At 68.7% G+C, this 230,686-nt stretch carries 199 protein-coding genes, 3 tRNA genes, 2 pseudogenes and 1 riboswitch (1 of these 205 only partly in view); of the genes and pseudogenes, 115 read left to right on the top strand and 89 right to left on the bottom strand.

Going from position 1 to position 230,686, the window contains the following annotated elements:
* Positions 1–115: 115 nt before the first annotated feature.
* From IRT45_RS04730 to IRT45_RS04720, 3 genes are read left to right on the top strand one after another with little or no spacing between them, the layout of a single operon-like run.
* Positions 116–1,372 (top strand): amidohydrolase family protein, encoded by a 1,257-nt coding sequence (locus tag IRT45_RS04730; RefSeq protein WP_194804632.1) that lies wholly within the window; start codon positions 116–118, stop codon positions 1,370–1,372.
* Positions 1,369–4,842 carry an indolepyruvate ferredoxin oxidoreductase family protein gene (locus IRT45_RS04725; protein ID WP_194804631.1) on the top strand — a complete coding sequence of 1,158 codons (3,474 nt, stop codon included), beginning with the start codon at positions 1,369–1,371 and terminating at the stop codon, positions 4,840–4,842. The genes IRT45_RS04730 and IRT45_RS04725 overlap by 4 nt, the downstream gene beginning before the upstream one ends.
* The gene (locus IRT45_RS04720; protein WP_194804630.1) at positions 4,839–5,531 is read left to right on the top strand and encodes a serine kinase; all 693 of its coding nucleotides are present in this window, start codon (positions 4,839–4,841) and stop codon (positions 5,529–5,531) included. Before IRT45_RS04725 ends, IRT45_RS04720 begins: the two co-directional genes overlap by 4 nt.
* Before the next feature lie 24 nt (positions 5,532–5,555).
* On the opposite strand, the gene IRT45_RS04715 is transcribed toward IRT45_RS04720, so the two are convergent.
* From IRT45_RS04715 to IRT45_RS04690, 6 genes are all read right to left on the bottom strand, one after another.
* Positions 5,556–5,903: a hypothetical protein gene (locus IRT45_RS04715; RefSeq protein WP_194804629.1), complete on the bottom strand. Its 348-nt coding sequence runs from the start codon at positions 5,901–5,903 to the stop codon at positions 5,556–5,558.
* A gap of 51 nt (positions 5,904–5,954) precedes the next feature.
* Positions 5,955–7,415 carry an aldehyde dehydrogenase gene (locus IRT45_RS04710; protein WP_228533654.1) on the bottom strand — a complete coding sequence of 487 codons (1,461 nt, stop codon included), beginning with the start codon at positions 7,413–7,415 and terminating at the stop codon, positions 5,955–5,957.
* 85 nt (positions 7,416–7,500) lie between these two features.
* Positions 7,501–8,703, bottom strand: coding sequence for an amidohydrolase family protein (locus IRT45_RS04705; RefSeq protein WP_194804627.1), 1,203 nt, complete (start codon positions 8,701–8,703; stop codon positions 7,501–7,503).
* A 104-nt stretch (positions 8,704–8,807) separates the two neighbouring features.
* Positions 8,808–9,680 carry an SDR family NAD(P)-dependent oxidoreductase gene (locus IRT45_RS04700; RefSeq protein ID WP_194804626.1) on the bottom strand — a complete coding sequence of 291 codons (873 nt, stop codon included), beginning with the start codon at positions 9,678–9,680 and terminating at the stop codon, positions 8,808–8,810.
* Positions 9,681–9,716: 36 nt separating this feature from the next.
* Positions 9,717–10,898 carry a thiolase family protein gene (locus IRT45_RS04695; protein ID WP_194804625.1) on the bottom strand — a complete coding sequence of 394 codons (1,182 nt, stop codon included), beginning with the start codon at positions 10,896–10,898 and terminating at the stop codon, positions 9,717–9,719.
* Complete coding sequence (locus tag IRT45_RS04690) at positions 10,895–11,353, bottom strand: Zn-ribbon domain-containing OB-fold protein (protein WP_194804624.1); 459 nt, start codon at positions 11,351–11,353, stop codon at positions 10,895–10,897. Before IRT45_RS04690 ends, IRT45_RS04695 begins: the two co-directional genes overlap by 4 nt.
* A 119-nt stretch (positions 11,354–11,472) precedes the next feature.
* Here IRT45_RS04690 and IRT45_RS04685 point away from each other — a divergent pair, with 119 nt between their 5' ends.
* Entirely contained in the window at positions 11,473–12,426 is a 954-nt protein-coding gene (locus IRT45_RS04685) for an LLM class flavin-dependent oxidoreductase (protein ID WP_194804623.1), read from the top strand.
* A 154-nt stretch (positions 12,427–12,580) separates the two neighbouring features.
* The gene (locus IRT45_RS04680) at positions 12,581–14,869 is read left to right on the top strand and encodes a CoA transferase (RefSeq protein WP_194804622.1); all 2,289 of its coding nucleotides are present in this window, start codon (positions 12,581–12,583) and stop codon (positions 14,867–14,869) included.
* Positions 14,870–15,029: 160 nt separating this feature from the next.
* Here the strand turns inward: IRT45_RS04680 and IRT45_RS04675 are convergent, their stop codons facing one another.
* On the bottom strand, positions 15,030–16,205 hold the full coding sequence (locus tag IRT45_RS04675) for an amidohydrolase family protein (RefSeq protein WP_194804621.1): 1,176 nt from the start codon (positions 16,203–16,205) through the stop codon (positions 15,030–15,032).
* Between the two features lie 264 nt (positions 16,206–16,469).
* Between IRT45_RS04675 and IRT45_RS04670 the strand changes: the two genes are divergently transcribed.
* A complete protein-coding gene (locus tag IRT45_RS04670) occupies positions 16,470–17,549 on the top strand; it encodes a Zn-dependent alcohol dehydrogenase (RefSeq protein ID WP_194804620.1) in 1,080 nt (359 codons plus the stop codon).
* 120 nt (positions 17,550–17,669) lie between these two features.
* A complete protein-coding gene (locus tag IRT45_RS04665; RefSeq protein ID WP_194804619.1) occupies positions 17,670–18,878 on the top strand; it encodes an amidohydrolase family protein in 1,209 nt (402 codons plus the stop codon).
* A gap of 112 nt (positions 18,879–18,990) precedes the next feature.
* On the opposite strand, the gene IRT45_RS04660 is transcribed toward IRT45_RS04665, so the two are convergent.
* Together IRT45_RS04660 and IRT45_RS04655 are read right to left on the bottom strand one after the other, a co-directional pair.
* A complete protein-coding gene (locus IRT45_RS04660; protein ID WP_194804618.1) occupies positions 18,991–19,179 on the bottom strand; it encodes a ferredoxin in 189 nt (62 codons plus the stop codon).
* A 25-nt stretch (positions 19,180–19,204) separates the two neighbouring features.
* Positions 19,205–20,005, bottom strand: coding sequence for an SDR family NAD(P)-dependent oxidoreductase (locus tag IRT45_RS04655; RefSeq protein ID WP_228533650.1), 801 nt, complete (start codon positions 20,003–20,005; stop codon positions 19,205–19,207).
* Between the two features lie 180 nt (positions 20,006–20,185).
* Between IRT45_RS04655 and IRT45_RS04650 the strand changes: the two genes are divergently transcribed.
* Together IRT45_RS04650 and IRT45_RS04645 are read left to right on the top strand one after the other, a co-directional pair.
* Positions 20,186–21,892: an amidohydrolase family protein gene (locus IRT45_RS04650; RefSeq protein ID WP_194804616.1), complete on the top strand. Its 1,707-nt coding sequence runs from the start codon at positions 20,186–20,188 to the stop codon at positions 21,890–21,892.
* A gap of 100 nt (positions 21,893–21,992) precedes the next feature.
* Positions 21,993–23,171 carry a thiolase family protein gene (locus tag IRT45_RS04645; RefSeq protein ID WP_194804615.1) on the top strand — a complete coding sequence of 393 codons (1,179 nt, stop codon included), beginning with the start codon at positions 21,993–21,995 and terminating at the stop codon, positions 23,169–23,171.
* Between the two features lie 10 nt (positions 23,172–23,181).
* On the opposite strand, the gene IRT45_RS04640 is transcribed toward IRT45_RS04645, so the two are convergent.
* A complete protein-coding gene (locus IRT45_RS04640) occupies positions 23,182–23,610 on the bottom strand; it encodes a nuclear transport factor 2 family protein (protein WP_194804614.1) in 429 nt (142 codons plus the stop codon).
* Positions 23,594–24,304 (bottom strand): helix-turn-helix domain-containing protein, encoded by a 711-nt coding sequence (locus IRT45_RS04635; protein ID WP_309240793.1) that lies wholly within the window; start codon positions 24,302–24,304, stop codon positions 23,594–23,596. Before IRT45_RS04635 ends, IRT45_RS04640 begins: the two co-directional genes overlap by 17 nt.
* Before the next feature lie 222 nt (positions 24,305–24,526).
* Here IRT45_RS04635 and IRT45_RS04630 point away from each other — a divergent pair, with 222 nt between their 5' ends.
* Positions 24,527–25,684: an aromatic ring-hydroxylating dioxygenase subunit alpha gene (locus tag IRT45_RS04630; RefSeq protein ID WP_194804613.1), complete on the top strand. Its 1,158-nt coding sequence runs from the start codon at positions 24,527–24,529 to the stop codon at positions 25,682–25,684.
* 44 nt (positions 25,685–25,728) lie between these two features.
* A complete protein-coding gene (locus tag IRT45_RS04625) occupies positions 25,729–27,369 on the top strand; it encodes an amidohydrolase family protein (protein ID WP_194804612.1) in 1,641 nt (546 codons plus the stop codon).
* A gap of 90 nt (positions 27,370–27,459) precedes the next feature.
* Here the strand turns inward: IRT45_RS04625 and IRT45_RS04620 are convergent, their stop codons facing one another.
* Positions 27,460–28,959, bottom strand: coding sequence for an aldehyde dehydrogenase (locus IRT45_RS04620; RefSeq protein ID WP_194804611.1), 1,500 nt, complete (start codon positions 28,957–28,959; stop codon positions 27,460–27,462).
* A 171-nt stretch (positions 28,960–29,130) separates the two neighbouring features.
* Here IRT45_RS04620 and IRT45_RS04615 point away from each other — a divergent pair, with 171 nt between their 5' ends.
* The 3 genes from IRT45_RS04615 (at position 29,131) to IRT45_RS04605 (ending at position 31,501) form a co-directional block, all read left to right on the top strand.
* On the top strand, positions 29,131–30,360 hold the full coding sequence (locus IRT45_RS04615; RefSeq protein ID WP_194804610.1) for a cytochrome P450: 1,230 nt from the start codon (positions 29,131–29,133) through the stop codon (positions 30,358–30,360).
* Positions 30,361–30,471: 111 nt separating this feature from the next.
* Positions 30,472–31,032: a DUF2165 domain-containing protein gene (locus IRT45_RS04610; RefSeq protein ID WP_194804609.1), complete on the top strand. Its 561-nt coding sequence runs from the start codon at positions 30,472–30,474 to the stop codon at positions 31,030–31,032.
* A 49-nt stretch (positions 31,033–31,081) separates the two neighbouring features.
* The gene (locus tag IRT45_RS04605) at positions 31,082–31,501 is read left to right on the top strand and encodes a PPOX class F420-dependent oxidoreductase (protein ID WP_194804608.1); all 420 of its coding nucleotides are present in this window, start codon (positions 31,082–31,084) and stop codon (positions 31,499–31,501) included.
* Here IRT45_RS04605 and IRT45_RS04600 read toward each other — a convergent pair.
* The 5 genes from IRT45_RS04600 to IRT45_RS04580 form a co-directional block, all read right to left on the bottom strand.
* On the bottom strand, positions 31,483–32,298 hold the full coding sequence (locus IRT45_RS04600) for an enoyl-CoA hydratase/isomerase family protein (protein ID WP_194804607.1): 816 nt from the start codon (positions 32,296–32,298) through the stop codon (positions 31,483–31,485). The genes IRT45_RS04605 and IRT45_RS04600 overlap by 19 nt on opposite strands.
* A gap of 281 nt (positions 32,299–32,579) precedes the next feature.
* On the bottom strand, positions 32,580–33,113 hold the full coding sequence (locus IRT45_RS04595) for a gluconokinase (RefSeq protein ID WP_194804606.1): 534 nt from the start codon (positions 33,111–33,113) through the stop codon (positions 32,580–32,582).
* Entirely contained in the window at positions 33,110–34,483 is a 1,374-nt protein-coding gene (locus IRT45_RS04590; protein ID WP_194804605.1) for a glucose-6-phosphate dehydrogenase, read from the bottom strand. Before IRT45_RS04590 ends, IRT45_RS04595 begins: the two co-directional genes overlap by 4 nt.
* Positions 34,480–36,306: a glycoside hydrolase family 15 protein gene (locus IRT45_RS04585; RefSeq protein WP_194804604.1), complete on the bottom strand. Its 1,827-nt coding sequence runs from the start codon at positions 36,304–36,306 to the stop codon at positions 34,480–34,482. Before IRT45_RS04585 ends, IRT45_RS04590 begins: the two co-directional genes overlap by 4 nt.
* A 314-nt stretch (positions 36,307–36,620) precedes the next feature.
* A tRNA-Arg gene (locus IRT45_RS04580) sits at positions 36,621–36,694 on the bottom strand.
* Positions 36,695–36,875: 181 nt separating this feature from the next.
* Here IRT45_RS04580 and IRT45_RS04575 point away from each other — a divergent pair.
* From IRT45_RS04575 to IRT45_RS04550, 7 genes and pseudogenes are all read left to right on the top strand, one after another.
* A complete protein-coding gene (locus IRT45_RS04575; protein WP_194804603.1) occupies positions 36,876–38,912 on the top strand; it encodes a cytochrome c oxidase assembly protein in 2,037 nt (678 codons plus the stop codon).
* On the top strand, positions 38,909–39,859 hold the full coding sequence (locus tag IRT45_RS04570) for a threonine/serine dehydratase (RefSeq protein WP_194804602.1): 951 nt from the start codon (positions 38,909–38,911) through the stop codon (positions 39,857–39,859). The genes IRT45_RS04575 and IRT45_RS04570 overlap by 4 nt, the downstream gene beginning before the upstream one ends.
* A 154-nt stretch (positions 39,860–40,013) precedes the next feature.
* Positions 40,014–40,310: pseudogene (locus tag IRT45_RS36630) on the top strand (single-stranded DNA-binding protein); the annotation flags it as partial.
* A 288-nt stretch (positions 40,311–40,598) separates the two neighbouring features.
* On the top strand, positions 40,599–42,275 hold the full coding sequence (gene ettA, locus IRT45_RS04565) for an energy-dependent translational throttle protein EttA (RefSeq protein WP_036499326.1): 1,677 nt from the start codon (positions 40,599–40,601) through the stop codon (positions 42,273–42,275).
* A 245-nt stretch (positions 42,276–42,520) separates the two neighbouring features.
* Entirely contained in the window at positions 42,521–47,422 is a 4,902-nt protein-coding gene (locus IRT45_RS04560; protein ID WP_194804600.1) for an NAD-glutamate dehydrogenase, read from the top strand.
* A 198-nt stretch (positions 47,423–47,620) separates the two neighbouring features.
* Positions 47,621–48,040, top strand: a complete 420-nt coding sequence (locus IRT45_RS04555; RefSeq protein WP_039776988.1) for a thioesterase family protein — start codon at positions 47,621–47,623, stop codon at positions 48,038–48,040.
* Between the two features lie 32 nt (positions 48,041–48,072).
* Positions 48,073–48,726, top strand: a complete 654-nt coding sequence (locus IRT45_RS04550; protein ID WP_194804599.1) for a hypothetical protein — start codon at positions 48,073–48,075, stop codon at positions 48,724–48,726.
* A 15-nt stretch (positions 48,727–48,741) separates the two neighbouring features.
* On the opposite strand, the gene IRT45_RS04545 is transcribed toward IRT45_RS04550, so the two are convergent.
* Entirely contained in the window at positions 48,742–49,683 is a 942-nt protein-coding gene (locus tag IRT45_RS04545; protein WP_194804598.1) for an NAD-dependent epimerase/dehydratase family protein, read from the bottom strand.
* Positions 49,684–49,801: 118 nt separating this feature from the next.
* Positions 49,802–50,521, bottom strand: coding sequence for an HNH endonuclease (locus IRT45_RS04540; RefSeq protein WP_194804597.1), 720 nt, complete (start codon positions 50,519–50,521; stop codon positions 49,802–49,804).
* Positions 50,522–50,865: 344 nt separating this feature from the next.
* Here IRT45_RS04540 and IRT45_RS04535 point away from each other — a divergent pair, with 344 nt between their 5' ends.
* From IRT45_RS04535 to IRT45_RS04515, 5 genes are all read left to right on the top strand, one after another.
* On the top strand, positions 50,866–51,270 hold the full coding sequence (locus IRT45_RS04535; RefSeq protein WP_063000763.1) for a globin: 405 nt from the start codon (positions 50,866–50,868) through the stop codon (positions 51,268–51,270).
* Positions 51,271–51,329: 59 nt separating this feature from the next.
* Positions 51,330–52,982 (top strand): glycoside hydrolase family 13 protein, encoded by a 1,653-nt coding sequence (locus tag IRT45_RS04530; RefSeq protein WP_194804708.1) that lies wholly within the window; start codon positions 51,330–51,332, stop codon positions 52,980–52,982.
* Between the two features lie 51 nt (positions 52,983–53,033).
* Positions 53,034–53,309: a hypothetical protein gene (locus IRT45_RS04525; protein WP_194804596.1), complete on the top strand. Its 276-nt coding sequence runs from the start codon at positions 53,034–53,036 to the stop codon at positions 53,307–53,309.
* Between the two features lie 10 nt (positions 53,310–53,319).
* Positions 53,320–53,766 carry a DUF5130 family protein gene (locus IRT45_RS04520; protein WP_194804707.1) on the top strand — a complete coding sequence of 149 codons (447 nt, stop codon included), beginning with the start codon at positions 53,320–53,322 and terminating at the stop codon, positions 53,764–53,766.
* A 160-nt stretch (positions 53,767–53,926) separates the two neighbouring features.
* Entirely contained in the window at positions 53,927–54,412 is a 486-nt protein-coding gene (locus IRT45_RS04515; RefSeq protein ID WP_194804595.1) for a helix-turn-helix transcriptional regulator, read from the top strand.
* Between the two features lie 50 nt (positions 54,413–54,462).
* On the opposite strand, the gene IRT45_RS04510 is transcribed toward IRT45_RS04515, so the two are convergent.
* The 3 genes from IRT45_RS04510 to pepN form a co-directional block, all read right to left on the bottom strand.
* A complete protein-coding gene (locus tag IRT45_RS04510; protein ID WP_194804594.1) occupies positions 54,463–55,053 on the bottom strand; it encodes a ClpP family protease in 591 nt (196 codons plus the stop codon).
* Positions 55,054–55,062: 9 nt separating this feature from the next.
* Positions 55,063–55,680 carry a ClpP family protease gene (locus tag IRT45_RS04505; RefSeq protein WP_063000754.1) on the bottom strand — a complete coding sequence of 206 codons (618 nt, stop codon included), beginning with the start codon at positions 55,678–55,680 and terminating at the stop codon, positions 55,063–55,065.
* A gap of 387 nt (positions 55,681–56,067) precedes the next feature.
* Positions 56,068–58,662: an aminopeptidase N gene (gene pepN / locus IRT45_RS04500; protein WP_194804593.1), complete on the bottom strand. Its 2,595-nt coding sequence runs from the start codon at positions 58,660–58,662 to the stop codon at positions 56,068–56,070.
* Between the two features lie 222 nt (positions 58,663–58,884).
* Between pepN and IRT45_RS04495 the strand changes: the two genes are divergently transcribed.
* Positions 58,885–59,709 carry a phosphoribosylaminoimidazolesuccinocarboxamide synthase gene (locus tag IRT45_RS04495; RefSeq protein ID WP_194804592.1) on the top strand — a complete coding sequence of 275 codons (825 nt, stop codon included), beginning with the start codon at positions 58,885–58,887 and terminating at the stop codon, positions 59,707–59,709.
* Positions 59,710–59,715: 6 nt separating this feature from the next.
* On the opposite strand, the gene IRT45_RS04490 is transcribed toward IRT45_RS04495, so the two are convergent.
* From IRT45_RS04490 to IRT45_RS04480, 3 genes are all read right to left on the bottom strand, one after another.
* On the bottom strand, positions 59,716–61,002 hold the full coding sequence (locus IRT45_RS04490; protein WP_194804591.1) for an RNA polymerase sigma factor: 1,287 nt from the start codon (positions 61,000–61,002) through the stop codon (positions 59,716–59,718).
* A gap of 11 nt (positions 61,003–61,013) precedes the next feature.
* Complete coding sequence (locus tag IRT45_RS04485) at positions 61,014–61,415, bottom strand: YciI family protein (RefSeq protein ID WP_194804590.1); 402 nt, start codon at positions 61,413–61,415, stop codon at positions 61,014–61,016.
* Between the two features lie 97 nt (positions 61,416–61,512).
* The gene (locus tag IRT45_RS04480) at positions 61,513–62,733 is read right to left on the bottom strand and encodes an NAD(P)/FAD-dependent oxidoreductase (protein WP_194804589.1); all 1,221 of its coding nucleotides are present in this window, start codon (positions 62,731–62,733) and stop codon (positions 61,513–61,515) included.
* Positions 62,734–62,833: 100 nt separating this feature from the next.
* Between IRT45_RS04480 and IRT45_RS04475 the strand changes: the two genes are divergently transcribed.
* Positions 62,834–63,544, top strand: a complete 711-nt coding sequence (locus IRT45_RS04475) for a DsbA family protein (RefSeq protein ID WP_194804588.1) — start codon at positions 62,834–62,836, stop codon at positions 63,542–63,544.
* 46 nt (positions 63,545–63,590) lie between these two features.
* Here the strand turns inward: IRT45_RS04475 and IRT45_RS04470 are convergent, their stop codons facing one another.
* Positions 63,591–64,514, bottom strand: coding sequence for a M48 family metallopeptidase (locus IRT45_RS04470; RefSeq protein ID WP_228533630.1), 924 nt, complete (start codon positions 64,512–64,514; stop codon positions 63,591–63,593).
* 259 nt (positions 64,515–64,773) lie between these two features.
* On the opposite strand from IRT45_RS04470, the gene IRT45_RS04465 reads away from it, so the two are divergent.
* A complete protein-coding gene (locus IRT45_RS04465; protein WP_194804587.1) occupies positions 64,774–65,244 on the top strand; it encodes a ribose-5-phosphate isomerase in 471 nt (156 codons plus the stop codon).
* Positions 65,245–65,324: 80 nt separating this feature from the next.
* Positions 65,325–66,140, top strand: coding sequence for an Fpg/Nei family DNA glycosylase (locus tag IRT45_RS04460; protein WP_194804586.1), 816 nt, complete (start codon positions 65,325–65,327; stop codon positions 66,138–66,140).
* Here the strand turns inward: IRT45_RS04460 and IRT45_RS04455 are convergent.
* The 4 genes from IRT45_RS04455 to IRT45_RS04440 all read right to left on the bottom strand — a co-directional run bounded on the left by IRT45_RS04455 (position 66,128) and on the right by IRT45_RS04440 (position 70,739).
* Positions 66,128–67,426, bottom strand: a complete 1,299-nt coding sequence (locus IRT45_RS04455; RefSeq protein ID WP_228533534.1) for a glycosyltransferase family 87 protein — start codon at positions 67,424–67,426, stop codon at positions 66,128–66,130. The genes IRT45_RS04460 and IRT45_RS04455 overlap by 13 nt on opposite strands.
* A complete protein-coding gene (locus tag IRT45_RS04450; RefSeq protein ID WP_194804704.1) occupies positions 67,423–68,724 on the bottom strand; it encodes a phosphatase PAP2 family protein in 1,302 nt (433 codons plus the stop codon). Before IRT45_RS04450 ends, IRT45_RS04455 begins: the two co-directional genes overlap by 4 nt.
* Before the next feature lie 80 nt (positions 68,725–68,804).
* On the bottom strand, positions 68,805–69,641 hold the full coding sequence (locus IRT45_RS04445) for a GA module-containing protein (RefSeq protein WP_228533626.1): 837 nt from the start codon (positions 69,639–69,641) through the stop codon (positions 68,805–68,807).
* Between the two features lie 93 nt (positions 69,642–69,734).
* A complete protein-coding gene (locus tag IRT45_RS04440) occupies positions 69,735–70,739 on the bottom strand; it encodes a GGDEF domain-containing protein (RefSeq protein WP_194804584.1) in 1,005 nt (334 codons plus the stop codon).
* Between the two features lie 765 nt (positions 70,740–71,504).
* On the opposite strand from IRT45_RS04440, the gene IRT45_RS04435 reads away from it, so the two are divergent.
* The 3 genes from IRT45_RS04435 (at position 71,505) to IRT45_RS04425 (ending at position 72,175) form a co-directional block, all read left to right on the top strand.
* A tRNA-Gly gene (locus IRT45_RS04435) sits at positions 71,505–71,575 on the top strand.
* A gap of 79 nt (positions 71,576–71,654) precedes the next feature.
* Positions 71,655–71,731, top strand: a tRNA-Pro gene (locus tag IRT45_RS04430).
* Between the two features lie 41 nt (positions 71,732–71,772).
* Positions 71,773–71,840: riboswitch (guanidine-III (ykkC-III) riboswitch) on the top strand.
* 17 nt (positions 71,841–71,857) lie between these two features.
* Positions 71,858–72,175 carry a multidrug efflux SMR transporter gene (locus tag IRT45_RS04425; RefSeq protein WP_194804583.1) on the top strand — a complete coding sequence of 106 codons (318 nt, stop codon included), beginning with the start codon at positions 71,858–71,860 and terminating at the stop codon, positions 72,173–72,175.
* A 137-nt stretch (positions 72,176–72,312) separates the two neighbouring features.
* Here the strand turns inward: IRT45_RS04425 and IRT45_RS04420 are convergent, their stop codons facing one another.
* Positions 72,313–73,944 (bottom strand): DEAD/DEAH box helicase, encoded by a 1,632-nt coding sequence (locus IRT45_RS04420; protein WP_194804582.1) that lies wholly within the window; start codon positions 73,942–73,944, stop codon positions 72,313–72,315.
* A 344-nt stretch (positions 73,945–74,288) separates the two neighbouring features.
* Here IRT45_RS04420 and IRT45_RS04415 point away from each other — a divergent pair, with 344 nt between their 5' ends.
* On the top strand, positions 74,289–76,493 hold the full coding sequence (locus IRT45_RS04415) for a glycosyltransferase family 39 protein (RefSeq protein WP_194804581.1): 2,205 nt from the start codon (positions 74,289–74,291) through the stop codon (positions 76,491–76,493).
* Positions 76,494–76,554: 61 nt separating this feature from the next.
* The gene (locus IRT45_RS04410) at positions 76,555–77,046 is read left to right on the top strand and encodes an NUDIX domain-containing protein (protein ID WP_194804580.1); all 492 of its coding nucleotides are present in this window, start codon (positions 76,555–76,557) and stop codon (positions 77,044–77,046) included.
* 3 nt (positions 77,047–77,049) lie between these two features.
* Here IRT45_RS04410 and IRT45_RS04405 read toward each other — a convergent pair whose 3' ends face one another.
* Positions 77,050–77,640, bottom strand: a complete 591-nt coding sequence (locus IRT45_RS04405; RefSeq protein ID WP_194804579.1) for a hypothetical protein — start codon at positions 77,638–77,640, stop codon at positions 77,050–77,052.
* A gap of 100 nt (positions 77,641–77,740) precedes the next feature.
* A complete protein-coding gene (locus tag IRT45_RS04400) occupies positions 77,741–80,236 on the bottom strand; it encodes a phosphoketolase (protein WP_375540057.1) in 2,496 nt (831 codons plus the stop codon).
* A gap of 210 nt (positions 80,237–80,446) precedes the next feature.
* On the opposite strand from IRT45_RS04400, the gene IRT45_RS04395 reads away from it, so the two are divergent.
* From IRT45_RS04395 to clpX, 5 genes are all read left to right on the top strand, one after another.
* Positions 80,447–81,028 carry an FKBP-type peptidyl-prolyl cis-trans isomerase gene (locus IRT45_RS04395; protein ID WP_194804578.1) on the top strand — a complete coding sequence of 194 codons (582 nt, stop codon included), beginning with the start codon at positions 80,447–80,449 and terminating at the stop codon, positions 81,026–81,028.
* Between the two features lie 206 nt (positions 81,029–81,234).
* Positions 81,235–82,614 carry a trigger factor gene (gene tig / locus IRT45_RS04390; protein ID WP_194804577.1) on the top strand — a complete coding sequence of 460 codons (1,380 nt, stop codon included), beginning with the start codon at positions 81,235–81,237 and terminating at the stop codon, positions 82,612–82,614.
* 265 nt (positions 82,615–82,879) lie between these two features.
* Positions 82,880–83,467 carry an ATP-dependent Clp protease proteolytic subunit gene (locus tag IRT45_RS04385; RefSeq protein ID WP_063000731.1) on the top strand — a complete coding sequence of 196 codons (588 nt, stop codon included), beginning with the start codon at positions 82,880–82,882 and terminating at the stop codon, positions 83,465–83,467.
* 40 nt (positions 83,468–83,507) lie between these two features.
* Complete coding sequence (locus IRT45_RS04380; RefSeq protein ID WP_039777019.1) at positions 83,508–84,176, top strand: ATP-dependent Clp protease proteolytic subunit; 669 nt, start codon at positions 83,508–83,510, stop codon at positions 84,174–84,176.
* Between the two features lie 374 nt (positions 84,177–84,550).
* Positions 84,551–85,831, top strand: coding sequence for an ATP-dependent Clp protease ATP-binding subunit ClpX (clpX, locus tag IRT45_RS04375; protein ID WP_036499502.1), 1,281 nt, complete (start codon positions 84,551–84,553; stop codon positions 85,829–85,831).
* Between the two features lie 91 nt (positions 85,832–85,922).
* Here clpX and IRT45_RS04370 read toward each other — a convergent pair whose 3' ends face one another.
* Positions 85,923–86,498, bottom strand: a complete 576-nt coding sequence (locus IRT45_RS04370; RefSeq protein ID WP_194804576.1) for a carboxymuconolactone decarboxylase family protein — start codon at positions 86,496–86,498, stop codon at positions 85,923–85,925.
* A gap of 158 nt (positions 86,499–86,656) precedes the next feature.
* Here IRT45_RS04370 and IRT45_RS04365 point away from each other — a divergent pair, with 158 nt between their 5' ends.
* Both IRT45_RS04365 and IRT45_RS04360 read left to right on the top strand, forming a co-directional pair.
* On the top strand, positions 86,657–87,262 hold the full coding sequence (locus IRT45_RS04365) for a TIGR03086 family metal-binding protein (RefSeq protein ID WP_194804575.1): 606 nt from the start codon (positions 86,657–86,659) through the stop codon (positions 87,260–87,262).
* A gap of 109 nt (positions 87,263–87,371) precedes the next feature.
* Entirely contained in the window at positions 87,372–87,830 is a 459-nt protein-coding gene (locus IRT45_RS04360) for a MarR family winged helix-turn-helix transcriptional regulator (protein WP_194804574.1), read from the top strand.
* A gap of 201 nt (positions 87,831–88,031) precedes the next feature.
* On the opposite strand, the gene IRT45_RS04355 is transcribed toward IRT45_RS04360, so the two are convergent.
* The 4 genes from IRT45_RS04355 to IRT45_RS04340 all read right to left on the bottom strand — a co-directional run bounded on the left by IRT45_RS04355 (position 88,032) and on the right by IRT45_RS04340 (position 92,298).
* Positions 88,032–88,565: a hypothetical protein gene (locus IRT45_RS04355; RefSeq protein WP_194804573.1), complete on the bottom strand. Its 534-nt coding sequence runs from the start codon at positions 88,563–88,565 to the stop codon at positions 88,032–88,034.
* Positions 88,566–88,662: 97 nt separating this feature from the next.
* Entirely contained in the window at positions 88,663–89,037 is a 375-nt protein-coding gene (locus tag IRT45_RS04350) for a nuclear transport factor 2 family protein (RefSeq protein ID WP_030512726.1), read from the bottom strand.
* Between the two features lie 76 nt (positions 89,038–89,113).
* A complete protein-coding gene (gene fdhD, locus IRT45_RS04345) occupies positions 89,114–89,950 on the bottom strand; it encodes a formate dehydrogenase accessory sulfurtransferase FdhD (protein ID WP_194804572.1) in 837 nt (278 codons plus the stop codon).
* Between the two features lie 44 nt (positions 89,951–89,994).
* Positions 89,995–92,298: an FdhF/YdeP family oxidoreductase gene (locus IRT45_RS04340; protein WP_194804571.1), complete on the bottom strand. Its 2,304-nt coding sequence runs from the start codon at positions 92,296–92,298 to the stop codon at positions 89,995–89,997.
* 195 nt (positions 92,299–92,493) lie between these two features.
* On the opposite strand from IRT45_RS04340, the gene IRT45_RS04335 reads away from it, so the two are divergent.
* Positions 92,494–92,943 (top strand): hypothetical protein, encoded by a 450-nt coding sequence (locus tag IRT45_RS04335; RefSeq protein ID WP_194804570.1) that lies wholly within the window; start codon positions 92,494–92,496, stop codon positions 92,941–92,943.
* Here IRT45_RS04335 and IRT45_RS04330 read toward each other — a convergent pair.
* Positions 92,940–93,389 (bottom strand): MarR family winged helix-turn-helix transcriptional regulator, encoded by a 450-nt coding sequence (locus tag IRT45_RS04330; protein WP_194804569.1) that lies wholly within the window; start codon positions 93,387–93,389, stop codon positions 92,940–92,942. The genes IRT45_RS04335 and IRT45_RS04330 overlap by 4 nt on opposite strands.
* A gap of 62 nt (positions 93,390–93,451) precedes the next feature.
* Between IRT45_RS04330 and IRT45_RS04325 the strand changes: the two genes are divergently transcribed.
* Entirely contained in the window at positions 93,452–93,808 is a 357-nt protein-coding gene (locus tag IRT45_RS04325) for a hypothetical protein (RefSeq protein ID WP_194804568.1), read from the top strand.
* Positions 93,809–93,830: 22 nt separating this feature from the next.
* Here IRT45_RS04325 and IRT45_RS04320 read toward each other — a convergent pair whose 3' ends face one another.
* On the bottom strand, positions 93,831–95,309 hold the full coding sequence (locus IRT45_RS04320; RefSeq protein ID WP_309240791.1) for an MFS transporter: 1,479 nt from the start codon (positions 95,307–95,309) through the stop codon (positions 93,831–93,833).
* Between the two features lie 99 nt (positions 95,310–95,408).
* Between IRT45_RS04320 and IRT45_RS04315 the strand changes: the two genes are divergently transcribed.
* Positions 95,409–95,846, top strand: coding sequence for a MarR family winged helix-turn-helix transcriptional regulator (locus IRT45_RS04315; RefSeq protein ID WP_194804567.1), 438 nt, complete (start codon positions 95,409–95,411; stop codon positions 95,844–95,846).
* Between the two features lie 20 nt (positions 95,847–95,866).
* Here IRT45_RS04315 and IRT45_RS04310 read toward each other — a convergent pair whose 3' ends face one another.
* Positions 95,867–96,364: a helix-turn-helix domain-containing protein gene (locus tag IRT45_RS04310; RefSeq protein WP_194804566.1), complete on the bottom strand. Its 498-nt coding sequence runs from the start codon at positions 96,362–96,364 to the stop codon at positions 95,867–95,869.
* Positions 96,361–98,604 carry a molybdopterin-dependent oxidoreductase gene (locus IRT45_RS04305; RefSeq protein ID WP_194804565.1) on the bottom strand — a complete coding sequence of 748 codons (2,244 nt, stop codon included), beginning with the start codon at positions 98,602–98,604 and terminating at the stop codon, positions 96,361–96,363. Before IRT45_RS04305 ends, IRT45_RS04310 begins: the two co-directional genes overlap by 4 nt.
* 153 nt (positions 98,605–98,757) lie before the next feature.
* Here IRT45_RS04305 and IRT45_RS04300 point away from each other — a divergent pair, with 153 nt between their 5' ends.
* Together IRT45_RS04300 and IRT45_RS04295 are read left to right on the top strand one after the other, a co-directional pair.
* Positions 98,758–99,552 (top strand): VOC family protein, encoded by a 795-nt coding sequence (locus IRT45_RS04300; RefSeq protein ID WP_194804564.1) that lies wholly within the window; start codon positions 98,758–98,760, stop codon positions 99,550–99,552.
* Positions 99,553–99,651: 99 nt separating this feature from the next.
* The gene (locus IRT45_RS04295; RefSeq protein ID WP_228533530.1) at positions 99,652–100,494 is read left to right on the top strand and encodes a patatin-like phospholipase family protein; all 843 of its coding nucleotides are present in this window, start codon (positions 99,652–99,654) and stop codon (positions 100,492–100,494) included.
* A 99-nt stretch (positions 100,495–100,593) separates the two neighbouring features.
* Here the strand turns inward: IRT45_RS04295 and IRT45_RS04290 are convergent, their stop codons facing one another.
* Together IRT45_RS04290 and IRT45_RS04285 are read right to left on the bottom strand one after the other, a co-directional pair.
* Positions 100,594–102,174: a glycerol-3-phosphate dehydrogenase/oxidase gene (locus tag IRT45_RS04290; RefSeq protein WP_194804563.1), complete on the bottom strand. Its 1,581-nt coding sequence runs from the start codon at positions 102,172–102,174 to the stop codon at positions 100,594–100,596.
* A gap of 27 nt (positions 102,175–102,201) precedes the next feature.
* Positions 102,202–102,807, bottom strand: a complete 606-nt coding sequence (locus IRT45_RS04285; RefSeq protein WP_194804562.1) for a TetR/AcrR family transcriptional regulator — start codon at positions 102,805–102,807, stop codon at positions 102,202–102,204.
* 158 nt (positions 102,808–102,965) lie between these two features.
* Here IRT45_RS04285 and IRT45_RS04280 point away from each other — a divergent pair, with 158 nt between their 5' ends.
* The 12 genes from IRT45_RS04280 to proB all read left to right on the top strand — a co-directional run bounded on the left by IRT45_RS04280 (position 102,966) and on the right by proB (position 118,712).
* Positions 102,966–104,543, top strand: a complete 1,578-nt coding sequence (locus IRT45_RS04280) for an FAD-binding oxidoreductase (RefSeq protein ID WP_194804561.1) — start codon at positions 102,966–102,968, stop codon at positions 104,541–104,543.
* Positions 104,540–105,511, top strand: coding sequence for a diacylglycerol kinase family protein (locus tag IRT45_RS04275; protein WP_194804560.1), 972 nt, complete (start codon positions 104,540–104,542; stop codon positions 105,509–105,511). The genes IRT45_RS04280 and IRT45_RS04275 overlap by 4 nt, the downstream gene beginning before the upstream one ends.
* 347 nt (positions 105,512–105,858) lie before the next feature.
* Positions 105,859–108,561, top strand: coding sequence for a valine--tRNA ligase (locus IRT45_RS04270; RefSeq protein ID WP_194804559.1), 2,703 nt, complete (start codon positions 105,859–105,861; stop codon positions 108,559–108,561).
* An 86-nt stretch (positions 108,562–108,647) separates the two neighbouring features.
* Positions 108,648–110,036, top strand: a complete 1,389-nt coding sequence (locus IRT45_RS04265; RefSeq protein WP_194804700.1) for a folylpolyglutamate synthase/dihydrofolate synthase family protein — start codon at positions 108,648–108,650, stop codon at positions 110,034–110,036.
* 165 nt (positions 110,037–110,201) lie between these two features.
* Positions 110,202–110,543 carry a DUF4233 domain-containing protein gene (locus IRT45_RS04260; protein WP_082857361.1) on the top strand — a complete coding sequence of 114 codons (342 nt, stop codon included), beginning with the start codon at positions 110,202–110,204 and terminating at the stop codon, positions 110,541–110,543.
* Positions 110,544–110,588: 45 nt separating this feature from the next.
* Positions 110,589–110,990 carry a nucleoside-diphosphate kinase gene (gene ndk, locus IRT45_RS04255; RefSeq protein ID WP_039777040.1) on the top strand — a complete coding sequence of 134 codons (402 nt, stop codon included), beginning with the start codon at positions 110,589–110,591 and terminating at the stop codon, positions 110,988–110,990.
* A gap of 137 nt (positions 110,991–111,127) precedes the next feature.
* The gene (locus tag IRT45_RS04250; protein ID WP_143859875.1) at positions 111,128–111,325 is read left to right on the top strand and encodes a hypothetical protein; all 198 of its coding nucleotides are present in this window, start codon (positions 111,128–111,130) and stop codon (positions 111,323–111,325) included.
* Positions 111,326–111,452: 127 nt separating this feature from the next.
* Positions 111,453–114,899 (top strand): translation initiation factor IF-2 N-terminal domain-containing protein, encoded by a 3,447-nt coding sequence (locus tag IRT45_RS04245; protein ID WP_194804558.1) that lies wholly within the window; start codon positions 111,453–111,455, stop codon positions 114,897–114,899.
* A 339-nt stretch (positions 114,900–115,238) separates the two neighbouring features.
* Positions 115,239–115,550 (top strand): 50S ribosomal protein L21, encoded by a 312-nt coding sequence (gene rplU / locus IRT45_RS04240; RefSeq protein ID WP_030512746.1) that lies wholly within the window; start codon positions 115,239–115,241, stop codon positions 115,548–115,550.
* A gap of 48 nt (positions 115,551–115,598) precedes the next feature.
* Positions 115,599–115,865, top strand: coding sequence for a 50S ribosomal protein L27 (gene rpmA, locus IRT45_RS04235; protein WP_025352062.1), 267 nt, complete (start codon positions 115,599–115,601; stop codon positions 115,863–115,865).
* Positions 115,866–116,026: 161 nt separating this feature from the next.
* Positions 116,027–117,487, top strand: coding sequence for a GTPase ObgE (obgE, locus tag IRT45_RS04230; protein WP_194804557.1), 1,461 nt, complete (start codon positions 116,027–116,029; stop codon positions 117,485–117,487).
* A 106-nt stretch (positions 117,488–117,593) separates the two neighbouring features.
* Positions 117,594–118,712: a glutamate 5-kinase gene (gene proB, locus IRT45_RS04225; protein WP_062962953.1), complete on the top strand. Its 1,119-nt coding sequence runs from the start codon at positions 117,594–117,596 to the stop codon at positions 118,710–118,712.
* A gap of 336 nt (positions 118,713–119,048) precedes the next feature.
* Here the strand turns inward: proB and IRT45_RS04220 are convergent, their stop codons facing one another.
* The 3 genes from IRT45_RS04220 to IRT45_RS04210 form a co-directional block, all read right to left on the bottom strand.
* Positions 119,049–120,356 carry a hypothetical protein gene (locus IRT45_RS04220; RefSeq protein ID WP_194804556.1) on the bottom strand — a complete coding sequence of 436 codons (1,308 nt, stop codon included), beginning with the start codon at positions 120,354–120,356 and terminating at the stop codon, positions 119,049–119,051.
* Positions 120,353–120,727, bottom strand: coding sequence for a hypothetical protein (locus IRT45_RS04215; RefSeq protein WP_194804555.1), 375 nt, complete (start codon positions 120,725–120,727; stop codon positions 120,353–120,355). The genes IRT45_RS04220 and IRT45_RS04215 overlap by 4 nt, the downstream gene beginning before the upstream one ends.
* A gap of 220 nt (positions 120,728–120,947) precedes the next feature.
* The gene (locus tag IRT45_RS04210; RefSeq protein ID WP_194804554.1) at positions 120,948–121,652 is read right to left on the bottom strand and encodes an ESX secretion-associated protein EspG; all 705 of its coding nucleotides are present in this window, start codon (positions 121,650–121,652) and stop codon (positions 120,948–120,950) included.
* A 270-nt stretch (positions 121,653–121,922) separates the two neighbouring features.
* Here IRT45_RS04210 and IRT45_RS04205 point away from each other — a divergent pair, with 270 nt between their 5' ends.
* The 8 genes from IRT45_RS04205 to IRT45_RS04170 all read left to right on the top strand — a co-directional run bounded on the left by IRT45_RS04205 (position 121,923) and on the right by IRT45_RS04170 (position 132,929).
* On the top strand, positions 121,923–124,604 hold the full coding sequence (locus IRT45_RS04205) for a phosphoenolpyruvate synthase (RefSeq protein WP_309240790.1): 2,682 nt from the start codon (positions 121,923–121,925) through the stop codon (positions 124,602–124,604).
* A complete protein-coding gene (locus tag IRT45_RS04200) occupies positions 124,594–127,947 on the top strand; it encodes an AMP-binding protein (protein ID WP_194804552.1) in 3,354 nt (1,117 codons plus the stop codon). Before IRT45_RS04205 ends, IRT45_RS04200 begins: the two co-directional genes overlap by 11 nt.
* Positions 127,947–128,198 (top strand): acyl carrier protein, encoded by a 252-nt coding sequence (locus IRT45_RS04195; protein WP_194804551.1) that lies wholly within the window; start codon positions 127,947–127,949, stop codon positions 128,196–128,198. Before IRT45_RS04200 ends, IRT45_RS04195 begins: the two co-directional genes overlap by 1 nt.
* On the top strand, positions 128,195–129,289 hold the full coding sequence (locus IRT45_RS04190; RefSeq protein WP_194804550.1) for an SDR family oxidoreductase: 1,095 nt from the start codon (positions 128,195–128,197) through the stop codon (positions 129,287–129,289). The genes IRT45_RS04195 and IRT45_RS04190 overlap by 4 nt, the downstream gene beginning before the upstream one ends.
* Positions 129,286–130,188 carry a nucleoside-diphosphate kinase gene (locus IRT45_RS04185; protein ID WP_194804549.1) on the top strand — a complete coding sequence of 301 codons (903 nt, stop codon included), beginning with the start codon at positions 129,286–129,288 and terminating at the stop codon, positions 130,186–130,188. The genes IRT45_RS04190 and IRT45_RS04185 overlap by 4 nt, the downstream gene beginning before the upstream one ends.
* On the top strand, positions 130,185–131,144 hold the full coding sequence (locus tag IRT45_RS04180; RefSeq protein WP_194804548.1) for a ScbA/BarX family gamma-butyrolactone biosynthesis protein: 960 nt from the start codon (positions 130,185–130,187) through the stop codon (positions 131,142–131,144). The genes IRT45_RS04185 and IRT45_RS04180 overlap by 4 nt, the downstream gene beginning before the upstream one ends.
* A complete protein-coding gene (locus IRT45_RS04175) occupies positions 131,138–132,133 on the top strand; it encodes a hypothetical protein (RefSeq protein WP_194804547.1) in 996 nt (331 codons plus the stop codon). The genes IRT45_RS04180 and IRT45_RS04175 overlap by 7 nt, the downstream gene beginning before the upstream one ends.
* 235 nt (positions 132,134–132,368) lie before the next feature.
* Positions 132,369–132,929: a DUF4254 domain-containing protein gene (locus tag IRT45_RS04170; RefSeq protein WP_194804546.1), complete on the top strand. Its 561-nt coding sequence runs from the start codon at positions 132,369–132,371 to the stop codon at positions 132,927–132,929.
* 11 nt (positions 132,930–132,940) lie between these two features.
* Here the strand turns inward: IRT45_RS04170 and IRT45_RS04165 are convergent, their stop codons facing one another.
* The gene (locus tag IRT45_RS04165) at positions 132,941–134,035 is read right to left on the bottom strand and encodes a methyltransferase (protein WP_194804545.1); all 1,095 of its coding nucleotides are present in this window, start codon (positions 134,033–134,035) and stop codon (positions 132,941–132,943) included.
* 527 nt (positions 134,036–134,562) lie between these two features.
* Here IRT45_RS04165 and IRT45_RS04160 point away from each other — a divergent pair.
* Entirely contained in the window at positions 134,563–134,862 is a 300-nt protein-coding gene (locus IRT45_RS04160) for a DUF1540 domain-containing protein (RefSeq protein ID WP_194804544.1), read from the top strand.
* 9 nt (positions 134,863–134,871) lie between these two features.
* On the opposite strand, the gene IRT45_RS04155 is transcribed toward IRT45_RS04160, so the two are convergent.
* The 5 genes from IRT45_RS04155 to IRT45_RS04135 all read right to left on the bottom strand — a co-directional run bounded on the left by IRT45_RS04155 (position 134,872) and on the right by IRT45_RS04135 (position 140,597).
* On the bottom strand, positions 134,872–135,444 hold the full coding sequence (locus tag IRT45_RS04155; protein WP_194804543.1) for a TetR/AcrR family transcriptional regulator: 573 nt from the start codon (positions 135,442–135,444) through the stop codon (positions 134,872–134,874).
* Between the two features lie 74 nt (positions 135,445–135,518).
* On the bottom strand, positions 135,519–136,448 hold the full coding sequence (locus IRT45_RS04150; protein WP_194804542.1) for a D-isomer specific 2-hydroxyacid dehydrogenase family protein: 930 nt from the start codon (positions 136,446–136,448) through the stop codon (positions 135,519–135,521).
* Complete coding sequence (gene ligD / locus IRT45_RS04145) at positions 136,445–137,416, bottom strand: non-homologous end-joining DNA ligase (protein WP_194804541.1); 972 nt, start codon at positions 137,414–137,416, stop codon at positions 136,445–136,447. Before ligD ends, IRT45_RS04150 begins: the two co-directional genes overlap by 4 nt.
* A gap of 57 nt (positions 137,417–137,473) precedes the next feature.
* The gene (locus IRT45_RS04140; RefSeq protein WP_194804540.1) at positions 137,474–139,594 is read right to left on the bottom strand and encodes an ATP-dependent DNA helicase RecQ; all 2,121 of its coding nucleotides are present in this window, start codon (positions 139,592–139,594) and stop codon (positions 137,474–137,476) included.
* A gap of 115 nt (positions 139,595–139,709) precedes the next feature.
* Complete coding sequence (locus tag IRT45_RS04135) at positions 139,710–140,597, bottom strand: alpha/beta fold hydrolase (protein WP_194804539.1); 888 nt, start codon at positions 140,595–140,597, stop codon at positions 139,710–139,712.
* 148 nt (positions 140,598–140,745) lie between these two features.
* Between IRT45_RS04135 and IRT45_RS04130 the strand changes: the two genes are divergently transcribed.
* Positions 140,746–141,225, top strand: coding sequence for a hypothetical protein (locus tag IRT45_RS04130; RefSeq protein WP_194804538.1), 480 nt, complete (start codon positions 140,746–140,748; stop codon positions 141,223–141,225).
* 51 nt (positions 141,226–141,276) lie between these two features.
* Here IRT45_RS04130 and IRT45_RS04125 read toward each other — a convergent pair whose 3' ends face one another.
* The 4 genes from IRT45_RS04125 to IRT45_RS04110 all read right to left on the bottom strand — a co-directional run bounded on the left by IRT45_RS04125 (position 141,277) and on the right by IRT45_RS04110 (position 145,593).
* A complete protein-coding gene (locus tag IRT45_RS04125) occupies positions 141,277–142,500 on the bottom strand; it encodes an RtcB family protein (protein ID WP_194804537.1) in 1,224 nt (407 codons plus the stop codon).
* 46 nt (positions 142,501–142,546) lie between these two features.
* The gene (locus IRT45_RS04120; RefSeq protein ID WP_194804536.1) at positions 142,547–143,518 is read right to left on the bottom strand and encodes an alpha/beta hydrolase; all 972 of its coding nucleotides are present in this window, start codon (positions 143,516–143,518) and stop codon (positions 142,547–142,549) included.
* 85 nt (positions 143,519–143,603) lie between these two features.
* Positions 143,604–144,365, bottom strand: coding sequence for a glucose 1-dehydrogenase (locus tag IRT45_RS04115; RefSeq protein ID WP_194804535.1), 762 nt, complete (start codon positions 144,363–144,365; stop codon positions 143,604–143,606).
* Between the two features lie 100 nt (positions 144,366–144,465).
* On the bottom strand, positions 144,466–145,593 hold the full coding sequence (locus IRT45_RS04110; RefSeq protein ID WP_194804534.1) for an LLM class flavin-dependent oxidoreductase: 1,128 nt from the start codon (positions 145,591–145,593) through the stop codon (positions 144,466–144,468).
* Positions 145,594–145,747: 154 nt separating this feature from the next.
* Here IRT45_RS04110 and kstD point away from each other — a divergent pair, with 154 nt between their 5' ends.
* The 3 genes from kstD to IRT45_RS04095 are packed head-to-tail and all read left to right on the top strand — an operon-like array spanning position 145,748 to position 149,066.
* Positions 145,748–147,493, top strand: coding sequence for a 3-oxosteroid 1-dehydrogenase (kstD, locus tag IRT45_RS04105; RefSeq protein WP_194804533.1), 1,746 nt, complete (start codon positions 145,748–145,750; stop codon positions 147,491–147,493).
* A gap of 2 nt (positions 147,494–147,495) precedes the next feature.
* Complete coding sequence (locus IRT45_RS04100) at positions 147,496–148,227, top strand: glucose 1-dehydrogenase (protein ID WP_194804532.1); 732 nt, start codon at positions 147,496–147,498, stop codon at positions 148,225–148,227.
* Between the two features lie 17 nt (positions 148,228–148,244).
* Positions 148,245–149,066 (top strand): SDR family oxidoreductase, encoded by an 822-nt coding sequence (locus IRT45_RS04095; RefSeq protein ID WP_194804531.1) that lies wholly within the window; start codon positions 148,245–148,247, stop codon positions 149,064–149,066.
* A gap of 144 nt (positions 149,067–149,210) precedes the next feature.
* Here IRT45_RS04095 and IRT45_RS04090 read toward each other — a convergent pair whose 3' ends face one another.
* A complete protein-coding gene (locus IRT45_RS04090; RefSeq protein ID WP_194804530.1) occupies positions 149,211–150,926 on the bottom strand; it encodes an AMP-binding protein in 1,716 nt (571 codons plus the stop codon).
* Positions 150,927–151,202: 276 nt separating this feature from the next.
* On the opposite strand from IRT45_RS04090, the gene IRT45_RS04085 reads away from it, so the two are divergent.
* A complete protein-coding gene (locus IRT45_RS04085; protein WP_194804529.1) occupies positions 151,203–153,332 on the top strand; it encodes a pyruvate, phosphate dikinase in 2,130 nt (709 codons plus the stop codon).
* Positions 153,322–154,104, top strand: coding sequence for a tyrosine-protein phosphatase (locus IRT45_RS04080; RefSeq protein WP_194804528.1), 783 nt, complete (start codon positions 153,322–153,324; stop codon positions 154,102–154,104). Before IRT45_RS04085 ends, IRT45_RS04080 begins: the two co-directional genes overlap by 11 nt.
* Positions 154,105–154,113: 9 nt before the next feature.
* On the opposite strand, the gene IRT45_RS04075 is transcribed toward IRT45_RS04080, so the two are convergent.
* Positions 154,114–154,299, bottom strand: coding sequence for a hypothetical protein (locus IRT45_RS04075; RefSeq protein ID WP_036499560.1), 186 nt, complete (start codon positions 154,297–154,299; stop codon positions 154,114–154,116).
* 128 nt (positions 154,300–154,427) lie between these two features.
* Between IRT45_RS04075 and IRT45_RS04070 the strand changes: the two are divergent.
* Positions 154,428–154,781, top strand: a pseudogene (locus IRT45_RS04070) (thioredoxin family protein); the annotation flags it as partial.
* A gap of 92 nt (positions 154,782–154,873) precedes the next feature.
* Here IRT45_RS04070 and IRT45_RS04065 read toward each other — a convergent pair.
* The 7 genes from IRT45_RS04065 to IRT45_RS37690 form a co-directional block, all read right to left on the bottom strand.
* On the bottom strand, positions 154,874–155,125 hold the full coding sequence (locus tag IRT45_RS04065) for a cold-shock protein (protein ID WP_194804526.1): 252 nt from the start codon (positions 155,123–155,125) through the stop codon (positions 154,874–154,876).
* A 12-nt stretch (positions 155,126–155,137) separates the two neighbouring features.
* Complete coding sequence (locus IRT45_RS04060) at positions 155,138–155,743, bottom strand: isochorismatase family protein (protein WP_194804525.1); 606 nt, start codon at positions 155,741–155,743, stop codon at positions 155,138–155,140.
* Positions 155,744–155,831: 88 nt separating this feature from the next.
* Positions 155,832–156,815 (bottom strand): GlxA family transcriptional regulator, encoded by a 984-nt coding sequence (locus IRT45_RS04055; protein ID WP_194804524.1) that lies wholly within the window; start codon positions 156,813–156,815, stop codon positions 155,832–155,834.
* Positions 156,816–156,859: 44 nt separating this feature from the next.
* The gene (locus IRT45_RS04050) at positions 156,860–157,219 is read right to left on the bottom strand and encodes a hypothetical protein (protein ID WP_194804523.1); all 360 of its coding nucleotides are present in this window, start codon (positions 157,217–157,219) and stop codon (positions 156,860–156,862) included.
* A gap of 313 nt (positions 157,220–157,532) precedes the next feature.
* Positions 157,533–159,008, bottom strand: a complete 1,476-nt coding sequence (locus IRT45_RS04045; protein WP_194804522.1) for an FAD-dependent oxidoreductase — start codon at positions 159,006–159,008, stop codon at positions 157,533–157,535.
* A 73-nt stretch (positions 159,009–159,081) separates the two neighbouring features.
* Positions 159,082–160,014, bottom strand: a complete 933-nt coding sequence (locus tag IRT45_RS04040; protein ID WP_309240789.1) for a tyrosine-protein phosphatase — start codon at positions 160,012–160,014, stop codon at positions 159,082–159,084.
* A 91-nt stretch (positions 160,015–160,105) separates the two neighbouring features.
* On the bottom strand, positions 160,106–162,568 hold the full coding sequence (locus IRT45_RS37690; protein WP_309240788.1) for a PEP-utilizing enzyme: 2,463 nt from the start codon (positions 162,566–162,568) through the stop codon (positions 160,106–160,108).
* A gap of 185 nt (positions 162,569–162,753) precedes the next feature.
* Between IRT45_RS37690 and hsaA the strand changes: the two genes are divergently transcribed.
* Together hsaA and IRT45_RS04030 are read left to right on the top strand one after the other, a co-directional pair.
* Entirely contained in the window at positions 162,754–163,917 is a 1,164-nt protein-coding gene (gene hsaA, locus IRT45_RS04035; protein WP_194804520.1) for a 3-hydroxy-9,10-secoandrosta-1,3,5(10)-triene-9,17-dione monooxygenase oxygenase subunit, read from the top strand.
* Positions 163,917–164,771, top strand: a complete 855-nt coding sequence (locus IRT45_RS04030; protein WP_194804519.1) for an alpha/beta fold hydrolase — start codon at positions 163,917–163,919, stop codon at positions 164,769–164,771. Before hsaA ends, IRT45_RS04030 begins: the two co-directional genes overlap by 1 nt.
* Positions 164,772–164,890: 119 nt before the next feature.
* Here IRT45_RS04030 and IRT45_RS04025 read toward each other — a convergent pair whose 3' ends face one another.
* Entirely contained in the window at positions 164,891–167,173 is a 2,283-nt protein-coding gene (locus tag IRT45_RS04025; protein WP_194804518.1) for a LuxR C-terminal-related transcriptional regulator, read from the bottom strand.
* 169 nt (positions 167,174–167,342) lie between these two features.
* On the opposite strand from IRT45_RS04025, the gene IRT45_RS04020 reads away from it, so the two are divergent.
* On the top strand, positions 167,343–168,254 hold the full coding sequence (locus IRT45_RS04020) for a TIGR03564 family F420-dependent LLM class oxidoreductase (RefSeq protein WP_194804517.1): 912 nt from the start codon (positions 167,343–167,345) through the stop codon (positions 168,252–168,254).
* A 6-nt stretch (positions 168,255–168,260) separates the two neighbouring features.
* Complete coding sequence (locus IRT45_RS04015) at positions 168,261–168,671, top strand: MmcQ/YjbR family DNA-binding protein (protein WP_194804516.1); 411 nt, start codon at positions 168,261–168,263, stop codon at positions 168,669–168,671.
* Between the two features lie 32 nt (positions 168,672–168,703).
* On the opposite strand, the gene IRT45_RS04010 is transcribed toward IRT45_RS04015, so the two are convergent.
* Positions 168,704–169,945: a bifunctional 3,4-dihydroxy-2-butanone-4-phosphate synthase/GTP cyclohydrolase II gene (locus IRT45_RS04010; protein ID WP_194804515.1), complete on the bottom strand. Its 1,242-nt coding sequence runs from the start codon at positions 169,943–169,945 to the stop codon at positions 168,704–168,706.
* A gap of 147 nt (positions 169,946–170,092) precedes the next feature.
* Between IRT45_RS04010 and IRT45_RS04005 the strand changes: the two genes are divergently transcribed.
* Positions 170,093–170,755 carry a class I SAM-dependent methyltransferase gene (locus tag IRT45_RS04005; RefSeq protein ID WP_194804514.1) on the top strand — a complete coding sequence of 221 codons (663 nt, stop codon included), beginning with the start codon at positions 170,093–170,095 and terminating at the stop codon, positions 170,753–170,755.
* Between the two features lie 26 nt (positions 170,756–170,781).
* Here IRT45_RS04005 and IRT45_RS04000 read toward each other — a convergent pair whose 3' ends face one another.
* On the bottom strand, positions 170,782–171,408 hold the full coding sequence (locus IRT45_RS04000; RefSeq protein ID WP_063013625.1) for a PadR family transcriptional regulator: 627 nt from the start codon (positions 171,406–171,408) through the stop codon (positions 170,782–170,784).
* A gap of 38 nt (positions 171,409–171,446) precedes the next feature.
* Entirely contained in the window at positions 171,447–172,289 is an 843-nt protein-coding gene (locus IRT45_RS03995) for an IclR family transcriptional regulator (protein ID WP_194804513.1), read from the bottom strand.
* 233 nt (positions 172,290–172,522) lie between these two features.
* Between IRT45_RS03995 and IRT45_RS03990 the strand changes: the two genes are divergently transcribed.
* The 5 genes from IRT45_RS03990 (at position 172,523) to IRT45_RS03970 (ending at position 176,731) form a co-directional block, all read left to right on the top strand.
* Entirely contained in the window at positions 172,523–173,023 is a 501-nt protein-coding gene (locus IRT45_RS03990) for a flavin reductase family protein (RefSeq protein ID WP_194804512.1), read from the top strand.
* A 197-nt stretch (positions 173,024–173,220) separates the two neighbouring features.
* Positions 173,221–174,363, top strand: a complete 1,143-nt coding sequence (locus IRT45_RS03985) for a Rieske 2Fe-2S domain-containing protein (protein ID WP_194804511.1) — start codon at positions 173,221–173,223, stop codon at positions 174,361–174,363.
* A gap of 11 nt (positions 174,364–174,374) precedes the next feature.
* Entirely contained in the window at positions 174,375–174,614 is a 240-nt protein-coding gene (locus IRT45_RS03980) for a hypothetical protein (RefSeq protein WP_194804510.1), read from the top strand.
* A 49-nt stretch (positions 174,615–174,663) separates the two neighbouring features.
* A complete protein-coding gene (locus IRT45_RS03975) occupies positions 174,664–175,824 on the top strand; it encodes a ferredoxin--NADP reductase (protein ID WP_194804509.1) in 1,161 nt (386 codons plus the stop codon).
* A gap of 28 nt (positions 175,825–175,852) precedes the next feature.
* Positions 175,853–176,731, top strand: a complete 879-nt coding sequence (locus tag IRT45_RS03970) for a VOC family protein (protein WP_194804508.1) — start codon at positions 175,853–175,855, stop codon at positions 176,729–176,731.
* 62 nt (positions 176,732–176,793) lie between these two features.
* Here IRT45_RS03970 and IRT45_RS03965 read toward each other — a convergent pair whose 3' ends face one another.
* Positions 176,794–178,479: a nitroreductase family deazaflavin-dependent oxidoreductase gene (locus tag IRT45_RS03965; protein WP_194804507.1), complete on the bottom strand. Its 1,686-nt coding sequence runs from the start codon at positions 178,477–178,479 to the stop codon at positions 176,794–176,796.
* A 129-nt stretch (positions 178,480–178,608) separates the two neighbouring features.
* Between IRT45_RS03965 and IRT45_RS03960 the strand changes: the two genes are divergently transcribed.
* On the top strand, positions 178,609–179,175 hold the full coding sequence (locus tag IRT45_RS03960; RefSeq protein WP_194804506.1) for a TetR/AcrR family transcriptional regulator: 567 nt from the start codon (positions 178,609–178,611) through the stop codon (positions 179,173–179,175).
* A gap of 112 nt (positions 179,176–179,287) precedes the next feature.
* Here IRT45_RS03960 and IRT45_RS03955 read toward each other — a convergent pair whose 3' ends face one another.
* From IRT45_RS03955 to IRT45_RS03945, 3 genes are all read right to left on the bottom strand, one after another.
* Positions 179,288–180,142: a ribokinase gene (locus tag IRT45_RS03955; RefSeq protein WP_194804505.1), complete on the bottom strand. Its 855-nt coding sequence runs from the start codon at positions 180,140–180,142 to the stop codon at positions 179,288–179,290.
* 49 nt (positions 180,143–180,191) lie between these two features.
* The gene (locus tag IRT45_RS03950) at positions 180,192–180,650 is read right to left on the bottom strand and encodes an SRPBCC family protein (protein WP_194804504.1); all 459 of its coding nucleotides are present in this window, start codon (positions 180,648–180,650) and stop codon (positions 180,192–180,194) included.
* A gap of 82 nt (positions 180,651–180,732) precedes the next feature.
* Positions 180,733–182,325, bottom strand: coding sequence for an MFS transporter (locus IRT45_RS03945; protein WP_194804503.1), 1,593 nt, complete (start codon positions 182,323–182,325; stop codon positions 180,733–180,735).
* Between the two features lie 91 nt (positions 182,326–182,416).
* On the opposite strand from IRT45_RS03945, the gene IRT45_RS03940 reads away from it, so the two are divergent.
* From IRT45_RS03940 to holA, 13 genes are all read left to right on the top strand, one after another.
* A complete protein-coding gene (locus IRT45_RS03940; RefSeq protein ID WP_194804502.1) occupies positions 182,417–183,685 on the top strand; it encodes a glutamate-5-semialdehyde dehydrogenase in 1,269 nt (422 codons plus the stop codon).
* A gap of 147 nt (positions 183,686–183,832) precedes the next feature.
* On the top strand, positions 183,833–184,726 hold the full coding sequence (locus IRT45_RS03935) for a MoxR family ATPase (protein WP_128145391.1): 894 nt from the start codon (positions 183,833–183,835) through the stop codon (positions 184,724–184,726).
* A gap of 48 nt (positions 184,727–184,774) precedes the next feature.
* Positions 184,775–186,220: a VWA domain-containing protein gene (locus IRT45_RS03930; RefSeq protein ID WP_194804699.1), complete on the top strand. Its 1,446-nt coding sequence runs from the start codon at positions 184,775–184,777 to the stop codon at positions 186,218–186,220.
* A 15-nt stretch (positions 186,221–186,235) separates the two neighbouring features.
* Positions 186,236–186,571 (top strand): MmcQ/YjbR family DNA-binding protein, encoded by a 336-nt coding sequence (locus tag IRT45_RS03925; RefSeq protein ID WP_194804501.1) that lies wholly within the window; start codon positions 186,236–186,238, stop codon positions 186,569–186,571.
* Between the two features lie 228 nt (positions 186,572–186,799).
* Positions 186,800–187,441, top strand: coding sequence for a hypothetical protein (locus IRT45_RS03920; RefSeq protein WP_194804500.1), 642 nt, complete (start codon positions 186,800–186,802; stop codon positions 187,439–187,441).
* Between the two features lie 49 nt (positions 187,442–187,490).
* Positions 187,491–188,132 (top strand): nicotinate-nucleotide adenylyltransferase, encoded by a 642-nt coding sequence (nadD, locus tag IRT45_RS03915; RefSeq protein ID WP_194804499.1) that lies wholly within the window; start codon positions 187,491–187,493, stop codon positions 188,130–188,132.
* Positions 188,129–188,533 carry a ribosome silencing factor gene (gene rsfS / locus IRT45_RS03910; RefSeq protein WP_194804498.1) on the top strand — a complete coding sequence of 135 codons (405 nt, stop codon included), beginning with the start codon at positions 188,129–188,131 and terminating at the stop codon, positions 188,531–188,533. The genes nadD and rsfS overlap by 4 nt, the downstream gene beginning before the upstream one ends.
* Before the next feature lie 101 nt (positions 188,534–188,634).
* Positions 188,635–189,306 (top strand): histidine phosphatase family protein, encoded by a 672-nt coding sequence (locus IRT45_RS03905; RefSeq protein ID WP_309240802.1) that lies wholly within the window; start codon positions 188,635–188,637, stop codon positions 189,304–189,306.
* Between the two features lie 475 nt (positions 189,307–189,781).
* Entirely contained in the window at positions 189,782–190,537 is a 756-nt protein-coding gene (gene octT / locus IRT45_RS03900; protein WP_309240801.1) for a diglucosylglycerate octanoyltransferase, read from the top strand.
* 17 nt (positions 190,538–190,554) lie between these two features.
* Positions 190,555–191,397 carry a DegV family protein gene (locus IRT45_RS03895; protein WP_194804497.1) on the top strand — a complete coding sequence of 281 codons (843 nt, stop codon included), beginning with the start codon at positions 190,555–190,557 and terminating at the stop codon, positions 191,395–191,397.
* Between the two features lie 135 nt (positions 191,398–191,532).
* On the top strand, positions 191,533–192,822 hold the full coding sequence (locus tag IRT45_RS03890) for a ComEA family DNA-binding protein (RefSeq protein WP_228533528.1): 1,290 nt from the start codon (positions 191,533–191,535) through the stop codon (positions 192,820–192,822).
* Positions 192,819–194,486, top strand: a complete 1,668-nt coding sequence (locus tag IRT45_RS03885) for a ComEC/Rec2 family competence protein (protein ID WP_309240787.1) — start codon at positions 192,819–192,821, stop codon at positions 194,484–194,486. The genes IRT45_RS03890 and IRT45_RS03885 overlap by 4 nt, the downstream gene beginning before the upstream one ends.
* The gene (holA, locus tag IRT45_RS03880; protein ID WP_194804496.1) at positions 194,483–195,457 is read left to right on the top strand and encodes a DNA polymerase III subunit delta; all 975 of its coding nucleotides are present in this window, start codon (positions 194,483–194,485) and stop codon (positions 195,455–195,457) included. The genes IRT45_RS03885 and holA overlap by 4 nt, the downstream gene beginning before the upstream one ends.
* Before the next feature lie 103 nt (positions 195,458–195,560).
* On the opposite strand, the gene IRT45_RS03875 is transcribed toward holA, so the two are convergent.
* The 3 genes from IRT45_RS03875 to IRT45_RS03865 all read right to left on the bottom strand — a co-directional run bounded on the left by IRT45_RS03875 (position 195,561) and on the right by IRT45_RS03865 (position 197,810).
* Positions 195,561–196,631: a phosphatidylinositol-specific phospholipase C domain-containing protein gene (locus IRT45_RS03875; RefSeq protein WP_194804495.1), complete on the bottom strand. Its 1,071-nt coding sequence runs from the start codon at positions 196,629–196,631 to the stop codon at positions 195,561–195,563.
* A 144-nt stretch (positions 196,632–196,775) separates the two neighbouring features.
* Positions 196,776–197,039, bottom strand: a complete 264-nt coding sequence (rpsT, locus tag IRT45_RS03870) for a 30S ribosomal protein S20 (protein WP_030512822.1) — start codon at positions 197,037–197,039, stop codon at positions 196,776–196,778.
* A 177-nt stretch (positions 197,040–197,216) separates the two neighbouring features.
* Positions 197,217–197,810, bottom strand: a complete 594-nt coding sequence (locus tag IRT45_RS03865; protein ID WP_194804494.1) for a type II toxin-antitoxin system PemK/MazF family toxin — start codon at positions 197,808–197,810, stop codon at positions 197,217–197,219.
* Between the two features lie 224 nt (positions 197,811–198,034).
* Between IRT45_RS03865 and lepA the strand changes: the two genes are divergently transcribed.
* From lepA to IRT45_RS03850, 3 genes are all read left to right on the top strand, one after another.
* Entirely contained in the window at positions 198,035–199,876 is a 1,842-nt protein-coding gene (gene lepA, locus IRT45_RS03860; protein WP_194804695.1) for a translation elongation factor 4, read from the top strand.
* 244 nt (positions 199,877–200,120) lie between these two features.
* Positions 200,121–202,538 (top strand): hypothetical protein, encoded by a 2,418-nt coding sequence (locus tag IRT45_RS03855; protein WP_194804493.1) that lies wholly within the window; start codon positions 200,121–200,123, stop codon positions 202,536–202,538.
* A complete protein-coding gene (locus IRT45_RS03850) occupies positions 202,535–204,319 on the top strand; it encodes a hypothetical protein (protein WP_309240786.1) in 1,785 nt (594 codons plus the stop codon). The genes IRT45_RS03855 and IRT45_RS03850 overlap by 4 nt, the downstream gene beginning before the upstream one ends.
* Before the next feature lie 62 nt (positions 204,320–204,381).
* On the opposite strand, the gene IRT45_RS03845 is transcribed toward IRT45_RS03850, so the two are convergent.
* Complete coding sequence (locus IRT45_RS03845) at positions 204,382–206,430, bottom strand: glycoside hydrolase family 15 protein (protein ID WP_194804492.1); 2,049 nt, start codon at positions 206,428–206,430, stop codon at positions 204,382–204,384.
* Positions 206,431–206,535: 105 nt separating this feature from the next.
* Here IRT45_RS03845 and IRT45_RS03840 point away from each other — a divergent pair, with 105 nt between their 5' ends.
* The 8 genes from IRT45_RS03840 (at position 206,536) to IRT45_RS03810 (ending at position 213,218) form a co-directional block, all read left to right on the top strand.
* Complete coding sequence (locus tag IRT45_RS03840) at positions 206,536–206,853, top strand: hypothetical protein (protein WP_194804719.1); 318 nt, start codon at positions 206,536–206,538, stop codon at positions 206,851–206,853.
* A 114-nt stretch (positions 206,854–206,967) separates the two neighbouring features.
* Positions 206,968–207,225 (top strand): hypothetical protein, encoded by a 258-nt coding sequence (locus tag IRT45_RS03835; protein WP_051042185.1) that lies wholly within the window; start codon positions 206,968–206,970, stop codon positions 207,223–207,225.
* A 236-nt stretch (positions 207,226–207,461) separates the two neighbouring features.
* Positions 207,462–207,554 (top strand): Ms4533A family Cys-rich leader peptide, encoded by a 93-nt coding sequence (locus IRT45_RS37950; protein WP_310400397.1) that lies wholly within the window; start codon positions 207,462–207,464, stop codon positions 207,552–207,554.
* Between the two features lie 189 nt (positions 207,555–207,743).
* A complete protein-coding gene (locus IRT45_RS03830; protein ID WP_194804491.1) occupies positions 207,744–208,802 on the top strand; it encodes a sulfate ABC transporter substrate-binding protein in 1,059 nt (352 codons plus the stop codon).
* 189 nt (positions 208,803–208,991) lie between these two features.
* Positions 208,992–209,753, top strand: a complete 762-nt coding sequence (gene cysT / locus IRT45_RS03825) for a sulfate ABC transporter permease subunit CysT (protein WP_375540058.1) — start codon at positions 208,992–208,994, stop codon at positions 209,751–209,753.
* On the top strand, positions 209,750–210,559 hold the full coding sequence (gene cysW, locus IRT45_RS03820; protein WP_036499655.1) for a sulfate ABC transporter permease subunit CysW: 810 nt from the start codon (positions 209,750–209,752) through the stop codon (positions 210,557–210,559). Before cysT ends, cysW begins: the two co-directional genes overlap by 4 nt.
* A complete protein-coding gene (locus tag IRT45_RS03815; protein WP_194804490.1) occupies positions 210,556–211,551 on the top strand; it encodes a sulfate/molybdate ABC transporter ATP-binding protein in 996 nt (331 codons plus the stop codon). Before cysW ends, IRT45_RS03815 begins: the two co-directional genes overlap by 4 nt.
* Positions 211,552–212,021: 470 nt before the next feature.
* Positions 212,022–213,218, top strand: coding sequence for an Hsp70 family protein (locus tag IRT45_RS03810; RefSeq protein WP_194804489.1), 1,197 nt, complete (start codon positions 212,022–212,024; stop codon positions 213,216–213,218).
* Positions 213,219–213,243: 25 nt separating this feature from the next.
* Here the strand turns inward: IRT45_RS03810 and IRT45_RS03805 are convergent, their stop codons facing one another.
* Positions 213,244–214,524, bottom strand: a complete 1,281-nt coding sequence (locus IRT45_RS03805; RefSeq protein ID WP_194804488.1) for an MFS transporter — start codon at positions 214,522–214,524, stop codon at positions 213,244–213,246.
* Positions 214,524–215,183 (bottom strand): GntR family transcriptional regulator, encoded by a 660-nt coding sequence (locus tag IRT45_RS03800; RefSeq protein ID WP_309240784.1) that lies wholly within the window; start codon positions 215,181–215,183, stop codon positions 214,524–214,526. Before IRT45_RS03800 ends, IRT45_RS03805 begins: the two co-directional genes overlap by 1 nt.
* A 283-nt stretch (positions 215,184–215,466) precedes the next feature.
* On the opposite strand from IRT45_RS03800, the gene IRT45_RS03795 reads away from it, so the two are divergent.
* The 3 genes from IRT45_RS03795 (at position 215,467) to IRT45_RS03785 (ending at position 220,792) form a co-directional block, all read left to right on the top strand.
* Positions 215,467–216,474 (top strand): diiron oxygenase, encoded by a 1,008-nt coding sequence (locus IRT45_RS03795; protein ID WP_194804692.1) that lies wholly within the window; start codon positions 215,467–215,469, stop codon positions 216,472–216,474.
* A 14-nt stretch (positions 216,475–216,488) separates the two neighbouring features.
* A complete protein-coding gene (locus tag IRT45_RS03790; RefSeq protein WP_194804486.1) occupies positions 216,489–218,072 on the top strand; it encodes an FAD-dependent oxidoreductase in 1,584 nt (527 codons plus the stop codon).
* Between the two features lie 419 nt (positions 218,073–218,491).
* The gene (locus IRT45_RS03785; protein ID WP_194804485.1) at positions 218,492–220,792 is read left to right on the top strand and encodes an Hsp70 family protein; all 2,301 of its coding nucleotides are present in this window, start codon (positions 218,492–218,494) and stop codon (positions 220,790–220,792) included.
* A gap of 44 nt (positions 220,793–220,836) precedes the next feature.
* On the opposite strand, the gene IRT45_RS03780 is transcribed toward IRT45_RS03785, so the two are convergent.
* Complete coding sequence (locus IRT45_RS03780; RefSeq protein WP_194804484.1) at positions 220,837–221,235, bottom strand: VOC family protein; 399 nt, start codon at positions 221,233–221,235, stop codon at positions 220,837–220,839.
* 89 nt (positions 221,236–221,324) lie between these two features.
* On the opposite strand from IRT45_RS03780, the gene IRT45_RS03775 reads away from it, so the two are divergent.
* Positions 221,325–222,257, top strand: coding sequence for a YafY family protein (locus IRT45_RS03775; RefSeq protein WP_194804483.1), 933 nt, complete (start codon positions 221,325–221,327; stop codon positions 222,255–222,257).
* Positions 222,258–222,266: 9 nt separating this feature from the next.
* Here the strand turns inward: IRT45_RS03775 and IRT45_RS03770 are convergent, their stop codons facing one another.
* Positions 222,267–223,082, bottom strand: a complete 816-nt coding sequence (locus IRT45_RS03770; protein ID WP_228533526.1) for an SDR family NAD(P)-dependent oxidoreductase — start codon at positions 223,080–223,082, stop codon at positions 222,267–222,269.
* Between the two features lie 133 nt (positions 223,083–223,215).
* Here IRT45_RS03770 and IRT45_RS03765 point away from each other — a divergent pair, with 133 nt between their 5' ends.
* Positions 223,216–224,004 (top strand): HAD family hydrolase, encoded by a 789-nt coding sequence (locus IRT45_RS03765; RefSeq protein WP_063920828.1) that lies wholly within the window; start codon positions 223,216–223,218, stop codon positions 224,002–224,004.
* A gap of 45 nt (positions 224,005–224,049) precedes the next feature.
* Here IRT45_RS03765 and IRT45_RS03760 read toward each other — a convergent pair whose 3' ends face one another.
* The 7 genes from IRT45_RS03760 to IRT45_RS03735 form a co-directional block, all read right to left on the bottom strand.
* The gene (locus IRT45_RS03760) at positions 224,050–224,814 is read right to left on the bottom strand and encodes a sirohydrochlorin chelatase (protein WP_194804482.1); all 765 of its coding nucleotides are present in this window, start codon (positions 224,812–224,814) and stop codon (positions 224,050–224,052) included.
* Position 224,815: 1 nt separating this feature from the next.
* The gene (locus tag IRT45_RS03755) at positions 224,816–226,105 is read right to left on the bottom strand and encodes a sulfate adenylyltransferase subunit 1 (RefSeq protein WP_194804481.1); all 1,290 of its coding nucleotides are present in this window, start codon (positions 226,103–226,105) and stop codon (positions 224,816–224,818) included.
* Entirely contained in the window at positions 226,105–227,037 is a 933-nt protein-coding gene (cysD, locus tag IRT45_RS03750; RefSeq protein WP_194804480.1) for a sulfate adenylyltransferase subunit CysD, read from the bottom strand. The genes IRT45_RS03755 and cysD overlap by 1 nt, the downstream gene beginning before the upstream one ends.
* The gene (locus IRT45_RS03745) at positions 227,016–227,732 is read right to left on the bottom strand and encodes a phosphoadenylyl-sulfate reductase (RefSeq protein ID WP_194804479.1); all 717 of its coding nucleotides are present in this window, start codon (positions 227,730–227,732) and stop codon (positions 227,016–227,018) included. Before IRT45_RS03745 ends, cysD begins: the two co-directional genes overlap by 22 nt.
* Positions 227,733–227,745: 13 nt before the next feature.
* A complete protein-coding gene (locus tag IRT45_RS03740; RefSeq protein WP_194804478.1) occupies positions 227,746–229,524 on the bottom strand; it encodes a nitrite/sulfite reductase in 1,779 nt (592 codons plus the stop codon).
* Between the two features lie 132 nt (positions 229,525–229,656).
* Positions 229,657–229,749, bottom strand: coding sequence for an Ms4527A family Cys-rich leader peptide (locus tag IRT45_RS37945; protein WP_368854180.1), 93 nt, complete (start codon positions 229,747–229,749; stop codon positions 229,657–229,659).
* 174 nt (positions 229,750–229,923) lie between these two features.
* Positions 229,924–230,686, bottom strand: partial view of a zinc-binding dehydrogenase gene (locus IRT45_RS03735; protein ID WP_194804477.1) — the 3' portion only. It continues 233 nt past the right edge of the window; only the last 763 of its 996 coding nucleotides appear in the window; its start codon lies off the right edge, out of view; its stop codon occupies positions 229,924–229,926.

The following is a 230,686-nucleotide window of genomic DNA, read 5'->3' as shown; positions in this document are numbered from 1 at the left end:
GCGTTCCGTTGCGCGAGCCCGCGGGCGGATGGATGATTCTCGAAAGTAAGAATTCGACTCTCGCGCTGTGACGCCGGTGATAAAGTAAGTACTCGCTCAGTACTGGAGGTCGCTGATGACAGAGCGAATGCTGCTGACCAATGGGCGGATCCTGACCTGCGGGGGTGATCTCGCCGAACGCCCGCGCGCGGGATCGGTACTCGTCGAGAGGGATCGGATCGCCGAGGTCAGTATCGGTGCGGATATCGACGTCGATCCGGGTGCTGTGCGGGTGGTGGATCTGCGCGGCGCCACGGTGCTGCCCGGCCTCGGTGACGCGCACACGCATATCAGTTGGCCGCTGGATTTCGTCTTCGACCACGCGGCCGTCGCCGCGACGCCGCCGGGGCGGCACATCCTCGACGTCGCCGCCGTGGCGAAGACCTATCTGCACAGCGGCTACACCCTGCTGATCGGCGCGGGAGCCACGCAGCCGCAGGACGATCTGCTCATCCACGACGCGGTGGAGCGAGGGCTGATCGCGGGGCCGCGCCTGATCCCCTGCGGGGCGATGATCGCCGAGCGCGGCGGTCTCGGCGGCGAGGAGGGCGGCCTGATGGAGGTCGTGGACGGTGTCCGCGATATCCGCGAGGTCGTCGCGCGGCAGTGCGACAGCGGCGTGCGTTCGCTCAAACTGTTCATCTCCGGCGACGGTGTGGTGCCCGCCCACCCGTCCGAGGACGTCTACATGAACGACGAGATGCTTTCGGCGGCAGTCGAAGTCGCGGACAGCTACGGCGCCTTCGTCACGGTGCACGCACGCGGTGCGGCCAGCGTGGCGATGGCCGCGCGCAGCGGCGTCCGCATCATCCATCACGCCTGCTTCCTCGACGACGAGGCATTGAGTGCGCTGGAGGCGCGGCGCGACGATGTCTGGGTATGTCCGGGTCTGCACTATCTGTACGCCGTGGTCTCGGGCCGCGCGCAGGAGTGGGGGATCAGTGGGGAACAGGTCGAGGCGTCCGGCTATCGCGACGAATTGCGCGCTCAGATAGACGGATTGCACAAGCTGAAGGCCGCCGGCATTCCGATCCTGTCCGGTGGCGACTTCGGGCATCAGTGGACCCGGCACGGCACCTATGCGGCGGAATTGCAGCGCTATGTCGAGTTGATCGACATGTCACCGATCGAGGCCATCCACACCGCCACCCGGAACATGGGCCCGGCGGCGCGCCTGGACACCGGTGAGGTCCGGGCCGGACTGCTGGCCGACCTGATCGTCGTCGACGGCGACCCGACGGCGGATATCACTGTGCTGCAGGATCATTCGAAGCTGCGGACGGTGATCAAAGGCGGCGTCGTCGCCTACGTCGATCCCGAGGTCTATCCGTGACGGCTCCGACGCCGGTGCTGTCGGGAGTGCAGACGCTGGTGCGTCTGCTCGAGCTGCGCCACGAACTCGACCTTCGCGACGGAACGACCACCGCCACCATGGTCTCCGGATATCCGGGATCGCCGCTGGGTGGTTTCGATCTGGAACTGGAACGGCACGAACCGCAGCGGCATCGCATCGTGCACCGGCCCGGACTCAACGAGGAGCTCGCGGCGGCCACCGTCTGGGGCAGCCAGATGGGCGCCGCCCTCGCCTACGACGGTGTCGACGGCGTGGTGGGTGCCTGGTACGGCAAGGGGCCAGGACTGGATCGCTCGGGCGATGTGCTCAAACACGCCAATGCGATGGGGGCCGGTCCGGGCGGCGGGGCGGTGGCCTTCTGTGGTGACGATCCGGCCGCGAAATCGTCCACGCTGGCCTGTGACAGCCAGTACACCTTCGCCGACGCCGGGATTCCGGTGCTGTTTCCGGGGGATCAGCAGGACGTTCTCGACCTGGGGATCCACGCCTTCCGGATGTCGCGGTATGCCGGATGCTGGGTCGGCCTGAAGATCGTCACCGCCGTCGCCGACGGAATAGGCACGGTGGATCCGGATCTCGGACGACACCGCCCCGCCGAACCGCAGGTGACCATCGGAGGGCGGATCTGGACGCACAGACCGCAGGCGACCATCGGCCCGCATGCGGTGCCCAGCCAGGAAGAGCTGATCAACGAGCATCGGTTGCGAGCGGCCCGCGCCTATGCCCGGCACAACGGCCTCGACCGGACGGTCGGTCCGGACACCGCCGAGCTCGGCATCGTCTGCGCGGGCGCGACGTATTTCGATGTGGTGCAGGCGTTGTCGGAGCGCGGCGTCCGGATCACCGATCTCGCGGCGGCGGGTGTGCGCATCCTGCGGCTCGGTATGACCTACCCGCTGGTCGAGGAGACCGCGGTCGAGTTCGCGGATTCGGTGCGGCGGTTACTGGTCGTGGAGGAGAAGCGGCCATTCGTCGAGACGCAGCTGCGCGCGGTGCTGCACGAGGCGGAGCGTCGAATTCCGGTGCTGGGCAAGCGGGATCGTGAAAGAGAGCCCTTGGTGCCCGGTTCCGGGGTACTCGATCCGAAGTCCGTGGGCGAGATACTCGACCGTGTTCTTCCGGCGCTGCGCCCGGCGACACCGCCGCGGCTGGAGCTGCCCCTGCTGGTGACGCCGGCCCGCGCGCCCGCGTATTGCAGTGGCTGCCCGCACAATCGGTCCACGGTTGCACCGGAGGATGCGCTGGTCGGCGGCGGTGTCGGCTGTCACGGCATCATGTATTTCGAGGCCCGCAACCGCGATCTGACGACGTTGCCGCCGACGCCGATGGGTGCCGAAGGGGTGCCGTGGATCGGATTGTCCCCGTTCGTCGAGGCGCCCCACCTGATTCAGAATCTCGGTGACGGCACGCTGACCCATTCCGGCACGCTCGCCATCCGCGCGAGTGTGGCCGCCGGAACCGACATCACCTTCAAGATCCTCTACAACGCGGCGGTCGCCATGACCGGCGGCCAGGAGGTGACCGGACTGCGAGACGTGCCGGCCCTCACCCGGGAACTGCAGGCCGAGGGGGTGCGCGAGATCGTGGTGTGCGCCGAGGATCCCGGCCGCTACGGCCGGCGCGCGCGGTGGGCGCGGGGTGTCGAGGTGCTGGGCCGCGATCGGCTGGCGCAGGTGCAGCAGCGGCTGCGGACGGTGCCGGGCGTGACGGTGATCATCTACGACCAGCGGTGTGCGGCCGAGGCGCGGCGGCTGCGTAAACGCGGACTGCTGCCGGAGCCGCCGCGGCGGGTCGTCATCAACGAGGCCGTCTGTGAAGGCTGCGGCGACTGCGGAACCAAGAGCAACTGTCTGTCGGTGCTGCCGATGGAGACCGAATTCGGCACGAAGCGGCGTATCCACGATTCCTCGTGCAATCGCGACTACACCTGCCTGGACGGTGACTGCCCGTCGTTCGTCACCATCGAACCGACAACCGGTGGCCGCCGGCGGAATCGGGCGCGGCGTGAGCGTCCGCGCCTTCCGGCGGGATCGTTGCCGGAGCCGGCGCAACCCGCGGTCGGCGAGCGCTACAGCATCTACTTCACCGGGATCGGCGGCACGGGGATCGTCACCGCCAACCGGATCCTCGTGCGGGCCGCCGAGGCGGCGGGCTGGGTGGTCGGCGGTATGGATCAGACCGGGCTCTCGCAGAAGGCGGGGGCCGTGGTGTCACATCTGCACCTGGCGGCCGATCGCGCAGGATTGACCGCGGCGGCGGTGAGCGGCGGCGGCGCGGATCTGTACCTGTCCGGGGATATCCTGCAGGCCGCCTCCGCCGACCATTTGGCGAAAGCCCGTGCGGGGCAAGCGATCGCGGTGGTCGATCGGAACGTCACGCCGACTGCGGCGATGTTGCAGAGCCACACCGCGGCCCCCGATGTGGCTTCGTTGGAAGCCGCGATCGCCGATCGGATCGGCGCGCGGCGGACGTCGGTGATCGATGCGCGACGCGTCGCGGAGCGGGTCTTCGCCGATCACCTGCCCGCGAATGTGGTGTTGCTGGGTGCGGCATTTCAGCTGGGCGGCGTGCCGGTGTCGGCGGCCGATATGGCGCGGGCGCTGGCCGGACGCGGCCGGTCGGCGGCGGACAACCGGCTCGCCTTCGAATGGGGGCGCTGGCTCGTGCACGACCGCGCGGCCGTCGCGGCGGCTCTGGGGGACGAGCGCGTGGCGTCCACCGCGCGCGGGTACGAGCCGACGGCAGCGGCCGGTGCGACAGCGGAAAGGCTTGTGGCGCACAGGGCGTTCCCGATCGAGCTCCACGACCGGCTGGTTCGCCGGACCGCCCAGGTGATCGACTATCAGAGCGTGGGCCGCGCCCGCCGGTATCTCGAACTCGTCGAATACGCGGCCGCGCGCGACGAGGCCGCGCGGGAGTGGGAACTGACCCGCACCGTGGCCGAGTCGTGGTTCGCCCTGCTGACCTACAAGGACGAATACGAGGTCGCGCGTCTGCATCTCGCCGCGGACTACGACGCGGTGGCCGCCGAACTCGGTCTCGACGGCGCCTACGCGCTGACCTATCACCTGCATCCACCGATCTTGCGGCGCCTGGGGATGGCGCGGAAGCTGCCGGCGGGCCGGACCTACGCGCTGGCCTTTCGCGTGCTGCGGCGGATGAAACGGCTGCGCGGCACACCGTTCGACCCGTTCGGATGGGACCGCGACCGGCGCGCCGAACGCGCGGTGATCGTGGAGTACGCGCGGCTCGTCGCCGAGATCACCGAAGCCGGCGCGGAGCTGCCCTACGACCGGCAGGTCGAGCTGGCGGCCTCGGCGGCCGCGATCACGGGGTACGGACCGATCAAGGAACGCAGCATCGAGCAGTGGCGCGCCGGGATCGCGGCATGGCGGCTCGAACACCCCTCGGCCGCAACGATTTCCGAGGCGAGTGGGGCGCTGCCGTGATCAAACGTCTGCGTTTCGTCACTCGGTCACCGCAGCTGTCCTTCGACACTTTCGCCCGGCAGTGGCCGCTGCTGTGTGCCGCGGCGGCGGACGCGCCCAGCGGACTGCGACCGGTGCGGGTGACGGTCTGTACCGTCCTACCCGATCTCACCGGGCCGGGACCCCGGCACGACGGTGTGGTGGTCGAATGGTTTCGCGATATCCGGCATCTGCGTCGCCACGATCGCTGGCGATCGGGAAGCGACGACGCGGGCGATGTGGTGACGCTGCCGGAGAGAGCGGCGGAAGTGATTGCCCGCGAACATGTTCTGCGTGGCGGCGAATGGCTGGAACATCGGTGGGACGACGGTGGCGATCGGCTCAAACATATGGCGGTCGCGGTGCGGGCGGCGAATCTGACAGCCGAAGAGTTCGCGACACGGTGGACGGCGCATGCGGGTACGGTGCGGCGACCGGGCGCCGCGACGGTGGCGATACCCGACGCCGCTCGTGGTCGTGCCTATGTCCAGAATCATCCGGTGGCGGCGACTCGCACCGCCTACGACGCGGTGAACGAGGTCTACTTCGACGATGTCACCGGCCTGCGCACGCGCATCGACTGGTTCCGCGACAACGGCCCCTCCGGGCCGGACGGCTTGTTCGAACGTTCGTGGTTTCTCGCCGCCCGGGAGGTGGTGCTGTCCGGCTGAGCGGACAAGTGCACGCCGGACCGGTCAGCGGCACATCACCACGAGGCGCCGGGAGATGTGCACCGGGGTCCCGGCCAGCACCATCGGTAGCGCGGCCGCGCTCAGGATCGCCGGCTGGATGCGTCCGTCGACGATCGGATGTGCCTGGGCGCCGTAGTTGTCCAGGGTGAACGCGAGGTCGGTGGTGGGCTCCGCGGGGCACTCCGACGGTTCCGGTTCCGGGAAGCACCACTTCCAGCGGCCCTCGGTGGTCGAGAAACAGATTTCGATGTAGTCCGCGCGCGCCGGACACGGCCCGACCGATTCGACCGTGGCGCGGACGAACAACTCGCCGTCGAACGCCGCACCGCACACCCGTGATCCGGTTCGCATCGGACACCACTTCCTTCGCGCAAAACAACTGCCGAACGACGCTGTGGCCGTTCAGTTTCCGGCATCCCGGCGCAAGGCGGCCGGTAGTCCGATACTTCTGGGTTCGAGGAAACCGTGCAGCCCTTCCGGGCCCAGTTCGCGACCGAGCCCGGATTCCTTGAAGCCGCCGAACGGCACCCGCGGAAACGGCGGATAGGTGCCGTTGATCGCGATGCTGCCGGTGCGCAGCCGCCGGGCGATCGCCAGGCCGCGCTCGGCATCGGCGGACCACACCCCGCCGGAGAGGCCGTAGGGCGAGTCGTTGGCGAGGCGCACGGCGTCGTCGTCACCGTCGTGCGGGATCAGGCACAGCACGGGACCGAAGATCTCCTCCCGCGCCACCCGCATCGCGTTGTCGACCTCGGCCAGGATCGTCGGCTCCACGTACCAGCCTCTCGACAGCCCGGCGGGGCGGCCACCGCCGGTCACGACCCGGGCACCGGCCTCGCGGGCGAGGGCGATGTAGTGCTCGACACGGGTGCGCTGACGCTGGGCCACCAGCGGACCGACCAGGGTCGCCGGATCGTGCGGATCGCCGACCCGGACCGCTGCCGCTGCCGCCGCTGCGGCCTCGACCGCCTCGGCGTAACGGGTGCGCGGCACCAGGACCCGGGTGTGCGCACCGCAGACCTGACCGGACATATGCATCGCGCCCTTGACGATCGCGGGCAGCACGGTCGCGATATCGGCGTCGTCGGTGACGACCGCCGCGGACTTGCCACCCAGCTCCAGCGATACCCGCCGCACTCGTTCACCGCACACGCTCATGATGCGTTTGCCCGCGGCGGTCGACCCGGTGAAGGCCACCTTGTCGGTGCCCGGGTGGGTGACCAGATACTCACCGACCGCTCGATCGCCGGGCACGATATTGACTGCGCCGGAAGGTATTCCGGCCTCGTCCAGTGCTTCGGCCAGGACGAAGTTGCTCAGCGGAGACTCCGGCGGCGGTTTGATCACCACCGTGCATCCCGCGGCCAGTGCCGGTGCGGTCTTCCACGCCGCCAGGGTCACCGGGGCGTTCCACGGCACCACGGCCGCGACGACGCCGACCGGTTCCCTGGTGACCAGGCCGGACCGGTCGCCGGCGGTGACGGTGTGCTCGAAGTCGAAGCCGCGGATCAGCTCCGCGTAGTAGTCGAACAGGGCCGCGACCATACCGGTCTGTGCCTGTCTGGATTGGCCGACCGGACAGCCGATTTCGTCGACCGTCACGGCCGCGATATCGGACTCGCGCTTGCGGAGCAGTTCGGCGGCGCGAGCCAGTGTGTCGGCCCGCTCGCCGGGTGACAGCCGGGGCCACGCGCCGTCGTCGAAGGCGGTGCGCGCGGCCGCGACGGCCCGATCGATATCGGCGGCGCGGGCCACCGGCACCTCGCCGACCGCCTCCTCGGTGGACGGCGAGATCACCGCGAAGCGTTCGTCACCGTCCGGTGGCACCCACTGGCCTCCGACGTAGAACTCACGCCGGTACATCAGCCGATCGGTCACGCCGCCTCCTGCATTCGTATCCGGCGTGATCGGTCGCCGTCACGCCGCCCTCCGATGTCGTGTCGTTCGGTCAGTTCCGCTGCGGCGGGTCCAGGTGATAGAGCCGGGTCGCGGTGTGCTGCAGGACCTTCGCGACCGTCTCGTCCGGAATCCCGGTCAGCGATCGATCGATGATGTCGCGCGGGCTCGGTGATTCCGAGGCCGGTCCCGGAGAGAGGCTCGTGGCATGCGGGAAATCGGTTTCGAACATCAGATTGTCGGCCAGTTCGCCGATCACCGGTCGCAGTGAACGGTTTTCGAACCAGTACATGCCGTAGATCTGGCGGCGCATATATTCACTAGGCAGCAGCCGATCCGGATATTCGTGGTGCGCACCGACATTGAGCCACTGCCAATCCATACTCTCGCCCAGGAACGGCAGCCAGCCGGCACCGTTCTCCACCGAGACGAAATTCAACTCCGGATAGCGATGGCAGACGCCGCTGACCACCACCTCGGCGATGTTTTGCGCATTGCCGAGCAACACCAGCGCGCTCTCCTTGGTGAAGTCGAGTTTCTGCGACTGGTCGACCGCACCCTTGAGATCGTCGGGGGAGTTGAGGAAGCCGACGTGGAAGTTCATCGACAGTCCCATGTCCTGGGCCTGGCCGAGCAGCGGCTCCCAGTAGTCGTCGACCAGGCGGGGCAGGCCGACCTTGTCGTAGCGCGCGGCGAAGAGCACACCCTTGTGGCCCAATTCGTAGGCCCGCTTCATCTCGGTGACCGCTTCGTCGATATCCCAGAAGGGCAGCATCATCATCGGGACCAGCCGGCGCGAATCCGCCGAACACCACTCGACCAGCCAGTCGTTGTATGCGCGAACGCATTCGGTGGCCAGCTCGTGCGGCATCTGGTTCAAGAAGACGTGACTGTGGAAGCCGAGAATGTTCGGATACATCACCTGGTAGTAGATGCCGACCTCGTCCATATAGGCGAGCCGTGCCTCGGCATCGAGCGCGGCGGGGAAGGCCTCGGAGAGTTTCTTCGGATGTGAGGGCGGGAATTCCGGCCATTTGGCCTGTGCGAACGCGCCCACGCCGTAGAGCTTCTTGTCGCCGATGTACCAGTAGTCCTCTTGCCGGCGTTCGTGGAAGCGGACGTGCGGAACCAGATCGCCCCACTTCTTCGAGATCCGCGAGGTCCACAGATCGGCCGGTTCGATGATGTGGGAGTCGACATCGGCGACCGCATATCGCTCACACAGGGCGGCTCCGGCGCCATCGGGGTCAGCCATCCCGAACTCCTTCTGTACCAGGAAGATTAACATGAGAGTGTTTACTTACTTACTCTAGAGATCGGCCGGGCGATGTACAACCGTCTGCCGCGGCGGATCGGAGTTCAGTGCGCGGATTCCGGCGCCGGTGGCTCGGCCGGGGCGGGTTCGGGGACCGCGCGCAGGTGCGGCGCCATCATCAACGGCGTCACACTCAGCACGCCCGATTCCACCGGCAGGGTGATACCGGTGATCCAGCGGGCTTCGTCGCTGGCCAGGAAGGTCGCCGCCCACGCCACGTCCCAGCCGTCGCCCGGGGTGCCGAGCAGACCCGCCTCCGACCGCATCGTGTTCATGAATTCCGCGCGCGGGCCGGGCGCCGACACCGAGAGCACCATCGGCGTCGTGATGTGCCCGGGTGCGATGGCATTGACCCGAATCCCTTGGCGGCCGTGTGAATACGCCATGTCGACCGTCATCGCGAGCAGTCCGCCCTTGGCCGCGGAGTAGGCGACGGTTCCGTCGCCGCGCAGCGCCGAGATCGAGGAGATGTTCACGATCGATCCGCCGCCGCGTTCGGTCAATGCGGGTACCGCGTACTTCGAGGCGAGAAATGCGGTGCGCAGATTGATGTCGAAGGAGCGGTCCCAGTCGGCTTCGGAGACGTCGACGACCGTGCCGACCGCGGCCAGGCCGATGTTGTTGACGAGGATGTCCAGTCCGCCGAAGGAGTCGACGGCGGTGCGCACCATGGCCTCGCACGCCGCCGCCTCGGTCAGGTCGGCCGCGAAGACCGCGGCCTTGCCGCCCTCGTCCTCGATCATCCGCAGGGTTTGTTCGGCGCGTTCGCCGTAACGGTCCACCAGCAGCACGGCCGCACCCTCGCGTGCCAATGCCACCGCGGTCGCCTTCCCGGTGCCGATCCCGGGCCCGGGGGTCGATCCCGCACCCGTCACGATTGCCACCTTGCCGTCCACGCGTCCTGGACGCTCCACCATGATCATCTCTCCTTCGCCGTCACCGGTACTGCTGGCTCACCAGCGCGTCAAAAGTGCTGCGCCGGACTCGATTCCGCCGACATTGGTCACCGCCGCGACCTCGGCGCCGGCCACCTGGCGGGCGCCCGCCTCGCCGCGCAGCTGCCGCACCGCCTCGGCGGTGTGGCCGAATCCGGCATGCAGGCGTCCACCCGAGAGCTGACCGCCCCAGGTGTTGAGCGGCAGCTCGCCGCCCAGGGCGATGTGCTTGCCACCGTCGATGAAATCCCCGGCCTCGCCGGTGCCGCAGAAGCCCATCGCCTCGAGCCACCACACCGCCTCGATGCTGAAACCGTCGTAGAGCTGGGCGGTGTCCACATCGGCGGGGGTCAGCTCGGTCCGCGCCCACAGGGCCGCGGCGGTCGCGTAACCCACCCGGCCCATGTCCTCCCACTGGTCCCATGCCGGGCGCCCGTCCACCACGCCGGCCATCGCCTCGATGCGGACCGGTGCGCGCAGATCGGGGGTGGTCTCGGCCGCTGACACCACGATCGCGGTGGCACCGTCGGCGGGGACGTCGCAGTCGAACAGACACAGCGGGGAAGAGATCATCCGTGCGGCCAGATAATCGTCGACGGTGAGCGGTGAACGGTAGACGGCGTCGGGATTGTGGGCGGCGCTTGCGCGCTGGGTGACCGGAATCCAAGCCAATTGCGCACGGGTGAGGCCGAATTCGTGCATATAGCGGGTGGCGAAAGGGGCGATCTGGCACACCGGGGACAGCATGCCGATCGGCAGCAGCCATGCCTGCGGGCCTTCGGCGGCGGGTTTGGTGGATCCGTAGGCCGGGCGCCCACCGGCGGCGCGGGCGGCGCTGCCTTCCTTCACGGTCCGCCAGATCACCACGTGGCGCGCCTGACCGGTGGCGATCGCCTGGGCCGGACCGTAGAACGGAAGCGCCATGCCCTCGACGAGGCCCTGGCGCCAGCGGGTCGTGATACGCAGGGCGTCCTGAACCTCGTAGAGATTGCCGCCTGCGTAGCCGGGCACATTGGCGACACCACCGCCGGGGAACATGGCGAGGCCGTCGATATCGTCGACGGTCAGGCCGGCGTCGGCGACCGCGGCGAGGATGGCGTCGAGGGTCAGTTGCAGGCCGGAGCGGTCGAGCCGGCGGGCGATCGCGGATTGACCGATGCCGGATATCACGGCGCGATGCTCGAACAGGTCCGTACTCATCGGCCGACCCCGGTCGCGCCGTCGCGGGGCGTGCAGTCCGCCGCTCCGGCGCGGGCGAGGAAGCTGGGTACGGCGTATCCGCCCGGGCCCGGCTCGAATCCGACGTCGACTCGCATGCCGATCGCCACCTCGTCCGGCTCGCAGCCGCGCACCCGTCCGGGAATTCGCACGCCGGGGCGATCCGGGAATTCCACCAGCACGATCGTGTAGGGCACCTCGAGGTCGGGGAGCCAGCGCTGGTGGTTCACGGTGAAGCTGTAAACCGTTCCGGGACCGGTGATTTCGGCGAACTCGGGATTGCGGCGGCGACATCGTCGGCAGATGCCGCGGGGTGGGAAGGAATCGGCGCCGCAGGCGGGGCAGTGCTCGACCAGCAATCGGCCGGCGGCGGCGCCGGTCCAGAAGGGCTCGGTCTCCTCGGTGACCATCGGCGGGATACCCGGTATCGCGTTCATCCGGCCTCCAGGAGCGAGTCGTTGCTGCCTATAACCACTATCATGATAAGTGAGCATTTGCTATCTTCGTGTGGTCGGTGCCGATCGGGCCCCGACGCACTGCTCGCCGAAGGAGTCGGATGTCCGCCGACCGCATCGTCTTCGGGGCAGCCGCGATGCCGGAACCGGATCGAGACTGGCTGGCCGCTGCCGAACGCCTGCCCATCGAATCCGTCTGGCAGGGCGGCCACATCTTGCCGCCGAGTCCTACCGGTGAGGCCGTCACCCGTCTGTCGCTGATGGTCGCATGGACCGAACGCGTGCGGGTCGGAACCGCGACGCTGCTGCTGCCGCTCTATCAGCCGGTGATCGTGGCCAAACAGCTCGCCGATCTGGATGCCCGCTCCGGTGGGCGGGTGTCGGTCGGTCTCGGGGTCGGCGGGGAGTTCCGGCACGAATTCGAGGCCGTCGGTGTGCCGCTGCCCGAACGCGGCCCGCGCACCGACGAGGCGATGGATGTGCTGCGCGCGCTGTGGCGCGACGAACCGGTCGATCACGAGGGCCGGTTCTTCCGATTGCGCGATCTGCACCTGCGCCCGGTCCGCGGTCCCGACGGTTCCGCCATGCGGCCCGGCGGCCCGCCGCTGATCGTGTCCGGACGCAAAGGCCCCGCGATGCGTCGGGCCGCGCGCCGAGGTGACGGCTGGATGCCGTACCTGATGTCGCCGTCCGCCTACGCCCGCTCCGTCACCGCGATCCGGCAGGAGGCGGCGGCGATCGGCCGCGACCTCACCGGCTTCGAGTGGACGATGTATCTGTACTGCTCGATCCGCCGCGACGGTGAGCGCGCCCGCGCCGAGGTGGCCGATTTCCTCGGTGGCGCCTACGGCGACAAACCCGGCGACATGCTGCAGCGAATCGCGCCGGCCGGGACGCCGGACGAAGTCGCGGTGCGGCTGCAGGATTACGTCGATGCCGGCGTGCGGCACTTCGTCATCGCACCCGCTACGCGGTCGGACACGCTGAACGTGGTTCGGCTGGCCGCCGAAGAGGTGTTGCCGAGATTGGAACTTCCGGTCCGGGTCGGGCAATGAACTCCGAATGTGCTGGTACCGAGGGTTTTCCGGTGCGCGACAGGCAGTCACTGCGAGTGCGTCGGATCTCTGCGACAGCGGCGCGACACCGGCCTGCACGGGCCTGCCCGGCAGGAACGGCGACTTCGGATCGTTGGGCGAAAGGACTCTGACGATGAGTAGCGAACGTCCCTGCGCGGATCTGACCGTGGTCGAAATCGCGGTGGGGATCAGCGATCTCGGGCTCGGGTTGGCCGGTGGGCTGCCGGGCATGCTGCTGGCCGATCTCGGTGCGAGCGTGATCCGGGTGGTCGGGGAGGCCGTGCCGATCGACACCGATGTGCCGTGGGGTCGCGTCTGGCATCGCGACAAGCGCATCGTCACCACCACCGGCGCGGCCGAAATCTCCGCGTTACTGCGAACGGCCGATGTCGCGCTGGTCTACGGCGCGGAGGAACTCGTCGAGGCACGCGGACTGGGGTTTCGTGATTGTGCCGCAACGAATCCCGCGCTCGTCTACGCCCGCTGCCGGCCGAGCCGCACCGAAGCCGGAACGGTCGAGGATTTCGGACTGCTGGTCGAGGCGCGGGCCGGCTTCTGCACGCAACTGCGGGGGCATCGTCCCGGACCGATCTTCCCCGAGGTGCGTGCGTCCGGCACGGGGGCTGCCTTCCTGCTGCTCACCTCGGTGTTCGCGCTGCTGCGTCGGCGCGTCGGCACCGGCACGGGCGGATGGAGCGAAACCTCGCTCTACGACGGAATGCTGGCCACCCTCGGCTGCATGATCGGCCGGTCCGAACGCGCCGCGCCCGAAGTCGAATCCTATTGGGAGCACGGCTCGACCTTCCCGAACTTCCTCTACCGCTGCGCCGACGGCGAACTGCTGCAGGTGTGGTTCGGCGGTAAGGGTATGTACCAGGCGGTGATCGAGGTACTCGGCGACGAACCCAGTCCGGACGGGTACTACACCGACCAGACCACCGGAAAACTGCGGGCGCGGGCCCAGCGGTGGACATCGTTCTTCGCCACCGAGCCGCGCGAGGTGTGGGTGGAGCGGCTGCGCGCCGCCGGGGTGGCCTGCGAGCCGGTGCTGGGGCCGGGGGAGGTGCTGCGTGATCCGCACACCGCCGACACCGGCATGGCCGTCACGCGTTCCGAGCGCGGCCACCAGGACCTGATGATCGGCTCGCCGTTCGAGATCCGTCCGCTGCGGCCGGCTCCCGATGCGCCCGTCGCCGCACGAACACGTTCTGCCGCAAGCCTTTTCGATGGTCTTCGTGTTGTGGACTTCTCGGCGTTCGTCGCCGGTCCACTGGCCGCCGAGGTGCTGGCGGACCTCGGTGCGGACGTGATCAAGGTGGAACCGCCGGGCGGTGAGGCCATGCGTGCCGCCGCTTATGCGGTGGCGGCCTGTCAACGCGGAAAACGCAGTCTCGCACTGGATATCAACGCTCCCGAGGCGCGGCCGGTGGTCGAGAAGCTGCTCGCTTCCGCCGATGTGGTGCTGCACAACTTCCGGGTCGGCGTGGCGGAACGGCTCGGCATCGACGCCGACACCGTGGCCCGCCTGAATCCGAACGCGGTGTACTGCCACGCCAGTGCCTTCGGCGCCACCGGCCCGCGGGCGGCGTATCCGGGCAACGACGCCTTGATGCAGGCGCTGACCGGTTTCGAGCGCGCGATAGGAGGCGCGGGCAACGAGCCGCTGGCCGCGACCTGGATACCGATCGATATGGCCGGTGGCTGGGTCGCCGCCGCCGGCATCGCGCTGGGTCTCTACGCCCGGGCCACCCAGCAGCGCGGCCAGCAGGTGATCACCAGCCTGCTCGGCGCCGGAATGCTCATGCACTGCGGCGTATTCGTGCGCGACGGCGAACTCGTCGCGGGCCCGGCACTCGATGAGCGGCAGACCGGGTACGGACCCGGCTACCGCATCTACGAGGGCTCCGACGGAGAATGGTTCGCCCTGGTGATCGCCGACCCCGAATCCTGGTGGAAACTGGACGAATTCGTCACTGCCCATTCCGGTGGCCCGAGCTCGGGCTTGGGCGACTACGTCCCGCTGCGCAACGGCCACGACGACAGCGCCGCCCGTGCCGCCGAGGCGAAGCTCGAATCCATCTTCGCGACCGCCCCCGCCGCCGATTGGGTGCGACAGCTACGCGAACTCGGCATACACGCCGAACTCATCGAACCGATGAACCGCAACCGCTTCCGCCACGCCGTCCTGGACGATCCGGTCAACCGCCAACTCGGCCGCGTCGTCGGCTACCGCACCGCCGACTGGGGCTACTTCGAACAGATCGGCCCCCTGCTGCGCACGGGCCCCGAGGTCATCGGTGGCCCGCGGCTGATGATTCCGGGCGTCGGCGAGCACACCGCGGAGGTGTTGGGCGAGCTGGGATTCGATGACGCCCAGGTGGACGAGTTGCTCGCCACGAAGGTCGCGCGCCAAATGGACTGACGCGACCGGCCCGCCTCATGGCCGGGTCCGCTGCTGGCTGAACTGACCGTGCAAACCTCGCGGAAAATCGCGGAAAACCGCGGTGTGCGGCGAGGTTTGCACGATTGGTTCAGCAGCGACGAGCGTTGGGCCCGCCCACGTTGTAGCGGGTCCCGCTGGGTCAGTTCAATCCGAGGAGTCCGGCGGTGTTCCCGCGCAGTACCTGGTGGCGGACCGTGGGGTCGCAGGATTCCAGCCGGGGGAGGTAGTCGCGTGGTTCGCGCAGGCCCTCGGGGTGGGGGAAGTCGGAGCCGAACAGGACGTGGTCGGCGCCGATGGCGTCGATCAGGTCGTGCACATCGTCCTCGGGGAACGGGCAGACCCAGAGGTGTTCGGCCAGCGCTTCGCTCGGGCGGGGCGGGAGTTTGCCGCCGATCATCGGGCCGCGTCGGCCGAGTGCCGCGGCCTTGTCGATCGTTTTGAACAGGGGCCGAAGCCAATTCGAGCCGTTCTCGATCGAGACGATCTTCACGCCGGGGTGGCGGCCGAAGAGGTTGTGCAGCGTGAGCGCGACCAAGGTGTCGACCACCGGGCGTTCGGTATTACACAGTGCCCATTGCAACGGTGACTGCTGATGCGACGGGTTGTCCGGGTTCTCCGACCAGTGTGTGCCGTAGAAATGCTGGTAGCCGCTGTTGGATACGTGGAACGCCACCGGAATTCCGGCATCGGACACGGTGGCCCAGAACGGATCGAATATCGGATCGGCGGGGGAGCGGCCCGCGATCGGACCGGGGCACAGGTGCACCATCCGCGCACCGGCGTCGAGCACCCGGTGCAGTTCCCGCACCCCCTGGTCGATATCGAGCAGCGACAGCATCGGTACGCCGAACAGCCGCCCGTCCGCGCCGTACCCCCAGTCCTCCTCGAGCCAGCGGTTGAAGGCCCGCAGGCTCGCGTAGGTGAGGTCCACATCGTCACGCAGGTCGTATTCGACGGCGACACCGAGCGTCGGCAGCATGATCGTGGCCTCCACGCCCTGCCGGTCGAGAACGGCCAAACGCGCACCGCGGTCGGCGAATTCCGGATGGTCGCGCGAGGTCACCACCTCGCGATGGGTGAATCCGTCCGCGACGCCCCCGACGAACAGTCCCTGCAACGCACCCGGCGCCGAGGCGTAGTCGCCGGGCATCACACTCATGAAGGTGCGCTGCCCGCGCAGGAAGATGCGGCCCAGCCCGTCCGTGCCGCGCTCCACCCGGATGGTGCGATCGGCGAAGCGCGACTCGATGTGGCGCGAGAAGCAGTCGTCGGGTTCGTAGTAATGCCCGTCGGCGTCGATCAACCCGTATTCCATCGCTGCGCTACCTCCGGGATCGCCCGCGGACAGGACAGTGCGCTCCGAGCAGTGGCACATGAGTAAGTGAGCGCACAGTTACTAACTTCGCACCGGTAGTAGAGGATGTCAAGGTCGTGCGGTGTTCTGCGGGGGCTGAGGGTGGGTGTGGTGATTCGGCGCCGGGACCGCGAGCCCGCTCCTAATATGAGTAAGCACTCGCTTGACAACCGGGATGATGCGGCGGTTCGTTCTGCGGCGCATCCGAATCGATAGAGGTACGCAGTGAAAGTTGTTGTCGCCTACGAGGTCGGCCGGCCCCTCGAAATCGAAGATCTGCCCCTGCCGGCGCCCGGTCCCCATGATGTGGTGGTGCGCCTGAGCGCCAGCGGCATCTGTCATACCGACCTCACCGTCATCAACGGGCTCTCGCCGCTGCCGCTGCCGATCGTGCCCGGCCACGAGGGCTGCGGGGTGGTGGAGGAGGTGGGCGCCGAGGTGCGCCGGGTGCGCGTGGGTGATCGGGTGCTCGCCTCGGTGACACCGGCCTGCGGACGGTGCTGGTCGTGCGTCAACGGTATGTCGAACCATTGTGAGCTGAACGCGGAAGTCAAACGGCGGCAACGCTTCCGCCTCGCCGACGGCCGTTCGGCCGCGGCGGTGTGCGGCTGTGGAACCTTCGCCGAGGCGATGGTCGTGCACGAGGCGTCGGTGGTCGCGGTGCAGACCGATCTGGCCGATGAGCAACTCGCCCTGCTCGGCTGCGGAGTCACCACGGGTCTCGGCGCCGCGCTCAACACCGCCGCCGTCACGCCGGGCTCGTCGGTGGCGGTGATCGGTTGCGGCGGAGTGGGGCAATCGGTGATTCAGGGGGCGCATATCGCCGGGGCCGCCACGATCGTCGCCGTCGATCCCATGCCGGGCCGCCGGGAGGCGAGCATCGGGGTGGGCGCCACCCATACCGTCGACCCGCAGGCCGGAGATCCGGTCGCGCAGGTGCGGGAATTGACCGGCGGGCGCGGCGCCGACTTCACCTTCGAGGTGGTCGGCCGTCCCGAACTGGTCACCCAGGCCATCGATATGGCCCGGGTGGAAGGGGTGGTGACGCTGGTCGGCATGCCGTCGACCACGGATGTGCTGACACTGCCCGCGATCTCGACGGTGTTCTCCGGCAAGCGGATCGCCGGATCGGTGGTCGGCGGTGCGCAGATCCTGCGTGACTTCCCGCGCTTCATCCGGCTCGCGGAGGCGGGACGCCTGGATCTGGAATCGATGATCACCCATCGCATTTCGCTCGACGAGATCAACAAGGGTGTGGACCTGCTCTCGCGGGCCGAAGGGGTGCGCACGGTCATCGTCGGATGAGGTGAGCGCCGCCGACCCGGCGCGACCTCGCAACGAATCGCCGGCAACCCTGGCGCCCGACCCGGCATCCCGCTACCTTGTATGTAAGTATTCGCTTTGTTACCGGAGTTGGGAGATCCCATGTCGTTCAGCTGGTTCATATCGGTTGATGACCATCTCATCGAGCCGGCGCGGCTGTGGCAGGAGCGGTTGCCGGAGAAGTGGCGCGAGACCGGGCCCCGGATCGTCCGCGAGGGCAAGTCCGAATTCTGGGTCTACGAGGATCGCCAGATCGTCACCACCGGCCTCAACGCCGTCGCCGGGAAAAAGCGTGAGGAATTCTCCCCCGAACCCATCACCTACGAGGAGATGCGGCTCGGCTGCTACGACCCGGCGGCGCGGGTGGCCGATATGAACCAGGGACATGTGCTGTCGTCGATGCTGTTCCCCTCGCTTCCGCGCTACTGCGGCCAGATCTTCCACGAGGCGAAGGACAAGGAGCTCGCCCTGCTGTGCGTGCGGGCCTGGAACGATTTCATCCTCGAGGAATTCGCCCAGGCCTATCCCGGCCGCTTCATCCCGATGATGATCATTCCGCTGTGGGATCCGGTCGCCGCCGCGGCCGAAATCGAACGCACTGCCGCGCTGGGCGCGAAATCCGTTGCCTTCTCCGAGAATCCGACCAAACTCGGCCTGCCGTCGATCCACACCGACTTCTGGGACCCGGTCTTGCGCGCCTGCGACGACACCGGATTCGTGATCTCGATGCACGTCGGATCGTCGTCCAATATGATCCGGACCTCCGAGGACATGCCGACGCTGGCCTTCATGGCGTACTCGGCGGCCGCGAATCAGGCTGGGACACTGCTGGATTGGTTGTTCAGCGGCAATTTCGTGAAGTACTCGAACCTCAAGATCGCGCTCTCCGAGGGGTCCATCGGCTGGATTCCGTACTTCCTCGAACGTGCCGAGCAGGTGGTCGACAAACAGCGGTTCTGGGCCTCGCGGTTCGATATCAGCATGAATGCCACGCACGAGCGCGGCGAGCGGAAGGGCGCGGCGACCTTCGATCTCGATACCGATATCCGGCGCCTCTTCCGCGACCACGTGTACGGCACCTTCATCGAGGACCAGGCGGGAATACGGCTGCTGGACATCATCGGTGAGGACAACGTAATGCTCGAATGCGACTATCCGCATTCGGATTCCACCTGGCCGGATACCGTCCGGATGGCCGGCAAGTGGCTCGGTCATCTCCCGCAGGACGTGCAGGACAAGATCACCGTCGGCAACGCCTCGCGGGTCTACGACTTCACCCCCGCCGATCCGGCCTCGATTCCCGAGTCGTGACCTGTCGCGGGCCGGTGACGGTCCGCAAATGCCGAGGTCCGCCCACCATGGTGGGCGGACCTTCGCGTTTCGGAATCCCTGCGCTCGTGCGAACGCAGCGGAGGGTGGGGGATCAGCTCAGTACGATGGCCCGTTCCGGGCAGTTGTCGGCGGCCTCGCGGGTGCGCTCGCGGAGTTCGGCCGGTATCTCGGAAACCGTTGCGCGGCCGTGGCCTTCGTCGTCGAGGTCGAAGACCTCCGGGCAGATCTCCCAGCAGCGGGCGTGGCCCTGGCAGCGGTCGGGGTCGACGGATACGTGCATGACTGTCCTCCGGGGTCGGGGCGATTCAGTAGGTGGCCGACAGGGCCCACGGGCCGTCGGGGAACGGACGCCCCAGCAGCTCCATACTGTAGGCGATGCGTCCGGTGTCCTCACGCGAAGTGCACAGCAGCACAGCGGCTTCGGCCATGGCGTCGTCCGGTTCGACCGGGGTGTTGTCCGGGGTGTGCGGGGAGACGACGGCGACGCCGGGGGTCATGACCAGACCGGAGGTGCCCAGGCAGTTGATCCGCACGCCGGTGCCGTACACCTCGGCCGCCAGGCCGGTGGTCAGGCGATCGAGCGCGGATTTGCACATGCCGTAGGGCACGCAGCCGTCGGCGGCCCAGTCCGGATAGGGCGGGCCGAGGGGATGGCGCGCCTGTTTGGAGGTGATGTTGAGGATCCAGCCGCGCCCGCGTTCGATCATTCCGGGAATCGCCAACTGGCACAGGCGAAACGGTGTGTGCACCATCATCTGGAACATCAGGCCGTAGCGGTGGGGGCGAATGTCGAGCGCCGGGCCGTAGAAGTTCACCCCGGCATTGTTGACGAGGGTGTCGACCGGGCCGAGCAGTGCTTCGGCGCGCGCCACGACCGTCTCGACTTCTGCGGGAACCGTCAGATCGGCGCGGATCGCCGCTGCCCGGCCGCCGTGATCGCGAATATCCGCTACGACCTCTTCGATGGAACCGGGGAGGGCCGAGGTGCCCGGTTCGGCGGTGCGAGCCACCACCGCCACTGCCGCGCCCTCGGCGGCGAAGCGCTCGGCGATCCGCCGCCCGATGCCGCGGCTCGCGCCGGTGACTATTGCGGTCCGGCCGTCCATCGATCCCACGTCGACTCCTGCGCTGTGCGCTCCGGAACGGGCCGCCGGAGCAGGCGGTCTAGCAAGTAAGTACCTACTTTCTCACGGTACCCGGTGATATGCGAGCGTTTCGAGGGTTATGTTGAGTGAGTACCTGCTTATTTATGCTCGGGCAGCCCGCGCCGGGAAGGATGGAAAACCATGCATGACATCGTGATTCGCGGTGGGGACGTGGTCGACGGAACGGGTGCGCCGCCGCGTCGGGCGGAGGTGGCGATCGACGGGGACCGGATCACCGACGTCGCTTCCACGGTCGGCTCCGGGCGCCGGGTGATCGATGCGTCGGGCCGGTATGTGACGCCCGGGTTCATCGACGTGCACACCCATCTGGATGCCCAGCTGTTCTGGGATCCGCTTGCCACACCCTCGTGCTATCAGGGGGTGAGCACGGTGGTGATGGGCAATTGCGGGGTCACCTTCGCGCCGGTACGGCCGGGGCAGGAGGGCTACCTGGCGGCGATGATGGAGTCGGTGGAAGACATCCCCGCCGACACGATCATGGCCGGATTGGACTGGGGCTGGCAGACCTACGGCGACTATCTGAAAACCCTGGGCGACCGCGAACTCGGAGTGAACGTCGGCGGGCTGATCGGTCACGCCGCCCTGCGCTACTACGTGATGGGGGAGCGCAGTCTCGACGAGGCGCCCGCCACCGCCGAGGACCGCGCCGCGATGGCGGAATTGGTCGGCGAGGCCGTCGACGCCGGCGCGCTGGGCTTCTCGACCTCCCGGACCTATATGCACACCGTGCCGGACGGGCGGCCGGTACCGGGCACTTTCGCCGACGTCGAGGAGCTGTCGGTGATCGCCGGCGTCCTCGCCGAACGCGGACGTGGCACCTTCCAGGTGGTCCCGCGCATCGGCGAGCGCGACGGCGCCGACCGTGCCAATTCCCGCGCCGAGATGGCGTGGATGGAACAGGTGAGCCTGAATTCCGCGCGGCCCCTGACTTTTTCGATCATGCAGAGCGACCGGCGTCCCGGGCTGTGGTCCTGGGTGATGGAACAGACGGCCGGGGCCCGCGCGCGGGGCGCCGATCTGCGCCCGATGACCGCGGTGCGCGGCAGCGCGATCGTCTACGGGATCGCCGGGCGCACCCCGTACGACGCACTGCCCCCCTGGTCCGATGTGATGGCCGAACCGGCCGCCGCGCGGCTCGAACTGCTGTCGCGTGGGGATGTGCGCGACCGTCTGATCGCCGAGGCCGAGCTGCCCTCGCAGCCATCGGGTCCGCTGGCGCCGAAGGATCCGGCGAAAATGTATCTGCTGCCGCCGGGTTCGGCTGCCTACGACGTGGGGGCGGACAACAGCCTGGCCGCCGAGGCGCGGCGGCGCGGGGTCGGTGCCGCGGCCGCCTTCATCGACTACACGCTCGAGACGGGCGGACGTGGACTGCTGTATTACCCGGTGCTCAACCAGGATCTGGACGCGGTCGCGCGAATGATCACCAATCCCGACGTCGTTCTGGGGGTCGCGGATGCGGGTGCGCATGTCGCGCTCACCATGGATGCCGGCAATTCGACCTATTTCCTGCGGCACTGGGTGCGCGATCGGGCGCTGCTGGGGATCGGTCCGGCGATCCGGCGGCTGACCGTCGATGCCGCCAACCTGTTCGGTATCGCCGACCGCGGCGTGCTCGCACCGGGCGCGTACGCCGATGTGAACGTCATCGATCTGGCGAATCTCGATCTGTTCGCCCCGGTGATGGCCGCCGATTTCCCCTTGGGCGCACAGCGATTCGTGCAGCGGGCACGCGGTTACGACTACACGCTGGTCAACGGACGCGTGCTCGTCGACCACGACGAAACGACCGGCGCGGTTCCCGGGCGGTTGGTCACCGCGCGCTGAGAACCTCGTGTGCTCGACCCGCCGTTGCCCCTGCGCCGAGCCGCCGTTACGATAACGAAGTTAGAGAACACTTACTTAGTTGAGAATCGGGGTGGCACCCATGAGCCATGAGGCCGTGATCATTTCGGGCGCGCGCACGGCGATCGGGACGGCATACAAGGGATCGCTGACCGAAACCGACGCCTTCACGCTGGGAACGGTGGCCGTCGCCGCGGCGGTGCGCCGCGCGGGGGTCGAACCGGAACTGGTCGACGACGTCATTCTCGGAGAATCGCTGTACGGCGGCGGGGCGATCGGCCGTTACGTGGCCATCGAGGCCGGATTGGTGAATGCGCCCGGTATCGCGCACAACCGGCACTGCGCCTCCGGGTTGTCCACGCTGCAGAGCGCGGCCGCCTCGATCATCGCCGGGATGGACCGGATCGTGGTGGCCGGTGGCGTGCAGTCGAGTTCGACCGCACCGACGGTGAATCGGCGCATTCCGGGCTCGGAGGAATGGGAGGAGGACTGGCTCGCGCCGAGCCACCGCGAAACCCCCGACGCACCCGTGCGCGATATGTCGATCACGGTCGGATGGAATGCGGCGGTGAAGGCCGGGATCACACGCGCGCAGATGGACGAGTGGGCGTTGCGTTCGCATCAGCGCGCGGTGGCCGCGATCGACGCCGGCAGCTTCACCGAGGAGATCGTGCCGATCGAGGTGACCCGCCGCGACGGCAATACGGTCACCTTCGCCGTCGACGAACATCCCCGGCGCACCTCGTCTCTGGAGAAACTGTCGTCGTTGAAACCGCTGCATCCGGAGATCGAGAGCTTCGGCATCACCGCGGGAAATGCCGCCGGCATCAACGACGCCGCCGGTGCGCTGGTGGTCGCGGATCGTGAGGTGGCCCGCGAGCGCGGCATCGAGCCGCTGGCCGTGGTCCGGGCGTGGGCCTCGGTGGGCGTGCCGCCCGCGGACACCGGACTGGCGCCCGCCCCCGCGATCGAGAAGGTACTCGCGCGCGCCGGACTGGCGGTGGCCGATGTGGCGCTCTGGGAGATCAACGAGGCCTTCGCCTCGGTCGCGGTCGCCGCGACCCGCGCGCTCGGACTCGACGAGGAGAAGGTCAATGTCCTCGGAAGTGGTTGCAGTCTGGGACATCCCGTGGCGATGACGGGAACCCGGATGGTGTTGAGCCTGGTGCACGAACTGCGGCGCCGCGGCGGCGGGGTCGGCGTCGCGGCGATGTGCGCGGGCGGTGGGATGGGCACGGCGGTCGTGGTCGACGTGCCCTGAGGTCAGGTCCTCACCGAGGTTCGAGGGTTTTCAGCAGGGCGTGGGTGTCCTGCTGGAACACCCGGATCTCGCGAACCATCCCGTCGGCGAAGGAGAACAGCTCCACCACGTCGACCGTGGCGTGCCGCCCCGATACCCGGGCCGTCCAGGTTTGGGTGGTCAGTTGCACGACCGAATCCTTCGAGCCGAAGATGCGCGGATTGTCGATACTGCGCTCCCAGTACCGTCCGAACGATTCGCCCATGGCGGCCACCCCCGCATGTCCGTGGTAGCTGCCGCCGTGCGGCAGGGAGGCCGGCTGTTCGATCCGGATGTCGGGGTGGAACAGCGCCAGCGCCCCCGCGCCGTCACCGGCGGCGAAGCGGCGCGACAACTCCGTCACGATCTCCAGGCCGCCGAGCGCGGGCGAGTCGTGCCGCGAATCAGGCTGTGCGGTCATCGGATTCGGCTCCCTCGATCACCGGGAAGAATCCCTTGACCGTGCCCTCGCTGATCAAGGTGACGGCCCGGTCGCGGTCGGCCTTCTTGGCGGTGCCGTGCCGGGTCTCCAACGCCTGCATCAGCGCCATGCCCATCACCGCGCGGGCGGAGATGTCGGGCGATTCGAACGGGAATCCGTAACGATCCTCGACCTCGCGCCACGCCTCGGCCAGCCGGTCCATGGCGACCGCGAAATTCTCGCGATAGAACCGCCGGGCCACCTGTGGATCGCCGAACAGCACCAGTCCCAGCAGCGGCAGCACCTCGTCGAGTGTCGAAATCAGTTGGCGGTAGAGACCTTTGAGGGTCTCCAGCTGGCGCTGCGGGGTCAGCGGCTGATCGCGGTCGACCACGGCGGTCGCGGCCACCAGATCGTCGACGGCCGACTTGAGCGGTTCCACCACCGCCTCGAAGAACAGCTGATCCTTACTTTCGAAGTGCCGGTAGATGATTCCCTCGCTGATCCCGCTGTGCTCGGCGATCATCTTGACCGTGGTGCCGTTCATATCGCCGGTCTCGCTGAAGGCGCGGCGCGCGGCGGCCAGAATCGAACTCTTGCGGGCCTCGGCGGTGAGCCGGCGCCGCACCGGCGGTGCGCCGGTGGCAGGGGTGGACGGGATCGTGGAACTCCCGTTCGTCGTGGTTCTGGCCACGAGTCCTCCTCGTTTCCGCGCCGGCGCCGGCGCCGATCGGCGTTTGTTAGTGGGTACACACTTTATCCTAGTGCGCCCGCGACGGCATCCACGCCATCGGCGTGATGACGTCGATCTCTCCAGGTAGAACTGGGTTCTCGCAATTCCTTGCGGAGTAAGTAATCACCTACTAAGCTCGCAGTCGACCGTCCTTCGGGTCCGGAGTTTCGGGTGGAGTGTGTTATGGACAGGCAAGCGCTGGAACACAGCCTCGCGCGCCGATTGCTCGACCACATCGACGCGGGCACCACCGATCTGGCGCCGGACATCCTCGAATTGCCGACCGATATCTATTCGACGCAGCGGCACGCCGAGGAATTCGACGTCCTGTTTCGCAGCCACCCGCTGGTGTTGTGCCTGTCCGGCGCGCTCCCGCATGCGGGCACCTACCGCACCGTCGACCTGTGCGGCGTTCCGATTCTGTTGACCCGCAACGACGAAGGCCGCGTTCGCGCCTTCGCCAACGCCTGCCGCCATCGTGGCGTGCGGGTGGCCGACGGTGGCGGCGCCCGCAGCCGATTCGCCTGTCCGTTCCACTCGTGGACCTACGATCTGGACGGTCGCCTCGTCGCCGTTCCGGTGGCGGACGCCTTCACCGGAATGTGCCTGGAGCGCAAGGGACTTGTCGAACTGCCCGTCAGTGAGGGGTACGGGCTGATCGTCGGATCGCTGCGTCCCGGGCCCGCCCTGGATATCGATGAATATCTCGGCCCCGGCCTGGCGGACGAACTCGCGGTGCTCGAGTTCGCGGACTGGGAGTTGTACGGCGAGCCGCATGTCCATCCCGTGGGGGCCAACTGGAAGGTCACGCTCGACACCTTCCGCGAGAACTACCACTTCCGCTTCCTGCATCGCCGGACCCTGGCGAAATACGCCTACGGCGGCGTGCTGACCTTCGACCCGTTCGGCCGGCATCTGCGCAACTGCTCGGCACTGCGCACGATCGACGAACTGCGCGAGGTGCCCGACGAGCAGTGGGGCGACGTGATGAGCCATATCAGCCTGCAGTACGCGCTGTTTCCGAATACCAGCCTCACCTTCGACAGCCGCCACGTGGAGCTGTGGCAGATCGTCCCGGTCGACGCGAACTCCTCCGAGGTCGTGCACAGCACATATCTGCGCCCCGGCCTGAGCGAGTCCGAACGGGCCAAAGCGGTGGAGATGGCCCCCTGGATCTGCGAGACCGTGGTGGACGGGGAGGACTTCTGGGTGGCGGCCCGGACCGAACCCGGCATCCGGGCCGGCGTGCTCGGCACCATCGTCTTCGGCCGCAACGAGCCCGCACCGCAGCATCTGCACCGCGGTTTCGACGACGCGCTGGCGGCCGTCCGCCGGGCGTGAGAATTCCTGACCACCTTGCTGATTCGCACTTTCCGGGAGGACCCATGGATCTGTTGCTGCGCCGCGCCTGGCTGGTCGACGGAAGCGGGGCACCCGGAAGGTCCGCCGAGGTGGGGATCACCGGTGACCGCATCACCGCCGTCGGCGCCCCCGGCGAGGTGACGCCGGGCCCGGACACACGCGTCGTCGATCTCGACGGGCTCACGCTCACACCCGGTTTCATCGACATCCACACCCACTACGACGCGCAGATCCTCTGGGACGGTGATCTCACACCTTCCTGCTGGCACGGCGTCACCACCGTGATCATGGGCAACTGTGGTTTCGGGGTGGCGCCGACCCGGCCGCCGCATCGCGAAATCATCGTGCGCACACTGGAAAACGTCGAGGGCATGTCGATGGAGGCGCTGAACGCCGGCATCGACTGGTGTTTCGAGACCTTCCCGCAGTATCTCGACGCGTTGGAGCGGCGCCGCAAGCGGCTCAATGTCGGTGCGTTCCTGGGACATACGCCGCTGCGGCTGTTCGTCCTGGGCGGTGAGGAACGCGCCGCGACCTCCGCGGAGGTCGACACCATGCGCGCGCTGGTGCGAGAGGCGGTGACGGCCGGTGCGGTCGGACTGTCCACCTCGCGCCAACCGGCCCATCAGGGTGCGTTCGGCCGCCCGGTACCCAGCCGCTTCGCCGAGGTCGACGAGGTCGACGCGCTGGCCGCGGAACTGGGTGCGGTCGGCAAGGGCATCCTGCAGGTGTCGATCGGACCCGGCATGTTCGTCGATCAGTTCTCGGATCTGTCCTTGCGCTACGGCATTCCGGTCACCTGGACCGCGCTGGTGGCGCGCGCCGACAAACCCGGCGCGGCGATGCGCACGGTGGAGCGCGGCGGTGCGCTGCCGGGTGAGGTGTACCCGCAGATCGCCTGCCGGCCCATCGTCATGCAGGTCAGCCTCGCCGATCCCACCCCGCTGGGGGAGATCGACGAGTGGAAGGAAGTGCTCGCCCGGCCGCGGGAGGAGCGCGCCGAGCTCTACCGCGACGCGGCATGGCGGGAACGGGCCCGCCCGGCGACGCTGGCCGCATGGGCGCATCGGTGGCCCAAGGTCGCCGTGGAGGAGACCGTCGCCGATCCGGACGCGGTGGGAATTCCCCTGGACCGCTTGGCCGCCGAACGCGGCACCACCGCCTTCGATCTGATGCTCGACGTCGCGCTCGCCGACGGGATGTCGACGCGCTTCCGCGTGGTTCTGGACAACGACGGTGACGACGAGATCGGCGATCTGCTCGCCGACAAGCGCACGATCCTGGGCCTGTCCGACGCCGGCGCGCACGCCAGTCAGCTCTGCGACGCCTGCTATTCCACCCATCTGCTGGGGCATTGGGTGCGCGAGCGCAAGGCCGTCGGACTGGAAGACGCGGTGTGGCGCCTGACCGGCCAGCCCGCCCACGCCTTCCGCATCCGCGAGCGCGGGCTGATCCGCGAGGGGTATTTCGCCGACCTGGTGGCCTTCGATCCCACGACGGTCGGCACGACTCCGATCGAGCGGGTGCACGATCAGCCCGGGGGAGCGGATCGGCTCGTCGTGCGCAGCACCGGAGTCGAGCACATGTGGGTCAACGGCGTTCAGACGCGCCGTGACGGAGTGGATGTGGCCGATACGGCGGCGGGACGGCTGCTGCGCAGTTGATCGACCACGGTTGCGGACCGACCGGCGCGCCGTGGGGGCCGCGGAATACCGCGCGGCCCTTCGGCATTCGGTGCGCAGCACCGGTTGCGATCAATCCGTGTCGATCCACACGGATTTGACCTCGAGGTATTCCTCCAGCGAATGCGGGCCCATCTCGCGTCCGTATCCGCTCATCTTGTATCCGCCGAACGGCACCGCCGGATCGAACAGCAGCATCGTGTTGACCCACACGGTGCCAGTCCGCAATCGCCCCGCCAGCCGGTGTGCGGTGCTGATGTCGCGGGTCCAGATTCCGCCCGCCAGACCGTAATCGGAATCGTTGGCCCGTTCGGCCACCTCGTCGAGAGTGTCGAACGGCAGCACACAGGCGACCGGACCGAAAATCTCCTCGCGCGCGATCCGCATCTCGTCGCACACATCCGCGAAGACCGTGGGTTCCACGAAATAGCCGGTGGCGAGATCACCGGTGTCGATGCGGGCCCCACCGGCGGTGGTGCGCGCGCCCTCGTCCGGGCCCGCTGCCAGGTATTCGCATACCCGGGTCAGCTGCTGCTGGGAGACCAGCGGGCCGATCCGGGTCCGCGGGTCCAGGCTGTTGCCGACGGGGAGCGAACGCGCGAAATCCGAGAGACGCTCGACGAATTCGTCGTAGACGGGCCGCTCGACGAAAATGCGCGTCCCGGCACAACAGGTCTGGCCCGAATTCGAGAACACGCCCATGCCGGCGCCCGGAACCGCCTTGTCCAGATCGGCATCGGCGAAGATCACATCGGGAGATTTGCCGCCCAGTTCCACCGAGACGCGCTTGAGGGTGTCGGCGGAGGAGCGGATGATCTCGCGCCCCACCGCGGTCGAGCCGGTGAAGGCGATCTTGTCCACGCCCGGATGTGTGGTCAGCGCGGCCCCGACGGATTGGCCGTCGCCGGTCACGATATTCACCACTCCGTCGGGAATTCCGGTCTCGCTCAACAATTCTCCGAGCCGCAGCGCGGCCAGGCTCGCCTCCTCGGCGGGTTTGAGGACCAGGGTGCAGCCGGTGGCCAGCACCGGAGCGATCTTCCACACCGCGTTGGCGACGGGGCGATTCCACGGCACGATCGCGGCGACGACCCCGACCGGCTCCTTGACCGTATAGCTGAACACCGAGCCGGGAATCGAATTCGGCAGTGTCTCACCGTGAATCTTGGTCGCCCAGCCCGCGTAGTACCGCAGTACCTCGGCCTCCCAGGCCCGCGAACCCGGGCGGCGGCGGCCCAGCGGCGACCCCATATCGAGCGATTCGAGCAGACGCAGTTCGTCGAAGTGCTCTTGCACCTTGTCCGCGAACGCCCACAGCAGGGCCTGACGATCGCGCGGGGAGAACCGCTGCCAGGGGCCCACCAGCGCCGCGCGGGCCGCGGTGACCGCGCGGTCGGCGTCGACGGCGTCGGCGGCGGCCAGTTCGGCGATCACCGCGCCGGTGGAGGGGTCGATGCTCGTGAAGGTACGCCCCGCCGCCGCGGCTTCCCACCGGCCGCCGATCAGCAGGCGCTTGGTGCGGCCGTCGAGGAATGCGGGCAGCGAGGCGAGTGCTCCGGTGCTTGTCGACATGGAAATCCTTCCTGACCACGGCGCATCGAGCGGGCCGAGCCGGACAGATTGTGAGTAAGAACTTACTAACCCATGGTAGGTCACCGCTTCCCATCGTCTGCTAGAAAGTGATCACTTACCCTGTTACTGTGAGTTGGCGCCCACTCGGTGCCCGAGCAGCCAGGGGAAACCATGGAGAAGACAACGCCCAACGGCGTACGCCTGCCCGATGATTGGTGTCTGCGCCGGTTCGACCACCTCTCGCCCGAACTCGCCGCCACACTGCCCGAGACGATGGCCCGCATGCGCGAGCTGTGTCCGGTGGCCCACAGCGACCGATACGGCGGATTCTGGGTTGCCTCCGGATACGAGGAGGTGCTGAGCGTCGCGCAGAACTGGTCGGTGTTCAGCTCCGCGCACGGCCTGTCGGTCACCGGCACCAAGGGCGTGGTGCGCAATCTGCCCGTCGAGGTGGACCCGCCCGAACAGCGCGCCTACAAGAGCCTCATCACCCCGTACTTCACACCCGCGGCGGTCGCCGACTGGGAACAGCCGACGCGCCATCTGGTCACCCGCCTGCTCGATGATTTCCTCGCCGACGGACAGTGTGAATTCATGGACGCCTTCGCCCGGCCGCTGCCCAGTCTGGCGTTCTTCGAGCTCGCCATCGGCGCGCCCGCCGACGAACTCGACACCGTGTCGCGGCTGGCCTCGCGGTCGTCGATCCCCAATCATCCCGAGTCCCGCGAATGCTGGAAGGGCCTGTACGCCTGGGTCAAAGGCTTCCTCGCCGCCCGGCGTGAACAACCGCCGCGCGGGGATGTGGTCGACGCGGTGCTGGCCGCCGAGATCGACGGCGTACCACTGACCGAGGACGAAACCATCGGCGCGGTACAGCTTCTCATTCTCGGCGGACTCGAAACCACCGCCGGCGCACTCGGACTGATGGTGGAGCGGTTCTGCCGCGAGCCCGAGATTCCGCAGTTGCTGCGCGAGCGCCCCGAGCTCATGCCGAAGGCCGTCGAGGAACTGCTGCGGCTGGATTCACCGTTCGTCTCGGTGGGCCGCACCGCGGTCCGCGAGACCGAATTGGCCGGACACGCCATCGAATCCGGCGACAAGATGCTCATCCACTGGGCCTCGGCCAATCGCGACGCCGGCGAATTCCCGGATCCGGACCGATTCGATCCGAATCGAACTCGTAACCGCCACTTCGCCTTCGGTGCGGGCCCGCACCGCTGTGCGGGCTCCAACCTCGCCCGGTTGAACCTACGGGTGGCGCTGGAGGAGATCGTGCAACGCATGGATCGGATCGCCATCCCGGACGGGGCGGAGATTCGATATCACGCCGGTCTCACCCGTTCGCCGCTGAGCCTGCCGATCACCTTCGTGGCTCGCGAACCGGATCGCACCGCGAGCTAGATCGGCGCGGCGGCGGGTGGTTCGTGGTGGCGAAAAGCCCGCTCGCACATGGTCGCCGCTGGGAAGCCGCTGCGGTTGACGCGGTTTCGCCGAACCGTTTAGCTGAGCAGCATGCGAATCGGCGGTGCGGGAATTCTCGACGTGCTCGGTAGCCGCCGGACGGCGGTGGCGGCGCTGGCGACGATCACGGGCTTCTACTACCTGTTCGTCGCGATCACCAACTGCACCGATACCGTCACCAATCGCCGGGGTGTGGCCGCCGTGCTGTCGATGCGGGCCACCATCCACAATCCGGGCACCGACTGGCGCGCGATCACCAGCGGCAACATCGCGCTCGTCGTCTACATCCTCGTGGTGATCTGGGAGTTCTCGATCGCCCTCGTGCTGCTGGTCGCCGCGGCCTGCTGGCTGCGGGAGCTGAGCGGACGGCCACGCCGGGTGCCGGTGCGGCCCGGCACCGCGGCGACGTTGTCCAGTATCGGCTGGACGATGGCAGTGCTGCTGTTCGCTGGGGCGTTCCTGACCGTCGGCGGGGAGTGGTTCCGGATGTGGGCGAACAAGGAGGTCAACGCGTCGTCGGCGGCGTTGCAGAACTTCCTGATCGCCGGGGTGGGACTGGTGCTGGTCCATCTGCCCGACTCGGCGCCGCCGGCCGCGTCGCCCTCGGAATGACCTGCGGCCGTTCGGGAACAGTGCCTGACCACCCCGGGTTGCAGCCCGTATGGAACTCGACACCGCGCTCGACTTCGCCCGTACCACCTCGCGGTCCGTCCTGACCACCGTGCGCCGCAACGGCCGCCCGCAGCTGTCCAACGTCACACACTGGATCGCGCCCGACGGCATCGTCCGGATCTCCATCACCGCGGACCGGGCCAAGTACGCCAATCTGCGCCGGGAGCCGTGGGCGGCCCTGCACGTCACGCGCGACGACTTCTGGGCCTATGCCGTGCTGGAGGCCGATGTCGAACTGACCCCGGTGGCCGCGAGCACCGACGACGCCACGGTGGAGGAGCTGATCGCCTACTACCGCGCGCTCAGCGGCGAGCATCCGGACTGGGCGGACTACCGCCGCGCGATGGTCGCCGACCGCCGCGTGATCGCGCGCCTGCATCCCACCCGCGCCTACGGCATGCTGCCCTGACGACGGCGATCTCCGGAAGTGGGTAGCGCCTCGGGAATCCATTGCGGCGCGCGCATTTCCATGAAGGCGCGCATGCCCTCCCGCGGTTCCGGCGAGGTTTCCAGGGCCAGGAACATGGTCTGGTAGTCGATGCTGCCGTAGCGCTCGTTCAGCATGCGCTTCACCTGGGCGCGGGCCTGCGGTGCGGTCTGCAGGATCTCGGTGACGGCCGCGACGGCCTCCGTGCGCAGCCGTTCGTGTGCCACCACCCGGCTGACGACGCCGAGTCGCTGCGCCTCGGCGGCATCGAATCGCCGCGCCGACAACAGCAGGTCGCGAGCCACCGCCACGCCGACGTGGGCGGGCAGCACCGCGGCGTAGGTGGCGTCGGGAATGCCGCGCAACAACTCCGGCACCCGGAACACCGCCCGCTCACTGGCGACCGCGATATCGGACATCATCGCGATGAGCAGACCGCCCGCCTGGCAGATCCCGTTCACCGCCGACACCACCGGGGCGCGACTGTCCCGGATGGCGAGGAAGGGCAGCACATCCTGGCCGGACAGCTCCGGCGGCAAGGCGTCACCGGGGTCGGCGCGCCCGCCCAGGTCGCCGCCCGGCGCGAACACGTCACCGGTGCCCGTGATGATCAATGCCGCCAGATCAGGATCCGAATTGACCAGGTGGACAGCGCGTTTGATGCCGAAATACATCGCCGGCGTCAGCGCGTTGCGCGCCGCGGGCCGGTCGATCACGCACCAGCCGATCACGCCGTCGCGCTCGAATCGCAGCCCCGCCGCACCGAGATCATCGCTCATTCTGGAAGAATAGCAATCTCCATTTTTGGATATTCGGTTCTTGTCGGGGCCGATTCGACTTCACCGGCGCATAACCTTGCGGCAACATTCGACATGCATGCTGGCACCCTCCGCTGAATCGAAAGGTACGAACCCGAATGGACTTTCTGACTGTGCTCGTGGACATGTTGGCTGCGCTGGGGGCCAGCGGTAGCGCGGCCTGACCACCATCACGACACACCCCGGCCCACCACATCACGGATGTGGTGGGCCGCAGGCGTTCCGGGGTGCCCCCTTGGAGATCATCCGGTTGTGAGGAAGGCGACGGCCTCGTCGGCGAGGGCGTCCGGTAGCCGGTCGGCGCGCAGTGTGAGGCCTCGTTCAGCGGGTGCGAGCGGTTCGAGCGTCGCGAGCTGGGATTCGAGCAGTGACACCGGCATGTAGTGGCCGTGCCGGCGGGAGATGCGTTCGGTCAAGAGTTCGCGGTCGGCGATCAGCAGCAGGAAGACGGTCCCCGGCGCGGCGGAGCGCAGGGTGTCGCGGTAGCGGCGTTTGAGCGCCGAACAGGCGATCACGCCGCCGTCGCCCCGGAGACGACGATCGCGCAGCCAGTGGCCCACCGAGGTCAGCCAGGGTTCGCGATCGGCGTCGCTCAGTGCGATGCCGGCGGTCATCTTGGCGATGTTGTCCGGCGAATGGAAGTCGTCCGCGTCGGCGAACGGGAGGCTGAGCCGGGCGGCGAGCAGCCGGGCCGTCGTGGTCTTCCCGGTTCCCGACACCCCGGTCACGACGACACAGGGCCGACGGTCCGGCTGGGCGCGGGCACGGGTGGTCATCCGCTGTGATCGGTGCCGGCGGGACCCTGCGACCCGGCCGGATACTCCTCGAGCGGCACCACATCACGCGACCACGCCGACAGGATCGGCGTCACGACCCGCCAGGCCTGTTCGGCCTCGTCCGCGCGGATCGAGAGGGCGGGGTCACCGTTCAGGACGTCCAGCAGAAGTCTGCCGTAGGCCGGCAACTCCGGCGGCTGGACCTGAGCGGTCAGCGTGAGTGGTACCAGGGTGCCGGCGGTGGCACCGACGGTGGTCAGAGCGAGTGACAGGCTTTCGGGGGCGAGCCCGAACCGCAGCACGTTGGGCTCCGGCGTCCCCTGATGGCCGAAAGGCATATGGGGAACCGGCCGGAAGTGGACGGCGACCTCGTTGCGATCGGCCCCCAGCGCCTTCCCGCTGCGGAGCACGAAGGTCGTGCCCGACCACCGCCAACTGTCCAGTGTCAGTTCGACTTCGGCGTAGGTTTCGGTGCGCCGACCCGAGTCGACGCCGTCCTCGTCGACGTAGGACGGAACGTCGCGATCACCGATCCGTCCCGCGAGATACCGCCCGCGGCGTGTACGCGCGGCGACATCGGCATCGGTCAGCGGGCGCACCGAGCGCAGCACGTCGACCTTCCGGTCGCGCAGGTCACGTTCGGACAGCGTGATCGGAGGTTCCATGGCGATCAGGCACAACAGCTGGAGTAGGTGGTTCTGCACCATGTCCTTGAGGGCGCCGACATGGTCGTAGTATCCGGCCCTTCCCTCGAGGGTGAGGGTTTCGTCCCAGACGATCTCCACTTTGTCGATGTGCGCACTGTTCCAGATGGATTCGAGGACGCGATTGGCCAGCCTGCTGCCGAGCAGGTTCTGCACCGTGGTCATCGCGAGGAAGTGGTCGACCCGGAAGACGGCTCGTTCGGGCACCAGATCGGCCAGCAGCCGGTTGAGGTTCTCGGCACTCTCGAGGTCTTCGCCGAACGGTTTCTCGAGGACGATCCGGCTGCCCGCGGGCAGTCCCACCTCGTGCAGGGTCGTGATCGCGGCGGGGAACACCGCGGGGGGAAGGGCGAGGTAGACCGCCACCGGACCGTCGCCGGCGATCGCCGCCGCCACCTCCTCCGCATTCTGGATGTCGGCGCGGCGGTACCGCGTCGCGGCCGCGACCGCCTTTCTCGCCTCGGGCGCCGCCTCCGCGGCATGGAGTTCCAACTGGGACACCACCCACTCGTGGAACTCTTCGTCGCCGCGGCCCTTCCGATCGGCGCACACCGCCTCGAAGCGGCTGTCCAGATGTCCGGCCTGGAACAGTGCGGCCAAGGCAGGCAACAAGTAGCGCGCGGCGAGATCGCCGGTGCCGCCGAAGACGACCAGACGCGTGATCATGACGCACCTGCCTTCGCTCGCGCGAGTTTCACCCCGCTGGAAATGATGCCGATATGACTGAACGCTTGCGGAAAGTTACCCATGAACGCGCCGGTCGACGGATCGATCTGCTCGGCGAGCAGGCCCACGGTGCTCGCACGGGCGCACAGGGAGGTGTAGAGCCGCTCGGCGTCCTCGAGCCGTCCCTGGGCGATGAGGTTGTCGACCAGCCAGAAACTGCACAGCAGGAACGCGCCCTCGTTTCCGGGCAGACCGTCCGGTGATTCGTCGTGCAGATAGCGATACAGCAGCCCGTCACCGGCGCCCAGCCGATCGGCCACCGCCGCGGTCGTCGCCGTCATGCGGGGATGATCGGCGGGAACGACGCGACGCAACGGCAGTGCCAGCAGGCTCGCATCCAGTTCGCCGCCCCCGTCGAGATGGGCGCTGAGGGTCTGGGCCCGTTCGTCCCACGAGTTCTTCAGGATCGCCTCGCGGATTTCGTCCGCGGTGCTGCGCCACATCGCGACGGGGCCGGGCAGGTCGAATCGTTCCCCGATCGACGCGGCGCGATGCAGGGCCACGTGGCACAGTGCCGCGGAATAGGTGAATACCCGTCCCGGGCTGCGTACTTCCCAAATTCCCTGATCCGGTTCCTGCCACGATCGCCCCGCCGCCTCGGTCAGATCGGACAGGTTCGACCACAGCACCGGCTGCAGCTCACCGCCCGTGCGCAGCCATTGGTCGGCGCAATCGAGGATTTCGCCGTAGACGTCGTGCTGGCGCTGATCGGTGGCGCCGTTGCCCCAGCGCACCGGGCCGCTCGCGCGGTAGCCCTCCAGGCCGGTGTCGATCAACTCGTCGGGAACCGGATCACCGTCGATGTCGTACATGATGCGCGGCTCGCCGCTGCGCTCGAACGCGTCGAGCACCCAGCCGAGGAAGGCATCGGCCTCGTTGCGAAAACCGATGCGGCGCAAGGCGTAGACGGCATAGGAGGCGTCGCGGATCCACACATAGCGGTAGTCCCAGTTGCGGACCCCGCCGATCGGCGCCGGCAGCGACGAGGTGGGTGCCGCGACGACGGATCCGCTCACCCAGTGATCGCAGAGTTTGAGGGTGGTCGCGGAGCGCCGGACCAGTGCCTGTTCGGGACCGTCGTAGGTGCACGTCCGCATCCAGGAGCGCCATGCGTCGGCGGTGTGGCGCAGCATCGCCTCGGCGTCGAAGCGATGGTGGCGGTGGAAGCGTCCCCACGACAGCACCAGCTCCAGCCGCTCACCCTGTACCAGGTCGAAGGTGGTGTGCACGCCGTCCAGCGGCCGATCGGCGCGCAGATGCAGCCGCAGGTTCGGCTGGGACGCTACCCGGATCTCCAGCCCGCTGAGCACCGGCCGCAACTGCGCGCCGCCCTGCGGGGCGATCTCGACCGTCACCCGGACGTGCCCGCTCACGACGATCGCGGAGCGAACCAGTTCCGAGCGAGCGGCGGGCGCGTCGTCGCCGAGGTCCGAGCCGGGGCGCACCACCATGGCGTCGGTCACTCGGAGAACGCCGGTGGCGCTGCGTAATTCGGTCTCGAGTACGCCGGTGTCCGGTTGGTAGCGCTGGCGGCCTTCCAGCGGATCGGTCGGCGCGACGGTGAAGTGGCCGCCGCGAGCATGGTCGAGCAGCCCGCAGAACAGCGGTTGGGCATCGAAGCGCGGCAGGCACAGCCACGGGATCGAACCGTCCACCCCGACCAGCGCGGCCGTCGTACCGTCTCCGATCAGACCGTAGTCCTCCAGCGGGAGATACCCGTCGTTCCGGCGGATCGGCCGGAACGGTGGATCGGGATCGTGCACGCCATCCCCTTCCACGAATGGAACGCCCGGCGACAACTAGAGGGAAGGCTATCAGCTGGCATCCGATGGGAAAGCGGAACTGAGCGGCCGATACCTGCTCGAAATGCCGAGCGGTCAATCGGCTGGCTAACGCGAGTTCGCCGGTGATCACAGGCGACGGCGGGGATCGGAGACCAGCCGTGGATGGTGTAGGGGCAACCTGCTCGAAGCATGCCCCCTGCCGAATCGGCCACGAAATTTCTGTGTGTTTGAGCGTTGAACCAATCGGGTAACCACAGCCCAACCCGAAGTGCGCGCAGGTTGGACCGACAAAGCGCCCCCGGCAGGAATCGAACCTGCGACCTAGGGATTAGAAGGCCCTTGCTCTATCCAACTGAGCTACGGAGGCATGGCAGTACCAAACACCATGCCCGGTTTGAGGCAGCGTGTCCAGCGAGTTGATTATAGCGAGCGTCCAGATCCGTGCTGGTCATCGACAACGCCGTGCGCGACTGTCGGCCTCGTCACAGTGAGCGGTCCGACTCGGGGCCGGAAGGCTGTGAGGTGGACCGCCAACTACGCTGAATAGTATGTCGTCACCGCAGGACCCGCCCGCCGATTCCGACCCCCAGGCCGCGCGGCCGGAGGCGACGGCGTTCCCGGTGCTGGCGGTGGTCGCTGTCGGTCTGACCGCCCTGGTCGCGCCGATCGTGGTCAGTCTGTCCGCGGCTCAGGCATTGACGCTGCTCGGCATTCCCGACCCTGGACCGCTGACCACCTACGGACTGCCCGCGGTGCGGGCGCTGGCCGATTTCTCGGCGGCGATCGCGGTCGGATCGCTGCTCTTCGCGGCGTTCCTGTGCCCGCCGCAGCGCGACGGCCTGCTGGATGTCGGCGGTTACCGGGCTCTTCGTCGCGCCGGTATCGCGGCGCTGGCCTGGGCGGTGACCTCGGCGCTGCTGGTGCCGTTGACGCTGTCGGACACCACCGGCCAGCCCGTGGGCTCGGTGTTGCGGCCCGATCAGATCTGGCATGCCATCGGCAAGGTCGATGTCGCGGGATCCTGGCGGGCCACGGCGATCATGGCGATCCTGCTCGCCATCGGATGCCGGCTGGCGTTGCGCTGGGGCTGGACGCCGGTGTTGTTCGCCTGGTCGCTGCTGTGCCTGATTCCGGTTGCGCTGACCGGACATTCGTCGTCGGGTGGCGCCCACGACGTCGCGACGAACAGCCTGATTCTGCATCTGGTCGGCATGGCGGTGTGGGTCGGCGGCCTGTTCGCGGTACTCGCCTACGCCATGCGAGGCGGAAAATACACCGGTCTCGCCGCCCGGCGATTCTCCTTGGTCGCGACGTGCGCGTTCGCGGTCGTCGCGGTCTCGGGCGTGCTCAATGCCTGGGTGCGGGTGCCGTGGGACGAACTGTTCACCACCACCTACGGCCGGCTGGTGATCGCGAAGACGGTCGCACTCTGCCTGCTCGGTATCGCGGGCTTCCTGCAGCGCCGCCGCGCTCTTCCCGCGCTGGCCGACAATCCTCGTGACCGCTCGGCCCTGATCAGCTATGCCGGAGTCGAGGTGCTGATCTTCGCGGCCACGATCGGACTGGCCGTCGGACTGGGCCGCACCCCGCCGCCGGATCTGAAACGGGTGCCCTCGCCCGCGGAGGTGGAACTCGGCTACAACCTCGCCGGGCCGCCGACCGCCGCCCGCATCCTGTTCGACTGGCGGTTCGACATCATGTTCGGCACGCTCGCCATTGTGCTGGCGGTGCTGTATCTGGTGGGCGTGCGCCGACTGCGCGCCCGCGGCGACGCCTGGCCGGTCGGCCGGACCGTCGCGTGGCTGTGCGGCTGCGCGGTGCTGCTGATCGCCACCAGTTCCGGGGTGGGCCGCTACGCCCCGGCCATGTTCAGCGTGCACATGGCCCAGCACATGCTGCTGTCGATGCTGGCGCCGGTGCTGTTCGCACTGGGTGGACCGGTGCTGCTGGCCCTGCGCGCCCTGCCCGCCGCCGGTCGGGACGCACCGCCCGGACCGCGTGAATGGGTGCTGGCCGCGGTGCACAATCCGGTGTCCCGTTTCCTGACTCAGCCGGCCGTCGCTGCGGCGTTGTTCATCCTCGGCTTCTACGCGCTGTACCTGGGCGGCATCTTCGATGCGGTGGTCGGCGAGCACGGCGCCCACCTGGCGATGAATCTGCACTTCCTGGTCTCGGGCTACCTGTTCTACTGGGTCGTTCTCGGTATCGACCCCAAACCACGCCAGGTGCAGCCGCTCACGAAGGTCGGCATGGTGTTCGGATCGCTTCCGTTCCACGCGTTCTTCGGCGTCGCCCTGATGAGCATGACCACGGTGATGGGCGAGTGGTTCTATCGCGGGCTCGGATTGAGCTGGAATACCGATCTGCTCGGCGATCAGCGCACCGGCGGCGGTCTGGCCTGGGCCAGCGGTGAGATTCCACTGGTCCTCGTGATGCTGGCCCTGCTGGTGCAGTGGTCGCGCAGCGACGACCGCACGGCCAAACGCTTCGACCGGGCCGCCGAGCGCGACCACGACGCCGCCCTCGCCGCGCACAACGCCATGTTCGCCGAACTGGCGAAACGCGACCGCGAGGTGAAGCCGTGACCGAGGCGCCCGCGCGGATTCCGCGCTTGTTTCGCGCCGACATCCGGGCCGCCCGCGAGCGGCTGGGTAACGACGTGCGGGTCACGCCCGTGTTCCACACCGAGGTGGCCGGTCCCGGGGGGCCGGTCAAGGTCACTCTGAAGCTCGAACATCTGCAGCACGGCGGCACGTTCAAGCTGCGGGGCAGCCTGAACGCGCTGCTGCAGTCGGCGGACGACGGCCGGCCGGTGGTGATCGCCTCGGGTGGTAATGCCGGTATCGCCGCGGCGCTGGCCTGTGCGCTGCGCGGGCGCCCCTGTACCGTCGTCGTCCCGGAAACCGCACCGCACACCAAGGTCGCGGCGATGTGGGGATACGGCGCGGAAGTGCTGTGGCACGGAACGACCTATGCCGAATCCAAACGCCACGCCGACGCGGTGACCGCGGAGCGCAACGCGCTGCAACTGCACGCCTACGATCTGCCCGCGGTGGTCGCCGGGGCCGGTGTGGTCGGACTCGAGATCGAACGCCAGGTGCGCGGGCGGCCGCCGGTGCTGATGGCGGTCGGCGGCGGGGGACTGATGGCCGGTATCGCCATCGCGCTCGGTCCACGGTCGCGGGTGATCGGCGTCGAACCCAAGGGCGCGCCGACGCTGTACGCGGCGTTGTCGGCGGGGCGCCCGGTCGATGTGCCGGTCGACAGCATCGCGGCCGATGCGCTGGGCGCGACCAGGATCGGTGACATCGCACTCGACACCGCGATCCGCTACGGCGTCGGCTCGGTCCTGGTGAGCGACGATGCGATCGCGATGGCGCGCGAATATCTGTGGCGCGAATTCCGTCTGGTCGTGGAGCCGGCGGGCGCGGTGGCGCTGGCCGCCCTGCAGACCGGGGCCTATGTCCCGGAACCCGGCGAGCGGCCGGTGATCGTGCTGTGCGGCGCCAATACGGACGTGAGCAACCTCTAGGGACGTCGGAAACGACGTCTGTTCACACCTGCGTGAGTTGTCCACATATCCGCATTCGGCACTGGTGACGAACCGCGAAATCGGCGACGCTGAACAAGTCACGGCGGCCGAGGCGCCACGGACGGGGACAGTGGAAACGTGAAGGGGGACAACCATGTACGAGGCGAATACCGCCGTCATCGGCACCGTCGTCACACATCCGGTACGGCGGAGTCTGCCCGGTGGGGAGCAGGTGGTCAGTTTCCGGATGGCCAGCAATGCCCGCCGCTTCGATCGCGATACCGGCGGCTGGGTGGACAGCGGCACCTTGTTCCTGACGGTGACCTGCTGGCGGCGGCTGGTGGAGGGGGTCGACGCCTCCATCCGTCGCGGCGATCCGATCATCGCCTACGGTCAGCTGCGCACCAACGAGTACCGGACCAGGGAAGGTGTGCAACGCCACGACCTCGAGATGCGAGCCGCCGCGCTGGGTCCCGACCTGGGCCGTTGTACGGCTCCGGTGATGCGGCGGGGCGGCGCGCGGAACTCCGGCCCGGACCTCCACGTTGTTCCCGGAGGGGACGACGCAGCGCCCGAGGCGCCGCCGGGCGAGTCCGGCCCAGCGGCGGGCACGGGATCGACTACCGTCGATCCGGTCTCCGCGGCGGCCGCCGACGCCGGACGACTACCGTTACCTCTGCTCCGCTCGCGCGGTCCTCCGTTTCGACCCACTGGTTCCGACACCGATAGGCTTTCCTACATGGCTGAGTTCATTTACCAGATGAAGAAAGTTCGCAAGGCACATGGCGACAAGGTCGTCCTCGACGATGTGACCTTGAACTTCCTTCCGGGCGCCAAAATCGGCGTCGTCGGTCCGAACGGCGCCGGTAAATCGAGCGTGCTGAAGATCATGGCCGGACTGGACCAGCCCAATAACGGTGACGCGTTCCTGGCGCCCGGAGCGACGGTCGGCATCCTGCAGCAGGAGCCGCCGCTGAACGAGGAGAAGACCGTCCGCGGCAACGTGGAGGAGGGCCTCGGCGAGATCAAGGTGAAGCTGGACCGCTTCAACGAGATCGCCGAACTCATGGCCACCGACTACTCCGACGAGCTCATGGAGGAAATGGGCAAGCTGCAGGAGGACTTGGACCACGCCGACGCGTGGGATATCGACTCCCAGCTCGAGCAGGCCATGGACGCGCTGCGCTGCCCGCCGCCGGACGAGCCGGTCGGCAACCTCTCCGGTGGTGAGCGCCGCCGGGTGGCGCTGTGCAAGCTGTTGCTGAGCAAGCCGGATCTGCTGCTGCTCGACGAGCCCACCAACCACCTCGACGCCGAGAGCGTCAACTGGCTCGAACAGCATCTGGCCCAGTACCAGGGCGCTGTCCTCGCCGTCACGCACGACCGCTACTTCCTGGACAACGTCGCCGGATGGATCCTCGAGCTCGACCGCGGCCGGGCCTACCCCTACGAGGGCAACTACTCCACGTACCTGGAGAAGAAGGCCGAACGGCTCGAGGTGCAGGGCAAGAAGGACCAGAAGCTGCAGAAGCGGCTCAAGGAGGAGCTGGCCTGGGTGCGTTCGGGCGCCAAGGCCCGCCAGGCCAAGAACAAGGCTCGTCTCGGTCGCTACGAGGAGATGGCCGCCGAAGCGGAGAAGATGCGCAAGCTGGACTTCGAGGAGATCCAGATTCCGCACGGTCCGCGCCTGGGCAACGTCGTCGTCGAGGTCGAGCACCTGGACAAGGGCTTCGGCGACCGGCAGCTGATCAAGGATCTGTCGTTCACCCTGCCGCGCAACGGCATCGTCGGTGTGATCGGCCCGAACGGTGTCGGTAAGTCGACGCTGTTCAAGACCATCGTCGGACTCGAGCAGCCCGACAGCGGCGAGGTCAAGGTCGGCGACACCGTGAAGCTGAGCTACGTGGACCAGAACCGCGCGGGTATCGATCCGAAGAAGACGGTCTGGCAGGTGGTGTCGGACGGGCTGGACTACATCGAGGTCGGCAATCAGGAAATGCCTTCGCGCGCATACGTTTCCGCTTTCGGTTTCAAGGGCCCCGACCAGCAGAAGCCGGCCGGTGTGCTGTCCGGTGGTGAGCGCAACCGCTTGAACCTGGCGCTGACCCTCAAGCAGGGTGGCAACCTGATCCTGCTCGACGAGCCCACCAACGACCTCGACGTGGAAACCCTCGGCTCGCTGGAGAACGCGCTGGAGAACTTCCCCGGCTGCGCCGTGGTCATCTCCCACGACCGGTGGTTCCTCGACCGCACCTGTACCCACATCCTGGCGTGGGAAGGAGACGACTCGAATCCGGCCCAGTGGTTCTGGTTCGAGGGCAACTTCGAGGCCTACGAGGCCAACAAGGTCGAGCGCCTGGGTCCGGAGGCGGCCCGTCCGCATCGCGTTACCCACCGTAAGCTGACTCGCGATTGATTTTCCGGCTCGCGCAGTCGGCCGACCACCCGGACGTGCGTCAATCATGCTGGGGCGCAACGTCATCGCGGCCTACCCCGGTCTCGGCGTAGGCTGCGAGCACGGGCGTACCAACCGGCCCGTTCGAGGTAGCTGAGCGTCGCCGAGGGTTTAGAAGGAATCCACCCCGGCGCCTCGGCTGCCCAGCTACTCTCGACTCCGGCGTCACTTTGTTGCGGAACCGATCCGAGGGAGTTGGCGAAAAAATGACGGTCTCGTCCGAATTGTCCAGTAACGCGTGGGCGGAGAGTCTGCCGGAGCCGCTGCGGGGAGAACTCGCAACGCTCGAGTCGGCGTACTTCCGTCACGTGGATGCCGGCGATGTGGACTGTGGGATCACCGGAAGTTCGGCGCTGGTCTTCCGAAGGCATCTCGAACTGGGCTTGCAACGCCCTGCGGGCACGGCGCGCGTGCGGGTCTACCACCCGGACGACGGCAGCGGCATCGGCGCGGCGGTGCAACTGGTGACCGACGATATGCGTCTGCTGGTCGAGTCGGTGGCGTCCGCCCTGACCCGGATCGGCGTCACCGTCAGCGAAGTGATCCACCCGATCTTCGAGGTGATGCGCGACGACGAGGGCCGGTTGCACTCCGCGGCCCCGCACGAGGTCGACGGCAACGGCGTCACCGGCCTGCGGGAATCCTGGATCCACGTCCAGTTGCACCCCTCCACGAGCCGGGACGTTCTCGAACGCATCGAGTCCGAGGTGCCCGATGTGCTCACCGACGTGCGGCAGGTCATCAGCGATACCGAGGCGATGCGCGCGGTGCAGGATCGCCTCGCCCACGAGCTGATCCGGACGGCGGATGAGGGGTCCTCGCCGTACCCGACCACCGATCTGGTGGACTGCGCTCACCTGCTGCGCTGGTTGGCCGATGGGCACTTCACCCTCCTCGGCTACGCCCGTTACCAACGCCGCCCCATGGTGGGCGCGGAGGCGAAATCCATTGTCGTGCCGGACAGTTGCCTCGGTGTCCTGCGGCCCGATGTCGGCACCGACTTCCAGGTTCCGGTTCACAACGGCCGCCGCCCGCTGCTGATGCTCACCCAGGGACTGGTCCCGGCAACGGTGCACCGCTCGGTCTATCCGTACTTCATCGGCGTCGCCGAGGCGGACGCCTCCGGGACGGTTGTCGGCGAACATCTGTTCATCGGCGTGTTCACCGTCGCCGCCCTGCACGAGAACGTGCTCGACATTCCGGTGATCGCCCGGCGCGTGCGTACCGTGATCGAACAGTGCGGATTCGATCTGGAATCGTTTTCGGGCCAGGCGATGCTCGAGGTGATCCAGGCCTTCCCCCGCACCGAACTGTTCTCCTCGGATATCGATACGATGCGGCGGACCGCCAGCGCCGTACTCAGCGTGGGCATGCGCCGGCAGGTGCGGTTGTTCCTTCGCCAGGACTCCTACGGCCGTTTCGTCGCCGCGATGGTGTACCTGCCGCGCGACCGCTACACCACCCGGGTTCGGCTCGAGATTCAGGACATCCTGGTTCGCGAGCTGGGCGGTGTCTCGATCGACTATTCGGCGCGGGTGTCCGAAAACGAGCTCGCCAGTGTGTATTTCACCGTCCATCTCCCCGAACCGGGGACGCGGGTGGATACGTCCGAGACCAATCGGTTGCGGATTCAGAATCTGCTCGCCGAGGCCAGCCGCACCTGGGACGATCACCTGCGCGACGAGGTGGCCCGGTCCACGGTGCTGGATCCCGCTGTGGTGCAACGCTATGCGGCCGCGCTGCCGGACGGGTACAAGGAGGATTTCGAGCCCTCCCGGGCGCTGGCCGATATCGTTCGGCTGGAGCGCCTCGACGGCGAGGCCATCGATCAGCATCTGTATCGCAGGCCGGGTGCCGAGCCCGGGTCGTGGCGTTTCACCCTGTACGTCGGTGGCGGTATCTCGCTGAGCCAGGTGCTGCCGCTGCTGCAGAGCCTGGGTGTGGAGGTGGTCGACGAACGGCCCTACGAGGTCGAGTTCGGCGACGGCAGGATGGCGTGGATCTACGACTTCGGCTTGCAGGCGCGACCCGACCTGCTGCGAATGTCGTTGGACCGCAACATGGATGCCGAATTGGTGGAGACCGCCGACCGGCTCGATGTCCTCCATGCACAGGAACGCGGGTTGCGGGAGCGCTTCACCGAGGCGTTCGACGCCCTCTGGCACGGCCGGGCGGAAAGCGATCCGCTCAACGAGTTGGTACTGCGTGCCGGACTGCAATGGCGGTCGGTATCGATCCTGCGCGCCTATTCGAAGTACTTGCAGCAGGCGGACTTTCCGTACAGTCAGGCCAATATCGCTCGCGTTCTGCTCGCCTCACCGGATATCGCGCGGTTGTTCGTCGGACTGTTCGAGGCGATGTTCGATCCCGATTCGGCCTCGTCCGACCGTGCGGACGAGCTGCGTGCCGCGGTGCGGAAACGGATCAACGAGGTCGTGAGCCTGGACGCCGACCGTATTCTGCGAGCCATTGTCGGTGTCGTCACCGCCACGCTGCGCACCAACTACTACGTGGTCGACGCCGATGGACGGCCGCGTGAGTATCTGTCGATGAAGGTTGAGCCGCACGCGATTTCGGAGCTACCGCGTCCGCGGCCGCAGTTCGAGATCTTCGTGTACTCGCCGCGGGTCGAGGGCGTCCATCTGCGGTTCGGCCCGGTGGCGCGCGGTGGTCTGCGCTGGTCGGATCGCCTGGAGGATTTCCGGACCGAGATCCTGGGTCTGGTGAAGGCGCAGGCGGTGAAGAACGCGGTGATCGTGCCCGTGGGCGCGAAGGGCGGATTCGTAGTGAAGCGCCCGCCGGCGCCCAGTGGCGATCCGGCGACCGACCGCCAGGCGCTGCAGGGCGAAGGGGTGGAGTGCTATCGCACCTTCATCAGCGGTCTGCTGGATGTGACCGACAATGTCGATCACGCCAGTGGCGAGGTGATCCCGCCGGCGCGGGTGGTGCGGCGCGACGGTGACGACACCTATCTCGTGGTCGCGGCCGACAAGGGGACGGCGACATTCTCCGATATCGCCAACGACGTCGCCAAACACTACGGTTTCTGGTTGGGTGATGCGTTCGCGTCGGGTGGTTCGGCGGGGTATGACCACAAGGCGATGGGGATTACGGCGAAGGGTGCGTGGGAGAGTGTCAAGCGGCATTTCGCGGAGATGAATGTCGATACCCAGCGTGAGGAGTTCACGGTGGTGGGTGTCGGGGATATGTCGGGGGATGTGTTCGGTAACGGGATGTTGTTGTCGGAGCATATTCGGTTGGTGGCGGCGTTCGATCATCGGCATATTTTCATCGATCCGGATCCGGTGGCGGGGTCGTCGTTCGCGGAGCGGAAGCGGTTGTTCGGGTTGGCGCGGTCGTCGTGGGCGGATTACGACACCTCACTGATCAGCGAGGGCGGCGGTGTCTGGGATCGCACCGTGAAAGCCGTGCCGGTGAGCCCGCAGGTCAGGCGCGCCCTCGGCCTCGACGAAGATGTCGTATCGCTGTCTCCGCCGGATATGATCCGGGCCATTCTGCGGGCGCCGGTGCAATTGCTGTGGAACGGCGGGATCGGTACCTATATCAAGGCCAGTACCGAGTCGAACGGCGATGTCGGTGACAAGTCCAATGACGCGGTGCGCGTGAACGCGAGTGATCTGCGTGTCCGGGTCATCGGCGAGGGCGGCAATCTCGGCGTCACCGCATTAGGACGAATCGAATTCTGCAAACTCGGTGGCAAATGCAATACCGACGCCCTCGACAATTCCGCCGGCGTCGACTGCTCGGACCACGAGGTCAATATCAAGGTGCTGCTGGACGGGGTCGTCTCCGCCGGTGAACTGTCGGTCGACGACCGCAACCCGCTGCTGTCCTCGATGACCGACGACGTTTCGGACATGGTGTTGCGGGACAACGTCTCCCAGAATTACCTGATGGGGATGTCGCGCACCGAGGCGCCGCGCATGCTCAATGTGCACATGCGGGTGATCGAGGATCTGGAACAGCGGCGTGGCCTGGATCGAGAACTGGAAGCTCTGCCCTCGACGAAGGAACTCGCTCGCCGCGCGGAGGCCGGAACCGGTCTCACCTCACCGGAACTGGCGAATCTCCTCGCACACGTGAAGTTGTCGCTGAAGGCCGATCTCCTCGGCAGCGATCTGCCCGACAGCGCGTACTTCGCCGCGCGGCTGCCGAAATACTTCCCGGCGGCGTTGCGCCAGCGATTCGGCGGTGCCATCAAACGTCACCGGCTGCGCCGCGAGATCGTCACCACGATGGTGGTGAACGAGATGGTCGATCTCGGTGGCATCACCTATGCGCACCGGCTGAACGAGGAAATCGGCGCCAGCGCGACCGATGTGGTGCGCGCCTTCGCGGCCACCAGCCAGATCTTCGACCTGCGTTCGCTGTGGCAGCGCATTCGCGCCGCCGACGTCCCGACGGCGGTGAAGGACGAAATGGAGTTGGAAACCAAGCGAACCCTGGACCGCGCGTCGCGCTGGTTGCTGAGCAACCGTCCGCAGCCGGTCGCGGTCGGCGCCGAAATCCACCGCTACAGCGGTCCGGTCCGCGAACTCGCGCCGAAGGTCCCGGGATGGTTGCGTGGCCACCACCTCGACACGTTGTCCGAGGCCTCGGCCAAGATCGTCTCGCGTGGCGTACCGGAAGATCTGGCCACCGAGGTCTTCGGCCTGCTCAACCTGTTCCCGCTGCTCGATGTCGTCGATATCGCGGATATCACCGACCGCAGTGGCGAAGAGGTCGGTGCGCTCTACTACGCGCTCAACGAGCACCTCAAGATCGATTGGCTGTTGCAGGCCGTGAGCCATCTGGAGCGCGGCGATCGCTGGCATGCCCTGGCCCGGCTCGCCCTGCGCGACGATATGTACGGGTCGCTGCGGTCGCTCACCCTCGATGTGCTGTCGGCCGGTGATCCGGAGGAGACCGCGGAGGAGAAGATCGCGTACTGGGAGTCGAAGAACCAGTCCCGGCTGGGCCGCGCGCGGGCGGCGCTGTCGGAATTGTTCGCCTCCGGCGCACACGATCTGGCGACGCTCTCGGTCGCGGCGCGGCAGGTGCGCAGCATGGTCAGCGGTGTGGGAGCGCAGTCGGAGGTGCCTCGCTGAACGGCGGTCGAGCCCCGAACCTGCATACTGGTTAGCCGAAGCGGTCCCGACATCGGAGTCGTACGCCGCTTCGGCTTACTCGTCCGCCCGCGCAGGCACGCCGCACGATGCGCGCGGGCGGAATTCCGATCGGAGGTGAACAGCGTGACCAGTGTCGGCTCGGTGAACGGGGCCCCGAAGGCAGGGGGCACCGTCGTCCTGCCCAAGCGTTTTCACGCGAAGGTCGATGTCCGGTGGTCGGATATGGACGTCTTCCAGCACATCAACCACGCTCGCATGGTGACGTTGCTCGAGGAGGCGCGTATTCCGTGGCTGTTCGAGGGGGAGCGGCCCACCGCGGGGCTGCGTACCGGCTGTGTTCTGGCCGATCTGCACGTTCGCTACCGCGGCCAACTCCGGCACGAGGACACGCCGCTGGATGTGGCGATGTGGATCGAACAGTTGCGCGCGGTGGATTTCACCATCGGCTACGAGGTCCGCGCGAACGGCGTGGCACTGGATTCACCGCCGGCCGTGGTCGCCAGCACCCAGATCGCGGCATTCGATATCGACACCCAGCGGCTGCGCCGGCTCACCGACGAGGAGCGCGAATATCTGAGCTTGTGGCGGGCCGAATAGCGGCGACGACACCTCCTGACGACCTCGATTCGATGCTGCGCATATCCGATCCCGCCGAGCGGGAGAACCTCGCGACCTTCCTCACCCACGCGATCCGCCTGGATCCGGCTGCCGTCGTGCGATTGCATCGCCGCGGCGACCGCTATGTCACCGCGTGGACGGCCACCGGGTTCGAGGTACTGGCCGCACGCACGGTGGTCGGCGAACTGGACGTCGTGGACGTCACCGTCGCCGGCGACACCGCGTTGTCCGGACTCGAACGGCCCGGCGCCGACGGGCGCATCGAGGTGGGGTATTCGATGGATTCGGCCTGGCGTACCGCCCTGCCGCCCGCTGCGGGTTTCGCGCATATCGATGATGTTCCGGCCCGGAGCCTGGTCGAACTCGCCGAACGCGGGGCTCAGGTGGCAGCAGAACACAGTGCCGGCCACGGTCCGCCGGCCTCGCTGCTGGAGCAGACGGTGTTGACCGTCACCGGCGGCGACGAGCGGGTCGAGGTCCCGATGCGCGTCGTCTTCGCGCTCACCGCAATGGGTTTCATTCCGCACGCCGGGGGCGAAGCGGACTCTCGCCGCATCGCGCCCGGTGAGACCGTGCGGGTGCGGGCCACCCGCAGCTGGCTGCGGCTGGACGCCCGGTACGGCTCGGTCGCCCGTCGCCGCAGTGGGCCGCTGCTGGCCGGTTGACCGGCGCCCGGTAGTTCATTTCCCTTCCGCCACGGCGGTTTTCCACCACGCGACGGTGCCTGCCGCAACCTCCGGCAGCGGTGTCGGCGCCAGGCCGAGCAGTCTCTCACTGTGCGTGGAATCGAGTCGGAAGGGCCGCTCGAACTGGTAGTTCATCTCTGCCAGCTCCCGCATCATCGAGCTCACGACGCCGACCGTGCGCAGTGTCCAGCCCGGCAGCGCAACGACTTTCGGCATCGGCATCCCAGCGGCCTCGGCCAGCGCGGCCACCAGTTCGCGCATCGTGACCGCCGGGGCGGTCGGGGCGTGCAGGAAGGTGTTCCACAGGGTGCTGTCCGCGGCGGCCCGGATCATGGCCGCGGCGAGATCGGGCATGTAGGTGAACGAATGCGGCAGATCGGCCTTGCCGAAGATCTGAACCGTCTTGCCCGCCAGGATATTCGGCACCATCCGGTCACCGGCGTGCGAGGTGCGCACATGCGGCCCGATGAAATCGGAGGCGGCCACGCTGACCGTCGGCGTCGGCGACGCCTCGCGAGCGCGCAGGAGGTGTACCCGGATCGCCGGTTTGCCGAAATCTGCGGTGCGCGGCATGTTTTCGGTCATCGGCCGGTCTACCGGGCCGTAGGAGTACAGGCTCTCCGGAAACACGACGACCGCACCGGTGCGCCCCGCGACGTCCAGGATCGTCTGTTCGGCGCCGGGCAGTTCCGCCCGCCAGGTCCGCGCGGAGTATTGCGACGCGTGGACGCAGTGGTAGATCGCGGCGGCACCGTCGACCGCTGCGGCCAGCTGGTGACGATCGTTGACGTCCACCGAGCGGCGCTCGATGAGCGGATGGTCCGGACCGCTGCCCGAGCGGGTCAGGATGCGGACCGTCGCTCCGGTGGCGGCGAGTTGTTCGGCGATCGTGGTGCCGACGGGTCCGGCTCCGGTGACGACATGCAAATCCGACATGGTGTGCTCCAATCTCTTTCGAGAGCACTGCTCTTGTGCTCACGGACGAGTGTGCCCCATATCCGTGGACATTTCAAGAGCAGCGCTCACGATTGTGATCGGCGCGCGCTGTAAAGGGTCAGGCAGCGCCCTCGCCCAGGTACTGCAACCACACCGGATCCAGATCCGAAGTGGTCGACAGCAATCGCCAATGCGGCCCGGTCGGCGAGACCAGGGGGTGCATGAGCGTCCAGCCCAACTCGCTCAGGAGTTTGTCGGCCTTGCGGTGATTACAGGGAGCGCAGGAGGCTACGCAGTTCTCCCAGGAATGCGCGCCCCCGCGACTGCGTGGAATGACATGGTCGATGGTTTCGGCCTTTCCGCCGCAGTACGCGCAGCGATAACGATCCCGGTGCATGAGTGCCGCACGGGTCATGGGGACCCGGGCGCGGTAGGGCACTCGCACGTAGTTGCGCAGCCGGATCACCGACGGGAGCGCGACCGAGGCGCCGGCGGAGTGAACGACCGGGCCCTCGGGATTGTGATGAACGGTATCGGCCTTGTCGCAGACCAGCAGCACGATGGCACGCCGGGCGGGCAGTGCGGTCAGTGGCTCGTAGGTGGCATTCAGAAGCAGTACCCGGCTCTTGGACCAGGCGGTAGCTGTGGATTCGGTATTTCGGTGCGTGATCGCACCCGGGGACGAATGTCCCGGTGACGCGGACGGATGTCCCGGAGAGGAATATGCGGAGAGGATATGCAGCGGAGTAGCCCCCGACCCACGATTGTGGACATCGGCGGGCTGGAGTTGTCGGTGCGCTCTCGCCTCGTGTGACCGGGCGCCGTGCCGCTGCTTCATGGATGGACCCCGAATTCTGCTAGGTCGGTTCGTGTGCTGATCGGCAGACACTGTCACCAAGTTGACCACGGAACGTGCCCGTGTGCACAGTGATTTCGGTGCCGAAATTCGGGCCGGGTGCGCGGATCGCCGGTGGTCGACGCGGTGCGGCTCGGTATCCGGTGCCCGGATACCGGTGTCGGAGGCGATTATCTGCCGTGTTGCCGTCCCCGCGGCGACCGTCGTCTGAACGTCGCGTGATCCGCCGGTGACCGTCGGGCGGCTCCCGTACGGGTGGGCCGTCCGCGGGCGGTGCGGGCACAATGGTGGGCGGATACGGGCAGGCGAGCAGATCGAGAGGGTCGATGACTTCCGGCGAACAGACGGCGACATCGTTCTACGAGGCGGTCGGCGGGGCGGAAACGTTCCGGCGGATCGTCGCGGCGTTCTATCGGGAGGTGGCCGCCGACGAGATCCTGCGGCCGCTGTATCCGGAGCAGGACCTCGGCCCGGCCGAGCGCCGGCTGCGCATGTTCCTCGAACAGTACTGGGGCGGTCCGCGCACTTATTCCGACGAACGGGGGCATCCCCGGCTGCGCATGCGGCATATGCCGTTCAGTATCGGACCGCTCCAGCGCGATGCGTGGTTGCGCTGCATGCATATCGCGATTGCCGAGATCGAGCCGGACGTTCTCGACGACGAACATCGGCGTGCGCTGCTCGACTACTTGGAGATGGCCGCGAATTCCCTGATGAATTCCCCCATGTGAACCGGGCTGGGGATTCGACTGTGACAGCGTCATCGGCCGGGGGACAGTCCGAGCTCGCAGTGGGGGACGCCCCCGGGCATACGGAGGAATCGGCGCCGCCGTGGTGGCGTTCGGCGGTGTTCTATCAGATCTATCCGCGCTCGTTCGCCGACGCTTCCGGCGACGGTGTCGGTGATCTCGCCGGCGTGCGCGACCGGCTCGGCTATCTGGAACTGCTGGGCGTCGACGCGCTGTGGATCTGTCCGGTGATGCGCTCGCCGATGGCCGACGGCGGATACGACGTCAGCGATCCGCGCGATATCGACCCACTGTTCGGCGACCTCGCGACCATGGACGAGTTGATCGGCGCAGCCCACGAGCGCGGCATCCGGGTGACGATGGACCTGGTGCCCAACCACACCAGCGACCGCCACCCGTGGTTCGCGGCCGCGATGGCGGCCGTCCCCGGCAGCGCGGAGCGGGCCCGCTACATCTTCCGCGACGGCCGCGGGCCCGACGGCTCGCAACCGCCCAACAACTGGCCCAGCATCTTCGGCGGTCCCGCGTGGACGCGCGTTACCGAGCCCGACGGGACGCCGGGGCAGTGGTATCTGCATCTGTTCGCGCCGGAACAACCGGATCTGAACTGGGACAACTCGGAGGTCGTCGCCGATTTCGAGCAGACCATGCGGTTCTGGCTCGATCGCGGTGTCGACGGCTTCCGCATCGATGTGGCACACGGCATGGCCAAACCGCCCGGACTGCCCGATATGGATCCCGTCGTGGTGGCCGCGGTCGGGCTGTCCGCCGACCCGTCGGCGACCCATCCCACGGACGCCGAAGCGAAACTGCTGGTGCACGACGACGGCGATCCGCGCTTCAACAATCCGGGGGTCCACGACATCCACCGGCGGCTGCGCAAGGTGGTCGACGAGTACCCGGACGCGGTGTCCATCGGCGAGGTGTGGGTCGAGGACAACATCCGCTTCGGCGAGTACGTGCGTCCGGACGAACTTCACCTCGCCTTCAACTTCCGGCTCGCCGAGACACCGTTCGACGCGGTGAGAATTCGTGCGGCAGTGGAGAATTCGCTGGAATCGGTGGCGCGCGTCGGCGCCGTCCCGACGTGGACGCTGTCCAATCACGATATCGAGCGGGAGGTGACCCGCTATGGCGGCGGCGCGTCCGGCATCGCCCGTGCCCGGGCGATGATCATGCTCGAACTGGCGCTTCCGGGTGCGGCTTTCGTCTACAACGGCGCCGAACTGGGGCTGCCCAATGTCGACGATCTGCCCGAGGAGGTGCTGCAGGACCCGGTCTGGGAACGCTCCGGCCACACCGAACGCGGGCGTGACGGCTGCCGGGTGCCGATCCCGTGGGAGGGGACGAATCCGCCCTTCGGATTCACCGGCGGTCCCGATTCCTGGCTGCCCATTCCGGCGGAATGGGCCGATCGGACCGTGGCGGCGCAACGTGAGGCACCCGACTCGACACTGTCGCTGTATCGGGCCGCCCTCGAGTTGCGCGGTACCCGAGCCGAATTCGACGGCGACACCGTCGACTGGCTCGACGCGCCGGAGGACTGTCTCGCCTTCCGCCGGCCGGGCGGACTGATCTGTGTGCTCAACGCCTCCGCGGCCCCGATCGCGCTGCCTCCGGGCACGGCGCTGCTGGCGAGCGCGCCGCCGCACGGTGCCCTGCTCGCGCCGGAGTCGACGGCCTGGTTGGTGTGACACGGGCGGCTCGGCGCGGACCGGTAAACCACGATCGTCTACCGTTGATCTGTGAGCATTCTCGAAACAGTGCTGATCTTTCTCGGCATCCCGCTGGTGATCTACGCGGTGATCGCCGGATTGTCGTTCCTCGGCAAACCGCTGCCCGGTGAGAAGCCGGTCCACTACGACCTCGGGAAGAAGTGGACCGCGGAGCCGGTGCTGTGGAGCGCGACCGATGAGGTGACCGCATTCGGTCACAGTGTCGCTGAGTCGTCGCATGGACACCATGCGGCCATCGAATCCGGGGCAGATCTGATCGGAGGCCGGGCAAGTGGCAACTTCTAATTGGCCTGTGGTGGACCCGTCCACCCTGCCGCACGGGTACGCCATCACCCCCAGCGGGCGGGTATCCGGTGTGCACGAAGCCGGTGATGTGTTCAAGGAAGCGCCGTTCAACGACCGTGAGCGGCTGCTGATGGACAACACCCTCACCGAGGCGACTCGCAGCACCAAGGTCCGGTTCAACATCTACATCGGCGATCTGGGCGCGGATGCCGCCGCCGGCGCCGACGCGGTGTTCCCGTCGACTCCCGAGGCGGCACGTTCGGTGCTCATCGCCGTCTCGCCGAACGACAAGGCGGTCGAGGTTCGTTCCGGTCGCGACGTCGCCGACCGCGTGAACGACCGAGTCTGCCAGCTCGGTGTCACCGCGGCGCTCGCGTCGCTGCGGCAGGGACAGCTCGTCGACGGACTCGTCTCCGCCGTCCGTGTGATGGCATCCGCGATCGGCCGCCCGAGCTGATTCGTCCGCACTGATCGGCACGCTCGCGCCGGTTCGCATCAGGGCCACGCACCCCTTCCCGGAACAGCCGGGAAGGGGTGCGGCTGTATACGGGCGACCCGAAATACGCTGTGAGCGTAAGCGCGCTCGCCCGCCGCGGTGGTGGCCGTAGGCTCACCGCATGGCCGAGTACCCGCAACTGCATTCGATCCCCGGCGGACGCGACCTCGAGTCCGCGTCCTCGACCGGTGCGGACAGCGCGGCAGCCCCCGCGGCCGAATCCGCTCCTCGACCGCAGCGAGACGTACTGCGGTCGGTGCCCTCGCGCCCCGATCGGCCTCGCGAAACCCGCGCCGCCCGGGAACCGCTGTGGCGTGAGGTGCTCGGAGAGCGGTTGCGCGAACTGCGCCGCGACCACGGGGAGACGCTGACCGAAACGGCGGGCCGAGCCGGGATTTCGCCGCAGTATCTGTCGGAGATCGAACGGGGGCGCAAGGAGCCCTCGAGCGAGATGATCGCCGCCCTGGCCGGGGCGCTCGGCACCAGCTTGGGCGAACTGACCGCCGAGATCGCGACCGACCTGCTCCGTGCCACGCGTCTCGCGCCGGTACGCCCGCTGGCCGCGCGCCCACCCGCCGGGCCGACCATGTTCGCCCGCGCCGCCTGAGCGCGCGCCGGCGGCAGCCGAGGGTTTCACCGGCAAGCCGATGGTTTCTTTCAGCTGCGGGCGCCGAGGATGGTGTCGGCCAGCCCGTATTCCACCGCTGCCTGCGCGGTGAACACCCGATCGCGATCGGTGTCGTGCCGTAGGGTCGCGACTTCCTGACCGGTGTGGCGGGACAGGATCGTCTCGATTTCGGCGCGCATGCGGACCAGTTCGTCGGCCTGGATGATGAGATCAGGAATCGCGCCCTGTCCGCGCGTCGCCGGCTGATGCAGGACGGCGCGCGCATGCGGCAGCATCGCCCGCCGGCCCGCGGCGCCGCCGGCCAGCAGCACCGCCCCGACCGCGATGGCCTGGCCGACGCAGGTGGTCGCCACCGGCGACGAGATGTGCTGCATGGTGTCGTAGATCGCCAGCATCGCCGACAGATCGCCGCCCTCGCAGTTGATGTAGAGGTTGATCTCCTGGCCCGCGCTCTCGGCGTCCAGATGCAGCATCTGCGCGATCAGCGCATTCGCCACCCCGGAATCGATCGGGGTGCCGAGGTAGACGATCCGCTCGGTGAGCAGATGCGAGTAGACGTCCATGATCCGCTCGCCGCGCGGGTGCTGCGCGATGACATTGGGAATGGTGTAGCTGGTCATGATGTGCCCCTATGCTTTCCCGGCCGACATTCCGATGCGCTGGCGTTGCGGGATGACCTGGTCGAAGGAGTCGACGATGTGGTCGATGAAGCCGTACTCCCGAGCCTCGGTCGCGGTGAACCAGCGGTCGTGCAGCGAGTCCTCGTAGATGCGGTCGAACGGCTGCCCGGTGTCCTCGGCGATGAGTCCGAGCACGGTGTTCACGGTGTGGCGCAGATCGTCGGCCTGCACCTCCACCTCGCCCGCGCTACCGCCGATGCCCGCCGACCCCTGATGCATGAGGATGCGGGCGTGCGGCAGGGCGTAGCGCCGACCGCGAGTACCGGCCGAGAGCAGGAATTGCCCTGCGCTGCAGGCCAATCCGAGCGCCAGTGTCGACACCCGGCACGGCACCAGCCGCATCACGTCGCGAATCGCGAGCATCGACGGGACCGACCCGCCCGGCGAGTGAATCCACAGCGAGATGTCGGCCTCGGGATCCTCGGCCGCGAGGGTGAGCATCTGGGTGGCGAGCAGGGTGCCGTTGTCGTCGTCGAGCCCGCCGTCGAGGACGAGGATGCGGCGGCTGAGCAGTTGCTCCCGCGACCGCCAACTGAACAACGGAATCTTGTTGTCGTCGTGAGCCATACGCCCACCGTGCCCCAGCAGGCCCGGCACGGGCCCGTCATGCTGCTGTCAGCAGATCTGCTCACAGCAGCATGATCACGGGTGCGCGACGGTGCTCCACCGGTTGTGATGGGCGAGGGGGATCCGCGCACTGTCGGCACGGCCCAGGCACGACGACTACTCCTCGAGACCGCTGTATCCCACCGTGGCGGTGCGCCGCACGGCGTCCGCCGCCGGTGGCACGCCGTTGCTGCGGGTGGCCATACCCGGTGCGAGGCCGGCCGCGGTCCGGTTCAGTACACAACGTGACCGATTCGAGGCAACCGACGCTGTGAGGGGGCTCGGCCACGGTCTACCGAGGACGCCCCGGGGCCGTGGTGGCAGCTGCGCCACCACGGCCGACCCGACTCAGGCGATGTCGGCGGCGCGGGCGCGCAGCGAGCGTTCGATTCCCGCCTTACCCTCGATCACCAAGCGGCGCAGGGCCGGCGGATGGTCATCGGCGAGGAACTTGTCGGCCACGGCCACGGCCTCCTCGCTGATGGCCCAGTGCGGATAGAGGCCGACGACGACGGTCTGCGCGACCTCGCTGGAACGGCGCTCCCATACCGAGGCGATCTCGTCGAAGTAGCGCTGCACGTACGGTGCGAGCAGCTCGCCCTGCCCGATCGGCGCGAAGCCGCCGACGATCGCGCGGGCGGTGATGTTCGGGACGGAGTCGTCGTCCATCACTGTGTGCCAGGCCTTTTCCTTGACCTCGGCCTGCGGGCGGGCGGTCGCGGCCGCGGCCGCCTGGCGCCGTCCGGCGGCGGTGGGGTCGCGCTCGAGTTCGGCGTCGATGACCGGCGTGTCGGTGCTCTCGGCGTCGAGCTGACCGGCCGCCGCCAGCGCGCCCACGATCCGCCAGCGCAGATCGGTGTCCACCGCGAGGCCGGGCAGCGCGGCCGTGGCCGGATCGGAATCCAGCAGCAGAGTGCCCAGCACCTCACTGTGCCACGGCGACAGGCGCGCGCCGGTGAGGGCGTTGACGAAGGCCAGCTGATGGTCCGAACCCGGCTCGGCCGCCCGAGCCAGTTCGAGGAGACGATCGGCGAAGGCCGGCCATCCGGTCTGATCGGCCCATTCGGGGTCGGCGTAGCTCGCCAGGGCGGTCTGTGCCTGCATCAGAAGCCGTTGCACGACACCGATTTCGGTTTCGGCGCCGATTCCGCGCTGTACCAGCGCCACGAAATCCCGGGCCCGCATCTCCGCCTGTCGCGTCATCTCCCATGCCGCCGACCAGCACAGCGTGCGAGGCAGGGATTCGGCGATATCGGCGATCCGGGCGATCACGGTGTCCAGCGACTGCGGATCCAGGCGCAGCGAGCAGTAGGTCAGGTCGTCGTCGTTCACCAGCACCAGCTGACCGCGCTCGACACCCACCAGCTCGGCGACCTCGGTGCGCTCGGCGGCGTCGAGATCGAGCTCGACGCGCTTGGTGCGCACCAGTTTTCCGTCCCGGTCGTCGTAGACGCCGATGGCCAGGCGATGGACGCGATACTCGCCGGCACCGGGTTCGGCGCCGCCCTGCACGACCGCGAATCGGGTGAATTTCCCGTCGGCGTCGACCTCGAAGTCGGCACGCAGCGTATTCAGGCCGGTGGTCTTGAGCCACTGCGCGCCCCAGCCGGAAAGGTCACGCCCGGAGGACTTTTCGAGTGCTCCGACCAGATCGTCGAAGGTGGCGTTGCCGAAGGCGTGGGCGGCGAAGTAGTCCCGCAGCCCGGCCAGGAACGGTTCCAGCCCGACGTAGGCCACTAGCTGCTTGAGCACCGAGGCGCCCTTGGCATAGGTGATGCCGTCGAAGTTGACCTCCACGGCCGCGAGATCGGGGATGTCGGCGGCGATGGGATGGGTGGAGGGCAGCTGATCCTGCCGGTACGCCCACGACTTCTCCACATTGGCGAAAGTCGTCCAGGCGCCGGTGTATTCGGTGGCCTCGGCCTGGCACAGGACCGAGGCGAAGGTGGCGAAGGATTCGTTCAGCCACAGATCGTCCCACCACTTCATGGTGACGAGATCGCCGAACCACATATGCGCCATCTCGTGCAGGACGGTCTCGGCGCGCCGCTCGTAGGAGGCCCGGGTGACCTTGGACCGGAAGACGTAGTCCTCGAGGAACGTCACCGCGCCGGCGTTCTCCATGGCGCCGGCGTTGAACTCGGGAACGAACAGCTGGTCGTACTTCCCGAAGACGTACGGGACGCCGAAGTTGCGGTGGTAGAACGCGAAACCCTGTTTGGTTTCGGTGAAAAGCCGTTCCGCGTCCATGAATTCGGCGAGCGAGGCGCGGCAGTAGATGCCGAGCGGGATCGTGGACTGATCGTCGGTGTACACATCGATCCACTTGGCGTACGGCCCGGCGATCAGCGCGACCAGGTAGGTGCTCATCCGCGGCGTCGTCGCGAAGGTGTGCTCGACCACCTCGCCGACCGTGCGGGTGGCGGTCGCGGCGCCGTTGGAGATCACCTCCCAGTCGGCGGGCGCGGTGACCGTCACGTCGTAGGTCGCCTTGAGGTCGGGCTGGTCGAAGCAGGCGAACATCCGCTTGGCGTCGGCGGTTTCGAACTGCGAGTACAGATAGACCTTGTCGTCGGTCGGATCGACGAAGCGGTGCAGGCCCTCGCCCGTGTGGGAGTACACGCAGTCGGCCTCGACCACCAGGACGTTGTTCTCGGCCAGCTCGGTCAGGGTGAGACCCTGGGACTCGTCGTAGCCCGAAATGTCGAGTTCGGCGCCGTTGAGAACGGCCGAACGCACACCGGCGGCGACGATATCGATGAAGGTCTGCGCGCCCGGAGTGGCGGTGAACGTGACCGTGGAGCGCGAGAAGAACGTCTCGCCGGCGGTGGCCGCGGGGCCGGTTGGCTGCCCGGCGAGGTCGAGTTCGACGCGATAGTTCTCCACACTGATCGTCGCGGCCCGCGCGATGGCTTGTTCGCGGGTGAGGTTCGGTGCAGACAAGGAGACTCCTTCGCTCGGACCGGTCGTGTGGACCACGCTGCGGATGCAGTCGCTGACGGTGCCCAGAATGCCACGTTCGCGCCCGCACGGCTGGGGCGACCGTGCATCCGCACCCCGTGCGAGACAAAACGCCGCGCGCCGCGCCACCGAGCGTCCGGTGCCGCCGGGGCGCTCGGTAGGCTGGGCGTTCGTGTGCGGCGGACAGCGAAGCGAGGAGGGCCGGTGAAGCACATCCACGCCGGTAAGGTGCGCGATCTCTACGAGGACGGGGAATCGCTGATTCTGGTCGCCTCCGATCGGGTCTCGGTCTACGACGTGGTGTTGCCGACGCCGATTCCGGACAAGGGCGCGCTGCTCACGCAGTTGTCGAACTGGTGGTTCGACTACTTCTCCGAGGTGCCCAATCATGTGCTCTCGACCACCGACGTCCCGGACGAATTCGCCGGGCGCGCGGTGCGCGTGCGACCGCTGAAGATGGTGCAGGTGGAGTGCATCGCCCGCGGCTATCTGGTCGGTTCGGGACTGCAGGAGTACCGGCGGACCGGCGCGGTCTCGGGAGTGGCGCTGCCCGCCGGGCTGCGGGAGGGAGACGAACTTCCCGAGCCGATCTTCACCCCGACCACCAAGGCGTCCGCGGGGCACGACGAGCCGATCACCTTCGACGATGTGGTGAATCAGGAGGGACGCGAGGTCGCCGAGAAGTTGCGCGACCTGACCCTGCAGATCTACACCCGCGGCGCCGAGCATGCTGCGGGGCGCGGGGTGATCATCGCCGACACCAAGGTCGAATTCGGCTGGGACGGTGACGTTCTCACCCTCGGTGACGAGGTTCTGACCTCCGACTCGTCGCGGTTCTGGCCGGCCGACGAATGGGAGCCGGGCCGGGCGCAGCGCTCGTTCGACAAGCAGTTCGTCCGAGACTGGGCGACTTCCACCGGCTGGGACAAGGAGCCGCCCGGCCCGGAGATTCCCGCCGAGGTCGTGGCCGTGACCCGCGAGAAGTACATGGATGCCTATCAGCGCATCACGGGCAACACCTGGTCGTGAGATCGGCTACGAGGCGCGCAGCTTCGCCGCGCGCAGCATGAGGTAGTCGCGCTCGGGGGTACTCGTGGTGAGGTGTGCCGCCGCCGTATAGGACTCGATCGCCGCCGCACGCTCGCCCGCCATCTCGTACAGGTGTCCCCGGACCGCGTCGAGTCGATGGTTGCCGCGCAGGCGATCGGCCAGTCCGTTCGCCGACTCCAGCCCGGCGGCGGGCCCGTGCACCATGGCCACCGCCACGGCGCGATTCAGGCTCACCATCGGATTGTCCGACAACCGCTCGAAGACGTTGTACAGCAGGAGAATTCGCTCCCAGTCCGTCTTCTCGGCGCTCGGCGCCCGGATGTGCAGTGCGGCGATGGCGGCCTGGACGCGGTAGGGGCCACCGAGTCCGGCCTCGACCGCCGCCGTCGCCAGAACCATTCCCTCCCGGGCGCGTTCACGGTCCCAGCGGGCGCGGTCCTGTTCGGCCAGCGGAATCAATTCACCGCTGGGGCCCAGTCGTGCCGCGCGGCGGGCGTCGGTGAGCAGCATCAGCGCGAGCAGGCCCGTAACCTCCGGATCGTCCGGGAGCAGCCGGTGGACCTTGCGGGTCAGGCGAATGGCCTCCGCCGCCAGGTCGGTGCGATACAACCGGGAGCCGCCGGTCGCGGTATGCCCCTCGGTGAACATCACGTAGAGCACATGCAGTACCGGTGCGAGCCGCGGGCCCCAGTGTTCCGGGGCGACTGCGGACTCGGCGAACGGGCGCGGCAGTGCGGCGAGCCGTTTCTTCGCCCGTGAAATGCGTTGTGCCATGGTTGTTTCCGGCAACAGGAAGGCTCGGGCGATCTCCTCGGTGGTGAGACCGCCGACCGCGCGCAGCGTCACCGCGATCGCACTGGCGGGCGACAACGCGGGATGGCAGCACAGCAGCAACAACGTCAACGTGTCGTCGGCGGCCGAATCGGTATCGGCGGGCGGCACGTCCTGCAGGGCAGCGGTCGCCTCGCGAGAGCGGCGTGCGATCTCCGAACGCACCGAGTCGATCAATCGCCGCTGCGCGACCTGGAGCAGCCAGGCCCGCGGATTGTCCGGATATCCCGTATCCGGCCACTGGGTGACCGCGGCGAGCATCGCCTCCTGCACCGCGTCCTCGGCCGCGTCGAAATCGCCGTAGCGGCGCACCAGAATTCCCAGCACCACCGGCGCGACCTCACGCAGGAGCAGCGCGACCTCCTGCGCGGAGTCGTCGCGCCGCTCGTCGCGCTCCGAGGGCTGCCCGACCGGGACGGCCGGGACCTGTGATCCGGGCATGGTGCGGCGGATCAGGCCTCGGCCGCCGGGGCGTCCATCACCGCGCGCACCTCGATGTATTCCCCGATCGGGTCGCCGCCCGGACCCGGCGCGGCCGATGCCTGCGCGGCGATCTCCAGCGCTCGCTCGGCGCTGTCCACATCGACGATCCAGTAGCCGGCCAGGAATTCCTTCGTCTCCGGGAACGGGCCGTCGGTGACCACCGGCGCGGACCGCCCGTCGGCCCTGACGATGCGGGCCTGATCCGGGAAGGCCAGACCCTGGGCGTCGACCAGCTCACCCGATTCGCGCAATGCCGCACCGAGCGCGCGCTGGAATTCGATATGGGCCGCGATGTCCTCCGGCGGCCACTCGCTGATCGGAGTTTCGCAGTGTGCGGCAGGGCGGTAGGTCTTGAGCAGCATGTACTTCACGATGATCTCCTCAGCTCGGCGGCGCGCCCCGGCGGCGCGCTCACCATCGGGTCGGTGCCGGCCGCAGCTCCTCGACCTACCTCGTCTGTGACTGTGGTCACAAATTGGTACTCGTATCGGCGAGCGCATCCGGATTCACCGGTTCGCCGCCGAGGATCAGCTCCTTGATCCGATCGGTGACGTCCCAGATGTTGACGTTCATTCCCGCCAGCACCCGATTGCCCTGATCCAGCCAGAACGCGACGAATTCGCGGCTGGCGGTGTCGCCGCGAACCACCACGGAGGTCGTCGCGCCCGGAGCGACGAAACCGGTGTACTCCATGCCGAGGTCGTACTGGTCGGTGAAGAAGTAGGGCAGCCGGTCGTAGGTGGCGGGCCGGTCGAGCATCGTCAGCGCCGCCACGGCCGGTTGGTTGAGCGCGGTGGCCCAGTGTTCGACCCGCACACGCTGCCCGAGCACCGGATGCTGCTGATCGGCGATATCTCCCACCGCGACGATATCCGGATCACTGCTGGCCAGGCTTTCGTCCACGAGCACGCCGCCCTCGACCGCGAGCCCCGCATCGGCGGCCAGTTCGATATTCGGCCGGGCGCCGACCGCGATCAGCACCGCATCGGCGTCCACGACCGTGTCGTCGGAGAGCCGGACTCCGGTGGCCTTTCCGTCGGCGGTGACGATCTCGGCGGCCTTCACACCGCAGCGCAGATCGACGCCGTGCGCGCGGTGCAACTCGCCGAAGACCGCGCCCATCTCGTCGCCGAGAGCGGCCTGCAGCGGCACCGCGCCGACCTCCAGGACGGTCACCTCGACACCGGCGGTGCGCGCGGCCGCCGTGACCTCCAGGCCGATCCAGCCCGCGCCGATGACCACCAGCCGCCGCGCCGAGCCGAACAGCGAGATCAGCGCATCGGACTGGCCGATGGTGCGCAACATGTACACACCCTCGGCATCGGCGCCGGGAATCGGCAGCCGGCGCGAGCGCGATCCGGTCGCCAGGGCGAGTTTGTCGTACGGGCGGGTCGAACCATCCGGCAGCGCAACGGTTTTCGACGAGCGATCGACGGCCGTGACGGCGGTGCCGAGCAGCAGGTCGACCTCGTGATCGCGATACCACTGCTCGGGATGCACGGTGAAATCGGCGAGCGACTTCTTGCCGAGCAGATGCTCCTTCGACAGCGGCGGCCGCTCGTAGGGTAGTTGCGGCTCCTCGGTGATCACCGTGATCGCGCCGTCGAACTCGTTGTCGCGCAACGACTCCGCCAGCTTCGCAGCGGCCAGACCGCCGCCGACGATGACGAACCTGGAATCTGTGGGCATGGGGAAAACCTCCGGGCAGCGGGCAACCAGGGTCGCATCCGACCCTACTGTGCGATCCCGCGGCGATCGGGAAATATCGCCAACTTCGCGGCGTTGACCAATGCTGAGGGCGGGTGGCGTGCGGCCTCCCACTGCTTCTTCGAAGGGACGAAATGTGAGCGATCAAACGACCACCGCCGGTTCCAGGGACCGCGTCGATTTCTGGTTCGATCCGCTGTGCCCGTGGTGCTGGATCACCTCGCGCTGGATTCTGGAGGTCGAGAAGGTCCGCGATATCGACACCCACTTCCACGTGATGAGCCTGGCCGTACTCAACGAGGGCCGTGAGGACCTCCCCGAGCGCTACGTCGAAATGATGAAATCGGCGTGGGGCCCGGTCCGGGTGGCCGTCGCCGCGGCCGAGCAGCACGGTGAGAAGGTGCTCTCGCCGCTGTACACCGCGATGGGAACCCGCATCCACAATCGCCGGGAGGAGTACGAGCGCGAGAATCAGGCCGACAGCCTGGCCGCGGTCGTCGCCGACGCTCTCGCCGAGGTGGGGTTGCCCGCCGAACTGGCCGAGGCCGCCGCGAGCACCGAGTACGACGAGGCGCTGCGCGCGAGCCACCACGCCGGAATGGACAAGGTCGGGCCGGACGTCGGCACGCCGACCATCCACATCAACGACACCGCCTTCTTCGGCCCGGTGCTCTCGCGGATTCCGCGCGGCGAGGATGCGGGGAAGGTGTGGGACGGGGCGGTCGCGCTGGCGTCCTATCCGCACTTCTTCGAACTCAAGCGGACCCGCACCGAGGACCCGCAGTTCGACTAGTGGATCGACGGCACGGGGCGTGGCGCGCCCCGTGCCCGGCATGCGGCTACCGCGGCGGCAGCCCCGGAATTTCGCCGTATCCGGAGTAGCTGCCCGTCTGGGCGGGCGGCCCGGCCGGCGGCATCGGCTGCGGCGGGCCGGCCGGTGGCGGATACGGCGGAGGCGTCGGCGTCATCCGCGGCGGCGGCGGACCGCTCGGGCGCAGGAACATCCGGCCGTGCCGGCTACGGTCGCGCAGCGCCCACATCCGCCACGTCAGCACCGGATGCGAGGACATGGCGTTGACCACCCAGACGAAGAAACCCTTGTCCTGCGGCGCGCGGTCGGCCATCTCGTCGAAATCGACCAGGGAGTTCAGATATTTGCCGCCCGCAAGGGTTTTCATCGCTCCGGGGGCGCCGAGATGCCGGTTGCAGAAGCCGTGATTGTCCGCGGTGTACTCCTGTGCGCGAATCAGCGAATTACCGATGATCGGCAGGAACGGCACGAGGAACATGCCCAACTGGCGCCAGTACGACACATGACCGGCCGCGATATGGCCGACCTCGTGGCCGATGATGAAGGCCAGCGCGTCGGGGTCACGGGCCTGGCCGCCGATCTCGAACAGATCGCTGTAGACGACCACGTAGCGGCGGAACCCGTGGCCCGAGGCGAAGGCGTTGATCTGCCCGTTGCCCAGGACCACGTAGGCATCCGGGACGGTCGCCATGCCGAAGCGCGCGGCCGCCTCGACCACCATCCGGTATCCCTCCGGGAACTGGGTGGGCGACATCTTCACGGCATTGAGCCGTTGCATCGAATAGTTGGTGCCGCGCCCGAACCACAGCAGCAGCGGCGCGAGGATCAGCAGCAGGACGTAGTAGTTCACGGCACCGACGAGCAGGAACAGCAGCGCGATCAGATATCCGGTGACGGTGGCCAGGATCACCACGATCAGCAGGGGAATCTCCCAGCTGTGCCGGGCCGGCATACCCCAGGGGGACAGTCCGCGCGTCGGTTGGAACGGCGGGACGTGCGGCGGCGAAAACGGTTGCTGCGGACCCCATCCTGGCGGTCCCAGCCGAGGATCCCACCCCGCCATACCGGTCACCGGATTCCACCCCGGTCCGCGCCCCTGCTGTGGTGACTGATCGGCCCACTGATCTTCGGACTGCATGGGCTGAACTCTATAGAGGATCGGGGAACGACCCCATGTGGAGCGAAACCGCCCGCCTGACAGAATCTCAGCCATGCGCGTATACCTGGGTGCCGACCATGCCGGCTTCGAATTGAAGAACCAAGTGAAGGATCATCTGACGCAGGCCGGTCACGACGTGGTCGACTGTGGAGCCCACGAGTACGACGCCGTCGACGACTACCCGGCCTTCTGCATCGACGCCGCCCGCCGCGTGGTCGCCGATCCGGACAGCCTCGGCATCGTGTTCGGTGGCAGCGGTAACGGTGAGCAGATCGCCGCGAACAAGGTTCCCGGCGCGCGCTGTGCGCTGGCCTGGAGCGTGGAGACCGCGAAACTGGCTCGTGAGCACAACAATGCGCAGCTCATGGGTATCGGCGGCCGGATGCACAGCACCGAGGAGGCCTTCGCCATCATCGATGCGTTCCTGGCGACGCCGTGGTCGGACGAGGCGCGGCATCAGCGGCGCATCGACATCATCGCCGAATACGAGAAGAGCGGTCAGCCGCCGGCGGTGCAGAGCTAGCAGGCATCGAGCGGGCCGGGCCACGCGCCCGGCCCGTCCGGCCGCGTGTGGGCCGGTGTGAGCGGAACGGAATTCGGTCGATGCCTGAGGGACATACGCTGCATCGCCTGGCCAAGCTGCATCAGCAGCGCTTCGCCGGCGGTGCCGTGCGGGTATCCAGCCCGCAGGGGCGCTTCGCCGACGGCGCCGCCCTGGTCGACGGAGCCACCCTGACCAAGGCCCAGGCGTGGGGTAAACATCTTCTGCACCACTACGATTCGGGTCTGATCGTCCATGTGCATCTCGGTCTCTACGGCACCTTCACCGAATCACCCGCACCGCTGAGCGATCCGGTCGGCCAGGTGCGGATGCGGATGATCGGCGCCGGGAGGTCCGCGGCCACGCTGTACGGGACCGATCTGCGCGGTCCGACCGCGTGCGAGGTCCTGCACGCACCGGAGGTCGACGCCCTCACCGCCCGGCTCGGCCCTGATCCGCTGCGGCGCGACGCCGATTCCGATCGGGCGGCGCAGCGGATCCGCCGTTCGAACCGGTCCATCGCGGCGCTGCTGATGGACCAGTCGGTGGTGGCGGGTGTGGGCAACGTCTATCGCGCGGAAGTGCTCTTCCGGCACGGCATTTCACCGCAACGCCCCGGCCGTGCCGTCACGGCGGTGGAGTGGGACGCGCTGTGGACGGATCTGGTCGGGTTGATGAAGGTCGGCGTGCGTAAGGGCGCGATCGTGGTGGTGCGCCCCGAACACGACCGCGGCGCGCCGTCGTATGCGGTCGGCAAACCGCGCACCTACGTCTATCGCCGTGCCGGTGAGCCCTGCCGGATCTGTGCAACCACCGTCGCGCACGGCGTGCTCGAGGGGCGAAACCTGTTCTGGTGCCCCACCTGTCAGCCGGCCTGAGCCGCCGGTATCGCCGAGGCGCGCCGCCGGAGCAGTCGCGAGAGCGCGAATCCGAGCAGCGCGACGGCGACGAGGACATAGGTGTTGCCCAGTAGGTGCTGCCACCAGTTCCAAGTGAGCTCCCGGTCGCCACCGCCCGGCACCAGCACCTGTCCGATCAGGAACGGTGCGGTGACGGCGGCGATCGCGCCGGCCACCGCCGCGGCGGATCCGCTGGTGGACCAGAACGCGGCGGTCACCAGCGCGGGCGCCACCCACACCCAGTGATGGGTCCACGACACCGGCGAAACCAGCAGCAGCACAGCGGCATTCACGAGCAGCGCGGCGACCGAGAGTTTCGTGATCGCGGGGGTGTTCCCGGGTGCGAGCGGGCCGGGGCCCGCGGTGCGCTCGGCGCGCAGGAGCAGGTACATCGCGACCGCGCCGGCGGCGGCGACGGCGAGCCCGAGACCCAGCCATACCGCCGCGGCGGCGGATTCGGGCAGGCCGAGCCGATAGACCATCCCTTTGAGGGACTGGTTGCCGGCGTAGTAGGGCGCCCCGATGCGACCGGTGTCGACGATCGCGTGCAGCCAGTACTGCGTCGACGTCCGCGGGAACAGCACGAATCCGGCGAGCACCACCCCCGCGGCGGTCGCCGCCGCCGTTCCCGCCGCTTTCCAGTCCCGGCGGATCAGCAGATACAGCACGAAGGCCGCCGGGGTCAGTTTGGTGACGGCGGCGATGCCGATCAGCACGCCTCGGGGCCACCGCGGCTTCTCCGTCAGGCAGTCCAGCGCGACCGCGGCCATCAGAATGATGTTGATCTGCCCGAACCACAGTGTCGTGTGCACCGGCTCGAGCGCCGCCATCGCGATGACGACGGGGGTGATCAGGGTCGCTTTCGACCGCGGGTTCCACTCGGGCCGGATCCGGGAGAGCACCAGCCAGATCGTCACCCACAGACAGGCCAGCGAACTGGCCGTCACCGCGATCTCGGCCAGCCAGAGCGGCATCACGGCCAGCGGAGTCATCAGCAGCGCTGCCGACGGGGGATAGGTGAACGGCAGGTCGGTGTGACCGGCTACCGGTAGCGGCGGCCCGTACAGCGCGCCGTGGTGCAACCAGGCCAGGGTGTCGACCCGATACACCTGCAGATCGAGAAAACCGTGCAACGCCGAGATGAGCAGGGCAGCCGACACCGAGAGCACGAGTCCGATCACGATCGGGATGCGGGGGATATATCTCGTGTCGTCCGAATGCTGTTGACGCAGCAGCTGACGCCGCTCCGCCCGCACCGTGATCATGAAGCTGAGACCGACCTTTCGATGTTCGCCGTTCGGCGCTCGGGCGCGGCGAACCACGTCGTGTAGAACAGGGAGATCACGGCCGCCAGTGCGGCCAGGACCGCGAGTCCGGACGGCAGCGGATGGGCGGCCATGGTCTCTGCGAGGAAACGATAGGACAGCAGGAGCCCCGCGAAAACCCCGGCGCCGAGGGTCACCATGTGAATCCGCTTGCTGTCCCAGCCGCGATCGGGTTCGCGCAGCGCCGATTCCACCGTGAGGCACAGGACCGCACCCGCCACCAGATCGCAGCCGTAGTGGTAGCCGAAGCCGAGTGTCGCCAGCAGCGTGCACACCAGCCACACCGCACCGCCCCAACGCAGCCACCGCGGCCCGGTGCGCGAATGCACGAACAATGCTGTGGCCCAGGCGGTATGCATCGACGGCATGCAGTTGCGGGCGGTCCCGGCATCGAAGAGCATCGGCGCCGGCGTGCCGGTGATCGCGGGCACCGTGTGCGGCCAGTCGCCGATCTGCAGGCCGTGGCCCAGCGGGCCGTAGGCGAAGACCGGGCCGACCACGGGAAACAGCACGTAGACGAGCGGCCCGACGATGCCCAGTGCCAGGAAGGTGCGCAACAGGTTGTGCCGGGGCCACGGCCTCGTCGTCACCTTGCGCAGCTGCCACACCGCGACCACCACGGCGGCCGCCGGCAATTGGATGTACACCGCGTGCAACACGGTCGACGGGATCGGGCCCGCCGCGTCCAGGAGGCTGCCGACGACCCACGCCGGATCTCCCAGTGCGCGATCGGCATATCGCAGGTACTGATCCAGTACGCGCGGACCGGCGGAGATGCTGACCAGCAGCCAGGTGTCGGCGAGCTTCGACGCCATGATCAGCAGCACACCGAATGCGAGGGCGCGCAGGGCGATCCGCCGTCGCCGGCCACGCCACCGAGCGACGGTCAGCACGAGCGCGGTCAAGACCAGTGTGGGGCCGGTTCCGATCGAGAGGTGCCAGCCGCACAGTGCCTGCACGCCGAGCACCAGTAGGTCCAGTACCGCGGCCGACGCGAGACTGACGACGCGCGCACGCGCGGGCACGCCGACGCACGCGAGGCCCAAGCCCGCCCAGGAGACGAACGCCGACTGCGGGTCGGCCGCGTAGTCGGCGAGGAGACTACGAAAGGGCCCGAGGGCGCCGTGCGCGGATGCCCACACCTGGGCGATGGTGAGCAGGACCACAGCGCCGACGACTGCGGCCGCGGCTCCTGCTCGGGGCTTTTTCCCACCCCCGGATAACGACGACGAGGGAATTACCCTCGCCTCGTGGTCGATCAACACTGAAGATCGATAACACAACGTAAACGGAGGCGCAACTTCCGGTTACCGGAAAGCTAAAAACCTCCGTCGAATCCGCCGAAGTCGCCCCCGTCGAAACCGCCACCACCGTCGAAGAAGCCGCCCCCATCGAAGCCGCCGCCGTCGTACCCACCGCCGTCGTAGCCGCCACCCTGGTCGTAGCCGCCGCCGTCGTAACCCGCGGTGTCGTATCCGCCCTGGTCGCCGCCGTCGAAGCCTTGCCCGGCGTCCTGTCCGGCATCCTGACCCGCGTCGAATCCGGCGTCATAGCCTGCGCCGTAACCGTTCTCGAAACCGGCCGCGCCGTAGCCGACGCCGTGCATGCCACCGAACAGCGCGTCGAACAGCAGTACCGAGCCCACGCCCCAGGCGCCGGCCACCAGCGCGGTCTTCCACCACGGCTCGGAATACCAGCCGGCCGGGACCGGACGCCCGGCGACCCGGCCGCCCGGATAGTAGTTCGGAGTTTGCGGAGAAGGCGTCGGCGATGCCTCGATGCGACGGCCGTCGAAGTCGACGGTGCGGTCCTCGGTGACGCTTCCGGCGGACCGCTGTCCGTCCAGTTCGGGGACCGGTGGGCCGGGATCGAGATTCATCGCGGTGCGGGCCGCGCGCACGTAGTACAGGCCCTCGATCGCGGTTTCCTTGGCCAGCCGGGCCTGGGTGACGGTCGTAGCCTGATCGATCTGCGATCCGGCGGCGTTGAGCCGTTCACCCGCATCCGCCAGCGCCTGCTTGGAGGCCTGGTCGGTCCCCGTGAGGTTGTAGACCTGGCCGCCGAGCCGTTCGATCAACCGGCGTGCGTCGGCCTTCGCGTCGGCGAGTTGGTTGGTGTCCCGGGTGCGTTGGTTCGAGCGCCCCGCGACCATCATCGCGACGCACGCGATCAGCACCACGACCAGAAGAATCAGCAGCAGCCACACATCGACCAGAGTACGCGTCGACGGTTTGCCTGAAGCTTGCTCTCAGCCCGCGACGGCCGCGCCGTAGTCGAGTCGGGCGGCGTCGTAACCGCCCGGCTCGCCGTCGGAATCGCCGAGCTCGGAGAGTGCGAACTGCCGCTTGCCCGCCGTCTTGGCCGAGTACATCGCCCGGTCGGCGCTGCGCAGCAGATCGGAGAAGTCGCACGGCCGCCCGGGCGGGGAGAAGGCGGTGCCGACGCTCGCCGACACCGGCACCGGTCCGGCGTCGGTCGGCACCGGATCGTGCAGGGCGGTCAGCACGCGCATCGCCACCTCGGCAAGGGTATTGCGGCGGGCGGGCAGGGCGAGGACGAATTCGTCTCCGCCGTAGCGGCATACGACCGTTTCGTCCGGGCAGGCCGCGCGCAGCCGCCGCGAGATCTCCACCAGCACCTCGTCGCCGACGGAATGGCCGTAACCGTCGTTGATCTGCTTGAAGTCGTCCAGATCGATCAGCAGCAGGCCGACGCCGCGGGTGTGGTCGGTGGCCATCACGCGCACGCGTTCCTGCAACAGCGAGCGGTTGGCGAGGTCGGTGAGCGCGTCGTGGGTCGCCTCGTGCCGCAGCCGGTTCTGCAGCGCCGCGATCTCCTGCACGCGCACGGAGACCGCTGCCGTCAGATTGCGCTCCTGCTGCGCCAGGGCGCGCTGCTGCAGGGCCTCGGCGTAGCTGTCGATGGCATGACTGGCCACGAACGGCCAGCGGGTCGCGACCAGGGAGCCGGGTTCACCCGGCGCGAAGCCCAGCAGGGCTCTGGTGGCGGGGGCGAGCATGCGGGTGCGGTCGAAGGGCGCCTCGGCCAGCCGTCGCCCGATCGCGCGCGCGGCCGGCACCGGAAACGGTTCCGACTGTGCAAGATTCAACAATTCGTCGACGATGGCCGCGAACACCTGCTCGAGGTGTTCGGGCTCGACTGTCAGCCCGCTGCCGGGATAGACGGCACGAACCCAGTCCCGGGTGGTCGCCGCCACGATGGCGGCGGTCTGCGTGTCGAGTTCGGCAGCCATCGCCGATCACCTCGCGCAGACGTCGTCGACGCCGGCGCTCCGGCCGGTCACGCCCTCCGGAACGCGCTCACTGCTTCGCGGTCGAGTACACCTTCGGCGCACGCTCACCGCCCCCTTTCCAGATACCCCCGTCCGGCAAAAAGGATCCTAGCAAGCCACTCGGCACCGAAAACTGCTGTTTTACAACCTGTTCCGATAAGTCGCGAATGGCGATCGGCAGTGTGATCGACGCCGGGCCTGCGGCGTTACACCTTGGCCCAGCGTGTCGCTCACGGCGTGTTGCGGGTGATGTTCACCCATGAGTGTGCGGGACTTCGTGAATCGTTCTTATCGCAGGCCAGGGGCCTTGACGCTCGATCCGATCCAGGTGGAGGCGGCGAGTCGCTGGTGATGAGTATCACAGCGGGGCGTTGCGGGGCGGGCGCTCCGATATCTCGCGGGCGATGAGATGCTTCGGCGCGCCGGGCTGCGTCCAGGGATGGGAATCCGGGGCCCGGGTTTGCGGTGAGTGTGCGAGTTGTCGGTCGATGGGACCGAATCCTTGTCGGCGCTGACCCGTCGTGCCGGACACGCTCGAAGATCGGCCGACGAGGTTTGCTGCCCAATCGCTACGGGTGTGGTCCGGGTGCGGTCCGGGGCGCCGGTGAGAAGCCTCGCGGACGCGCCGTGCGAAAACCGGGTGTGCGATTGGCATTCCGGAAGCGAAGTTCGGTACAGTCCTACACGCAGACGACATCGTGGCGATCCCATTGGTGTCGTATGCCTGCGGGTGTAGTTCAATGGTAGAACCTCAGCCTTCCAAGCTGATGGTGCGGGTTCGATTCCCGTCACCCGCTCCGAGGTGGGGATTGTCGGCAATTCCCGGCCGCCGGATCCCGTCCATCGGGAGGCGCCAGCACAGCCGCTGGACGGAAACGGGATGTAGCGCAGCTTGGTAGCGCATCCGCTTTGGGAGCGGAGGGTCGCAGGTTCAAATCCTGTCATCCCGACCACAGATGACCGGGAATTTTCGCTCGGTCGTGGGCGCTGAACGAAAAGGTCGCGTTCTGCGGCCGACCGGACGATCGCAACCGTACCCGGGCCCCGACAAGACGGTATTCCCGAAAGGAATGCCGACCATGGCGTGGATCGTGCTGGTGCTGTCCGGAGTCTTCGAAGCCGTCTGGGCCACCGCGCTGGGGAAATCGCACGGCCTCACCCGCATCGTGCCGTCACTGGTCTTCGCGGCCGCGCTGGTGGCCTCGATGTCGGGTCTCGCGTATGCGATGCGCACGCTGCCCGTGGGGACCTCGTACGCGGTGTGGGTGGGCATCGGCGCCGCGCTCACCGTGCTGTACGGGATGATGACCGGGACCGAGCAGGCCTCCCTGGTGAAGATCGTGTTGCTGTTGCTGATCGTCGCCGGCGTGGTGGGCCTGAAGGTGACGGCGCACTGATCCGGCGGAGTATCCGAGCAATCCCTCCGGGCGCGAGGACGGCAGTGCAAGCGGCCCGGATGCCATCCGGAGCCGCGTACGCCGACTGCCGCCCGATCGTCCACTCCAGGTGCGCGGCCGCGTACCCCGGCTGCGTGTTATCGACCGTGACGCGCCGGCCGGGCGGAGCCGGCCGAATGCGGTTGCGCGTGAACGCGTTTCGTTCCGCCGGCCGAGCGTGCGGAACCCGGCGAGCGGCCCGACGAACCGCGCTCGGTCCGGCCCGTTCCGGCGGCGCCGCGTTCGCGCGCCGACTGCTTGCCGCCTGTGCGGGCAGGGCCGTCGCGGAGTTCGCGAGCGGGCCGCCCTCCTCCGCTCCGTCGGTTGTCCGATGCGGCGGCGCGGTCGTTGTCCACGGCGCTCCGGCGCCGTGACGTGGCACGGCCGTCGGTATCCGTGGTGCGGCCGCTGTGCGCCGATTCGCCGCGTTCGCTCCTCGTCGCCGGGCCACGTCGCCGAGGTTTGCGGGCCGCGCTGTCGGCTCGGGCGGGGCGGCGGGAATTCTGCTCGGCGCGTTCGGGTTTCGCGGCGGGCGCAACCGGCGCCGCGACCGTGCCGACCAATGCGGTGACCTGGGCCGAATCCGGGCTCACCTGCTGCGGGCGGACGTCGAGTCCGGCCTTGCGCAGCAGTACCGCGACGTCCTTGCGCTGTTCCGGCAGCATGATCGTCACGACGTCGCCGGTGCTACCGGCGCGGGCGGTGCGCCCCGAGCGGTGCAGATAGGCCTTGTGTTCGGCGGGCGGGTCGACATGCACGACGAGTTCGACATCGTCGACGTGGACGCCGCGGGCCGCGATATCGGTCGCGACCAGGACGCGCGTGGTGCCGTCGGCGAAGGCGGCCAGATTGCGGTCGCGCGCGACCTGCGACAGATTGCCGTGCAGATCGGCGGCCGGAATCCCGGCGGTGGTGAGCTGCTTGGCCAGCCGTCGCGCATGATGTTTGGTGCGCATGAACAGGATTCGCCGCCCCGTTCCGGAGGCGAGGGTGTGGACCAGCGCGCGCTTGGCCTCGCTGTCACCGATCTCGAAGACGTGATGGGTCATCGCGGGCACCGGTGAGTGGGCCTCGTCGACCGTGTGCGACAACGGATTTCGCAGGAAGCGCTGCACCAGTTTGTTCACGCCGTTGTCCAGGGTGGCGGAGAACAGCATCCGCTGACCGTCGGCGGGGGTCGCGGCCAGGATTCGGGTGACGCCGGGCAGGAAGCCGAGATCGGCCATGTGGTCGGCCTCGTCCAGCACGGTGATCCGCACCTCGTCCAGGGCGACCAGGCCCTGTTTGATCAGATCCTCCAGCCGGCCCGGGCAGGCGACGACGATATCCGCCCCCGAGCGCAGCTCGCGGACCTGACGAGCCTGCGGCACCCCGCCGAACACCGTCACCACCCGCAGCTCGCAGGCCTCGGTCAGTGGCTGGAGGGTCGCCGCGATCTGAGTGGCCAGTTCGCGGGTGGGCGCCAGCACCAGACCCGCGGGCCGGCCCGGGACGCGCCGGCGACCGAGCCGATGCAGCCGGTCGACCATCGGAATCGAGAAGGCGAGCGTCTTACCGCTGCCGGTGCGCCCGCGAGCGAGCACATCGCGGCCGGCCAGCGTGTCCGGAAGCGTCGCGGCCTGGATCGGCAGCGGTGCCGTGAAACCCTGCGCGGTCAGCGCGCGCACCAGCGGAGCGCCGACGCCGAGGGCGTCGAACGTGGTGGCAGGGCTCGATGAACGAGTCGTCATGAGTAGTCGTGGTGCCTTTCGAGCAGCAGAGGTGAACCGCAGCGGCGCTGGGGTTGCAGCGGTGCTGTGCTGCCGCCGCGCTGGGGTTGGGGACCCGCGCGGAGACCGACCGCTGGTGGCCGACGCGAAGAGTAGACATCCACGACGGAGGGAGAACGAGTTACCGATACTCCTCGATCAGCCTATCCCGTCCCGGCGGTTTCCCCGGTATCGCGGGAGAGTGACGGTTCTCTCCTCACCGGGCGACGTGGATCACCGGGCCGCGTGGACCGCTGTGCGGGTTCACAGGTTTCTCCCAGCGCCGTCCCAGCCGGTCGGCGGCGCGGCCGACCATCATGGCAGCCATGACCGAAACTGCTATCGCGCCGGACCGGCCGGCGGACGGCGTGACGACGCCCGGTCGGGGCCGCACCCGAAGCCTGCCGTGGGAGTACCTGGGACTCACCGCGCTGCTGGGCGGCACCGCGATCGCCTATCTGTGGAATCTGAGTGCGAACGGCTGGGCCAATTCCTTCTATGCCGCCGCGGTGCAGTCCGGTGCGAAATCGTGGAAGGCGTTCTTCTTCGGTTCCTCGGACTGGGGCAATTCGATCACCGTCGACAAGACACCGGCGTCGCTGTGGCCGATGGAGATCTCGGCTCGCCTTTTCGGGATGAACAGCTGGAGCATGCTGATCCCGCAGGTGCTGATCGCGGTGGCCGCGGTGGCCCTGCTTTGGTCGACGCTGCGCCGGACCTTCGGCCCGGGGGCCGGGCTGCTCGGCGGGCTGGCACTCGCGGTGACGCCGGTGGCCACGCTCATGTTCCGCTACAACAACCCGGACGCGCTACTGGTCCTGCTGATGATCGCCGCGGTGTGGGCGATGACGCGCGCGCTCGAGGACGGCCGGTGGCGCTGGCTGCTGCTGTGCGGCGGCTTCGTCGGACTCGGATTCCTGGCCAAGCAGTTGCAGGTGTTGCTGGTCGTGCCCGCGCTGGCGCTGACCTATCTGTTCGCCGGGCCGCCCCGGCTGGGTAAGCGCCTGCTGCAACTGCTCGCCGCCGGTGCCGCGCTGGTGGTCGGCGCCGGCTGGTGGGTGTTGGTCGCGCAACTGTGGCCGGCCGATTCGCGGCCGTATTTCGGTGGTTCCAAACATAATTCGATCATCGAGCTGACGCTCGGCTACAACGGACTGCAGCGGCTCGGCGTCGATTCCGGCGGCGGATTCGGCGGTCCGCCCGGACCCGGCGGGCGTGGCCACGGACCGTCGTTCGGTTCGGAGGCCGGAATCACGCGGCTGTTCAGCGAGACCGTCGGCGGTCAGATCGCCTGGTTGATCCCGGCGGCGCTGATCCTGTGCGTCACGGCTGTCGTGCTGTGCGGCAAGGCGTCCCGCACCGACACCCGGCGGGCCGCACTGCTGCTGTGGGGTGGCTGGGCGCTGGTCACCGCCCTGGTGTTCAGCTTCATGAAGGGAATCTTCCACCAGTACTACACCGTTGCCCTGGCCCCCGGCGTCGCCGGTGCGGCGGCGATCGGGGCGGTGGTGCTGTGGCGGCAGCGCGATCGGCTCGGTGTCCGTCTCGTTCTGGCCGCTGCCGCCGCGCTGACGACGGTCACCGCGGTGATACTGCTCGATCGCACCCCGGATTTCGTGCCGTGGTTGCGGTGGATCATCGGCGTCGCCGGTGCAGTCGCGACCGTCGCGCTGGTGATACCGCAACCGCGCCGGACAGCCGCCTGGACAGCCGTCCTCGCAGTGGCCGTCGCGATCGCCGGACCGGTGGCCTACTCGATCCAGACCATCGCTACCGCCCACAACGGCGGGATCGTCCTGGCCGGACCGAAGACCAGCGGCGGGTTCGGCTTCGGCTTCGGACCGGGCGGCCCCGGTGGTGCGTGTGGACCCGCCGGGCCGGGTATGCCGGGCGGTACCGGCAGCGGACCGTCCACACCCGCACCGGGCACGAACGGAACTCGTCCGGGTGCCCCGGGCCAGGAGGTAGCCGGCGCCCCGTCTGCTGGGTCGGAGAACGGATGCGCTGCGGCCGGACCCGGCGCAGGACCGGCGGACAACGGTTCGGATTCGGCCGGTGCCGCCCAGGCTCCCGGACAACCGGGCCGGGCGCCCCGGTCCGGCGAGCCGGCGGCTACCGCACCCGGCGCAGGGCAGCGCGCGGTCACCGACCGTCCTGCCGGTCCCGGTATGGGTGAGCGGACGAATCAGCAGTTGATCGATCTGCTGAAGAACAACGGCGCCGGCTACACGTGGGCGGCCGCGGCGATCAGCTCGATGGGTGCCGCGGACCTACAGCTCGATTCGGGCTACGCGGTCATGCCGATCGGCGGATTCGGTGGCGGCGATCCGTCCCCGACCCTCGATCAGTTCCGCGCCGATGTCGCACAGGGGCGCATCCACTACTTCGTCGGGTCCGAGCGGCGCGGCCCCGGATCGGCGGAGACCTCGGCGGCGAGCCGGATCGCCCAGTGGGTCGAGAGTACGTACGCGGCGACCGATGTCGGCGGTACCAAGGTCTACGACCTGACGGCGCCGACGGCCGCCCGATAACCCGCGGCGCGGGGCGGCCCTGCGTCGCCACCGCCTCGGTTCGGTGCGGCAGACTGCGACCATGACCGGAGCCACGGCGTCGACATACAGTGCGGGAGTTCTGCTGTTCCGGCATGCCCCGCGGCTGCAGGTGTTGCTCGGACATATGGGCGGTCCGTACTGGGCGCGCAAGGATGCCGGTGCCTGGTCGGTCCCCAAGGGCGAGTACGCACCGGATTCCGAGGATGCCCGGACGGCCGCGGCGCGTGAGTTCACCGAGGAACTGGGCCTGCCCGTACCCGACGGTGACTGGATCGCGCTGGGGGAGTCACAGTACGGCAGCGGCCGCTCCCGCAAGCGGGTCACCGTGTGGGCGGTGGCCGGTGACCTGGATCCGGAGCAGGTGGTCCCCGGCACCTTCGAGATGCAGTGGCCGCCGAGATCCGGCCGCATGCAGACGTTCCCGGAGATCGATCGGGTCCAGTGGCTCGAACCGGAGCTCGCCCGCGAGAAGATCGTCACTGGTCAGCGTCCGTTTCTGGACCGTCTCACCGAGGTGCTCGCTGAGGGCTGAGGTTCAGCGGTAGTCGTCGGCGATCCCTTCGCCACCGGATTCGACGAGGCGGACGCCCTGGAGTTCGTGGACGGTCAGCCGATGGGCGGGGCGCGCCGCGTCCCACGTCGGGACGAGGTTGCGGCGACGCGCGGCGTAGGCGGTCATGAGATCGCGTGCCAGCCGGGCCGGCGATATGCGGTCGACCGCGGCCCGCCGCAGAATCACCACCAGCAGATGGTGCGGAACGTCCTCGGGATCGCCGAGCGGCCGGAAAGTCCTCGCCCGCACCGGAACCGCCAGCGGCGCAGCGGTTTCCGCGTCCAAGAATTCGGTGATCGCCTCCGGCAGTTCGGCCGCGGCCACCGGCGTCGGCACCAGTCGTGGCAGAACCGCGGCGGTCGCGGACAAAACGCGCGGCGCGGCGCTCGAACCGGGCATCGGGTACACGGTGCGGAGCTGTTCGTGCCGCGCGATCAGATCGGCGAAGGCGTCGCGCAGTCCGACGGCATAGAGATATCCCGTGAAATGCACGGTGAACGATGCCGTCCCCGGGGGCGTCGGATCGACAGGCGGCACGGCGGGGACCACCGCGGTGGTAGAGCGCAGTTCCATGCGGCATTTCCGTTCCTCGTTCGTACCCCAGTCCCGGCGGGCACACGCGGAGCCTAACTCCGAACACGCGTCCGCGCTGTTCGACGGGTACGGGCGAGGGTTATCGGCCGTACGGCCAGCGCCAGTCGGCCACCTCCGGCATATCGGCGCCGTGCTCGCGTGTCCAGATACGCGCGGCCAGACGGGCGTCGGCCATGTCCTGGCGCAGTCCGGCCGCCTGGGTGCCCAGTCCGGGAACGCGGTCGATCACATCCATCACCAGGTGATAGCGGTCGAGGTCGTTGAGCATCACCATGTCGAACGGGGTCGTGGTGGTGCCTTTCTCCTTGTATCCGCGCACGTGCAGCCCGGCATGGTTGGTGCGCCGATAGGTGAGCCGGTGAATCAGCCAGGGATAGCCGTGGAAGGCGAAGATGATCGGCCGATCTCGGGTGAACAAGGTGTCGAATTCGCGATCGGGCAGGCCGTGCGGATGTTCGTCCGCCGGCAGCAGCCGCATCAGATCGACCACGTTCACCACGCGAATGCGCAACCGCGGCAGCCGTTCCCGCAGAATGGCGGCGGCCGCCAGCGTCTCCAGGGTCGGTACATCGCCGGCGCAGGCCAGCACCACATCGGGCGTCGTGCCCGTCTCGTCGTTGTGGCCGGCCCATTCCCAGATACCGGCCCCGCGGGCACAGTGCAGACGCGCCTCGTCGACCGACAGCCAATCCGCCTGCGGCTGTTTGCCGGCCACCACCACGTTCACGTAATGACGGGAACGCAGGCAGTGGTCGTAGGTCGACAGCAGCGTGTTGGCGTCCGGCGGCAGATAGACGCGCACGATCGAAGGCTGCTTGTTCATCACCACATCGAGGAAACCCGGGTCCTGATGGGTGAATCCGTTGTGATCCTGCCGCCACACATGGGAGGTCAGCAGATAATTCAGGCTCGGAACGGGCCGGCGCCACGGCACCGCGCCGCTGGCGTCCAGCCATTTCGCGTGCTGGTTGAACATCGCGTCGACGATGTGGATGAACGCCTCGTAGCAGGTGAACACGCCGTGGCGCCCGGTGAGCAGATAGCCCTCCAGCAGGCCCTGGCACATATGTTCCGACAGCACCTCGATCACGCGGCCGCGCCGGTCCAATTTCACGTCGAATTCCCCGATGTCGGCCTGCCAGTTGCGGCCGGTGACGGTGAGGACGTCCTGGAGCCGGTTACTGGCCAATTCGTCGGGTGCGAAGATCAGGAAATTGTCGCGGTTGGCAGCGGTGACGTCGCGCAGCCACGTACCCAGCACCTGGGTGGCCTCGTGCGAGGTGGCGCCCGGCACGGGGACCTCCACGCCGTAGCGCCGCCAATCGGGCAGTCGCAGATCCTGCATCGTCGCGCCGCCGTTGGCCACCGGATTCGCGCTCATCCGCCGCGGCCCCGCCGGGACCTGGCGCAGCAACTGCGGATACGGTCGGCCGTCCTCGTCGAACAATTCCGCGGGACGATACGACTGCAGCCACTGCTCGAGCACCCGGCGGTGACCGTCGTCGGAACGCGCGGCCGGGAGCGGCACCTGATGGGCGCGGAAGGTGCCCTCCACCTGGTCGCCGTCGACCACCGGCGGGCACGTCCAGCCCTTCGGCGTGCGCAGCACGATCATCGGCCAGCGGGGACGTGTCCCATCGGCACTCTGGCGCGCGGCGCGCTGGAACTCGGCGATGCGGTCCAGGCCGCGATCCAGCGCGGCGGCCATCGCCTGGTGGACGGCCGCGGGGTCGTGCCCGGCGACGATGATCGGGTCGTAGCCGTAACCGTGCAGCAGCGACAGCAGTTCGGATTCCGGAATGCGGGCCAGCAGGGTCGGATTCGCGATCTTGTATTCGTTGAGCGCCAGAATCGGCAGCACCGCGCCGTCGCGCGCCGGATTGAGGAATTTGTTCGCGTGCCAGCTGGTCGCCAGCGGCCCGGTCTCGGCCTCGCCGTCGCCGATCACGCAGAACACCGTCAGGTCGGGATGGTCGAGCGCGGCGCCGTAGGCGTGCAGCAGGGAATAGCCGAGTTCGCCGCCCTCGTGGAAGGAACCGGGTGTCTCGGGCGCGCAATGGCTGGGCACGCCGCCGGGATAGGAGAACTGGGCGAACAGCGCGCCCATTCCCGTCCCGTCGCGCGAAATATTGCTGTACAGCTCGGAATACGTGCCTTCCAGCCAGGCACACGCATTCGGCCCCGGACCCCCGTGTCCCGGCCCGGCGACGAAGACCGCGTCCAGATCGCGGGCCCGGATCGCCCGATTGGCATGGGCCCACACCAGATTCAGTCCCGGCACGGTTCCGAAATGCCCGAGCAGACGCGGTTTGATGTGCTCGGCCGCCAGCGGGGTGCGCAGCAGGGGATTGGCCGTCAGATAGATCTGGCCCACCGCCAGATAGTTCGCCGCGCGCCACCACGCGTCCAGATCGGCGAGTTCGTCCGGTGAGAGCGGGCCGGGGACCTCGGCCAGCCGATACGGTTCGGGTGCGATCGTGGCCCCGCCGCTGCCGCCGATATTGTCGGCCGCCGTATCCGCGCCGGTCGGGTCGGTGGCCGGGACCCGTCCTTCCGAACTCGCCAAGTCGGTCACGATCGTGCTCCTCGCAGTGGGGTGTTCGGGTAACCGCTTCGGATGGAGACTCGACGCCAGGCTACCGGGCCGCGACGATCCCGGGTCGATCCGCACCCGCAGCCCGGGTATCCGCACCCGCTGCCGGAAAACCTCCCGTGTCCGCCGGATCGGGCAGCGGTGACGGGGCCCACAGCCGGTCGGTCCGCCGCACCGATTAGGGTGCGGCGCATGCAGACTTTGGCCAGGATCATCGGCACGGCCGCCGTCGCGGTCGCGGCGGTCGCCCTCACCGCCTGCGGCGGCAACGACGACAACGGCTCGGCGACGACCTCGAGCACCGTCGCGGGCGCCCAGCCGACCGCGGGCACCTCGGCCGCCGCGGCTCCCACGGCGAGCCACGGCCGCGAATGCACCGCCGACGACATCGGTGTCACCGGCGGCTTCGGCCAGGCGCCGACCATCACCATTCCGGACAACTGCGATCCGCCGAAGCAGCTGGTCACCAAGGATCTCGTCGAGGGCACCGGCCCGGCGGCGGCGACCGGCCAGCCGGTGGAGATGAACTACACGCTGGTCACCTGGTCGGACAAGAAGAAGCTGGACAGCTCCTTCGACCGCGGCCAGACCTTCCCGCTCACCCTGGGTACCGGTGAGGTCATCCAGGGCTGGGACCAGGGCCTGATCGGCATCAAACAGGGCGGCCGCCGCCTGCTGATCATTCCGCCGGACCTCGGCTACGGCCAGGGCGGCCAGGGTGTGAAGCCCAACGAAACCCTCGTCTTCGTCACCGATGCCGTGAAGGTCGGTTGATCGACGGCGTCGGCGACAAAGCCGCCGCCGAACGAGGCGGGCCAGCCGATTGCGGCCCGAATACCGCTGTCGACTACCCTTGATCGGATGCGATTTCGGGGGGAAACAGCGCCGTTGCATGGCGGCACCCGAACATCGTCGCCGGCGGATCACACCTCCGTCCGGCGACCACCCAGACCAGTGAACAACGAACAAGGAGCATGTCCGTGAAGAGCACCGTCGAGCAGCTGAGCCCGACCCGGGTCCGCATCAATGTCGAGGTGCCCTTCGAGGAGCTGAAGCCGGACTTCGACAAGGCGTACCGGGCGCTGGCCCAGCAGGTTCGCATTCCCGGCTTCCGTCCGGGCAAGGCCCCGGCCAAGCTGCTCGAGGCCCGCCTCGGTCGCGGCGCCATCCTGGAGCAGGTCGTCAACGACGCGCTGCCGGCGCGCTACAGCGAGGCCGTCACCGCCTCCGAGGTGAAGGTGCTCGGCCAGCCCGAGATCGAGATCACCAAGATCGAGGACGGCGACGAGCTGGCGTTCACCGCCGAGGTCGACGTCCGTCCCGAGATCGCGCTGCCCGACTACGAGAGCATCGAGGTCACCGTCGATCCGCTGAGCATCGGCGACGAGGACATCGACCAGCAGCTGCAGTCGCTGCGCCAGCGCTTCGGCACCCTGAAGAGCGTCGAGCGCGCCGTGCAGGAGGGCGACTTCGTCTCCATCGACCTGTCGGCCACCGTGGACGGCGAAGAGGTCTCCGAGGCGACCACGTCCGGTCTGTCGCACGAGGTCGGCTCCGGCCAGCTGATCGAGGGCCTGGACGACACCCTCGTCGGCCTGAAGGCGGAGGAGTCCAAGGACTTCACCTCCACCCTGGTGGCCGGCGAGCACGCCGGTAAGGAAGCCGTCATCACCGTGAAGGTGAACTCGGTCAAGGAGCGCGAGCTGCCCGAGGCCGACGACGAATTCGCCCAGATGGCAAGCGAATTCGACACCATCGACGAGCTGAAGGAAGATCTGCGCAAGCGGGTCGAGCAGAGCAAGAAGGTGCAGCAGGCCGGCGAGATCCGCGACAAGGTGCTCGAGGCGCTGCTGGACAAGACCGAGGTGCCGCTGCCCGAGGCCGCGGTGCAGGCCGAGGTCGACGCCGTGCTGCACGACGCGGTGCACGGATTCGACCACGACGAGGCGAAGTTCGCCGAGGCGCTCGAGGCCCAGGGCAGCACCCGCGAGGAGTTCGACAAGGACTCCAAGGAGGCCGCCGAGAAGTCGGTGAAGACCCAGCTGCTGCTGGACGCGGTCGCCGAATCGGAGAACACCCAGGTCGGCCAGCAGGAGCTGACCGAGCGGATCCTGTTCCAGTCGCAGCGCTACGGCATGGCGCCGGAACAGTTCATCCAGCAGATCCAGCAGGCTGGACAGCTCGGCGCGATCTTCGCCGACGTGCGCCGCGGTAAGGCGCTGGCCGGCGTGGTGCTCAAGGCCAAGGTCACCGCTACCGACGGCAACACGGTCGACACCGCCGAGATGTTCGGTGAGCCGGCCGAGACGGGGTCGGATTCCGAGGGCGCCGCGGAGTCGGCCGAGAACGCCGCCGAGTAGCCCATCGGCGACGTATGAGTCAGCTGTAAGCGAAGCAAGGCGGTACCGGGAGTTCGGTGCCGCCTTGTTTCGTTAGGGTTTGTGTCAACCGAATCAGGCCGCGGTCGGACGTCGGGGACGGAGGCGGTAGCTTGCGTAACCACGAAGGGCCCCGGAAGACCGCATATTGGACAGAGGCTGTGCCGGCAGGCATCGTGCCGGCGAGAGAGGGCAGGTATCCGTGACAATCAATCAGGCTGTGGCACCTTTGAAGTCGGGGCCGGTCATGACATCCGCGACTGCTGGGCTCAACCTCAGTGATTCGGTGTACGAGCGTTTGCTCCGCGACCGCATCATCTTCCTGGGCACCCAGGTCGACGACGACATCGCCAACAAGCTGTGCGCGCAGATCCTGCTGCTCACGGCCGAGGACCCGAACCGCGACATCTCGCTCTACATCAACTCCCCCGGTGGGTCGGTCACCGCGGGCATGGCCATCTACGACACCATGCAGTACGCCGAATGTGATATCGCGACCATCGCGTTCGGCCTCGCGGCCTCGATGGGTCAGTTCCTGCTCACCGCCGGTAGCAAGGGCAAGCGCTTCGCGCTGCCGCACACCCGGATCATGATGCACCAGCCCTCCGCCGGTATCGGCGGTAGCGCGGCCGACATCTCGATCTACGCCGAGCAGCTCGCCCACACCAAGCGGGAGTTGAACGAACTGCAGGCGCAGCACACCGGACAGTCCATCGAACAGGTGACCGCCGACGCCGACCGCGACCGCTGGTTCACCGCTGACCAGGCGTTGGAGTACGGCTTCATCGACCGCGTGATCACCAATGCCCGCCAGGCGAACGGCGCCGGTAACTGAGCGCGAAACCGCTCATCCCCCATCGACTTTGGAGACGAAGATGACCCTGATCGACCCGCGTGCCGGCCTGTCCGGTAGCGCACCGGCGAGCCCGCAGGCCCGGTACATCCTGCCGTCGTTCATCGAGCACTCGAGCTTCGGCGTCAAGGAGTCCAACCCCTACAACAAGCTGTTCGAGGAGCGCATCATCTTCCTCGGCGTGCAGGTGGACGACGCCTCGGCCAACGACATCATGGCGCAGCTGCTGGTGCTGGAGTCGCTCGATCCCGACCGCGACATCACCATGTACATCAACTCGCCCGGTGGTTCCTTCACCTCGCTGATGGCCATCTACGACACCATGCAGTACGTGCGTGCCGATGTCGCGACGGTCTGCCTGGGCCAGGCGGCCTCCGCGGCGGCGGTCCTGCTGGCAGCCGGTACCCCGGGTAAGCGGGCCTGCCTGCCCAACGCCCGCGTGCTGATCCACCAGCCGTCGCTGGAGGGTGGCATCCAGGGCCAGGTCTCCGATCTGGAGATCCAGGCCGCCGAGATCGAGCGCATGCGCCGGTTGATGGAGACCACGCTGGCCCGCCACACCGGTAAGGATGCCGACACCATCCGCAAGGACACCGATCGTGACAAGATCCTGACCGCCGACGAGGCCAAGGATTACGGAATCATCGACACGGTGTTCGACTACCGCAAGCTGAGCGCCCAGAAGAAGTGAATCCGGCCGCGGGGCTCGCCGAGCGGGCCCCGCGGACGCTGATCCGGGCGGCGGAGCGAGGTCGGCACCGCCCGGATCGGCAGCCGGGACGGCCGTGGTGAGAGCGCGTCGGGTGAGCTTTCCGACACTCTCTCCGCGAGAAACATCCTCGAGTTGTCGACCTCCGTCGCGTCGACCGGGTACGGTCGGTCTAGGGACCTTGGCTCATGGGGTGTCGGCACAAACGACCGACCCGGACGACATACGCCGAAGTGCGAGAATCCGATCGACGCGCGACACTGATCGGATGCACGGCGGGTAGCGTTGTTCGAAGGCGGCTTGTCGGCATCCGGGACAGACGGTTGCACGCGGACAAGGAAGTAGGGACCCACGAGATGGCGCGCATCGGTGATGGCGGCGATCTGCTGAAATGCTCGTTCTGCGGAAAGAGTCAGAAGCAGGTCAAGAAGCTCATTGCGGGACCAGGGGTGTACATCTGCGACGAGTGCATCGACCTCTGCAACGAGATCATCGAAGAGGAGCTGGCCGAGTCGAGTGAGGTCAAACTCGACGAGCTGCCCAAGCCGGCCGAGATCCGGGAATTCCTCGAGCAGTACGTGATCGGCCAGGATTCGGCCAAGCGCACGCTGGCCGTGGCCGTCTACAACCATTACAAGCGCATCCAGGCCGGTGACAAGGGCCGCGACAGCCGCGGCGAGCCGGTCGAGCTGATGAAGTCGAACATTCTCATGCTCGGCCCCACCGGCTGCGGTAAGACCTACCTCGCGCAGACGCTGGCCAAGATGCTCAACGTCCCCTTCGCCATCGCGGACGCCACCGCGCTGACCGAGGCCGGCTATGTCGGTGAGGATGTCGAGAACATCCTGCTCAAGCTGATCCAGGCCGCCGATTACGACGTCAAGCGCGCCGAGACCGGCATCATCTACATCGACGAGGTCGACAAGATCGCCCGCAAGAGCGAGAACCCGTCGATCACCCGCGACGTCTCCGGCGAGGGCGTGCAGCAGGCGCTGCTGAAGATCCTCGAGGGCACCCAGGCGAGCGTGCCGCCGCAGGGCGGGCGCAAGCATCCGCATCAGGAATTCATCCAGATCGACACGACGAACGTGTTGTTCATCGTGGCCGGCGCCTTCGCCGGGCTGGAGAAGATCGTGCAGGACCGGGTCGGCAAGCGCGGCATCGGTTTCGGCGCCGAGGTCCGGTCCAAGGCCGAGATCGACACCGCCGATCACTTCGCCGAGGTCATGCCCGAGGATCTGATCAAGTTCGGCCTGATCCCCGAATTCATCGGCCGCCTGCCGATGGTCGCCTCGGTGACCAACCTCGACAAGGAGTCGCTGGTCCGCATCCTGTCCGAGCCGAAGAACGCACTGGTGAAGCAGTACGTGCGCCTGTTCGAGATGGACGGTGTGGACCTCGAGTTCACCAAGGATGCCCTGGAGGCGGTGGCGGATCAAGCCATCCTGCGCGGCACCGGTGCTCGCGGGCTGCGCGCCATCATGGAAGAAGTGCTGCTGCCGGTGATGTACGACATCCCCAGCCGCGACGATGTGGCCAAGGTGGTCATCAACGCCGAGACGGTGAACGACAACGTGCTGCCGACCATCGTGCCGCGCAAGCGCCAGGCGGCCGAGCGCCGCGAGAAGTCGGCCTGATCGCCAGAGCATTTCCGACAGCTGCGAAAGGGGCGGGAGGTCGAAACCTCCCGCCCCTTTTTCGTGCCCGCGATGCGGGATCGCGTCTCGCTCAGTCCTGTGCCCAGGGCACTCGACAGGAATCGGTGCTGAAGCCCTGCGCGGTGATGCCCAGCGCCGAATACGTCCGGGCGCGGGAATTCTCCAGCGCGATCTGATAACTCAACTCCACCACTCCCGCGTCGCCGAAGCGGGCCCGCAAATCCGCGATCTGCTCATCGGTGACCGTGGTGGGGGTGGCGGTCATCGCGTCGGCGTAGGCGATCGCGGCGCGCTCGTCGTCGCTGTAGGCGGCTGAGGTCCGGTAGTCCTCGATGTGCTTCAGTTTGTCGATATCGAGGTGGCTCAGCCGCATGAGCATCGTGCCGAAATCGACGCACCAGGAACAGCCGATCGTCCAGGCCACCCGGTAGACCGCGATCTCGAGCACGTCGTCGGGGACGACGGAGGTGGCGCGGCCGACCAGGGATTCGTGTGCCGCGTAGGCCGTGAGCATCTTCGGGTGATGGGCGAGCACCGCCATCGGCTCGGGCACCTCGCCGAACCTGCGCTTGCTGTAGCGGTACATGACCCGGGTCAACGGGCCCGCCTGTTGCGGCGGCACCGGGGGGATGCGGGTGGCACTCATGATTCTCCCTTCGGAGGACGGTTCACCCCTTGGACGAGACACCGGCCCGCGATGTGACGGGCCGGAAATGTGATGCCGGTCTCACCCATTCCCAGCCTAGTCACGCCGGTGAGCGGGAGCCGATAAGCATAGACATATGATATGCGACAGCATACGATATGCATATGCGTGATATTTCCGAACTGGACCGCAAGGCGGTCGACTACAGCGTGACGATCGTGTCGAAGGTGGCCGGCGCCGATCTGCACCGGCCCACACCCTGTGGCGAATGGGATCTGACCCAACTGCTCACCCATATGGCCGCGCAGCACCGCGGCTTCGCGGCCGCCGCGCGCGGCCACGGCGCCGATCCGGCCGTCTGGCGGATGGATCCGCCGGCGGATCCGGTGGCGGCATACCGCGAGGCGGCGGCCGACGTGACGGCGGCTTTCTCCGAAGCCGGTGTGCCGCAACGGGTTTTCGCCCTTCCCGAATTCGGTCCCGGGTTCACCGCTCCGGGCGGTCAGGCGATCGGCTTCCATCTCATCGACTATGTCGTGCACGGGTGGGATGTGGCCCGGGCGATCGATCTGCCCTACGCCCTGGATCCGGAACTGGCGGAGCCCGCCCTGCGGATCGCGGAGGCGGTGCCCGACGGAGACTTCCGCTCGCAACCGGGTTCGGCGTTCGCGCCCGCGGTGCCGAATGCCGCCCCCTCCGATCCGCTCGCTCGAATCCTCAGCCTGCTGGGGCGGTCGCCGTCCTGGCCGGTTGTGGTGAAATAAGCGCCCGCACAATGGAATTGCGCATTTCGGCGCTCGGGCTCGCGGCGGCGTCGGCGAAGTCGGCCGGATGGCGGCGGAAGCGGACCGGCGAGCACGTATCTTGTTCGGCATGGCGGATGCGCAGCGACCCGATCTGGCGGCGATGATCGTGCCGCTCGGACGTGCTCTGATGGCGGCCGAGCGGCCGGTACTCGAAGCGCACGGGCTGACCATGTGGGCGTATTCGGTGCTGCTCGCGCTGGGGCGGGGGCCCGCGCGTGGGCAGGGCGTGCTCGCGGAGGAGATCGGGGCCGACAAGACCCGCATCATCGCCGTTCTCGATGATCTACAGGAGCGCGGCCTGATCGAGCGCTATCCGGATCCGGCCGACCGGCGGGCCCGCCTGCTGGCCGTGACCGAGACGGGGCGGGCCCTGGCGCAGGCGGCACAGGCCGATATCCAGGCCAAGGAAGAAGCGCTGCTCGACCGCCTGGATGCGGCGGACCGGACTGGATTCCTCAACGCCCTGATGGCGCTTGCGGTGGTTCCCCGCTCCGACATCGTCGATGCCGGAGCCGATTCACAGTAGAAGTATCGAGTTGTGGCAATAGCGAGTGGAGCTGGTCGGAGCCGGTGACGACCGGTTGCCCCGTCGCGCCCGTTGCCGAAGATCGCCGTTGATCTTCCGTGGTTCGCCGTTGAACCTTTTCTCCGATGCTTGCTCATCGCCGGCGGGAGCGGCCCCGTTACTGCTGTTCGAAGGGCCTTTCCCGGCGGCTGGGCGGTAGCTTCACCTACTACGACGGCGCGGGAACCGGATATTCATCGGCGCCGGATCGCGCACTTGCACGCGCTCCCGAGGGGCGGCCACGACGACGGCGGCGGCCAGTGCGGGCAGCAGCGCGGCGGCGATCAGGCTGAGCGCGAAATTCCCGCCGCTCATCTGTTCCGGTTTGTGCGCGGCGTGGTAGATCAGGTGCGGAATCCCGAAGACCAGCCAGCCGATCCCGGCGACTCGCGCCACCACACTGTCGCGGTAGTACAGCGCCGCCAGGCTGAGCGCGCCGAGGCCGAGGAAGAACGCCCCGACGTCGATCGCCAGGTGGTGGTTGTACGGGCCGTCCATCGCGACCCAGTCCAGCCCGAAACCGGGGAAGCTGCGAAACCACGGTTCGGGCAGCAGCACCGCCCAGGCCCCGACGACGATCCCGTTGATCGCCAACAGCCACAACGAGATTCTGGTAGTCAGCCAACGGTACCGGTTGCCGTCCAGGCGCATGCGCACCTGGACCCCCTCACCCGTGCCGTGTACCGAAATCCGCATCGCGCGCCCTCCCGTCCGCCGGTTGTCGCCTTACGGTAAGCCGGGCAAAACGCCAGGGACAAGAGGTGGAACGCCTACGGGGGCGCCGTCGCGGGACTCAGATCTGTTCGCTGATCAGGTCGTCGGGTCCCCAGTAGGCCCGCATGCTCGTGATCCGGCCCTGCTCGTCGAATTCCATGGCGTCGATGGCCGAAAGCGTCATCCGGTGGCCGCCGGCCTCGCCGACGAGGGTGAACGAGACGGCGGCGTGGTTGCCGACGATGCGGGCGGCGTGCAGCTCGGTCTTGCGCTCCATGGACTCCAGCGCCTGGTAGAGCTGGCCGATGGCCTCGTGTCCGTGGCGCGGGTCGCTGCCGATCGGATCCTCGACGACGGCGTCGGGTGCGTAGAGCGACAGAATTTCCGAGGTCGGGCCGGTGGCCACCAACTGCACGTAGCGTTCGGCCGTTTCGCGGATCTGCTGCGCTGCCATGTGAACTCCCATGAATTGAAACGTGTTCTAGTTGGCAGGGTAGCAGGGTTGCGCGGATCGGGCGCCGGTTCGCGGGTCAGGTGCCGGTGGCTTCCGCGGGTGCGGTCTCGAGCCGGTCGAGCCCGCTGTAGATGTTCATCGTGTCGCCACGCAGGAAGCCGGCCAGGGTGAGGCCGTTGTCGGCGGCCAGGTCGACGGCCAGCGAACTGGGCGCCGAGACCGCGCCGAGCACCGGAATACCCGCCATGACCGCCTTCTGGACGAGTTCGAACGAAGCCCGGCCGCTGACGATCAGCAGGGTGTCGTGCGCCGGTACGCGCCCCTCGCGCAGTGCCCAGCCGATCACCTTGTCCACCGCGTTGTGCCGGCCGATGTCCTCGCGTACGGCCAGGACGGTGCCGTCGGGGGTGAACAGCCCGGCCGCGTGCAGTCCGCCGGTGGCCTCGAACACCGTTTGGCGCGAACGCAACTCGTCGGGCAGCGCGGCCAGCAGTGCCGGATCGACGCGCGGCGAGCCGGTGGGCAGCCGGAAGCGGCTGCGTGTACGCACCTGATCGAGCGCGGTGGTGCCGCACAACCCGCACGAGCTGTTGGTCACGAACCCCCGGGGCTGGACGGGAACGGCACGGCGAAGCTGGATATCGAGCACGTTGTAGGTGTTGCGACCCTGGTCGTCGGTGCCCGCGCAGTACCTCGCCGACACGATGTCGTCCGCCGACTCGATGATGTTCTCGCTGAACAGGAATCCGTGCAGCAGGTCGATGTCGTTGCCGGGGGTGCGCATGGTGACGGTCAGCGCCGTCCCGTCGACGCGCAGTTCCAGCGGCTCCTCCACGGCGAGGGTATCGGGCCGGGAGACGATGCCGGCGGGCGTGATGCGCCGGGTGGGTCTGCGCGCGGTTACTCTGCTCACAAGCTCCTCGCAGTTCTGGTCGGTGCCGCCGCGCGGCCGGGCGGTCAGGCGGTGGTGTGGCGGTGCGGTTCCAGCCGGATCACGACCGCCTTTGAGACCGGGGTGTTGGAGCGCTCGGCGACGTGGTCGAGCGGGACCAGCGGGTTGGTTTCGGGATAGTAGGCCGCGGCGTTGCCGCGCGGCGTCGCGTAGCCGACGATCCGGAAACCGGTGACCCGGCGCTCGACGCCATCGCTGAATTCGGAGATCAGATCTACGAGATCCCCGTCGGCGTAACCGAATTCGGCGATATCGTCCGGGTGCACCAGGACCACGCGCCGGGCGTTGTGGATGCCCCGATAGCGGTCGTCGAGGCCGTAGATCGTCGTGTTGTACTGGTCGTGGCTGCGCAGCGTCTGCAACAACAGCCGCCCCTGCGGGATCCGCGGCCAGTGCAGGTCGTTGACCGCGAAGTTGGCCTTTCCGGAGGCGGTGCGGAATTCACGGTTGTCGCGGGGCGGATGCGGCAGCTGGAAACCGTTGCGACCGCGCACCTTCCGGTTGTAGTCGGCGCAGCCGGGCACCACCCGGGCGATGGCGTCGCGGATGTGGTCGTAGTCGCGGCGGAACCGCTCCCAGGGCACGGGATGTTCCGGGCCGAACAACGCGAGTGCCAGCTCGCAGACGATCGCGACCTCACTGCGCAGTTCGTCGCTCACCGGCCGCAGCCGTCCGGTGGACAGATGCACCATCGACATCGAATCCTCCACCGACACCTGCTGTTTCGTCCCGTCCTGCAGATCGAGGTCGGTGCGGCCGAGGGTGGGCAGAATCAGTGCGGTACGGCCGTGCACGACGTGGCTGCGGTTGAGTTTGGTGGAAATCTGCACGGTCAGCTCGCACGCGCGCAGAGCGGCCTCGGTGACCTCGGTATCCGGGGTCGCCGAGACGAAGTTTCCACCCATACCGACGAACACCTCGGCGCGCCCGTCGCGCATGGCGCGAATGGAATCGACCGTGTCCCAGCCGTGTTCGCGGGGCGCGGTGATGCCGAATTCGGAATCGAGTGCGTCGAGGAAACCGTCGGGCATCTTCTCCCAGATGCCCATGGTCCGGTCACCCTGCACATTGGAATGTCCGCGCACCGGGCATACGCCCGCGCCCGGTTTGCCGATCATGCCGCGCAACAACAGCAGGTTCGTCGCCTCCTCGATGGTGGCGACGCCGTGGCGCTGCTGCGTCAGTCCCATGGCCCAGCAGATGATGGTGGACTTCGAGCGGGCCAGCAGCTCGGCGGTGCGGTCGAGCTGTGCGCGGGTCAGGCCCGTCGCCTCGACGACCTCGTCGAGATCCACTGCGCGCATATGCTTTTCGTATTCGGCGAATCCGGCGGTGTGCGCCTCGACGAAGATTCGGTCCACCACGGTGCCGGGGGCACGATCCTCGGCGTCGAACAGCAGTTTCGCCAGGCCCTGGAACAGGGCCATATCGCCGCCGAGGCGAATCTGCAGGAAGTCGTCGGCGATGGTGACGCCGGTGGTGAAACCCTTCACCGTCTGCGGATCCCGGAAGCCGATCAGTCCGGTCTCCGGCAGCGGATTCACCGCGATCACCGTGGCGCCGTGCGCTTTCGCGGTGCTCAGCGCCGAGAGCATGCGCGGATGGTTGGTGCCGGGGTTCTGCCCGGCCACGATGATCAGATCGGCCGCGGCGAAATCGTCGATCGACACCGACCCCTTGCCGATCCCGATCGACCGGGTGAGCGCCGCACCGGAGGATTCGTGGCACATATTCGAACAGTCGGGCAGATTGTTCGTGCCGAAGCTGCGCACCAGCAGCTGATAGAGAAAAGCCGTCTCGTTGGCGGTGCGCCCGGAGGTGTAGAACACGGCCTCGTCCGGAGAGGACAGCGCGCGCAGGGTGTCCGCGATCAGCCGGTAGGCCTGCTCCCAGGCGATGGGGGAGTAGTGGGTGTCGCCCGGTCGCAACACCATCGGGTGGGTCAGGCGTCCCTGCTGTCCGAGCCAGTACCCGGTCTTGCCGGCGAGGTCGTCCACCGAATGGGTGGCGAAGAATTCCGGCGTGACCGTGCGCAGCGTCGCCTCCTCGGCGACGGCCTTGGCCCCGTTCTCGCAGAATTCGGCCGGGCGGCGGGGACCGGTGGGTTCGGGCCACGCGCAACCGGGGCAGTCGAACCCGTGGCGCTGATTGACCCGGGCGAGGGTGCGGGCCGTGCGAACGATGCCCATCTCCTCGACGGCCCGGTCGAGGGCGACCGCGACCGCCGTGACGCCGGCGGCCTGCTCCTTCGGCGGGGTCACCGCCAGCTGGGCTTCATCGATATCGCGAGTCGGCGGTGTGCGGTGCATAGGCCCATCGTCCTCCTGTGCGTGCCGGCGCCGTCTCCGGCCCGGCCGATCGCGCGACATCGAGACCGCGAACCGGGCCGCGCGGCCGAGCCTAGGGGGTATCGTGCCGACAGACCGTGCGGCGCTGTCGGGGGATCATCGCGCACGACAGACGGTCTCGGTTCGCGCTGCGGCGCCTACGACGAGGACGGCATCATGCACGAGACGACGATCAGCGGGCCGCCCCGGCAGCGGGCGCGCCGTCGGGCCGGCGCGGTAGTGGCGGGCGGCATCCTCGGCGCCGCGGCGGTGTTCGCGCTCGCGATCCCGCAGCCGGCGAATGCCGCGGTGACCAGACTCGGCGCCACCCCCGACATGAACTTCGGTATCGCCACCAATTACGGCGACGGATGTAGTTACACCCTGCAGGCGAATGTCACCGATCCGGTAGCGCCGGTCACCTTCTACGACAACGGCGCTCCGATCGGCGTGGCGGCGCCGGGTGGGGCGTATGCGCTCATCACGTGGGTTCCGGCGGTTCGGGGACATCACACGCTGAGTGCGGTGCAGGCCGGGCAGCCCGCGCAGATGCCCGCGGCGACCCTCGATCTTCCGGTCGGCACCGGCATCCCCATCGGGTATGCCTGCCTGGTCGTGGGCGGCTAGGGCGCGCCCGGTAGTCCCGCGTCGGCGGCGAGGACGGCCAGTGCCGACTGCAGGGCGGTGCGCTGTGCGGCGGTCAAGGAGCCGGTGAAGTCGCGATCCAGCCGCTGCGCCCGTTCCTCGGTCGCGGCCAGCAATGCACGCCCGCGGTCGGTGAGGGTGAGAATCTGACGGCGGCGGTCGTCCGGATCGCGATCGCGACGGACCGCCCCGAGCCGTTCGAGATGGTCGGCCAACGCCACGACCAGGCTGGGGGCGACGCCCAGTCGAGTCGCCAGGTCCTGCTGTGAGGCGGCCACGTCGTGATCGAGGGCGACCAGCACACCGACGTGCTTGGGCTTCAGGTCCAATTCCTCGATCGCCGCGGCGAAATGATCGGTCACGATCGCGCCCAGGGTGCCGAGGCGGAAGGCGATCGTCGCGGGAACCGCGGTCTTGACGTGCTTCACGCCCCCGAGTATATCTTTGTCTGAACGATTCAGAACATGAATGATTTTTGACGGGAATTATTATGTTGATACTGTCAGTGGTCGCCAATTCGGTGGTGGCCGTGATTTCCGGTGTGTCCTGCCTGATCGGCCTGGTGCGGCCGCGTCTGGCCCTGGCGGACGGCGAAGACCTCACCTCCGCGGCGATGTTCTTTCTCGGCGTCTATGCCGCGCGGGCACTGCCGCTGAGTGTGGTGACCGTGGCCGTCCTGGTCGCGGGGAACGAGGCGGCCGCGCTACCGGTGCTGGTGGTCGCGGGACTGGCTCAGATCGGCGATGCGATGGTCGGTGGGCGCCGACGGAATACGCCGATGGCGATCACCTGCGCCGGGTTGGCGGCGGTGCACCTGGGCACGGCGGCATGGCTGTTCGCGCGGTGAACGGCCATGCCGCCCGGCGACCTCAGCCGACCCTGCTCGGAAGCTCGGCCCGATCGAATGACGCTGTGCCACCGCCCGTTTCGGACGCGTCGAGTTCGACGCCGACGGTTCCGGCGTCGTGGCTCTCCGGTCGCAAGCCGAGCAGCGCCGCCAGCACGGTCGCCGCACACGCTGTGGCGCCGACCCAGAACGCGACGGTGAACTGACTCTCCTGCGGCAGCGGCAGATGAGGCAGCAGTTTCGCGGTCAGCAAAGTGGTGATGATGGCGCTGGCCAGTGAGCTGCCGACGGTGCGGGAGATCGAATTGATGCCGTTGGCGATTCCGCTCTGGTGAGGAGGGACGCTCGCGGCGATCAGCGCCGGCATCGCCGCGTAGGCGAAGCTGATCGCGACGCCGATCACCACGCTCGCCGCGATCACCGAGCCGGTCGCATCGTGTGCCAGTGCCAGCCAGCCGAATCCGGCCGCGCCGATCGCTCCCGACAGGGCCAGTACGCGACGCCCGCCCAGCCGGCCGACCAGAATTCCGCCCGCGGGCGCGGCCAGCATCGACGACAGCGTCGCGGGCAGCAGGTACTCGACCGAGGCGCGCAGAATCGAGGCGCCGAATCCGTAACCGGCTACCCGGGAGGGCATCTGCGCCAGATACGACACGCCCATGAACTGCATGAACATCGCGAATCCGATGAACATGCCGGACAGATTGGTGAACAGCACCGGCCGGTGGGTGAACATCCGCAGATCGACCAGCGGAGTGCGCACCCGCCGCTCGGTCACCACCCAGGCCACCGCCATCGCGACCGCGCCGGCGAAGCAGACGATCGTGGTCGCGGAGGTCCAACCCCATTCGTGCCCTTGGGAAATCGGCAGTAGCAGCAGGACGAGGAAGCCGCCGAGCGTGAGCGCGCCGGGCAGATCGACGCTGCCCGGATGCCGCTTACCCGTGGCCGGCACCGCCACCGCGGCCGCGGCCAGCGCCACCACCGACAGCAGGGCGGTGAACCAGAACACGATGTGATAGTCCGGGTCGGCCCCCTTGGTCAGCAGACCGGTCGACACCAGGCCGAGGCCGCCGCCGAAGCCGAGCGTGCCGCTAACGATCGCCATCGCGTGATGCAGCCGGCGCGCCGGAATCTCTTCCCGCAGCACGGCCAGCGCGAGCGGGAAGATCGCGGTCGCGACACCTTGCAGCACCCGGCCGACCAGCAGCACGCCCAGCGAATTCGCCAGCGCCGAGACGACGGAACCGGCCGTGGCCACCGCGAGAACGCCCAGCAGGGTCGGCTTCTTGCCGTAGAGGTCGCCGATGCGGCCCAGCAGCGGTGTGAAGACCGCGGCCGACAGCAGCGTCGCAGTGGTCACCCAGGCCACGGATGTGGTCGAGACCTGCAGCTTCGTCGCGATCAGGCCCAGAATCGGCACGGCCTGGGTCTGCATGACCGTGACGATCATCGCCGCGAGGGCCAATACGCCGGTCAGCAGCGAACCTCTGCGCTCCACAGCCACCTCCAGAAAATTGAAGACCTATATGTTTGAAGACCTCAAGTATTTAAGGAGTCGACGATAGCCGTTGTCAATCGTTTGGGTAGCATCAGAGCTATGTCACCGGACACAGCGCAGAGCCCGCTGGCATTGCTGATCGCGCGATTCGTCTCGGCCTACCTGCAGGATTTCCTGACCGCGGCCGAGGGGCACGGGCTCACGCTGACCCAGGCCAAACTGCTGCTGGCGCTCAACGAACCGCCCGCCGAACTGCCCATGCGAGTGCTGGCCGACCGGATGGCGTGCGATCCGTCGAATCTGACCGGTGTCGCCGACCGCATGGAGTCGCGAGGTCTGGTCCGGCGCACGGTGAATCCCGCCGACCGGCGCGTCAAATATCTCGTGTCCACAGACTCCGGCCGTGAGCTGGCCGCACAGATCCGCGGTTCACAGGTGCGCGCGTACAAGGCGCTGGCCGAATTGGCGCCGGAGGACGAAGAGGTATTGCGGGAGCTGTTGGAACGCCTGGTCCCGAAACTGGAGAACGCGGACTAGCGCCGCGGCGGCGCTGCGTCTCAGGAGGCGAATCGTCCACTGCGCACAGCGCTGTCGCGGTGCTGCGGTGGGAAGCCCGGGCCCAGCCGCGCCGAGACGTCGGCGTGCCGCAGAGGTTCTCCGCAGTGTGCGCAGACCACCTCGGCGTGGGTGTCGTGACCGCAGGTGTCGTGGTGGACGACCACCGGCGGTCCGGCATCCGGGGCGAGCCAGCGGTCACCCCAGCGCATCATGGCCGTGAGCACCGGGAAGAAATCGCGTCCCTTGTCGGTCAGCCGGTACTCGTAGCGCACCGGGCGATCCTGGTAGGGGACCTTCTCCAGCATCTGCTCCTCCACCAGCCGGGTGAGGCGCTGGGTGAGGACGTTGCGGCTCAGACCCAGAGTGCGTTCGAAATCGTCGAAACGCGTGGTGCCGTAGAACGCTTCGCGCAGCACCAGCGGCGTCCACCAGTCGCCGATCAGATCGACCGTGCGGGCGACCGAACAGGGCCAGGTGGCGAAGGTGGTGCGCTTCATGTACCCACCGTGTCGATCCGGGCGGGGACGTATTTGTGCCACGGGGTGCCGACCCACTCGTCGCGTTCGTCGAAGGCGGTCAGCTCGTTGGGCGCCGCCCCGCTGGTGAGGACCTCGTCCGCCTCGACGACGGACAGGCCCAGGCCGTTGGGTAGCGACAGATGCCCGCTGCGCATGCGATCGGTCGGCTCGACGGTCACCTGCGCACTGCCGTTGCGGGTGGTGAGCCGCACCCGATCGCCGGAAGACAGGCCCAGCCGAAGAGCATCGGTGGTGCTGATGCGCAGCGCGCCGCCGGGATCGCGTTTGCGCCAGGCCGGATCGCGCATGATCGTGTTGGCGGTGAAGGCGCGCCGTTCCCCGGCGGCGAGGACGAACGGCCAGTCGCGGTCTTCGTCCGGTGCGGGGAGTGTGGCCAGCGCCGACAGCAGTTCCGGGACGGCGAGGCGGACGATGCCGCCGCGCACCCGGTTCCAGGTCTCGCCGACCTCGTCGTCGGTGATGACGACGCCGTGCTCGCCGGTCAGGATCGCCTCGAACAGCCGCTCCCCGGCGGTGAGACCGGTGCCGTAGCCGGCTCGCTCGACGCCGGACGGGTTCTTCCGGGCGCAGGTGTACGCGGCGGCCCACAGCACGGCGGCGGCAGCGGCGCCGTCGGGCAGCGTCGGGCCGAGGGTGCGGTAGAGCAGGATCGGGGCAAGCTTCGCCTTCGCCGGATCGGCGAGGACGGCGAGAAATGCCATGGCGAAGGCCTCGCGGCCCTGCTCGAGCGCCGCGCGCAGCGGCCGGTAATCGTCCTCGGTCAGTGCGCCGGCCGCCTCGACCAGCCGGGCATGGATCTCGGGTTCGGCGAGTACGCCCGCCGGCGCCGGGAGCACCGGATGCCGCAGATGGAAGACGTTGCGGGGGAATTCGAAGTTGAAGAAGGTCGCCTCGTACTTCTCGAACTGGGTCGGTGCGGGCAGCACGTAATCGGCCGCGCGGGCGGTTTCGGTCATCGCCACGTCGATGACGACCACCAGCTCCAGCGCCGCCAGCGCGGCGCGCATCCGGGCCGAATCCGCCAGTGAATGAACAGGATTGGCGCTCTCGATGATCATCGCGCGATAGCGGGCGGGGTGGTCGGTCAGGATCTCCTCGGTGATCACATTGCACGGCACCAGCCCGCTGATGACGCGCGCGCCCACGACCGGACTGCGCGGACCGGAGTCGGCGGGATGGCCACGATCGTGGCCGATCGCCGCCATTCCGGAGAAGGCGTACTGCGTCCCGGACTTGCCGAGATTTCCGGTGAGCAGCCAGAGCAGTTTCTCGACGTAGCTGACCAGGGTCGAGTGGCGGTTCATCTGCACGCCGAGGTCCTCGAGCGCGGCCACCGAATCCGCCGCGGCCAGGCGGTGGGTCGCCGCGGTGACCAGGTCGATCCCGACATCGGCCAGGGCGCAGTACTCCTCGATCGGCACCGTGCGCAGCACCGCCGCCACCTCGTCGAAACCTTCGGTGTGCGCGGCCAGCCAGTCGTGGTCGACCAGGTCGTCGCGGATCAGGATCGCCGCCATCGCGGCCAGCAGATAGACATCGGTCCCGGGCCGCAGTTGCAGATGGAAGTCCGCCAGTTCGGCGGTTTCGGTGCGGACCGGGTCGAGCACGATGATCGACCGCCGCGGATCGCGCGCGATCTCCTTCAATACCGAGCGGGCGCGCGGGAAGCCGTGGGATTGATACGGGTTCTTGCCGATGAACAATGCCACCTCGGCATGTTCGACGTCCGAGCGGACCGGATGGCCGGTCATCCGCGCGCCGACCCAGAAATCGCCGGTCTTCTCCTGGGCCAGCGCGCTGGATCGATAACGCATGCCGTAGGCGGCCATGGTGGCCGGAGCGTAGGCACCGCCGAGATGATTGCCCTGGCCGCCGCCACCGTAGTAGAAGATCGATTCGCCGCCGTATTCGGCGCCGATCTCGCGCATGCGCGCGGAGATCTCCGAAATGGCGGTATCCCAATCGATTTCGGCGAACGAGCCGTCGGGGTTGCGGCGCAGCGGCGCGGTCAGGCGACCGGTGCGTCCGTTCTGGTATCGATCCAGCTGCAGGGCCTTGTTGCAGGTGTAGCCCGCCGAGGAGGGGTGCAGCTTGTCGCCGCGAATCTTGTCGAAGCTGCGGCCGTCGGCGCCCAGCAGTACCTGGATGCCGCAGTTGCACTCGCACAGGATGCATGCCGTCGGATGCCAGTCGGTCATAGAGGCAGCGTAGAAGAGTTAGTTCACAAACGCTACCCGCAGATCGGGCCGATGGTCGCCGCGTCGTGCCAGGGTTGGACAGGGGCCGATGAGTTTGTCCGTTCGGCGCCGTCGTACCGGTGAGAGAACGCAATCCCATTGAGAGGAGCGAGCATGTCCTACACCTTCGAACCCGGAGATCCGTGCTGGATCGAACTGTTCACCGCCGACACCGCTCGAGCCGTCGACTTCTACGGCGAGTTGTTCGGCTGGACCGCCGACAGCGATGAGCAGTACGGCGGGTACATCACCTTCCGCAAGGATGGCAATGCCGTCGCCGGCGGGATGCGCAACGACGGCTCGGACGGCGCACCCGATCAGTGGACCGTGTACCTGACCAGTGTCGACGTCCACGCCACCGCCGCCTCCGCCGCCGACCACGGCGGCCGGGTCGTGGTGGAGCCGATGGCCGTCGGCGAGCTGGGCAGTATGGCCGTCCTCGCCGATCCGTCCGGTGCGGGAGTCGGTGCCTGGCAGCCCGGCGTCCACCACGGTTTCGGTTCCTTCGGCGTCGCCGGCGGCGGAAACTGGACCGGGCACGTCGGATACCCGTCATGGTTCGAACTGCACACGCCGGCCTATGCCGACGCGCTGAAGTTCTACCGCGAGGTGTTCGGCTGGCGCGATCCCTTCACCGTCGGAGATTCACCCGAGTTCCGTTATACGACAATTCATTCCGCGACGCCGATGCTCGGTGGCGTGATGGACTCGGCGGCGTATCTGCCCGCGGGATCTCCCGGCGGGTGGCGCGTCTACATCGGCGCCGAGGACGTCGATGCGACGGTGAAGCAGGTGGTGAGCCTGGGGGGTTCGGTCGAATCCGCGCCCGAGAACACGCCGTACGGGCGCTTGGCCGCGCTGCGCGATCCGAGCGGTGTCGCGTTCAGCGTCGGCGGCAACGCGTCCTGACATGTCATTACCCGGCCGGTAATCGCTCCGCGGGAATGGTCATCGCTACCGTCGAGGTTGTCCCGAGCGGTCGGGAACGCGGAGCGAGATGTGGGAGCGATGATGTCGGACGAACGGGCGCTGGTGATCGGCGGCGGTGGGGTGGCGGGAATCGCCTGGGCGAACGGCGTGATCGCCGGATTGGCCGATGCGGGCATCGATCTCACCGCCGCCGATCTGTACCTCGGCACGTCGGCGGGCGCCAATGTGGCGGCACAGCTGACCAGCGGGCTGACCACGGAGGAGCTGTTCCGCCGTCAGATCGACCCCGCGGTGCAGAGTGCCGAGATCGTGCCGGAGGGCAACCCGCTCGAGGGCGTGTGGGAGACGATCAACCGGATCATCACCGAGAGCGGCGGCGATATGGCAGTGGCGCGGCGGCGACTCGGCAACCTCGCCCTCGCGACCGAGACGGTGCCGGAATCCGCCCGGCGTGCGGTCATCGAATCGCGGTTGCCGGTGCACGAATGGCCGGGGCAGCGGCTGCTGATCACCGCCGTCGACGCCGGCACCGGTGAACCGCGCGTCTTCGATCGCGACTCCGGAGTGGCGCTGGTCGACGCGGTGACCGCCAGTTCGGCGGTGCCGCTGGTCTGGCCGCCGCACACCGTCGACGGCGTGCGCTATACCGACGGCGGCGTGCGGACCAGTGTCAATGCCGATCTGGCGGCCGGATTCGAGCGGGTGCTGATCATCGCGCCGCTGCCCGATCCGGCGCTGGACGGTGAGGTCGCGGGCCTGATCGAAGGGGGTGCGCGAGTGGAAACCATCGCCCCCGACGAGGCCGCGATCGCCGCCTTCGGGGCGAATCCGCTCGACACCGCCTCCCGCGTGCCCTCGGCGCATGCCGGTCGGGTGCAGGGCAAGTCGGCGGCGGCGCGGGTCGCCGAGCTCTGGGGCTAGGAGTCGTTCCGGGGTCGTGACCCTGCCGCGCCGACGTCGCGAACCGAACCTGCGGTGAGCGGCGCGGCGCCCTGTGGGGCGGTGGCCGCGCATCTGCGTTCAGGCGCGACTGGCTGCGAGGACTTCCCGCGCGGCCGGCAGGGCGGCGGTGCGGTCGCTGTCGACCAGGCCGATCCGGGTGCGGCGGTCCAGCAGGTCGTCTTCGTCGAGGGCGCCTTCATGGCTTGCGGCATAGGCGAATTCGGCACGCAGCACGTCGATGCCGGGTGCGACCGGTTCGGCGAGGCGAGGATCGCGCTGCGCCGCGGCGAGTACCTGGGTGGCCTGATCTCCGTAACGCTCGACCAGCACCGGCGGCGCCGCGATCCGGTCGCGCGCGTGCCCGGATACCGCTCCCACCAACGGAATTCGCTTGGTCCGGCAGGGGCTCGCGGACAGACCGGCGGCGGCCACGGCGGCGTCGACCGCGTCCTCGGCCATCTGCCGGTAGGTGGTCAGCTTGCCGCCGACGACGGTGATCGGGCCGCCGGGGGAGTGCAGGACCGCGTGTTCGCGGGAGATGTCGGCGGTGGAGTCGTCGGCGGTGCGCAACAGTGGTCGCAGACCGGCGAAGGACCCGCGGATATCGCTGCGCCGCAACGGTTCCCGCAGCACGGTGTTCACGGTGTCGAGCAGGAAGTCGATCTCGGCGTCGGTGGGCTTCGGTTCGTCCGGGACCGGGCCGGGTGCGTCCTCGTCGGTCAGGCCCAGGTACACGCGGCCGTGCGCGGCCGGGAAGGCGAAGACGAAGCGGCTGGTGCTGCCCGGAATCGGCACGGTCAGCGAGGCGGTGAGACCGCCGAAGGCGGCGGCGTCGAAGACCAGGTGGGTGCCGCGGCTGGGCCGCAGTTCGATACTCGGATCGACCCGGTCGGCCCACACGCCGGACGCGTTGATCACCGAACGCGCTCGTACGGACAGGGTTTCACCGGTCAGCACATCGTGCAGCACCGCGGACTCGCCGCTCACCTGCTCGGCGCGGGCGCGGGTGAGCACGGTCGCGCCGTGTGCCGCGGCGGTGCGCGCGATCGTCACCACCAGCCGGGCGTCGTCGACGAGCTGACCGTCCCAGGCCGTCATCCCGCCGCGCAGTCCGGCCCGGCGCAGTGTCGGCGCGAGCCGCAGCGCTTCGGCCGCGGCGACCCGGCGCGATCGCGGTAACACCGCCGGTGAGGTTCCGGCGCTGCGCCGCAGTGCGTCGCCGGCGAGGAAGCCCGCGCGGACCAGTAGTCGCTGCGGCCGGGAACCGCCGGAGAACGCCGGGACGAGCTGGGGAATCGAGCGAGTCAGATGCGGTGCGGTGGTGGTGAGCAGGATGTCGCGTTCGACCGCGCTCTCGTGGGCGATACCGACCCCGCCGGAGGCCAGATACCGCAAACCGCCGTGGACGAGTTTCGAACTCCACCGGCTGGTTCCGAACGCCAGATCGTGCGCCTCCACCAGGACGGTCCGCAATCCGCGCGCCGCAGCGTCCAATGCCACGCCCGCACCGGTCACGCCCCCGCCGATGACCAGGACGTCGATGCGGTCCACATCGCCGAGGGCGTGTAGTTCGCGGCTACGGCGGGCCGCGTTGAGTGCGGAATCTCCCGCGGTATCGCCGAGCCAGTGGCCTGCGGTCGGTGTGCTCTCGTCGAGCATGCGCTGTCTCGCTCTCTGTTTTCGGGACTAGTCGGTATCGGGGCGCAGGTACCGGTCGACGACCCGAGCGAGCTCGACATCGAGTCCGGCCTCGTCGAGCAGATGGCTGACCGTGCCGGCCGACTGCACGGTGGACTGACCGATCAGCAGCAGCATGGTGGCCAGGTGATCGGGATCGCCGGCGCGGATGGAACCGTCGCGCTGTCCCTCGCGGACGGCGCTGGAGAACACCTGGATCAACTGCCGCTGATTGCGGCCGAGCCGGCCGAAGACGTAGGTCAGCATCAGATCGGTGTCGATGCGGAAGATCTTGGCGAACAACGGGTTCGACCGGATCTCGGCCGCACCCGAGACGATGCCCTCCACCAGGCGCGCACGCGCCGGGCTCTCGGTGGGGATACTCGTCGCCACGATCTCGCTCAGCTCCCGGACCAGCAACTCGGCGATCAGCGACCGGGTATCGGGCCAGCGCCGGTACACCGTGGGGCGACTGACGCCGGCGCGCCGGGCGACTTCGCTCAGCGTGGTCCGGCGTACGCCGAACTCCTCGACACAGGCGCGTCCCGCCGCCAGGATCGCCAGGTCGATAGCCGACAGTTCGCCGTCGGGGCCGGGGGATTCGTTCGGATCCATCAACTACTCACCATCGGTCCGTGTTCGTTACTGCGATTCATGTTCGTTACTGCTTGACAGTCTATGTCAGACTGTAACGCATGGTCGATACGCGACAGGACACATCCGCAGCAGAATCGGAAAACTCGACACCGGGCGAGTCGTCCGATCGTCCGAGTATGGTGTGGGACGCCTGGGGCATCGCCTCGGCGCACGCGCCGCTCTCGGACCGGATCCGGACCCTGGTGGCGCAGGTATTCGGAGTGTCCGGGGAACCGGTGGCCCGTCGTGATGAGGGCGACGTGCCACTGCGGGAATCCGGCTTGACGGCCGCGCATCGAGCGGGGCTGTCGGCGGTGGTCGGCGCGGATCAGGTGTCGGCCGACCACCGCGACCGGCTGCTGCACGCGGGCGGCAAGAGTACGCCCGACCTGCTGCGCCGCCGCGCCGAAGCGCCGCAGGACGCGCCCGACGCCGTCGTCTTCCCGGCCGATCACGATCAGGTCCTGGCCGTGCTCACCTACTGCGCCGAACAGTCGATCGCGGTCGTGCCCTTCGGTGGCGGCACCAGCGTGGTGGGCGGAGTGGATCCCGCGCGCGGCCGCTTCGACACCGTGATTGCCCTGGACCTGCGGCGGCTCGACGGACTGTCCGACGTCGACCCGGTGAGCGGCACCGCCACCCTGGGCGCCGGACTGACCGGGCCGCGCGCGGAGAAACTGCTTGCCGCCCATGGACTTTCGCTGGGGCATTTCCCGCAGAGTTTCGAATACGCCAGCATCGGCGGCTTCGCGGCCACCCGATCCTCGGGTCAGGCCTCGGCCGGCTACGGCCGCTTCGACGACATGATCATGCGCCTGAAGGTCGCGACCCCCACGGGCACAGTCGATCTCGGCCGCGCCCCCGCCTCGGCCGCCGGACCGGATCTGCGCGAGCTGTTCGCCGGATCCGAGGGCACGCTCGGCGTCATCACCGAGGTGACGCTGCGGGTGCATCCCATTCCGGAGACCACCGCGTACCAGGCATGGTCTTTCCCCGACTTCGCCACCGGCGCCGCCGCGCTGCGTACCGTCGTGCAGCACGGCGCGGCGCCGACGGTGCTGCGGTTGTCCGACGAAGCCGAGACCGGCCTCAACCTGGCCCGATCCGGCGATATCGGCGGCGCACCGGTCAGCGGCTGCCTGGCCGTCACCACGTTCGAGGGCACCGAAGCCCATGTGGCCGCGCGCAGCGCCGAGGCCTCGGCCCTGCTCGCCGCGGCGGGCGGCACCGCACTCGGTGAACAACCGGCGCGGGAATGGGAGCACGGCCGTTTCGCCGCGCCGTATCTGCGGGATGCGCTCCTGGATATCGGCGTACTGTGCGAGACTCTCGAGACGGCGACCAGCTGGTCGAATGTCGAGCGGCTCAAGGGGGCCGTCACCACCGCGCTCACCGAATCTCTCACTGCGCAGGGCACTCCCGCACTGGTGTTGTGCCATATCTCGCATACCTATCCGACCGGCGCCTCGCTGTACTTCACCGTCGTCGCCAAGCAGGCCGACGATCCGCTGGCGCAGTGGGCGCAGGCCAAACGCGCCGTCGGGGACGCCATCGCCGGACACGGAGGGACCATCACCCATCACCATGCCGTCGGCGCCGACCACCGGCCGTGGATGACCGCCGAGATCGGCGACCTGGGCGCGCGCATCCTGCGAGCGGTCAAGGATGCCGTCGACCCGGCGGGAATCCTCAACCCGGGCAAGCTGATTCCGTGACCGCCATCCGATCGGTCGCACTGGTGACCAACCCGCACTCCGGCCACGGCCGGGGACTCGCGGCCGCCGCCGCGGCCGCCGCCCGCTTCGCCGAGCGCGGCGTGCGGGTGCGCGAGATCCGCGGTGCCGACGCGGCCGAAACCGTTCGCCTGGTCCGGGATTCGGTGCGCGGGCCGGAGCGTCCCGACGCGGTCGTCTGCGCGGGCGGTGACGGACTGGTCTGCGTCACGTTGCAGGCCCTCGCCTCGACCGGGGTGCCGCTGGGGCTGCTGCCCGGCGGGACCGGTAACGACCTGGCCCGGGAGCTGGGAGTGCCCGACGACGATCCGCGGGCAGCGGCCGATATCGTGCTCGGCGGTTCCACGCGCACCATCGACCTCGGCGCGATCGACTCCACGCCCGATCCCGAGCACGCCCAGGGCTGGGCGGCCGGAATCGAACCCGCCGTCAGGCATCGGCCCATGCGATTCGCCACCGTCGCCGGCACCGGCTTCGACGCGCGAGTGACCTTGCGCGCCAACCGTATGCGCCGGCCGAAGGGCTCGCTGCGATACTCCTTCGCCGCGATCCCGGAACTGCTCGGTCAGCTCGGGGTGCCCTACCGCATCGAATTGTCCGGCGAGCCGGGCGAAGCCGGTGATCGCGTCGTCGAGACCGAGGCCGTGATGGTGGCGGTCGGCAACACCCGGACCTACGGCGGCGGCATGCTCATCTGCCCCGACGCGATCGTCGACGACGGCCTGCTCGACCTGACCGTGGTCGGCGCGATGTCGCGGCTGGAGATGGTCCGCCTGCTCCCGGCCCTGGCCGCCGGCAAGCGCGTCGACCATCCCGCGGTCGGGCACTACCGGGCCCGCACCATCACCCTCACCGCCGCGGTACCGGCGACCGCCGACGGCGACCCGGCGGGACTGCTCCCGGCGACCTTCCGCACCGAACCCGCAGCGCTGGCGATCCTCGTGCCGTGACCCCGCCGCCCCAGGCGGGGCGCGGCCTCCGCATCCCGGTGGCGAATCTGCGAGCATGCTGAGTGGCAAACCCGCACCTGCACAACGGATTCGGGCAAAAGCTGAGAATTGCATATGGATTGGTGTATTGCGCCGATCCGGGCGGTAGTCTCGAAGACGTGGGCGGGGTTTTCGGTGTCCCTCATCCGCCGAAACCCCCGCCCTACGTCTTTCTCCGGCCGGCCCGCCTCTGCCGCGGCGCGCCCCGGCCCACACGTCCGGCGCCCGGGTGGCGGGTCTCAGGGGTGTGACGGTGCCGTGTGCAGGGCCGTGTCGAGTCCTCCTGCTCAACTCCGTAGAATCGCACGGTGACCAGCGCAGCCCCTGATAACTCGCGAAATCGTGCCGACGCCCTCCCCAAGAGCTGGAACCCCAGCGATGTAGAGGCCGACCTGTACGAGCGCTGGGTAGCGGCCGGTTACTTCACCGCCGACCCGGCCAGCGACAAGCCGCCCTACTCGATCGTGCTGCCGCCGCCGAACGTCACCGGCAACCTGCACATGGGCCACGCCTTCGACCACACCCTGATGGACCTGCTCACCCGCCGCAAGCGGATGCAGGGCTACGAAGTGCTGTGGCTGCCCGGTATGGACCACGCCGGTATCGCCACCCAGACCGTGGTCGAGAAGCAACTCGCCGTCGACGGCAAGACCAAGGAAGACTTCGGCCGCGAACTGTTCGTCGACAAGGTCTGGGATTGGAAGCGCGAATCCGGCGGCGCCATCCAGGGCCAGATGCGCCGCCTCGGCGACGGTGTCGACTGGAGCCGCGACCGCTTCACCATGGACGAGGGCCTGTCCCGCGCGGTGCAGACCATCTTCAAACGCCTCTACGACGCCGGGCTGATCTACCGCGCCGAGCGCCTGGTCAACTGGTCGCCCTCGCTCGAGACCGCCATCTCCGACGTCGAGGTGAAATACGAGGACGTCGAGGGTGAGCTCGTCTCACTGCGCTACGGCTCGCTGAACGACGACGAACCGCACGTGATCGTGGCCACTACCCGGGTCGAAACCATGCTCGGTGACACCGCGGTCGCGGTGCATCCGGAGGACGAGCGATACAAGTCGCTGATCGGCACCACCGTCCATCACCCGATCACCGGCCGCCAGATCCCGATCGTCGGCGACGACTACGTCGACCCCGAATTCGGTTCCGGCGCAGTGAAGATCACCCCCGCGCACGACCCCAACGACTTCGAGATCGGCCTGCGGCACAACCTGCCGATGCCGACCATCATGGACAAGACCGGCAAGATCGCCGACACCGGAACCGAATTCGACGGCATGGACCGGTTCGAGGCGCGCGTCAAGATCCGCGAGCGGCTGGCCGACGAGGGGCGCATCGTCGCCGAGAAGCGGCCGTACGTGCACAGCGTCGGGCACTCCGAACGCTCCGGCGAGCCGATCGAACCGCGGCTGTCGATGCAGTGGTGGGTGAAGGTCGAATCGCTGGCCAAGGCCGCCGGTGACGCCGTGCGCAACGGTGCGGTGACGATCTACCCGGCCAGCCAGGAACCGCGCTGGTTCGAGTGGGTCGACAACATGCACGACTGGTGCATCTCGCGCCAGCTGTGGTGGGGCCACCGCATCCCGATCTGGTACGGCCCCGAGGGCGAGATCGCGTGCGTCGGCCCCGACGAGCAGGCGCCCGAGGGCTGGGTGCAGGACCCGGACGTCCTCGACACCTGGTTCTCCTCCGGTCTGTGGCCCTTCTCCACCATGGGCTGGCCGGACGCCACCCCCGAACTGTCGAAGTTCTATCCCACCAGCGTGCTGGTCACCGGCTACGACATCCTGTTCTTCTGGGTGGCCCGGATGATGATGTTCGGCATGTTCGTCTCCGACGATCCGGTCATTGCCGCCGGGAAGGACTCCGGGCGGCAGCAGGTTCCGTTCGACGACGTCTTCCTGCACGGCCTCATCCGCGACGAATTCGGCCGCAAATACTCCAAGTCCAAGGGAATCGGCGTCGACCCGCTGCTGTGGATCGACGAATACGGTGCCGACGCAACACGTTTCACCCTCGCGCGGGGCGCGCAGCCGGGTAGCGACCTGTCGGTCGGGCCGCCGCACGTGCAGGCGTCGCGCAACTTCATCACGAAGCTGTTCAACGCCAGCAAGTTCGCGCTCATGAACGGTGCCGCGCCGGGCGACCTGCCCGAACGCGCCGGCCTCACCGACACCGACCGCTGGATCCTCGACCGGCTCGACGAGGTGCGCGCCGAGGTGGACGGGGCCTTCGACCGCTACGAATTCGGCAAGGCCTGTGAGGCGCTGTACCACTTCGCCTGGGACGAACTGTGCGACTGGTACCTCGAATTGGCGAAGGTGCAGTTCGCCGAATCGGAGGAGCGGGCCGCGAGCACGCGCATCGTCCTCGGCAACGTGCTGGATTCGGTGCTGCGCCTGCTGCACCCGGCCATCCCGTTCGTCACCGAAACGCTGTGGCAGGCCCTCACCGAGGCCGGTGCGGACGACTCCCTGGTGATCGCCGCATGGCCGCAGCCCTCGGGTGTTGCCACCGATACCGTTGCGGCACAGCGCATCGCGGATCTGCAGAAGCTCGTCACCGAGATCCGCCGGTTCCGCAGCGATCAGGGTCTGACCGACAAGCAGAAGGTCGCCGCGAAGCTGATCGGCATCGATACCGCCGACCTCACCGGGCTGCACGCCGAAATCGCCAGCCTGGCGCGGCTCACCGAACCGGACGCCGATTTCTCCGCGACCGCCGCGGTCGAGGTGCGCCTGTCCGGCGCCACCGTCACCGTGGAACTGGACACCTCCGGCACGGTCGACCTCGACGCCGAACGCCGCCGGCTGGAGAAGGACCTCGCGGCCGCGCAGAAGGACCTCGCCGCCACCACCGCCAAACTCGGCAACGAGGCATTCCTGGCCAAGGCGCCCGACGAGGTGGTCGCCAAGATCCGCACCCGCCGCGAGGTCGCCGAATCCGAGGTGACCCGGATCGGGGCGCGGCTGGCGCAGATCGCGGAGTCGGTGGCGAACAAGTGAGCGGCGGCGAAGGTTTCGACCACGAACCGCTCGCCGGCGGTGCGGACCGGCTGCGCACCGGTCCCTCGCCGGTCGACCTCGCCGAAATGGCGCTGGTCGAGGCCGAACTCGACCAGCGCTGGGGCGAAACCAAGATCGAGCCGTCGCTGACCCGGATCGCGACCCTGATGGATCTGCTCGGTTCCCCGCAGCAGAGCTATCCCGCCATCCACATCGCCGGTACCAACGGCAAGACCTCGGTCACCCGCATGGTCGACGCACTGCTCACCGCCCTGCACCGGCGCACCGGCCGGTTCACCAGCCCACATCTGCAACTGGCGACCGAACGCATCGCCGTCGACAACGCGCCGATCACCCCGGCTCGCTACGTCGAGATCTATCGGGAACTGCTGCCTTACGTCGAGATGATCGACGCGCGCTCGACCGACGGCACCCTCGGTGACGGACCGGGACCCCGGATGAGCAAATTCGAGGTCCTGGTCGCGATGGCGTACGCCGCGTTCGCCGAGGCGCCGGTCGATGTCGCGGTCGTCGAGACCGGGATGGGCGGCACCTGGGACGCGACCAACGTCATCGACGGGCAGGTCGCGGTGATCACGCCGATCGGCCTGGATCACACCGACTATCTGGGGCCGGATCTGGCGTCGATCGCCGGCGAGAAGGCCGGGATCATCAAGAAATCGCGGCAGGATCTGCTGATTCCGCGCGACACCGTCGCCATCATCGCCGAACAGGACCCCGAGGCGATGGAGGTGCTGCTGCGTCGCGCGGTGGAGGCCGACGCCGCGGTCGCCCGCGCCGGTTCCGAGTTCCGGGTGCTGACCCGACGCATCGCGATCGGCGGTCAGGTACTGGAGATCCAGGGGCTCGGCGGGGTCTACGACGAGATCTTCCTGCCGCTGCACGGCGAACACCAGGCGCACAACGCGGCGCTGGCGCTGGCCGCGGTGGAGGCGTTCTTCGGCGCCGGCTCGCAGAAGCAGCTCGACATCGACGCGGTGCGGGCCGGATTCGCCGCGGCGGCCAGCCCCGGCCGGATGGAACGGATGCGCAGCGCGCCCACCATCTTCATCGACGCCGCGCACAACCCCGCCGGTGCGCGGGCGCTGGCCGCGACGCTCACCGACGAATTCGACTTCCGCAAGCTGGTGGGTGTGGTCGCGGTGCTCGCCGACAAGGACGCGGCCGGCATCCTCGCCGCGCTGGAGCCGGTGCTGGACGAGATCGTCGTCACCACCAACGGCTCACCGCGGGCGCTGGGCGTCGACGAACTCGCCGACCTGGCCGTCCAGCGCTTCGGCGACGAGCGAGTCGTCACCGCGAACAGCCTCGCCGATGCGGTCGAAACCGCCATCGCCATCGCCGAGGAAGCGGGAGACGCCGGCGAACCGGTATCCGGCGCGGGCATCGTGGTCACCGGCTCGGTGGTCACCGCGGGTGCGGCGCGCTCGCTGTTCGGGAAGGACCCCGCGTGAAGCAGCGGGCCGGAGGCGGTGGGAAGCTGGTGACGAGGGCATCGGCAAGCCGGCGCGGAGGAGGCAGACGTGGGTAGCGAGGACGATGTGCGCGGCGAGGCCGGCGCACCGAAGCCGGGTGTACCCGCGCCCGCGACCGACCCGTGGAAGGGTTTTCGCGGTGTGATGGCCGGCGCGCTGGTACTCGAGGCCATCACCGTGCTGCTGGCGCTGCCGGTGGTCGGGGCCGTCGGGGGCGGCCTCAGCTGGTGGTCGGTGACCTATCTGGTCGGCCTGGCCGTCCTGATGTTCGTCGGCTCCGGAATGCAGCGCCGCTCCTGGGCCGTGCCGTTCAATCTCGGCCTGCAGGTGCTGGTGCTGGCCGGCGGGTTCATTCATCTGTCGATCGGCATCATCGGCGTCGTGTTCGCGGCGGTGTGGGCGTTCATTCTGGTGCTGCGCTCCGATGTCAAACGCCGCATGGACCAGGGTCTGCTGCCCAGCCAGCGGATGCAGGGCTCATCCTGACGGCTCGGTTCGGAATCCGGTGGCAGCGCCGGTTAGAGTGTCGCCGTGACTGAGCAGACGTTGGTACTCATCAAGCCGGACGGCGTGGCCCGAGGCCTGGTTGGTGAGATCATCACCCGCATCGAACGCAAAGGCCTGAAGATCGCGGCCCTCAAGCTCGAGCAGGTTTCCGAGGAACGTGCCGCCGCCCACTACGCCGAACACGCCGACAAGCCGTTCTACGGCTCGCTGATCGAATTCATCACCTCCGGCCCGGTCGTCGCGGCCATCCTCGAGGGTCCGCGCGCCATCGCCGCCTTCCGCCAGCTCGCCGGCGGCACCGACCCCGTCGAGAAGGCCGTCCCCGGCAGTATCCGCGGCGACTACGCCCTGGAAACCCAGTTCAACCTCGTGCACGGCTCCGATTCCCCCGAATCCGCGAAGCGCGAGATCGCGCTCTGGTTCTGAAGCTCTGCTCTTCGGCCTCCGGGACTTGCCGAACCTACTCAGGTGTAGGAAAGTTCCGCCGGTCGGACTGCGGAAACGGTGCGGGCACGCTCCGATGACGTACCAGTGGGTCGCTGTGTGGGATACTGGAAGCGGATGTGATCGACGCCCGCCTATCGGGGCAGGTGGCGAACGCAACCGAATGGCACCGCGGCTCGACGCCGATCATCGCTGCCCCGGACGGCTCCAAGACTCGGCTGTTCGGCGGCACGCTGGATGAGCGCTCGAGCTCAGGTGTGAAAGCCAACAGCCAGGCGCCGCGTGACCAGTTAGCCCGAACGACGTACGACAGGTGATAACCGGGCACGCGGGGCGAGACCATCAGACCTTGCGCCACAGGCGTGAGGCGAACGGACAGCGCCCCCGCGTCGGCCGCGTCACTCTCGTACGAGTGGGACGCGCCCGGGGGCCCGAGGAGATTTCGTGGCCGATCAAGAGCCGCAAGGAACGTCGCAGAGCAATGGTGATTCCACCTCTACCGAGGTGGCCGGGGTAGGGGAGGCAGCGCAGTTGCCCGAACGTATCCGGGTGCACGCGCTGGCGAAACTTCTGGGTACCACCAGCAAACGCATCCTTGCCCATCTGACCGAACTGGGTGCCGAAGCTCGCAGCGCCCAATCCAGCCTGGACCGAACCGTCGCCGAATCCGTGCGCGACGCGCTCGTTCCCCCACCGGCCGGCACCGAGCAACCGGTGGCCGAGCCGACGACCGGACAGGCCGAGACGCCTGCTCCGGCACCCGCCGAGAGCGCGTCTCCGGCGACCACATCCACCGCCGCGGCCGATACCGCGCAGACCCTCACCGCGCCGGATGCGGCCGGCGAGCCCGAGCCGAGCGAGTCCGGCGCAGCCACCTGGGTCGCCGAAACCGAGGTCGCCGACACCGCGCAGGCCGCGGACGTCGTCGAGACCGCCGGCACCGCGAACCCGGCAGGATCGCCGGTAGCGACGGAGTCGCCCGCGGCATCCGCCGAGCCCGGATCGGCGCCGCACACGTCGCTGTTCACCAGCCCGTTCCAGCAGCCCGCCCCGCAGCGCGAGGAGCCGGTCGTCTTCGAGCCGGCGAGTATCGCGGCCGCGCCGCTGTTCCTGCCGCCGGATGCCGCGGCCGCTGAGGAGATGCGCCGCCGCCGGCGTGCCGAGCGCGAGGCCGAAGCCGCCGAAAAGGCCGCTGAAAAGGCTGCGGAGAAGGCCGCCGAGAAAGCTACCGAAAAGGCCGCCGAACCCGCGCCGGAGAAAGTCCCCGCGGAGCCCGAGACCGTCGCGGCAGCAGAGACCGACACCGAATCCGGCGACTGGGACGACGAGCAGTCGCGCGACGAGCAGGAGGACGGTGGTCGTTCGCGCCGCCGCCGCCGGGGCCGGCGCGGTCGCGGCCGGGGCCGGGGCGAACAGCACGCCGATCACGAGTCGGACGACGAATCCGACGACGAGGACACCGAGGCGCACGCCGACTCCGACGAATCCGCCGAGGAGACCGCCGCCGAGCAGACCGGCGAGGAGGGTGACGACGACTCGGGTTCGACGCCGGAGGGTTCCACCCGTCGTCGCCGTCGCCGTCGCCGCCGCAAGGCCGGTGAGGACAACGAATCCGAGCCCGCCGACGACGATCCGCCGAACACCGTCGTGCACGAGCGGGAACCGCGTAACAAGCGCCGCACGGTCGACGAGGTGCAGGGCATCAGCGGGTCGACCCGGCTGGAGGCCAAGCGGCAGCGCCGTCGCGACGGTCGCGAGGCCGGTCGCCGTCGCCCACCGATCCTCACCGAATCGGAATTCCTGGCCCGCCGCGAGGCGGTCGACCGGGTCATGGTGGTCCGCGAGAAGTCGTTCCCGGCCGGCGAGCATTCGCATGTCGGTGCGACCACCCAGGTAGCGGTGCTCGAGGACAACATCCTGGTCGAGCACTTCGTCACCAACACCGGCACCGCGTCCATGGTCGGCAACGTCTACCTGGGCAAGGTGCAGAACGTGCTGCCCAGCATGGAGGCTGCGTTCGTCGACATCGGCCGCGGCCGCAACGGCGTGCTCTACGCCGGTGAGGTGAACTGGGAGGCCGCCGGGCTCGGCGGCAAGGAACGCAAGATCGAGCAGGCCCTCAAACCCGGCGACACCGTTCTGGTGCAGGTCAGCAAGGATCCGGTCGGGCACAAGGGCGCCCGGCTGACCACGCAGATCAGCCTGGCCGGTCGCTTCCTGGTCTATGTCCCGGGCGGGACCTCGACCGGTATCAGCCGCAAACTGCCCGACACCGAGCGCAAGCGGCTCAAGGAGATCCTGCGCGACATCGTCCCGCAGGACGCCGGAGTGATCATCCGCACCGCGTCCGAGGGCGTGAGCGAGACCGAGCTGGCTCGCGACGTCGAGCGGCTGCAGGCGACCTGGAAGACCATCGAGAAGCAGGCCGAGAACGGGTCGGGCGCGCCGAAGACCCTGTACGAAGAGCCGGACCTGCTGGTGAAGGTCGTCCGGGACCTGTTCAACGAGGACTTCTCCAAGCTGGTTATCGAGGGCGACCGGGCGTGGACGACGGTCGAGAACTACGTCCGCACCGTCGCTCCGGACATGCTGGCCCGGGTCGAGCGCTACGAGAACGGTGCGGGTTCCCACCCCACCGCCCCCGCCGGCGTGGATGTCTTCGGCAGCCTGCGCATCGATGAGCAGCTGGCGAAGGCTCTCGATCGCAAGGTGTGGCTGCCTTCCGGCGGCACGCTGGTCATCGACCGCACCGAGGCGATGACCGTGATCGACGTCAACACCGGCAAATTCACCGGATCCGGTGGCAGCAACCTGGAAGAGACGGTCACCCGCAACAATCTGGAGGCCGCCGAGGAGATCGTGCGCCAGATGCGGTTGCGCGATATCGGCGGCATGATCGTCGTCGACTTCATCGATATGGTGCTGGAATCCAACCGGGATCTGGTGCTGCGTCGCCTGACCGAGGCGCTGGGGCGCGACCGCACCCGCCATCAGGTGTCGGAGGTCACCTCGCTCGGCCTGGTCCAGATGACCCGCAAGAAGCTGGGCACCGGACTGGTCGAGGCATTTTCCACCACCTGTGAGCACTGCCACGGCCGCGGCATCATCGTGCACAACTATCCGGTCGAGACCGCAGCCGCCGAGGAGGGGCCCGGACGCCGCGAAGGCCGTCGCCGCCGTAAGGACAAGGACCGCGACAAGGACACCAAGCCGGCGAGCACCGCCGCGCCGGACACCGCGGATGCGCATCCCGAGGAGGATGCGGCCGCCAAGCGCGCCCATCCGGTCGCGCTCGCGATGGCCGCGCATCACGCCGACGACGAGGTGGCCGAGGCCGGTGCGCCGGTCGAGGCGAAGACCGAATCGCGGCCGCAGGCCAAGGATTCACGGGATTCGCGCCGGGGACGCGGGCGGGCCGCGGCGGCCGAGGTCGCCGAAGCCGAGTCCGCCGGAGCCGGGTCCGCCGAAGTTGAAGCGGCCGAGGCGGTGGTCGCCGAACAGGTGGTCGCCGAACGAGGCGGCACCGAGCCGGTGGCGGTCGAATCTGCTGCCGAGCCGGTCGCGGAGCCCGAGCGACCCGCGGTGACCGGCCGGGCCGGTGCACACCCGGCGCCGGCCGAGCCCGCGGTTACTCCCGCGCCGGCCGATGCGAAGCCCGCCGAGCAGGCTCTGGAAACGGGTGCCCGTCGTGGCCGTCGCCGGGTGGCGCGCACCGCGTCGGCTCCGTCGACCGACAGCCGGGGCGCGGTCTTCGTGCTGACCGACGCCGATCAGGACAGCGCGCCGAAGTTCTCGCTCGACGAGCTGGCTCCGGCCGAGGTGACCCCGCGGCAGCGGACCCGTCGGCGGGCAGCCGGGCGCGCCGCGGGCGCGCCGGAATCGCCGAACTGATCCGGTCGCCGGACCGGAGAACTCGCAGCACAGGCCCCGCCCGCACGGCGGGCGGGGCGCCGCGGCGGACCGCGTTCGAAGTGGTGGCGACCCGGTTTGGTGCGGGGGGTGGCAGTCCTGTAATCTTGGACAGTCGCTGCCCGGTGACAGCACCGTGTTGTGTTGAGAAAACGCTGCGCTGTCATGAGATCCGGCTCGAAACGAGCCCTCCGGTGCGGAAGAAGTACCGAGGCGGCGGTGACTATCAGACCAGTCGTACGGCGGTTTCCGGTGTCCACCGGCAGGCGGCCGTGTGAGCAGAGTGCCGAGCACTAGTTGAGGAAAGAGGGCAGCCGACCGATGGCAACGTACGCGATCGTCAAGACCGGCGGAAAGCAGTACAAGGTCGCGGTCGGTGACCTGGTGAAGGTCGAGAAGATCGAGGGTGAACCGGGCACGGCCGTATCGCTGTCGCCGGTGCTGGTGGTTGACGGCGCCGAGCTGACTACCGATGCCGACAAGCTGGCCAAGGTTTCGGTGTCCGCCGAAGTGGTCGAGCAGACCAAGGGCCCGAAGATCCGGATCCACAAGTTCAAGAACAAGACCGGCTACCACAAGCGTCAGGGCCACCGTCAGAAGCTGACGGTCCTGAAGGTCACCGGCATCAAGTAATTTCGACCTAGCGAAACCACCCGGTTTCGAATCGAGGAGTTTTCAGCCATGGCACATAAGAAGGGTGCGTCCAGCTCTCGCAACGGTCGCGATTCCAATGCTCAGCGGCTCGGCGTGAAGCGCTTCGGCGGCCAGGCCGTCAAGGCCGGTGAGATCCTGGTTCGCCAGCGCGGAACCCACTTCCACCCCGGCGTCAACGTCGGTCGTGGCGGCGACGACACACTGTTCGCCCTCGAGGCGGGCGCGGTCCAGTTCGGCACCAAGCGCGGCCGCAAGACCGTCAACATCGTGGTACCGGAGCCGGCGCAGGCCTAGGGGGCCGGCGGAGCCGGCGGGGTGGGTAGAACTCTGCCGCGCCGGAGCCTTCTCCACACACTTTTCGAAGCGGGCCAGGGTTTAGCAGATAAACCCTGGCCCGTTCGCCGTTCCGGGAGGCTCACCACCACCGTCCACCGAAACACAGAGGTTCAGCTGGCATGTCCAAATTCATCGATCGTGTGGTACTGCACGTCCGCGCCGGTAAGGGCGGTCACGGCTGTGCCTCGGTGCATCGGGAGAAGTACAAGCCGCTCGGTGGACCCGACGGTGGCAACGGCGGCAACGGCGGGGATGTGATCCTCGAAGTCGACCCGAATGTGCACACGCTGCTGGACTTCCACTTTCACCCGCACGCCAAGGCCGGTAACGGCAAACCCGGCGAGGGCGGCAACCGCGACGGCAAACAGGGCGGGGAACTGCTGCTGAAGGTGCCCGACGGCACGGTCGTCATCGATGACGACGGTGAGGTCGTGGCCGATCTGGTCGGCGCGGGGACCCGGTTCGTGGCGGCCCGCGGTGGCCGCGGCGGTCTCGGCAACGCGGCGCTGGTGTCGCGCGCCCGCAAGGCCCCGGGCTTCGCCCTGCTGGGTGAGGACGGCGAGGAGCGCGACCTCGTTCTCGAACTCAAGTCCGTGGCCGATGTCGGCCTGGTCGGCTTCCCGTCGGCCGGCAAGTCCTCACTCGTCTCGGTGCTCTCGGCGGCCAAGCCCAAGATCGCCGATTACCCGTTCACCACGCTGGTGCCGAATCTCGGCGTGGTCTCCAGCGGTGACACCACCTTCACCGTCGCCGATGTGCCGGGCCTGATCCCCGGCGCCAGCGATGGACGCGGCCTGGGCCTGGACTTCCTGCGGCACCTCGAGCGGTGCGCGGTGCTGGCCCACGTAGTCGATTGCGCGACACTGGAACCCGGCCGCGACCCGATCTCCGATGTGGACGCGCTCGAGGCCGAACTGGCCGCCTACCGCCCGGCCCTGCAGGCCGATGCCGGATTGGGCGATCTGGCCGACCGGCCCCGCGTGGTCATCCTCAACAAGGCCGATATCCCCGACGCCGCCGAATTGGCCGAGATGGTGACACCCGAGTTCACCGAACGCGGCTGGCCGGTGTTCACGATTTCCGCGGTGAGCCGGGAAGGTCTGCGCCAGTTGACGTTCGCGCTGGCCGATATGGTCCGCGAATATCGCGAGGCGCATCCGAAGGCGGCGCCGAAGCGCCCGGTGATCCGGCCCGTCGTGGCCGGGGAGACCGGCTTCACCGTCGTGCCCGATCCGGAGGTCGAGGGCGGATTCATCGTCCGCGGTGAGCGCCCCGAAAGGTGGGTGCGCCAAACGCAGTTCGACAACGACGAGGCCGTCGGCTACCTCGCCGACCGGCTCGCACGCCTCGGCGTCGAGGACGAACTGGTCCGCCAGGGTGCGGTGCCCGGCGCCGAGGTCACCATCGGTGATGTGAGCTTCGAATGGGAGCCGCAGATTTCGGCCGGCGTCGATATGGTGATGACCGGGCGCGGGACCGACCCCCGTCTGGACCAGACCGACCGCATCTCCGCCGCCGAGCGCAAACATGCCTCCCGGGTACGCCGCGGCCTGGTCTCGGAGGACGAGGACCAACCGTGATCGCCCGCCACGCCGGTATCTCCGGTGTGCGCGGGCGTATCGGTCCGGTTGTCGTCGTGCGCCACGGTGGTGGCGTGACAAGTGAGTGAGTGTTGTTGTGACACAGGTGGATTCTGACAAGGGAGCGGTAACTACTCGGCAGTCGATCCGGACCGCGCGCAGCGTGGTGGTGAAGATCGGCTCGTCGGCGCTGACCAGCCTCGAGGGCGGACTCGACACCGCGCGCCTGGACAAGCTCGCCGAGGCGATCGAGGCCCGGATGCGCGCGGGCTCGGATGTGGTGGTGGTGTCGTCCGGTGCGATCGGCGCCGGCATCGCCCCGCTCGGGTTGGCCGCCCGCCCAAGGGATCTCGCGACGAAACAGGCCGCGGCGAGCGTCGGCCAATTGGCGCTGGCCCACGCCTGGGGCACCTCGTTCGCCCGGTTCGACCGTGTGGTGGGCCAGGTGCTGCTGACCGCGGGTGACTTCGCCCGGCGCGAACACCACCGCAACGCGCAGCGCACGCTCGACCGATTGCGCGCCCTGCACGCGGTCGCGGTGGTCAACGAGAACGACACCATCGCCACCGAGGAGATCCGCTTCGGCGACAACGACCGGCTGGCCGCGCTGGTGGCGCATCTGGTCGGTGCGGACGCGCTGGTCCTGCTGTCGGATGTGGACGGTCTCTACGACGGCGACCCCCGCAAGGGCGCCGCCACCTTCATTCCCGAGGTGCGCAGCAGCGCCGACCTCGACGGTGTGATCGCCGGTAGCGGCGGCGCTCTCGGCACCGGCGGTATGGCGTCGAAGCTCTCGGCCGCTCGTCTCGCCGCCGACGCCGGCGTGCCCGTCCTGTTGGCCGCCGCCTCCGATGCGGCGCCGGCACTGCGCGACGCCTCCGTCGGCACGGCCTTCGCCGCGCGTCCGGTCCGGTTGTCGGCCCGCAAGTTCTGGGTCCGCCACGCCGCCGACAGCCGCGGCGCCATCCACCTCGACGCCGGCGCCGTCAGAGCCGTCGCGCATTCGCGCCGCTCGCTCCTCGCCGCCGGGATCACCGGCGTCAGGGGCCGCTTCTACGGCGGCGATGTGGTCGACCTGCTCGCGCCCGACGGCCGCACGGTGGCTCGGGGCGTCGTGGAATACGACAGCACCGAACTGCAGGCCATGGCCGGCCATTCCACCTCCGAACTGCCGGAAGGTATGCAACGCCCCGTCATTCACGCCGACGATCTGGTGAAGGTGTAGGGATCTCGGCACCACAGTTGCGCGAGCGCGGACTGCCGGGGCGCGAATCACACGCCGTTCGCGAGAGGGAACGAGTCGAGGGCGGATCATGCGTCACGCCGAGGCGCGAATCCCAGGCGGTCACCGCGTGTGACCGGCCTCAGCAGCGGGGCCCGCGTTCGCCGAGGTTCGCCATCGCCATCGTCGCGGTCCAGGCCGTCGTGTGTGGAGAGGTTCTCTCCGGGAACTGCCACCGCTGTGCCGCGATGATCAGCAGTCCCACCCGGACTGGGCGGTCGGTGCGTTCCGCCCGGTCACAGCCGGACTGCCGAAATATCTCGCGCTCTCAACTCCCGCTCAGCCCGGCGGGGACACCCCGGGCTGGTCGGGCGTCGCCGGCGTATCGGTGTTGGGAATGGGACCGGTGATACCCGGCTGGCCTTCCTGGTCGGTGAGCGGAGGCGCCGACGGATCGGGTGGTACCGAGGCCGGAGGTGGTGCGGGCGCAGGGGGTTGAGGCGGTGGAGCGGATGCCGACGGGTCGGGTGGCTGTGGGGCCGGAGGTGGTGCGGGCGTGAGGGGTTGGGGCGGTGGAGCGGATGCCGATGGGTCGGGCGAGTGCGGTGCGGGGGTGTCGGATGGTGGCGCAGCCGGTGCGGTGGGGGCGGGGGTGACGGGCGGCGCGGCATGCGGATCGGACGTCGGGGGAGCAGGCGGCACCGAGCCTTCCGGTCCGGACGGCGCGGGTGCCTGCGTCGGGGTCGGCGAGGCGGGAGCGGAAGGGGTCGGCGGCGCCGGGGTCGGCGCGGGGTCCGGATCGTGCGTCGGCGCGGCGGGTCCCGGGGCCGACGAACTCGGTGCCGGATCGCCGGGTGCGGGAGCGGGTTGCGTCTGCGGCGGCGCCGGTGCCGGGCTCTCGGGTGCGGGTGCGGGCTGCGGCGACGCGGGTGTGCCGGGCACAGTGGCCGAGTTCGGGGCCTGCTCCGGTATCGAGGGCTCCGACTCGGACGACGGTGGGGCCGTGGGGTTTTGGAGCGATTGCGGCCGGTCGCCGTTCGGGTGTGCGGGAGCGCTGGGCCGCGGTCCGGCCGGGTCGGCTTGTGCCGCGGGTTCGGGCAGCGCCGGAACCGCGGTGCCCGCCGCGGAGTAGGCAGGTTTGTAGATCATGTTCATCGTCAGAATCGCCTCCTGACGCATGACCTCCTGGGCGATGCGCGCATCGATCACGTGCGCGGCCTCCAACACTCGGGCGATGGCATCCACCGGCCCGGAATCGCCCGGCGGGGGTACCGCCAGTTTGACCGCTTCCGCGGCGCCGGCGACCGCACCGAGCCGCGCACCGACCTCACCGAAGACGGCGGCCAATTCATCGACGGAGGCAGCGAAACTGTGCGCGCTCGCGGCGGCGGCCTCGGCGGCCGGGCCCTGCCAGCCGGCGTGGTCCATGATGCGCTCGGCCTGTGAGCGGGTGGCCGGCATGGAACCGGTCAGGGTGGCGGCCGCCTCCAGCCAGATCAGGGAGGCCTGCAGAATCTCACCGGCCTCGATCTTCTCGGTCCCGGTATGGATCTGTTCGTGCGTCATGGACTCGAAATGTTCCATGGCGCTGACGTATTGGGGGTCGGTGGGCGATGCGGCCGGCCCGTAACGGAATTCGGCGCTCATCGTGAGAGTCCGGACGAGATCGCCCGCAGCGCGGCCGCATGCGCGGAATCGGCCTCCTCGTAGAGCCCGGCGCTGATCAGAAAGGCCTCTTTCATGCGGTAGGCGGCGGCGATGTACTGGTCGAGCAGTTCGGCCGCATCGCGCGCCTTGCGACCGAAACCGGCCTGCAACTGCTGCGCGGAGAAGAAGCCCCCGAATCCGCTGAGCTGCGCCACCGAATCGAGGCGCTGCTGTAGTTCCCGAAGCCGGTCGGCCTGCTGCTGATAGATCTCGGCGCACCCACGCGCGGCCGCCGGATCGAAGGTGACGGTTCCCCCGCGCGCGGCCTGCAAGAAACGGGCGATATCGGCCTGGCTGGTCTCGATCGTCATGCGCACCCCTGAGATCGGTCGGTCCGACCAGCCTAATGGGGAAAGCCCGGAGGCGGCAGCGGAGCGTTACCACGTAAGCGCTCCCCATCGGGCTGCAATCACACAGCCTGACGGGGATCGCCCGGAGGCGGCTTCCCGGTGAGGCTGCAGGTCGACCCAGCTTACTGGTTCCGGCGATGTCCGGTCAGCCCGAGTTGCGGCGAATCCGCACCCGTCACGGTCATCGCGGAATGCGTTTTTGCAGGTGAGTGCCGATCTGCTGCCGGCTCGCGGGCACGATATGGACTTCGTCGCCCGCCTTGATGAGATAGCGCCCGTCCTCGGCGACGTCGATCCAGGTGTAGTACAGCGGCGCGGGCGGTGTGGGCCGGTCCAGGCCGGCCTCGATGCGGATATGTCCTTCGGCGGTATGCGGTTTCAGCAGCAGGCGGCGGATGCGCGGCGCCGGCGGTGAGGCCGGCCGCGGGCAGTCGTCGTCGCGTACCGCCTCGGTCGGCGCCGAGCGGGCGGGTTCACCTCCGGCCGGGCAGTCGGGCAGCAGCGCGGCGATGCGGGCGCCCAGTTTGGCGGTATGCCCGATCGACAATCGGATGGGCCCGCCGAATCCGGGTGTGCGTCCCGGTTCCTGGATCGCGAGCACAGCGTGGTCGTAGATCGCCGCGGCCACCGCCCGGATCTCGGTCCCCGGACTGTGTGCGCCGCCGATCGCGACCACGCGGGTGTGCGGCGCGGCCAGGATGCGCAGACAGGCGGAAAGGTCGGGGTCCGCGCCGAGCGGCAGCCGTGCCTGGAGGGTTTTGCGCAAGGTCGCCGCCTCGTCCTCGGTGCGCGGGGTTTCGAGGATGCGAAGGGGGAAGGGATGGCGATCGAGGTCGGTTTCGCGCCAGATGTGCGCGAACTCGTCCGGTGTGAATGACCAACTCACGCCGAATTACACCCTCCACCGATCGTCACGAGCCTCAACGTAGCGTAGCCGCGCTCCCGGCGGGCGGCCAGCCGATCTTGTTCGGATTTCGGTTAACACCGGCGAGCGCGGCCGGTATATCGAGACAACGTCCCGGTGACCGCCTGCGCACCGCGGCCGGTCGGATATCCGATCACCGGTATTCCGAAACGTATCCATTTCAGATATACCGTTACGAACTCTGCGAGCGACCGCTGGGCAGGCGCACGGTCCGCGATGACAGGAGACCTGGTGCACGAATCCGAAGCGGGCCCGGCCGAAGCGGCGGATGCCGGCGGGAAAGCGGCCGGGCTGCGTCGGTTGCGCGATGCGTCGTTGCCGGTGCCGGATTGGCTGGTCGTCGAGCCGGAGATGTTCGAACATATGCCTGCCGAGATCGTCACGGCGGCAGCGGAATTCGTTCACACGACCGATCTCGACGAGGCGCTGGTCCGCGGTGCCCGGTTACGCGCGCGCATCATGACCGCCACGCCCCCGGATGACCTCGTCGCGGCGATGGACGACGTGTGGCGGCGCCTGGGCCGTGCCCCGGTGGCAGTCCGGTCCTCGGCGGCGGTGGAGGACGGCACCACGTATTCGTTTGCCGGGCAGTTCGATTCGTTCCTGAACGTCTCAGGGGCCGAGGCGATCGCGTCGGTGGTGACGGCATGCTGGGCGTCGGCGTTGTCGCCGCGGGTGATCAACTACTGTTTCGCGCACGGACTGGCGCTGCCGGAGATGCCGGCGGTCGTCGTGCAACGCCTGATCGCGGCGGAAACCAGCGGTGTGCTGTTCACCTGCGATCCGAGCACCGGCGCCACGGACCGGATGCTGATCAGCGCGGTCTACGGTCTGGGCGAAGGGCTGGTCTCCGGGGCCGTGGACGCCGATACCTTTGTCGTGGACAAGTTTTCGGGCACGGCGATCGATACGGTCCTGGGCGAGAAGGCGACTCGCTACCGTCCGGACGGTGACCAGGGCTGTATCGCGGTGGACGTCGATTCCGCGCTGCGCGCCCGCCCGGCGCTCACTCCGGAGCAGGTGACCCGGCTGATCGAGGTCGGCCGCCGGATCGAGACCGCGACGAACGCTCCACAGGACGTCGAGTGGGCCTTCGACGCGGAGGGCCGGCTCTGGGTGCTACAGGCGCGACCGGTGACCACGGCGGTGGGGGACCCGTTGCGCGGCGCCGGTGAAGCGGTGCCCGCCGGCGATCTGCGAATCTGGGACAACTCCAACATCATCGAAAGTTTCAGCGGCATCACCTCACCGCTCACCTTCACCACCGCGGCCGATATCTACGGCCGGGTGTATCGCGGATATGCCGAATCCCTGGGGGTGCCGCAGCCACAGGTCGCGCAGACCGACAGCTGGACTCCGGTGCTGCTCGGCTACTTTCACGGCCGCGTCTACTACAACCTGCTGCACTGGTATCGCATGGTCGGCATCGCGCCGGGCTATGCGCTCAACCGCCGTGTGCTCGAGGCCGCGCTCGGCGTGGCCGAACCATTGCCGGACGATATCGCGAAGACGTTGCGCCCGTTCATCTTCGGCAATCCGCTGCGGCGGGTGATGTCCCGGGCCCGCACCACCGCGATCTATCTGCGCCGCATCGCCGGGATCGACGCGATGATGCGGCGGTTCCTCGACGAGTTCTACCGCGTCTACGACGATTTCGAATCTCACGACGACAGCGCCGACACCGGGGCTCAGGCCTACGCCCGCTATCGCGAACTCGATCGGGAACTGGTGCACCGCTGGGGTCCGATGATGGTTCTGGACGCGATGCTGCTGACCCTCACCGGCCTGCTGTACGTCCTCACCCGGATATTCCTGCCGAAGGCGCCGGAGTGGTTCCTCTACGCCGTCGCCGGACCCGGGGCCGACGTCGAATCCGCCGAGCCGGCCCGTGCCATGTCGGCGCTCGCCGCGATCGTGCGGGAGAACGCCGATCTGCGCAAGCTGCTGGAAAGCACTGCCCCGGAAGGCATCTACGACGCACTGATCACGGCGGGTCACGACGACTTCCGCGCGCGTGTCGACGAGTACATCGACCGCTACGGCTACCGCAGCCTCGACGAACTGAAGCTCGAGACTCCGGATCTGCGGGAGGATCCGTCGGGCCTGTTCGTCATGGTGCTGGCCGCGCTGCCGGAACATCAGGACCGCGCCGCCGACGACGCGCAACGGTATCTGGATACCCATCTGCGCGGGTGGCGCCGCGCGATCTACGAACGCTTACGGCGCAAGGTGTCTCGCTGCGCGGGGCATCGGGAGAGTTTGCGCTTCTGCCGCACCCGCGCCTTCGGCATGGTCAAGCGAACCCTTCGAATTATGGGACGAGACCTGGTGCGGCGCAATATCATCGACGAATTCTCGGATGTGTTCCACCTGACGCTGCCGCAACTGCGCAGCTGCTACGAGGGCGGCGATACGGCCGGTCTGCGGGCCGTGGTCGCCGCCCGCAAACAGCAGCGCGCCGCCGACGCGCGCCTGGTCGCACCGGCCCGGTTCGTCACCCACGGAGGCGGTTTCGGCCCGGCCGAACTGGCGGCGGCCGGCTGGGTGCCGATCACCGACACCCCGGCCGCGACAGCGGGTTCGGTGTTCACCGGGACGCCGTCGGGTGGGGGGATCGGCACGGGTCCGGCGGTGGTGGTCGACGAGCCGCGCGACGTGGCGGGCGGTGTGCTCGTCACCTATCGAACCGATCCGGGATGGGTGGCGGTGCTGCCCTCGGCGACGGCTCTCGTCGTCGAGCGGGGCAGCCCGCTCACCCATGTCGCCATCGTCGCGCGCGAACTCGGTGTGCCGACGGTGGTGCAGATTCCGGGTGTCACCGGATCCGTCCGGACCGGGATGCCGTTGCGGGTCGACGGCAGCGGCGGAACCGTCACCGTGCTCGAAGAAGGGGAGGCAACCGATGCCCAGTGAACTGCCGAACACCGACGACGACCAGGCATTGGTGCGCGGCTGGCTGGTGAATCCCGCCACCGCCACCGGCATTCACCTCGCCGACGAAGCCGACGGCTGGCAGTTCCGCAGCTACGCCGAACTCGCCGAGCTGACCTGGTGGGTGGCGGGCCGGCTCCGCGAAGGAGGTCTCGGGGGCGGGGACGAGGCCGGGGTCTGCGTCGTCATGCCGACCGGATTCCCCTGTGTCGCCGCCTTTTACGCGGTGTGGGCGTGCGGTGGAGTGTTCACGCCCATCGCCCCGCCCATGTTCGCCGATATGGCCCAGTACATCGCGCACGTCGCGGCGATCCTCGACCAGGCCGCACCACGCGTGGTCGTGACCTCCGTGGAACTCGAAACACTGGTCCGTGAGGCGATGACGGCGGCCGGACGTGCCGACGAACCGGTCGTCGTCGGCGACACCGGATCGCCCGCCGACCGGACGCTCGCACCCGCGGCCGAAACGGCACTGCTGCAGTTCACCTCCGGGTCGACCGGAACCCCGCGCGGTGTGCGGGTGTCGTGGCACAACCTGGCCAACAACATCCGGATGATCAGCCGGCTGATCGACTGGCGACACGGCGAGGCGATGGTCTCGTGGCTGCCGCTCTACCACGATATGGGCCTCGTCGGCGCATTCCTCACCACCGTCGCCAATCAGGGGGACCTGTATCTGATGCGTCCCGATCAGTTCGTGCGCGATCCCGCGCGCTGGCTGCGGGCGATGGTGCACGCCCAGCACTCGCCGTCGCCGTCGTTCGCGCTCGGCTATGTCGCACACCGCGTTTCGCCGGCCGACATTGCGGATCTGGACCTGTCGGGATGGCGGACCCTGGCGGTCGGCTCCGAACCGGTCGAAGTCGAGGATCTGCGGTCCTTCGCCGATCTCACCGGCGCGCGCGGCTTCTCCGCTCGCGCCTACACCCTCGCCTACGGTCTGGCCGAGGCCACGCTGATGGTCACCTCCTCGGCACGCGACCGGCCGCTCACGGCCCTGCGGGTCGATACCGCGACCCTGCGCCCCGGTGAGCCGGTGCGGATCGTCGCGGAGGTCGCACTCGCCGACGACCGATGGGTGAGCGGCCCGGGCTGGATCACCGGCCTCGGGTACTCCACTCCCGAATCCACCGTCGTGGTGGTGGACGAGCACGGCCGCGAACTGCCCGACGGGGTGCTCGGCGAAATGGTGGTGATCGGCGATTCGGTAGCACTCGGATATACCGACGGTGCCGGCGGCGCGACCCGCATCACCGACGGCCGGCTCTACACCGGTGACGCCGGATTCCGTTACCACGACGAGGTTTTCGTACTGGGCCGGATGGGTACGAGCCTGAAGGTGCGGGGGCGGTCGGTGTTCATGGAGGACATCGAATCCCGGGTGGCGCGCGAAACCGGGATCACCAAGGGAAAGCTCGCGGCGGTCTCGCTGACCGGCGGCGCCGCACCCGGCATCGTGCTCTTCGCCGAAACCGCGCCCGGGGAGTGGATCACCCGGGCCCGGACCGTGGTGCGCGGCGAACTGGGCCCCGCGGGCACCGTCGGCGTCGTCACCGGACCGCGCGGCTTCATCCGCCGCACCTCCAGCGGCAAACCGCGCCGCCGCCACATGTGGCAGCTCTACACCGAGGGCCGATTGGCCGGCGCCACCGAACATCCCGGCGCCGACACCACCGCGACGAATGTCTCCACCGCGCCGGCGCTGTCGCTCGATCGTGCCGAGCGGCTGCTGGCCGCGGCACTGGACACGGTCTCGATCCCACCGAATTCCGCCGCCCTGTTCGAGGGGTCGCTGGCGGAGGGATTCGGCAACGAGGGTTCCGATATCGACTTCCTGATCGTGGCGCCCGGCGACGAACAGATGCCGACGCTGCCGACCGTAGTGTTCGCCGACGGCCGCCGCATCGAGATCCGCACCCGGTCCGAGGCGCAACTGCGCGCGCAACTCGAGCGCGTGACCGGTGCCGGCGATCTCGACGAGGACGTGCTGAACCGGTGCCAGCGGTTCCGGAATGCGACGGTGCTGCGGTCGAGCGCGGCCGTGGATCTGGACGGGTTGCTGGCGCTGCTGCCCGCCGACGGCTTCGCCGAGACCGTGTCCGGCTGGTGGGCGCAGCGCAGCCGCCACGCGCTGTGGTTCGCGGTCGCCCTGCGCGCGATGGGCGCCGACGCGGAAGCCGACGGGTGGGCGCGCGACGGCCTGCTCCAAGCGGTCAAATCGTGGGCCGCGACGCGCGGGGAGACCTATATCGAGACGAAATGGGTTCCGCGACAGCTCGATCGGATCGTGGCGGCCGATCCCGGAGTCGCGGAGCAGGTCGACGCCTACCGGGCACTCCCGGCCGTCGCGACGCTCGGCGAGACGCTCACCCTGGCCCGGCGATTCGGCATCGATGACGTCACCGATGATCCCGAGCGGATTCTGCTGACCCGGGTCGACGGCGTGACCACGTGGCCCATCGGCGACCGGATCCACGTGCTCCGCGACGATCGGGACGTCTTCGCACTCTCCGACCGCGGCGCCGCGGCCTGGCGCGGTGTGGTCGCCCGGAAGTCGGTCGCCGACATACTGCGCCGGTCGCCGATCGGCACCGAACTCGCCGAATTCGTCCGTCTGGGCTTCATCGGACTGTCCCTGCGCGGCGGCGAGACACTGCGTCCCGCGCTCGCCATGTGCAAGCCGGTACGCCCGGTCACGCCGATTCCGTCCACGCGGATGCCCGCGCTCGGACTCGCCGGTGGCGGCGCGGACCGCGATATCGCGACCCTGTCACCACTGCCGGCCCAGCGATTCGTCGCCTGCGCGATGGAGGTGGTCTGGTCGAATGTGGTGCTGGAGAACGCCCGCGAGGATCTGATGGGCGCGGTGAAAGCGGGGCAGGGTGCCGTCGCCGACATCGCGGCGCATCGGGCAATCGCGATGTGCGTGCGAATGGCGCTGGCCACCTACGGTATTCGCCCGCTGCCCCCGGATGTCGCGCCCGGCCGGACGCTGTCCGCGATGGTGCCGGATACCGGACCGCTCCGCGAGCTGGTCGACCGCGCGTCGGCCCTGCGCTTCTCCGAGGTCCTCGGGTCGGGCGCGAGCGGCCTGGACGAACTGGCCGTGCTGGACGAACTCGCGGCCGCGGTGCGTGAGATCGCCGGGGGCACACAGTTTCCGGCGTCGTTCGATTCGCGGGAGCAATGGCGGCGCACGCTCGACATCAGCTACGACTGGCTGCGCCCGGCCGCCTATCTCGATACCGAACTGCCGCTCGACGAGGCCCGCGACCTGCTCGGCTCGGGCGGGCGGCAACCCCACCAGCGCGACGGAGGACAGTGATGACGAATGTGGACGGCCCAGTGGCGGAACGGGTGCGCCGGCTCGTGGTCGCGATGGCGCCGGCCCCGCCTGCCGAAGCGGGCGACCAGCTGCGGCTGATCGAGGATCTCGGCTTCGACTCACTTCGTTTGATGGAGCTGACCCTGGTCCTCGAACAGGCCTTCGGACTACCGCGCTACCGGCCCGAACAGCTGGCCGGTGTGCGCCGCATCGGGGATGTGGTGACCCTGATCGAGGAGGTGCGATTGTGACCGGATACGACACCGTCCTGGTGACCGGCGCGGGCGGCCTGGTCGGTGCGGAGGTGGTGGCGCGCCTCGGCGTGGCGGGCCGGCCCGTTGTCGGGCTGGTGCACAGCACTGCGCGGATCGTCCGCAACGACGGTGCCGAGATCGACGGCATCGAGACGGTGCGCGGCGACATCCGGCGGCTGGGTTTCGGCCTCTCCCGGCACGACGCCGCCGAACTCGGTTCCCGCGTCGGCATGATCGTGCACTCCGCCGCGACCACGGCCTTCGACGCCACCGCCGGCGACTACGAGGAACTGAACGTGCGCGGCACCGCGCACGCGATCGAACTGGCGCTGCGCTGGGACGTGCCGCTGGTGTACGTGAGTACCGCCTACGTGTGCGGGATGCGGGCGGGGGTGGTCGCCGAGGCGGAACTCGATGTCGGACAGGCCTTCGGAAACGGCTACGAGGACAGTAAGTTCCGGGCCGAACGCCAGGTGCGCTGCACGCCGGGGCTGCGCTGGGCGGTCGTTCGTCCCGGCGTCGTCACGGGCGCCACCGGCACCGGCGTGATCCGCGATTACAAGAACCTCTACACCGTGGTGAAGCTGATCGTCGAGGGCAAGCTGCGCTCACTGCCCGGTCGCTACGACGCCACGATCGCGCCCGCACCGGTCGATTTCGTCGCCGACGTGATCACCGCGGCCGCGACCGACTTCGAATCGGCCGCGGGACAGACGTTTCACGCCGTCGGCGCCGATGCGCTCTCGCTGCGCGACATCTCGGACGTCCTCGCCGAATATCCGTCCTTCCGGGTCGCGACCTTCGTGCCCGAGGCTTCGTTCGCGGTGGAGGATCTGGAACCGCTGGAGCGCGAATACTTCCAGCGCATCGGCGCGCTGTACACGAGTTACTTCGCCCGCCGACCGCTGTTCGACACCACCGCGACACACGCCCTGCTCGGACGGGATTGCCCGCCGAGCGGCAAGCCGTATCTGCGACTGCTCCTGGACCACTGCCTGGAGAGCGGTTACCTCGGCGATCCGCTGCCGTCGGTGTCGGAAGTACTGGCGCGCTTCGGCCCGGACGCGACAGTGGGAGGCAGCCGATGAATCTGGCGCAACTGCTGGCGGCGTCGACCCCGCTGCCGGACAAGGCGGCCGCCTATGCCGAAGACACCTACGTTCAGGAGACGGTCGACGAACTCGGTGCGGCCGGACTCGATGCGGCCGATTTCTCCCGCCGATACTCGCTGCTGCTGCTGAAACCGGACGCGGTCGTGGCGCGGGCCGTCGAACCGACCCTGCGGTGGTTGCGGGACAACGATTTTCGTGTCGTCGCGGCGCGCATCTGCGCGGTGGACCGGCATCTGGTGCGCGCGTTGTGGTACTTCGCGTGGAATATCGCTTCGCCGGAGCGACGGCGGCTCGCCGATCTGCTGACCGAGATCTCCGATGCGCTGATCCTGGTCGTCTCCGGCGAAGCCGCCGCGCTGCCGACCTCGGTGCGGCTCACGGCGGCCAAGGGCCCCACCGATCCGGGCAAGCGGCAACCCGGTGAATTGCGCTATCTGCTGGGCAGATACAGCTACCTGCTGAATCTGGTGCATTCGCCCGACGATCCTGCCGACGTGCTGCGCGAGTTCGCGATCTACTTCGACACCGACACCCGTGCGCGGGTGCTGCGGGAGATCGAGTCCGGGAGGGACCGCGGTGTCGAAGCCGCCGCCTGCGCCGCGGAGCTGTACTCCCGCACTCCCGCACGGGATTTCGGTCGGTCGGCCGCCGTCGCGCGTCTGCGCGCCGACGTCGGTGATGTTCCGGCGGACTTCGATCCGGATCGCGACGAGGACTGTGCGCTGCTGTTGCGCCGCGCCTGGGCTACCGGCCGCGCGATCGATCCCTGGTCAGCCATCGTCCTCGGTTCCCACGTACTGCCCATGCGCAACGGCGGGCGGCGCCAGATCCTGCCCCCGGTATCCGCACACGACTGGTTGGAGGCACGACCATGACGATCGACACCGCGACCATCCCGACCGCGAGCCATGTGCACACCATCTCCCGGCATCTCGCCCACCGCTGTGCGGTTTCCGAGGTCTTCGTCACCTCGCTGCACGCCGCGCGGTCCGACGAATTCGTGGTCGGCGCCCAGCTACCCCGCATGCACGCCTTCTACGGCGACCACCTGGCGCCGTGGGACGGCACCTACGATCCCATGCTGGTGATGGAGGCCGCCCGGCAGGCGGCGATCGCTCTCACGCACGAATACTTCGGTGTGCCAGAGGATTTCGGATTCGTGGTGCGCACCTTCAACGGTGCCGTCGCGGAGAGCGACAGCTGGGTGATCGGGCCCGCGCCCGCGGATCTGGTGATGTCGGTGCAGATTTCCCGCCGACATCGGCGCGGCGAGGTCCTGCAGGGGGTGGATATGGTGCTCGACATCGAATGCGGCGGTGAGCCGCTGATGATCGTGGACGGATCCTTCACCTGGGTGTCGCCGTCGCGGTGGGAGGCGCTGCGCGGCGGGTTGCGTACCGGGCTGGGCCTCGGCGACATCGGCGCGGCGCTGCCGCCCGGGCAGTCGGCCGCGGCGGTCGATGTGGGCCGGGCCAACGGGCGCAATGTGGTGATCGGCCCGATGCGGCGGGTCGGCGCGGCCGCGGTCGCCGAGCTGGCGATCGACACCGGACATCCGATCCTGTTCGACCACGCCGTGGATCACGTCCCCGGCAGTGTGCTGCTCGAGGCGGCACGTCAGACGGTCACCGCGATGGCGGTGTCCGAACCGGGCCGGCTGATCGGGGTTTCCAGTTCCTTCGAGCGGTTCGTGGAGCTGGACCACCGCGCCGAATGTGTGGCCCGTGCCTCGGATGACGTTCCGGGACAGGTCGATTGCGAAATCAACCAGTGCGGTGCGGTGGCCGCCCGTATCGGCCTGCGCTACGACACCGACGAGGCGGAATGCTGAGCGGTTCCGTCCCGCGGATCGCGCGCTTCACCGCCGCGCGGTACGAAACGCATCATCTGCTCTACGCGGTCATGTTCGTCGCCGCGGTGGAGGGCACCGCGGCGGTGGTGTCGCATCCGGATTCCGCGTGGCGCCCGGGATGGGCTACCGCGGTGCGGATCGTCGTCGTCGCGGTGCTGCTGCTGTTTCTGCGCATGGTGGACGAGATCAAGGACCTCGACTACGACCGGGTGCACAACCCGGACCGGCCGCTGGTCACGGGAGCCGTGAGCGTCGGCGAATTGTGGGGTGCGATCGGGTCGCTCGCGGTGCTGCTGACCGTGGTGTCGTCGCTGCTGTCGTGGTGGTCGGCGGTTCTCGTCGTCGCGGCGATGGGGTACGGCCTCGCGCTGTGGGGGCTGGAGAGCGTATCGGCGCGGATTCGCGGCTCTCTGCTGCTGAATCTGGCCGTGACCTACCCGGTGCAGCTGTGGATCATCGCGTACCTCGTGCGTTCGGCGATCGACACCGGGCAGGTCGAATCCGGATGGCGGACAGCCTGGGTCGCGCTGATCTTCGCGGGCGCCTTCCTCCATTTCGAATTCGCGCGCAAGACGGCGGCGGACCCGCGCCCCGGGCAGTGGTACTACTCGAATGTCCTGGGGCGGCGGGGGAGTGTCGTCGCGATTGTGGGATGCGCGGCCCTCGCGGTCGGTGCGGACGTGGCGCTGAGCCGGCCGTGGGAGCGTCCGCTGCCGTGGGCGTTGCCGGCGTGGACACCAGTGGGATTGTTACTACTTCCGGTCCTCGCGGCCGGATCGTTCCTGACTCGCGTCCCGGAACCGATGCGGCCACCGGTTCCGTCGTCCGAGCCCGCGCGATACGGCTCGGCGTCGCTCGCTGCGGGCGGGGCGGATTCGGCCACCCGCGCGTATCCCGTTGTCCCGGCTGTGGTATTCGTACTGGTGTTGTATCTGATTCTCATCGTCACCGCCGTGACCTGGCGATAGTTCCCACGGCGGGCAGGGGCTCAGGCCCAGGGGCATCGGAAGGCCACTGAAAGGGCAGTGACCGGGCCGCCGCGAGCGCGCACGCTGGGAAGTAGCACCCGGCGCCGCAGGATTGCCCCCTTCGCATCGTGCGGCACACCGGATCCGGCGCGGTTTGCCCTTGCCGCGTCGGGCTCGCGGTCCGGTGTCTCGTTCGTGGCGTCGGGTGCAACCACGACCCTTCCGGAGGTATCCGATGTCCGCCGCCTCGCAGCCGTACGGCCGCGCCGCGCGGACCGGCCCGGGCGGGCTGCGCGGCCGGTGCGCCGCCGCGGTGGACCGGGGCGCCGTGGGGACGGGCGCCCCGGGCACGGCCGCCGAATTCCATCCCGAGATTCCCGGCGCCCATGAACTTCTCGCCGCCTGCTGTGGCCATCTCGGCGACCAGGCCGACGACCACCCGGTCACCCGGGCCACCCGCCAACTGGCCGAACTTCACCTCGTCCGCCGTCGCTCGCCGGTTCGCGCGGCGGAGATCGACTGTCGCAGAAGGGAAATCGTCGTCCAGATCGACCGCTGGGTCAGCGACCGCACCGCCGCCGCGGCCCATCCGCGTTCCCTCGGTGCGGCCGTCGACGGACTCGCCGCCGCTCAGGTCCGCGCCACCGTCCTGCTGCGCGACGCCGAGACGGTCGGGGACGAACGAGTCAGGGCCGCATGGTTTCTGGTCGGCTCACTGGCCGACTGGTGGGGCGAACTGGTCGAGCAGCACGTCGGCAACGCTCGCCCGCGCCGGCGTCCGCGCGGTGCGCGATGACGCGGGCGGTCCTACACCGGCCGGGCCTCGATCACGGATTCCGGTGACACCGTCTCGGTGATGCGTGTCAGCGCGAAACCGCAGCGTGCGAGCAGGGCGCGGTAGTCACCGGCGGTGCGCTCGCGACCGCCACTGTTGATCAGCATCTCCAGGTCGGTGTACTTGCCCGGATGCGGGCGATTGTCCTGGGGCAGCACGATTTCCACGATGATCAACCGAGCGTGGGACGGCATCGCGGCGCGCACGGTCCGCAGGATCTGTTCGGCACGCGTATCCGGCCAATCGTGAATCACATGTTTGAGCAGGTACGCCTGCGCGCCCGCCGGAACCGATTCGAAGAAGGATCCCGGCGCCACCTCGGCCCGCCCGTCGAATCCCGCGGCCGCGAAGCGCTCCGCCGCACCGGCCACCACATCGGGCAGATCGAACAGCACGCCCCGGGTTCCGGGGGCGCGCGAGAGGATTTCGGTGAGCATCGCGCCGTGCCCGCCGCCCACGTCGACGATCGTCGAGAAGCAGCCGAAATCATAAGCGGCGAACAATGATTCCGTGGTGAGCGATCCGATGCTGGTCATCGCGCGGTCGAACAGGTCGCCGAATCGGCGGTCGGTGCGGATGTATTCGAAGAAGGGAGCGCCGTCCACCTGCGGCCCGACCGGATTTCCCGTGCGTACCGCGTCGACCACATGCGTCCAATGCGCCCGATGCGTGGCCGACCCGAAGAACAGGGCGGCATCACGCAGCGATTCCGGGGAGTCGCGGCACAGGGCCCGGGCGGGCGGGGTCAGCGCGTAGCGCCCGTCGCGGCGCTGCGCGAAGATGCCGTGACTGATCAGCAGCCGCAACAACCGGCGCAGCGCGTCCTCGTCCGCACCCACCCGCCGCGCCAGTTCCGCACCGGTGAGCGGCCCCCGCGCCAGTTCATCGGCGATGCCCAGTGCCGCCGCCGCATGAATGGCCTGCGCCAACCAGCCCGCTGCCAGCAACTCCATCAACGACAGCGGCGCCGGCGCCAGCCGCCGATAGGCTTCGCCCAGCGCGTACCGAACGGTCCCGACGGCCCGCACCAGCGGTAGCGGCGGCAATTTCGGTAACCCGAACACCATGCACAACTCCTCCGAGAGGCGGACAGGGTCCCGCTCCGCAGCCTACGGCGTCAGCGGGAGCGTCGCCGTATCTTCGATCCGCCGGCCCTGAACGTCGGGCTGAAGGTGCCTCCACTGTGACGATGTGCTGACAGGGGCCGATAGGGAAATCGGGCCGATGCCGCAGTAGTCCCCGAATCGGCTACCGCGATCGAATGAAATGTGGGTCGGCCGAGAGTTGCCGCGGGGTATGGGAGGCGTCGCGCGTCCCATTTGTCCCCCTCGGCATGGCGACGAGTCGTGACCCGCCGCATCCACCGCTGCCGGGCCCGGGCTGCATCGGTGGCGTGCGTGCATCGCGAACGCTGCCGAACCACATTGGCAATGTTCTGGCTATCACATCGCCGAGCGTTGCTTGGACGCGCTTCGCCTACCTCTTCCGTGTGCGTTTGTGTTCGATTAGGTCAGCCTGACCTGGCTTTTATTCCCGCGATGTCGCGCATAGGGTGATCAGGTCAGGAGAAGTGCCGAGATATGGGAGGCTTCGTATGACCACGATGGAGATGCCCCACGTCAGTGAGTGCACTGTCAGCAACTGTTCGTACAATCATGACGGCTGCCATGCGTTCGCGATCAATGTCGCCGGCACCAACGGCAGTGCGGATTGCGAAACCTTCATTCCGCTGTCGGTGAAGGGCGGTCTGGACCGGGTCACCAGCATGGTCGGAGCGTGTCAGCGCGCCGACTGCTCGCACAACGTCGCGCTCGAATGCACCGCCAGTGACATCCGTGTGGGCCCGGGGTCGGGGGACGATCCGGCCCGCTGCCTCACCTACGAGCCGAGCTGAGCCCTCCGGTCACCGCCGGCTGGCCGAAAGTATCTGCACGGCAGCGACTTCGGCGGTCGAGGCGGCGGCCGTCTCGCCGGTGATACCGGCGGTGACGATGGCTCCCTCGGCGAGCAGGTAGACCGCGTCGGCGGCGTCGGATCCGGTGGCGGCGACCCAGCCGGCGATCATGTCGCGGAAGGCGGCCTTGTGTGCGCGCACTTCCGCGCGGACGGCCGGCGACTCGGCACCGAGTTCGCCGTGCATATTGATCCACGCGCAACCGCGAAAACCCTGCTTGCCGAACCAGTCTCGTAGCCAGTGGAATATCGCCTCGACACGCCGGATCGGATCGTCGACGCGTTCGACGTACCGGGCCAGCGCCTGTCGCCACCGTTCGTCGCGGCGGCGCAGCATCGCCACGACGAGGTATTCCTTGGTCGGATACAGGGCGTAGATCCGCTTCAGCGACAGCCCGGACGCGTCGCGGATCCGATCCATCCCGACGGCCTGCACGCCATGCGCGTACATCAACTCCTCGGCGGCGTCGAGCAGCGCGGCGCGGTCGGACGCGTTCCGTTCCGTGCTGAGCGTGGCGGGCATGGCGGGGACTCCCAACCGCCGCGCGGAGCACGGGGTGGACATCCCCCTGCGGTAGTCACCGGCACGGGCGGTGATCAGTAACCGGCCTCCGGATCGATCCGTGCGACGAGCTCCCGTCCCTGTACGAAGCGGGCGACATTCGCGGCGACGTGGTCGGCGAAGGCGGCCGTCCGCAGCTGCGGCGGGTTGGAATCGTGCGGGGTGATGATCACATTCGGGAGGTCCCAGAGGGGATGGCCGTCGGGAAGCGGTTCGGGATCGGTGACGTCCAGGCCCGCCCCGCCGATGGCGCCCTCCCGCAGTGCGGCGACCAGGGCTTCGGTGTCGATGAGGGACCCGCGGGCGACGTTGATCACCCACGAATGCGGTTTCAGCTGAGTCAGTTCGTCCTTGCCGATCAGGTGGCGGGTGCCGTCGGTCGCGGGCGCGGCGACGACCACGTGATCGGTGTGAGCCCAGATCTCCGAGATCCGTTGCGCGGGAATCGTTTCCACCACATTGGGGGCGTCGATCGGGCGGCCGGAGCGATTGACGGCGATCACCCGGGCTCCGAACGGCTCCAGCATGGCGATGACCTCACGGCCGATACCGCCCGCGCCGACCACCGCGACGGTCGTCCCGCGCAAGCTGCCGATATGCGGAAAGAATTCGGTCTGCCGCCAGCTGTGGGCGCGGATGTGTTCCGGCAGGTAACGCACGCCCGCGAGCAGCAGCGCCATCGTGCCCTCGGCAACGCTCTTGGCGAAAGCGCCTGCCGCCGAGGTGAATATCACGTTCGGATGGCGTTCGAAGATGCCGGCGTCGAAGAACTCCTCGACCCCGGCCGAGTACAACTGCACCCATTCGATCGACTCGGGCAGATCGGGAAATCCGTTCGGACCGCCGTCCCACACCAGCGCCCGCGCGTCGCTCAGCTCCGAAAGCCGCGCTCCCGCGCCGGTGATCGCCTGTTCCAGAAGGTCACTGGTGAGCGGTGCCAGTGCGATGCGGGCTGCGCCGGTCATGCGTCGTATGCTCCTTCGTCTTCGTCGAGGTCCACCTCGACCCGGTCGCGGTCGGCCCATTCCAGCAGCGTATTCAGGTCGAAGACCGCGTCGTCGATACCCGCGTGCAGATCGCGGAGTTCGGCGTAGCGGGCGGGGACGGTGTTGATGGTGAAGTCGTTCGGTTCGATCTCGGGAATCTCGTTCCACCGCACCGGGGTCGAGACGGTCGCGGCCGCATTGCCGCGTACCGAGTAGGCGGCGGCGATCGTGTGGTCGCGGGCATTCTGGTTGTAGTCGACGAACAGCAGTGCCGGATCGCGATCGCGGCGCCACCACGTGGTGGTCACATCGTCGGGGGCGCGGCGCTCGACCTCTTGCGCGAAGGCCAGCGCGGCGCGGCGCACCTGCTGGAAGCCGTGCTCGGGCGCGATGCGCACGTAGATGTGCAGGCCGTGCCCGCCGGAGGTCTTGGGCCAGCCGACCGCGCCCAGCTCGTCGAGGACCTCGTGCGCGACCTCCGCGACACGCTGGACCCGCGACCACGGGCAATCCGGCATCGGATCCAGATCGATGCGCCATTCGTCCGGCTTCTCGGTGTCGAAGCGGCGCGAGTTCCACGGATGGAACTCCACCGTCGACATCTGCACGGCCCAGATCACGTCCGCCAGTTCCCGCACGCACAGTTCGTCCGCGTGCCGGTTGTAGCGCGGAAAGTGCACGCGCACGGTCGGAATCCAGTCCGGCGCCCCCGCCGGGAGCCGCTTCTGATGGACCTTCCCGCCCGGCAATCCCTTCGGGAAGCGGTGCAGCATGCACGGCCGGTCCCGCAGGGCGTTGACGATTCCGTCGCCGACGCTCAGGTAGTACTGCACCAGATCGAGTTTGGTCGCCCCGAGCTCCGGGAAGTACACCCGATCCGGATTCGACACCCGCACCGTATGCTCGCCGACCGTCAACTCCACGGCCGGCGTCGACTTACTGGTCACCGGATCGACGATAGTGGGTGATCGATCGCCGAGCACTGCACGCGCCGCGGCCGCGCCTCACGTCGGAGTCGCCAGGGCGAAGGGAAGGACGGCGGGGGCGCCGGCGTGGCGGAGGGTCCGGGCGGCGAGGGTGAGGGTCCAGCCGGTGTCGGTGTGGGTGTCGACCAGTAGGACGGGAGTATCGAGGCCGGTGAGGTCGGGGGTCTCCCACGAGTCGAACAGGGCCGCCACGCGGTGGGCCGAATTGGCCGCCGAGACCGGTGGCCGGTCGGGGCGGGTGTGCAGGACACCGAGATCGGTGAGGCGGCCGATGCGGGCCAGGCGGGCGGCCAGGTCGGCGGCGAGTGCCGGATGCGTCGCCGACTGCAGGGCCATCACCGCCCCGGGACGTTGTGTCCACTTCCATTCCCGCAGAACGGCGATACAGGCGTCGACGATATGGTCTGGCGCCGGGCCGTCGGGCGCGTCCAGCAGGGTTCGCAGGCGCTGGCCCCACCCGAGATCGCTGAGCCGGCCCAGCACCCGGCCGACCTCGGGGCCGTCGGATATCTTGCCGGACAACGGAACTCTCAATTTCGACAGTCCGGTCGGCCATTGTTTGCGGGGGAGTAGATCGATTCCGGGCCGGTCCAGCCGGGCGCGGATGGTGGCCACCTCGCCGGCGTCGACCGAGGTGTCGAAACGGCGTCCGGTGCAGTTGTCGCAGCGACCACAGCCGGGCGCGTCCGGGGCGAGGCCGGGATCGTCGAGTTGGCGGCGCAGGAAGTTCATCCGGCACTCGGAGGTGCTCTGATATTCGAGCATGGCCTGCTGTTCCACGTCGCGCGCCCGGTCGAGGCGCTCGTAGCGTTCGGTGTCGTAGGTCCACGGTTGCCCGGTGGTCAGCCAGCCGCCGCGCACCCGCCGCACCGCGCCGTCCACATCCAGCACCTTGAGCACCATCTCCAGCCGCGACCGGCTCAGTTCCACCAGGGGTTCGAGAGCCACCGTGGACATGGGGCGTTCGTAGTCCAGGGCGGCCAGTACGGACCGGACCACCTGCTCCCGCGGAAAGGCCACGGACGCAAAGTAATTCCAGATCCGCCGGTCCTCGGGCCCCGGCAGCAGGATGACCTCCGCGCGGGCCCGGTCGGAAGGGCTGGAGGCGTCCGGGACCAGTCCGCGTCCGGCGCGGCCGACCTGCTGGTAGTAGGCGATGGGTGAGGAGGGGGCGCCCACGTGGACCACGAAGCCGAGGTCGGGTTTGTCGAAGCCCATGCCGAGCGCCGACGTGGCGACCAGCGCCTTCACGTCGTTGTCCAGCAATGCCTGTTCGAGGGTTTCGCGTTCCCCGGGTTCGGTGCGACCGGTGTAGGCCGCGACGGGGTATCCGTGGTCGGTGAGGACGTCGGCGAGGTCGTGGGCGGCCGCGACGGTGAGTGTGTAGATGATTCCGGAACCGGGCAGTTCGCCGAGTTGCCGGCTGAGCCAGGTGGTCCGCTGGACAGCGTCGTCGATCCGCACCACGGACAGATGCAGCGATTCCCGGTCCAGGGTGCCGCGCAGCACCAGGGTGTCGGTGCCGATCTGGGTGGCGACATCGGTGACCACCCGGTTGTTGGCGGTGGCGGTGGTCGCCAGCACCGGAATGTCCTCGCCGAGGTCGGCGATCAACGTGCGGATGCGGCGGTAGTCGGGACGGAAATCGTGCCCCCAGTCGGAGATGCAGTGCGCCTCGTCGACCACCACCAGGCCGGCGTCGGCGGCCAGCTTGGGAAGCACCGAATCGCGGAAATCGGGGTTGTTCAGTCGTTCCGGGCTGACGAGCAGCACATCGACCTCACCGGCGGCGACCCGCTGATGAATCTCGTCCCATTCGGTGACGTTGCCGGAGTTGATGGTCTCCGCGATCACTCCCGCCCGGCGCGCGGCCGCGACCTGGTTGCGCATCAATGCCAGCAGCGGTGACACGATCACCGTCGGGCCGCGCCCCTGGGACCGCAGCAACCGCGCGGCGATGAAGTACACCGCCGATTTACCCCAGCCGGTGCGCTGGACCACCAGCGCCCGCCGCCGCTGGACGACCAGCGCCTCGATGGCCGTCCACTGGTCCTCGCGCAGGCGCGCCCCGGGCCCGGCCAGCTCGCGCAGCAGGGATTCGGCGGATTCGCGCAGCTCGGTGGTAGTCACGCGCTCCATCGTGCCCGACCCCTCCGACACCTGGCCACCATCCGGCTACAGCCGCACCCCGTGCACGGACACGCGGTCCCGACCCGGGCCCGCGTGTGATCGCAAGACCGATTAGCGGCGTCGACTAACCGGTTTCGGCGGCCAGCGCCAGCAGCCGATCCCGCACCAGGTCCGGTCGCTCCTCCGGGATGAAATGTCCACAGCCGTGGACATATTCGACGGTGTAGTCGTCGGCTCGCGCGGTCTCCGCGGCCGCCAGCGACGGGTGGATGGCCGCATCGCCGGTGCCGAACAGCGCACGGATCGGGATCGTGGCGCGGCGGCGTTCCGGATGGCGGGCGGCCGGAAGTTCCCGCAACCAGAAGGTGCGGTAGGTATCGGTGGCCGCGTGGGCCACCGCCGGATCGCGGAACCGGTCGCCGTAGATCCTGGCGAGTTCCGGGGTGAAGGTATGCCGTGCGTCGGCGTTGAGCCGCAACAGGCGATCGACGAACGGCGTGTACCGCTGTAGCGGCACGCCGAAGGTAGCCACCAGCGGCTGATACATCAGGAAACGCCAGGCGTGCGGTGTGAAGGTCCGGGCGGTGATCCACGGATGCGCGATATTGAGTGGCAGATAACCCTCGAACCGCTCCGGCTCCCGCAGCACCATCAGGAAACCGACGAACCCGCCCCAGTCGTGAGCGGCGAGCAACAGCCGCGGCAGTTCCAGCTCGTCGACCAGCGCCAGCAGGTCGGAGGCGATGTCCTCCTTGGCCCAGCGATGCGGCGGTGGACCGGACCAGCCGTAACCCGGCAGGTCCGGGGCGATGAGGCGCAGCCCGGCGGGAGGATCGGCGAGCAGCTGCCGGTAGGCGTAGTGGTGCTGCGGCCATCCGTGCAGCAACAGCACCGGCCGGCCGTCGGGGACCCCGGCTTCGGTGACGTGGAATCGCACGCCGCGGGCCTCGATGAAACTGCGGCGCACTCCGGGAATTTCGGGCGGTCGGGCAGATCCCGATGACGAGGGCATGGCCGATGCTAACCACCGGCAACCCGGGACCGCCACGCCACGAACGTTTTCCGCCCGGCGTCGGGCATTTTCCGCCGCGAGGCAGGACAATGAGGCGATCGGACTGCGAGGTCCACTGGCATGCGCGGGAATGCGGGAGGAACGGGCGATGGCCAAGAAGTTCGAATCACCTGCGGATTGGGCTCCTCCGGGCGCGCAGTTCCAAAGTCGCGGGGTCACCAGCCGGACCCTCTCGGGTGTGCTGTTCGGGCTCATCGTGACGCCCATCGGAATCGCGTTCGCCGCCAAGGGGGGAGCCGATATCCGGTACTGGGTCATCGTGGGTGCGGTGACCGACCGCTGGACCGCGGCGCTGGAGATCTTCGGCGGCTCCCTGCTGCTGTTGTTCGTCGCGGCGATGGCCGCGTTCTCGCCGGTGGGCACGATTGTGGCGAGTCTCGTGTGGGGTATTTTTCCCGGCGTGCTGCATCTGCTGTACCCGGACGACACCTTCCGCCTGATCGGCGACCTGCCCTTCACCGATGCCGCGATGCAGGTGGCGTTGCACTCCTGGGTGACCTACGGCTTCGCCCTGATCTCGGGCATGATGCTGCTGGGCGCGGGCATGGTGGGTGTGCTGCGCAAGTAGCTGCGGCCGTTCCGGCACGCCGATCACCGGCATGCCGGAACGCATCCGCATTCACCCCTTCACGCACAGCACCTGACGCAGTGTCGCGACCACATCGACCAGATCGCTCTGGGCCGCGATGACGGCGTCGATGTCCTTGTAGGCCGCGGGGATCTCGTCGATCACCCCCGCGTCCTTGCGGGACTCCACACCGTCGGTCTGCGCGACCAGATCCGCGACGGTGAACTGCCGCTTGGCCGCATTGCGGCTCATGCGGCGGCCCGCGCCGTGCGAGGCCGACTGGAACGAGGCGGGATTTCCCTTGCCCCGCACCACATACGAGCGGGTACCCATCGATCCCGGGATCAGGGCGAGCTCACCGGCTCCGGCCCGGACCGCGCCCTTGCGGGTGACGAGCATCGGCATGCCGTCGACGGTCTCCTCCGACACGTAGTTGTGGTGGCAGGAGATCGGCTCGTCGAAACACACTGCGAGCGGGTCGAATTCGTCACGCACGGCACCGCACACCAGGTCGAGCATCACCGCCCGGTTGCGGGCCGCGTACTCCTGCGCCCAGGTGAGATCGCGCCGGTAGGCGTCCATTTCCGGTGTGCCGGAAAGGAATACGGCCAGATCGCGATCCGGCAGATCCCGGTTCTGCGGCAGGGTGCGCGCCACGGCGATATGCCGCTCCGCCAGTTCCTTGCCGATATTGCGGCTTCCGGAGTGCAGCAGAATCCAGACGTGCTGTTCGGTGTCGAGGCAGACCTCGATGAAGTGGTTGCCGCCGCCGAGCGTGCCCATCTGCTTGTGCGCCTTGGACTCTCGCTGCCGCACCGCCGGATCGAGATCGCCGAACCGGCTCCAGAACGCGGACCACCCGGCCCGCAACGTGGCGCCGGTCGCCCGGCGGGCGTGCACATCCATCTGCAGGCGGGTGACCTTCACCGGCTCCTTGTGCGCGTTGAATCCGACCGGCACGGCGGCCTCGATGCGCGACCGCAGCGAATGGAGATCGTCCGGCAGATCGGAGGCGGTCAGCGAGGTCTTGACCGCTTCCATTCCGCAGCCGATATCGACGCCCACGGCGGCCGGGGCGACCGCGTCCTTCATGGCGATGACCGACCCGACCGTGGCTCCCTTGCCGAGGTGCACGTCGGGCATCACCCGGACGCCGTAGACCCATTCCAGTTGGGCGAGGGTGCGCAGCTGCTGCAGCGCGGCCGGCTCGACCTCGTGCTCGTGGGCCCACATGAGCGTCTGCGCCTTGGTGCCGCGCAGCTCGACGGGAAACATGATCTCGATCCTTTCGTGAACGGACTCTCCCTGTTCACGGTAGGGATCACGGGCCGTCGGCGCACCCGAATATCGGCCGGGCCGGCCCAGCGAATGCCCGGCGCAGTGCCGCGAAGGCGCGTGCGTTCGCGACGGTGGTTTCCGGCAGCACGTCGCCCATGGTCATGAACCCGTGGAACATGCCGTCGTAGCGATGCACCTCGACGGGGATATCGACCGCGGCCAGGTGCGCCCCGTAGGCCTCGCCCTCGTCGCGCAGCGGGTCGTACTCGGCGGTGGCGATATGCGCCGGTGGCAGTCCGGCGGGGTCGGCCAGCAGGGGCGCCGCATACGGATCGGTGCCGTCGGCGTCGCCGAGGTACTGCTCCCAGTACCAGCGCAGATGGTCGTCGGTGACGAAATAGCCCTGCGCGTTGTCCCGGTACGACGCGCTCGCGCGAGCCGGATCCAGCATCGGATACATGAGCAGCTGCGCGGCCACCGCCGGACCACCCAGATCGCGGGCCATCAACGCCGTGACCGCCGCCAGATTGCCGCCCGCGCTGTCACCGGCCACGGCGATCCGGGCGGGGTCGCCGCCGTGCTGCGCTATGGCCTCGCCGATCCAGCACAGCACGGCGTACGCGTCCTGCGCGGCGGCCGGGAACCGATGCTCCGGCGCCTGGCGATATTCCACCGACACCACCAGTGCGCCGGTCTCGTTCGCCATCGTCCGGCAGAACTGATCGTGGCTGTCGAGACTGCAGATCACGAACCCGCCGCCGTGACAGAACATGACGACCGGCAGCGGCTCGCCGCCGGCCCGCGGCGTGTAGACGCGCACCGGGATGTCGGCGCCATCGGAACTGATGACAACCGAATCACGCACGGCCGCAACAGGAATCGGTTCGACGGACGCCGCAGGCCGGGACGCGAGCTGCCGCCGTGCCTCGGCGGCGTCGAGGACGTCGGTGCCCAGTTTCGGAAACGCGGCGGTCGCGGCGTCGACGACCGCCCGGGTTCGCGGCGTCATCGTCATGAGGCACCACCCGAGCCCACACTCCCGGGTGCGTCGGCCGGCGCCGTGGTCCGACCCGCTGGCGGCAGGTGGCCTGCGCACCTGCTCACTGCGCCTCCTGCAACTCCGGCGGCATGAACTTTCCGGCGGCGAGTCCACCGTCGATGGTGACCTCCGCGCCGGTGACATACGACGACGCGTCCGAGGCGAGGAAGGCGACCAGCTCGGCGACCTCCTCCGGCACACCGGTGCGCTGCAGTGGCAGGGTCGGGAAGCTGCCCGGACCGGTGGTCAGATACGGAACCATCGCGGTCGCGATCGGACCCGGATGTACGGAGTTGACGCGAATACCCTTGGGCCCCAATTCGAGTGCCGCGGTCTTGGTCAGCCCGCGCAGGCCCCACTTGGAGCTGCCGTAGGCGGAGTGGCCCATCAGCCCTTCGAGCCCGGCCTGCGACGAGATGTTCACGATCGACCCGCCCGCCTCGGACATCGGCCCCACGACCGACCGGATGCCCCGGAACGCGCCCACCAGATTGACCTGCAGAATCTTCTCGAGTTCTTCCGGCGTGGTGTCGGTGAGGGGTTTCGCGGTATAGATCGCGGCGTTGTTCACCAGCACGTCGATCCCGCCGAATTCCGAAAGGGCCACCGCGACAGCGGCATTCCAATCGTCGGCGGAGGTGACGTCGTGGCGGACGAAGCGCGCGGCCTCGCCGAGCTCGTCGGCCAACTGCTTTCCGTCGGCGTTGAGTACGTCGGTGAGAACGACCCGCGCACCACGTTCGACGAACAGGCGCGCCTCCGCCGCGCCCTGCCCGCGCGCCGCGCCGGTGATCACTGCGACTTTGCCTGTGAGATCGACCATTCGACTTCTCCTCCTGAAAATATGCCGAGATCCTGCGCCGCATCCGGCGTCCTCGGCTCGCGGCAGTCTCGATGAGCGAGACCGGCGCGTGGTTGTCCGATCACTGATTCCGGAAGTGTGGAATGACCTTTTCGCCCCAGTGCCGGATGGTCTCGAGGCAGGCCTCCTGCGGCACCGTGCCCATCTGGATCAGGCACAGGATCTCGTCGGCGCCGGCGTCGCGCAGTCGCTCGACGTAGGCGATGGCGTCCTCCGGGCTGCCGTAGGCGTGGTCGGCGTTGAACACCGAGGTCGACCCCGCCTTCACCGGAATCTTGGCCTCGTGCAGGTAGGCGACGTGCTCGTCGGCGGCCTCCTTGATCCGCGCCACCTCGTCCACGGTCGGATCCACCGCCTCGTCCGGCACCGGGCCGGCGCCGTAGTAGTGCTTGATCGACTGCGCGAAGAACCGCTGGCCGCGCGCGCCGATCTGCTGCGCCCGCTCCCGGTCGTCGAGCACGATGGTGGGACACAGGGCGGCGAAGTGGTCGTTGGTCACCGTCGAGACGAACCGCTCACCGGTGCGGGCGGCGATCGCCTCGTCGTAGGTGCGGCGCAGTTCCGCGATCTCCTCCAGTCCCGCGAAACCCAATACCAGAGCGCCGATTCCGTAGTCGGCGGCCAGCTTCAGTGTGTCCTTCTTCGTGCATGCCATGAACAGCGGGGGATGCGGACGTTGCACCGGCCGCGGCAGCAGCGAATGCGGATCGATGTCGAGCAGTTCGCCGTGATATTCGAATTCGCCCTCGGGATCCTGCCAGGCCCGGCCGATCATCCGCAGCGACTCCTCGACCTCGGCGTAGGTGCGTTCCGCGTCCACTCCGCACATGGACGTCTCGACCGGTGTCGCACCGCGCCCGGCGCCCAGATTCAGCCGGCCGCCGGAGAGCACGTCCAGCATCGCCGCGCGTTCGGCCGCGCGCACCGGGTGGTTGAAGTTGAAGGGCATACACACCACGCCGTGACCGATCCGGATGCGCTGGGTCTTGGCCGCCACCCAGGTCAAAAAGATTTCGGGGGCGCTCATATGCGCGTACCACTTGAGACCGTGGTGCTCGACGGCCCAGACGGTGTCGAAGCCCATCTCGTCGGCCAGCACGGCTTGCTCCACACAGTCGCGCAGCACCTGCGCCTCGTGCTCGGCGGTCGGATCGGTCATCTGGGCCTCGAAGATCATCGAGAACTTCATCCGCGCGCTCCCTGTCGTAGCGGTGTATGCCTAATCGAAATAGTCCTTCCCGGACCCGTCCTGGTCAGCCGCAAGTCCCGCTGGTCGGGACCGTGCCGTGTCGCCACGGGCGAGCGGCCATAGCGTCGAAGACAACGATGGGGAAGAAGGACGGATGACACAGGAATTCGAATTCGACGTGGTGGTCGTCGGCTCGGGCGCGGCCGGTATGACCGCGGCATTGACCGCCGCCTATCGCGGGCTGTCGGTGACGATGATCGAGAAGAGCCGCAGCTTCGGCGGATCCACCGCGCGCTCCGGCGGCGGAATCTGGATCCCGAACAATCCGGTGCTACAGGCCGCAGGTGTGCCGGACAGCCCGGAACTGGCTCGGACATATCTGAAAGCCGTTGTGGGCGATCGTGTCCCGGAGGAGAAGCAGCGTGCCTTCCTCGATCACGGGCCGGAGATGATGCGCTACATCGGCGCGCGCAGCAAGTACTGGCAGTTCGTCTACGACCGCGGCTACTCCGACTACCATCCGGAATTCCCGGGCGGGCTCGCGCAGGGCCGCAGCATCGAACCGGCTCCGATCGACGGCCGTCTGCTCGGTGGTGATCTGCACAAGATCAACCAGCCGACCATGTCGGGGCCGAAGGGAATCGCCTTCACCGTCAGCGACTTCCACGATCTGAACATGATCGCCCGCACCTGGGCCGGTAAGCGCACCGCGATGAAGGTGGGGGCGCAGGCGGTGGCGAACAAGCTGCGCGGCAGGCTGCCGCTGAGCCTGGGCAAGGCCCTGGCCGCCCGACTGTGGCTGTCGCTGCGCGACGCCGGCGTGCCCGTGTGGCTGAACACCCCGCTGACCGAACTGGTCACCGAGGCCGGTGCGGTGGTCGGTGTGCGTGCCGAACACCAGGGCGTTCCGGTGCTGATCAAGGCCCGTCGCGGCGTGGTGCTGGCGGCCGGCGGTTTCGAACACAACCTGGAGATGCGCAAGCAGTACATCTCCGGCCCGCAATCCACCGACTGGACGGTCGGCGCCACCGAGAACGTCGGCGAAGGGATCGTCGCGGGTCGGAAGGCCGGTGGCGCGGTGGATCTCATGGACGACGCCTGGTGGGGACCGTCGGTGCGCAACCCCGAGGGACCGCCGTTCTTCTGCCTGGCCGAACGCGCGCAACCCGGCGGCATCATGGTCAATCACGCGGGGGAGCGGTTCGTCAACGAATCGGCCCCGTATGTGAACGTCGTGCACACCATGTACGAGCAGCAGGCCGCTGGGGTCGACCATATTCCGGCCTACTTCATCATGGACCAGACCTTCCGCGACAGGTATCTGTTCCTGGGCAACTTCCCGAAGCGCCCGATTCCGCAGAAATATCTCGACGCCGGAATCATCACCCAGGCCGATACGCTCGAGCAGCTGGCGAACAAGATCGGTGTACCCGCGGCGACGCTGGCCGCCACGGTGCAGCGCTTCAACGGCTTCGCCCGCAGCGGGCGCGACGAGGATTACGGACGCGGCGATTCCGCCTACGACCGGTATTACGGCGACCCCACCGTGCAGCCGAATCCGTGTCTGGCGCCGCTGGAAAGAGGACCGTTCTACGCGGTGGAAATGGTGCCCGGCGACCTGGGCACCAAGGGCGGGCTGTGCACCGACGAATACGCCCGCGTGCTCGACGAGCAGAACGCGCCGATCGCGGGTCTGTATGCCGCGGGCAACAATTCGGCGTCGGTCATGGGTAACGACTACGCGGGCGCCGGCGCGACGATCGGCCCCGCCATGGTCTTCGGGTACATCGCGGCCAACCACCTCGCCGACGAACGCGAACCGCGGGAAGCGGTCGCCGCATCGGCGCCGAAGCGGGCGACCACCGGCCGCAAGGCGCCCGCACGCACGGGACAGGAGTGATCATGGGCAGGATCGACGGTAAAACGGTCGTCGTCACCGGTGCGGCCCGGGGAATGGGTGCGGCGTTCGCGCAACGGCTCGTCTCCGAGGGCGCCTCGGTCGTGATCACCGATGTGCTGGTGGAGGAGGGGAAGCAGACCGCCGCGCGGCTGGGCGAGGCGGCGCTGTTCGTCCCCCACGACGTGACCGACGAATCCGCGTGGAACGATGTCGTCGCGCAGGCGGAATCGGCGTTCGGGCCCGTTTCGGGCCTGGTGAACAACGCCGGAATCGTGCACGTGGATCCGATCGAAACGCTCGCCGAAGCGGATTACCGCAAGGTGATCGACGTCAATCAGGTGGGTGTCTTCCTGGGCATGAAGGCTGTGGTCGGATCGATGCGACGTGCCGGCGGCGGGTCGATCGTGAACATCTCCTCGGTCGGCGGCATCATCGGCTTCTCCAACATCCTCGGCTACACCGCTTCCAAATGGGCGGTGCGCGGCATGACCAAAACCGCGGCACAAGAGTTCGGGCCCATGGGAATTCGCGTCAACTCGGTGCATCCGGGTGTGGTGATGACCGAAATGACCAGCGATTCGGCGCGGTCGAATTCGATGTTCCACGATCAGCCGCTGGCACGTCCCGGCACCCCCGAGGAATTGGCGAATCTGGTGCTGTTCCTCATCTCCGACGAGTCCGGTTACAGCACCGGTTCGGAATTCGTCGCCGACGGCGGATTCACTTCCCACTGACACAAAGGATTTCCGCGGTGAAGAATTTCGCAGGTAAGACCGCCGTGATCACCGGCGCCGGCGCCGGTATCGGCCGGGCGCTGGCCCTGGAACTGGCCGGCCACGGCGCTCGCCTGGCTCTGTCCGGCCGCAATATCGACAATGTCGCCGAGACCGCCGCACTGTGCGAGAAGAAGGGCGCCCACGCCCGCGCCTACCGTCTCGACGTCACCGACCGCGACGCGGTGTACGCCCACGCCGACCAGGTGGCGGGCGATTTCGGTGGGGTGAACGTCGTGGTCAACAACGCGGGTGTGTCACTGACCGCCAGCACCGAAGAGGTCAGCTGGGACGATTTCGAATGGATCGTCAACATCAACTTCTGGGGCGTGGCCCACGGGACGAAAGCCTTTCTGCCGCACGTGATCGCCTCCGGTGACGGCGCGATCGTCAACGTGTCGAGCATGTTCGGCCTGGCCGCCTGCCCGACCCAGGGTGCCTACAACGCGACGAAGTTCGCGATCCGGGGTTTCACCGACGCGCTGCGCCAGGAGATGAAGATCGCCGGGCACAACGTCGCGGTGAGCTGCGTCCACCCCGGCATGATCCAGACCGAGATCGCATGGAAGGCGCGCGCGGGCGCCACCCGCGATCGCGACGCGCTTGCCGCCAACTTCGACCGGCTCGCCAAGACCAGTCCGGAACAGGCCGCCAAGGCGATCGTGGACGGCATCCGCAAGGACAAGGCGAAGGTGCTGATCGGCAACGACGCCCGGATGATCGACCTGCTGCCGCGGATCTTCGGCTCCGGATATCAGAAGATCCTCACCGCGCAGATGCGCAACGAAGTCAGCAAGTAGGCCACTCGCGGCCGGGCCGGTGATCGCGTGCATCGCCGGCCCGGGCTCGGTGGCTCCGGTCCGGACGCTGCGGGGCGTGAGCCGGCAGCGGCGATCGAGGTCGGCCCGCCCCGCGCGTCAGTACGGACCGCAGCATCCGTTTTGTCAAGCTGCGCAACGCAAGTGGCGCTTGTCCACCTTGCCCGCGGTCGTGCGCGGCATCCGGTCGAGTATCCGCACCGTGCGCGGAATCTTGTATCCGGCCAAGCGGGTGCGACACCACGCGAGCAGACCGTCCGCGTCGAACGGCGCAGTTCCGGAGGGAACGACGAAGGCGGCGCCGACCTCTCCGAGGCGCTCGTCGGGTACGCCGACGACCGCCACCTCGGCGCTGCCCGGATAGCGGCGCAGCGTCTGTTCGACCTCGGCCGGATAGACGTTGAACCCGCCGACGATGAACATATCCTCGAGCCGATCGGTGACCCGCAGCCAACCGCCGGAGTCGAGGACACCGATATCGCCCGTATGCAGCCAGCCCTCCGGGTCGACGGCGGCGGCGGTGGCGCCGGGATCGTCGAGATATCCGCACATCACGTTCGGGCCGCGCACCACGATCCGGCCGGGCGCACCGGCCGGCAGGTCGCGGCCGTCGGCATCCAAGATTCGAATCTCGCTGCCCGGCAACGCTTTACCCACGGTGTGCGCGGTGCGCTGGATATCCGTATCGGGTGGGCAGACCGCGACCACGCCGACCGATTCGGTGAGACCGTAGGCGGTGAACACCCGATCGGCTCCGAGGTCGGTACGCATCCGGGCGATCAGCTCCGCCGGAATCGCCGTGCCGCCGGTGCCGGCCAGTCGCAGCGCCGGATAGGACCGCCCCACCGCGAGCAGATCGGTGAAAATCGTCGGCGGGCCGGCGAGTACGGTGATCCGCTCGGCCGTCATGAGATCCGCCGCGGATCGTGGATGGAACACCGCCACCGGAAACATGGTGGCCGCCCGCAACAGGCAGGCGACGATGCCCGCCTTGTATCCGAAGGTGTGCGAGAACGGATTGACCAGCAGGCAGCGATCACCGTGGCGCAAGGTGACCGCGCTCGCCCACCGATCCAGCACGGCGAGGGTTTGCCGATGGGTCGTCAGGACTCCCTTGGGCGTGCCGGTTGTGCCGGAGGTGAACAGGATGTCGGAGAGTGCTTCCGCAGATACCGCGTCGGTGCGGGACCGCGCGTCCGACAACGGGATTCGCTCGGCTCCGGCCAGGAACGCCCGCCAGCCGGTCGGTGCGCTGCCCGACCGGCGACCGGCCGGGGACGACTGGGCACCGGTTTCGGCCGAGTCCCGATGCGACCCCGATGCTCCGGCGGATGCGAACACATCGTCGGCTGTCTGTCGAGCCGCCGCTGTGCGGCGGGAGTAGGCGATCTCGGGCGCGGCGCCGGTGCTGTCCATCGTGCGCGTGTCGGACAGCAGGACCGTGAAATCCAGATCCGGCAGGACGCCCTGATCCGTGAGCAGGCTCGGATAGTCGATTCCCAGAAATCCGCGCACCGTGAACAGCCCACGGCATCGGGTGCGGCGCAGAATGTCCGCCGCTTCCGGTCCGCGCAGCCGGGTGCCGATCGGGACCAGGGTGGCGCCCGCGCCGAGCAGGCCCACGGCGGTCACGATCCAGCGCGCGCTGTTGGGCGCCCAGATCGCGACCCGGTCCCCGGCGGCCACCCCGCGGGCCATCGCCGCGCGGGTCACCCGGAGCGCCTCGGCGTGGAGTTCGGCGTAGGTGAGGCGGGTGCGGCCCTCGACGATCGCGACGGTCGACCCGTTCCGGCGTGCCTGTGCGGATACCAGCGCCGGAATCGTCGCAGGCTCCGCCGTCATCTCTTCGCACACCATCGCTGTCCGGATACACACTGTCGAACACACCTCGCCGGCCACCGGTCGGGCGGTCCACGGCCCATGGTGCCGCAGGCCGGCGCCGCGCGGGCCGTTCGCACACCGCCAGTCCCGGTCAGTGGTATGACGGGAGCGCCGGCGGTTCCCGCATCCGCTCAGCGGGACCATCGCTACTGGCCGAGGACGGTCGGGCGGCACTCTCGAAGGATGACCGGGGCGGCAGGGGGTTCGATGCCTCGATGGATGGACCGAAGGAGTGACATGACCGCGGGTGCGGAGCTGGCCCAACGATCGGAAACCGTCGTCGGACTGGACGGCAACTGCCCGCTGTCGCGGGACCGGATCGGTGGCAAGGCCTGGAGTATCAACCACATGCGCGGGCTCGGGCTGCCGGTGCCGCCGGCATTCGTGCTCACCACCGACGCGTGGCGTGATTTCACCGAGCGCGGCGCGATCGCCGACGATATCTGGCAGGCGGTCTGCGACGGCGTCGCCATGCTCGAGCACGGCACCGGCCGCACCTTCGGCTCGATCCGCCGGCCGCTGCTGGTCTCCGTGCGCTCGGGCGCGGCCGTGAGTATGCCCGGCATGATGGACACCGTTCTCAACCTCGGCATCGACGACGGCGTCGAACAGGCGCTGGCCGCCGCGACCGGCAGCGCCGACTATGCCGCCGACACGCATCGGCGTTTCCTGGCGCAGTATCGCGAGACGGTGTTGCAGTCACCCGACGGTGTGGTGCCGGCGGACCCGTGGGAACAGCTGCGCGCGGCGATCACCGCGGTGTTCCGGTCGTGGGATTCGGTGCGCGCCAAGGCGTATCGCCGCAACCGCGGAGTGGCCGACGACCTCGGTACCGCGGTCACCGTGCAGGCGATGGTGTTCGGCAACCTCGACGACGCGTCCGGGACGGGCGTCCTGTTCAGCCGCAACCCCAATACCGGCGACGGGCCGGCCTACGGTGAATGGCTGGTCGGCGGGCAGGGCGAGGATGTGGTGTCGGGTCGCACCACGCCGCGGCCGCTGAGCGAGCTCGCCGCCACCCAGCCGCAGGTACACGATCGGCTGATCGCCGCCGCGGAACTGCTCGAACGCGACGGGCGCGATATCCAGGACATCGAATTCACCGTCGAATCCGGCACGTTGTGGATGCTGCAGTCGCGTCCGGCGAAGCGTTCGGCGCGGGCGGCGGTGCGAGCCGCGGTCGCGATGGCGGAGGAAGGTCTGATCACCGCGGCGGAGGCGCTGCAGCGGGTCGGGGCCGACCAGATTCGCGCCGTCCTGCAGCCGGCGACCACGGCGGCGGATGCGGGCGAAGCGCTGGCTCGCGGCGAATCCGCGTGCCCTGGTCTGGCTTTCGGTGTCGTGGTCACCGATCCCGATGAGGCGGAGGCGCGCGCGGCGGCGGGCGAGAACGTCGTCCTGGTCCGGCCGACGACCAGTCCCGATGATCTGCCCGGCATGATCGCGGCCCGCGCCGTGGTCACCGAATTGGGTGGCACCACCTCCCATGCGGCCTTGGTGAGCCGGGAACTCGGGCGGCCATGTGTCGTCGGATGCGGACCGGGTGTGGTGGACGCGCTCGCGGGACGCAGTGTCACGGTGGACGGCGGCGCCGGTGTGGTGTGGGCGGGTGAGGTCGCCGGTGGAGACGTGGACGGCGCGGTCCTCGACGATGTGCGCAGGCTCGCCGAATGGGCCGGAGTGGCGCCCGATGACCTCGCGGGAGCCCTCGCCGGTGATGCGGAAGTCGTTGCGGCACAGGCGGTTGTCCGCACCGTGAGCGAGCTGGAGCTGCTGCGCCTGATCGGGGTGAAGGGGCGGGTGCGCGGTGACGCGGTGGCCGCCAGCCTGGGCGGCGACGCGGACGAGGTGAGCGCGCGCTGTGCGGACCTGGTGGCCGGCGGGTTGTGCGCCGACACCCCCGCGGGTGTGCGGTTGACGCCCGACGGGCGACATCGATTGGGCGAGTTGCTGTCCGCCGAGCGCGGCGAGGTCGACACCGCCGCCATGGCCGCCGCCTACGAGGACTTCTGCGTGGTCAACGCCGAGCTGAAGGACATCGTGACCGCGTGGCAGATGAAGGACGCGTCCACACCCAACGACCACGGCGACGCCGAATACGACGCGGCGGTGCTGGACCGGCTCACCGAACTGCACACCCGGGTGCGACCCCTGGCCGAGCGGCTGGGATCGATCGCACCGCGGCTGGTCCGGTACCGGGAGCGGCTGGAGACGGCCGTCGAGCGGATCGCCGGCGGTGATCACGCCTGGGTGGCACGGCCGATCATGGACAGCTATCACACCGTATGGTTCGAACTGCACGAAGATCTGATCGGGCTGTGCGGGCTCAGCCGTGCCGACGAAGCGGCGGCCGGCCGTGCCGAGTAATCCGATCGCCCAGGAATTCGACGCGACCCGGCGCTGGGTCGACTTCGAGGAAATCGACAACGTCCGCGATCTCGGCGGACTGCCGGTCGGCGGCGGCGGTACTACCCGATTCGGCGTCGCGCTGCGGTCGAGCACCCTGCAGCAGGCGACCGAGGCGGATGTGGCGCTGCTGCTGGGCTCGGTCGGGATGCGTACCCTGATCGACCTGCGGCTGCCCGACGAGGTGGAACGAGAAGGGTACGGCCTGCTGGCCGCCGTGGCGATCGAGAAGGTGAACCTGCCGGTCCGCAAATCGGCGCAATCCTCACTCGCCGCACGGGATCTGGTGCCGGACAAGACGCGGGTGGATCTGGCGCAGCTGTACGGACAACTGCTCGCCGGCAGTCCGGAGCAGATCGTCGCCGCGGCGCGGCTGGTCGCCGATGCCGACCGGCAGGCGGTCGTATTCCATTGCGCGGCAGGTAAGGATCGCACCGGAGTACTGGCCGCGGTACTGCTCGACGCGGTGGGGGTGGCGCCGGAGGTGATCGCGGCGGACTACGCCCTCACCAACGAGCGGATGACGCGGGTACGCAACCGGCTCGACGCGCTGAACTCGTATTCCGGGCTGCCGCCGACGAGTACCGGAATTCTGGCCGTCGAAGCGGCCGTGATGCTGCGGTTCCTCGACGACCTGCGGCGTGACCACGGCGGTGCCGCCCGCTGGCTGCGCGAGCACGGGCTGACGGCCGAGGAGCTGACGATGTTGCGATACGCCCTGGTCACCGGGTAGCGAATACCCTCACCGCGAATAGTCGCGGAAGGTCATCACGAAGGCGGGTGCAGCAATCATGACGAGCAGGATGTAGGCCAGGACCTGCAGGCCGACATACGGCAGCTCGTGCACCCAGATACCCAGGATCAGAACGCCCAACAGCAGCACCACGCCGTAGAGCGGTGTTCGTTGCGGGTGGTCGCCCATACCCATGACTCCACGATACCCAGCCGGGCCGCCGTCCGACAGCGCTCGGCGGACGCCGCCCGGTCGAGCCCTGCTGTGACCGGCGATCCGTGGGAGAATCCGGAATCGACGATGGCCGACGCCGGGAGGATCCCATGCCCACCCAACCGTTGACCCAGCAGAACTTCGAGCAGGTGATCGCGAGTCATGCGATCGTGCTCGTCGACTTCTGGGCCTCCTGGTGCGGTTGGTGCACCCGCTTCGCCCCGATCTTCGCCGACTCCGCGACCGCGCACCCGGAGATCGTGCACGCCACCGTCGACACCGAGGCGGAGCAGGCCCTCACCGCCGCCGCCCAGATCAGCAGCCTGCCGACCCTCGTCGCCTTCCGTGAGGGACTGCTCGTCTACTCCAATCCGGGCTTCCAGACCGCCGCCCAACTGGAAGAGGTCATCCAGCAGATCCGCTGGCTCGACATGGACGAGATGCGCCGGCAACTCGGCGCCCAGGCCCCGGCCGTCCACGCACCCGCTCCGCCGCTGGCCCGCGCCGGCGCCGCCACCGGCCGACCCAGCTACGGCTGGCCGGGCCTGAACGGGGGCTAGCCCTCCGCTGATCTGCGGTGACCGTCCGTGTCGATGCGGCGCACCCGCGTAGCCCGGTAGCGAAAGCTGTCCTGCTGTGCGGACTCGTAGTCGAATTCCACGCGATCGCCTGCGGCCAGCTCACGAAAGCCCTCGCCCTCGATAGCGCTGAAGTGCACCCAAACGTCGCAGCCGTCCGGCAGTTCCGCCGCGGCGATCGCGCCCCAGCCCTTCTCCGGCCGGAAGAATTTCACCGTTCCGATCGCCATCGGTCCATCATGTCAGTCGATCAGGCTCGCGACGGTAGGGGCGACGCGTCCGAACAGATCGCTGATCGTGGTCAGCGCCGCCGCGTGCACCGCATCTGCCGACAGGGGTGTTCCGTCCGGGGCGGCCAGGGCGCGGGTGGCGCAGGCCTCGGCGACGACGGTCGGGTGGTAGCCGCGATTGAACGCACCCTGCGCGGTGAACGCGACGCACATGTGGGTCATGAATCCGGCCAGGACCAAATCCGGTCCGGCAGCCGTACGCCGCAGGATGTCGTGCAGGTCCGTCTCGTGGAAGGCGTCGGGAAAGTTCTTGACCACCACCGGTTCTCCCGCGGCGGGAGCGACCTCGGCGATGATGGCGCCGATATCGGAGCCGACATCGTAGGGGGTACCGGGACCGCCGTCGTTGACGATGTGCACGACGGGGCGGTGCAGTGCGCGGGCCGCGGCCAGCAGCCGGGCACCGGCCGCGAGTGCCACATCGGCCTCGGGCAGCTGCATCACCCCCTCGCGGTAGGTGTTCTGAAAATCGATCATGACGACGGTGGCATCGGCCAGGCGGGGGAGCTCGTCGGCCAGGCCGACGACCCGGCGCAGGGGAGTGGCGACGGCGGACATGGTGACCTTCTTCCTTGGGGGACAGAGTGTTCGGGCAGGGGGGAGCGCCGGGCCGGGCAGGCGCCCGGTCCGGTCGTCGTGGCTGAGATCAGGCGGAGGTGCGGAACCGCCGGCGGTACGCGCCGGGATTGGTGCCCAGCCGCCGCAGGAACGCCCGGTGCAGGGTCTCCACCGAACCCAGTCCGGCGGACCGGGCGACGCGCGAGAGCGGGAAGTCGCTGGTTTCCAGTAACCGTCGCGCCGACTCGACGCGCGCGGCTTCGACGTAGGCGGCCACGGTGAGCCCCATCTCCTGCCGGAATACGCGCGCGAAATGCCGTTCGCTCAGGCACATTCGGTTCGCCAGGGCGGCGGCGGACAGATCGGCGTCGAGATTCTCCGCGATGTAGGTGCGCAGTTGTTCGATATCGCGGCGGGCCGGTGCCGGACGGCTCAGCGGCACACTGAACTGACTCTGGCCGCCCTGCCGGCGCAGATAGACGACGAGTTGCCGGGCGACCGACAACGCCAGGTCCTCACCGTGGTCGTCGGCGACCAGTGCCATGGCGAGATCCAGGCAGGCGCTGATGCCCGCACCGGTCCACACCCGGCCCGAGCGCACGAAGATCGGATCCGGATCCACCACCACCCGTGGATGGTCCGCGGCCAGCTGTCCGGCCGTCGACCAATGAGTGGTGGCCGTCCTCCCGTCCAGCAGTCCGGCGGCGGCAAGCAGATGCGCACCCACACACACCGACGCGATCCGGCCGGTGCGCGGCGCGACCTCGCGCAGCCAGCACACCACATCCTCGTCGACTCGCGCGACCGGACCGGACGGGGCCGGATCCACCGCGCCCGGCACGATGAGAGTGTCGATGCCCGTGTCGATGTCGTCGAAGGCCAGATCGGTGAGTACCCGGATACCGGCCGAGGTGCGCACCACACCTCGATCCGGTCCGGCCAGTAACACCTCGTAGTCGGCGCTACCGCCGCTCTCCCGATTGGCTAGTGCGAACACCTCCGCCGGCCCGGTGACGTCGAGCAGATCCACGTCCGGAAAGGCCGCGATAACCACACGATGCTTCGATGACATGCCTCCCATCCTCTGGGTTACCGGGTAGCGACCGCAACGACGGATCACTGTCGGATCCGGTCATGCCCGCGGACGGAACGCCCATCCGGCGAACGCCGCCAGCAATCCCATGGCCGCCATATAGAGCCAGCCGACGCGGTCTGGCGGGCCATCATCAGCGTGCCCGAGCCCAGGGACAACTGATCCGGCGGCAGCAGCGACGAGGCGCCGAACAGCGGCGGTTGCAGCAGGGCCGTACTGACGCCCGCGAGAACGGCTCCCGGCAGGAAAACCAGCGGATACGATGCGCCGCACCCGCTCAGAGCGATCCACCACCCCGCACCCGCCGCGATGGCGGGCCCGCCCAGCGCGGCCGAGGCGCGGGCGCCGATGCGCGCGACGACGCGACCGGACAGTGGTGACACCAGCAGGCAGGTAGTAGCAGAACGCGCCGAGGGTGGCGATGCGAAACATGCTGTGCCGCAGCACCGCCGGACTCACCACCGGATCGGGGTGGTGCCGCACGTGATAGGTGAACGCCGCCGCGAGCGCGATCGCTGCGGCCAGTGTGCCCAGCGTGGCCGCCGACCCGCCCCACGCCGCGCCCTGGACGAAGACGATGGTCAGCGCCGCGGTGGCGCCGAGAATCAGTGCGGCGCCGAAATCGCCACGAGGTCGTCGTCGCGGCGGAACACGCGTAGACCGGTGCGGCGCCAGGCACCGGTCCGTCGCCGGCGATCAGCCCTGTGCCGCAGCGATTCCCGCGCGCCGGCCGAAGAACGTTCCGTCGCCGAGCGACGTCCCGCTGATATAGCCCTGCCCGTGCAGATTGACCGCCGCGCGACCGGCGGCGAACAGTCCTGGCATGGCGGCGCCGTCCATATCCAGCACGCGGCCGTGCGCGTCGGTGTGCAGTCCGCCGAGGGTGAACACCGACGCGCCGGTGCCGCGGCGGTCGCCGGCTTCGGCGGGCGGTCGAATCCCGGCCCGCACATCGATGGCCGCCAGCGGGGTACGCAGCGGCCGTAACCATCGCGTCGCTTTGTGGCGGTCGGGATCGGTTCCATCGGCGGCGAATTCGTTGTACCGGCGCAGCGTCGCGGCCAGCGCGCCCGGCGGCAGGCCCATCGCGGCGCCGAGTTCGTCGGCCGTCTCGGCCATATGGGTCGGCTGCACACCCCAGCGTTGTTCCTCCGGCACGGCTTCGAACGCTTCCTCGTCGACCACCACCCACACGTGCATGCCCTGCGTGAACAGCGCCGCCTGGCCGATGCGGCCCGGGTAGGTGTCCTCGTTGACGAAGCGCTGTCCCTTGTCGTTCACCAGAATTCCACGCGCGGCCAATCCGGGAATCAGGGAGATCCCCACCTGCCCCGTCGACATATGCCGCACCGCCGCACCCGCCGCCTGCGCCATCCGGATGCCGCTGCCGTCGTCGGTGCCGGCGCTGACCTTGGTATGGCCGAGCAGCAGCGGGGCGTGCGCGGCGAGCATCTCGTCGTTGTCGACGAACCCGCCCGTGGTGAGGACACAGCCGCGCCGGACGCGAATCGTCAGCTCCCGGCCGTACTGCCGGGCGACCACGCCGGTGACGGTGCCGTCGCCGGCGAGAATCAGCGCGGTGGCGGCGGTGTCGAAAAGGGTTGTCACACCCGCCGATTCGGTCGCCGCGCTGAGGCACTGCATCAGCAGGAGGCCGCCGAAGTCGTTGGCGGTGGGCCGATGTCCGCGCGGGGCGGGGCGGGCGATCTCGGTGAACGGCCAGCTGTTCTCGCCGAGCCACATCAGGCCGTCGTCGGTGGGCGGCACCCAGGCCGGGGCATCCCACAGCGACGGTTTGAACGGTACGCCGCGGTCGACCAGCCAGTGGAAATGTTCGACGCTGTGCTCGCAGTAGTCGGCGATCTTCGCGATATCGGCGCCGGGACCGAGGGCGGCGGTCAGGTAGGCGGCCATGTCGGCGGGGGTGTCGTCGAATCCGCAGGCCGTTTGGATCGGGGTGCCGCCGCCGAGGTAGATCTCACCGCCCGACATCGCCGACGAGCCGCCCGGACCGCCCGCGCGTTCGAGCACCAGCACCTGGGCGCCCGTGCGCGCGGCCTCGAATGCCGCTGCGGCCCCGGCACATCCGTATCCGACGACCAGTACGTCGGTATCCAGGTCGTAGCGGGTGATCTCGGTCGACGAGCGCGGCGTCACCGAATGAACCGGCATGGTCTGCCTCTCCTCGGCGGCACGCCGCGCTCGACGGTGAGCGCGGCGTGCCGGTGATCGGATGCGGGTGGGCTCAGCGGCCCGGCTTGTCCAGCAACTTGGCCTTCAGGGCGTCGACCGTCGCGGAATCCACACCCAGGCCGTCGGACAGGAATCGATCGAAGGATCCGTACGACTGGCGGACCTGGTCGAAGGAGGCGTCCAGATAATCGGCCTGCACGCCCAGAATCGGCGCGAACAGCGACGGATCGGTGACCAGGCCGCGCTGCACCAGCGCATCCATCTGCGCCTTGTTGCTCGCGGCCAGATAGTCGTTGGACGCCAGATAATCCTTGTAGATCTGCCCCTTGGGCACATCCAGGGCCGACATGAGGATCGCCGTCATCCAGCCGGTGCGGTCCTTACCCGAGGTGCAGTGATAGAGCACCGCATTCGGGGAACTCGCGATCTCCTTCAGCGCCGCGGAGAACTGGGCCCGCGCCGCACCGTCGGTGACCAGCCAGCGGTAGTAGTCGCGCATGATCTGCGCGGCCTTCCCGTCACCGAGCTTGTCCTGCTGTACCTGCGGTCCGCCGGCGATGGTGCTCGACACCATGAGATAGAAGTCGTTGTTCGGATCCCAGATCGACTGCGCGCTGTAGGGAATCGACGACGGCAGCTGATCCGGGGCGGCCTTCATCTCGTTCGGGCTCCGGAAGTCGATGGCCTTGCCGATCCGCAGCGAGGCCAGTTTCTGCTGATCGGCGGGCGTCAGCCGGTTGAGCGCATCGGAGCGGTAGACCAGGCCGAATCGGATCTTCCCGCCCCCGTGCTGCGTCGGATAACCACCGATATCGCGGGCGTTGGGGGCGGAAATACCCAGGGACTGTTGCTGATCCGACGTGGCCGGCGCGGTATGGACCAGCGGTGGTGCGGCGAATGCCGGGGTGGTCGCGGCGGGCAGGACGGCGATGAGCGCGGCGGCCAGACCGGCCACCGACCCCCGCAGGACATGCGAAATCGGCACGGGTGGTGTTCCTTTCCTCGAGATCCGCCGGATCGACGACGGACCACGTCTGAGCCGCGGATACGTTCGCGCGGCGTCGAATCGGCGAGCCTCAGGCCTGCGCGTCGGCCAGCAGCGTGACGGTTCCGGCGGCGCCGTCGACCCGCACCCGCTGGCCGTCGGACAGACCCGTGCTGGCGGTCTTGGTGTCCACCACGCACGGAATGCCGAACTCGCGGGCCACGATCGCCGCATGCGAGGCCGAGCCGCCGATATCGGTGACCACCGCGGCGGCGTAGGCGAACATCGCGGTATGGCCGGTGTCGGTGACCGAGGCGATCAGGATGTCGCCGGGCTCGATATCGTCGTCGGAGCTCAGCACCAGTTTCACGGTGCCCTCCACGACACCGGCGCTCACTCCGGTTCCGGTGAGGCTGTCGCCGACCGCGAGGGCTCCCGACATCGGCTGCGGTTCCCAGCGGCCGACCACCAGATCCGGCATCCGCACCGCCTGCAGCCGCACCCGCTCCTCGCGCCGGCGGGCCACGCGGTCCTTCAGATCCGCAGGCGCCCAGAGCAATTCGTCGAGCGTGAGGAACCAGGCATCGTCGACGTTGTTGAGTTCGTGCCGATCGACCAGTCGCGCCGCCAGCTCACGGGCCGCCATGCGCAGGCAGTTCGTATATCGCACCACCGCATCGCGGACGCGTTCCCGCGAGACCGTGGCGCCGACGGCCATCCGCGCGGTGCGCGCGGTCGGCTCGGGCACCGCGTCGCGCTTGGGCGCCGGAAGTTCGGCGGCCCGGGCGGCGGCGGTCACCAGCAGTTCGGGGCGGTCGCCGAAGGTCGGGTTGAGGAATTCGCATTCTCCCGGGCCGCGGTGGCCGACCACCGCCAGCTCGGCGTCCAGGGCCTGCGCGAAGCGGGCCGAGCGACTGCGCGCCAGGGCGACATCGCCCGCCCGCGCGGCCTCGTGGACGGCAGGCTCCTCGCGGCAGACCGCGGCCAGCCGTTCCACCGCCAGCATCGGTCGCGCCGATTCGAGGCGGTTCACGTCGATCGGTACGTCCGGGTCGTCCTTGCCCCGTGCGTGCATGGCCGTCGCGGCGCCGACCAGCATGACGCCGATCGAGGCCGCCGCCCAGGACTGATTGAGCCGATCCCGCCACAACAGTGCCCGGGCGTGCAGCTGCGCGTCGGACAGCTTCTCGATGTCGGTGCGCGACAGCGCTTCTCGATGTGAGGCGGCGTTGATCGTTTCGGTGGTGGTGCGGAAGCGCAGTGCCGTCGCCAGCACCCGGCCGGTGGCCTTGGCCGTACCCCACGTGCTACCCAGTCCGGTCGGCATCGGCGGACGGCCCTGGGGCTGCAACTGGACCTCGGGCGGGATGGCGCCGTACACGTCGCGGCGGATGCTGTCCTCGTCCCAGCCCGGCATATTGTCCGCGGCGAGGACGCCGATCGAGGCGTTGATGAAGATGTGGTGGCCGAGCACCGATGTGACCCGGCTGGTCCAATGCTCGAGGGCGATGCCGTCGAGGGCGATCATATGGCCCATCGCGGCGTTGGCGAGCCGGATCGCCCCGGCCTGCAGGTCGATGGTGAGCGGGCTCATCGGACCGGGCAGCGCCTCGGAGGTGTTGGTGGCGGTGTGCACCGGGATGCGCGGATCGACGCGGTCGTCGAATTCGCCCTCCAGCCCCTCGGGGGCGGCCACCTCCAGCGGATGCCCGTCGGACGTCTTCGCGCGCGCGGGAATCACATAGTCGGTCAACGGGATCGCGCCGCGGCGGGCGCGGAAGCCGGTGCCGTGCGGGCGGCGGCCGACCAGCCCGCGCGCGATGTCCTCGACCACTTCGGGACCGGTCCAGCCGTAGCGGAAATCCCCATCGCCCTGAGCGGCGGCGGGATCGAGATCGGGAAGGCGAACGCCGCCGGAGCGCGGGACGCGAGGCGGAATCCGCAGACCGGCCTTCCGTAGCATCGCCCGCGCCTGCGAGCCGGAAACGAGCTCGGGCGCAACGAGATCCACCACGCCGGTGCGATCGGAGGTCGCGGCGAGCACCAGGAAGCGTTCCACATCGTCGGTGTGCACCAGCGGAATGCGCTGCGAGCCGCCCGCATTCAGCAGGGTCCGGACCACGGGGCGACTGCCCTCGGTACGCCGGCCGGCCACCGAGGCGGGGCGAACCAGCAACGCCCGCGCGCCGGTGGCCGCGATGGCCGTGCGCGCCAGATCTTCCCGCTCGGGCGAGGCGAGCACAACCAGCCGGGCGCCGGCTTCCTGCGCCGCGGCGGCCACCGCCGCGACCGGACCGTCCGAAACGTCCAGCACCACGTCGCAGCCGTCGACGATGCCGCGGTAGGCGCCGGCACTGCCCGCATCGGCGATATGCACCTCGATCCGCGGATCCACATACCGGTGCCGAACCCGGTCCGCTCCGACGACGTCGTGCCCGGCGGCCGCCAGCATGCGCGCCACCGCGCGACCGGTGGGTGTGGTGACTCCGGTGATCAGGACCCGCATCGACTCTTCCTCCTCGCGTGCGCCACCCACGAACGTGACGCCGTTCACACACCATGACGAGTGGATCGCGGGGTGCCCGCGCGAAGTCCCGGTCAGCGGTCGCGGCGTTTCGCTGAGTGAGCGGTAATCATTCCGATGATCGGGACTTCTCGGGCCTGGTACTCCCGCCCGCCCCTACCGTCGAGGCATCGACCCAGTGCGTGACAGCGCAGAGGCAGGGAGGAACACCGGCAATGGCGAACAAGGTGCTCGATCGGGTGCGGGACCTGCTCCCGGCGATCGGGGAACGGGCGGTGACGGCCGAGCAGGAGCGGCGGGTGCCCGCCGAGACGATCCGCGAGCTGACCGAGGCGGGCGTGTTCCGGATGTTGCAGCCGAGCCGCTTCGGTGGTGCGGAGGAGTCGCCGGTCGCCTTCTACGAGGTGATTCGCTCGATCGCGACCGTCTGCCCGTCGACGGCGTGGGTGTCGTCCGTGCTGGGTGCGCATCCGTGGCAGCTGGCGTTGTTCGACCCGCGGGCCCAGCAGGATGTGTGGGGTGAGGATCCCGACACCCTGGTCTCCTCGTCGTATGCGCCCACCGGCAAGCTGACTCCCGTCGACGGCGGCTTCGAGATGAGCGGCCGATGGAGCTTCTCCTCCGGGTGCGACCACGCCGACTGGGCCTTCCTCGGCGCGGTGGTGCCCAACGACAAGGGGGGAGCCGATTACCTGACGGTGCTGGTTCCGCGTATCGACTACCGCATCGAGGATGTCTGGCACGTGTCGGGCCTGTCGGGCACCGGAAGTAACGACATCATCGTCGACAAGGCGTTCATCCCCGCCTATCGCGCCTACAGCGCCGCCGATCAGTCCGCGCTGGTGGGTCCCGGCCAGGAGGTGAACACCGCTGCGCTGTACCGCATCTCGTTCGCCAGCGTGTTCTCCAACACCATCACCGCGCCGATCATCGGTGCCGCGCAGGGCGCCTACGAATCGCATCTGCAACGTCAGCGCGAGCGGGTCCGGCTGTCCTACGGCGGGCAGAAGGTGGCCGATGATCCGTTCGCGCAGGTGCGGATCGCACGGGCGGCCTCCGAGATCGACGCCGCCATCCTGCAGCAGGAACGCAATATCAGCGAGCAGCTGCGTTACGCCGAAGCGGGCGAGGAGATTCCGTACGAGCTGCGCCTGCGGACCCGCCGCGACCAGGTGCGCGGCACCGAACGCGCGATCTACGCGATCGATCTGCTGTTCGAGAACTCCGGCGGCCACTCGATTCGCAAACCCAATGTGATCGAACGCAACTGGCGCGACGCGCACGCCGGCAACGCGCATGTGATCAACGACGTCGAGCGCGCGCTGGCGATGTACGGTCAGGGTGAGATGGGCGTCGAGGTCACAGAACGGATGGTCTGATGGGTTTGACGGCCGAGGACACCACCCGCTGGGTCACCGTCGACGGCGTGAAACTGCGCTATCACGAGGCGGGTTCCGGTGCGCCGCTGGTGCTGTTGCACGGTTCCGGCGCCGGCGTCTCGGGCTGGGCCAATTTCGGCGCGAATCTCGAGGCGCTGGCTCCGCACTTCCGCTGCCTGGTACTCGACCAGCCCGGGTTCGGCGCCAGCGAACGGCCCGAAACCTACGACCGCAACTATCTGCGAATCGCCGTCGACGCGGTCCTCGGTCTGCTGGACGAACTCGGCATCGGCAGCGCTCATCTGCTCGGCAATTCGATGGGCGGGGCGGTGGCGACCCTGCTGGCCGCCGAACATCCCGATCGTGCGGACCGGCTGGTGCTGATGGCGCCGGGCGGTGTGGGCGTCAACATTCTGGGACCCGAACCGTCGGAAGGGATTCGGCGCCTGCTGGACTTCAACGCCGATCCCACCCCGGAGCGGGCCGTCGACTGGTTGAAGACGATGGTCTTCGATCAGGCGGTGCTCACCGAGGAACTGATCGCGGCTCGCACCGCCGCCGCCTCGGATCCGCGCCAGACCAAGGCGCTCGCCGACGCCTACGCCACCTTCTACAACCCGGCCTTCGCCGATCCGGTTCCGCTGTGGGCCCGGCTGCGGGCGATCCAGCACGACGTGCTGATGCTGTGGGGCCGCGACGACCGGGTGACACCGGTCGAGGGCGCCCTGCTGCCGGCCCGCCAGCTGCCGCGCGCCGATCTGCGAATCTTCTCGCGCTGTGGACATTGGGTTCAGGTCGAGCGCAAGGACGCGTTCGAACGCGCGGTGATCGACTTCCTGCACAACGGTTTGTGAACGCGCGCCGATCTTTTCGCGCCGACGCGCGGTGGCCGCCGCACCTCACGAGGGTGCGGCGGCCACCGCCGTTTCCGGCTCGTTCCCGCTGATCCTGTGCCCGCGGAAATGCGTACCGGTTACAGTCCGTGGTCGCGGGCCCAGCCCGCGATCTGGGTACGGGAGGTGAAGCCGAGTTTGGTCAGGATGTGCTCGACATGGGTCTCGGCCGTGCGCACCGAGATCACCAGATCGGCCGCGATGCGTTTGTTGCTGTGCCCGGCGGCGACCAGCCGGGCCACATCCTTCTCCCGGCGGGTGAGCAGCGACAGCGCCGCGGTGTCGACGGGCGTGGGGCGTGCGGGCGGGGCGGTCGGGTCCTCGGGAGCGGGCCCGCGGCCCAGCGCGAAATCGATCGCCGCCGGGAGCGTCATCGCCGCACCGGTGTCGTAGGCGGTTCGGAAACCGCTGTCGCCCAGTACGTTGCGGACCTCGTCGCGCACCTTTTCACCCACCGCGGTGGTGATCGTATGGGCCAGCCGCACCGTACTGCGCTGCAGCGTCTCGGCCGCACCCATCAGCCGGGCCGACCGCTCCATCTCACCGCGGGCGGCGGCCGACCACGCCATACCGTCGAATCCAGACGCCAGCCACACACATCGGTCGAACAGCGCGAACTCCTCGATCGCGCGTCCGAAGTACTCGTCGGCGGCGTCCTGATCCCCGAGTCGCCAGCGATCGATTCCGAGCGTCCACAACGCCAGCCCGCCCAGCATATGCGGCCCGTAGCGCTCGGTCACCGCATGGAATTCCTGCGCCATGGTGCTCGATCGCGGCTCCTCGAGCAGGGTTGCGCACATGAAACCGAAAGCGAGACTGTCCATTTCGGTGGCGTGATGGTCGTGGGCGCGGGCCAGCCGGATCGCCTCCTCGGAGCGGCGCAACGCACCGGCGGTGTCGGCGTCGGTGAAATCGATCAGTGCCGCATCCAGTTCCGCCTCGGCGAGAATATCGGTGGCGCCCAGATCGGTGGCCACGGTGACGCATTCGCTCGCCAGCCGCGCCGCCGACTCCCGATCCGACAGCAGTGCCGCCAGCGAGGCCGCCGACGACAGCGCCCGCGCTCGCTCCCAGCTCGGTTCCGGATTCCGGGCCAGGGCGTCGGTCAGCCACCGATACCCCTCGGACAGGAACCGGTAGTGCTCCCAGAACGGCCGCAGCACGGTCGCGGTCTCCATCGCCAGCTGCGGTGCGTCGAGCATCGAGAACTGCAGGGCCGAACGCAGATTGGCGTGCTCGCGGGCCAATTCACGAAACCACGCCAGGTCGTCGGAACTCCAGTACGCGGTCTGCCCGCGCAGGGCCAGCCCGCGGTAGTGGTCGCGGTGGCGGGCCCGCACCCGGCGTTCGCCACCGTGTTCGACGAGGCGGTCGTGGCCGAATTGCCGGATCGGCTCCAACATCGAATAACGCGGCGCCACAGCGTCGTACCGCAACCGCAGCACCGACTTGTCGACCAGGCCGGTCAGCGCGTCGAGCAATCCCTGCGGGCCCGGTGGCAGCCGGCACACCGCCTCTGCGGCCTCGATGTCGAAACCACCGGCGAACACCGACAACTGTTGCCACAGCCGCTGTTCCGCGGGCGTGCACAGTTCGTAGCTCCAGCGAATCGCGCCCTCGATGGTCTGCTGGCGCTGCGGCGCGGTGCGGGGTCCGGCGCTGAGCAGGTCCATGGTGTCGTCGAGCCGGTCGCGAATCTGCTCGGGCGTGAAGACCCGGAACCGCAACGCCGCCAGTTCCAGCGCCAGCGGGATGCCGTCGAGGCGCTGGCAGATCGCGGCGAGGGTGTCGCGATTGGCGGGGGAGAAGGTGAAATCCGGATTCGCCGCGGTGGCCCGCTCCACCAGCAGTCGCATCGCATCGCTGTCGACGTCGGCGACCGACAGCGGCGGAATCGGCATCACCTGTTCACCGGGTATGCCCAGTACCTCGCGGCTGGTCGCCAGCACCCGCACCTCGGGGGTGGCGGCGACGAGATGGGCGACCAGCGCCGCGCACGCGTCGATGAGATGTTCGCAGTTGTCCAGGATCAGCAGGAGACGTTTGCTGGCGAGGAACTCGGTGAGCCGGTCGAGCGGCGCGGTGGTGTCGTCGCGCAGATCCAACGCCTCGGCCACGCTCAGGGTGACCAGATCGGGATCGTGCACATCGGCCAGTTCGACCAGCCACACCCCGTCCGGGAAGGCGCGCGCCATCGCCGCGCCGACCTGCCGAGACAGCCGCGTCTTGCCCACGCCACCCGGGCCGAGCAGAGTCAGCACCCGGGTCGCGGGCAGCAGCCGTTTCGCGGTAGCCAGTTCGTCGCGGCGGCCGACGAAACTGGTGACCTCGGCGGGAAGATTCCCGGTGACACGCCGCGCCATGATCGCCAACCCTATCGTGATCGAAACGCGTTCGGACCACATCGGCGATGTCGGTCCCGCGTGCCCGCGGACGGTGAGAACGGGAATAGGCTGAGACCGCGAACAGAGACTCGCACCGCGGTCCCTCGGGGCCGCGTACCCCCAGACCCCTCGTCCCCAGGAGGCCCCCGTGCGGATCGGCATCATGCTCAGCGAACAGACCGGACCGGATGCGCTGGTGCGCCTGACCGACGAACTGCAGCAGGTGGCCGGCGAGGGTTTCGAATCGGCGTGGCTGTCGCACATCTTCGGTCTCGACGCGCTGACCGCCCTCGCCGTCGCCGGCAGCAAGGTGCCCAACATCGAACTCGGCACGTCGGTGGTGCCGACCTATCCGCGGCACCCGGGGGCCCTGGCCCAGCAGGCGGCCACCACCGCGCTCGCCGTCGGCCGCGGCCGGCTCACCCTGGGGATCGGACTGTCGCACCAGATCGTCATCGAGAACATGTTCGGCTACGACTTCGGTCGCCCGGCCCGGCATATGAAGGAGTACCTGTCGATTCTGGGGCCGCTGCTCGACGGACAGCCGGTGTCGTACCAGGGCGAGACCCTGAGCGCGAACCTCGGCCTGACCGCCGGCGAGACCGGCCGGATCCCGGTGCTCGTGGCCGCCCTGGGAACCCAGTTGCTGAAACTGGCGGCGCGGCGCACCGACGGCACGGTGCTGTGGATGACGGGTCCCGCGACCATCGCCGACCACATCGCACCCACCATCACCGCGGCGGCCGCCGAGGCCGGCCGCCCCGCCCCGCGGGTGGTCTGCTCGCTGCCCGTGCTGGTCACCGACGATGTGGATCGCGGCCGGGAGAAGGCCGCCACCGTCTTCGCCGCCTACGGTTCGCTGCCATCCTATCGGGCCATGATGGATCGCGAGGGCGCCGAGGGGCCGGCCGATCTGGCGATCATCGGCACCGAGGAGCAGGTCGCCGCCCGCATCGAGAAGGTATTCGCTGCCGGCGCCACGGAATTCGTGGCCGCCCCGTTCGTCGGCGGGCAGGCCGCCGAGCGCACCCGCAAGCTGCTCACCCAGCTGGCGGACTGAGCGAGGATGGCGCGCCGGGCGCGGATCGAGGACGTGGACGAGCTCGCCCTCGCGATGCCGCACGTCACGGTGGTGCGGGGATCGAGCGGCAATCCGGTCTATCAGGTCGGGGCCAAGTCGTTCATCTTCTTCCGCACTCCACGCCCGGACGCCGTCGATCCGGACACCGGCGAACGGTATCCCGATGTGATCGTCTTCTGGGTGCCGTCGGAATCGGAGAAGCGTGCGCTCGTTCAGGATCCGGATTCGCCGTTCTTCACCACCGCTCATTTCGACGGGCATCTATCGGTACTGCTGCGTGGCGCCCACATCGGTGAACTCGATCTCGACGAACTGCGCGAGGTCGTCCAGGACGCCTGGCTCTCGCGCGCCTCGGCGACGCGGGCCCGGCGCTGGCTGGCCGAACATCGGCTCTGAAACTCTTTGTTTCTGTTGCGGCACAAGGATTTTCAGTTCGCCGCAGCGGAGGCGACGTCGAGCCCGGCCAGTTGGTGTCGCATCCGCTCCCGCTTGGTGCGCAGGTAGCGGACGTTGTGCTCGGTCGGGTCGGTCTGCAGCGGAATCCGGCGCGTGACCGCGATGCCGTGTGCCTGCAGGCCCGCCTGCTTATCCGGATTGTTGCTCAGCAACCGCACCGATTCGACACCCAGATCGCTCAGGATCTGCGCGCCCGCGCCGTAGCGGCGGGCATCGATCGGCAGCCCGAGGCGCAGATTCGCGTCCACGGTGTCGGCGCCGGCGTCCTGTAGTTCGTAGGCGCGCAATTTGTTCAGCAGGCCGATGCCGCGCCCCTCCTGCCCCCGCAGATACACCACCACACCGCGGCCCTCGGCGGCCACCGCCCGCAGTGCGGCGTCGAGCTGTTCACCGCAATCGCAGCGCAGCGAGCCGAAGGCGTCGCCGGTCAGGCATTCCGAATGCAGCCGGGCCAGGACCTCGGTTCCGGACGGATCGCCGAAGACCAGCGCGAGATGTTCGACCGGCTCGGTGCCGGAGTCGGCGTCGCGGTAGCCGAAGACCTGGAAATCGCCGTAGCGCGTGGGCAGCCGAGTCTGCGCGAGCCGGGTGACGGTGTGCTCGCGATGCTTTCGATATTCGATGAGGTCGGCGATGGAGATGATCGGCAGCCCGTGCTCGCGTGCGAAGACCAGCAGCTGCGGCAACCGTGCCATCGACCCGTCGTCGTTGACGACTTCCGCGATCACCCCCGCCGGCCGCAATCCGGCCGCGCGCAGCAGGTCGACGGTCGCCTCGGTGTGCCCGGCCCGGCCCAGTACGCCGCGCGGATGCGCGCGCAGCGGGAAGACGTGCCCGGGGCGGGTGAGGTCGGCCGGGGTGGTGCGCGGATCGGCCAGCAGTCGCATGGTGTGTGCGCGGTCGGCCGCCGAGATACCCGTGCTGACGCCGGCGGCCGCGTCGACCGATACGGTGTAGGCGGTGCCCTTGGGGTCCTCGTTGACCGCCGTCATCGGGGGTAGCGAGAGCCGGTCGAGGTCGGCGCCGGGCATCGGCACGCACAGCACGCCGCTGGTGTGGCGGATCAGGAATCCGATGGTCTGCGCGGTCGCGAATTCCGCGGCCAGGACGAGATCGCCTTCGTTCTCCCGATCCTCGTCGTCGACCACCACGACGGGCCGGCCGGCGGCCAGGGCGTCGAGTGCGTTCTGGATGGAATCGAGTTCACCGGTCATCGTGCACCTCCTGTATGCCTAATAGAAATATTCCGAAACGCTCCTCGCTAGGAAGGGTTCCGCTCAGTGAGATTTTGGGGACGACGAATTCCGGGGCCCGGGCGCCGGCGTTGACCTCGAGTGCGGTTGAGGATGCACGCTGGAGTCATGACACAGGCCGCAGAGTTCTGGAACACCGTCTACGACGACGACACCGCCCCCTGGGTGATCGGTGAGCCGCAGCCGGCGATCGTGGAAGTGGAGCGCCAGGGGTTGATCCGAGGGCGGGTGCTCGACGTCGGAACGGGTGCGGGGGAGCACACCATCGCCCTCACCGCCCTGGGCTACGAGGTGCTGGGGATCGACCTGTCGCCGAGCGCCGTCGAATACGCGCGGCGCAACGCGGCCGCGAAGGGAGTGCCCGCGGCGCGCTTCCGGGTAGCGGATGCGGTCCGGCTCGGCGCCGATCCCACGGCGGCCGCCGAACTCGGCGTCTTCGACACGATCGTCGACAGCGCCCTGTTCCACATCTTCCGCGAGGATCCCGGCACCCGCGCCGACTATGTCCGGTCGCTGCACACCTTGTGTGCTCCGGGTGGTCTGGTGCATGTGCTGGCGCTCTCCGATACCGACCCGGGTTTCGGGCCGCGCATCAGTGATCGGCTGTTGCGTGAATCATTCGGTGCGGGTTGGGAAGTGGAGGATCTGCGACCCGCGTCCTATCGTGGCCGGGTCACCCCGGTGGTCGCCGATCAGGTCGCCGGACTGAACGTGGTCGAGAACGGGACCGTGGATACCGCCGCCTGGCTGGCCCGGATCCGGCGAGTGTAGCGACGGATCCGCGCCGGTCCTGTGCGCTATCGCGGACGAGCCTTCGACTTCGGCGGTGCGAGCGGCGCCTCGCGATTGCGGGGCAGCCGCCCGCGCTTGTTCAACGCCTCCAGATCGTCGAGCAGATCCTCGGCCAGTTGGCGCTCCGCCTCGTAGTGCCGGATGCACCAGCGCAACACCGCGCTGGGGAAGGCCCAATCCGGGTTGGCGTCGGAACCCTCGGCGTCGGCGGCGGCGCGGCGGCGCATCTTCTCCGCGTAATCGATATGCGCGGTGAGGATTTCGCGCAGCCGCTCCGGCTCGGCCAGATGTCCGAGCCAGGCCCGCAGCAGGACACTGTGTTTCAGTACCGGCGCCTCCACAGGTGAATGATTGACCCAGTGCGCCACGGCATCCCGGCCGCTGGTGGTGATCGCGTACATCCGTTTGCCGCGCACGCCGTCCTCGGAGGTCACGGTGCGCGAGGTGACGTATCCGTGCTTCTCGAGGCGTTTGAGTTCGGCGTAGATCTGGCTGAACGACGGGCTCCAGTAGAAGAACTGCAAACTCCAGTCCGCCCACTTCTTCAGGTCGTAGCCGGACAATTCGTCCGCATGCGAAAGCATCCCGAGCACGGCCCACGAGGTGGTCGGCAGATCGGTGCCAGATGTCATCGCCGAACTATACCGCCCAGTCATATGCGGATCCGAAATCAGCGCCAGCGGGTACGGTGCGGAAACAGTGCCCGCCCGGCCTCGTGTACGACCTCGAGCACGACCCGGGCCAGCCGGTCGTAACTCATCGCCTCGGCCCGTCCCGACAGCGAGAGCGCGGCCGGCGGGGCGCCGCGGCCACGCAGCGGCGCGGCCACGCAGGCGATGCCGACCATGGCCTCCTCGCGGTCGATCGCCACGCCTTGGCGCAACCGGATCTGCCCGAGTTCGCGGTGCAGCGCATCGGGTTCGGCCAGAGTGCGCGGAGTGAGCCGGGGCAGCCGGCCGCGGAACGCGGCCTCGGCGATGGTGGGTTCCAGCGCCGCCAGCATCGCCTTGCCCAAAGCCGTTGCGTGCGCGGGCATCCGGCCGCCGAGCCGGGTCGGCAGTGCCGCGCCGAAGCGGCCGCCGGCCTTGTCCAGGTAGACGACCTCGCGACCGTCGAGCACGGCCAGGTGGCCCACCATGCCCGTACGCTGCGACAACTCGTGCAGCAGGGGGCTCACCGCGTCGCGAATCTCGTTGTGGTCCGCGGTCAGTCCGCCCAGTTCCAGCGTGCGCATGCCGAGGCGGTAGCCCCCGGCGGAGTGCGCCAGCCAGCGCAGCCGGATCATCTGATCCAGGATGCGATGGACCGTCGAGCGCGGAAGTCCGGTCCGCTCGACCAGTTCCAGCAGTGTCAGCGTCGGGGTGTTCGCGTCGAAGGCGTCCAGGATCAGCGTCATCCGCTCGATCATCGACACCGGAATCGGCGCGCCGGCTCGATGAGCCCTGGCGCCCGTCGTCGCGTGATGCGTGGCGGGGGTGGTGCGTTCCGCGGAGGGCAGCACGGTGACGGTCATATGTACCTCCGTTGGCTCATATGCAGACTAGAAGTATGTCGACTAGGCATGTTCGGTTTCGGCATTTGTGTCACCTATCACAGTGGCTGCCACCACGCCGATCGCGAATCGGTGGAACTACGTAAGTGCTACCGAAATCTCTCCCGTTCACCGGACCTGGCTGTTGACGTGGGCTCCCCCCGACCTGGTGTCATGACTTACAGCTATATGTCTGTCCGAAACAAGGAGTGGCCGTGGAGCCGGTAGTACAGGTGGACGAGATCTCGGAGGCGACCTTCAAATCCGTGCTGAGCAGGTTCTGCTCCGGGGTCACGGTGATCACCGCCCTGTCCGGCGACGAGCCGGTCGGGTTCAGCTGCCAGTCCTTCTCGTCGTTGTCCCTCGACCCGCCCCGAGTCTGCTTCTTCCCCGCGCGGACCTCGACGTCGTGGCCCCGTATCCGTGAGGTGGGGCGATTCTGCGTGAACATCCTGGCCCACGACCAGGACGAGATCTGCCGCGCGCTGGCCCGCCGCGGCACCGACAAATTCGCCAGCGTGGACTGGGAGGTGTCCGGAAACGGGGCGCCGCGCCTGAGCGGCGCGCTGGCCAGTATCGACTGTGAGCTGGATCGCGAGGTCGACGGCGGCGACCACACCATCGTGATCGCCCGGGTCACCGCGCTGGCCGAACATTCCGACCAGGCGCCGCTGCTGTTCTACCGTTCCTCGTTCGAGCGTCTGCACGGGCACTGACGCGTGCGTACCCGCCCGCGCCGCCGAGGCGTGCCGTCGCTGCCGATAAGCGGAGCGGATCTCCCGGCCAGTGGGACTTCGCATGCCGGACCCCCGTTCCGATGGCGAGCATCGAGTCATCACCCGGGGCGGGTTGGGCCGGCGGGTAGTCGAGGCCGATCGCGATCGAGGCCGAACGCAATCGAGACGGAGGAATCATGAACAGCGACAGCGAAGTGCGGGTCATCGACGCCGGCGCACCGCCCACCCGGTTCGCCCGCGGCTGGCACTGCCTGGGCCTGGCGGACTCCTTCCGCGACGGCAAGCCGCACACCGTCGCCGCCTTCGGCACCGAACTGGTCGTCTTCGCCGGCGAGGACGGCACGCTCAACGTCCTCAACGCCTACTGCCCGCATATGGGCGGCAATCTCGCCGACGGCACCGTCAAGGGCGATTCGCTGGCCTGTCCCTTCCACGACTGGCGGTGGAACGGGAAGGGCAAGTGCACCGGAATTCCGTACGCGCGCAGGGTGCCCCCGCTGGCGCGCACCAAGGCGTGGCCGACGCTGGAGCAGAACAAGCAACTGTTCGTCTGGAACGATCCCGAGGGTAAGCAGCCGCCCGCCGACATCACCATCCCGCGCGTCGACGCCGCCTACGACGACGGCTGGACCGACTGGACCTGGAACTCGATGATCGTCGAGGCCAACTGCCGCGAGGTGGTCGACAACGTCGTCGACATGGCGCACTTCTTCTACGTGCACTACGGCTTCCCGACCTTCTTCAACAACGTGTTCGAGGGTCATATCGCCAGCCAGTACATGACCTCGATCTCGCGCGAGGACATGATGGGCGCGACCGCGAAGGCGTTGGGCGGCAAGAACACTCTGCATTCGGAGGCGTCGTACTACGGTCCCTCCTACATGATCGACTATCTGCGCAGCGAGAGTGCCGGACTCACGGTCGAGGGCTACCTGATCAACTGCCACTATCCGATCACCGAGAACCGGTTCGTCCTGCAGTACGGCGCCATCGCGAAGAAGCCGGACGGCGTGTCGGCGGAGCAGGCCGAGCAGATCGCGGCGGCCTTCGTCGGCGGTCTCGGCAAGGGGTTCGAACAGGATGCGGCGATCTGGAAACGCAAGTCGCGCATCAACAATCCGCTGCTGTGCGAGGAGGACGGGCCGGTCTATCAGCTGCGTCGCTGGTACGAGCAGTTCTACACCGACGTCGCCGACATCTCGGAGGAGATGACCGCGCGCTTCGAATTCGAGGTCGACACCACTCGCGCGGTCACCGCCTGGGAGGCAGAGGTCGCGGAGAACCTCGCCAAGCGGGCCGAGCAGGCCGTGGCGGGCTGAGAGTCATCGCGATGGACGAGGTTTCGTGCCGATCCTGCGGAACATGCGTGCTGGTGGAGAAGTTCAGCCCACAGCATACGAGCGTGCAGTGGAGCCGGTCGGCGATGCGCGCGTGTACCGAACTGTCGGCGCCGGGTGCGCACACCTGCGCCGCCCTGCGCGACAGCATCGATGCTGCGGTGGCGTCGGGGCAGGTGAGCGTGAGTACCCGCGATGTCGATGTGCGCACCCGCGGCCGGACCGTGGCCTGACGCGCAGGAAGCTGAATGAACGGCAGAGAAATGGATGTGGTGGTGCTCGATGGATACGGCGATCGAACTCGACGTGCGTGAACCGCGCACGTCGCGCGAGGATGCCGGCCCGCGTGACTCGGCAACCGGCGGCGAATCCGCGGACGGCGTCGCGGCGGCCGCCGGGGCGCCGGCCGATCCGGTTGTCGTCGAGATCGTCCGGGTGGTGCGCGAAACCGCGGACGCGGTCTCGCTCGAATTGGCGCCGCGGCCCGAACACGCCGAGCGGTTCGGCTATCGGCCCGGGCAATTCCTCACTGTGCGCATCCCCAGCGAACTGACCGGTTCGGTGAGCCGGTGCTATTCGCTGTCGAGCGCACCGCACGAGGACGGTCCGCTGAAGGTCACCGTCAAACGCACGGCGGCCGGATATGCGTCGAACTGGTTGTGCGACAACGCCGTCGCCGGGGAGAGTTTGCAGGTGCTGCCGCCCGCCGGACTGTTCACCCCGGCCTCGCTGGATACGGATCTGCTGCTGTTCGCCGGGGGTAGCGGCATCACTCCGGTGTTGTCGATCCTGAAATCGGCGCTGGCGCGGGGCAGCGGGCACTGCTCCCTGATCTACGCCAATCGCGACGAATCGTCGGTGATCTTCGCCGCGGAACTCGCCGAACTCGCTGCGGCGCATCCGGATCGGCTGCAGGTGCTGCACTGGCTGGAATCGGTGCAGGGCCTGCCCAGCGTGCCGCAACTGTCCGCGCTGGTGCGCCACTGGGCTGACCGTGAGACGTTCGTCTGTGGTCCGGGGCCGTTCATGGATGCCGTCGGCGCCGCGATGGCCGCGCACGGCGCCGACCGCCGGCGCGTGCACATGGAGAAGTTCGTCTCCTTGACCGGCAATCCGTTCGAGGCGGCGGCTCCGGTGAGCGACCCCGCCGACCCTGCCGATCTCGCCGACTCGGCGCACGTCGAGGTGGAACTGGACGGCGAGAATCACCGGATGGCCTGGCCGCGCCGCCAGGTCCTGTTGGACACATTGCTGGCCGCGGGCCTCGAGGCGCCGTATTCGTGCCGCGAGGGCGCATGCAGCGCCTGCGTGTGCCGGGTGGTGTCCGGCGAGGTGTCCATGCGCCGCAACGAGGTCCTCGAGGAGGAGGATCTCGCCGAGGGCTATGTGCTGGCCTGTCAGGCGGTACCGGTCACCGACGACGTTTCGATCAGTTATTCCTGAACCACCCGATCCCTTGCAAGGAGTGCACATGGCCGCCGTCAGCTCGCTCGGATATGTCCGGGCGCAGATCGCCGATGTCGCCGAATGGCGTGAATTCGCCTTCGACACCATCGGATTCGCCGAAGGGTCGGGGCCCAACCCCGAATCGATCTACCTGCGGACGGATGAGCACACCTACCGCCTGGAATTGGTTCCGGGCGATCGCGACGAGGTGATCGCCCTCGGCTGGCAGGTCGCCGACCGGCGTTCGCTGACGCTGGTGCGCGAAACCCTCGCCGCGGCCGGAATCGAGGTCACCGAGCTGTCCTTGGCCGAATCCGCCGCGCGGCACGTCGAGGAGGCGATCAGCTTCACCGATCCCGCCGGATTCACCATCGAGGTCTTCCACGGCCCTCTGCTCGACCACAGTCCGGTGGTCGGCAAGTACGGTAACCGTTTCGTCTCCGGTGATCTGGGGCTCGGCCACGTCGTGCTGCCGGTGCCCGATATCGAGGCGGCGCGGCAGTTCTACACCGAGGTGCTGGACTTCGCCTCGCGCGGTTCGTTCCGGGTCGGTCCGCCCGACCATCCGATCTGGATCCGGTTCATGGGTGTCAATCCCCGCCACCACAGCCTGGCGCTGATTCCCGGCGGCCGCGGCGACGGTCCCGGCATCGTGCACGTGATGGTGGAGGTCGACGCGCTCGACGATGTCGGCCGGGCGCTCGACCGGGTGACGAAGGCGGGCTACCACCTGTCCTCGACACTCGGCCGCCACACCAACGACAAGATGATCTCCTTCTACGTCCGCACCCCGGGCGGCTGGGACCTCGAATTCGGTTGCGAGGGAACGCTCGTGGGCGAGGGCTACGTCGCGGAGGAGATGACGGCCGACAGCTACTGGGGTCACGAATGGGCGCGCGGCTGAGCGGCCGTCAGCACTGCCCGGCGGCCGGCGCGCGGTGACGCGAACCGGCCGCCGCGGGGTTCCTAGTCGGTGAAGGTGACCCGCACGGAGATCGGATCGGTCTGCAGGGCGGCGAATCCGGCGGCGGTCAGCGGTGCGAGCGCCGGATGCGGGGCGAAGGCGCGGGCCCGCGCGACCACGTCGTCGTCGGGGCGCAGCTCGGCCGTGGCCGCGCGCCAGACTCCGTTGTGCCGCAATCGCACCGAGGGGTTGGCGCGTACATTGTTGCCCCAGCCCGACCGCATGCCGTGCTGGCAGATGATCCAGGCGCCGTCGTCGTCGAACAGGACCGATACCGGAACCCGCCGTGGCTGACCGGATTTGCGGCCGACGGTCTCCAGTTCGGTCGCGAAGGTGGACCGCACACCGACCCGGTCCAGTGCGGCGAATCCGGGATTGACCAGGTAGCGGCCGACGGCGCGCTCGACCCGGAACTTCGTCGACTTCCGGTCGCCACCGGCCGTTCCGCGCCGGGACCGGAAGGCGTCGAGCCCGTTGCGGCGCAGCATGGTCAGCGCCGTCGACCACGGTGAGCGAGCCGGATCCGGATCGAGCCCGGCGCCGAGGCGATGCAGCTGATCGGTATGCCATTGCAGATCCAGGGCCCCGTCGACGGCCCGAAGGGTGCCGCTGCGGGCGATGCGGCCGCGCAGGCCGAGCGAAATCGACGGCGGCCGAAGCTCTTCCGTACCGCCGGTGAGCAGATCGGCGGCGGCGGTGGGGTACACCGTGGTGGGACGGCCCAGTCCGGCGACATCGCAGGCGCCGGAATCGACCGCACCGGCCATCGCCGTGCGGCTGCGGAAGCCGCCGGTGACCGCCAGCGGCACCGCGGCCGCGAGCCGGCGCACCGTCTCCGCGTACTCGAGGAAGTAGGCCTCCCGCGCCCGGGTACTCGCCGCGTCGCGGGACCGGCCCATCATCGCCGGAGATTCGTAACTGCCGCCGCTGATTTCGATCAGATCGAGCGGCTGCCGGGCCAATTGCCGCACCACCGCGCGCGATTCGTCCTCGGTGAAACCGCCGCGCTGGAAATCCGCCGAATTCAGTTTGACGGCCACCGCGAAGCCCGGCTGGACCGCCGCGCGAATGGCGCCGACCACCTCGAGCAGGAAGCGCGCCCGGCGTGGCGCGTCGCCGCCCCAGTCGTCGGTGCGCTGATTGGCCAGCGGCGACAGGAACTGCGACACCAGGTAGCCGTGGGCGCCGTGGATCTGCACCCCGTCGAAGCCGGCCGATTCCGCGATGCGCGCCGCGTCGGCGAAGCGCCGGACCAGATCGTGGATTTCGGCTTCGGTGAGCGCGCGCGGCGTGGGCAGCCCCGGCACTCCCGACGCGATCGCCGAGGGCGCCACCGGCCGCTGCCGTGTGGCCAGCGGATTGGCTTGGCGGCCGGGATGATTCAGCTGCATCCAGATCGAGGTGCCGCCGTCCTTGGCGGCCTTCGCCCAGCGGGTCAGGGCCGCGAGATCGCGATCGTCGTCGACGACCACATTGCCCGGCTCGCCGAGCTGGGTGCGATCGATCATCACGTTGCCGGTGACGATCAGGCCGAAGCCGCCGGCCCCCCAGCGGCGATACAACCGGACCAGCCGGTCGTCGGGAGCATGCGCCGCGGTGCCGAGCCCCTCGCTGAGCGCCGACTTCATGATCCGGTTGGGAAGCACCTGGCCACAGGGCAGGGGAAGGGGGTCGTGCAGTCCGGTCATGCCTATCCTCCAGGGCGCGGCTCGGAAATGAGGTATACCGATCGGTATACTCGGCAGAGTAGTACACCGATCGGTCTAGAGCAACGGTAGGCTGGACCGGACAAGGTGCGTGAGGAAAGGGGTCGCATCATGGGAGCCCGCGACCGGCTCATCGACAGCGCCGTGGATCTGATGCGCAGCAACGGTGTGGCCGGCACCGGTATCGCGCAGCTGCTCGACCACAGCGGCATCTCGCGCCGCTCGGTGTATCTCAACTTCCCCGGCGGCAAATCGGAACTGATCGCCGAGGCGACCCGCGCGGCCGGCGCCGCCTACAGCACCCTGCTGCGCACGATCACCGCCGGGGCCGACGTGGCGTCGTGTGTCGGCGCCTTCCCGGCCCTCTGGCGCGAGAAACTCGCGGCCAGCGACTTCACCGCCGGATGTCCGATCGTCGCGGCGGCGCTGGGCCGGTCGGAGGCGCCCGAGGCCGCCGACGCCGCCGGGGCGACCTTCACCGAATGGGAGACCATTCTCGCCGAACGCCTCGAAACCGAGGACATCGCACCGGATCTCGCGATATCGCTGGCCACCACGGTGGTCGCGGCGCTCGAGGGGGCGGTGATCCTGTCCCTGGCGACCCGTTCGATGGCGCCGCTGGAACGGGTGGGCGCCCAGATGTCGGAACTCGTCGCTCGCCATACCGCCGCGCCGTAGTTCCGTCGCGCATACCGGTCGTGCGCAGCGGCGGTGGATACGACGTCGTGGGCCGGTGTGTGCGCACGACGGCCGGACTCGGGCTCCGAACAGCCCCGCCGCCACCGGTGCGTTATCCGGTGAGCGCCCGCTCTATCGCCGCGGCGGTGGGAATGGACGCGGTGGCGCCGACGACGGTGGTGGCCAGGGCGCCGGCGGTGCAGGCCCAGGCCAGAGCGGTGGCGGGGCCCTCGTGCCAGTGTGCGGCGAGTGCGCCGGTGAACGTGTCCCCGGCGCCGGTCGTGTCGACCACGTCGACCCGGACACCGGGCCGGGTCAGCTCGCCCGCGGGTCCGCGATAGGTCGCGCCGTCGCCGCCACGGGTGATGAGCACGTGCGGGACCGCCCGGAGTTCCGAAACCCAATGTGCCGCTTCGCCCTCGTTGACGACCGCGATGTCTACCGCCTCCCACAGCTGCGGTGGCAGGGATCGCGCGGGGGACGGATTGAGCAGTACGAGAGTGCCGTGATCGCGGGCGCAGCGGGCGGCACCGAGCACGGTGTCCACCGGAATCTCCAACTGGCACAGCATGATATCCGCGTCGGCGATGAGGGCGCGGTCCCCGTCGGTCAGGCCCGAGAGCTCCGCATTGGCTCCACCGACCACGATGATCGTATTCTCGCCGGACTCGTCGACCACGATGGTGGCAGTTCCGCTGGACCCCTCGACGGTGCGCAGTCCGGCGGTCCCGACCTCGTTGTCCTCGAGCACTTTCCGCAGTTCGGCGCCGAAGACGTCGGTGCCGATCGCGCCGACGAAATCGACCGCCGCGCCGGCGCGCCGGGCGGCGATCGCCTGGTTCGCGCCCTTTCCGCCGGGCACCGTGGCGAAGCTGGTGCCGAGGACGGTCTCACCGGCCTGCGGCCGCCGCGGCGTGCGCGTCACCAGATCCATGTTGATGCTGCCGACCACTGCGATCCGTGCCATTCACGCACCGTAACCCGCCGCGGCGCGGACGGACCGAACGTCGCCGCGATCAGGCGCGGTCCGCCGCCGATGCCAGCGCGGCCAGCCGGTCGATGGACCCGAGAAGTTTGTCGGAGGTCGTCGCTCGGGCTCGGGGCAGCCGGACCTCGTCGGTCAGCCGGGTCCAGTCGTAGGTGTGCCGCACGAGGGTCCGGCCCTCGTCGACGGGTTCGAGCTCCCAGCGCCACAGATGCCCCGGCGGGCGTTGCCCGGATTCCGCGGGCAGCCAGGCGATCCGGCGTCCCTCCTCGAACTCCACCACGTGGTTCTCACGCACGCTCCCGTTGGTGAGTGTCATCGCGAAGACCTCGCCCACGCTCCCCACCCGCTGTCCGTACTCCGCCCGGTCGAGATTGTCGTTTCCGTCCCACCGCGGCTGCTGCGCCGGATCGGCGATCAATTCGAAGATGTGCGCGGCCGGCGCGGCGACTTCGCGCTGCGCCGACACCACCCTCTCGATATCTGCCATGTGACCATCGAATCATTCACCGGCGGTGTCGACAACGCGGCCACGACTATCGTTCGGACACAGCCCTTTCCGTGTGTGCGGGTTATTCCTGGTCGACCGGGCCGGGCGTCGATTCGGCGTGCCGGGGCTCCAGAGGTGGCCCGGCCACCGGGCAGTTGATTTTGCACTGCGGCGTGGCCTCGGGACTCGCCTCCCGCAGCGCGTCGTCGCGGACCGTGACCACGGTCAGCGCCGCGGCCGCGGCCATGACGATCGCGCAGATGAGCATGGCCTCGCGGAATCCGCGTTCGAAGGCGGCGGGGTCGGTGTAAGCGGCGCCGGTGAGTCCGGTGAGCGGTGGGATCGCCGCCACCGCGAGCAATCCGGCCGCTCGGGCGACGGCGTTGTTGACGCCGCTGGCCACCCCCGCGTGCCGTTCGTCGGCCGTCGCCAGCACGGTCGCGGTCAGCGGTGCGACGGCCAGGGTGAGGCCCAGACCGAAGACGAGCGCGGCGGGCAGCACATCGGCGACATAGGAGGCGTCGGGGCCGATCCGCATCATCAGCAGCATCCCGGCGGCCGCCAGCAGGACACCCGCGGTGATCGGGATGCGCGGTCCGATGCGCTGAGCCAGATCACCCGAGCGCGCGGAGAACAGCAGCATCAGCACGGTGGAGGGCAGCATCGCGGTCCCGGCCGCCATCGGGCTGAACCCGGCCACCACCTGCAGGGTCAGCACCAGCAGGAAGAACACCACGCCCATCGCGCCGTACATCACGAAGGTGACGGCGTTGATCGCGCTGAACTGCCGCGAAGCGAAGATCTCGACCGGCAGCATCGGCGGCGGCCCGCCGTGGTGTCCGGGCGCCGCGTACCGTGCCGACCGTCGCCGCTCGACGACGACGAAGGCCACCCCGGCGAGCACGCCGATCACCGCCGTCGCCACCACGGCCGTCCGGCTGCTCCCGTGTTCGGGGGCCATCGTCAGTGCGTAGGTGATGCCTGCCAGGCACAGTGCGGCGAGGAACGCCCCCAGCACGTCGAACCCCTCATGTGGCGGGCCACCGGATTCGGGAGCCGGACGGGTGGACGCCGAGCCGTCGGCCGCGCCGGAACCGTAGGTCTCCGGCACATGCCGCACCGCGACCAGCACCACCACCGCGGCCAGCGGAATGTTCAGCAGGAACACCCAGCGCCACCCGGCCGCGCCGACCAGCCATCCGCCCAGGAAGGGGCCGATCGCACCGGCGACCCCGCCGAGCCCGGACCATGCGCCCACCGCGCGGGCGCGATCCGATTTCGCGAACGACGCCTGGATGATGGCCAGCGAACCGGGCGTCAGCAGCGCACCGCCCACCCCCTGCAGCGCGCGGGCGGCGATGAGCATCGGAATGCCCTGTGCCGCACCGCAGATCGCCGAGGCCAACGCGAACCACACCACGCCGACGACGAAGATCCGCCGCCGCCCGAACCGGTCACCCAGCGATCCGCCGAGCAGAATCAGTCCGGCCAACGTCAGCGTGTACGCGTTCACGGTCCACTGCAGACCCGCCATCGAGGCGCCGAATTCCTCACCGATGCGGGGGAGCGCCACATTCACCACGGTCGCGTCCAGCATCGCCATTCCCGAGCCCAGCACCGTGGCCAGCAGCACCCAGCGACCCGAACCGGAGGACAACCGGATGGTGGCGACCATGAGGACACGGTAGCGGTGGGCGTCGCCCGAAGCGGGCGTTCGGCGGTTATCCGACGTCGGCGTCCGCGACCCGGTCAGTAGGCTGTTCACCATGACTGCTGGAACTGTCGGCGAAGTGGATACCGTGCGCGAAGCGGTGCACGAGGCGGCGCGGCGGGCTCGGGTGGCGTCGCGGACCCTGGCACAGCTGACGACCGCGCAGAAGGATGCGGCCCTGCATGCCGCGGCCGATGCGCTGCTCGCGCGGAAGGATGCCGTCCTGGCCGCCAACGCCGAAGACATCGCGACCGCGGAGGCGGGCGGAACCGCGGCCTCGCTGCTGGATCGCCTGCGGCTGACCGAGCCGCGCATCGACGGCATCGCCTCCGGGTTGCGTCAGGTCGCCGGCCTGCCGGATCCGGTCGGAGAGGTGTTGCGCGGTTCGACGCTGGCCAACGGACTCGAGATCCGGCAGGTGCGCGTGCCGCTGGGCGTGGTCGGCATGGTCTACGAGGCCCGCCCGAACGTCACCGTCGACGCCTTCGGCCTGGCGTTGAAATCCGGTAACGCGGCCCTGCTGCGCGGGTCGTCCTCGGCGGCCCGGTCGAATGCGGCCCTGGTCGAGGTCATGCGGGAAGCCCTTGTGGCTCAGGGTCTTCCGGCCGACGCGGTCCAGCTGCTGCCGAGTGAGGATCGCTCCAGCGTCACCCATCTGATCCAGGCCCGCGGCCTGGTGGACGTGGTCATCCCGCGCGGTGGCGCCGGACTGATCAACGCGGTGGTGCGCGACGCGCAGGTCCCGACCATCGAAACCGGCACCGGCAACTGCCACGTCTACGTACACGCCGCCGCCGATCTCGAGATGGCGGAATCGATCCTGCTGAACTCCAAGACCCGCCGGCCCAGCGTGTGCAATACCGCCGAGACGGTGCTCATCGATCGCGCGATCGCCGAGACCGCCGTCCCGCGCCTGATCGGCGCGCTGGAACAGGCGCAGGTCACCATCCACGGCGATCTGCCCGGCCTGGTTCCCGCGACCGAGGAGGACTGGGCCGACGAATATCTGTCGCTGGATATCGCGCTCAAGGTCGTCGACGATCTCGACGCCGCGGTCGACCACATCAACGAGTGGGGCACCGGCCACACCGAGGCCATCGTGACCGCCGATCTGAAGGCCGCCCGCGAATTCACGGCCCGGGTGGACGCGGCCGCGGTGATGGTGAACGCCTCCACCGCGTTCACCGACGGCGAGCAGTTCGGATTCGGCGCGGAGATCGGCATCTCCACGCAGAAGTTGCACGCCCGCGGTCCGATGGCGCTGCCCGAGCTGACCTCCACCAAGTGGATCGTCTGGGGCGACGGCCAGATTCGGCCGAGCTGACCCGTCCCGGCTGAACCCATTGCGGCCTGTGGTCTCGCCGACACCGGAGTATCGAACCCGGCCCGCGGGTGTGTACCGTCGTGATCAGCTGTTCTTTACGGTGCATACCTGCAGTGGGCTGCGCTGTTCCCGAAGGAGGGCCCAACTGTGCAGACGACCGTGCACGAGCCGATTTTCGCCTCGGTCGACGATGTGATCGACCGTCTGGCCACCACCGGCTACCTGGCAGACAAGGCCACCGCCACCTCGGTGTTCCTGGCCGACCGGCTCGGCAAGCCGTTGCTGATCGAAGGACCCGCCGGCGTCGGCAAGACCGAATTGTCGCGCGCCGTCGCTCAGGTCGCCGATGCCGAATTGGTTCGCCTGCAGTGCTACGAGGGAATCGACGAGGCCCGCGCGCTGTACGAGTGGAATCACGCCAAGCAGATTCTGCGCATCCAGTCGGCGACCTCCGGCGGGCCGGATTCGGGTAACGCCTGGGCCGACACCAAAGCCGATGTGTTCAGCGAGGAATTCCTGTTACAGCGCCCGCTGCTGACCGCGATCCGGCGCACCGACCCGACCGTGCTGCTGATCGACGAGGCGGACAAGGCGGACGTCGAGATCGAGGGCCTGATGTTGGAGGTGCTGAGCGACTTCGCCGTCACCGTCCCCGAACTCGGCACGATCACCGCGACCCGCCGCCCGTTCGTGGTACTCACCTCGAACGCGACCCGCGAACTGTCGGAGGCGTTGAAGCGCCGCTGCCTCTACCTGCACATCGACTTCCCGGACGAGGAACTCGAGCGCCGCATCCTCGCCAGCCGGGTGCCGGAGTTGAAACCGGCCGTGGCCGCCCAACTGGTCCGTGTGGTGCACGTGCTGCGCGGCATGCAGTTGAAGAAGTTGCCCTCGGTCGCCGAATCCATCGACTGGGCCCGGACGCTGCTGGCGCTGGGACTGAAGGATCTCGACGACAAGACCGTGCGTGCGACACTCGGTGTGGTGCTCAAACATCAGAGCGACCATCAGCGCGCCCTGGCCGAGCTGAAATTGGCCTGAGCCGTGTCCGGTAAGCGCACCACCCCCCGCGCGCTGGTCTCCGCGGCGTTGCGTGGCGGGCCCGCGTCCGCGGCGCAGGGTGCGCCGCAACCCGGGCAGACCGCGCCGCACGGACTGTCCGGACATGTGGTCGGCTTCGTGGAGGCCTTGCGCGCCAGGGGAATCCCGGTCGGGCCGTCGGAAACAGTGGATGCCGGGCGGGTGCTCACCGTGGTCGATCTGATGGATCGCGAGATGCTGCGCGAGGGCCTGGCCTGTGCGCTGCTGCGCCGGCCCACGCAGCGAGCCACCTTCGACGGATTGTTCGAGCTGTGGTTCCCGGCCGCGCTGGGGGAGCGCGCGGGCGCCGACGACATCGAACTGCCGCGGCGCGACGACGGCGAAAACGATCTGTTCGAATTGCGGCGGATGCTGGCCGAGATGCTGGCCGCCGAACCCACGGGTGAGCAGATCCGGCAGTTACAGAATCTGGCCGCGCAAATGGTCGAGCAGATGGGGCAGTACCAGTCGGCGAACGGGCCGTCGTTCTCGGCGTATCAAACGCTGAAAGATGTGCAGCCCGAGGTGCTGATCAGCAAGATCCTCGCGGGATTGGCTGCCGGGCAGAACAATTCGGAGTTCGACACCGAAGTCGCCCGCCGCGCCGCCCGCGAACGGGTCAAGGCGTTTCGCGGCACCGTCGAGGCCGAGACCCGGCGGCGGGTGGCCGAACGGCTGGGCCGCGAGCGAGTCGCGACCTACGGTGTCCAGCGCCAAGCCGAGGATGCCGACTTCCTGCGCATCTCGGAGAACGAACTGGCCGAACTGCGGCGCGGTTCGCAACGGCTGGCGCGCGTCCTGGCATCCCGCCTGGCCGCTCGCCGTCGCCGTTCCCGGCGCGGCGAAATCGATCTGCGCAAGACGCTGCGCAAGTCCATGTCGACCGGCGGGGTGCCGATCACGCTGCAGACCCGCAAACCGCGGCCCGGCCGCCCGGATCTGGTGCTGCTGTGCGACATCTCGGGATCGGTAGCCGGATTCTCCAGTTTCACTATGCTGCTGGTGGATTCGCTGCGTGAGCAATTCTCGCGGGTGCGGATCTTCGCGTTCGTCGACCAGGTGGACGAGGTGACCCATATCTTCGATCAGGTCACGCCGCTGGACCAGGTGACCCGGCGCATCTTCACCGAGACGAAGGTGGTCGGATTCGAGGGGCACTCGGATTACGGTGCGGCACTGCGCGGTTTCGCGGAGGACTGGCCCGACGTGGTGACCAGTCGCACCTCTCTGCTGATTCTCGGCGACGCCCGCACCAACTATCGGGATCCGGCGTTGAATACGCTGCGCGAACTCGTCCAAGTGGCCAAGCACGCGCACTGGTTGAATCCGGAGGCCGAAAAGATGTGGGGCACCGGTGATTCGGCGGCCAACCGCTACGCCGAGGTCGTCGAGATGCACGAATGCCGGTCGGCGCGCCAGCTGACCGGTGTGGTGAGCAGGCTGCTTCCGGTCTAGGCATCGAGGAGGGTCATGAGCGATCTGCTGGGTTACTGCCTCACCAAGCCGGGAGCCTGGCGCGACGAACCCTGGGAGGGCGACGTCGTCGCGAAGGTCGGCGACAAGATCTTCGCCTTCGTCAGCCCCGAGACCGTGACGCTCAAATGCGGGCGTAACCGGCTCGAAGCCGACGAACTGGTGCACATCCATCCCGACGACGTCACCGCCTCCGCCTATATCGGGCGATACGGCTGGAACACCATCCGGCTGGGTGGCTCGGTATCGGATGCGGAAGTGCGCGAACTGATCGATCAGTCCTACGCCGAGGTCGTCGCGAAACTGCCGAAATCCAAGCGGCCGACCGGATAGCGTGCCGTTTGCCCCGCATCATCAGCGGCTGTTAAGCGCTTTCCAAGCAGGGCCGTCGATCATTCGCGCGTGCCGTGCCCATCGGGGGAGTTCGCCGACGAAATCCCCGCCGACCAGCCGAGCGCCCGTACGGCGCGACGACATCCGCGCGTCCGGGATGGCGAGTCCCCCGATGTCGAACGGCCCGGCTCCGAGCCGGCCGGCCGGCCGCCGCGCCCGGGAAGAGCGGTGCCCGAGTGCCCGGAGCCGACGCGCGAGACGGCCGAACCGCCGGTGGGCGATCTGCGCTTACGAGCGCAGGAATTGACCGAGGCCGCGACCGCGCTGCTCGGCACCAGCCCTGCCGCCGCCGAACGAATGTTGGTGCAGGCCTTGGCAGTCGGCACCGGCGTGCTGTCCGGCGAGCAGTCGGCGCGGCTGTCCTCGCTGGTGGTGACAGCGGTCGCCAATCAGCCGGGACGGGAACACGACCTGGCGGCCGCGGCGGTCGCGGCGGCCGAGAGCTGGACCGGCATCTCCGTCGCCGACGCCGCCCATCACACCCTGCTGGCCGCCCGCGTCCACTATCGCAGCGGTCACCATCGCCGCGCGGCCACCCTGTTCGCCGCTGCCCTCGGCTGCGATGCGCTGCCCTACCCGCCGGAAGAGATCGCGGTGCTGTACGAGCAGCTCGGGCGGTGCTTGGGACAGTGCCACCGCCACCGCGCCGCGGCACGGGCCTACGAGGCGGGGGCGGCCGCCATCGCGGGTAGACCCCCGTGGGAGGAACTGCACGGCGACCTCGTCGACGCGGCGACCCGTTCCCGGCACTCGGCACGCAATCCGGCGGCGATGGTCCGGGCGTATCTTTCGGCGCGGCGAGCACGGTGAGCACCGCGGGCCCGCCGCTGTCCGAGCCCGCCCAGTAAGCTCGGCATTCGTGCAAAACACAGGCCGGCGCAAACTGGGCGTGATGGGCGGTACGTTCGATCCGATCCATCACGGGCACCTGGTTGCCGCCAGTGAGGTCGCCAACCGCTTCGACCTCGATGAAGTGATCTTCGTACCCACCGGGCAGCCGTGGCAGAAGTCCACGCGGCAGGTTTCGCCGGCGGAGGACCGCTATCTGATGACGGTCATCGCCACCGCGTCCAATCCGCGGTTCTCGGTCAGTCGTGCCGACATCGACCGGGAGAAGGCCACCTACACCGTCGACACCCTTCGTGACCTGCAGAATCAACATCCGGACGCGGATCTGTACTTCATCACGGGTGCGGACGCGCTGGCCAGCATCCTGACATGGCAGGATTGGGCGGAACTGTTCGAGCTGGCGAAGTTCGTCGGGGTGAGCCGTCCGGGGTACGAATTGAATGTCGACCACCTCGAGGGACATCTGCGAAATCAGCCGGCCGATGCGGTCACCGTCATCGAGATCCCGGCCCTGGCGATCTCGTCGAGCGAATGCCGTCGCCGTGCCGCCGAGGGGCGCCCGGTGTGGTACCTCGTTCCCGACGGCGTCGTGCAATACATATCGAAACGGCACCTGTACGTGCCGGGAGGGAACGGGAAGGTGAGCCAATGACGGCATCGGCACAGGCGGTGGAGATGGCGCAGGTCGCCGCGCGGGCCGCCGACGAGAAGCTGGCGACCGACGTCGTCGTCCTCGATGTCTCCGATCAGCTGGTGATCACCGACTGCTTCGTCATCGCCTCCGCGCCGAACGAGCGTCAGGTCAACGCGATCGTCGACAACGTCGAGGAGAAGTTGCGTCTCGCCGGGCACAAGCCGGTCCGCCGCGAGGGCACTCGCGAAGGTCGGTGGGTGCTGCTGGACTACGTCGATGTCGTGGTGCACATCCAGCACAGCGACGAGCGCAATTTCTATGCGCTGGAACGGTTGTGGAAGGACTGCCCACAGGTCGAGGTGCCTGGTCTCGAGGCGCCCGCGCAGGCTCCCGCGAGTGGGAGCGGGGACCCCGAGTGAACCGCGGGCCCGAAGGGGGGACCGCGCGTGAACCCGAGGTGTCCGGGGAACGTGCCGTCGACTCCGATGTGAGCGACGCGTCCGAAGGTGTTGCGCCGGCGGTGGGTTCGCGGGCGTCGAAATATCCGGGCGTGCGCCGGCTGATCCTGCTGCGACACGGGCAGACGGAATGGAATGCCGCCGACCGCATGCAGGGCCAGATCGACACCGAGCTCAGCGAATTGGGTCGAAGTCAGGCGAAAGACGCTGCGCGCGAGCTGGTTTCCCAGGACGCCGTCGCGATCGTGTCCTCCGATCTGCGCCGCGCCTACGACACCGCACTCGCACTGGCCGAACACAGTGGACTCGAGGTCGTGCGGGATGCACGGCTGCGGGAGACCAGCCTCGGCGACTGGGAAGGTCTCGACCACCTCGAGGTCGACGCGCGGTATCCGGGCGCGCGCAAGGCATGGCGGCTCGATCCCACGGTCACTCCGCCGGGCGGGGAGAGCAAACTCGAGGTCGGCGCGCGGGCGCTGCCGGTGGTTCGCGAGCTGTTCGCCGAGCGTGCGGACTGGCCCGGCCGTACCATCATCCTGGTCGCGCACGGCGGGCTGATCGCGGCCCTGACCGCCGCGCTGCTGGAACTGCCCGAGCACAAATGGCCGATCCTGGGCGGATTGGCCAATACCAGCTGGGTGCAGCTGAGCAGCCACGGTCCGGGCATCGAGCAGCCGGGTTGGCGGCTGGATGTGTGGAATGCGGCGGCGAAGGTAGCACCTGATGTCCTCTGAACGCTCCTCCGACGACCGGGACGAACCGGTCCGGCAGGTATCCGACGAACTGTTGCGCAAGGCATCCGAAGGGCCCGTCCGGCGGCTGCCGGACGCCCTGTTCGGCGGTCCGGTCGCGCCGGTCGAACCGGCCGGGGAATCCGACGCCGCCTCCGAGCCGGGTGATGCGGACGACGACGGGGGATCGACAGGTCCGCCGGCCGTTCTCGCGGATGTGCCCACGACGGCAGAGGAGACTGCGGAACCGGCCGAGGACGCGCGGGAAGACAGCGTGCCCGGCGGTTCCGAGACGACACCTGCCACCGCTACGGACGCCGTATCCGGGGATGCGACCGTAGCCGGTGGCGACGACGTGCACCGGAAGTCCGACGCCGGTTCCGGCGCGGCGACTCCCGGCGAGCCGACCGTGTCGAGCGCGGCCGTCGACGCCGTATCGGGAATCGACGACGCGGTCTCCGCGGATGCGCAGCCGAGCATCGGCGATGCGGCCGGCACACCCGAGGCTTCGGCGCGCCCTGTTCTGGTCGTGATCGCGGATTCGCTGTCGTACTTCGGGCCGAAGGGCGGGCTGCCCGCCGACGATCCGCGCATCTGGCCGAATCTCGTTGCCGCGGAACTCGATTGGGACGTCGAGTTGGTGGCGCGGATCGGCTGGACCTGCCGCGACGCCTACTGGGCGCTCATCGGCGATCCACGCGTATGGGCCGCGGTGCCGCGCGCGGGAGCGGTGGTCCTGGCCACGGGCGGCATGGACACGCTGCCCTCGCCGCTGCCCACGGCGCTGCGCGAAATGATCCGGTATCTGCGCCCGCCGGTGCTGCGCCGGCAGGTGCGCACCGGATATCAGTGGCTGCAACCGCGGCTGTCGAAACTCGGTCGCCCCGTGGCACTTCCGCCGCACGTGAGCATCGACTACCTGGAACAGTCACGGCACGCGCTGGCCCAGTTGCGGCCCGATCTGCCGGTGGTCTCGGTGCTGCCCTCCGTCCACGACTGCGAGGCCTACGGCAGGGTGCACTCCGGGCGTGCCCCCGCGGTGCGCGCGCTGCAGGAGTGGTCGGCGAAAACCGGTGTGCCGCTGGTGGATCTGGGTGAGGCCGTGCGCGACGACATCTTCTCGGGCGAGGCGAATCCGGACGGGATCCACTGGGGCTGGGAGGGGCATGCGGCGGTCGCGCGAGCCATGGTGAAGGTGCTGTCGGAGGCGCGTTCGGTCGAGGCCGGTGCATGAATCGGTTCGGATAGCCGATGACGGTCGTGGTGGTCACGGATTCGGCGGCGAGCATACCCGCCGCACTGGTATCGGAATTGGGCATCGTGGTGGTGCCGCTGCATGTGCTGGTCGACGATCGGGCGATCGCCGAGGGTGTCGACGACTGCGACATCGATTACGGCACGTCCACGGTGACGACCTCGTCCGCCTCTCCGGGTGAATTGCGTGCCGCCTACGAGCGCGCTCTGGAACTCAGTGCGGGCGACGGTGTGGTGGCCGTGCATATTTCGCGACAGCTGTCGGCGACCTGGGAAGCCGGTCGCCAGGCCGTGCAGGATATGGATGCCGCCGACCGGGTGCGACTGGTGGATTCACTGAGCGCGGGCCTGGGCACGGGGCTGCCCGTCCTCGCCGCCGCTCGTCGCGCGCGGTCGGGCGCGACGCTGGACGTCGTCTACGACACCGCGGTCGCCGCCGCCGGGCGATCGCGCACGTTCATCGTCGTCAATCGGACCGAGCAGCTGCGGCGCGGCGGGCGGCTCAGCACCGCGGCCATGTTCTTCGGCACCGAACTGGTGACCAAGCCGATACTCCAGATCGTCGACGGCAAACTGGAGCTGCGGGAGAAGGCGCGCACCCGGTCCAAGGCGTACGCGAAACTCGTTGCGGCAGCGGTCGATGCGGCCGGTGACGACGGGGCGGCGGTGGCCGTGCAGCATCTGGGTGCCGCCTCCGCGGCGGCCACCATCGCCGGACAGCTCGGCGAACTCATCCCCGGTATGCGCGAGCTCGTGACCGCCGAATTCGGCCCCACACTCGGCGTGCACGTGGGCACCGGGGCGGTCGGCGTTCTGGTGGTCCCCGGCGGCTGCGGCTGAGCGCCTACCATCGCCGGCCGACGAACTCCGTCGCCGCGCCGGAGGTTGTCCACAGCTCAGCAGTTGTCCCCAGACATTCCGAAACCCCAGTTCGCGCTCCGAGTCACGGTCTGCCGCGCACATACGGTCACCGTCATGGCGCGACACGAGGATCGGACACTACTGCGGCAGCGACTGCACGACGTATCACCCAGGCCGGCAACGCTAGGCACCCTGGCTCCTGGGCCGGGTAATCCGACCAACGACGGGCTGTGGGACCTCGCCCGGTCACCCGCGGACTCGGCCGGACAGCGCGGTGACCCCTCGGGCAGCCCCTCCGGGAGCCGGGATTTCGGCTTGCGCGGTGGCGAACCGGGTCCGCCCACCGGGCCGGTGAGCGGCTCCGACGGCGGCCGAACCATGGTCGCAACGCAGGCGGGTGTGGATGCCGGCCTGGACGAAGCCGCTGCCGGTGTGCGGTCCGGCGACCACGACGGGACTTGGCCGTATTCGCCGAGCCGTATCCGGCAGAGACGCGACAATGCCGCGGCGCATCCCGGGAGCGCGGGAGCCCCCGACCGACCCGACGGTGACGGTCGGGACCGGAACGAAGGTCTCGCGGCGACCGGCGCGGCGGTGACGTTCGCCGAGGCGCCGGAGAGTCCGCGAATTCCGCAGTGGCTCAGCGAACCGGTGGGATCGGTGACGATCTGGCAGCGGCTGGTTCCGGAGCGATTCCGGGGTGTTCGCGTGGATCCGGGGCGCAAAGGAGTGTGGGTGCTGGCCGGTGCCGGCGTGGCGGCGGTGATCGTGGCGGCGGTCGCCGCGCATCGAGACGATCCGGTGGCAGCACCGGTGGGGCCGCTACCGGCGGTGCGCACAGACGCCGCCGAGACCTCGGCGTTCCCGGCGCCGGTGGACGGCCCGGGACTGGCCGTGCGGTCCGATCCGCCCGGCCGGGCGACGCCGTCGCCGGCTCCCGGGGGCGATCTGGTGGTCAGCGTCATCGGGTTGGTCGAACATCCGGGCCTGCTGCATCTCGCACCCGGAACACGGGTCGCCGACGCCGTCGCGGTGGCCGGCGCGCGGGAAGGTGCGGACCTCGCCGGGCTGAATCTCGCCCAGCGGCTCGCCGACGGTGACCAGATCGTCGTCGGCGAGCCGGGTCCCGCGAGCGGGGCGCGCCTCGGCAGCATGGTCGTTCCGGGCGCCTCGCATACCGCCGCGACGTCGGGCGCCGCCTCCCCGCCGGGGCACAAGATCAACCTCAACACGGCCACGGAACAGGATCTCGACTCCCTCACCGGGGTGGGCCCCACCACCGCCGCGGCCATCATCGGCTGGCGCAACCGGCACGGCCGCTTCACCAGCATCGACCAACTCGCCGAAGTCACCGGCATCGGCCCCGCCAAGCTCAACCGCCTCCGCGACCAGGTCACCCTGTGAACCGCGGCGAATCGACGCACGCTCGGCTCCGGCACGAACACGTCGCGAAATCCGGCCGCGGCGGCGTCGAACATGTGACGGTCGTGGCGGGTGGCGCTGCGTTGGACGCGCGGCTGCTTCCCGCCGCGCTGGGGTGCTGGGGCGTGACCATCGCGGGGATCACGCTGGGGTGGCGAGCCGGGACGTGGGTGTGCGCGGGGCTGGGACTCTCGCTGGCCGGAACGGGAATCGTTCTGGCACGGAGCAGATTCCGTGCTCCGCATCGAGCGGCATGGTGGGTGGTGCTGGCCGCGCTGCTGGCATCCGCGGGGTTCGGGGTGGCGGCGTCGTGGCAGGCCTACCGGGTGAGCGCCCATCCCCTCGGGCGGCTGGCGGCGGGCAGTGTGGTGACGGCCGAAATGGTGGCCGGAGATCCGAAACCCCTCCCGGCCCACTCCTTCGGTGGACGGCAATGGACGATGCGCGCGACGGTTCGCGAATTCCGTTACGGCGCAACATCCGTACACGGCGACGCGGCGGTGACGGTGATCATGCCGGAGCGGGTCTGGTCGGATCTGGTGCCGGGGCAGCACGTCACCGTCCGGGCTCGGCTCGATCATCCGTGGCGACGGGATCTGACGGTCGCCGTGCTGCGGGCGCAGGGACCGCCGATCCGGGTCGGGACCCGGCCGTGGTGGCAGTCGGTGGCCGCGGCGGTGCGGGGGAATCTGTCCGAGGCGGCCGAACGCGCATTGCCACCGGACGCTGCCGGAGTGCTACCGGGGCTGATCGACGGGGATATCTCCGGACTGCCGGATCACGTCCGCGAGGACTTCCGGGCCGTCGATCTCACGCATCTGGTCGCCGTGTCCGGGACGAACGTCTCCATCGTGCTCGCCGGTGTGCTGCTCGCGGCCCGGGCTCTGACGCTCGACCCGCGCTGGGGTGCGGTACTCGCCGCGCTGGCGCTCATCGGATTCGTCGTGCTGGCGCGGCCGTCGCCGTCGGTACTGCGGGCGGCGGTGATGGGCGCGATCGCGGTGCTGGCGATGGTGACGGGACGCCGGAAACAGGCGCTGCCGGCCCTGTGTGCCGCGGTGATCGTGTTGATCGCGCTCTCACCGCAGCTGGCGGTCGATATCGGCTTCGCCCTCTCCGTGCTGGCGACCGCGGGCCTGATCCTGCTGGCGCCGAGCTGGTCGCAGTGGCTCGAACACCGCGGCTGGCCCGCACTGGCGGCCGAGGCGTTCGGTGTCGCGGCGGCCGCCTTCGCGGTCACCACGCCGATCATCGCCGCACTCACCGGACATGTGAGCGGGGTGGCGATCGTGGCGAATGTGCTGGTCGAACCCGTCGTCGCACCGATCACGCTGCTCGGGGTCGGCGCGGCCGCCCTGTCCTGCTGCTGGCAACCGGCGGCGATCTGGGTGCTGAACCTGGCCGAGCCGCCGATGTGGTGGCTGCTCTTCGTCGCCGAACACGCGGCGGCACTGGGCATTTCGTTGCCGATGCCCGCCGGAGTGCGGGGTGCGGTACTGGCCGGGGCGCTCGTCAGGGGCGGTGTCGCGGTGCTCGGGCGCCTGGGCGCGCGCCACACCCGCACGCCCGCGGGTCCGGCGCCGCCACCGGCACCCGGCGACGGGTCGGTGAACCTGTCACCGGCCACCCGTAGAATCGTGCCGTGACCGATCACCTGGCTGCCTTACATCTGGTACTCGGTGAGGAGGAACTGCTCATCGAACGGGCGGTCGCCTCGATCGTGGGGCAGGCGCGGGCCGCGACCAACGATCCCGACGCGATGCCGGTGGATCGGCTGCGGGCGGGCGATGCCAGCTCCGCCGAACTGGCCGAACTGCTGAGCCCCTCGCTGTTCGCGGAGGATCGGGTGATCGTGCTCGAGGCCGCCGCGGAGGCCGGGAAGGATGCGGTGGCGCTGGTCACCGCGGCCGCCGGCGATCTGCCCGAGGGAGTCGTGCTCGTGGTCCTGCACTCGGGCGGCGGCCGGGCCAAGGCGCTGGCGCCGGCACTGCAGAAGCAGGGCGCCGAGGTGCACACCTGCGCCAAGATCAGCAAGGCGAACGAGCGAAACGAATTCGTACGCAACGAATTCCGCACAGCCGGCGTCCGCGTCTCGGGTGATGTGGTGCAGGCGGTGGTGGAGGCCATCGGGTCCGATCTGCGCGAGCTGGCCGCGGCCTGTTCCCAGCTGGCCGCCGATACCGGCGGCAAGGTGGATGTCGACGCGGTGCGCCGGTACTACTCCGGTCGCGCCGAGGTCACCGGATTCGAGGTCGCCGATCTGGCGGTCGCCGGTGACCGCTCCGCGGCCATGGAGGCGTTGCGCTGGGCGACCGATCGCGGCGTCCCGGCCGTTCTGCTCGCCGACGCGCTCGCCGACTCCGTGCACACCATCGCGAGGGTCGGGTCCGCCGGTCGCGGCGACCCGTTCGCGCTGGCCTCCCAGCTCGGCATGCCGCCCTGGAAGGTGAAGAAGGCGCAGACGCAGGCCCGCGGCTGGACCGCCGCCACCATCGGCAGCGCCCTGCAGGTGGTGGCCGCACTCAACGCCGACGTCAAAGGCGGTGCGGCCGATACGGATTACGCGCTCGAACACGCCCTGGCCGACATCCTGGACCTGCACGCCGCCGGGCACTGAGGCGCGGGCCGACATACCGGGCCGAGCGGGCGAGGCGCCGACCGGCCCCGCGTGGTGATTGCTCGCCGCGCCGCATCGACCGACCCCGAGGGTGCGGCCGGAGTCAGCGGTGGTTGTGCGCGATGATCTCGCCGATGAGTGCGGGGCCCGGGAAGTCGGCCATCACGACCCCGGTCGCCGCGCCCGGCCGGGAGCGGAGGTAGTCGAGTGCGTGCTGGTTCTCGTATTCGGCGTAGCGGTGGGGAAATTTCGCCGGGTCGGGCACGCCGGAGGCCGACAGGAAGTCCATCGACAATGCCCGGGTGCCGACGTTCGGGGCCTGCGCGAGGTGGGTGGCGGCGGCCGCCCACTTGTCCTCGCGAGTGGGTTTGTCCCACAGATCCTGCGCGTCGATCGGCACGCCCCGGTCGTCGATCCCGTCGGCGCGGATGACGACGATGGTGCCGCGCACGTCACCCAGCCGGGGAATCGCGACGGGACCGGTCGCCGCCGGTCGCCACACCCGAGGGTGCGCGTTCAGGTACCGGTCCAGCAATGGGGGGTCGGGCGGTAGCCCACCCGCGTCCTCGCACTGGAAGGTCTTGTCCTCGTTCGTGCATTCGGCCTTCACCCGTACCAGGATCGTCTCGCGCGGGTGCCGGTCCAGGAATTGTTCGGCGACCCGCAGCACGTCGTCGAGCCCGGCCTGCTGATAGAAGCTGCCGTGCTGTATGCCGAGGTTGCCGGCCTCGTCGCGCCGGACACGGATGTCGAGCGCCCGGATACCGGCCTCGAGCTGGGTGCTCGCGGTCCGTTCCGACGCACAGGTAGGCTCCGTGCACCCGGTATCGAACTTCTCCTGGGTGACCACAGCCGGTCCGGCCTGACCGCCGTGGATCGACAGGGTGTCGTGAGTGCCGGGGACGGACATCGCGCTGAGCGGGGTGCTGTCGGGCAGCGCGCCCATCCAGTCCGGGTTGCTCGCGGAATCGAGATGTTCGATCGCGCCGACGGCGGCGGCCTTGGGCATGCCGGCCGATTCGGTGCCGGATGCGGCCGACGCCGGCGCCGACTGCGCGGCGGCGACCGGTCGCCCGACCGGTACCGACTGTCCGCATCCGGACGACAGCGCGCTCGATACCGCCGCTACCGCGAGAACAAGGCCCGTACTTCTGCGAATCTCCCCACCCCACACCCGGACAACGGTAGCCGACGGGGATCAACGACAAAAGCCGCCGTGGTCATCTGCGATGCAGATCCTCTGCCACGGCGGCGTTGCGAATGCTGTTGTGCGGCAGAACATGCCGCGTCGGTTCCGGTCCGGCCGGAACCCGGGAGATCAGCCCAGCTTGTTGAGAGCCAGCGAGAGGGCGGACTTCTTGTTGGCGGCCTGGTTGGCGTGGATGACGCCCTTCGAGGCGGCCTTGTCCAGGCTGCGGCTCGCCGAACGCATCAGCTCGAGCGCCTTGTCCTTCTCGCCCGCCGCGGCGGCCTCGCGGAACTTGCGGATCGAGGTGCGCAGCGCGGACTTCACCGACTGGTTGCGCACCCGCGCCGCCTCGTTGGTGCGGATCCGCTTCATCTGGGACTTGATGTTGGCCACGCCTGTTCCTCTGATTCCTTCTCGTCAGTTGATGTGCTCTTGATATTCGTGAAAAGTCTCTGGGCGCACTACATGGAAACAGGTAGCGCCGCGCCGACGATCGAGGTTACCAGCTGGGGTGGTGTGAAGTGAAATCGCTGTGCCCCCGCCCGGTCAGCGCGCCGGTTGCCGGGCTGCTCACCCCCAGTGGTACTCCGCGCACAGCCGGTGGGCGACGAGATCGAAGGTCTTGCGCGGAAGGATAGCCCCCTCGCGCCGGATGCCGGCCTCGGGCACATCGAGGACCCGATCCAGCCGGACCCAGCTGTCGCGCCCCTCGTAATCCCATGGACCCGAGCCGATTCCGATCCAGTTGTGTTCGGCGCCACGGGCCGGGTTCGACGACAGCATCAGACCCAGCAAGGTCTTGCGTTCGCGGCCCACGACCAGCACCGGGCGATCCTTGCCGTTGGCCGGATCCTCCTCGAACGGCACCCAGGTCCACACGATCTCGCCCGGATCGGCGCGGCCGTCGAGATGGGGGCAGTAGACGATCTGGCGCGCACGTTCGCGGGTGGGGACCGGAGTCGAGGCCGCCGGCCGCACCGCGACCGTGTCCTTGGGCCGCGCCGCGACCGTGTCCTTTCGACGGCCGCCGAGGGCGCGATCCCACATCGAGGTGCGCTGCATCCGGTCGACGAGTTTCGGCGCCTGCTTCTTGACGATCCTGGGCCCCTGCTCCTTGGCGATGGTCCCCAACTGCTTGCCCAGAGAGCTCCATGTGCTGGCCATATCGGCAGAGCTTAACGGCGAACCGCGCTCGGCTCATCCGGTGTCGGATTCGCTTGTGCCGGGCGGTGAATCGGGTGTGCCGCCGCTCACACCGAGGCCGTCGGCCCCGGGAACTGCGTCGTTGCCGCCGATGCCGGCCCGCCGGTGCGTGCACGACCACCGGGTATGCGCACGTAGACTGCCGCATGGCGACTTATCGACTTGTTCACGGGTAGGAGTGTCCCATCAGCACGTTTGCCGACACGACGTTCACCGATCCCTCGCGGATCCGGAACTTCTGCATCATCGCGCATATCGACCACGGCAAGTCCACGCTGGCCGACCGCATGCTGCAGTTGACCGGGGTGGTCGAGGAACGGCAGATGCGTGCGCAGTACCTGGACCGGATGGATATCGAGCGCGAGCGAGGTATCACCATCAAGGCCCAGAATGTGCGGCTGCCCTGGAATGTCGACGGCACGGACTACGTCCTGCACCTGATCGACACGCCTGGTCACGTCGACTTCACTTACGAGGTCTCGCGGGCGCTCGAGGCGTGTGAGGGTGCGATCCTGCTGGTGGACGCCGCCCAGGGCATCGAGGCGCAGACGCTGGCCAACCTGTATCTGGCACTGGACAAGGATCTCGAGGTCATCCCGGTGCTGAACAAGATCGACCTGCCGGCGGCCGATCCGGACCGTTACGCCGCCGAACTCGCCCATATCGTCGGCTGCGAGCCCGAGGACGTGCTGCGCGTATCCGGTAAGACCGGCGTCGGCGTGCCCGAACTGCTCAACAAGGTGATCGAGACGGTCCCGCCGCCGGTCGGCGAGGGTGATGCTCCGGCCCGCGCGCTGATCTTCGACTCGGTGTACGACACCTACCGCGGTGTCGTCACCTACGTGCGCGTGGTGGACGGCAGGCTCACCCCGCGCCAGAAGATCAAGATGATGTCCACCGGCGCCACCCACGAGCTGCTGGAGATCGGCATCGTCTCGCCCGAACCCAAGCCCACCCAGGGCCTCGGTGTGGGGGAGGTGGGTTATCTCATCACCGGTGTGAAGGACGTTCGTCAGTCGAAGGTCGGTGACACCGTCACCACCGCCCGCGAGGGCGCCACCGACGCGCTGACCGGCTATCGCGAGCCGCGTCCGATGGTCTACTCCGGCCTCTATCCGGTCGACGGTTCCGACTATCCGGATCTTCGTGACGCGCTGGACAAATTGCAGCTCAACGATGCCGCGCTCACCTACGTCCCGGAGACCTCGGTCGCGCTGGGCTTCGGTTTCCGCTGTGGCTTCCTCGGACTGCTGCACATGGAGATCACCCGGGAGCGGTTGCAGCGCGAATTCAACCTCGACCTGATCTCGACCGCGCCCAACGTGATCTATCGCGTGATCATGGAGGACGGCACCGAACAGGTCGTCACCAACCCGTCGTTCTGGCCCGAGGGCAAGGTGCGCCAGATCTTCGAACCGGTGACCAAGTGCACGATCATCGCGCCGAGCGAGTTCGTCGGCACCATCATGGAGCTGTGCCAGTCGCGCCGCGGTGAACTGCTCGGCATGGACTATCTGTCCGAGACCCGGGTCGAGATGCGGTACACGCTGCCGATGGCGGAGATCATCTTCGATTTCTTCGATTCGCTGAAGTCGCGCACACGCGGCTACGCCTCGCTGGATTACGAGGAGGCGGGCGAGCAGGAGGCCGCGCTGGTCAAGGTCGACATCCTGTTGCAGGGCGAGGCTGTCGACGCGTTCTCGGCCATCGTGCACAAGGACGCGGCCCAGGCCTACGGCCACAAGATGACCACCAAACTGCGCGAACTCATTCCGCGGCAGCAGTTCGAGGTGCCGATCCAGGCGGCCATCGGCTCGAAGGTCATCGCGCGCGAGAACATCCGCGCGATCCGCAAGGATGTGCTGGCCAAGTGCTACGGCGGCGACATCTCGCGCAAGCGCAAGCTGCTCGAGAAGCAGAAGGAGGGTAAGAAGCGGATGAAGACCATCGGCCGGGTCGATGTTCCGCAGGAGGCCTTCGTGGCCGCGCTCTCCACCGATTCGTCGTCGGACAAGCCGAAGAGGTAGTCTTCAAGGTTCCGTGAGATCAGTTGGACCGTTGACCGAGTCGGTGGCCGGTTGATCTTGGGGCTTTCCGGAGACGGCCTCCGGTGGCAAGCTCTGAAGATGCCGCTGTGACCCGTCATCTGTCCACCTGAAAGAAACCTGAAGGATGTGACAGTCAAGTTTTCCGGAAATAAGGTGTAAAAAGACCCGGATTCGGTAACACCCCGTTCGGTTTCGCCAGCCGAACGCTGAGAGCGGAGTTTGTATGACGCGTGAGCTGCCCTTCGACGATGATGCGGACGCGGGCGATCATGCGAACGATGCCGCATATCGCGTGGCGACCGGTGTCGCGCGGGTGGCTCGGGCCGGTGCGTACGTCACCGGCGGTGCGCTGATCGCCTCCAACGGGTCGCCCGCGCCGGAGAACGAATCGCACAACAGCCACATCACCGGCTGGTCCACCGCCGATCCGCATCCCGATGTGCCGAGCCCGGTGGTGACCTATCCGGATCCGTCGCCGGACTCCGTCCCGCCGGATCTCGGGACTTTCACGCCGCACGCCCCCGCCGCACCGGCACCGGGACTCGCGCTGCCCGAACAACACGGCACGGATGCGTTTCCGGGCCTGCAGGTCCCCCAGGGCGATCAGTCGCCGCTGACGTTCGGTGAGTTCCCCGGGACGACCGGCGGCGAATCGCCCGACTCCTATTTCCCGTTCCCCGAATCGAACCACGGGTTCGGCGGCAACGGTGTCTTCGATTCACCGGAATTCGGTGGCGGGCAGGGATTTTCGATGCCCGGATTGCACACCTCGAATGCTCCGTTCGGCTTCGGCGCCGAGGATTCGGGTCCGGGGTCGAGTGCGGGCGGACTCGACCTGCCCGGTGCCGCCCGCACGACCGACGAGCAGCGCGACGACTCCGACCTGTCGGGTGCCGACCCGCATCCGACTACGCCGCTGCTCGGCCACGGCCTCGGACTGCCCGGCACCAACGGTCTGCACCTGCCGGGTATGAACGGTCTCGGCGCCGGTGGTTTCGGCTCCGACGGTTTCGGGGCCGACGATGGACTTCAGCACGGACACACCGGCGCCTTCGACGGAGTCGGGGACGGTGGTGGTCCGGGGATCTTCCTGGGCACCGAGATGAAGGTGGACGCCCACATCGGCTTCGACGGCATCTGGGTCACGACCGAGACGAAGGTCAACTTCGCCGTGGGGGACGTCGGCCATCAACTCGACGACTACGGCAACTGGCTGGGCAATAGCACGCACCAATTTCCCGGCTTCCCCACGCAACCCGACGCCACGGCTGCGGCAGGGCAGAGCGTCGGCCCGGTCGCCGATGTCACCCGCGCTGCGGGTACCTCCGCCGACGGCATGGCTGTCCCCGCACCCGGGGCGACCGCATCGGCCGCACAGTCGGGCGCGGCGCATCCTGCTTCCGCGGCGGGACCTGTCGGCGCCGCGACGAACGGACCCGGCGCGGCGGCATCCGGATCGCCGGCGTTCGCGCCGCAGCCCGGACCGATGGCGGCATCGGCCGCGCCCGGCCCGACGTCGTTCTCCACCGCTCAGGGGTCCGCGCCTGTGACGAATGTCGCGGCACCGCAACCGGTTTCGACCGCACCGGTCGTCGCGGCACCGGCTCCGGTCGCGCCCGCTGCGGCGTCGGCATTCGTCCAACCGGTCTCGGCGACGCCGCTGCAGACCACGATTCAGCCCGAGGCCGCCACCCACCCGATCGCGAATGTGATCACCACGCATGCGGGACCCTCCCCGCTGACCGCACCCGCGGTGGCCGTTCCGGCGCTCTTCGACGACCGGCCCCGCCATACCGATGCCGGACTGCCGAGCGGCGGTGCGAACGATCCGTCGGACGGCGCCGGGCGGAGCGCCACCCACACGCCGACCACCACGTCGCACGGCACCACCACGACCCACGACACCGATGCGACGAAGACGCCGGCCGTGCCGAGCACCTCGCACGCGCCGGGGACCACGCCCGGCGGTGAGCACACCACCACTCGTCCGGGTACGTCGACCGGCAGGGATTCGGCCGATCACGATGCCACCGACCGGCCCACGCCGACTGTGACGGTGCCCCGCGACACCGATTCCGGTCATCCCACCCGCACCCCCGGTACGACGCCGTCCGGTACCGACAGCGAATCCGGGCCGTCGACCTCCGCCGGCGCGGACGCGTCGACCCCGGGACATAGCGCGACGCATGCGCCGGACACCTCCTCGGGCACGGATACCTCCGCGTCCGGCAACGCCGACGATTCGACCGCACCGACGCACGGTTCCCAGCTGCCGACCCATGAACCGGATTCGGTTCCGACGCAACAGGTTCCGACGCAACAGTCGATGTCGCCGAGTCACGACCAGACCATTCCGACACATGAACCGACCGTGCCGACCGCGCAGCACACCGCACCTGTGGAGCCGCCGACCGTGATCAAACCACCGACCACCATCGATCCCGCGCCGAACGCGCACGTTCCGGTGAAACCGGTTGCGGCCGTGACGGATTCGTACGACACGTCGCTGTGGTCGGATTCCGGCCACGGCCTGGCGACCGTGTCCGCCGCCGGACTGTCCGGCGGTCTGCACGAGACCACCTTCGCCGAGACGCAGCACCCGGTGGACCATCCCGTCGATTTCCACGTGCTTCCGCTGTGACGGCGGTGGAGTCGCCGGGTGCCAAACATCCCGACGAGATGGCGCCGCTGCTCGCGCAGCTCGACGAACTGCTCGACCTGACCCGGGCCGCGGGGCGGGCCGACCTGACCGCACGACTGGGGATGTCCCGGGCTCGGGTGGCCGACCCGCGGGTGCGGCTGGTGGTCGTCGGCGAACCCAAGAACGGGATGAGCACGCTGGTCAACGGTCTGGTGGGCAGCGCGGTGAGCGCGACCGGCAGTCAGGTCAGCGTTCCGGTGATCGCCGAATACGGTCCGGAGGCGACGGCCACACTGGTGCGCTCGCTGCCCGGCGGCCGCACCGAACGCCAGCCCGTCGACCCGCTGAACCCCGGCCCGGCCCTGAGCGCGGCCGGCGTGATCCGGGCCGAGTTCACCGACCCGAGCCCGCTGCTGGCCGAGGGCTTCGTGGTGATGGACGCGCCCGGCGCCCCCGCCGACGCGCCGACCACCTGGTCGCTGATCGCGGCGGCCGACGCCGTGCTCTACGTCAGCGACGCGGCCGCCGAATACACCGCCGAGCAGATCGCCCTGCTGCAGCGGATTCGGCAGGTATGCCCGACCGTGGTGTGCGTGCTCAACAAGATCGATCGCTACGGCCATTGGGGCCGGGTGCAGCAGCGCAACCGCGATCTGCTCGACGCCGCCGGCCTGGGTTTCGCGGTCGCCCCGATCTCCGCCGACCTGCATCTGCGGGCCGGTAACGATCACCGCCGCGATATCGAATCCGGTGTGCCGCAACTGATCGACCATCTGCGCGGATACGTCCTCGCCCGCGCCGACGCGGTCGCGCGGGAAGCGGCGCTGCGCGATATCCGCACCATCACCGACCATCTGGGGCTGGCCTTGCGCAGTGAGGCCGAAACCCTGCGTGATCCGCGGCGCTACACCGCGATCACCGATCAATTGCGCACCGCGCGCGCCGAGGCCGCCGATCTGCGCCACCGCAGCGCCAACTGGCAGGTCACCCTCGCCGACGGCTGTTCGGAACTGATGGCCGATATCGAACACGATCTGCGGCACCGGTTGCGCAGTCTGGTCCGCCACGCCGAATCGGAGATCACCAAGCGTGATCCGGCCCGCAGCTGGGACGAATTCGGCGCCGATCTGGACTCTCGGATCTGTGAGGCGGTCGAGGAGAATTTCGTCGTCGCGCACTATCGCGCGGTGGAACTGGCTGAGCAGGTGACCGCGAAATTCCCCGCCGACTCGCGCGATGTGCCGCTGCCCGATCTGCGGCTCGAGGATCCGGGCGACGTGCTCGAACCCGTGGCCTCGCTGGAGCCGCTCGACACCGCCAAGGTGAGTTTCACCTCGTCGCTGCTGAACGTGATGCGCGGTTCCTACGGTGGTCTGCTCATGGTCGGTCTGCTCACCAGCTTGCTGAAAATGCCGCTGGTGAACTGGTATTCGGGCGCGGCCGCCGCCCTGCTGGGTATCAACGCGCTGTGGGAGGACCGCAAGCTGCGCCGGGATCGGCGCCAGTCCGAGGCCAAGGTGGCGGTCGCCCGTCTGATGGACGATGTGATCTTCCAGGTCGGCAAGGAATCGCGGCACCGGCTGCGCGCCATGCAGCGCATGCTGCGCGACCACTTCACCGATCTGGCGGACCAGACGCTGCGGTCGGTGGACGAATCGCTGCGCGCGGCCGAGGAGGCGGCGGCGATCAATTCGCCGGAGAGCCGCGAACGGCGTCTCACCGAAATCGAGCGGTCGATGGTGCGGTTGCGGGAGATCCGCGAAAACGCCGACGTGCCCTAGCGTCGGTGGTGCACTGGCTTGGTGGCGGGTGGTCCGGAGAAATCCGGACCACCCGCTCTCTGTCAGCCCGCGGGATGAGCCGGATGGAATTCGCCGGCGCCGGTGGAGTGTTCGGCCCGGATCACGTGCATCACCGCGTTGATCAACGCCAGGTGGGTGAACGCCTGCGGGAAATTGCCCAGATGCCGCCCGGTGTAGGGGTCGATCTCCTCGGCGTAGAGCTTGAGCGGGCTGGCATATCCGAGCAGTCGTTCCAGCAGATGCCGCGCCCGGCGTACCTCGCCGATCTCCACCAGCGCCGACACCAGCCAGAACGAGCAGATGGTGAATGTGCCCTCCGCGCCGGACAATCCGTCGTCGGTGGTGTCGGTGCGGTAGCGCAGCACCAGACCGTGCTGGGTCAGATCGGAGGCGATGGCCAGCACCGTGGCCCGCACCCGCGGGTCGGTGGGCGGCAGGAAACGCAGGAGGACGACCAGCAATAGCGAGGCGTCGAGGGTGTCGCCGCCGTAGATCTGGGTGAAGATGCCCTTGTCGTTCACGCCGTGGGTGAGGACATCGGCGTGGATCTCCGCGGCGAGTGCGGCCCATTTCTCGGCGTAGTCGGCCTCGCCGTGCAGTTCGGCGAGTTTCGCGCCGCGATCCAGCGCGACCCAGCACATCACCTTCGAGGAGGTGAAATGCTGCGGTTCGCCGCGCACCTCCCAGATCCCGCGGTCGGGTTTGCGCCAGTTCTCGATCGCCGCCTCGACCTGACGCTTCAGCATCGGCCACAACGTCTCCGGCACCTGCTGCCGCGATTTCACGTGCAGATACACCGAATCGAGAATGGTGCCCCAGATGTCGTGCTGCTGTTGCTGATACGCCCCATTGCCGATGCGGACCGGCCTGGCGCCGTCGTAACCGTGCAGATGTGGGATCTCGGACTCGTCCAGATCACGTTCGCCGCCGATGCCGTACATCACCTGAAGTGGTTGCGCTTCACCGTCTTTCGCGGCGGCCACATCGTGCAGGAAGGCGAAGAAGTCGTCGGCCTCCCGGTTCAGGCCCAGCGTGTAGAGGCCCCACAGCGCGAAGGTGGAGTCGCGCACCCAGCTGTAGCGGTAGTCCCAGTTGCGTTCGCCGCCGGGCGTTTCCGGAAGGGAGGTGGTGGCGGCGGCCATCAGGGCGCCGGTGGGGGAGTAGATCAGGCCCTTGAGTGTGAGCGCGCTGCGCTGCAGGTAGCCACGCCACGGATGATCCGGGAACTTGCCGAGAGTGATCCACTGCCGCCAGCATTCGGTGGTCTGCCACATCTTCTCCGCCGCCTCGGCGAAGGTGCGCGGAGCCGGCAGCGGCGACCAGGACAGCGCCACGAACAACTGATCGCCCTCGTGCATGCGGGTGCGGGCGCGCGCCTCGCGGCCCTCCAGGCCCAGCCGCATATCCGTGGTGAGAACCAGTTCCCCGCAGGGCAATTCGTCGTGCGAGCAGGTGGCGGTGGCGGTGGCGCGCTCATAGACCTCACCGGTGTATTCCCAGCTCGCGGGCGCCCGGTGATAGTCGAAGGCCGGTTCGCAGCTCATCTCCAGTTCGACCACGCCGCTGACACATTTCACGGTGCGCAGCAGGATGTGCTCGGCGTCCCAGTCCTCCGGCGTGCGGCGGTAGGTCCGGCTGCGCCGGTCGTTGTTGTGCCAGGGGCCCAGGACCAGCGCGTCGCGGACGATGACCCAGCCGGTGTCGGTCTGCCAGGTCGTCTCCACGATCATGCCGCCGGGCAGATAGCGCCGCGCCGCGGGCACGTTCACGCCGTAGGGACCGAGTCGGAAGTGCCCGGCGCTGCGATCGAGCATGGCGCCGAACACGCTGGGCGAATCCGGGCGCGGCAGGCACATCCATTCGACCGCGCCGTTGCGTGCGATGAGGCAGCAGGTTTCGCAATCGGAGAGGAAGGCGTAGTCGTCGATCGGCGGATACGACGACTTGTGCACGACACCCGCCGAGATGGGCAGGTAGTTCGCCCCTATCTCCGCGTCGGAGATATCGGCCAGGGCATCGCGCGGCGGAGACATGTCGTCGAGCGTCTCGATGAGAGGTTGTTCGGTGATCGGTTCGTCGTAGGACGCCATACAGCCATCATGGTGGATCCCGGTCGCGTTCGCCGGGACTGCCGGGGCTCGATATCGGCCGGTCGGCATGCCCCGCGGCCGGCGCACCCGTGACCTACTAGGCTGGTGGACGTGCATCATGTCGCGGGCTGGTGGGACGGCTTCGAGTTGTGGGTGGCCGGATTGCCGTTCATCCCGCAGTTCGCCGTGGTTCTGGTCGGGGCGGTGCCGGTCAGTTTCCTGATCGCCTGCCTGCTCGATCGTGGACTGCGGATCGTGCTGCGACTGCTCGGCCGGGACCGGTCGGCCGCCGAGACCGATCTCGCGGCCGCCGACGCCGCATCCGAGATCGAGCCCGATGGGGCGACCCTCGCACCACCCGAGCCGGCGCTGGCCGGCGCCTCCATGCACACTCCGGGTCCGATGTCGAAGGAAGCGATCTGATGCCACGCTCACGGGTCCAGTTGGCGTTGATCGCGCTGCTCGTGCTGATCGTCGTCGCCTGGTTGCTGACGCGATAATCCCCCGCTGTCGGAGGTTGCAGGTACTGTGCAGCCCATGCCAACCGATGAGGAATTCGTCGACCTCGAGCAGCTCCTGGAGATCGAGGACGGCCCCCGACTGATCGCGACCCACTACACCACCGCCGACGAGGCGATCGAGATGGTGCGCGCCGCGCAACTGCTCGGTCTGGGCGTGCGGCTGCAGAACCGGCTCCGCGCCGACGAGCCCGACGAGGACGGTGAGGATGTCGCCGTCGAGGAGTGGGTGCTCGACCTCTACGAGAGCCCGCCCGAGTCCGCCGACGAGGAATAGGCCGGCCCGATCGGCTCGTGCCGGACGTGCCCACCCCGGGGTTCGCGTGACTGTGGTCTTCACCACCGTCGGCGCGGACCCCGGATCTCGTTTGCGGGGCCGTCGGGTGACCGCCAGGAATCCGAAACATGAATACTTCCCGCTGGTCATCGGCGGGTTTCGCCGACTCGCCGGGCCGGGCCGATTTCCTCTTCGACCGATTCGCGCGGTTCCGGGCGCTCTGTTAGAGTCTGCCCGTGTCATCGAGCGTTGTTCCGCAGGTCCGCCATGAATTGGCGTTGATCGCGGTCGGCTGTCTCGTCGTCGCGGACATTCACTGTCGTCGATAGCTGATCGGACACGCTGCGCCTTCTCCAACGGACCGGCGCACATCTCTTCCGCAGCGTCTCCGCTTCCCGCGGCTCTGCCGCACGCGCCACTGTCCGGTATCCACCGGGGCAGGTCTACCGCTCAATCACAGTTACATCCGCCCCGGCAGCAGTGTGCGCCGGTGGCGGGCGGCAGGAAAGGTCGCTTCCATGTCTCGCAGATCGTCCAGCAGATCCTGGTTCTCGGTGCGCCGAGGGCGCATCGCCGTCGCGCTCACCGCGCTGGCGGCCGTGGGACTGACCGCCGCCTGCAGTGGTGGTTCGAGCGACACCGCGGGCGGCAACGCCAGCAGCGGTGGCGGGCAGTTGACGCTGTTCGCCTACTCGGTCGCCAAGCCGGGCTACGACAAGGTGATCGCAGAATTCAACAAGACCGAGGCCGGCAAGGGCGCGCAGATCCAGCAGTCCTACGGCGCCTCCGGTGACCAGTCCCGCAAGGTGAAGGACGGAGCACAGGCCGACGTCGTCAGCTTCTCGGTCGAGCCCGACATCACCCGGCTGGTGGATGCCGGACTGGTCGACTCGAACTGGAATGCCGACGCCAACAAGGGCGTGCCGTTCGGTTCGGTTGTCGTGATCGCGGTCCGCAAGGGCAACCCCAAGGGCATCCACGACTGGAACGACCTGCTCAAGCCCGGCGTCGAGGTGGTGACCCCGAACCCGTTCAGCTCCGGCTCGGCCAAGTGGAATCTGCTGGCGCCCTATGCCGCGGAGAGCGCCGGCGGCAAGAATCCGCAGGCGGGCCTGGACTACCTGGGCAAGCTGATCTCCAAGGACCACATCAAGGTGCAGCCGAAGTCCGGCCGGGAGGCGACCGAGACCTTCCTGCAGGGCACCGGTGACGTGCTGCTCAGCTACGAGAACGAGGCGATCTTCTCCGAGCGCAGCGGGGATCCGATCGAACACGTCATCCCGCCGACCACCTTCAAGATCGAGAATCCGGTGGCCGTGACGAAGAACGCCAAGAACCCGACCACGGCCGTCGCGTTCAAGGACTTCCTGTACTCGCAGGCCGGTCAGAAGGCCTGGGCGGAGGCCGGTTTCCGTCCCGTCGATCCGCAGGTCGCCGCGCAGTACAGCAAGGATTTCCCGGCGCCGCAGAAGCTGTGGACGATCGCCGATCTGGGCGGGTGGAAGCAGGTCGACAAGGATCTGTTCACCCCCAACACCGGCAGCGTCGCGGTGCTCTACGACAAAGCCACCAAGTAATCCGGTGGCCCGGAGCGCACGGAATACTGGATAACTGTGACTGACAGCAGTACGAAGGCCGATATCGGCAGTAGTACCGACGCCGGGACCCCTGGTCCCGGCGTTTCCGGGCAGCAGCAGCAGAAGCAGTCCGCCGGCCCGGCCTGGCGGTCGCGGCTCACCGGCTCGGCCGGCTCGCTCGGGCTCGCGATCACGGTGCTGTGGCTGAGCATCATCGTCTTGTTGCCGCTGGCCGCACTGACGATCCACTCCTTCGACGACGGATGGTCCGGCTTCTGGGACGCGGTCACCGCGCCCGCGGCGCTGGACGCGCTGCGGGTGACGGTCCTCGTGTCGGTGGTCGTCGCCGTGATCAACGTCGTCATGGGCACGGTGGTGGCGTGGGTGCTGGTGCGCGACGATTTCCCGGGCAAGAGCTTCGTCAACGCCCTGATCGATCTGCCGTTCGCGCTGCCGACGATCGTGGCGAGCATCGTGTTGCTGTCGCTCTACGGGCCGCAGAGCCCGGTCGGTATCCACCTGAACGCCACCCAGCCGGGACTGGTGGTGGCGCTGGCGTTCGTGACCTTGCCGTTCGTCGTGCGCTCGGTGCAGCCGGTGCTGATCGAGGCGGACAAGGAAGTGGAGCAGGCCGCGGCCTCGCTGGGCGCGAACAACCTGACCATCTTCCGGCGTGTGGTATTGCCGTCGCTCGCGCCGGCCATCATCTCCGGCGGTGGCCTCGCCTTCGCGCGCGCCATCGGTGAATACGGGTCGGTGGTGCTGATCGGCGGCAATATTCCGCGCCGCACCCAGGTGGCGTCGCAGTACATCCAGCAGCAGATCGAGGTGGACCGTCCGGTGAACGCGGCGGCGGTTTCGGTGGCGCTGCTGGCGATTTCCTTCGCCACCCTGCTGATCCTGCGCATCTTCTCCGAACGCACCGCCCGCAAGGAACAGGCCAGCCGATGAAACTGTCCGCCCCGTCCCGGATTTCGCTGCGCGTGATCGCGCTCGCGTATCTGATCGTGCTGCTGGTGGCTCCGCTGGTGATCATTCTCTGGCGCAGCTTCGAGCACGGAATCGGCGCCTTCCTCGATTCCATCACGACACCCGCCGCGATCTCGGCGTTCAATCTCTCGCTGTTGATCGTCGCGATCGTGGTGCCGCTCAACGTGGTCTTCGGAGTCATCACCGCCATCGCGCTGGTGCGCGGAAACTTCCGGGGGCGCACGCTGATTCAGGGTGTGGTCGATCTGCCGTTCGCGGTGTCGCCGGTGGTGGTCGGCGTATCGCTGATCATGCTGTGGGGTGTCGGCGGCTGGTTCGGCGGCCTCGACAGTTTCGGTTTCCGGGTGATCTTCGGCCTGCCCGGCATGGTGATCGCCACCCTCTTCGTCACGCTGCCCTTCGTGGTCAGCGAGGTCGTCCCGGTCCTGCACGAGATCGGCGACGATCAGGAACAAGCGGCGGCGACGCTCGGCGCCAACCGCTGGCAGACCTTCTGGCGCATCACCCTGCCGGCCATCCGGTGGGGCCTGACCTACGGCATCGTGCTCACCGTCGCTCGCGCTCTCGGCGAATTCGGCGCGGTGATCATGGTGTCGTCCGGACTGCCCGGCATTTCCCAGACCCTGACGCTGCTGGTGCACGGTCGCTACATCAACGACCACAACACCTTCGGCGCCTACTGCGCGGCGACCCTGCTCATGGCCATGGCGCTCGTCACGCTCATCCTGATGACCCTCCTCGAACGCAAGCGGGGCACTGCCAAATGATTACCGTCACCGACGCGAACAAGCGTTACGGTTCGTTCGCCGCCCTCGACAACGTCAGCCTGGACATCCCCTCCGGTGAACTGACCGCACTGCTGGGTCCCTCCGGTTCCGGGAAGTCGACGCTGCTGCGCTCGATCGCCGGCCTGGAATCGCTGGATTCGGGCATCGTGACCATCGCCGACCGCGACGTCACCCGGGTCTCGCCGCAGAAGCGCGATATCGGCTTCGTATTCCAGCACTACGCGGCGTTCAAACATATGACCGTGCGCGACAACGTGGCGTTCGGGTTGAAGATCCGCAAGCGGCCGAAGAACGAAATCCGCAAGCGCGTCGACGAACTGCTCGGCATCGTGGGCCTGGACGGTTTCCAGCATCGCTATCCGGCGCAGCTGTCGGGTGGTCAGCGGCAGCGGATGGCGCTGGCGCGGGCACTGGCCGTCGACCCGCAGGTGCTGCTGCTCGACGAACCGTTCGGCGCTCTGGACGCCAAGGTGCGCCATGATCTGCGCACGTGGTTGCGCCGCCTGCACGAGGAAGTGCACGTGACCACCGTGCTGGTCACCCACGATCAGGAGGAGGCGCTCGACGTCGCCGACCGGATCGCGGTGATGAACGCCGGTCGCATCGAACAGGTCGGAACGCCCGCGGACGTCTACGACCGTCCCGCCAACGAATTCGTCATGTCGTTCCTCGGTGCGGTGGCGAAACTGAACGGCCATCTGGTGCGCCCGCACGATATTCGCATCGGCCGTGATCCCGGTATGGCGCTGGCCGAACACGAAGGCACCGCGGAATCGGCGGGGGTCACCCGCGCGACCGTCGAGCGGGTCGTCCGCCTGGGTTTCGAGGTTCGCCTCGAACTGCGCAACGCGGCCACCGGCGATCTGTTCACCGCGCAGGTCACGCGCGGTGACGCGGAGGCGTTGCGGCTGGCGGAGGGGGAGACCGTCTTCGCCCGCGCCACCCGCATCCCGGAACTGCCGGCGGCCTGATCTCGCCCGCCGGCGGTGGTACGGACGCCGGCTGTTCTCGGCGACCGAATCCTTCGATCCGCCGGGCTCATTCATCGGTAGCGGTCCGGCTCGCTGTCGAGCGCACCCGCCGTCCTGGGTTCGTCCATGCGCATCGGTGTTCGTGCGGCGGTGGGGGAGTGAGTGTTTCGCCGGATGCGCCCACGGTTGCGGGAACGCCGGTATACGGTGTCCGAGGGTATTCGGACGTTTGCCGGCAAACCCGTACCGGTCGGTCGGTGTCGCGAAATGTCCACTGCGCGTATGAATTGCCTGATTTGTTACCGCAGGTGAAAGCGTATATCTGCGGGGTCCAGGGGTTCACCGCGAAGTGCGGCGGTTGAGCGGACAACTGATTGTCCGGTGCTTGGCAAGTTCTCAGCACAGTGATTGCCTGATGCCTGCTCGGGACATGTCAGCGAACGTACGCTCGTCGATCGAGGGGAATTGTGATGACGGTTGGGCTCGGAGTGAGTATCGGCACGGTCAACACGGTGTGCGCCATCGATACTGCTGAGAGCGGAAAGAACGCACGTGCTCGCAAGCGCGGGGCGTCCGGCGAATCCGGTCGGCGCGCACGGGCCTCCGGCCCGAGATCCGCACTGCCGCAGCAGCGCACGGCGCCGGGAACCTGGCGCACGACACTCACTTTCGACAGCAGCGGCGCCGCGCGAGTCGGCCGGATCCCGCGCCACGGCCGTGCCGTGACCGATTTCGCCGATCTGACCGAGCGCGGACGCACCGCGCGCGTGCGCCATCGTTCACTGTCCGCGGCCGATCTGGTGGCGACCGTGGCACGCACCGTGGTCGCGGACGTGTCCGCGCACGTGGTGGCCACCGCCGACGCTCGCAGTCCGGAAACCGCTGTCGCCGTGACACATCCGGTGAGTTACGACGACGACCGGGTGCTCGAACTGCGCGCGGCGCTCGACGCGATCGGGTTGTCCCATGCCGCCCTGGTGGCCGAACCGGTGGCGGCCGCGGCCTGGCTGTCGGTGGCGCACGGGCCGCTGATGCCGGGCTTGGCGCTGGTCTACGACCTCGGCGGATCCGGGCTGACCGTGACCCTGGTGCGCATCGGCGCCGGCACTCCCGCCCGTCCGGTGCTCGGGGAACCGTTGCGCTCCACGGCCTTCGGTGGCCGCGCCTTCGGCGCGAAGATGGCCGCCCAGGACGACTGGCGCGCCGGTGAGGCGTCGGTGGCCGACTCCGCGATCACGGCACTGCGCACCGCGCACGTCCGCGAGTCGCTCGATGTGGTGTACGAATGCCTCGGACGAGCCCGTGTCACGATGGCCGATATCGACTGTGTGCTGGTCGTCGGCGGCGCCGCCCGCCCGCCCGAAGTCGCCGCGGTTCTGGCCTCGGCGCTGGCGCGGCCGGTGATCGTCGCCCCGGATCCGGAGCGCACGATCGCCGAGGGCGCGGCCGTTCTCGCGCGCCGCGCCGCCGAATCGGCCCTGGACGGCGATGTCGCCGAGGCGCCGGAACGGCCCGAGCCGCCGCGCATGCTGCGCCGCCGCCTGACCCGGGTCGCGGTCACCGTCGCGGTCGCGGCCGGCGGCGCGCTGTTCGCGGCGACGGCTGTGGTGGGAGACGAAGCGGGAGCGCAATCCATGGGCGCCGGGATCGTGCACGTGCAGCACTGAGGTGTGCCGCCGCGCACGCGGACGATTATCCCCGCGACTGCACCCGCTGCCGGCGGGTGCCGTCGGGGAGTGCGCTGTCCGGATCGCGATAGTTGCTGAGTACCACCGCAAGACATCCGAGGGCGATGACCGCGCCGGCCGCGAACATCACCGGATAGCCGATGTGCAGCGCGTTGTGCAGCAGCGACAGCAGCGCCGGCGAGCCGAATCCGAGGTAGCTCACCGAGTAGAACACCGCGGTCAGCCCGGCGAGATCGTCCGGCCGGGCGATCCGCTCGATCTCCTGCAATCCGGCGACCATGCCGGTGCCGAGTCCGAGGCCCAGCACCGCGGCGGTGATGATGACGGCCCACAGCTGCAGCGATGCCGCCGCGTACACCGACGCGGCCATGCCGGCCGTGGTCAGGACCAGCGACAGCGCCGCGATCCGCGCGGTACCCGGTAGGTCGATCCGCCGCGCCACCGACTGGATCGCGAAACCGCAGCCGAGCGTGATCACCGTGATCAACGCGGAGAACGCGATGGGCGTCGCGGCGATGCGGTCGGCGGCCAGCGTCGGCAGAATCGCGTAGGCGGTCGCACCCGAGGTGAACAGCCACAGCGCCAGCGGTAGTGCGATGCGGCGGAAACGCCGGTGGCCCGCCGCCGGAATCCGCAGATCGTCACGCAGCGGCTTGCGAACCGGTTGCGGCGCCACGGTTTCCGGTGCGCGCAGTACCCAGACGGCCGCGATCAGGCACAGCGCCACATTGATCAAATAGGCCAAAGTGGTGGGCCACGGCGCCCACTGTGCCAGCACGCCGGCCACTCCGGCTCCGATGGCGAAACCGCCGGTGAGGCTCATCGCCGAGCGTCGTGCCCCGGTGCCGGGGGCCGACGCGGGCCCGAACGGCGGCTGCGAGAGCTCCTTCAACCAGCTGCTGCCCACGGCCATCGCCAGCCCGAGGCCGACTCCGCACAGGACGCGTCCGATCGACAACATCGGCACCACGCCGGAACCGAAGGCCAGCAGCGTCGATCCCACCGCGGTGATCAGCGGTGCGGGCCGCATCAGCCGCCGTCTGCCGTAGCGATCCGACAGCGGTCCGCCGATCAGCAGCGCCGGCACGATGCCCAGGACGTATTCGAACAGCAACAGATTCACGGTGGTGACCGGCAGGCCGTCGTTCTTGTACATCACCAGCAGCGGGGTGAATTCGTTTCCGCCCCAGGCGATCGCGAAGATCGCCGCGGCCACGCCCCACCAGACGCGAGGCGCGGTGGCGACGCGGGCCGGGCGGAAATCGACGACGGCCGGTGCGGTCATCACAGTCCTCTCAGTTCGAGCTGGTGCACACCCGACAGATGGTCGGCGAGCGCGGTATCGAAGGCCCCCGTATCTCCGGCGGCGATCAGATCCGTCAGCCGCGCATGCTGTTCCACGATGCGGGCGGTATTCATCGGCGCTCGGTGCAGGGCGACGCTGTTCATCCGCCGCTGACGTTCGCGCAGCGAGTCGTAGAACCCGGTGAGCAGCGGGTTGCCCGCCGCGACCACATAGCCGCGATGGAAGTCGGTGTCCTCGGTGGCGAAGCGCGACAGCGCCTGTCCGTCGGAGGCGTCGAGGTTCGCGACGAGTTCGCGCTGGCGGGTCAGCGATTCGCGCAGTGTGTCGAGCAGCGGCGGGCGGTCGTCGGCGGTGAGGGCGCGCACCGCCGCGGTCTCCACGACATAGCGGGCATGGGCGACGTGCTCGGCCTCGTGCGAGGGGATCGGGACCACCAGTGCGCCGCGTTTGGGATACAGCCGCATCCAGCCCTCGGTCTCCAACCGCAGGAATGCCTCCCGGATCGGAGTGCGGGAGGTACCCAGATCGTTCGCGATCTCGCCCTCGCTGATCAGCTCTCCACCGGGCAGCGCGCCGGTCAGAATGCGCTCCTTGATCTCCCGGTAGGCGCGCTCAGCGGCTGAATACGTCTTAGACACAAGTTGTAGCTTACTCGGGACATGGGATGAATTGCTATGTGGGTGCGGACACGTTCGGGCCGCCCTCGCGGTGCGTTGTGGCGGCCTCGTAACTGATGTGACGCCCCGCACAGTACTGCTCGGTAATGCTGTTTGGGTTGCGGCTGAGCTGGGAATACGGCCGATCATCGGCGGGGTTGCGCGATCGTGTCCGGCAGGGCCGGTCGCCGGTGTTGACCTCCGCCGCTGTAGGTGTAACTATGGGAAACAGTTACCCATGCGAGAGGGAGAGGCTGTGACGAGGATGTCCGTTGCCGCGACGCCGGAAGTAGACCCTGTGGTCGCCGAGGCCATGGAATACGCCCAGAAGCTGCTCCTGCTGTCCGAGGGTTCGGTCAACAAGCACTTCGATCCGTTCACCGACATCGACTGGGACAACCCCGACTTCGCCGCGACCGCCGGCGAGAAGCGGTGGATTCTTCCGGAATCCGCCGATCCGCTGGGGCGTCACCCCTGGTATCAGGCGCTGTCGGACGAGCAGAAGATCGCCCTCGGCAAGTACCGCCAGGCCAATGTCGCCAAGGTCGGCCTGCAGTTCGAGTCGATCCTGATCAGCGGCATGGTCACGCACAACTTCAGCCTGCCCAACGGCTCGCCCGAGTTCCGGTACTGCTCCCACGAGATGATCGAGGAGCACAACCACACCCTGATGTTCCAGGAGATGGTCAACCGGATCGGCATCGACGTGCCGGGCATGGGCCCGCTGGTCCGCAAGCTCCGCTACTTCGCCGCGCCGGTCGCCGCCCGGTTCCCGAACCTGTTCTTCATGGCGGTCCTCGCCGGTGAGGAGCCGATCGACCACATCCAGAAGCAGATCCTGCGCTCCGGCGAGGAAGTGCATCCGATCATGCGCGGAGTGATGGCGATCCACGTCGCCGAGGAGGCGCGCCACATCTCCTTCGCGCACGAATTCCTGAAGAAGCATGTGCCCGAGGTGAATGCGGCCGAGAAGTTCGTGCTGTCGCTGGCCATGCCGATCGTGATGTGGATTCTCGGCCGGTCCATCGCCACCCCACCGAAGTCCTTCTTCAAGGAGTTCGACATCCCGGAGGACGTCCGCAAGGAACTGTTCTACGGCTCCGCCGAGGCGCAGCAGACCTTCGCCGACTACTTCATCGACGTGCGGGCGTTGGCCAAGGAATTGGGCCTGATGAACCCGATCTCGAAGAACGTCTGGAAGCTGCTGAAGATCGACGGTCCGGCCAGCCGGTACCGCTCGGAGCCGCAGCGCGCCAAGACCAAAGCCGCCTGAAGGGTAGCCATACAGTGCCGTATGTAGTCACCCAGTCGTGCTGCAGCGACGCCTCCTGCGTCTACGCGTGCCCGGTCAATTGCATTCATCCCACGCCCGACGAACCGGATTTTCTGACGGCGGAGATGTTGTACGTCGACCCCGCGGCATGCGTGGACTGCGGGGCGTGTGCCACGGCCTGCCCGGTGGACGCCATCACCTCCTCGAAGAAGCTCACCGCGGAGCAGAAGCCGTTCATCGAGATCAACGCCGATTTCTATCGGCAGGCCCGCCCGCGTCCCCTGTTGGCCAAGCCGGTCCCCCCTGCCGAGGTCGACACCGAGCGGGGCGCGATGCGCGTCGCGATCGTGGGTTCGGGCCCCTCGGCGATGTATGCCGCCGACGAACTGCTCACCCAGCCGGACGTGACGGTGACGGTGTTCGACCGGCTGCCGGTGCCCTACGGCCTGGCCCGCCACGGTGTCGCACCCGACCACACCCGGACCCGGCAGGTGAGCCGGTTGTTCGATGTGATCTCCGCGCAGCCCGGATTCGGGTCGTACCTGAATGTGGCGGTGGGCGACGATATCTCGCACGCCGAACTGCTGGATCACTTCGACGCGGTGATCTACGCCGTGGGCGCCTCCTCCGACCGCAAGCTCGGCATTCCCGGCGAGGGCCTGCCCGGCAGCCTGTCCGCGACCGAGTTCGTGGCGTGGTACAACGGCCATCCCGACTACGCGCAGCGCAGTTTCGATCTGTCGCAGCGGCGCGCGGTGATCGTCGGCAACGGCAATGTGGCGCTCGACGTGGCCCGGATTCTCACCATGGATCCCGAATTGCTCGATGCCACCGAGGTGTCGCCGCCGGCGCTGGAGGCGCTGCGGCACAGCAAGATCGAGGAAGTGGTGATCGTGGGTCGCCGCGGCCCCGCCGAATCCGCCTTCACCGTCCCCGAATTCGTGGGGCTGCTCGGCTCCGATCTCGACATCGTCGTGGAAGGTGATGTGCCGGATTCGACTCCGGACCTGCCGCAGAAGGTCGATCAGAAGCTGAGGTTGCTGCGCAGCGTGGCCGACCGTCCGGTGGGCGCGCGCAAGCGCATCGTCTTCCGCTATCTGTCCTCGCCGGTGGCGCTGGTCGGCACCGACCGGGTGACCGGAATCGAGCTGGTGCGCAACGAACTCGTCACCGACGAGGCCGGTGTCACCCGGGCCGTCGCGACGGAGGAGACCGAGACACTGGACACCGCACTGGTTCTCGCCTCGGTGGGTTACCGCGGCGTGGCCGTGCCGGGGGTGCCGTTCGACGAGCGCGCCGGTGTCATCCCGAACGCCGACGGCCGGGTGCTCGAATCCGCCGACGGCGCGGTGGTTCCGGGAACCTACGTGACCGGTTGGATCAAGCGCGGCCCGACCGGCTTCATCGGCACCAACAAGTCCTGCGCACAGCAGACGGTGCGGCAGCTGGTCGACGACTTCAACGCCGGCCGTCTGCGCCGGCCCACCGCCGACGCCACCGATTTCGATCGGCTGGTCCAGCGCCGCCGCCCCGATGCGGTGCGCGGCGGCGCCACGGCCCAGCCGTGGTGGAAGCGCAAGCTGCTCGCTCGCTCCTGAGCCGGATATCTCGACCCACCGCCCCGATCCGTACGGATCGGGGCGATTGTCGTGTCGGCAACCATCCAGTCATTCGGCATGACCACCTCGAATTCGGTCTCGTGAATGTCATTGCCGCAATTCCATAGAAAACCGGTCGGTATTCCGTGGGATCAACTGTGAAATGGCCAGTTTTGCCAGCTATTCTCCTGCGGTAGCTGAATTCAGTCTTCCGATCTTGGTGTCCACCAGGGTCTATCAGGTCTTTTGCGCGATCGACCGGCGAGTGTGAAAGCTTTTCCGCCCATTCGGTTTCCGTGATCGAGACCGACCAGCTAACCTGTGTTCGCTATTTGGTAAACGACCGCGACCACATGGTTGAACCACTGGGGCCGTGGTCTCGGTGCGTTGACGGGATGGCAATGACGGTTGGCTTCGGCATGAGCATCGGCACAGTGAATTCCGTGTGGGCGGCCACTGCCGGTGATCGCGACCGTCCGGCGGTCCGCGTGCGCCGCACGGTGGTCACCGTCGACCGATCCGGAGCGGTGCGGGTCGGGGGAGTGCCTCGATTCGCGCCGGTAGTCACGGATTTCGCCGACCTCACCCGCACGCGCGAGCCGGTGACGCTGGGCGGCCGGATCCGATCCTCGGCCGATCTGGTCGCCGCGGTGGCCACCTGCCTGATCGACGCCAGCGATCCGGAGGCCGGGCCGGTTCTCACCTATCCCGCCTGCTACACCGACCGGCAGATCGCCTCGCTGCAGTACGCGCTGCATGGCTGTGGCGCCTTCGATGTGATTCTGATGCCCGAACCGGTGGCCGCCGTGGAATGGCTCGACGACGAATACGGCGTCAGCACAAGCAGTTCCACGCTCGTCTACGATCTCGGCGCCAACAGTCTGGACGTCGCGGTGGTCCGGACCGAGGCGGAATGGAATCAGCGCGGGGTGCTCGGCTCGGCGCTGCGATCCGATGTCTACGGCGGCCGGCCGCTGGGCGCCGTCCTGGCGCGCTACGCGCGGACGCTGGCTCCGGACGTGCCGGCCCCGGTGTCGAAGGTGGTGCCGGCCGAGGACACCCGCCGCCTGCGCACGTGGCATGTGCGCAATTCCCTTCGGGTGGTGCGCGATTGCCTGAAGAGTGCGCGGGTGAGCATCGACGACATCGACCGCGTGTTGCTCGTCGGCGGCGCCGCGCGGCCGGTCGAGGTCGCGGAGGTGCTGGCCGAATTGGGACCTCCCGTGATCGTCCCGCCGGATCCGGCGCATACGGTCGCGACCGGTGCCGCCATCGCCTCGGCCCGGTTCGCCGTGAGCAACAGCACTGTCGGGCGGTATGCCCGGGGTGCCGCGGTCGTGTCCTCGGCCGCGGTCGTCTCCGCACTGGCGATGTCGGCGGCGACCATGATCGGCGGTGGCCCGCTCGGGACCGACGGCCCGATCATGGAATTCGCCCCCGCGCTCGCCGGTCCGGCGGACGCGTTGCGCGAGCAGGTCGGTGAGCTGCCGCAGACCCCGGGATTCGGCGCCGGATTCGCGGCGCTGGCGGCCCGCGCCGACACGCTGATGGGTACCTCGCTGTCCGGTTTGCGCGGCTACGCCGGTGCGGCGCACGACTTTTCGCGCACCATGACCGATCGGGTGGAGAACGCGCTGCGCGACTACGGTGCCGTGACACCCTGCGTGCCGCCGCGCGCGAGGACCTACTCCGACCCGGCGCGTTTCACCAACCCCATGCCGTTCGTGAACTCGGGTGCGGCGGCGCTCCTGGCCGCCGGCGCCGCGGCCCGTAACCTGCCCGGCGCGGGACATCCCGGTCAGCCTGAATCCGGTGACCAGGGCACCCCGCCCGGCGGCGGCTCCACATACGGGGACTCGTCGAAGTCCGGGAACCCGGCGCCGAAACCCGTCGGCACACCGGACGGTTCGATCACGCCCGCGCCCGGTACGAACCCCGCGCCCATCGGCGACACGACCGCGACTACCGGTGCGACGCCGGGAGATTCGCATTCCGGTGATGCCGCATCCACTCCGGGATCGGGCCACTCGGGCGGCACCGCCGACAGCGGTGCGGGCTCGGGTGCGACGTCGGACGCCGACTCGAATCCGGCCGCAGGTTCGAGTACGTCGTCGAACGGCTCGGGTTCGACCAGCGCCGAATCGCATGGGCCGCACGGCGACTCCGCGAACTCCGGTGGTACGCACAATTCGGGCGCAGAAAGCGCGGGCACCGAGAGTTCGGGCGCAGAGAACTCGGCTGCGGAAAACTCCGATACTCAGCACTCGGGAGGCGCGAACTCGGGCGCGGCACACTCCGGTGACGCCACGAACTCCGACACCGGAACGAACCCCGGTGGTACGGGAACGCCCGGCGACGGCACGAACCCGAACAGTACGGCGGGGGACCACGCGAAGCCCGGTTCGTCGGCTCCCGTGGGTGGCGGCACCGATTCCGCGCCGGCCGGAGGGGCCCAATCGAGCCCTGGCACAGTGCCTTCCGATACCGTCCCCGGCGCGGGAACGGCCCGCACCCCGGGGCCCGGGGCCGGCACGGCCACACCTCCCGGCGGCGCGACCCGCCCCGGCGCGACCAACCCCGCCCCGGCGGCCCCCGTCCGTCCCGGCGTCGTCGCGCCGAGCCACCCCGGCCTGGGTGCCACCCCCGGCGGCGGCTTCCACGGTGGTGGACTGGGCGGTGGTCTCGGCGGCGGCTTCCACGCCGGCGGTTTCGGCCACTGACCCAATGCGCCGACGGGGTTCGCCCGCCGATGCCGGGCCGGTGGCTACGATGCCGGGCGCTGATCCAGGACGTCGAGGTAGTGCTGGTTGGACATGATGCCGAGCAGGTTGCCGAACGGGTCGACCACCGAGGCCGTGACGAAGCCCGGACCGCGTTCGGTGACGGGCTGGTGTTCGGCGGCGCCGAGTTCCCGGAGCCGCCGCAGGGACGCGTCCAGATCGTCGACATGCCAGTACAGCAGCGCGCCACCGGTCCGGTGGGCGGGGTCCGGGCAGTAGCGGCGGTCGATGATGCCGAGTTCCTGCCGGTAGTCCCCGATGCGGAACTCGATATAACCCGGCACTTCGAAATACGGTGCGGTATCCAGCAATTCGCTGTACCAGCGCTTGGCGGCGTCCAGGTCGTCGGCGTAGTAGGACACGGTCGTCATTCCTCGCAGCATCGGTCTCTCCTCGGTCGTTGCGGTGTCTCCTAGGATCTTCGCGCTCAAAGTGCTCACCGAATGAGCACTTTGTTCGGCAGAATCGCCGTATGCGCGCCGACCGTCTGATTGCCACGCTGCTCCTGATGCAGGCGAGGGGCCGGGTGACCGCCGCCGAGGTCGCCAGGGAACTCGAGGTTTCCGTGGCGACCGCGCGCCGCGACCTCGAGGCGCTGTCGTCGGCCGGGGTTCCGGTCTATCCGCAGCCCGGTCGCGGCGGGGGCTGGGCGCTGGTCGGCGGCGCCCGGACCGATCTCAGCGGAATGAAGGCCGACGAGGCGCGGGCGCTGTTCCTGCTGCTCGGTCCGGCCGCCTCGGGCTCGCCGGCCACCCGCTCGGCGCTGCGAAAATTGGTGCGGGCCTTGCCGGAGACGTTTCGCGAGGAGGCGTTGGCAGCCTCCGCGGCGACGCTGATCGATCCGGTGGGCTGGGGCCGGCAGCCACACTCCGAACCGGCGGAGGTCGCGGTGCTGCAGCAGGCCGTCACCCGGCGACGACCTGTCCGCTTTCGCTACGGTCCGGCCGGTCGCGAACGTGTCGTCGAGCCGTGGGGCGTCGTCGACAAGGACGCGGTGTGGTATCTGATAGCCGGAACCGACCGCGGGCGCCGGACCTATCGGGTCGATCGCATGAGCGAGGTGACCGTCGAGGACGGCGTCACCGTCGTCCCGGCGGATTTCGATCTGGCGCAGGCGTGGTCGGAAACCGTCGAGCGGATGGAACGCCGCCGCGGCGACGTGTCGGCGATCGTGCACGCCGATACCGCGATCGTGCCGGTCCTGCGTGATCGGCTGGGCCGGCACTGTGTCGAGGACGGTCCGGTCGACGACGGCCGGGTGCGGCTGCGGATCAGCGCCCACCTGCCGCGCGCGATCGCCGAACAGCTCGCCGGATTCGGAGGACGCCTCGAAGTCGTTGCCCCCGAATCGATTCGGCGCGAGCTGGCCGCGCTGGCGGCCGAACTCACCGCGCTCTATCGCTGATCCGAGGGCTCAGCGGGCAGTGAAACCACCGTCGACGGTGACCGCCGCGCCGGTGACGAAGCTCGCCTCGTCGGAGAGGAGATAGGCGCACAGAGATGCGATCTCCTCCGCGCGGGCGATCCGGCCGAGGGGATGCAGCGCCGCGACCGCCGCCTCGCCTTCGGGCGTGGCACCCATCGACGAGCGGAATGCGGGAGTATCCACCGCGCCCGAGACCAGTGCGTTGACCCGCACGCCCTCGGCGGCTGTCTCCAGTGCCACCGCGCGGGTCAGACCGACCACGCCGTGTTTGGCCGCGACGTACGGCGCGACCGAGGCCATGCCGACCACGCCGAGGTTGGAGGCATTGTTGAGGATCGCCCCGCCGCCGGACGCCAGCAGTGCCGGGACCTGGTATCGCAGGCCGAAGTACACGCCGGTGAGATTCAGTTCCAGATCCGCGCGCCAGCCGTTGTCGTCGATGTCCTGCACCGGCCCGAAGGAGTTGACCGCCCCGGCGTTATTGAATGCCGCGTCCAGCCGCCCGAATTCGTCGATCGCGGTGCGGGTGAGCCGCTCCACGTCCTCGGCCACGGTGACATCGGTCGGCACGAAGACGGCCCGGCCGCCCTCGGCGCGAATGTCCGCGACGATCCGGTCCCCGGCCTCCTTACCGCGGGAGCCCAGCACCACCGCGGCGCCCTCGGCCGCCACGCGCCGGGCCACGGCGGCGCCGATTCCGCTGCCGGCGCCGGTGATCAGCACGACCTTCGATTCGAACCGGTTGTCCATTGTCGTCTCCATATCCGTTGTCTGCCAGGTGATCTCGTGGCTGATGTCAGTCAAGTCGCGCGGAGCCGGTAAAGCTGGCGGCATTCGGACTTGTAGTTGATACGTCATGCAGCGGCCGGACCGGCATACCGCCCGGTAACGGAGGCGTGGCTGTCAGTGCAGATGCACGATCGGTGACAATGACTCGGTGAACAGTCCTCGACTGATTGCCCTGGATGTGGACGGGACCATCCTGCAGGCGGGCGCACCCATGAGCCCGCGGGTGCGTGCGGCGGTGCGCGCCGCGGTCGACGCGGGCGCCCACGTGGTGATCACCACCGGCCGCACCCTGCTGGCCACCCGGCTCGTGATGGAGGAGCTGGGGCTCGAGGAGGGCCAGGCGCTGTGCTCGAACGGCGCTGTGCACGTCGACATTTCGAACTGGGAGCCGCTGGCTGTGCACACCTTCGATCCGGAGCCTGCGGTCGCGACACTGCGTGCCCTGCTGCCCGACATGGTGCTGTCGGTGGAGAAGGTGGGCGTGGGCACCTGGGCCACCGGCTACTACCCCGGCAGTTTCCGGCTCGGCGAATTCCGCTTCGTCGACGATGCGGAGTTGAGCCTGGAACCCACCACGCGGCTGAACGGCTGGTGGCCCGGCGGCAGCCTCGACGAAATGATCGACGCGGTCGGCGAACTCGATCTCCCCGGCGCCGGCTGGGTGCACGGCGAGGACGAGCCGTGGCTGGTCGCCTCCAAACAGGGTGTGTCCAAAGGCTGGGCGCTGGAACAACTTCGCCTGGCGCTCGACATCCCGCTGGAGCAGACCCTGGCCATCGGCGACGGGTACAACGATATCGAAATGCTCACCTGGGCAGGGCATTCCGTCGCCATGGGGAATGCGGTGCCCCCGGTCCACGAGCTCGCCGACGAAACGACCGCCGATATCAGCGAGGACGGGGCGGCCCTGGTGCTGGAGCGCTGGTTCGGGGGGTGAGCCCCGGCGCCCGCAGCCGCAGGACGGACGCGAGGCCGGGCCGAATCAGGCCGAGAGTTCCAGGGGCAGTCGCCCGGCGGCGTGATAACGGTCGAGTGCGACCTGCGTGAGAAACCGGTGCGGCCCGATCGGGGGCGCGTGCACGAGGCCGGGTTCGGCGTCGGCCAGCCGATCGATGAGCAATCCCGGGGCGAGGAACCAAGGGGCGACCATCACCCGGCGGGCGCCCTGGCTGCGCAGATCCGACACCGCTCGGACCAGCGATGGCTGGGTGGTCGCGAAGCAGATCGCGGACCGCCAGCGGGTGTCGTGCGTGAGCGCCGCCGCGACTTCGGCCGTGATGCGGTTCGCGGCGGCGGACGAGGATCCGACGGCCGCGACCGCGATACCGAGGCCGGCGTCGTCGCGATCGGCGCCCGCGTCGAGCGCTCGATCCCGCAACGCCGCCACGAGTCGTGCGTCGGTTCCGAGCACATCGGCCTGTGTGATCCGCAGCAGCGGATGCCGCCGGCGGGCAGCCGCCAGCATGCCGGGCAGGTCCACCCGGGCGTGAAACGCGCTGCCCAGCAGCAACGGAACGACGATGGCTTCGGTATGTCCCTGTGCCGCAACGGCATCGATGACCTGTTCCACCGATGGGGTGTTCAGATCCAGGAATGCCAGTCGTACGTCGACATCAGGACGCTGTTCGGCGATCTCGGTGACCACGGCCGACATCGTCGCCGCGGACCGCGGATCACGGCTCCCGTGTGCGACCGCGATGAATGCCGGGGCGCGCCCGTTCCCGAATGCCCCACCGGCCGAATTCATCTCAGTTACCGACCTCGACCGAGGTCAGCACGTCGCCCACCAGGCCGGCGGCCAGGGTGTTACCGCCCGCCGGGTCGATGAGCAGGAAGCTGCCGGTGTAGCGGTTGACCCGGTAGTCGTCGGCCGCGATCGGCTCCGCGACGCGTACCGAGATGCGGCCGATATCGTTGAGCGCCAGCGATTCCGGATTCGGGTCGGCGGCCAGGTTCTGCTCGTCGAACCGCTCGATCAGCGCGCCCACGATGGCCTGTGTGGTCCGCGTGCCGTGCTTGAGCAGCAGGCGGGCACCGGGCCGCAGCGGCTTGTCGCCGAGCCAGCAGACGGTGGCGTCGAACGAATCGATCGGTTCGGGCGCGTCGGCGGCCGCGACGATGGTGTCGCCGCGGGAGATGTCGACCTCGTCGGTGAGCAGCAGGGTCACACTGCGACCCGGCTGAGCGGAGGGCAGTTCGCCGTCGGCGGTGTCGATGCGGTCGACCGTGGTCCGGATGCCGGAGGGCAGCACCACGACCTCGTCACCCCTGGAGACCACGCCCGCGGCGACCTGTCCCGCATATCCGCGATAGTCCGGGTACTCCGCGGTCCGCGGACGGATCACGTACTGGACCGGGAAGCGCAGACCCACCTGATGACGGCCGGTGCTGTCGGCATCGACCGGCACCGACTCCAGGTGCTCGATCAGGGAGGGACCGTCGTAGAACGGGGTGTTCTCCGACCGCGACGCGATGTTGTCACCGTGCAGCGCCGACACCGGGATCTCCACGATATCCTCGGGGGCCCAGCCGAGCTTGCTCGTCAGCTCGGTGAACTCGGCCACGATCTGCTCGAACACCGCCGCGGCATCGTCCACCAGATCGATCTTGTTCACCGCCAGCACCAGCTTCGGCACGCCCAGCAGCGCCATCACCGCGGCGTGGCGCCGGGTCTGCTCGATGACACCCTTACGGGCATCGACCAGCAGGATCACCAACTGCGCCGTCGACGCGCCCGAAACGGTGTTGCGGGTGTACTGCACGTGGCCCGGGGTGTCGGCGAGCACGAAGGATCGCTGCGGCGTCGCGAAGTAGCGGTAGGCCACATCGATCGTGATGCCCTGTTCGCGTTCGGCGCGCAGCCCGTCGACCAGCAGCGAGAGATCGGGGGTGGCCAGACCCTTGTCGACCGAGGCCCGGGTGACGGCGTCGATCTGGTCGGCCAGCACCGATTTCGTGTCGTAGAGCAGGCGTCCGACCAGTGTGGACTTGCCGTCGTCGACACTGCCGGCGGTGGCCAGTCTCAGTAGGTCGGACATCAGAAATAACCCTCTCGCTTGCGGTCTTCCATGGCGGCCTCGGAGACGCGGTCGTCGCCGCGGGTCGCGCCACGTTCGGTGAGTCGCGAGGCGGCGACCTCGGCGAGGATGTCGTCGTTGGTCGCGGCATCGGAAAGTATTGCGCCGGTGGTGGATCCGTCTCCGACGGTGCGGTAGCGGACCGACTTGACGACCAGCTCCTCACCCTCGCGCGGACCACCCCAGGAACCGGGGGTCATCCACATGCCGTCGCGCTGGTACACGGGCCGCTCGTGCGCGTAGTAGATCGTCGCGAGTTCGACGTTCTCGCGCGCGATGTAGCGCCAGATGTCGAGTTCGGTCCAGTTGCTCAGCGGGAACACCCGCACGTGCTCACCGGGCGCGTGCCGGCCGTTGTACAGGTTCCACAGTTCCGGGCGCTGCCGCTTCGGGTCCCAGCGGCCGAACGCGTCGCGCAGCGAGAAGATCCGCTCCTTGGCCCGCGAACGCTCCTCGTCGCGCCGGCCGCCACCGAAGACCGCGTCGAAGCGATTCTCGGCGATGGCGTCCAGCAGCGGCACGGTCTGCAGCGGGTTACGGATGCCGTCGGGCCGCTCGGTGAGCCGGCCGTCGGCGAGGTACTCCTCGACGCTGGCGACGTGCAATCGCAGCCCGTACTTCTCGACCACGTGGTCACGGAAGGCCAGCACCTCGTCGAGGTTGTGGCCGGTGTCCACGTGCAGCAGCGAGAACGGCAGCGGCGCGGGCCAGAAGGCCTTCAGCGCCAGATGCAGCAGGACCGTGGAGTCCTTCCCACCGGAGAACAGGATCACCGGCCGCTCGAATTCGCCCGCCACCTCACGGAAAATGTGGATGGCTTCGCTCTCGAGGGCGGCAAGAGTATCGAATTGTGTCTCGGTCACCGTTGAAGTCATGAGGCGTGCAACCCGCATTCGGTCTTGGCGAGGCCGGCCCAACGGCCGCTTCGCGGATCGGATCCCGGTTCCGGCTTCCGCGTGCACGGAGCGCAACCGATGGACGGATATCCCTCCTCGACGAGGGGGTTGACGAGAATGCCGTGCTGGTCGATGTACGCGGCAATCTCGTCGTCGGACCAGGCGGCGATCGGGTTGATCTTCACCAGGCCGAAGCCCTCGTCGAAGGAGATCAGGGGCGCGTTGGCCCGGGTCGGGGCCTCCACACGCCGGATGCCGGTCACCCACGCGTTGTAGGGAGCCAGCGATTTCTTCAGCGGCACCACCTTGCGCAGCCGGCAGCATTCACCGGCGTCGCGGGCGAACAGATCCTTGCCGAGCAGCCGATCCTGTTCGGCGACAGTGTGTTCGGGCCGCACGTTCACGATGTTCACGCCGTACACGGTCTCGACCGCGTCCCGGGTGCCGATGGTCTCGGCGAAGTGGTAGCCGGTGTCGAGGAAGAGGATGTCGACACCGGGCCGCACCTGCGCGGCCAGCTGCACCAGCACCGCGTCCTGCATGTTCGAGGCGACGATGTAGCCGGAACCGAAGGTGTCCTCGGTCCACTGCAGCAGCTCCGTCGCCGAAGCGTCCGGGCCCAGCTGCGCCGCGCCGTCCTCGGCGATCCTGCGCAGCTCGGCTTCGCTCAGCTTGTCCAAAGTGGTTGCCATACTGAATCTCCCGTTACCGAAGGTCGGCCTCGTCGGCGCGGACAGCCCATTGCGCGAACCGCTCACCGTCGTTGCGGTTCTTGACGAAATTGCGGACGACACGCTCGATGTAGTCGCCGAGCTCCTCGCTGGTCACCTTGTGCTGGCGCAGCTTGCGGCCGAAGCCGCTGTCGAGCCCGAGGCTGCCACCGAGGTGAACCTGGTAGCCCTCCACCTGATTCCCGTCGCCGTCGTCCACGAGCTGGCCCTTGAAGCCGATGTCGGCGATCTGCGAACGGCCGCACGAGTTGGGGCAGCCGTTGATGTTGATCGTGACCGGCACGTCGAGCTGAGCGTTGATATCGGCCAGGCGCCGGTCGAGTTCGGGCGCCAGCACCTGCGAACGCTTACGGGTCTCCACGAACGAGAGCTTGCAGAACTCGATACCACTGCAGGCCAGCAGGTTTCGCCGCCAGGCCGACGGCCGGGCCTGCAGGCCCAGCGGTTCCAGTTCGGCGATCAGTTCCTCGACCTTGTCGTCGGGGACGTCGAGCACGACGATCTTCTGGTACGGGGTGAACCGGATCCGGTCCGCGCCGACACGTTCGACGGCGTCGGCGACCTTGGTCAGGATCGTGCCCGAGACGCGGCCGGCGATCGGGGAGAAGCCGATCGCGTTGAGACCGTTGCGCAGCCGCTGCACGCCCACATGGTCGATCGGCCGGGCCGGCTTCTCCGGCGCCGGGCCGTCGACGAGCTTGCGCTGCAGATACTTGGTTTCGAGAACTTCTCTGAATTTCTCGATGCCCCAGTCCTTGATGAGGAACTTCAACCGCGCCTTGGTCCGCAGCCGGCGGTACCCGTAGTCACGGAACAGCGAGACGACGGCTTCCCACACATCCGGCACCTCTTCCAGCGGCACCCACGCACCGACCCGCTGCGCGAGCATCGGGTTGGTGGACAGGCCGCCGCCGACCCACAGGTCGAATCCGGGGCCGTGTTCGGGATGTTCGACGCCGACGAACGCGACGTCGTTGATCTCGTGGACCACATCCTGCTGGCCGGAGATCGCGGTCTTGAACTTGCGGGGAAGGTTCGAGTACTCCTTCTTGCCGATATAGCGCCGGGTGATCTCCTCGACCGCCCAGCTGCCGTCGACCACCTCGTTCAGCGACTCACCGGCCAGCGGGGAACCGAGGACCACGCGCGGGCAGTCGCCGCACGCTTCGGTGGTCTGCAGGCCGACCGCCTCGATGCGCCGCCAGATCTCCGGGACGTTCTCGATCTCGATCCAGTGGTACTGCAGATTCTCGCGGTCGGACAGATCGGCGGTATCGCGGCCGAACTCGGTGGAGATCTGGCCGAGGGTGCGCACCTGCTCGACGTTCAGCGCGCCGCCGTCGCAGCGGATGCGCATCATGAAGTACTTGGCTTCGAGCAGATCGATGTTCTCGTCACCGGTCCAGGTGCCGTCGTAGCCCTGCTCGCGCTGGGTGTAGAGGCCCCACCAGCGGAAGCGGCCGCGCAGATCGCTCTTGTCGATCGAGTCGAATCCGCCCTTGGCGTAGATGTTCTCGATACGCGCGCGGACGTTGAGCGGATTGTCGTCCTTCTTGCTCTGCTCGTTCGCGTTCAACGGCTCCCGGTAACCGAGGGCCCACTGGCCCTCGGACTTGCGGCGGACCGGCTTGCCGGTGCGTTCGCGCGGCCCGGAGGCCTCCGGACGGGGCCGGGCACGACGCTCACGGGCGAGGCGTTCACGATCGGCGCGAACGGACTCGGGGGTGGGACCGGCGTCGGTACTCGACGTCATAGGGTCGCTCCTGAAGAAGATGGATCAGGCCTTGCGGCAGGCGGGAGGGGCTGGCTCGCGCCTTCGGTGTTCAGCGAATCGGACCGATGGGCATCGCGACGGATGCCGGGAACCGGGAGAGGGGAGGCCGAGCTACCGGAGGCGATCCGGCAGACAACTGGCACTGCAGACACGCTTGAAGTCGACATGGCGGCGCGCCACGAGTCGTACTCCAAGTCCGGTCATGGAAGTTATTGTGCCATGTCAGATGGGTCTTTCCGACGGGTGGGTCATATTCTCCGCAAAAAAGCGGGAAATTCCCTGGACGGCCGTCCTAATTTGTGAGATGCGTCATAGATCAAGCGGATTCGCCGATTGCCGTACCGGCGGGTCCGTTCGGTGGCGTGCCGAGCCCGTCGGTCAGGGCAGTACGACGAGCTTTCCGGTCGCCTCGTCGTTCTCCATCCGGCGGTGAGCCTCGGCGATGTCGTCCAGCGCGACGACCCGGTCGATATTCGGATGCAGAACACCCGCTTCGACGCTGTCGACGATGCGCTGCAACACGGCCGTGCTGCCGGCGCACTCCTCGCTGTGGAAGGCGGTGAGCCCGGTTCCGGACGGGATCATCGCGATCGGCTCGAAGTCCGGGATCAGCCAGCCGCTGAGCGAGCCCGCCACACACACCGTGCCGCCGCGGCGGACCACACGAAGCGAATCCACTGCCGTACGCGCCCCGACCAGATCCAGGACGTAGTCGGGGCCCTCGGGCCAGATCGCGTGCACGGCTTCGGCCAGGGATCCGCCGTCGTCGGCCAGGACGTGATCGGCGCCGGACGCGATCAGCGCCGACACCTTCGCGGGCCGCCGGGTCGTGGTCGCGGTGTCGATACCCTCGGCGGCCGCGAGGGAGATCGCGGCCATGCCCACCGACGAGGTTCCGCCGCGAATCAGCAGCCGCGCCGCGCGCTGCCGCCCCGCGGACAGAACACCCGAGGTCGCCAGCGCGCCGTGCGCGGTCAGATACGTTTCGGGCAGTGCGGCGAGCACGTGCCACGGCAATGTGGTGCGGATCGGCATCAGCAGCGCGTTCGGCAGCACCGCGAATTCCGCGTATCCGCCGTCGAATTCGCGTCCCATCCCGCCCATCACCGCCGCGACCGTCGTCCCCTCCGGCAGGTTGGGA

This window comes from Nocardia sp. BSTN01 (assembly GCF_015354405.1).
In the GTDB taxonomy this organism is placed as follows: Bacteria; Actinomycetota; Actinomycetes; order Mycobacteriales; family Mycobacteriaceae; genus Nocardia.
The sequence above is the reverse complement of the archived record's forward strand: the minus strand, read 5'-3'. Positions and strand labels throughout refer to the sequence as shown.

Bases quoted from the DNA above. Each gene is read 5' to 3' on its own strand.
- IRT45_RS04630 (WP_194804613.1), top strand. From the start codon at position 24,527: ATGGACAGGCAAGCGCTGGAACACAGCCTCGCGCGCCGATTGCTCGAC.
- IRT45_RS03975 (WP_194804509.1), top strand. From the start codon at position 174,664: ATGGATACGGCGATCGAACTCGACGTGCGTGAACCGCGCACGTCGCGC.
- IRT45_RS03950 (WP_194804504.1), bottom strand. From the start codon at position 180,650: ATGGCAGATATCGAGAGGGTGGTGTCGGCGCAGCGCGAAGTCGCCGCG.
- hsaA (WP_194804520.1), top strand. From the start codon at position 162,754: ATGGCGAACAAGGTGCTCGATCGGGTGCGGGACCTGCTCCCGGCGATC.
- IRT45_RS04360 (WP_194804574.1), top strand. From the start codon at position 87,372: ATGGCGGATGCGCAGCGACCCGATCTGGCGGCGATGATCGTGCCGCTC.
- IRT45_RS04010 (WP_194804515.1), bottom strand. From the start codon at position 169,945: ATGACCGGTGAACTCGATTCCATCCAGAACGCACTCGACGCCCTGGCC.
- IRT45_RS04120 (WP_194804536.1), bottom strand. From the start codon at position 143,518: ATGACGATGACGCCGCGAACCCGGGCGGTCGTCGACGCCGCGACCGCC.
- IRT45_RS04660 (WP_194804618.1), bottom strand. From the start codon at position 19,179: ATGCACGTATCCGTCGACCCCGACCGCTGCCAGGGCCACGCCCGCTGC.
- IRT45_RS03740 (WP_194804478.1), bottom strand. From the start codon at position 229,524: ATGACGTCGAGTACCGACGCCGGTCCCACCCCCGAGTCCGTTCGCGCC.
- cysD (WP_194804480.1), bottom strand. From the start codon at position 227,037: ATGCGGGTTGCACGCCTCATGACTTCAACGGTGACCGAGACACAATTC.
- IRT45_RS04490 (WP_194804591.1), bottom strand. From the start codon at position 61,002: ATGCCCGGATCACAGGTCCCGGCCGTCCCGGTCGGGCAGCCCTCGGAG.
- IRT45_RS04215 (WP_194804555.1), bottom strand. From the start codon at position 120,727: ATGACGATCGAGACCAGCCAGGCCGATATCGCCCGTTTCTTGCAGGCC.
- IRT45_RS04260 (WP_082857361.1), top strand. From the start codon at position 110,202: ATGGCCGGCGCGCTGGTACTCGAGGCCATCACCGTGCTGCTGGCGCTG.
- IRT45_RS04175 (WP_194804547.1), top strand. From the start codon at position 131,138: ATGCTGAGCGGTTCCGTCCCGCGGATCGCGCGCTTCACCGCCGCGCGG.
- IRT45_RS04615 (WP_194804610.1), top strand. From the start codon at position 29,131: ATGGAGAAGACAACGCCCAACGGCGTACGCCTGCCCGATGATTGGTGT.
- IRT45_RS03810 (WP_194804489.1), top strand. From the start codon at position 212,022: ATGACGGTTGGGCTCGGAGTGAGTATCGGCACGGTCAACACGGTGTGC.
- IRT45_RS03780 (WP_194804484.1), bottom strand. From the start codon at position 221,235: ATGCTGCGAGGAATGACGACCGTGTCCTACTACGCCGACGACCTGGAC.
- IRT45_RS04695 (WP_194804625.1), bottom strand. From the start codon at position 10,898: ATGAGTACGGACCTGTTCGAGCATCGCGCCGTGATATCCGGCATCGGT.
- IRT45_RS04545 (WP_194804598.1), bottom strand. From the start codon at position 49,683: ATGTCGGATTTGCATGTCGTCACCGGAGCCGGACCCGTCGGCACCACG.
- IRT45_RS04180 (WP_194804548.1), top strand. From the start codon at position 130,185: ATGACGATCGACACCGCGACCATCCCGACCGCGAGCCATGTGCACACC.
- IRT45_RS04195 (WP_194804551.1), top strand. From the start codon at position 127,947: ATGACGAATGTGGACGGCCCAGTGGCGGAACGGGTGCGCCGGCTCGTG.
- IRT45_RS04460 (WP_194804586.1), top strand. From the start codon at position 65,325: ATGCCTGAGGGACATACGCTGCATCGCCTGGCCAAGCTGCATCAGCAG.
- rsfS (WP_194804498.1), top strand. From the start codon at position 188,129: ATGACGGCATCGGCACAGGCGGTGGAGATGGCGCAGGTCGCCGCGCGG.
- IRT45_RS04170 (WP_194804546.1), top strand. From the start codon at position 132,369: ATGTCCGCCGCCTCGCAGCCGTACGGCCGCGCCGCGCGGACCGGCCCG.
- kstD (WP_194804533.1), top strand. From the start codon at position 145,748: ATGACACAGGAATTCGAATTCGACGTGGTGGTCGTCGGCTCGGGCGCG.
- IRT45_RS04380 (WP_039777019.1), top strand. From the start codon at position 83,508: ATGACCCTGATCGACCCGCGTGCCGGCCTGTCCGGTAGCGCACCGGCG.
- IRT45_RS04475 (WP_194804588.1), top strand. From the start codon at position 62,834: ATGCTGAGGGCGGGTGGCGTGCGGCCTCCCACTGCTTCTTCGAAGGGA.
- IRT45_RS04075 (WP_036499560.1), bottom strand. From the start codon at position 154,299: ATGGGTATGGGCGACCACCCGCAACGAACACCGCTCTACGGCGTGGTG.
- IRT45_RS04165 (WP_194804545.1), bottom strand. From the start codon at position 134,035: ATGGTGTTCGGGTTACCGAAATTGCCGCCGCTACCGCTGGTGCGGGCC.
- IRT45_RS37945 (WP_368854180.1), bottom strand. From the start codon at position 229,749: ATGACCGGACTTGGAGTACGACTCGTGGCGCGCCGCCATGTCGACTTC.
- IRT45_RS03785 (WP_194804485.1), top strand. From the start codon at position 218,492: ATGAGCATCGGCACAGTGAATTCCGTGTGGGCGGCCACTGCCGGTGAT.
- IRT45_RS03755 (WP_194804481.1), bottom strand. From the start codon at position 226,105: ATGTCCGACCTACTGAGACTGGCCACCGCCGGCAGTGTCGACGACGGC.
- IRT45_RS03985 (WP_194804511.1), top strand. From the start codon at position 173,221: ATGAACAGCGACAGCGAAGTGCGGGTCATCGACGCCGGCGCACCGCCC.
- IRT45_RS04310 (WP_194804566.1), bottom strand. From the start codon at position 96,364: ATGAAGCGCACCACCTTCGCCACCTGGCCCTGTTCGGTCGCCCGCACG.
- IRT45_RS04705 (WP_194804627.1), bottom strand. From the start codon at position 8,703: ATGGCTGACCCCGATGGCGCCGGAGCCGCCCTGTGTGAGCGATATGCG.
- IRT45_RS04140 (WP_194804540.1), bottom strand. From the start codon at position 139,594: ATGGAGCGCGTGACTACCACCGAGCTGCGCGAATCCGCCGAATCCCTG.
- IRT45_RS04480 (WP_194804589.1), bottom strand. From the start codon at position 62,733: ATGCCCACAGATTCCAGGTTCGTCATCGTCGGCGGCGGTCTGGCCGCT.
- IRT45_RS03980 (WP_194804510.1), top strand. From the start codon at position 174,375: ATGGACGAGGTTTCGTGCCGATCCTGCGGAACATGCGTGCTGGTGGAG.
- IRT45_RS04610 (WP_194804609.1), top strand. From the start codon at position 30,472: ATGCGAATCGGCGGTGCGGGAATTCTCGACGTGCTCGGTAGCCGCCGG.
- IRT45_RS04365 (WP_194804575.1), top strand. From the start codon at position 86,657: ATGCATATGCGTGATATTTCCGAACTGGACCGCAAGGCGGTCGACTAC.
- IRT45_RS04325 (WP_194804568.1), top strand. From the start codon at position 93,452: ATGTTGATACTGTCAGTGGTCGCCAATTCGGTGGTGGCCGTGATTTCC.
- IRT45_RS04265 (WP_194804700.1), top strand. From the start codon at position 108,648: ATGGCGCTGGTCGAGGCCGAACTCGACCAGCGCTGGGGCGAAACCAAG.
- IRT45_RS04680 (WP_194804622.1), top strand. From the start codon at position 12,581: ATGAGTAGCGAACGTCCCTGCGCGGATCTGACCGTGGTCGAAATCGCG.
- IRT45_RS04575 (WP_194804603.1), top strand. From the start codon at position 36,876: ATGTCGTCACCGCAGGACCCGCCCGCCGATTCCGACCCCCAGGCCGCG.
- IRT45_RS04100 (WP_194804532.1), top strand. From the start codon at position 147,496: ATGGGCAGGATCGACGGTAAAACGGTCGTCGTCACCGGTGCGGCCCGG.
- IRT45_RS04155 (WP_194804543.1), bottom strand. From the start codon at position 135,444: ATGCCCGCCACGCTCAGCACGGAACGGAACGCGTCCGACCGCGCCGCG.
- IRT45_RS04625 (WP_194804612.1), top strand. From the start codon at position 25,729: ATGGATCTGTTGCTGCGCCGCGCCTGGCTGGTCGACGGAAGCGGGGCA.
- IRT45_RS04350 (WP_030512726.1), bottom strand. From the start codon at position 89,037: ATGGCAGCGCAGCAGATCCGCGAAACGGCCGAACGCTACGTGCAGTTG.
- IRT45_RS04535 (WP_063000763.1), top strand. From the start codon at position 50,866: ATGACTTCCGGCGAACAGACGGCGACATCGTTCTACGAGGCGGTCGGC.
- IRT45_RS04185 (WP_194804549.1), top strand. From the start codon at position 129,286: ATGAATCTGGCGCAACTGCTGGCGGCGTCGACCCCGCTGCCGGACAAG.
- IRT45_RS03795 (WP_194804692.1), top strand. From the start codon at position 215,467: ATGTCCGTTGCCGCGACGCCGGAAGTAGACCCTGTGGTCGCCGAGGCC.
- IRT45_RS04290 (WP_194804563.1), bottom strand. From the start codon at position 102,174: ATGCTCGACGAGAGCACACCGACCGCAGGCCACTGGCTCGGCGATACC.
- IRT45_RS03945 (WP_194804503.1), bottom strand. From the start codon at position 182,325: ATGGTCGCCACCATCCGGTTGTCCTCCGGTTCGGGTCGCTGGGTGCTG.
- IRT45_RS04090 (WP_194804530.1), bottom strand. From the start codon at position 150,926: ATGACGGCGGAGCCTGCGACGATTCCGGCGCTGGTATCCGCACAGGCA.
- IRT45_RS04590 (WP_194804605.1), bottom strand. From the start codon at position 34,483: ATGATCACGCGTCTGGTCGTCTTCGGCGGCACCGGCGATCTCGCCGCG.
- IRT45_RS03955 (WP_194804505.1), bottom strand. From the start codon at position 180,142: ATGGCACGGATCGCAGTGGTCGGCAGCATCAACATGGATCTGGTGACG.
- IRT45_RS04620 (WP_194804611.1), bottom strand. From the start codon at position 28,959: ATGTCGACAAGCACCGGAGCACTCGCCTCGCTGCCCGCATTCCTCGAC.
- IRT45_RS04505 (WP_063000754.1), bottom strand. From the start codon at position 55,680: ATGGCTCACGACGACAACAAGATTCCGTTGTTCAGTTGGCGGTCGCGG.
- IRT45_RS03970 (WP_194804508.1), top strand. From the start codon at position 175,853: ATGGCCGCCGTCAGCTCGCTCGGATATGTCCGGGCGCAGATCGCCGAT.
- IRT45_RS04605 (WP_194804608.1), top strand. From the start codon at position 31,082: ATGGAACTCGACACCGCGCTCGACTTCGCCCGTACCACCTCGCGGTCC.
- IRT45_RS03865 (WP_194804494.1), bottom strand. From the start codon at position 197,810: ATGGCCAGCACATGGAGCTCTCTGGGCAAGCAGTTGGGGACCATCGCC.
- IRT45_RS03815 (WP_194804490.1), top strand. From the start codon at position 210,556: ATGATTACCGTCACCGACGCGAACAAGCGTTACGGTTCGTTCGCCGCC.
- IRT45_RS04135 (WP_194804539.1), bottom strand. From the start codon at position 140,597: ATGCCCTCGTCATCGGGATCTGCCCGACCGCCCGAAATTCCCGGAGTG.
- IRT45_RS03830 (WP_194804491.1), top strand. From the start codon at position 207,744: ATGTCTCGCAGATCGTCCAGCAGATCCTGGTTCTCGGTGCGCCGAGGG.
- IRT45_RS04340 (WP_194804571.1), bottom strand. From the start codon at position 92,298: ATGCACCGCACACCGCCGACTCGCGATATCGATGAAGCCCAGCTGGCG.
- IRT45_RS04305 (WP_194804565.1), bottom strand. From the start codon at position 98,604: ATGACCGACTGGCATCCGACGGCATGCATCCTGTGCGAGTGCAACTGC.
- IRT45_RS04110 (WP_194804534.1), bottom strand. From the start codon at position 145,593: ATGAAGTTCTCGATGATCTTCGAGGCCCAGATGACCGATCCGACCGCC.
- rplU (WP_030512746.1), top strand. From the start codon at position 115,239: ATGGCAACGTACGCGATCGTCAAGACCGGCGGAAAGCAGTACAAGGTC.
- IRT45_RS03775 (WP_194804483.1), top strand. From the start codon at position 221,325: ATGCGCGCCGACCGTCTGATTGCCACGCTGCTCCTGATGCAGGCGAGG.
- IRT45_RS04445 (WP_228533626.1), bottom strand. From the start codon at position 69,641: ATGATGGTCGCGGGGCGCTCGAACCAACGCACCCGGGACACCAACCAA.
- IRT45_RS04595 (WP_194804606.1), bottom strand. From the start codon at position 33,113: ATGACCACCCGTGCCCGCGCCCAGCCGGACCGTCGGCCCTGTGTCGTC.
- IRT45_RS04690 (WP_194804624.1), bottom strand. From the start codon at position 11,353: ATGAACGCGATACCGGGTATCCCGCCGATGGTCACCGAGGAGACCGAG.
- IRT45_RS04045 (WP_194804522.1), bottom strand. From the start codon at position 159,008: ATGCCGGTTCATTCGGTGACGCCGCGCTCGTCGACCGAGATCACCCGC.
- IRT45_RS04005 (WP_194804514.1), top strand. From the start codon at position 170,093: ATGACACAGGCCGCAGAGTTCTGGAACACCGTCTACGACGACGACACC.
- IRT45_RS03940 (WP_194804502.1), top strand. From the start codon at position 182,417: ATGACTGCTGGAACTGTCGGCGAAGTGGATACCGTGCGCGAAGCGGTG.
- IRT45_RS03890 (WP_228533528.1), top strand. From the start codon at position 191,533: ATGGCGCGACACGAGGATCGGACACTACTGCGGCAGCGACTGCACGAC.
- IRT45_RS04200 (WP_194804552.1), top strand. From the start codon at position 124,594: ATGCCCAGTGAACTGCCGAACACCGACGACGACCAGGCATTGGTGCGC.
- rpmA (WP_025352062.1), top strand. From the start codon at position 115,599: ATGGCACATAAGAAGGGTGCGTCCAGCTCTCGCAACGGTCGCGATTCC.
- IRT45_RS04395 (WP_194804578.1), top strand. From the start codon at position 80,447: ATGCAGACTTTGGCCAGGATCATCGGCACGGCCGCCGTCGCGGTCGCG.
- IRT45_RS04125 (WP_194804537.1), bottom strand. From the start codon at position 142,500: ATGTTTCCCGTCGAGCTGCGCGGCACCAAGGCGCAGACGCTCATGTGG.
- ettA (WP_036499326.1), top strand. From the start codon at position 40,599: ATGGCTGAGTTCATTTACCAGATGAAGAAAGTTCGCAAGGCACATGGC.
- IRT45_RS04025 (WP_194804518.1), bottom strand. From the start codon at position 167,173: ATGGCGCGGCGTGTCACCGGGAATCTTCCCGCCGAGGTCACCAGTTTC.
- IRT45_RS03995 (WP_194804513.1), bottom strand. From the start codon at position 172,289: ATGACCGTCACCGTGCTGCCCTCCGCGGAACGCACCACCCCCGCCACG.
- IRT45_RS03805 (WP_194804488.1), bottom strand. From the start codon at position 214,524: ATGACCGCACCGGCCGTCGTCGATTTCCGCCCGGCCCGCGTCGCCACC.
- IRT45_RS04650 (WP_194804616.1), top strand. From the start codon at position 20,186: ATGCATGACATCGTGATTCGCGGTGGGGACGTGGTCGACGGAACGGGT.
- IRT45_RS04060 (WP_194804525.1), bottom strand. From the start codon at position 155,743: ATGTCCGCCGTCGCCACTCCCCTGCGCCGGGTCGTCGGCCTGGCCGAC.
- IRT45_RS04420 (WP_194804582.1), bottom strand. From the start codon at position 73,944: ATGACGACTCGTTCATCGAGCCCTGCCACCACGTTCGACGCCCTCGGC.
- IRT45_RS03845 (WP_194804492.1), bottom strand. From the start codon at position 206,430: ATGGCGTCCTACGACGAACCGATCACCGAACAACCTCTCATCGAGACG.
- IRT45_RS04335 (WP_194804570.1), top strand. From the start codon at position 92,494: ATGCACGAGACGACGATCAGCGGGCCGCCCCGGCAGCGGGCGCGCCGT.
- IRT45_RS04405 (WP_194804579.1), bottom strand. From the start codon at position 77,640: ATGGAACTGCGCTCTACCACCGCGGTGGTCCCCGCCGTGCCGCCTGTC.
- IRT45_RS04000 (WP_063013625.1), bottom strand. From the start codon at position 171,408: ATGACATCTGGCACCGATCTGCCGACCACCTCGTGGGCCGTGCTCGGG.
- IRT45_RS03960 (WP_194804506.1), top strand. From the start codon at position 178,609: ATGGGAGCCCGCGACCGGCTCATCGACAGCGCCGTGGATCTGATGCGC.
- IRT45_RS04440 (WP_194804584.1), bottom strand. From the start codon at position 70,739: ATGGCTGCCGAACTCGACACGCAGACCGCCGCCATCGTGGCGGCGACC.
- IRT45_RS03745 (WP_194804479.1), bottom strand. From the start codon at position 227,732: ATGGCAACCACTTTGGACAAGCTGAGCGAAGCCGAGCTGCGCAGGATC.
- IRT45_RS04130 (WP_194804538.1), top strand. From the start codon at position 140,746: ATGGCCAAGAAGTTCGAATCACCTGCGGATTGGGCTCCTCCGGGCGCG.
- clpX (WP_036499502.1), top strand. From the start codon at position 84,551: ATGGCGCGCATCGGTGATGGCGGCGATCTGCTGAAATGCTCGTTCTGC.
- IRT45_RS04675 (WP_194804621.1), bottom strand. From the start codon at position 16,205: ATGGAATACGGGTTGATCGACGCCGACGGGCATTACTACGAACCCGAC.
- IRT45_RS04710 (WP_228533654.1), bottom strand. From the start codon at position 7,415: ATGTACCGGCGTGAGTTCTACGTCGGAGGCCAGTGGGTGCCACCGGAC.
- IRT45_RS04685 (WP_194804623.1), top strand. From the start codon at position 11,473: ATGTCCGCCGACCGCATCGTCTTCGGGGCAGCCGCGATGCCGGAACCG.
- IRT45_RS04640 (WP_194804614.1), bottom strand. From the start codon at position 23,610: ATGACCGCACAGCCTGATTCGCGGCACGACTCGCCCGCGCTCGGCGGC.
- IRT45_RS04150 (WP_194804542.1), bottom strand. From the start codon at position 136,448: ATGACCGGCGCAGCCCGCATCGCACTGGCACCGCTCACCAGTGACCTT.
- IRT45_RS04560 (WP_194804600.1), top strand. From the start codon at position 42,521: ATGACGGTCTCGTCCGAATTGTCCAGTAACGCGTGGGCGGAGAGTCTG.
- IRT45_RS04410 (WP_194804580.1), top strand. From the start codon at position 76,555: ATGACCGGAGCCACGGCGTCGACATACAGTGCGGGAGTTCTGCTGTTC.
- IRT45_RS04085 (WP_194804529.1), top strand. From the start codon at position 151,203: ATGACCGCGGGTGCGGAGCTGGCCCAACGATCGGAAACCGTCGTCGGA.
- IRT45_RS04665 (WP_194804619.1), top strand. From the start codon at position 17,670: ATGTCGTTCAGCTGGTTCATATCGGTTGATGACCATCTCATCGAGCCG.
- IRT45_RS04510 (WP_194804594.1), bottom strand. From the start codon at position 55,053: ATGACCAGCTACACCATTCCCAATGTCATCGCGCAGCACCCGCGCGGC.
- IRT45_RS04115 (WP_194804535.1), bottom strand. From the start codon at position 144,365: ATGGTCGATCTCACAGGCAAAGTCGCAGTGATCACCGGCGCGGCGCGC.
- IRT45_RS04355 (WP_194804573.1), bottom strand. From the start codon at position 88,565: ATGCGGATTTCGGTACACGGCACGGGTGAGGGGGTCCAGGTGCGCATG.
- IRT45_RS03760 (WP_194804482.1), bottom strand. From the start codon at position 224,814: ATGAATTCGGCCGGTGGGGCATTCGGGAACGGGCGCGCCCCGGCATTC.
- IRT45_RS04700 (WP_194804626.1), bottom strand. From the start codon at position 9,680: ATGGTGGAGCGTCCAGGACGCGTGGACGGCAAGGTGGCAATCGTGACG.
- IRT45_RS04465 (WP_194804587.1), top strand. From the start codon at position 64,774: ATGCGCGTATACCTGGGTGCCGACCATGCCGGCTTCGAATTGAAGAAC.
- IRT45_RS04055 (WP_194804524.1), bottom strand. From the start codon at position 156,815: ATGTCATCGAAGCATCGTGTGGTTATCGCGGCCTTTCCGGACGTGGAT.
- IRT45_RS04015 (WP_194804516.1), top strand. From the start codon at position 168,261: ATGGCGCGCCGGGCGCGGATCGAGGACGTGGACGAGCTCGCCCTCGCG.
- IRT45_RS04515 (WP_194804595.1), top strand. From the start codon at position 53,927: ATGGCCGAGTACCCGCAACTGCATTCGATCCCCGGCGGACGCGACCTC.
- obgE (WP_194804557.1), top strand. From the start codon at position 116,027: ATGTCCAAATTCATCGATCGTGTGGTACTGCACGTCCGCGCCGGTAAG.
- IRT45_RS04415 (WP_194804581.1), top strand. From the start codon at position 74,289: ATGACCGAAACTGCTATCGCGCCGGACCGGCCGGCGGACGGCGTGACG.
- IRT45_RS04280 (WP_194804561.1), top strand. From the start codon at position 102,966: ATGGTGTGGGACGCCTGGGGCATCGCCTCGGCGCACGCGCCGCTCTCG.
- IRT45_RS04300 (WP_194804564.1), top strand. From the start codon at position 98,758: ATGTCCTACACCTTCGAACCCGGAGATCCGTGCTGGATCGAACTGTTC.
- IRT45_RS04470 (WP_228533630.1), bottom strand. From the start codon at position 64,514: ATGCCGGCCCGGCACAGCTGGGAGATTCCCCTGCTGATCGTGGTGATC.
- IRT45_RS04030 (WP_194804519.1), top strand. From the start codon at position 163,917: ATGGGTTTGACGGCCGAGGACACCACCCGCTGGGTCACCGTCGACGGC.
- IRT45_RS03895 (WP_194804497.1), top strand. From the start codon at position 190,555: ATGACGGTCGTGGTGGTCACGGATTCGGCGGCGAGCATACCCGCCGCA.
- IRT45_RS03855 (WP_194804493.1), top strand. From the start codon at position 200,121: ATGACGCGTGAGCTGCCCTTCGACGATGATGCGGACGCGGGCGATCAT.
- IRT45_RS03965 (WP_194804507.1), bottom strand. From the start codon at position 178,479: ATGACCGGACTGCACGACCCCCTTCCCCTGCCCTGTGGCCAGGTGCTT.
- IRT45_RS04550 (WP_194804599.1), top strand. From the start codon at position 48,073: ATGCTGCGCATATCCGATCCCGCCGAGCGGGAGAACCTCGCGACCTTC.
- IRT45_RS04385 (WP_063000731.1), top strand. From the start codon at position 82,880: ATGACATCCGCGACTGCTGGGCTCAACCTCAGTGATTCGGTGTACGAG.
- cysW (WP_036499655.1), top strand. From the start codon at position 209,750: ATGAAACTGTCCGCCCCGTCCCGGATTTCGCTGCGCGTGATCGCGCTC.
- IRT45_RS04295 (WP_228533530.1), top strand. From the start codon at position 99,652: ATGATGTCGGACGAACGGGCGCTGGTGATCGGCGGCGGTGGGGTGGCG.
- IRT45_RS04655 (WP_228533650.1), bottom strand. From the start codon at position 20,005: ATGGACGGCCGGACCGCAATAGTCACCGGCGCGAGCCGCGGCATCGGG.
- IRT45_RS04645 (WP_194804615.1), top strand. From the start codon at position 21,993: ATGAGCCATGAGGCCGTGATCATTTCGGGCGCGCGCACGGCGATCGGG.
- IRT45_RS03925 (WP_194804501.1), top strand. From the start codon at position 186,236: ATGAGCGATCTGCTGGGTTACTGCCTCACCAAGCCGGGAGCCTGGCGC.
- IRT45_RS04715 (WP_194804629.1), bottom strand. From the start codon at position 5,903: ATGCGAACCGGATCACGGGTGTGCGGTGCGGCGTTCGACGGCGAGTTG.
- IRT45_RS04315 (WP_194804567.1), top strand. From the start codon at position 95,409: ATGTCACCGGACACAGCGCAGAGCCCGCTGGCATTGCTGATCGCGCGA.
- IRT45_RS04540 (WP_194804597.1), bottom strand. From the start codon at position 50,521: ATGAAGCAGCGGCACGGCGCCCGGTCACACGAGGCGAGAGCGCACCGA.
- IRT45_RS04065 (WP_194804526.1), bottom strand. From the start codon at position 155,125: ATGGCGATCGGAACGGTGAAATTCTTCCGGCCGGAGAAGGGCTGGGGC.
- IRT45_RS03835 (WP_051042185.1), top strand. From the start codon at position 206,968: ATGCCAACCGATGAGGAATTCGTCGACCTCGAGCAGCTCCTGGAGATC.
- IRT45_RS04730 (WP_194804632.1), top strand. From the start codon at position 116: ATGACAGAGCGAATGCTGCTGACCAATGGGCGGATCCTGACCTGCGGG.
- IRT45_RS04425 (WP_194804583.1), top strand. From the start codon at position 71,858: ATGGCGTGGATCGTGCTGGTGCTGTCCGGAGTCTTCGAAGCCGTCTGG.
- IRT45_RS04285 (WP_194804562.1), bottom strand. From the start codon at position 102,807: ATGGATCCGAACGAATCCCCCGGCCCCGACGGCGAACTGTCGGCTATC.
- IRT45_RS04160 (WP_194804544.1), top strand. From the start codon at position 134,563: ATGACCACGATGGAGATGCCCCACGTCAGTGAGTGCACTGTCAGCAAC.
- IRT45_RS04600 (WP_194804607.1), bottom strand. From the start codon at position 32,298: ATGAGCGATGATCTCGGTGCGGCGGGGCTGCGATTCGAGCGCGACGGC.
- IRT45_RS04220 (WP_194804556.1), bottom strand. From the start codon at position 120,356: ATGAGCGCCGAATTCCGTTACGGGCCGGCCGCATCGCCCACCGACCCC.
- IRT45_RS04370 (WP_194804576.1), bottom strand. From the start codon at position 86,498: ATGAGTGCCACCCGCATCCCCCCGGTGCCGCCGCAACAGGCGGGCCCG.
- IRT45_RS04455 (WP_228533534.1), bottom strand. From the start codon at position 67,426: ATGATCACGGTGCGGGCGGAGCGGCGTCAGCTGCTGCGTCAACAGCAT.